Origin of the sequence: Aminipila sp., assembly GCF_032051575.1 — a bacterium.
Taxonomy (GTDB): Bacteria; Bacillota; Clostridia; order Peptostreptococcales; family Anaerovoracaceae; genus Aminipila.
Genome location: NZ_DAMBYD010000004.1, coordinates 1 through 230,686, shown reverse-complemented (window position 1 = coordinate 230,686; position 230,686 = coordinate 1). Strand labels below are relative to the sequence as shown.

Below are 230,686 nucleotides of genomic sequence, written 5' to 3'. Positions count from 1 at the left end.
TTGAGAAACCTTCGTCGCTCTTTTCTACGATAAATGCAGAAATACCGCCTCTAGTTCCCTTTGATTTATCAGTCATAGCCATTATTACAAATGTTTCAGCATATCCACCATTTGTAATAAATACTTTAGCTCCATTTAGGATATAATCGTCACCATCTTTTACGGCTCTTGTCTGCTGTCCAGCAGCATCTGTACCTGCATTTGGTTCAGTTAAACCGAAAGCTCCTAATTTCTTTCCTGATAATAAATCAGGTAAATACTTTTTCTTCTGTTCTTCTGTTCCCCATGCAAAAATAGGCCAGCAGCAAAGTGATGTATGAGCTGAACAGATAACACCTGTTGATGCACATACTCTTGACAATTCTTCTACTGTGATAGCATATGAGATGTGGTCTCCACCAGCTCCGCCATATTCAGTAGAAAATGGAATACCTAGCAGACCATACTTTGCCATTTTTTCAACAGTCTCAACCGGAAATCTATGCTCCTGATCAATGTCAGCAGCCAACGGTTCAACTTCATTAACAGCAAACTCTCTTACCATTTTTCTTACAAATTCTTGTTCTTTCGTTAGTTGAAAGTTCATGTAAATGCCTCCTTAAATTATAATAATGGCGCACTTTAATATGTAAAAGTGACCCTTTGTTCGCTTATGTACTTTAGTTTTATACTTTTTATCATAAGCTTATGTTAGTTAAATATATAACAGCATATACTATACATTTAACACCACTTCACCTATATTTGCAAGCACTTTTTAGCATATTTCATGGGTTTTATATAAAATTATTTGTTTTTGTGTAATAATCAGATTATTCTGACAAATTCTAACAAAAAAACAAGGCAAGATTTGACTTTGCCCTGTTAAAATAATTATTTTTCGCACCCTAAACGAATATTTTCCAATACTCTTTTTTCTATACGAGATACTTGTACTTGTGATATCCCCAATAAATTAGCAATTTGCTGCTGAGTCATATCTTTAAAATATCTTAGCACTATAATTTTTCTTTCCTTCTCTTCAAGTTTTCCTATAATGCTTTTTAAGTATATAACATCTACAATATTCTCTTCTGCGGATTCAAACTTATCGCTTTTTTCAGAACTGTATTGTCGTGCACTTTCCGGATCGTCAATACTTTGCAGATTACACAAAGCATCATCTGCCTCCATAATTTCTAACAATCTTTCAATAGGTATTTCCATTTCAGCGGCCAGTTCGCTTAACTTAGGCGGCGTGCCTTTTTTATAATAGTATTCATCTCTAGCCTGCTTCATGTGTTTTATATCCATTTTTATTTGTCTGCTTACTTTGATTCTTCCATCGTCTCGAATATACCTTTTTATTTCTCCTAAAATCATAGGAACCGCATAGGTAGAAAACATTACATCATATGTGGAATTAAAACGATCTATGGACTTAAGTAAACCCATATAACCTATTTGAATTAAATCTTCCAGTTCATATCCTGATCCCACATACTTTAGTGCTAAACTTTTCACTAGTCCCGTATTTTGTGAAACCAAAAGTTCTCTGGCTGCTTCATCACCCAATTTAGCTTTTTCTATTAAGGCATATGTATCTTCTTTTTTTATTGCAGTGTAATTATAACTCATACCCTGCATCCAATTTCTTTATCATCAAAACCTTTGTTCCTTCTCCCAGTTTTGATGTAACTTCCACATGATCAGTAAAACTTTCCATTACAGTAAAACCCATGCCTGCTCGTTCTTCAGGGCTTCCTGTAGTAAATAATGGTTCTCTTGCTTTTTGGATATCTTCTATGCCAACTCCATTATCTTGAACTGATATGACTATTTTTCTGTTCTCATCATAACTGCATTCCACCGTTACGATACCCGTGTTTTCACTTTTATACCCATGTATAATAGCATTGCTTACCGCTTCTGATACACTGGTTTTTATTTCTGCTATTTCTTCAATTGTAGGATCAAGTTCAGAAAAGAATCCTGCCACTGCAGTTCTTGCGAAGCTTTCATTCACAGACAGGCTTAAAAATTCTATTTTTATCTTATTTACCATTGCCTGACACCTCCATCTGTTCATCTATAAATTGGAACTTTTCCAGTGCTTCATTAAGACTTTCACAGCAGCCCATTATTGTAAAAATACCTGCCATCTCCAAAATAAGTTTTACATATTTAGAGCATCCAATTATAAGAATTTCTCCTCCCTTTTCTTTTACTCTGTTGTATCTTCCCATCACAACTCCTATTCCAGAGCTGTCCATAAATTCAACTTTTGAAAAGTCCATAATAAGATGTTTGCTTTTAAACGCCTCAATGGTTCTATCAATTTCCTCTCTAGCTTGCGTGGCCTGGTGATGATCCAGGTCCCCTACAATATTGACTATTAAAACATCGTCCTTCATTTGAAAATCCAAATAAGTCTGCATTACAAAACCCCCTCACACTCTGCAAGCATTTCCAACACTTTCATTATATTACTTGTGGGAAGACTTGTCCTTAAGAGAATAAGGGGGTTTAATTCTATTTTTGTCGAAACTAATCTTGAGGAAATATATTTACAGTTTCTTTTGATGCTACAGCCGTTTCAATAAGTGTTTCCACATCAATACGGCTTTCCGATTCTAATATTTTTTCAATCTTAGGCTTTGTTGTTGGATGCTTAGGCAAGAATACAGTACAACAATCCTCGTAAGGCTGAATAGAAGTCTCAAAAGTACCAATTTCCTGTGCTTTTGCCATAATATCCACTTTATCCATAGCAATAAGTGGTCTCATGACAGGCATCTTTACTGAAGCATCAGTAACTACAATTGCTTCTGCAGTCTGGCTTGCTACCTGTCCTAAATTTTCTCCCGTAATAAGCATTGTGCAGCCTTTTTCCTCCGCCACACGTTCTGCAATCCTCATCATAAAACGGCGCACTAAAATAGTAGTTTCTTCTTCTGGGCAATGTTGTACAATTTCCTCCTGAATCGGTAGTAAATTTATAACATGCATTTTAAATCTGCCACAATAAGTTGCTACAATGCTTGCTAATTCTTCTACCTTTTCCTGTGCTCTTTCACTAGTATAAGGATAGGAATGAAAATGTACAGCTTCAATCATCATGCCTCGCTTAGCCATCATCCATGCTGCCACTGGTGAATCGATACCTCCTGACAGTAAAATCATTCCCTTGCCATTTGTACCTAATGGAAGTCCTCCAAATCCTGATATTTTCTGCTCATAAATATAGGATTTATCCCTTCTTACGTCAACAAACAGTAAACATTCTGGATTGTGTACATCGACTTTAAGTACTTTGCATCCAATCAAAATCTTTGCTCCAATGATTCTACCAATTTCTGGCGATTGAATCGGGAATGTTTTATCTGCACGTTTGGCTTCTACTTTAAAAGTCTGAACACCTTTTTCTTCAATAAGTTCAAGCATTACCTTAACAGCTGCCTCACCTATTTTATCAATATCTGTTTCTACTTCCACCGCAGGGCTGATCGAAGCAACTCCAAAGACTTTTGAGATTTGTCCAATAATTTCCCCTTTAGAAAAACTTTTATCCGTTCTAACAAAAATTAGGCCTTCATGCCGTTTAACCTCAGCTCCGTCATACTTTTTTAGCATTTTCTTAATTCTTTCAACAAGCATTCTTTCAAAATATGGCTTATTTAAACCCTTGAGAGCTACTTCACCACATCTTACTATGAATATATTTCTATCATCCGTCATCTATATTATTCCTTTCTATGCCATCAATTTCTATTTTATTCTATCTAAAACTGCCTAGTTTTCTAAACTTGGCAACTGCCGTTTTTAATTTTTCCAAAACATATTCCATTTCCTGTATGGTATTAAATTCGTTAAAACTAAATCGAATTGCGCCTTCAATCTCCGTATCATTTAAACCCATAGCTTTAAGCACATGACTCTGACCTTTCTTATTAGAAGAACATGCTGAACCTGTAGACACATAAATATCCGCCTGTTCAAGTGTATGAAGCAGAACTTCTCCTCTTGTTCCTAAGAACGATATATTTAGCACAGAAGGGCTGCACATTCCACTTTCCCAATTTAAGCTATCCGTTTCTGGACTATTCATTTTTATATCCTTTATCTCAGTTTTAATACCTTCTAGCAAATAGTTCCTTACCCTAGACATACTCTTGATACGATTCTCAAAATTACCGTTTGCTATTTTTGCAGCTAAACCAAATCCAGCTATAGCTGGAACATTTTCTGTACCAGATCTCATATGTTTCTCTTGGCCTCCCCCAATTAAATAAGGTTCTATCATAAGTCCCTTTCTTATATACAAAGCGCCTATCCCTTTAGGACCATGTATTTTATGACCGCTGACAGAAATCATATCTACGCCATTGGATATAACTGGGAGTTTCCCAAAAGCTTGTACACTATCTGTATGAAAAAGAATGTCTGTACCCTTTGCTTTGTTATACTCATTTTTAATCTGAACCATTTCCCTTATAGGTTCAATTGTCCCAACTTCATTGTTTACTCCCATTACGGAAACAAGTATGGTGTCTTCTGTAAGAGCCCTTTGCAACCCCTTGATATCCACTAATCCCTTCTCATCAACATCTAAATATTCTACGGAAAATCCCTGATTTTTTAGTCTATTGACTGTTTCTAAAATCGCAGGATGCTCTACTGCTGTGGTAATAATTTTATTACCACGTCTTTTTCTGGCTGACATTGCACCAATCAATGCAGTATTGTCTGCCTCCGTTCCCCCTGATGTGAAAGTTATCTCATCGTCACGAACATTCATAGCTTCTGCCACACTTTTTCTGGCTAATTTTATTGCCTTTTCAGCGGTAATTCCAAGCCTATGTAATGAAGACGGATTACCAAAGTCTTCTCGCATATACTCAATTATTTTATCTGTTACAGCGTCATACTGTTTCGTCGTTGCGCTGTTATCTAAATATACAAACATTATATATAAACCTCTCAAATCTAAAATGCATACTAACCAATTGAAAAATTTGCATTCATATTAGTATATCATATTAGGTAATTATGTTCATCCACTTTTTACTGTAATATCTTTTATAACAAATTATTGTTTTCACTAAATCACTAGTAGCAACTAATGCAACTACCCAATAAAGTGGTAAATTTAGGACAAGTACGCTAAAAAAAGCTATAGAAAGCTGTATAACAACATTGCAAGACAAATCTACTACAAGGCTGTATAAAGTGTCGCCTCCTGCTCTTAAGATACCACATATAAGAACATACGCAAGCATTTTGGGAGTTGTTGTAAATGCCCATGCAATCATTACTAATATAAGTAAATGTGTTGTTTCACTATTAAAATGATATATTGCCGCTATAGGCCTGCTTAAAGTAATTAGAAGTATGGTCACCATTATGTTTAGTCCCCAGGTTATTTTTATTGCCATACCGCCAAATTTAAACGCGGCTTCAGTATCTGCTCTTCCTAATGATTCTCCTATTATAACTGCTGTTGCATTACCTAGTCCAAAATAAACCGCTTGGGATAAATTCGCCACTACTTCTGCTACCTGAATAACGGCTAATGCTGTGGCTCCAAGCATTCCATAAGCCACAAAAGTTAGGGATGTTACTGCTGCCCATCCGCCTTCAGTAAATACAACCGGCACTGCAGTCTTCATAACATTTTTAAACATAATTTTATCAAAGGAAAAAAGTTCTTTGAAATTTCCGTGAAAAGGGTGATTACGATGAATATAAATATATATTACAAAACTAATAAGTTCCACAATTCTTGCTATAACAGTAGCTATAGCTGCACCTTTTACCCCCATAACCGGCATGCCAAAATTTCCGTATATTAAACCGTAATTTAAAATTGTGTTTATAGCGATAGCAACTCCATTTATAATGGTGGCCGCTTTTAATTTCTGAATTGCCCGTGAATTATATACCATTACAAATGTTATACTTATCAAAATATAAGAAAAACATACCGTCCTAAGATATTCAGCACCTAATTCAATAACTTCTTTATCTCTCGAAAATAGCCATATAAGATTTGGTGCAAACAGCATAGCTATTAGAAAAGTAACTATAGCTAAGGAAAGACCTACTGCATAGTCTATCCCTATAACCTTTTTTATGTTTGCTATATCTCTTGTTCCCCAGTATTGGGCAACATACACTGCTGCACCACTATAAAACCCAAAGCATAACATACTAAATATAAAGAATATCTGGTTTGCGGAACCTACTGCTGCCAGTTCTTTTTCTCCTACTCTGCCAATCATTAAAATATCTATCATATTAAGTCCGATACTTATAACGTTTTGTATTACAACGGGTATTGCCACCAACCACATTTTTTTATAAAAAGATTCGCTATGGTCCAGACTCTGCCCTTTATTTTCATCATTTAAATATTTTTTCAAATTATCACCTTTATGTATTTTATTGTTAAAAGACCCTGCAGTAAAATCTGCAGGGTCCTAAGTTTTGTAACTAATTATTTTGCGTAATCAATGGCTCTTGTCTCTCGAAGAACATTAACCTTTATCTGACCAGGATATTCAAGTTCACTTTCAATCTTCTTAGAGATTTCTCGTGCTAAGAATACAATTTCCTCATCCTTAATCTCATCTGGTTTAGCAACTATTCTAATTTCTCGGCCTGCCTGAATAGCATAAGCCTTTTCAACTCCAGGAGTTGTTGTTGCGATTTCCTCTAGTTTCTGAAGCCTTTTAATATAGGATTCAAGAGTTTCTCTTCTTGCTCCAGGTCTTGCTGCTGAAAGTGCATCTGCTGCTGCAATAAGAACAGCTTCAAGACTCTTTGGCTCATAATCTCCATGATGAGCTGCCATACCGTTGACAACTGCCTCAGATTCCTTATACTTTCTAAGGACATCGATACCGATGTCAACATGGGTACCTTCAACCTCATGGTCAAGAGCTTTACCAATATCATGCAGCAAACCTGCTCTTTTTGCAAGTTTAGAATCCAGACCAAGCTCACTTGCCATTAAGCCTGCTAAATGTGCAACTTCAATGGAGTGATTAAGAACATTCTGACCATAAGACGTTCTATACTTTAATCTACCTAATAATTTTATAAGTTCTGGATGGAAATTGTGAATGCCAATTTCAAAAGTTGCTTGTTCTCCAGCCTCTTTAATAATAGCATTAACTTCTTTCTCAGCCTTCTCTACCATTTCTTCAATTCTAGCTGGATGAATTCTTCCATCTACAATTAATTTTTCCAGTGCAATTCTTGCAATTTCTCTCTTAACTGGATCAAAACCCGATAAAATAACAGCTTCTGGTGTATCATCAATAATTAGGTCAATTCCAGTTAAAGTTTCAATAGCTCGGATATTTCTACCTTCTCTACCAATGATTCTTCCCTTCATTTCATCATTTGGTAACGCCACTACAGAAACTGTACTTTCAGCCACATGGTCAGCAGCACATCTCTGAATAGCTCCAGTAATAATTTCCTTTGCTTTCTTATCTGCTTCATCTTTAGCCTTTGACTCGATATCTTTAATCATCACGGATGCTTCAACTCTGATATCCTTTTCTACGTTAGCAAGTAATATCGCTTTCGCATCCTCAGCAGTGTACCCTGAAATTCTTTCAAGCTCTTTCATTTGCTTTTCAATAAATCCATCTAGTTCTTTCTGTTTGTCAATTAATGATTGCTCTTTTTGTGTAATGCTTTCTTCTTTTTTCTCCAGATTATCTATTTTTCTATCTAGGGTTTCCTCTTTTTGAATTAATCTTTTTTCTGATCTCTGAATTTCTGCTCTTCTTTCTCGAACTTCACGCTCGATTTCATTTCTCATTTTGTGAGCTTCTTCTTTGGCTTCTATAGTGATTTCCTTCTTGATAGTTTCAGATTTATTCTCAGCATCAAGAATCAGATTTCTTGCTTTCTGTTCAGCACTTCCAATGGCTTTCTCTCCAACAGTTTTTCTGACTATATATCCAACCAATAACCCTAGGGCTAAGGCAATAAACCCAACTAGTACATTAATCAGTATGTCTGTAATATAAAACACCTCCTCTTATCATATATATCATTCAATACATAACTCCAACTTGTCCTCATTTTGCATATTTACACAAAATTAAGACAAAAACATAATCCGAATAAATCACTCGGATTTACAAAAATTATGCTGTGGCAATGCCAACAGCGAAATAAATCTTTGCATTACTATTAATTAATTATTGATATAATTACACAATACTATTATAATGTTTAAAGCAACTCAATGTCAAGATTAATGAAAGGCAAACTATGAAGTATTTTTGGAATTTATTTAAGAATATAGACAAAATTTTACTATTTTTACCCCTATGCTTTGCGGCTATCAGTATTATGATGATTAGTAGTACTGCTTCCCAAGGGCATTTTGTATTTGACAAATATGTAACTATACAACTTGTCGCGTACCTTTTAGGGTTTATTGCAGTCGGTTTTATACTCCTTATTGATTATAAGGTTTTTGAAAATTGGGAAAAGCCGCTATACATTGGCTCTTTGATGACACTGTTAACTGTATATATTCCTGGCTTAGGTGTTGAGCAATATGGTTCCCGGGCTTGGATTAATTTAGGAATTATGAATTTTCAACCGTCGGAAATTGTAAAAATTACTTTTGTTATACTCCTGGCCTTATATTTTTCTCGTAAGCATGATAACTTATGGAATTATAAAGGGGTGATTATGTCAGCGCTTTATGCTTCACCATTTATTGTTATCGTATTAAAAGAAGATTTAGGCGGTGCAATAGTGCTTTGTTTCATCTGGCTGGCAATGGTTTTTTATGCAGGAATCGATTACCGAATTTTAGGTAAATTTACATGCATTTTCACTATTTCTCTTCCTCTTGTGTACAGATTTATGGCATCCCATCAAAAAGAAAGAATTGATGCATTTCTGCACCCTACCAATCTGGGTCTTGGAGGAAATTATCAGGTATGGCAGTCAAAAGTTGCCATTGGCTCAGGTGGTTTTTTAGGTAAAGGATTGTTTCAAGGTACTCAGAAAGAGCTCAAATTTTTACCTGTACAGAAATCTGACTTTATTTATTCTGTAATCGTAGAAGAGTTAGGCATGATTGGTGGTGCTATTATAATAGGACTATACACCTTGTTTTTATACAGAATTGCTAAAATTGCCAATAATGCAAAGGAAAATTTTGGTGCCCTTATAGCCGTTGGATTCATCGGAATGTTTGGATTCCAAGTTTTTGAAAACATAGCCATGACTATGGGAATCATGCCAGTTACAGGTATCACCCTTCCTTTTATCAGTTATGGTGGTTCATCTGTACTTTCAAATATGATTGCCTTAGGACTCATACTAAATGTTGGAATACGAAGTAAATTAATTAATTTCTAAAGGAATCAGATTTATACAAAATAAAAAAATACAGGGTTCTGTGAACCCTGTATTTTTTATTTTTATTACTCTTCCGTACTAATAATTCGCTCAACTATATTATTAAAATTCTCTTCTATGTATGTTCCCTTTTTTAGCACTACTGGGATACCATTATTAGCAGCAATATGTATATTGTCATCATACTGGATGATTCCAGCCATAGGTGGTTTTAGAATATCATTTATTTCACTAATATTTGGTACAACACCCAAGCTCATTAAATCAGCTTTTACTTTATTTACAATATACATTCTCTCCTTTATTCCTAGCTCTCGTAAAGTTTTATCTAATGTATCTGCATCTCTTACTGCGACATGTTCAGGTGTTGTAATTATTACACCTGAATCGGCCCCAGCCGCCGCAAGCTTTAAGCCCTCGCCAATACCTGCCGGTGCATCAACCAGAATATAATCAAATCTTTCTTTAAGCTTTTCGCAAAGTATTTTCATATGTAAAGGGGTCAAGTCCCCCTTGTCTCTATGGTGGGCAGCAGAAATCAAGTATAGCTCTTTAAACCTTCGATCTCGTATTAATGCCTGCTTTATTCTGCAAAGTCCTGTCAAAGCATCAGCTATATCATAGACAACTTTATTTTCAAGGCCTAAGCACAAATCAAGATTACGCAGTCCCATATCCATATCGATAAGAACTACTTTATATCCCTTCTGTGCTAATGCGGCACCAGCATTTGTAGTAAAAACAGTCTTTCCTACACCGCCCTTCCCTGATGCTATCAAAATAACTTTGCCCATATTTTATTGCCTCCTAGTTTATTGTATTGTTGTATTTAAATTGAAATCCTCGTAAGTCTTATCTAATTGCAAATACTTGCCTATAACTTCACGAGCTACTGGAGCAGCATACCCAGCTGTACCACCTTGAACAATCATAACAGCCACGGCAATTTTAGGTTTATCCGCGGGTGCCATTGTTAAAACCCAAGCAAAGTTATCATAATTACTCTTATAAGCATCTATTTTTTCATAATCAACAGTACCATTACTTAAATTAATCACTGCCTGTCTTACCGCTCCGTCTTTAGTTCTATAAGTGTCAGGCTCTTTTTTCATTAGACGTTTCATCTCTGTTTCTACTTGTTCCCATGAAAGCCTTGAATTTATTTGTCTTAAATGTTTTTGGATATACGCCACCTCATCAGGTGGATGCATTTTTCCTGACCTTTCTGCCGTACCAGATTTTCCTGCTACTTCTACAGGGAAATTACCAAATACACCTTTTAGACTTCCCTTAGGTCCATTTGCAACCAATTTCATCCCCTCTATGATCTCATCTAAATGTCTGTCATCACTTAATTTTATTTTTGTTCCAGGTTCCTTTTCTATAGGTTTCTGCCCTTCAATTGCCTTAATTAGGCTCACTTTATTATGAACACCTTTATTTCCTATAGTAGCAACATAATTTGCCATTTGAAGTGGCGTATAAGAATTTTCACCCTGACCAATTGCTATATTAAATTCGTCACCCAAAGTCCATGCTGCATAATTAAAATAGGTATATTTACACAAGTCCGCCAAGGAATCTATCATGTTTTCCTTTACTCCTAATTTTAGCTTTGTAAGCCGATCAACAACTTGATTTTTAGTTGGGTTTTCATCTGTCCAGTTCACGATAATATCAATGCTTTTTGATAATTTACTTTCATCTTTCACTGTGTTTTTATCAAAATATTTTTCTGCTTTACTTTTTAAATCAGACCTTAAGCTTGACTTCATCTGTTCCATTTTCTTCTCAGCAGTAGGAACCCCTACAACTCGTTCTGGTATTTCAATTCCCGTTGGTTTTCCAAGTCCATACTGTTCTGCATAAGATGTTATAATATCAATACTTATAGGTGTTCGGTATCCTAGATTGACTCCCTTATAAAAATCCTTACCTGTAGCAATATCATAAAAGTAATAGTTACAGGATACTTCTAACGCCTCAGCTAAATTAACGTATCCGTGTGATCCACCATTTCTATGCCAGATTAAACAAGCATACGGCCGGTTTCCTACCATTATACGTCCACCATCATATAGTTTTTTGTTAGGATCAAGACCTGCCTCTAGCGCAGCTGTGGCGGTAACCATCTTAAAAGTTGATCCGGGTTGTACAGGAGTCATAGTGGCTACATTATATAAAGGTGCAGGTGCCATAGAATCTCTAGGGTTTTGGCTTTGCAGTGCATTCCAGTCATCTTTACTAATTCCAGTAGCAAATAGATTCGGATCAAAATCAGGAGCACTAGCCATAGCCAATACATCTCCTGTTTCTACTTCAATAGCAACTACTGCTCCAACATTAGCATTCTTATATGCTTTAGAGTAGTGATAATTACCATATTGGCTTTGAAAAGTACCACCTACCTGAATTTGTTTTAGTGCCTGCTCCAAAGCATCTTCAGCAGTCTTCTGTAATTCTACATCCATAGTCAGATAAACATCTTTACCCTTTTGTGGTTCAGTTTCACTAATTGTTCTTACCAACTCTCCCACTGCATTTACTTGAACATTTTTTATGCCATCTTTTCCCTTCAGTGAAGTTTCATAAGCACTTTCAATACCATTCTGCCCAATAAGGTCATTTGAGTTATAACCCAACGTATCTACATAATATTCCTTATCACTTTCTGAAATTTGTCCTAAATACCCTAAGATATGTGATGCTGTATTTGCATTTGGATAATATCTTCTAGTTTCTGATACTACTTTTACTTGTGGTAATTCCGCACTTCTTTCTTCAATTTCAACAATAGTACTGTCAGAAATTCCTTTTGCAATATCAGCGGGTAAATACTTTCTGAAGCCCATTGACTTCATTTCATTTCTAATGACAATTATTTTTCTGGCTTGTTCATTTGACAGCATAGGATCTATTTTAAAATAATCTCTTAGACGATAGAACGCTTCTTTTGCCGAAAGTTCTGTTTTTTTGGCTTTTTCCTCAGTCAGTGTTTCTTTGTCTAAACTGTATCTGCCTAAGAAACTTTCTTTATCCAAGTCTTTTGAAAACCTCATGTTTTTTACGGATATAGGTGGATATATCTTATATACATTTTGTAATTCTGTCTGAGCCTCATATTTATCTAAAGACTCATCAATTCCATATCGTACTCTCAATTCATCAAAAGCTTCTTTTGCCGTAAATGTAATTGGCATTTCTTGCGCAGTGAGCCACTCTTCTATATCATTTTGATAAGTATATGTGAATTTGTTTCCTGTAATAATAATGGGTAAATTATCAAAAAAATCCTCATTATTTTTCTCTAAAATTCTAACAACTTCACTACATACTTTATTTAATTCCTCATCACTGGAATCTCCTGCATTAATCTGCAGTGTAAAAGCCTGTCTGTTGCCTGCAACAACTCTTCCATATCTATCAAGAATTTCTCCTCTAGGAGCTTTTGTATAAATACTTTTTGTACTTATATTGGTAGCTTTATCTTTCCACTCTTCATTCTGCATTACTGTTAAAATGAAAAGTCTTAGAAATAACACAACCATAAGTACTGTAATTACAAAGACAATTTGACCATATCTTGATTTTAGTACTTTTTCCATATTAAATACCTATCATTTCTATACTTAACCACTTTCTTTATAAAAATTAAGTACAATATGAATACAACTGCTGAATTATAAATTATATATATTGGCTGAAGTTTTAACCAATATAATAACGAATAGGTACTGCCAAAACATGCATATATTATAAAGTATATAAAATTAAATATCAGAGTTGACCCTACTGATACAATTATAACTGAAGCAAGATTTTCTTTATTAATAGTCTCTCTTAAATTAATAACTATCAAACTCACTATTAAATAACAAAATGCTGATACTCCCACATACTGTGACATACATGTATCTATAAGCAGACCAAAAACTACTCCCAAAGTAAGCCCATTGCTATCCTCATATAAAAATGAAAAAATTATAACCAAACATAAAACTAAATTTGGAGTAGCTCCATTAATTGAAAATAAATTTAACACCGTTCCTTGCAATAAAAATGCAACCCCAAAAATGATGACAGCAAATCTCATTTTCATATTATAACCGCCACCTTCTGTAAACTTTTAAAGGAAACGCTCGGTTTTATCTTCACGGTTTTAAGCTGTGTATCACTATTGTATTCTACTTTAAGAATTTTACCAATCTTAATTCCCTCAGGATATAATCCCATGTTTGAGGTAACCAAAACATCGCCTTCTATAACACTTGCCTTATTATCAAGCAAAAATCCCGATAATGATCCCTTACTATCTCCAGATACTATACCTATTAGGCTCATATCTCTAAGTACCATAAAACTTACACTATTTGATTCATCAATAATTGAAACAACCTTTGACCATCCATTACCAGCTTCTAGGACTTTACCTACCAGGCCATCTCCATTTACTACGATGCAATCCTTTTTAATGCCACTTTCTGTACCTCGGTCAATAGTGAATAGATTAAACCAGTTTGAGCCATCTAAAGATATAATACTTGCAGTAACTAAATTATTGTTGTTATTGACACTTTCATAATTAAGCGCATTAGATAACTCTTGTAATTGCTGCAACTCATTTTTCTTTAAAGTAAGATCTATAACCTGTTGCTGCAAATCACTCACTTCATTTTTCAATTTTTCATTTTCAGCTACTACCTGTTTAAACTTAAAAATGCCTCTTATATTACTTTTTACAGAAGTACCTGCATTGGATAAAGGCTTCTGAATAGTTGTTGTACCTGTTTGAAATATATTTCCAATAAAACTATTCGTTCCACCAGTTTTATAAGAAACAATCATGATAATGCACAATACAAGTACAACTGTTATTAAAAGACTAAATAATTTATGTTCTCTAATAAACCTCATTTTAAGTATTTTCCTATCTTCTTGATACGCAAGCGTATCTCTTCAATTTCTCTAAATTTTCTAAGCTTTTTCCTGTGCCTAAGGCAACTGCTTCAAAAGCATTTCCTTCAACGGTGACACTCATTCCAGTCTTCTGAGAAATTAATTTATCCAGCTCAGAAAGCATACCACCGCCACCAGACAATACTAATCCATTATTCACTATATCTGCTGCTATTTCAGGCGGCGCTTTTTCTAGAGTGGATTTTATACCATCAATAATAATTTCCACAGACTCCTCAAGGGCAATCAACATATCTCTGTTTGTTACTTCAACTGTTGAAGGTAACCCTGAAATAATATCTCTTCCTCTTGCTTGCTCTGTAATGGTGATTTCATTACCCTGTTCATCCGTTTCAATCATAGCGCAGCCAACTTTAATTTTTAATTCTTCTGCTGTCTTATCTCCAATTGCCAAATTAAAAGTTTTTCTCATATACGCTACAATAGCGTCATTTAATTTATCTCCAGCATATCGTAATGAAATACTTGTTACGATTCCACCTAAAGCAATAATGGCAATATCAGTAGTACCACCACCAATATCACAAATCATACAGCCTTCTGCCTCATCAATAGCCAGATTCGAACCAATGGCTGCTGCCATAGGTTCTTCAAGAATATATACTTCTCTTGCTCCCATTTGTCTTACAACTTCTTCAACTGCTCTTTTTTCTACTTCTGTAACCCCACTAGGTACACCTATGGAAATGCGAAGGTTATTAGAATTTTTGTTTCCTAATGCCTTTCTTATAAATACTCTAATCATCTCCGCAGTCATATCAAAGTCAGATATAACACCTTCTCTTAAAGGTCTTACAACTTCAATAGATGCCGGTGTTTTACCGATCATACGTTTTGCCGCTGTTCCAGTTGCCATAACCGTGTTACTAAGTTTATCCATGGCTATTACAGATGGCTCATTCAATACTATTCCCTTTTCTTTCATATATATTAAAGTATTAGCTGTGCCTAAATCTATACCCATATCATTTCTAAAAAACATACTAAATCCTCCACTACGTATTGTTCTCCTGTCCTAAAAAAGCTTGGACAATTACATAAGACTTTTATTTCTAAAGCTTAAAAAAGTGCCGTCACCAATTATTATATGGTCAAGTACTTTAATTCCTAATACCTCACCAGCTTTAATAAGTCTTTCTGTAATATCTATGTCTTCTCTACTTGGCGTAGGATTCCCGCTAGGATGATTATGTACAAAAATAACAGCTGATGCACTTTTTTTAACTGCTTTGCAAAAAATTTCTCTTGGGTGAATAATAGTGCAATTTAAATTGCCAATTGCAACATTTTCAACAGATATTACTTCACCCTTTGTGTTAAGTATTACAACATTAAAAAACTCCCTTTTATAGTATCTCATTTTTTCCATAAAAAGGTCGACGATTGCTTCCGGGTTGTTCACATTGATTCTCATTTCTTTAGGTTTTGTGGCAATTCTCTTTCCCAGTTCAATGGCTGCTACTATCTGACAGGCCTTAACTTGTCCAATACCTTGTATTTCTGCCAACTCTTCTGGTACACATTCTGCTAGAAAAGCAATTCCATTTTCCTTGTATGCTAGAATCTCATTTGCAAGAGTCACTGCTGATTTGTTATTAGTTCCAGTTCTAATAATGATTGCTAGAAGCTCTGCATTTGATAACGCCGAATTACCATAAATAACCAATTTCTCTTGAGGTCTTTCATCTACTGGAAGTTTTTTTATTATCATGTGTTTTTCCCCCTGCATCATAAAAGATGCAATATCTCTCGCCCCCTTATTTTTAATTCCCCAATTATTCGTATCTTATATTGTAGCATTTTAATGAGGCTTATACAAGAGAAAAACTATTTCAAATTTATTAATAAATTTTATGATTTTTGACATACTAAAATAGAAAACTAAACTTAGGAGGTACTAATATGAATTTTGTAAATGAAAGTATTAAATGTACAGTAGAACAGTGTAGACATCACGCAAATAGCCAGAATTATTGTTCACTTAATTCTATAACAGTGGGAACCCATGAAAAAAACCCAACACAAGACCAATGTACAGATTGTAAATCCTTTGAAGTTAAATAAGGTCATGCTTATTTTATAAGGTCATGCACTTTAGCCCCCTTTTCTGCATATAGTAAAAGTCTACAGAGGGGGGTTACATAAATGGGCAGTTCCTTTCCAAAACCACTTACATGCAAGGAAGAGGAATATTACCTTAAACTTTTTGAAAAAGGCGATTTAGATGCTAAAAATACATTAATTGTGCGTAACCTCCGTTTAGTTGCGCATATAGTAAAAAAATATTCTGGTGGCAATACAAATCCTGACGATTTAATTTCCATTGGAACTATAGGGCTGATTAAAGCTATCAATACATATAGTTGCAAACGCGCCACAAGGCTAGCAACTTATGCCGCAAAATGCATTGAAAATGAAATTCTAATGTCAATCCGTTCAGAAAAGAAACGTAAAATGGAAATTTCACTGAATGAGCCTAATGTGATAATATTTACAACTTATAAACTACTCCCTTATGTTGCATATAGCCCTGTAGTTTTCACCCTTCCCCGATGTTTCATAGTGTAAACAAATTGGTATAGGCATATACTTAAAACTTATATCCAAATCGTGGTTTTCATAAAGCACTATGTTATCTAAAATCTTACCGTATAAATCTACAGTGGGTTCTTGCTGGGATACTATGTTTTTTATTTGATCAAAGGCAAGCGTTAAACTCGATTCCGTTTTTAATTTTGCTTTCTTTTCTTTTTTTATTTTTTGAAGATTTTTTTCCAGGTCACCCAATGAATTGTTATATTTCACTTTCATTTGCTCTAATTCATCTGATGTAATCTTCTTTTCTAAATATAAATCAATTAGCTGCTCTTTCTTGTTATTTAGATTTTTTATTTCCTTCTTTAAAGATTTTTCCTGCTCCTCATTCATTCCACAATTCTGAAGACTATTCATTTCTTCTTGTATTTCATTAAAAATTTCATCTTTCAATAGGGATATATGTTTCAACGCAAAGTGAACACATGAGACCAGAATCTTTTCATTTATCACTCTGTTTGTGCAGCCTCTTTTATTTCCTACTCCATCTACTTTAGGTTTTCCATATGTATAGGCCTGGCTGCACTGCCATGCCCTCCATCTTCCCTTTTTCAATAACATGGTACGAGTTATACAGTTTGTACCACATTCGCCGCATATCACTTTCCCTGAACACCAATACCGGTTTGAGTATTTGGATTTTTCTTTTGACATTTTGGAACGCTTTGAATATTCTTCTCTTGTCATCTCCCAAGTTTCCCTATCGATTATAGCCTCATGGTGATCCCGAAAATATAGTTGTTTTTCTTGTCCATTATTTATATACTGCTTATGCTCCAAGAAGTCTGTTATGACAGTCTTCTGAGTTGTCAAATCTCCTACGTATTTTTCGTTGCAAAGAATCCTGGCAATGGTTTGCGGACTCCACTTTTCAATTCTGCCCCCAACTGTCACTTTTTCATCAATTAACTCTTTTGCTATCACACTAATGCCTTTTTGTTCATATACATACCGATTAAATATGTCTCTTACAATAGCAGCTTCATCTTCTTGAATTTTCAACACACCTTTTTCACACTTATAGCCAAAGGGACCATTGCCAAATACAAAACCTTTCTCCATCTGCCTTTTTTGGCCCCACTTTACACGTTCAGAAGTTTTTCTGCTTTCTTCCTGCGCCACAGATGCCATAATGGTCAGCCTGAACTCTCCATCCTTATCCCTGGAATCAATGTTGTCATTTATAAAGACAACTCCGACCCCTTTGGATTTTAACAGTCTTACATAGGACAAGGTGTCCACCGTATTTCTCGCAAATCTTGAAACCTCTTTTGTTATGATTAGATCAATGTTTCCAGCTAAAGCTTCTCTTATCATTTTATTAAATTCATCTCTTTTTCTTGTATTGGTCCCGGTTATACCTTCATCCGCGTATATCCCTCCAAACCTCCACTCTGAATTTCTTTCGATATATTCGCCGAAGAATCTTGTCTGATTGTTTAAAGAATTTAATTGGTCATCATCATCTGTTGATACTCTACCATAACCTACTACAGTAAGCATTGCATCTCTCCTTTTCAATGATAAAAACCAGCCATACATATTTTACTTCATGTTAAGCCGCTTTTCAAATTAGCACATTTTATGTTTTTGCAGGATCGATTTATATTGCTTCTCCGTGATGATACCGTCTGTATGTAACTGCTTATATACCCCCAGCTTAAATAATTGTTGAAACTGCTTACTGGCTTCAAAAATTTTTTGCTGAGATTCTGATTTTTTTGCTTCCATTTACTATACACACCCCCCTATTGCTTTTTACAATTATATTTATGATCTATCAACTTCATACGTCAAACTTTAATTACTTAACAGCACATATATACCGGCAGCCTTTTATGGATGCCGGCATGATCTACTGTTAAAGTAGTTATTATTTTATTTATGGTATCTATTTCCCTCACTCCCCGATATCCCTGGGTACATTTAATCTTTCTTATCCTCTCGTCGTTTTGGAATAAGCTTCACATAAAAACCTCATGGCGGGATAGACAACCTATGCCCTTCGCTCCCTGCTTGTACAAATCAGACCTGCTGTTTTGTTACTTTTACCTAGTGGCAGCAGCTCATGGCGATATACCGCTCTTTTTTATGCTACTTTTAAATGCTGCGTATTTAGTTGTCAATGTACTTTGCCTCCCTGGGTCCATTCTGTATAATCTCGCGATTACCAAAATTGGAACCACTGAATGCCATATAGCTTTCGCTATATATCTTCAAAACAAGAGCTGCGGCACAGCTCCTGCTTTCAGGATATATATTTAATTGCAATAAATATAAAATATTTGTGCTAATTTATAAAAGCTATGGTAAAATTGAGTTAATTATCTGATTGAAAATCATCTGGAACGGTAACTGGAAATAATACTTCAATACTTGTGTTAAGGGCCTTTGCTATGCTTATGGCAGTATGGACGTTTGGTACACGTTCTCCTGCCTCATAGTTTTGATAAGTCCTTATGGCTATATTAGCTTTATCTGCAACTTCTACCTGCGTAAAGCCTTTTTTCTCTCGAATTGTTTTTAGTATTGTTTTCACAGCTACCATTCCTTTCTAGTATTAACACACTCGAACATGCGTGTCATATATTTATGATATCACACTCATTTGTGCGTGTAAATACTCCACTATACATTTGGAGGTTTAATTTGTTTAACTTTGGAGAGCATTTAAAAGATTTAAGGAAATCTAAAAATATTACGCAAAAGCAACTTGCACAGCATATCAAGGCTAGTGAGCGAGGCATACAAAATTATGAATTAAACGAAAGAAAACCCACTTATGACATACTAATTGCTTTAGCAGACTATTTTGATGTTCCAATTGACTATCTGGTTGGTAGGGCTAATATTGATCATACAACGGTAGAATTACAACACCACTTGATTTTACCTGAAAAAAAAGAAAAGCTTCTAAAGATATTTGATACTTTAGATACTCATAATCAAGGGGCACTTTTAGAAAGAGCCGAAATGTTATTAGAAACTCAGAAAGAAAATAATATGACTCAAAACGATGCGCTCACCCCTCAGAAGGGGGCTTAAAGCGAAAAATTTATTAGGTTATGGAAAGGTTATTCCTCTTATGAAGAAATGACTTTACTTGCTAATAATGAGAATTTTTTTTAAGATAGAAATTATCAGTAATACTAAATTACTTCTAATATAAAAATTTTTGAAAGGTTATTGCTTTTGCATGACCTTTCTATTTAATTTAGAGCAAAATTCGACAAAATATAACAAATTACGAGGTGAAACTTATGATTACTATGAAATACTTGGGTTGAGCAATAATGCAACTGACGATGAAATTAAAACAGCTTATAGAACACTATGTAAAAAATACCATCCTGATGTGAATGATGCATCTAATGCTGCCACTTTCTTTCGGCTCATCCAAGAAGCCTATGAAACATTGTCAAAACATACTTCTAGGACTGCCTACGATAATTCTCAAAAATATCAATCAACCAATTCAAATGTTTCTTACGATTATGAGGATTACTCTACTCCTGAAGCTGATTATACATATGATCCAAAGCCAATCTCAAAAAAACGTAAAATATTATTGTGTTTACTGAAGATTATTTTAGCCCCACTTTTACCTGTACTAGCCTTTATAAATCACTGTTTGATTATAATATCTAGTGTTGCCATTTTAATATGTCGTTTTATATTTGGTATAGCGCTTTTATCCATTGTATTAGACTTTTTTATGAGTAATTTAAATTCTTTGAACGTAGCATTTGCTTTAATTATTGCATTTATCTTCTTTTGCCTACCCTATATCATACTGGCTTTACCTGCTGGTCTAATGTTTTTATCTGAGATGATAAAGGATTTTGTATTTGATAATTAATCTTACTTTGCTAGTTTTTACTCCTTTATATAAAAAGCAAAGCCTGCTATGATGAAATAAAATTATCATCGTAGCGGGCTTTGGTATTTAATCAACCATATAAGTATATTCAAAAGTGTAGGATTTTCAAATTCAATAGGCTACATTAAACTAGACTGACTATCATAAAGATAATGGCAGTTAATTTAACTACATGTACTTAGGCTAATGGAAAGTTATATCTTTTCATTTTTAATATTTTCTCGTGAAACTTCAATTGTGTAACTTAATACTTTTGGCGTAAAATTAATAAATTCCATGCTCGCATAGTCGACACTATTTTTATCATATTCATCCAGTGATTCTCTAGAAATAATCCAAATAAAATTATTTGATCCCGCACCAGAGCATGTGATGACATAGTCGACAGCTGGGCTGTTTCTCATTAACTTCAAAAATTCCCTACTCAAAGCAAGTACAACGGGGTGTTGTCCCCCATCATCATAAGCAATTGTTCCTAATGGTGACATATCTTCTATTAGAAATGCAATTTTCAGCGGAGTTGAGGACTCAATAACACTTTTCTCAATCAAATTCATCTTATAGCTCTCAATTTTGTTATAGTGATTCTGAAATATGGATGAAACATTTTTTACATACTGTTCATATGAAGACTTTCCCTTGATTTCGTCGTGAACAAGAATCCCATGATTTGACGAGGAGATAGCCTGAAAACTACGTTCAATACGTGCCTGCTCGCTTCTGTTTTCGCTTCCGCTTTTATGATTTTTGTAACTATCAAACTCAAAATGTTCAATTGCTAAATAACTCCCATTATGCAAAATCACCATATCAGGAGAATCACTGGGTAATATCTTGCCAAATGACAGATAATCCGCTACTTCCTGAGCCGCCTTTTTTTCACCCAAAAAGTGCATGGTATTTTCATCATTACAAAAATATCTGTCAATCGTATCTAAAGCCTCATTGCTCATAGTACTCCCTCCTAAAATTCTATCCAACAAATTGATATAACAACTTCCCTTAATTGCTATAATTAAAATCTGAACGGATCAGTAAATCGCAACTTAGCTTACTATCTTATAACTAAATTGAGATATAACAGTATGTATTATAGGCTCTGCTTTATCAATGATATAAACCAATTTACCTAAATTTTCAGCGTAATTATTTCTCATTAGCATTGTAGCTTAATCTTCCAAGTAATATTAGAATGCTAGGAATAGTCACTCCAAATATGTATATAATATCATCCAAAAAAATCATTGAATCAACCCAATGACCAGTTTTTTGCAATACTGCATAATTAAAAAGATTATATAGAAACATAAATAATATTCCGTTTTCTTGATTTACCCACGGACTGCATGTATTAATTATCATAAATCCACTTACAATCAGTGCAAGGTTAATCCAAAATATTACAGATACAATCTGAGCAGATTCTATTAAAGAAACTTTTTGCAAAAAAGTTCTTCCAACAATAAAATACAAGAAAAATACTAATCCATAGTGAATATAATCTTGAGCAATGTTACATTCACCATTTATATTTAGAATAAAAAGCATATCAATTGAATAAACCATAATATTAATAATAATATGAAATCCTATTATTATTAAATACTTACATTTCATAAAGCCTAACTCCTTTTTAGTTGTTTAAATAAATTGTTTGATGTCCCATTTTTCTTTTTTTCTCGACAACCCATTTGTTTTCTAATTTCCATTCTTGGGAATTATATACTCTGTAGCGATCAAGCTTCATGCTATAGCTATAATTGAACCTAAGCAAATCAGTAAATCCCAATTTAGCTTACTAAATTTTCTTATTATATGGTGCTAACTTTTGGTTAATCAATAGCAATTATAACTTACTTCCTCTATTTATATTTACTCTATTTTTTAGTTCTTCCACAGAATAAGTATTCCCCTTCTTTGAATGTAATGCCATATGGCAATTAGGGCATATAGGCACCAAATCTTTAATTGGATCTACTACATATTCTGTGCCAATTTCAGATAACAGCTTTAGATGATGTATATGAATTAAACCCTCAACTCTGTTCCATATACCTGTTCAAAATTAAAACCACAAATTATGCAAGAGTTACCTTTGTTGTTAATGCATTCTTGTCTTGCTTTAGAATTTCTTTCATATGCATTTACTACAACTCGCCTTTTTGCGTCTTCATTCAAACACTGATTAAGAGGTATTTCATCTGGATATAAAACTTTGCTGTTAATATACTTTAATAAAATTCCTAGTCCTTCACCTGTTATCTGGTGTACAGTCCTAAATTGCGTAAATATCATTTTACATACTTCATTATTAATAATAGGCGCTTTATACTGAATTTGAGTAATTTGGGCATCTATTGTTAGTTTATTATTGCAATAATCTTCTGGATGATTTCTTAAAATATAAGGTTCTGAAATTATATTTGCAATTGCATAGACTCCACTTTCTAAATTTCTATCTTGTTTTCCAACATTTAAAACCAAACTATCACCAATGCTCATATTTTTAGTAGCTAAAAAGGGTTCAATATGACCTATGCCTTTAACTTTTTTAAACATATTCCATTGTTTTATATTAACTGGTTCATAAAAATAATTCATCTTAACCTCCTATCAGCTAGTTACAAAGATATATTTAATCATTAATGAACTCCTCCATTTTTCTATAGAGATTGTTGTTAAAATCATTAAAGTATTCCGCCGATAAGCTATTAATACTACTTAAGTAAGAATAAGCTGTTGAAACAGGTTTAAATTTATTTTCAATTAATCCAGTTAACAAACCTATTCCAATTCCAGCAGTAGTTAATCCTTGAATCACATTTGAATTAAACGCTGTATATCCTAAAACATCAGTTGATAGTGTCACAAGAGATGTAATGTATCCTCCCCATTTCACCACTTTCATAATATCCATGCTCTTTTTATATTCTGTTAAGGCATATTCAACTTTTGCTTTTTCATCATTCATTATCTGCTCTAAAATTTGGGGATCAGAAGCTGCAGCCAATTGATTAACAAAGTTATCAATCTCATTATGAAACATTTCTCTCTCGTCCTTTCGCTTTTCCCTAAATTCAAGAATTTTAGAAGCAGGTATTGAAAGAAGATTTGTAGGATAAATTTCGTTTATAAAAACGGGAGCTAACACAGCTTCACTCTTTTCTAAATATTGTTCACCATTATAAACGCTATCTCGAACTATCTCTGAATTAAGAAAGAATGTGGATGCAGTCCATACATCCGTATTATCCGTACATAAAGATAAATTGTTCTTTTGAGCAAAGTTCTTGGATATTTCTAGGTTCCTGTAGCTGATATCCATCAGGAACTATACGGTATACTTTATCCCACAGCAATGCCGATGTCCATAACCACTGAAAGTCCTTAAATTGAAACTCAATAGTTGGATAATAAAGAATACTTTTTTTCACTATAGTTCACCTCTTAATATAAATCCTAATCTTAATAATGCCTCGGTCTATTCTAATATTCTTGGCTTTCCATTTTGCCAACTTCATATAATGCTCTAATTGAAACCTAAGCCAATCATCAAATCCCAATTTAGCTTAATATATCTATAAAAAAATTAAACACAAAAGAAAATTTATCATATGCTGCATTATAAATATAATGGTAGCTAATTTAGTGTTTACCCTTATTCATGTGATGCTTTTTCGTTTAAATCTAAATACATATTGATATGGTAATTAAATTGTTTTCTTGAGGTTTCTAATTTAGATTCACTACCCAACATATCTATAAGCGTTCTAAGCTCATTTTGATAGTTCTCTCTAAATGTTGCTTGTTCCTTAGAAGTTATACAAGTTCTGAGTAAGAGTTCATATGTTATTTTTGATTGCAAGTAAACTTCATTGCAGCAAAGTTGAAAATCATGTTCACAATAGAGAAAGGTTTTCTTTTTTTCTAGGTACCTTTTCATAAAATCTGGATACATCTTATATGGAATAATACTTGAAAATGAAGAACTAACCAAGACAACCTGTTTTAGAATTTTGCACAAATCATTTAAGTTATTTTCAAACTCTTTACAGTCGTTGTCAGGTATTGTCAAAGACTTATTTTTATCATCATAAAATTGTTGTATCCAACGAATATAATAGTCATTAATTAAATAAATATCAGCCATTATATTAAAATAATCATTAATTACAATTCGCTTTTCACTTTGATATGCGGTACATGAAATCAATAATGAAATAAATGCACTTCCAGCCACGCCAATTAAACAATTTACAATAAATGCTCTGTGACCTACTAATGCGTTGAGTTGCAAAAAGTTATTAACTATCCTAAATTCTAAAAGAATAGCCATAGTAACTGCTATAACCATAATCACTAGGCTACAAAATATAGCCTTTCGTTGAGTTCTCAATATAAAAATCTCCTTTTATAACAACTAAGTATCACATAATATTGAAAGTAATTTACTAATTAAGAGTGCGGTACTTTACTTGAACATAATCAGCCTCCCCATTACTACTATCATTGAAACCTAAACAAATCACCAAATCCCAATTTAACTTACTATCTTATTATCAAATTCAGATATAACCGTTATGTATATAAAATGTGAAGTTTGACCAAATAAATATTTCAAATAGTCGTCCACCGTGCTTACTATTTATTTGAAGCCATTTTTAGTGTCACTTTCTCTAATAAAATTTATTAAATACTTTTTGCTGACAGTTTTTATTTTTCCTTTTGTAGATTAAGTAAATAATAGACTCCAGTCTAGCATTCCATTCTCATTATTAACATTTGCTTTATATACATTTATTCTATAGCCAGTTTAATTAATAATTGAATTAATTACAGAAATTGTTCATTCTTATTTTAATTAATTCAACTCTACTTTACTGAACTCTAAAGCAAGTTGATCTATATCTTTTTTATGCTCATAATAGTATGCTTGTTCTTGGGTTATTTTCAATAGTTCATATAATATATTAATAATATTAGGCATTATTATTTTGCATAACTTATTACTAACAACTAATCCTGAAATGCCACCAGCAATGCCAGCAAATGGTGAAAATGGGTTTGTAGCCCCACCAGCAACTAAAAATGCTCCCGCCCCTGCTATTGCAGTTAATACTGCTCTAACTCCATATCGAGAAAATAACACAAGAACTTTAACTGCACCAATTTTTGCTTTTTCAGTTGCAGAAATTAATTTAAAATTTTTATTTATTGAAGCCAAGTCAAATAGTAATTTAACACCTAAAACAAGTTCAGACAAATATGGCACTAAATCAGTTGCAATATGTAGATTTATTTCTGGGATTTCAATATTATAAGCATTAACTATTAGCATTATATAGTCATTAAGTTCTTCAGTTATTTTAATATTTGAAATAGGAGTAACTACTACTTTATCAACCAATTCAGTATAATTAGAAAGTATTTTTTCACCAACTTCTGAAGTCAAATAATTTACAATGCTAATGTCCTGATTGTCAATCATCTCCTGTAATTCTGGATGTTCATTAAGTAATTGCAAACCTTTTTCTGAATCAAGCAGTTTTGTAAATTTTGATGATTGTCCACTAATTGTATCTACAATATCCGTGGCTTGTTGTTCAGCATAGTTCTTAGCTTGAATAATAACATTTGAATTATCACTTTTATTCCATATTATATCTATTACAGGGAAATTTGCAGATGACAAAATATCAACTTGGCTATTTGGATCATCTGATAATAGCATTTCTTCCAGTTTTAATTCATAGTACTTCCCCTTGACTCCGTTAAGTAATCCAAATACACCCTCATTACCACTTCTATTATATACCTCAATTATATGATCGCCGAGTTCACCTTGATGCGGATATTGCAATTCATGCGCTTTAACCAAATCCCTAGGAAGTTTATCTCTTGCTTCCATAATTTTCTGTGCTTTTCCTTCTTTTAATGCTTCCAAATAGTTAAAATATATTTTCAAGAAACCTTCTGCAAGAAGCTCAATAGCAAAAGCAGCATTAAGGAATTTATCGTCATTCTTATTCTCTAATAAAAATGTCCTTATTTCCTCTTCAGTGATATCATCAAACTCCAAATCATATTGGATTTTATTAAGCTCATCAAATTCTTCTTTAAAATCCACAACTACCTCCTATATAATCACATTGATTATAGCAATCAACGATGAAATCAATGCTATAGCAGAAATAATCATTGCATTTTTTATATTATATAATTTAGAAGTTTTTAGCCCCGTATCTGAAAGCACAGATTTTACATTTTTAAGCTTTTCGAGTTCTGTTTTTAATTCGCTTATTTGCTTTTCATAGGTTTTCAAGCGTTTAACAATTTCTTTATTATAATCTTTTTGAATCTCCCAAAATTTAATTTTCTCAGCAATCTCTATTTGTTCATTTGTTAATGTAACTTCATGCTTCCCTTTATTAATTATAATTTTATCTTCTGAAGTTTTTTCTCTTATATTTAATTTCTTAAAAATTCGGTTCATTATATCACCTTTCTTAAATCTTATTACCTCAATACTGCATTTAAAATAATATCGTTAGTGCATTTATGTCCGATAAATATGTAACTTCTATAGAAAATAGAATCTAAAACACATAATGGTAGACTATTATAATAATAAATTTAACTTAATTATATATTGTCTAAGTCTAATCCCAATTTAGCTTACTATCTTATAACCAAATTTAAATATAAAAGCTATGTATTCTAAGCATAATGGGAAGCTTGTATGAACATACTGAATTATAAGACTCCCTGAAACATATTAAGAGTTATATCTATATAATCAAGCAGGCTCATTATAGTCGATTTTCATACCTACCGCTTTTATACTCGTACAATTTGTCTCTATCCAATATTACTTGTACAAAATCGATGACTAACTATACTGTTGCTACAATAGTCAACCATTTCATATTTAATTTCAAACTATGACCTGTTGGTTTGATTTTTCTATAAATCCTCTTAACGTACTCTTCTGGATACTCACAGCGAGAATTTTCATTTTCGTCCGTGATAATTCACTTTCAATGTGGCGAAAGTCTCTCAAAAATCCACAAATCATTTAGACAGAAATTCTGCTGTTTCGGAAATCGGGTGGTCTGCTTGTGATTCAAATAAAATCTTACTAGCTCCATTTGTAACCTTGAACTTCCCATTACTAAAACTTATGGTATACCCCTTTGCATAAAGGTAGTGCTGAACATAAATGCCCAATTCGCCATCAAATAGTGACTCTATCTTACGGCTTTTCAATTCCTCGTGCAATGCTGAAAGAAAAAGTGCATAATTATAGCCATTTGACCATTTGTTTTGTATGAGATGCATTTCGCTTTGGAGAAGGCGTAGTCGCAAGTGAGATACACTCATCCATTTAAACAGCTGTGGATAGTGTATTAAACAATACCTCCAATCTTTTTTAGGCACCGACGATTTTGCAATTATTCCTTTCAGTTGTGCTTGTATATCAGTATTTGGGTCAAGTGTGTCAAGCAGTTGTTTGACAACATTACCGCAATTAGCGAACAATGATTTTAAACTGGGGGTATTTACAGCTTCATTTGGATCATCAACGCACAATGTTTTAAATTGACTTACCGGTAGTGTGTAATCACCAAAAGTAAGTAGCGCACGACGTAATAAATGCCCATGCCTTGGTTTCACATCGTCAAACAAAGCAGATATTTTATTCCAGTATTGTATAAAATGTTCTTTTTCATATTTGCCTTCACCACTCTTTGCAAGGTAAAGTGCTGAACGAATCTGCCCACTGAAATAACAGTGTTGTTCTGCCCTGTAGATTTCTAGTGCAAAACTCTTATCACCTATAATTATTTGTGCCTTTTCTTGCTCCTCTACTATTTGTTGTTGATTAAAGCCTAAAACTTTACCCTTAGTCGAGAAATATGTAAGTAAAGTATCACAGTTTTTAACAAGAGCATTAATGCTTTCAATTGCATTGCGATATAAGTTGTAAACATCTATTGTGCTATTAAGCGTGAGGTTTTTAATTATACGTAACCATTGTTTTAATGGGCCTTTATCTACACCCTTTGTCTTAAATAAATACGTTGTTATAGCGTGAAACAAAACACGATTAGTATAGGTACGCCCTTCGGTTAAAGCACTAAATATTAAAAAGTTTACATCTTTATAATTAGAGTTTTCACATAAGAAGTTCAGTGTATAAAATGCCGTTTCAAACACTTCTGCACTAATCTTGCTATAGTCCAGGGTGTTTGCCCAATTCTTATCGTCTTGAATTATTCCATTGTTCATTAACAGAACACCAAAGAAAGCATAGTATGTTTGGTCAAAATCTTCCTTGTGTTCCGTCCAAAAAAGGTCAGTCCAATCACAGTCAAAATAAAACTCGAACTTATCAATATATGATAATTCTAACTTTTTCATCCTGCCTATTAACCGTGCTTTAAAATTCTCAAATTCCGTCAGCGGTTTCCCACGGGCATTTAATTTAATATATAAGCTGTCCTCCATACCGAGCTCCTGCATTTCTAAAAACTTGAAAACAAGTGGTTTACCACCCGAACCAGCCAGTTTTCCAGCAAGATGGTCTATATCCCCAAATGTTGCTTGTATATCATCGAGCATAACAAGAGCGGATTTGATAGTCGGATCGTGCATCCAACCTGAAACGAACCACTCCGAATCCTCAATCTCCACTGATGGGCTTGTTCCAACCGCAAAAACAGCAGAACGGTTATCAATCAGCTTTTTCAAAAATTCACGGGATGTTATACGAGTTTCATATGTAAACTTATGCAAGAGAGGCGTTTTGGCCTCCTCATTGCGAAAAGCATACAAATGTAGAAGGAAGAGTGTTGTTAACCGCTGTTGCCCATCGATTGGTACGAATTTTTCACCTTCAGCTTTTCCATATACGAAATTAAGGTCAAGTGGTGATGTTTCCTCCAGGATAGCGGCTCGCATATCAATAAGCAAATTGGAACGCACGGTTTTTGCATGGACATCTTGTCGTCCTTGGGCATAATCCCGTTGGACAATTGGCACTTCAACCCGATATTCATCAAGTAATTCAAATAAAGTATCAATTGTTTTTTCACTCATTGTTCTGACCTCCCATTAAAGAATGTATCTAGCGTTTGTTTTATAGCTGAAACATACTCTGTTTTGTCTTTTTCGTTCCATGAATCCATACCATTAAGATTTTTTGAATACACCTTCAAAAAAACATTTTTTGTACACAGCGGTACAAAAAGTCCCTTCGATTCGCGTTCAATAATTATCTTTCGTTTGTCTACGAATTGTGCTTCCTTATAACTGCGATTTGTATGGCAGTCGAGCAAGGCAAGGTTACCAAGGCTATCATCTGCATCATCTGTTTCATCTGCAGTTGCATGGATATGCTCAATATCCCATTGTTCTCGCTTATAAATGTCAAACGGAAAACGATATTGTTTTTCACTTTTACATACAAGTGTTGCGATGTTAAAGAGTAAGAGCAACTGGCGGATCCTTTTCTTATGGGCAGTTGTATCAAGAGCGAGTATATTTAAATCATCGTACTTAATTTTAGCCTTTGCAAGTAAGGCTGTGGCAACCTCACATTTTCGCTTGCCGCGTGTAAGTGAAAAAATCTCTGTAATCTTTGTGCCATTAGCTATTAGATAACCGATTGTGTGATATTTATTTAAGTCATTATACCAATCACGAAATTCGGAATATAACTTTTCAACATCGCTCCAAAGGGCATTAACGAATTCTTCTTTTCCTTTTGCGTTTTTCAGAGCTGCTGAGAAAACCAAAAACGGAAAGTAGTTTTGACTTGTTGATATCGGATTCTGTGCAATTGCATTATAGTCCTTTGCAAGCAAATCAAATAGCATATCAATGCGAGTGCCGCTTTGCTCTTTTTCGCAAAGGAAATACCAAAAGGAATCATCACGCAACCCTTGCTCTATCCTGTCCCACGCTATGGAAATCTCAGTTTGCCTCTTTCTTGCATCTATGCCGAAGTTGTCTTGGTTAAGAATCAAGGCTTTAATAAGTTCCGCATTTGTGAGAGGAATTTTTCCCAGATTCACTTTTGTGAACATTGCAATCGGGTCAATATTATGAGGGAGCTCGTACCATATAAAAAACACACTTTTCCTAATCTTGGTGTTAAGTTCTTGAATGGCAACTGACTTATCAGGTTGAGATTCAAGCCATTTATTCATATTGCTATAAGCACGGCCCATATAATAAAAATCAATATTTGAATCATCAAAGTTTTTTTCGTCTGATAAAGTCTTTAAAAAAGAACCGCTATTTTTACGCGTTTCGTAGTTCAAGTCAAAGGGAGGCACTGCAGAGCGAATTTCTTGTGCAGCAATTTTCATAAAAATATAAATAGTAGTAAGGCGTTGCTGACCGTCTACCACCTCGAAAGAACCATCCTCGCGTTTTTTCACTATAAGCGGCTGAATACAGTATCTTTTATCCCCTTCAATTGAAAATTCAGACACATCATCAAGTAAAGCTGATACTTCAAATTCTGTCCAACGATACCCTCGTTGGTATGAAGGTACGAAAAACCTAAGGCCTTTCAGTTTTCCTATTGTCTTTTTATCAATCGCCATATCTTAACCTCCATTGCTAATCATATTGCTTATTTTAATTTGAACACCATCTGGTAGAGTGAAAGCTTGCTCATAGGTGCTACCTAATGTATCTGCTATTGCTTGTCTTATAAATCCACCTCATCTTATTACTGCTAGCTATTATCACTGGAACCTAAGCCAATCATCAAATCCCAATTTAGCTTACTATCTTATAACCAATTCCAATACTTTATAAGTACTATGAATTACAAATATCCAGTATGGAGCATAATGCTAGCTGCATTTCTTTTTCATTTTTTTTAAGTGATTCGGAATTATCTAGATAACGCCAGTTGATAAAATCATCCTTATGATTATCTAGTAACTTTTCAATTGTAATGCTTTTAACATTTTGTTCCTTAAAATAGTTATCTTCTAGAGCATTTCTTGTTGATTCAGGAAGATTATTGTATAAATTTATTAATCCATGAATTCTGTCAGCATTTTGACCTTCTTTTAATAGTAAAGATTTTAGTGCAAGTTCAAGAGCAAAAGGTAAAATAAAATTCACTACGTAATCACATCCTATTGACAAAACGTCTAAATCATTACTTCCAGATGCAGATTTTGCATCTCCTCTTAAAGCTTTACTAACTCCACCATTATTCTTTATATCTAAATTCAATTTTTGAAGTGCATATATAACCCATTGCATTGCTAGTGCTTGACCCTGCCGCAAATTTTTTTCACTCATCTCTCTATTGCTACCCTTCTAAAGCTTTATTATTATTCCTTCACCTGCACAACTAATCAGTATATGAATTATATAATCACTATCTTATACCCATCTCCTAAAATACAATTAATTTTATTACTCAATCTCAAACTCTTGCTTTACTACATCTCATAATTACTATTAGTAGAAACTAAGCCAATCATCAAATACCAATTTAGCTTCCTAGCTTAAACCAAGTAAAAATGTAACTACTTTGTATAATCTTTCATATCTTGACTGGTTTCAATCGCAAATATCTATAAATAATAACCTTCTTGTTTCATGAAAGAATTATAAGTTTTTTCAAACTCAATTGGTAATTCGGGTATTATTTCTTTTATTTCTTCCATTGATTCTCTACATTTTTTATATGCATCGTCTTGTCCCTTTTTAAATTTATCTAGTTTGTCACATATTCTCAATATAGCAGCTTCTAACTCATACTCTTTGCAAGGTTCAAAATCGCCCTTGTGTGCTTTTATAATTTCACATATAGCGGATAGTTCTTTATCTTCTGATACCTTTATAACAGCAGCCCTAATATACTTTTCTTCATTGTGCTGCTTTTTATTATTAAATTTAGCAATATCATGTAACCAAGCAGCATCTATCAATAATTCTTTTCTTTCGCCATTTAAATCTAGCTTTTCACTGAATTTTTCACACATTTTTACTACTCTAGCAGTATGGTCTTTTAATGCAGTATGGTCTTTTAATTTAGTTTCACTTTCATCAATATAATTATAAAAAATATCCTTTCCTTTCATTTTTACCTCCATCAACCACAATCGTTTAAGTCATTATAATTATTACTATCAGTCAAAATTCAAAATAACCAAATCCCAATTTAGCTTTCTATCTTATTACCAAATTTAAATATAACAGATATATATTATATGGATAATGTGAAGTTGCCTAGAAATAATTTTCTTTTTCATCTAATACATTCTAAATATATTTATGCCAACATTTTGGTATCACTAACTTCTTTTCTTCTGACCTTAAATCGGCTCTTTGAATAATTTTACTACAATAACTACTACCACGTATTTTACTTTTATATCTTATTAATATATTAATTGGTGGATTTAACTTTTGCACAAGATAATACCTACATTTTTCTTTATATAAGGAATCAAATATTTCACTTTTGGATAATTCCCTAGTTATTTTCAACTTATTTGTTGTATAATACCCTTTTTTATAACCATCAGTTGAATCTTTAAAGAAACTAGTTTTACCAACAGGCTCAACTTCACAAATGCGGATATCTTTGTCAAAATAAATTATTGTAGAACTTACATATTTAGTATAATGAAACCATAACCAAGTATCATTGTTATCTGTAGAATATGTTTCACCAACAGAAAATTGATAATTATTATAACCTTGAAGGTTTTTGTTGAAACCTTTATAAAACAAATCTATACCTCACTTTTCAATTTATAACAATATCCAGAAACTTTTCTAACATTTCTCTCCTATGTATTTCTCGTGATTTAACCCAATCTTCTATTAAGTGTTCATGTGCTTTATCCATTGAAACAGCCTCCATTTATGTTGTTATTTCTAAAATATATCACTTCACTGCTTTGTATTTTTTACCTTAGTTACTTTATACTATTACTATCATCAGCAGTAATCCCAATTTCGCATATCTGAAACCTTAGTCAATCTCAAATCCCAATTTAGCTTACTTATTTTGACATGAAGGGCATCTCCTAAGCCAAATATCACAGCCATTTGCCTCATATTCAAAACCACAATTCATACAACACATTTTATATAACCTTTGACCCTTTAAAGTTCCTTTATTTCCTATAATTCCTAAATTCTTTTGTTGATTTTTGTTTATATATCCTGTAATTGTTGTCTTCTTATTTATATTTCTTGCTTTCTGCAAATTAATTTGATACTTTTTAATTTTATGTAGCATTGGAATACGTTCAGACTCCACAACTTTTTTATCCTCCTTACATAGCATAGATACCCTCATATACCTGTTGTTATGTTTCTGATAATGATATGCCTTAGTAAATGGCACAGCACCAGGTCCGTTATAGATTTCTTCTATATCACCTGTTTCTCTATCCATGTGAAATGCAATTAAATAGTCTGGTGAATCACCAATTAATATGCTATCTGCTTGAGTGATTTTTATTTGAACTTCTCTTCCATCAGGTGATTTGCCATCATGTACTGGAGCTGAAGCCTCATATAATGATATCCCATAATAATAGACTGCCATAACCTCACCAATTGAACCTACTAAATGCCCATCTAAAGTAAAGTGCCTTCCCTTAAACACATCTTCAAGATTATGTACAATATCAATTAACAGTTTTATTTTATCTTTGGCTTCTTCAATCATCTCTTTGGAATATGTCTCCATTCCTTCTATTACCTCACATAATATTTCAATTTAATATATAACTTTGTTTGTACTAATAATTGCATTAATAAATCCCAATTTAGCTTACTATCTTATAACCTACTCTGTATTATTAGCCTAATGGCAAGTTTACTATATTCATTTTTAACAATATGATTTTTCTAGAATCTTTTTAAGAACTAGGCTTTGTAGTAATCCTTCATAAGATGTTATCTCTAATATCTCATGGATATCTTGATTAGATAACCATAAAATAGGTATTTTTTTCTGTTTTGCATGTTTTAGTTCTTTTTGGACCCAAATAGAATTATTAATCTGTGTTGATTGGATAATACACACAATATTTGCTCTATTTAATTCTTCAAATACTCGCTCCTGATGATTAATACTATCATTATCCAAAATATCAATATAAACATATAACCATTCTAAAATCTCCAATCGTTCTTTTATTTTTTTAAGTATTAAATAATCCACATCATTTCCACGCAAAGTGTAACTAAGAAAAACATTGACTTTATCCAATTGTAAATCCCCCTTATGCTGTCAAAACTAGCGGAAATAGGACTGCAATAATAACTAAACCGAAATACATAATCTGAGACCCATTAAAAAATGATTTTCTCACCCTATGCTTATTCTTATTTATAACTTTTTCCGTTAACTTATATCTTTTTCGTATTTCATTTCCTTCTATAACCATTTTTTCTCTTAATCTATCTTGGTAAAAATATAAAACTACATCGACTATGTAAAAAAGACTCGGTACCAATATACCAAAAAATCGAACTGCATCAATTAGCTTTGAATAGGATGATTCTTCTTTGTAAATTGCTGTTAACAAGGTGAATACTGCAACTTCTACTGTAATACATAATTTTTTCGTCTCAAGGCTATTATTACTAAAATTTAGAGTTGCATTATGTAATTGCTGAATTTGTATTTTATTTAACTCATCAGCTATGTCACTATTATTATTTGTTTCATTGTTATACTGCATTATTGATATAACTCCTTATTTATATAATTAATTCATTTAAAAAAACTCCAATTTTATTGTAAGCGCTCAATAACAGAGTGCCTTACCTCCGAGCAATAACTTTGTTAGAATATTTATTTGCCGCAGGCCTCTTGAACCTGACTTGACCACGGCATTAATAAATCCAATAGTCCCGGTTGGCAGCGCCAGTTTGTATCAGGCATGTACTGAAGCAAATATTCAAGATATGCTCTGACATTCAGGCCGCTTGCCTTAGCCGTTTCAACTATGCTATATACAGCAGCTGATGCATCAGCTCCCTTTGGAGTATCACAAAACAACCAGTTTTTTCTGCCTACTGTAAAAGGCCTGATTGCATTCTCTGCAGCATTGTTTGATATTGAGAGCCTTCCATCTAGAAGATAATTCTCCATAAAAGGCTTTTGATTTCTTGCATATGTCACAGCTTTGTACAGTGCAGAGCCACTTAATACATTTTTTTCAAGCCATGACCAAAAGGCCTCTAATACCTGTTTTTCCAGTTCCAGGCGCTTTAAGTAACGCTCCTTGGGACTGAGGTCCTTTAGAGAGTCTTCGATGTTAAACAGGCTGTTGCAGTAATCTCTTCCGATTTCTGCAGTTGTCTGCAATGCACCTTTGGCCTTCTTCTGAGGGATTGCTTCTACAAACTTTCGCCTGAGGTGTGCCCAGCAGCCACATCTTGTGATTTCCGGAAGCTTGTTGTAACCGGAGTATCCGTCACAGTGGACGTAGCCGCTAAAACCCTTTAGGTAATTTGCAGCATTTTCGCCGCTGCGTGAAGGCTGGTAGTCATACAGTATGATAGCAGATTTGCCATCGTCTCCGCTTCGATACAGCCACATGTACTTTATAAAAATAGAGCTAAAGATTTACAAAGCAATGGCATTCATCGTTTATATCAGGTTCAAATGCTCATTCTAGACTCTGCATAAACCATAAGAAGATTCCTTATAATGGATATTATCTATAGTATTTTTAATATTGATTTCATCATGTGATAGCATAAACTATTATGGCAGTAATTGGTTTTACTACCCTATTGTAACAGGTCAAGTTAATACACTAGATACTATCAGCTCAGTTGAATAACTTATAGAGCAGTTATTGAAATTACCCTTTCTAACCATTGAAGTAATAAATGCAATATCACATTTTCTCTTATTATCAAATTTCATACTCTCATCTACATGAGAATAAATGTTATTTGATACTGCGATTGAACAAATATATTTGTCTGTTTTAGTATTTTGTAACCTTAAATACTTCACATTATCATTTCGCAAATCCCATTTAGCAAATACAGTTCCATAGAATATCATAGGGGTATTGTAATCATCTTCTTCATTCAATGCCACGGATAATCTTTTTCTTCTGATACTTCTGCGAGTTTCTCCTTCACCAAAAGTAAAATAATTACATCTATCATTGTTATCTTTTTCTCCTAGTGGTTGTGTTGTTCTCTGCCTTTTTTGTATTTTATTTAATAGCTCTAAACAAGACTTTAGCTTTCGATTTATTGAATCGTGATTACGTATGTCATTACAATAATCGTCCATCTCTTTTTTGGTTGCAGATTTAAAATTATAAGAACAATCTGATTCGTGTTTTGCTGATGGCTTTGTTTTAAAATGTGGAGTTTTTGCATTAGGATGGAATGATAACTGCGCTATAAAACATTCCGGGCAAAAGAAATCACCGTAATATTCATCATCGTATTCATTATCTTGTTTTTCATGTATACCTTGTAATTTTTCTACAGAAATAATCTCTTTCCTGCTACACAGATAACACTCTTCGAATTTTGTATTCCCCATATTGCCTCTCCAATCTTCTATACTTTTTGAGTGAAAAAATTTAGCTCTATTATTTTTGCTAGAATTCAACAACTTATAATTTAAAATCTACGTTTTTAAATTATATTAATATTTTAATCCCATAAATCTCTCAGTATTATCGTCAGTTCTCTGTAGTCTAATAACCACATTTTTATTTTTTGTAAAATAACTTAATGCTTCAGAAGAAAGTTCCTCAACATTAATGGTAACAAAATATTGACCTATATTTTTTTCTTTCAAATAAGAATCAACATAGGTTAATACTTTTTCCTTAACCGATGGAGCAGGCTTACTATAAGAACCATCATGGAATAAAAAAGTTAACCCCTGTTCTTTATCTACTCTATTTAGCATCAATGATAAATCAAACATATTTATTTTCATGTAATATCTTCCGTGAGCATCCTCATCTTCAATTGAACAATTAATTTTAATTCTTCCAGTTTTAGCATTTGCTTTTAAACTTTCCTCAAATCCAAAAATTAATTCACCCTGTGTTTCATATAATTTATTATTTAACATGTGAAAATGATTGACTATGTTTTCTGTTTGCATTGAATGAAAAATATAATCCTGTTTATATTTTTCAGTTAAAACTTCCAATATCCCAAGTTGCTTTTTTCTGTCTTTTTCTATATCAGCTTTCTTGGAATATAATTCAATTTTATAATTATATTCAGCAATTTCTTTATATTTTTCAGCTATTTGATTGCTAATCTCTTGGAGATCTCTTACTAAGTTTGAGTTTTTGGCAAAGTGCGTGTTCTGAGATAATTCTCCTAAAAGTCTGTCTCGTTCTTTGTTTAATAGCTCTAAATTAGCTTCAATTTTTTGAAGTTGTTTTCTAATATATTCCCCCCTGTTTCCAATCATAAATTGATAATAATCATACACTTCTTTATAATTTTTTATAATTGCATCTGGGAAATAACCAATTGTCTGTTTATAGAAATCTTCAAGCCCAATAAATTCTTTTATTTTGCTTAAATTATTTTCTAAATCTTTAATATTAGCATAATGTTGTTTTTGAGCAAACTCTAACTTTCTAATTTGCAAATATAAATTATTTATCCGTGATTTCAATTCATAATATTGATTTTCATCATTATTTAGCTTTTCTGCAACATCAGCATTGCTAAGTATACTTTTTAAAGAATCAATGTCATCTAATGTTTTTTGATGTGATAGTTTAATTCTTTTGATTTCTTTTCCTATTTCTTTTATATCTTTTAATTGTTTATCCAAATCCTTAATTACATTTTTTTGTTGCAAAATATTACTTTCATAGTTGCAAGGAATCAAAGCCAAAAAAGATAAAATTTGATTTACGCTTGTTGCATTTCTATTTTTTATTTTTATACCAGTAAAGCCCTCTTTTTCGTCTCTAATAATGTATTCTCTTATAGCGGAAAAAGAAGGAGCTGTTGCTATATTAATATCTTTGAATCCAGAGTATATAATATTCTGAATGTATTTCCTAAAATCATCTTTGGTTAATGATTCCCATAAGAATAACTCATATTCAATTATTCCTGAATCAGAAATATAAGCAAAACTATCATCGCATAATCTTCTGCCAATCATTGATTGCTTTTCATTATATTCAATATTTAGTACTACAAAAATATCCTCTTTTTCTAAATTACTCTTACCTTTAAATGATTTAGGAAGATTTGCACCTAAGCAATACTGAATGCTTTCGACTAAAGCAGTTTTACCAACTCCATTAGTTTCATCGTGATTATCATTTCTTTCACCTAATATTAAATTTAGTCCAACAGGATTAAATTCAAAGTAATTTTTTACTGATTTATTTGCGAGACTTGTAACTGTTAAACTAATAAATTTCACTTTTCACACCTCCTAATTTTATTATCTACATTCTCTATCATTCCTATTGAATACATAAAGCAAAGTGATAATAAAAGGATTTGTTCATATTCCCAAGAAATCACCTCTCCGGTTGTCTTCTCAAACTTTTGGAACAAAGAATCTATTATCATAGGCTTGTTTAATAATCCATGTAGGAGTTTACCTACGTATATTGGATTTTCATATTTTGCCTGAAACTTATTGATTTTATAAATATCCATTCATTACTCCTTTTTGTCATCAAAGATATCACACTCATATATCAGCCAATAGCATAGCGTCTTTATGTATAATTTTAAATTATACTCTGTATATTTTATTTTATTTTTATAATTAACAAAGATCTCTTGAACCATAGCCTCTAATATCTTATGTCCTGTATCATATAAATCAAAATTATTATTATAAGACTCAATAATAACACTTGAAATAATTAATTTGCTTTTAGCAGACAAAAAAGCTGTGCTACACATTACTTGTGAAATAACAGGAAAATATAAACTCAACATGTCATATTGTTTAACCATACTACTATTACATCTCATATTAACAAATTTTTCAGTTATATCTTTTGTAAATAATTCGTTGTTTCTCTCTTTTTTTGTATCAAAATTCTGATGAAATTCTATGATAAAGTCCCTGAAAATATCGTTATTTATATAAATATCTTCATCTTCCGATTGTTCTAAAAATCTTTCAAGTTGGAACTGTGTTACACCATTTTTACTGTTTTTTCTATTTATCGAATTATCTATTACCCATTGTTGATTGGACAAATCCCATAAATAACACTTTGAAGATAAATTTTTTTGACCATCGAAAGATTCCACTATAAAATATGCATTGCTATATTCATCTACTACCGTAGCTCCGCAAGTAAGCGTTGGTATGTTTCTATTTCCATCTGTACTAATAGTGTATGCTGCCTTATGGATATGTCCACATAAATAAACGTCTATATTATAATCAATAAATTGATTAATTGTATCCTGCAAATCTTTCTGATTAAAACAATCAAGACCATGATGACCGATTGCTATGTTGAGAACTGGCAATTTTTCCACTTCTTTTAAAGCCATAAAAAGTTTAGTGGAATTAATTTTTAACGAACCTTCTTCTTTGTCTCTTCCACAGGTTAATGCCGTGTTTAATCCTAACAAGTTATAACTTTTATTTTTTTGTACCCAATGAATTTGCCCCTTTGGGTAATCCAATCCTATATATTCTTTATAAAATTCAAAAAAATCTGATTGACCTTCTAACAAAGAGGTTTCCATATCATCATCAAATTCTGATGAATCATCTAAGAATGTTTTAAGCATTGCTGTTCTTGGAGAACTTCTATGGACATCATGATTGCCAGGTACAATATATAGAAAATCTTTATTTAAACGAGTTTTTAATAGAACTTCATCAAAAAAGGTTGATAATCCTTTTCTATCTATTTTCCCTTGATAAGATAAATCTCCTGTTACAACGATAAAATTAATAGTATTTTCTCTTGTAATCTCATCTAATTTAGCTAATAATCTGTCTCTCATCCTTAAAGTATCAAAATTTTGAAAACTAAAATGTATATCAGATAGATGCAACCAAGTTAAATTACTGTTCATTTCTTTGCTCCTTAATTATCCATATTATTTTTAAGCTAAATTATTTATAAAATTATTTTACTTCTGTTTCTCTATATTTCTTGATTTCAGTCTCACATTATAGCCACACTATCTAATTATCTAAGTGTGCATTATTGCTATTACATGAACCTATACACTCATCCAACTACTTGGTTAATGTGTATATTTCAGTTATTAATTGCTAAAATTTGTAATCTGTTCTTAAATTCTTCCTTATTATAAGTATACTTCCATTATTCTACTTTTTCCCCTCTTGTCTTTTTCTCTTTTCCGACATAGTTCGACATGCTATGTCATTTTCCCAATAAAAAAGCACTGTTTTAAAACACATAATTATAAATTACATATTTTAAAACAGTACTTTCATCCGCTTTGCTATTTAATCAACCATATAACTATATTCAAAAAGTGTAGGATCATCAAAGTTTATTTTTTTTATAGTTCTGGATGCTATAGCTGGAATATTAAAATATACATCCTTGTTATACTTATCTACAAACATTGTATAATAGTGACCTCTAAATATGTAATATTTAGAAATACTGCTAACAAATTTTACATTACTTATATTTTCTTTCAATTCTTTTTCCGTGGAATTTAACCTATCATTATCCGGGTTATAAAGTTTTTTAAAATTCTCCTTAAAATGAGTAGAGGCTGCATTTAGATTATCTTTTAAATATTTAAATGCTTCGTCTTTTGACATATAAGGTTGATTTGACTCTTGATCAATTGTAATAAGCGCATTTAATGAAAATAAATGTGAGCTAGCCGGATTATAATATTTAGTCGTTATATTTAATTTATCGTATATAGACATCCATGGTACATATATGGTATTGTCCACAAGTTGAGGCGATGATTCCATCGTGATTTTTTCATTATTTACAAGTGCAACGGCATCGTTTACTTTGAAAGTAATCGTCAAATTCTTATTCTTATTTTCAATCGTAATTTTGTTATTTTTGTCCGTTAAATTCGCTTTAATCTCTAACTTATCACATATATTTTTTATTGGTACCATTAATACCTTATCAATAATTTTCACTTCTATATCAGGTGTAAATGTGCCATTAATCATAACTGCTGTTTTTGCATTTCCATCTGTATTAAAAGTTTTAGTCCCATCAGGGAAAGTATACACTATAGCTTCTATCTGAGATTCTGGAAAATCCATCATATAACTGTCAGACCTAAAGGTAATTCCTTGATTTTCAGAAGAAGTAGCAGTAGTGTTATTCCCCCCCAATGTTTTAGAATCTGTTGTTGTCGTAGCCGATGCCATACAACCCCAACCAGGCATCATCAAAATTAATATTACAATCATAAAACTAACTAAAAAATTTTTCACTTTTATAGTCCTCCCTTTTATTTCCAAATAACCCTAATGGTTTTCTACACGTTCACAAGTTCCACCATGTTCCCCAAAATAATCCTCTATTTGTGCTATTAGTATATTTGCGTCGTCATACTTTTCTGTTTCAACATGGTCAGCTATAAATGCATTTCCCCCTGCTTCTATAATCTGATATTGTTCATCATATGTGATTGCATATGTATATTCTTCATTATCCATTGTGCAAATTAGTGTGGTGGTTTGGGTATCGGAACGATTATTTTTCAATGTGACATGTGCTGCCACAGCAAATACAATATAAGCAATCACGAATACCGCAATAATCCTCAATGCTATTTTAAAAATATTCTTATTTCGCCTGCTTTTATTAGCTAACTGCTCATTTAGTATCGCCAATTGTGCAGCCACCTCATTTGTATTCTTTTCAGCTTCAATCTTTACACCTAATAGCTGACTTACTGGTATTTCAAATAAATCAGAAATACGCGTAAGCATTTCAGCATCTGGAACGGATAAACCTTTTTCCCATTTTGATATTGTCTGGCGTACAACATTTAATTGCTGTGCCAGAGTTTCCTGTGACATTCCTTTTTGGTTTCTAATTGTTTTTAAATTTTCACCGAACATGTTTAAGCACCTCCATTTACTTTTGTGCCTAATAATTATCATATGTTCTATCGTTGCACAAGCAATGCATTTTAACATGTGGAATTTCTATCATCACAGCCAGACCGCCCAATCGCCATAATTAAAAGTACCGCTACCGTGATGTAATCTACCATCAACGTTCAATTGTCGAAAAGCGTCTCGCATGCGGATCAGAATTTCCGGCTGAATGTCCAAGCTGTGATGAGCTGGAAATACTCCTTTCACGGGCAGCGATGCAATTTTCTCAAGAGACGTAAGATATGCCTGAGGGTCGGTTGAAGGGTAGTACGCAAACAGCGTGTCCTTGTAGACAAGATCGCCGGTAAATAAGTATCCTCGTTGCGGTTCCCAAAAACATAGATGCCCCGGAGAGTGTCCCGGTGTTTGCAGTGCAGTGATTACGCGTCCGCCCAGATTGATGGTGTCGCCATCGTGTAGTACCCGCGTCGGTGTTCCCTGAAAGAACTTATAATTGTTGACGTCATAACCCTCCGGCAAATCGCAACGGTCTATAACCATACCCCGGATAGTATCCATCGACAGGGGAAACTCACCGTTCAGCCAGTTTAATTCCGCCTCATGGGCATAAAACTCTGGGTAGTATTCGTGCCCGCCAATATGATCCCAATGAATATGTGTCGCCACGGCAGCCACCGGCTTGTCCGTCAGTTTCTTCACTTCTTCAGCAATATTGCATATGCCCAGTCCTGTGTCAATGAGCAAACACCGCTCCCTACCTTCAAGCAAGTAGCAGTGCGTTTCTTCCCAATGGCGATATTCGCTAATAATGTGAGTATCTACATCAATTCGATCGAGTGTAAACCAGTTTTCCATTTTGATTATTCTCCTTTGTTATGTGTAATAAATTTTGTCTGTTCTACCGCCAAATTATATAAATAATTGGATACCATAATTCAACTAACTAAGACTGTTTTTTATTACATCCATAGTCTTTCATAACCTTTTTTTGAAAGATTATTTGTTTCTTTTAAAACTTCTTTTAAATTCGAATTTGCTTTAAACCAATCATCATCTATTGTTAAATGTGACCATAAATTACAAATGTTCTGTATGTTATTTTTATGAAATTGAAATTCTTCATCAGATAATTCTGTCGCTGTTAGTGCTTGTATATATAATTCTAATTCATGAATATCAATATATTGAAACCTTTTACTTATATGCTGATATTTTTTTGTATTTGAAGCATTCATAACTAAATAATATCTATTGTCTTGAAATACCTCATTAAGTTCGTCTTTATTTTTACAATTTATCAATTTATCATTTATTTCGTTTAAGGCATGTTCATTAATTATTAAATTTGTATAAATGTTATGATTTATAACATAATTAACATGTATGTAATATTGAATAAATAAAGCACTGATAATAATAATAGCAATTAATAGAATCGCTATTATTGTATCCTGATTTTTAAAAAGTTTTTTTAAGTTCATTTAATCACCTCTTAATTATAATATAAACTATAGTGTAAGGGTATAAATATACAATTTGATAATCTCAAAGTTTTATACGTCTTAAACATAATGTAACGCTCACATTTGTCCCCTAGCTTCTAAGTTTTCTCATAATCTAACACTTAAAGTGGGTACACAATGCAGGCAATTAATGTTACAATCCATGCGAATGCAAGACCAATCGTCGCGCCCGACATTTGTCTTTCTCGTTTTGTGAGGTCATGTATGTATGTTGAATTTTCCCTTGCCTGAGCGCTGTTAGGAAAAAACAAGGGCACGAAGATTACCATAAATGAATAGCCCCCGACTGCTACGACTGAAACAGTAAAAAGACCCAGTGGCAATACATTCAATACGCACAAACAATCCCAAATAACGCTCGCAAACAAAAGCAACAGCATAAGGATTCGCTTTGTTCTGATTTTCATTCTTTACCTCCTATGATATAAAATACTTGCAACTCACTTTTGTCTATCATCTATTTTTAGTAATAATAAACGAAGTGCGTGTTATCTATGTACTGCGCAATTCACTGTCTAAACATAATGGGAAGTACAGAATTCTTTCTGCGATAATTATTTAAGTTTAGTGGTTACTTTTCATTTAACAGAGAATATAATTTCTTTCGTCTTAATGTCTTTATTCAAATATATTACTAATTTAAACGTTTGTTCTTTTATATTATCACATAATTTAATGAGTAACAACAAAAATAGAGGAAGACATCTTCTCCAACAAACAAACTACCTCTAAGTTTTGTTCTGGAAACAAATCTATGGCTAAAACAATGCATATCTATTACTCCACAACAAGAAGTCAATCTTTCATTAATAATCTAAGATCTTTGAATAATAACTTGCATCATATTATTATGTGCTTCCAGAACCTTTTTCCTTCCAAAACCAAGTTTCAACATAATCTTCACAAAGAAAGGTATTCTAATCATTGGTTGGTTAGTTTTTTTCTGCGTTTGCTTACTTATTTTTCCTGAAATAGCAAGTTCTCGACCCGCTTGTATGTATGAATCATATACACTTAAAACGACAGGGTTTTTATTTTCTTCTTTACAATTGAACCCAAACATTCCTGCTGATTTCCGAACAAGCATACCTGCGATTTCAGCATCCATGAATTTTGCATAAGTTTTAAAAAAAGAAATTATATTTTTGGGTGTTTCATTTTCTAAATTGTCACAAACTACAAGTGTAACAAAAGGTTTCTGGCAAATATTCTTATCTACATGATGAAAAAACAGTCCGCTTTTTGTTAAATTGAATTCTGCGATTTTTGCAGTACTGTAATTTCTCTCAAATAGCGTTTTCAATAAACTAGACATTTCAAAAACATATACAGGCGTTGAATATATGATAATGTCTGCTTCTCTCATTTTATTGAAAATCATTGTAATATCATCTTTATCATCAAAAACACATTTTAGATAGTGCTCCGGTTGCTGACAGGTCTGGCAGTCAATACAATGATTCATTTTGAATTCTGAAAGATTGATGACCTCACATTCTGCCCCTTGTTGCTTAGCACCTTCAAATATTTTAGTAATTAAAAAATGTGAAAATCCTTTTGCACCCCTAAAGCTTGAATTTATAGCTAATATCTTCATAATCTCCCTCCTTAATTCGAACATTTTTTGAATTTGTAATACTTAAGCTTTGATATCATTCCAAAGTAAGCGAAATATCTCTTTTTTTCTATTTTCAAATAATTCCTGTAAATCCTTTTCATCAGTATTTTCACATAATCGAATAAAAGGAAGAGCAATAAAGAAAAACGCATTCAAACTATAAAGGTTTAATATGAAATCTTTTACATTGATTTGCCTTATTTCTCCATTCTTCGTGGCCTCCTGCAGCTTATCCCCAAAAACATTCATAGGACCATCCCCAATTTTCTCAAATACACTTGTTAGCATTTCCTTCATTTCTTTTTCACTGTTTCGAAATTCCCATGAAATAAAGCCTAGAATATTTCTTTTTTCATATAAAAATTCAAAATGCTTATCAATAAATACAGCAAGGTTGTCTTTAAAGCTCTTTTCTTTAAGGATTATTTTAAAAACAGAATAATAAAGCTCTGTCAAAGTGTTTTTCAGAACTTCATGAAACAATACGTCTTTGCTTTTAAAGTAATAATGAAGAAGCATTTTGTTGACTCCCGCTTCGTCGGCAATTTCCTGCATTCTAGCTCCGCTCTTACCTTTATTAATAAACACATTTGTAGCTGCGTTTAATATATCTTTCTTTACTTCTTTTTCGTTCATCTTGATTTATCACCGTCCTAATTATTTTCAACCATTTGGTTTAACTGTATGGTTATAATCTATCACAATACTAATTAATTGTCAAACTTCGATATTCATTTTATCCAAAGTAAAGCACGCGGTTACCTTATTTATAAAATTTATACGTTGATTAATGTTCTCTAAAAAAAATATCAACAGACCTAATCTATTTGGAATCTGTTGATATTTCAATATGATAAGTATGAGTTATTTATTGGACATCATACTAATTATACAACCAATTTTCTTTTCTCCATCTTCTGAAAAAACTAGAAGATTACATTATTAGAATACTCTGCAAATTGAAAACTTACTCAACAAATGCCTTGAAATCTTCTGCATAATTTGTAAGGTGAAATTCCAATATATCATAATTTGCAATTCCATTTGTATTAAATGGATCTTCACTAATGATTTCGTTTACATCTTCCATATTTTTTGCGTTGCATATAATCACCCCGCCAGTTCTAGGGTTTTTTGGCCCTGAGCAGATAAAATTATTACTTTCATAGTATTTATTTAAGAAAGTGATATGCTCATCCAAATACTTTTTAACCTCTTCCAATGGCTTTATATACGTTAAATTCACTATAAACATTTTCTTTTCCTCCAATTCAAAATTCAAATTTTATTTTACTGTAAAGTTGTGTAGCCGATTCAATTTGACCATATAAGCTTATCCTTGCTTCCATCTGTAAGATATATTTTATCTATTGTGCTTAATTCATCCTTAATATTAATAGTAAAGCTCCCTGTTGTGTAAAATCTTGAAGCAAATTGTACATACTTAATTTTGATATATAAGCTACTGTTTATTATATCATATTCAAATCCTTTATACGCTTCTGCACTACTTTCTGTACCACCTTTAATTATAATTAAATTATCACTCACTGAGATATTACCAATGTATATTCCTTCACTTCTTGGCTCCCCAATTATAAAAAAATTCATATAGGTAAGTACAATTAACACAATGATAACTATTAAAATAGCAATAGATATCAATAATCTTTTTTTCAAATAATTTCCCCCTTTAATTACAGCTAAAGCATTATTAACTGTTGTGCGGTATCATATGTTGATCACGCAGTTCCAAAATGCAGATCATTGGTATATATCTTAGCCCATCTGTTATCTGCTCTTTATCCGTTTCAGTAAAACCTAAATGACGATATATTTCTTGGGCATATGGTGAAGAATTAACGGTTATTTTGCCAGACATATTATCCAAACAGGCTTTCTCAAACAGTTGCCTCCCAACTCCTCTTCTATGGTATTTTCCATCTACAAAAAATAAAGCAATATGGTCACCTTCGCTACGTGTAGCTAGAATCCCTACGAGTTGTTTATTATCGAAGGCCCCATATATTTTTAGTATTGCGGTGTAGCTAGGTTCGTTCAAAAAGTTGGAGAAAGTTTGTATTCCTTCCTCTGAATAATCAGGTGCTTCAAATTCCTGAAAGACCATTCTCGCTAAGCGAAATGCTTCATTAAATTCATCCAATGACAGTTCTCTAATTTCCATCCATATGCCCTCCGTTTGCCTTCGACTCTTCTAAATCGAAAAATTTATAATTCTCTGATAGCTACCGTGTTGCTCATTTAAAGATTGTACTGGTGAATCCCTAAACATAACGTCTTACTTTATTCATATAATCTTTGTACTCTTCCCCAAATTTCTTTATGCACCATCTTTCTTCAGACAGGATAATCCAATGTGCTGATATTTGAAAGACCATCAGCATTGCAAATAATGGCAGCGACTGGGTAAGCAGTACACAGCCTAAAAAATAAATAAAATATGCCACATACATTGGGTTACGTGAAATCCAGTATAATCCTTTAAGATTGATGCCATTCTCTGCAGGTTTTGCAAAATTTAACACGGACACAAGGCACAGCAACGCTCCTAACCCATATGTCGCTAACCCCGCATAAAACCAATATGGCCCAGTCTTAATCTTCAGGAAGAACGGATAGACAAAGATCAGAATGCTTGAAATCTGATAAAACCAGTACGCTATCTTTTCTTTTCCAATTAGCGGCGGGAAGAAAGCCGCGCGTTTTACCCCTTCCCTATTCAATATGCTTAAAAAGCCGAATCTTATCAGTATAAATGGAATTAGCAAAAGAAATCCGTTCATTTTTTCTCCTTATTTTCACGCCATATTATTCATCTACATATGAATCCGTAATTTTTTTACATAGCTTAACAAAGCACTCCACTTCTTCTTCTGATAAAGTATCTTCAATCAAATCCATAATTGTATTTCTAAACTTTTCTGATCTTTCAAGAAAATCCTTGCCACTTTGAGTAAGCGTAATATCATAAATTCTGCGATCTGTTTCTCTCCGTTGCTGAGAAATATAGTTTTTCTCCAATAGCCTTTTTGTCAATTTAGACATTCCTGCTTGAGAAATTCCACGAATTTCTGTTAATTCCTTTGTAGTTTTCGTACCTTGCTTATCTAAAATATCCAAAATAGTATATTGTGCTGTAGTCACTCCTTCGATACTAAATCGATTTATATTACTGATAATCATGCATTGAAAAGGGATATAATATTCTTCTAATTCTTTTTTAGCCATAGCGATTCACCTTCCTTCCTATATTTCTTTAGATATTTTCCTGTTATAGAGGACGTACAATTCACTAAATCTTTTACTGTTCCTTCAAACATGATATTACCACCATGCTGCCCGGCAAGTGGACCTAAATCAATTATCCAGTCAGCTTGACAAACTACATCTAGATTGTGTTCTATTACGATTACCGTACTTCCATGATCAACCAACCGATTTAAAACTTTAAGCAGCTGTGAAATATCCGACATATGAAGTCCTGTGGTAGGCTCATCCAATACATATACATTTCCCTTGTTGTCCAATTCTGAAGCAAGTTTTACTCTTTGCAATTCTCCCCCAGACAGTGTATTTAATGGTTGTCCCAATGTAATATAAGTAATTCCAACATCCTTCAATTTTTTAAGAACAACTAATATATTTGTTTCATAGAAAAAATCCAAGGCTTCATCTATTGTCATATCTAAAACTTCACTGATACTTTTACCACGCAATTTATAATTTAATACTTCATCCATAAATCGCTTTCCTTGACACTCTTCGCAAACGGTTACTATCGTATCCATAAATGCCAAATCCGTATAAGTTACTCCTAATCCTTTGCAGTTAGGGCAAGCCCCTTGTGAGTTAAAACTAAACAATGCGGACTTTACATGATTTTCCTTTGAAAATAGTTCCCTTATGCTATCAAACATACCAGTAAATGTGGCAATATTTGACCGCTTCGAAGTCTGTATCGGCTTTTGATCTATAAATTTGATATCGGAATAAATTCGGGGCAAAACCTGATTGATTAAAGTACTTTTACCCGAGCCCGCTACACCTGTTACGACTGTCATTACTCCTTTTGGAATGTTTACATTAATATTTTTAAGATTATGTAAATGAGCATTCTCTATGGATAAATATCCAGTTGGTGTTCTGTAGTTCTCTTTTAGCCTAAATCTTTTGCTGAAAGACAAACCTGTCAGTGTATCTGAATGCTTTAATCCCTCTAACGAACCTTGGTACATTATTTTCCCGCCATTGATTCCTGCTTTAGGACCCATGTCAATAACATAATCTGCAATTTTAATCACATCAGGATCATGTTCTACTATCAAAACGGTATTTCCTTTATCTCGTAAAAGTTTCAAAAGTGTGTTAATTTTATCAACATCATGAGGATGCAATCCAATACTCGGTTCATCAAAGATATAGGTAAGACCTGTCAAACTACTTCCTAATTGCCTGACCATTTTTATACGTTGCGATTCTCCTCCTGAGAGCGTTGTAGTTTCCCTATTCAAGCTTAAATACCCTAATCCGATGGAAACTAAGTGGTTTAACCGCTCATTAATTGCCTTTACCATAGTAGCTGCTTTTGGCTCATGTATTGTCTGGATAAACTCTAATAAATCTGTAATTTGCATTTTAACACAGTCTGCAATACTGTTCCCGTTTATTTTACATTGCAAAACGCTCTGTGACAATCTAGCCCCATAGCAGAGTGGGCATGTTTCCTTACCTACGATTTTAGATATTTCTTTTTTATATTTTGTTGCTTCTCCATCTTCCTTTTTTAGAAAACTCCTCTCAATTCTAGGGATAAGTCCTTCGTACAGTGAAGTCTTAGGCCATTCCGGATCGCTAGTCATTACTTTAATATCCGATTTGTATAAAAGCATTTCTAGTTCTTCCTCTGTATAGTCTTTTAACTTTTTATCATTATCAAAAAATCCCGAATGAATATATCTTTTTATTCGCCATCCTCCTGGTTCAAATGTAGGAAATAAAATAGCTCCATCATTCAGCGATCTGTTTCTATCTAGTAACCGATCAATGCTTATCATATCAATCTTTCCAAGCCCTTCACACTTAGGACACATCCCTTGTGGATTATTGAAGGAAAAGACATCAGAATAGCCAATAAAAGGTTTTCCTATACGAGAAAATAGTAATCGTAATAAAGAATATATATCTGTGATTGTTCCAACTGTTGATCTTGCATTTCCACCAATACGCTTTTGATCAATAATAATTGCCACTGATAAGTTTTCAATAGTATCCACATTTGGTTGTCCATAATGTGGTAAACGATGACGTATAAAACTTGAGTAAGTTTCGTTTAACTGTCTTTGCGATTCTGCTGCTATTGTATCAAATACCAGAGATGATTTTCCCGAACCAGAAACTCCAGTAAAAACAGTTATCATTTTCTTGGGAATTTTCACTTCAATATTTTTAAGATTTTTTTCTCTTGCTCCAACTAAATGTATATATTCTATATCAGCTTTTTTATCCATACATATCACCTTTCGATAATGGTTTAATTATATATAACCTAGTTATTATATAACCAGATTATATATAATTTACTACTTTTACATTTCATTATCAATAGGTTTTTCAAAATACACCGTGCTAAAATATAATGCCTGATATTGATTTTTTACAAAAGCTGATAATACTTGCTTTATCTGTTCTACGTAAGATTAGTTCTCCTTATTACATTCCCCTAAATATTGAAGAATCATTTTGTCATATTTTGATTTTCTATACCATCCTATCCCAATCATTGCAACTCCAACAAGTATAGCAACCATTCTTCTAATAGAATAAGGTGAAAATAAGCACGAAACTACAATGCCAGTGCCCGCACCAGTAAAAAAATCAATAATTGACTTTTCATGTTTAATATTTTTAATATGGTTAAGTGTTTCCATTAAATTATCATCAGCCTTTATTTTAAATTCTAAATCATTTATACGTTGGGCACATAACAGTTCATTTGCGCTTACATCCAATTCTGTGCATAGCGTTGTAATAACTGATATATCTGGCATATAATTTCCGTTTTCCCAACGGGAAACTGTTTTATTTGTAACTCCGATTCTTTCACCAAGTTCTGTTTGGGTCATCCCTTTCTCGTTTCTCAACTCTGCTATGAATTTTCCTATTCGTCTCTGATCCATATTAGCCACCTCCTTTAACAAATGAAATTATAGCAAAGCTTGTGATTTATGTATTCCCCATAGATAGCGAATCTCTTTATTTTGGCATACTTTTCTTGTTCATTTTTTTACCGCTAAACAATAATTAACATTTTTAGGTGCTGTCATTAGATTCATTGGATTTGCCTTGTTATACGTGCTAAAATACTGGTCTGTTATTTGACTTGGAGTTAAATGTTCAAAAATCAAGAAACCATAATCTGATAAAACTTTTTCCATCTCACTATAGGAATAACATGCAAGCATTTTTTCATTTGCTGCTTCTGTTAGTTCCGAATGCTTATTCCCTACTCCTGCACTAAAGTAATTTTCATTTGGATAATCAAAGACAATCGAACTATTAATCGTGATTATGGAAGCAATAATAGAAATCAGATTTTTAAATGATTGATTGGACAAATAATATGTCATACCAAGCAAACTGCAAAAGCTTATTTTGTTCTCATCAAAGTTTATGTTTTCAATTAATGGCTTTTCCCATTTTGTTGTTACGAAATCTGCTTCAATAAAATGAACATTATCAGCTATATTAACACCTGATTTTTTTAACCGTTCCTTCTTATCACTTGCCGTAGCTGGATGATCTATTTCAAAAATCTGTAATTTTTCAGCCCAATCAGGCTGACGATAAGCAAATGTATCATAACCAGCTGCAAGAATCAGATATTGCATCGCCCCATGTTGTACTGCTATTTCCAGTGATTTTTCCATAAAAATTGCTCTTCCTAATGGAGTAGGAGATAATTGGTTATCAACGATCCATCTTAATGCTTCTTTATCATTTCCAACGAATGATGGATTAAAATATTTAATACCATCTGACAGATTTTTTGATATTGTCCTATATTCCTCTTCCGTTAAAAGTAGCCTTGCTATGTTGTCATCAAAAATTTTCACATTGTTATTTTCGCTATGATATGCTCTTAAAAATGCACATACCCGTGCCGTTATACTTTTCCCTTCCATCTCAATCACCTCATTTTTTTAATAAGCCCAATTATATATGTCTATTAATTTGCTTACAAGGCTTGATTTTTCAGTGATTTTGTGGTAATATAATAGTAATTTCAAACATATTTTATTTATTTCGTTGCATCTTTTGTAACGATTTTTTTATCTATTTCTTAGTTTATATACCCTGGTCATTCTCTTTTTGTTATATACCTGTCCATCTTAAATATAATGGGAAGCTAATTTTGTAAGTTGATTTCAGATTATGACAATCTACAGATTCCTTCAACTAATTCTTTTTCACTAATATAATTTACATTTTCATATCCTTTAGACAGAGCATAACTGTATATAATTGATATTGATAGATAAAAGATAAAATCAATTAACAAAAACAGTAGTTATAATATATTGATTCATTTCATCAGGCAGCGAATAACCAGTTATATATTTGCCGCTCGAGCCTTGTTCTACATACACCTGACCATCAATTAATACTAGATAGACATGTCTGTATGCCATGTGGTCTTTGCTGTATGCGAGCAATTCGCGTTCATCATAGCCGAAAATAGGGGTGCCGGGTTGTGCTGCCTCGTCGAGTTCAATATATTTCTGTGGAATTTCAACACGCGTTAAATCTTGTCCAGAATCCAGTGCTTGCTCCAACTCAATGAACACTTCAGGATTAACATTGACATCTTGTTCAATATTAATATACGGCGTATCGCGACGCTGGCCATTGCCTTCTTCTCCCGTATAAACACTATATTCGCAGGTGAGTTTTTTTGTCTCGTAATTGGCGATATCCGCATAATAGGCTTTAATTGAATTAAGCTTGGATTCCGCACAAAAAACATCATTACCGCTCACTTCGTAAAACTCGAAGCCATTTTCGTTAATAATTGGGTATATTGTCGACATGCTGAGCTTTTCTCTTGAACTACCTGTCAGCAAAAATGTCATAGCATCGTTAAAGGCATTGCTGTTTAGCGAATCATAGCTGATATTTGCAACTGGTTCACCACGTTTAACTTCGGTTGAGCAGAGGAAAAATGGTTCTTCCGAGAATCCCTCGCGAAACTGAACGTATTTCTTTCCATCCATCTCAAACCAATTTGTGGCTGATTCGTATTCACCCATCGGCCAATAAAGTGCTTTTCCCGATTCAGCATAGACAATATCAGTAGTCTGGCTACTGTTTGCAGTACGTAAAAAAACAATGTAGCCAATCGGTATACATGCAACTAAAATGTTGAAAACCAATATTACCATAGGGATGATAAACCATCTTTTTTTTACAAAATTGCCTTTTTGCTTCCTTACTCTATGAATTATCAAAAATACCGTGCTTATAATTATGAAAACCATGGCAATGCAAAACAAAACCGCCATAATCATCATAAAGAATACCGCGCCCATATTTTCTCGCCTCCTAGCATATTTAATATATTGGTGTTTTTATCACCTAATTCCTAATGCGAAAATATAAATATAATGGAATTTCAGAAATCCCTTTAAACTGCTGATTATCTCCATAATTTTAAACGGTTACACTCTTTTCAAATAATACAATATTGACCGTGCTAACCTTATATTCCTTTGTAATATGAAATCCGCATTTTTTATAAAAATAATGATTCCGCTCTTTATCAGCTGGAGTTTCCAGTGACCAATGATGTGCGCCTTTAAACTGCCTGTCAAGAAATTTCATTGCTACCTGTCCAATACCGTTATTTTCGTATGCAGGTATCACACAGAGTCCTCCTAGAAAATATGTACCATCGTGATTATCTCGCACTATAATATTCCCTACAAGAATCTCATCAACCATTATTTTGTAGACAGCACAATTTTCAACAGAGAGTTTCATGCTTTCATATGTACGCCCATACCCAGGGCATTCTCCGTACTTGATGTAATCATCATAAAATGCCTTATTTTGAATTTCTATTAAATCTTCAATGTCATCATTCGTTGCAAGGGAAAATATAACATTATATATCATAGTTTAATCTTCTCCAAATATAAATAATTTTGTTTTTTCATTTTATCTTTATTATGACTTTTTAATAAACATAATGGGAAGTATGATTGCAGATCAAAAGCAACACTAACTCAACAGTAAATAAGTGCTCTACTTCAACCCAAAATTCATACTGCTTGCTCTTCATATATCCCCTTAATATCTTATACTTATTCCAGGCAGATAAGCAACAAAACCTTTAAAATAAGCTTTTTCATTTAATGAAGTGGAAATCAAATCCCAATTTAGCTTTCTGTATTTTTAATCCAAATTATATTCATAAATTGGATTTATAAGTTTTAATACTGATACAATAGCATTATTATATCCTGACATTTTTTCTATCTCTTTTTCATCTGAAATCTCTTCCTTTTCAAATTGTATTCCGATTTTTTTAACTACTTCAAGGTTTCATTCTTTTTTCAATTAATATATTTTATAAGTTAATCTACAAGTCTATAATCATACCTGTCTGTTAATACGTTTAATGGCACTGCATTAATCCAAACATTATTATCATCTATCCAGTTAACCTCCGCCGAGGATTCATTGTAATTCCAATATATATTTTGACTTTTTCTTTTTTCCTTTATATATACTAGCTCTCCTCTAATAGCATAATCTACTGTAGCTCCTCCATTTACAAGATAGATATTAATACTATATTGTCCATTTGGAGAAGTTACTTCTTTTACAAACTCGCCTTTTGGTATATTATCAATACTAATATAAAAGATATTTTGATAAATACTAAATCCTATAGCAGATACAGTAACGATTAAAGTAACAATAATGATAAGATATTTATTTAAAAATCTTTTATTAACTTTTTTCAACATAATAATTTCTTTCTACAAATTATTTTAACAGTACAATAGTAGCTTGCTTATTGCTTATTTAACTGAACTTCTCGTTATCTATGTAAAAGACTAGTCCATCATAAACATATTGGGAAGTTTACTAAATAATTTCACCAATAAAGGTCCCATATTACATGAGCAATTATTTGAGAACAGGAAAATCTATCAAATGTTAGTGGATCCACATAGTAACCCAATAATTCATTATATTCCGAAGCTCCTATAGAATACAATCCATCATATTCATCATCTTTGCCACATATATCAAACATTAATGTATTATCATTAATATCAAAATCATTTATAACGATATCCTCATCACCCTGGTCATTTTCTTTTATGGCTCTTATAAAGATTATCATATTACTTCTATTTGTTTTACTTTCTGCATTACATAATTTAGAATATATTCCTTTAATTTTTTCAATATGTTTATCACCATGATGAATTAAGAACTCATCAGATACTGTTTTAAAATCAGTCTGTAATATTACATCCTTAACTGTTGTCATTATATGTTCCTCTTTATGTATGATACTTTATAATTCTGTACTTGTTAAATAAGTAATTTAAACATAATGGAAAGTTTTAAATTCTGCTTTATATTAGCATATCTCTTTTGAATATATAAAAGCATCATCTTCACCTATAAATTCTTCAACTACTCTCCATTTAGCCTTTTTGGCTTTTATCACGTATATTCTTCAGCATTCGGTGCATCATGAAAGTATCCAAATAATTCTAATAAATTATTAACATCCTCTTGACTAGAAATTTCATTCCACATTATTTATCCTCCAATTATATTTTTTCACACCACCCCATTGCAAAACTGTATGAGGTTAACCCCTATATTAATATTTTATAAGACAGTATACAGCCAATATAATGGCAAATATAATTAATGCACAAAAATCAACCCACTACTTTTCATCTCTTTTAATAATAACTTGAGCTGCCGAAAGGATATTATATAACAATTCACAGAACAGTCTAAGCAAAATTAAATAGATAATAGTAGAACCTATTATTTCTAGATAATATTGAGTATATAATACAATATTTATAAAAGAGGGCATTGTTGCTACTCGTGAAATTAAAATACTAATTAGTGGAATTTTATATATTATTATAATTGCTACACAAATAAAAATTCCTTTTGCTACGCTTTCAGGTTTCATTTGTCCCATCTTAAATAGAGTTTTCATGCTACACCTTCTTTCATTTTAATAATTGACCAAGTCATAGAGCCTTACTCAAATAAACCATATCCACTAATTGAATACCGTTATCAAACATTGGGTGGTCATAATTGTCTATGAAAAAGTCCTTAACCCTATGGGAAACCCTAAAACCGTTTTTTTCATAAAACCGTAATATCCATGGGATGTCACCTGTTCCCACAAGCATAGTCTCGTACTTGCCTTTGTAGTTTGAAAAAATGTGACTCAAAAGTTTACTGCCATACCCTTTACCATGCCATTTTTCATAAGTAGCTATGTTTTTCAGCTCACATACATCATCACTTTCCCATGTAACTACACAAACGCTTTTTAAGTCGCTATCATATAAGGCGAAAAGCTCCCCTCGCTCTAAATAAGTGTCTATCATAGATTCTTGTTCATCAGCTAACAAGAGTAAATCCATGAACTGCTTTTTGTTTTCGAAAATATTTTTTATCTCCAAAATGCACCTTCCAATCTTTTGCCTTTAGCAATGGCATTATTCATTATATACATAGAACTACGCACTCATTATCCCTATGCAGTGAAAACATATTGCTTCACATTTATTCTATCACCAATATTATATTTATTTCTTATTTGCATGCATTACGAGAAGAACCAAAATTACAGAGGACAATAGAAAAAAGATAATCATGGTGTCTGATTGTGTATCAATCAGATGCCATCTCATTAATGGGGAAATAACCATTGCAAATATTAAGCAAGCAAAAATAATATAAACACTTTTTAACCCAAGCTTTTCAAGGCACAAATTTTTTTCAGATCTTGGCTTTTCTATAAATTCACTAGATTTTATTTTGCCATCTGCAATTTTCAAAATTTCATTTGCATTGTTTAAATATAAAAGCATAATGCCAATATTCCCAAAACTAATCATTCCTCTTCTAATATGTTCAAAATCACTATAATTCTTTATTGTACTTTTAAAGAAAACCCTCTCAAATTTAATTGTATTTGATGAAAAGATTATACTGCGAAAAACTATATTCCTATAGAAAAAGTATACTGTAATAAAAGAGATTATAGATAAAATAATAAGCTCAAACACGTCACCTTTATCAGTGAATCTATCTGTAATACATATGGATAAACTAATAATACTGAGAGCAACAGGGCTAAAGAAGCTTATCCATAGCCTAACAGAATACTTTGGTTTAAATATAATTTCTTTCATAGCTACTAACCTCATATTATTGAATTCAATTTTTAATTATAAGTAAATATTTACCATTACTCAACAATTAGCTCATTCCAGCAACTCATTTTTCCATTTTCTATATGTATATATCGCTTGAATAACTCCAACTACAGTTATTATTATAGAGTATCCAACAGTTAATATTTTGGAATGATAAACATGCCAAACCAACAAGCACGCAAAGATAGTAAATGGAGTTATCCATAAGGTTCTAATAAATTTTCTTCTGTAACTTAAATTCCAATAACAGATTTCAAAGCCTTTATCTTTTTTCATTGTCACACCTTCTTTCTGCTCTGCAAAATAAATGCCCACGTAATTCAAATTGATTTACGGCTACCTATCATAAACATTATGCGAAGTTCAAATCGTCTTAGGTTCAAATATGGATAATTGCTGGCCTGCGCAATTTATCAATGCTAATCAATATCGCACATAACAACAGGATTTCCGTGCTCCTCAATCAGCTTTACAACATTTTCAAAATCAAGAAATACAGTTGCAGTATTTTCCATGGGATGAATACCAATCTTCTGTCCTTGTAAGACCTTATCGAATACTACAATGACATTTTTCTGTGTATTATTTAATATTCCAAAAGGTGTTACATGTCCCTTTTTCAATGCCAACAGTTCAAAAAGGGAATCTTCATTGGCAAAACTCAGATTACGGCTTGGGATTTTTTCACTGAGCCTTTTTAGGTCGATTGTTTTATAACCTGGGATGGTAACAAGATAGTAATTTCTTTTTTTATCGTCCCGCAAAAACAGATTCTTGACAATCCATTCTTTATGTGGAATATTCATTTCATCTAAATCTTCAATGGTATATGCTGCATCATGTTCATACGGCTCATAAGCAATATGATATGAATCTAATAGTGCACAAGTATCTTCCTTATTCATCTTCAATATAGTCCTCTCAATATTATTATTCTTCTTTAATTATTATTTGCGTCTTATAAATAGTCAGGCCTATTGAATGGTTTTCCAAAGTAATTGTCCAGCTTTAAAAAGCACTTCTATTCGTTCGGTATCTCTTAACCATGAAAGATAAGAACGCACGGTGCTGCCAACTAATACATATTGTTCGAAATTCATTGTAAGATTATATTCGTTAAAAAGTATCTGTAAGACCTTTTCAAACTGAATCGGTTCTTGGCATATTTCCAGTATCTTATTCGCTATATCATGAACTTTATCAATGTTAATTTGAGCGAGTGGAGCAATATTCTCTGTTGCTTCTGCATGGGCAGGAACGAAAATCGCTGCGTTTAATGTTTTTACCATTTGTAGTGTCTCAAGATATGCTGCAACATCGTAAATAAATCCTATTTGGTATTTTTGCAGCGTTTCTTCACTTGACAAACAGTCTGCCAGATAAACCACATTATCCGCATCCCTGAAGCCCACCATATCAAAAAAATGGCCGGGAAGATGCAGAACACTCATACCCTCTGGAAGCACATTCTCCGTAAGATATTCTGCATTGCTTTCCTGAGCCATCAGGAACTTGTGCCGCAAGTCCTTTGGTGGAAATCCACCATACAAAAAAGACGGTTCCAACAGCGGATGATTTGTAAAGTCACAGTCAATACCCGGAGCATAAATTTTGCATCCGGTTTGATTTTGCAAATATTTATTGCCACCGATATGATCAGCATTGGAATGCGTATTATATATTGCAATAAGTCGCCAGTTGTTAGCTTCTAGTGTCTGCCTGACCTTTCGTCCTGCATCCTTGTCACTTCCACTGTCAATCAGACATACATCTGTCTCGTTGAGTTTAACAATACCGATCTTTGCAGGACTTTGAACATAATAACTGTTTTTGCCAACTTGAATTAACTCGTACATTTGAAATAGTCCTCCCTCTGGAAATATAGTGATTGTCTTTGTTAGATATCAAATTAAACATAATGTGCAACTCACATCTACTGAAAAGCTACCCTATTTTAGCTTAACAAGCAATTGAGGTTAACAATAGAATTGCAGCTTTGCTAAAATATCAACATACCGTTATCATCGAACTTAAAATCAGGCCCCCAAGCAACTTCCCAATAATAACCATCCAAGTCAGAAAAATATGCGTGGTATCCACCCCAAAAAACCTCCTGCGGTTCTTTGACGATTTTAGCTCCTGCGTTTCTGGCCACTTCAATTACTTTTTCAACGTCTTCTTTGTGTTCAACATTATAGGTTAATGTGATTCCACCAAAGCCGCTGGATATTTTCGGTGGGGCTTCTTTACTAATATCTTCCGCTAGTAAATCCAAGGGGAAGAGCTCAAACTTTGTGCCGGGTGTATTAAAGAATACAACCTTGGGGCTATTGTCCTTTTCCTCTGTTTGAAACCCTAACCTATCCCTGTAAAACTGAATAGCTTTTCCCATGTTTCTTACACCTAAACAAATACAAGTAATCTTATTCATTCATAGTACCTCCCTGTAATATAAGTAATGAGCTGACCATCTTAAACATTAGAAGAAATTCAATCAGCTACAGCTAATGCTCAATTTCCGTATGTCGCTAACTTCTTGCGCTTTATTATATCTTCAATTCCTTTAATCAATATTTTTCTTTCATCTTTTTTTGAATAGTTTACATTTACACATCCCTTGCCTTTTCCTGGATTTGAAAGTTCTTCTTTTAACATAGCAATATATTCGAAATCCATTGAGTGCATGGAAAAATGATTTTTAGCAGGTGAAAATGCAATATAATTTCTGAGTTTACCACTGCCAAGTTTATATGTTGGCATTTTGAATGAAATAACTTCTTCTAATTCTGAATGGTTTTCTCGCATATAGTTGATAAAATAAATCATCCAATCTCTTTCAACCTCTGGAAGCGCAGAGATATAATTATCAACTTCTGAATTATTTTTAATCATAATAGCACCTCACATAATATAAATTTTCTTTAGTTTAACTATGCTTAAACAAAGAATTTCATGTTATCTATGTAATAGACTAGTCCAGCATAAACATAATGGGAAGTTGATTCTGTAAGTTAATTTCAGATCATGACAATCTACAGATTCCTTCAATTAATTCTTTTTCACTAATATAATTTACATCTTCATATCCTTTTGACTGAGCATAACTGTACATCATCGATATTAATTGAACATCTTTACTCAAAAAAATGACACCAGAACAATCATATACTGTAAGAAATATTTTGCAGTCGCTCTCTATGAATTCTTTGTAATTTGATATACGTTGAATATTCTCCCCTTTATTAAAAGCCATTAAGGTAACAAAAATCATATAATACCTATTATCTTTTGCAATATTATATAATTCATTTCCAGTTAATAGATTATCGTTAAACAAAGGCTTATCAATTAATTCGTTACCATGTAATAGATGTATCTCATTGTAATCAATTAACCACTGATAGTCACTATATGGCAGTGGCTCTAATAAATACGAAAGGTAATTGCCGTATTCATTTGGGATTTGAAAACTAACTCCCTTATTTTCCATTTGAAATATCTCCCTCTCACTTTTTAATAAAGACTATATTTGCTAAACATAATGGGAAGTTATCTATCTCTACAATTTGGAATTTGTAGTGTTCCTATCATGTTTATAATTCTTTATCATCCATAGGACATCCTTTTTCCACCCATTCCGTAAAATCAAACCATACTTCTGGCTCGGCACTTCCGATTGCTCCCGCATCTAACCATCCACAAAAAACTGCATCTGGCTCCGCTTTTATAATTAGTTCACAATCACCGTTGTCGTTGCCGATGCTTATATATTCGGGGGCATATTCCGAAAACTCATTACATTTATACATTTCAACAAGGTCATCTGTCCCATATAAAATACATAGATTCAGACAAGCGCCATTCATTATATTTAGAAATTCCTGATATATTTGGGGAATTCTTTGCTCGATTTCTTTTTCAGCCGCCACTATAGAATCTTGGCTTGCCGGTTCATATTTTTCGATTATATCAAGTTTATTAGTAAACATATAAAAATCCTTTCTTCAACAAGTATAAGTACCCTTGGTTCAAAACCGCTCAATAAATTCAAATTTCTAAGTCTTAGGCTTCTATTGTTTCAATCATTTCATAAACATAATGGGAAGTATGATTGCAGATCCAAAGCAACACTAACTCAACAGTAAATACTCAACAAAATTCACGAAAAATCTCTCTAAATTCATTCTCATTTAATAAATATTCTATAATTTCCTCTATACGTTTTCTGCTAATTTCATCAACAAGTAGCATATCACTGCTCCAAAAATATTTTCCGTTTATGTTTTCACCTGTCTGTTTATTTTTCTGTACGAGCGTACCAATATTACGGTATGTAAAAAATGAGGCAATCCACTTTTTATTATCATTAAAAGTTACAATAACATATCCATCTTAAATATAATGGCAATTTGGTATTTTCTTTCAAATTACCCAGTTCAATCATTACAAGAAGTTGACTTAGTTGTCAATTGGAGTTTCTATATTTAGATCAATATGTTTCTTTACGCCTTTAATTTCTTTAGTAACAATAATAATACCAGCTAGCGCCATTCCAAAATCCATACCAATAAATATTGAAACTACATTAATATATCCATACGTCTCCGCAAAACATAGTATAGCTATAAATATCAAACAAAAGGCAATGAGAAACAGAAGAAATTTCTGCGAAAGAAAATCTTTAAAGTCCTCTTTATTAAGACCAATATTAACCCCATCGAACCATATAAATTTACCTAGTAGCATAGTAACAAACAGAAAAAACATTGACCAATCCTGTAGATATAGAATACATAGTAGCATGAGAAAAATACAACTAATTATATAGCAAATAGTTACTATCGAAAAAAACTTTGGTTCTATATCTAATTTGAAAACCCTTTTATATATTATTGTAAACACCTTATTGAATAGTAGCATTAGAAGAGGGATATGTATTCCACTACCCACTATAGTCTTTATTGGTTCAACGTTGTAAATACTTAGTATTTTGCATATAAGAAGAGTTAAAAATGAAATTACAAAAACAGCAAAGGCTATACTCAGATGCTGTGCTGTTAAATTATTTGTATTTCTTAACCTGTTACCCAGCTTTTTAAATAAGGTATAGGCAAAATACAAAATAAGCGTAGTAATTATTAAAGAACCCGCTACTATCCATATGTTCATAATGTGTTAGCCTTTCTCTTTTGTTTATCTTGTGTTCTATCTTTTATCTTCTACTAATTTGTATCCCTCATAAGTAAGTTTATCAGTTTTGGCTTTTCCTTCTTCAGAGTAGAAGACTCTATCAGTAATAAAACCATAGATTCTATGATTATACTCATGCATATTACGCTCATACTCTGAATACTTATCTATGGAATCACATTCAGTGCCTAAGAAGCTACCGGCTGAAGACATTATTGCACAATCTGTAAACTCAAGGACTTCAAATTTATTAACATCATCTACAAATAACGGTAAGCACCCACAAAAAGCATCGTCTTTATCTTTTGAATACGGGAACTCTAAGACTTCAAAACTATTTGGATCAGCGTTTATTACCTTATATAAATAACTGCCATCACTTGCATAAACATATACATTATTCTTGTCCTTTGCATAACGATATCGGCCGTTGTTATTAATAATCTGAAAGCTATCTGGATCAGACCCTTCTATCTTTTCATATGTAAAATATACGCTTTGATCATCTCTTGCAAAATCAGGGTAGTTTAAAACCTTGAATTCATCTTTATTTACATTGATTGGCTCAACTCTTCTACCAACACCTTCGTCATAGGAGACATAATTCCATGTTGAATTTTCATATACATATCCTGGCTTGAATGTACTATATAGTAAATATAATATCATAACAACGCAACAAAAAACACATCCAACAGTTATAATTTTTTTCTTCATTAACCCTCCACGAATTCAAATTGGCTTGTCTATTATAAACATGATGGGAAGCTCAACTCCCCTGCAAATTGAAAATTGTATTGATAAAAACTACGTGCATTTATCGAATATCTTGCTTATTTGTTCTCTATCATAATCCAATATCCACGCATTATATTTCTCATAGATTGGACGCAACAATTCTTTATCAGCTGCAGCCAAGTCTGCACCTCTGTCATCGTAAAGATGAAACAGGACACAATCATCAGAATTAACAAAATATACGTTTGAAACCAACTCGGAAATACTGCCACCGATATCTCCAACAATAATTTCTTTTAACAATGGTTGGTAACAAAATGGCTCTTTGGCACTCCAATATGATTGTAATTGGTTTATGGAATCATATTCATTCTCCTGATGAAGAAAAACCATTTTCTGCTCATCAGGATGAGGTAATCCTAGACCAATCAATTTTTCTAATGTGTCTTCTTGTAAATCATATTCTTCATCAGGATATGTATCTATTCGTAGTATATTGGGGGGATGTGGAAGACTCAAATAGATACTTATTGCCCGGTTAACTGCGGCATTAACATATTCCAAATTATATAGATTTTTATCAGCAGGTAAATTATCAATGTAGACGCTCTCATCACCGCCGATTTCAAAACGAATACCAATTGGAGCATTATACAAAATCGGTTTATTTATCAACTGCATACCAATTTTGCGTACGGCATTAGAAAAACTTTCGTACAAGAAATTCATTTCTACTCACCTCCTCATTTAGAATTTATATAATTGACCTCCACTATAGCTTCATAAATACCTATGTACTATTATTTACTTCATAAACATAATGGGAAAGTATGTCTGCATATCATTTTACTCTTTTGGAGTAATTCCCATGTCGTAACCAAATTGCCAAAAACACATGTCAAGAACCTTCATTGGTGTATAATCTATGCATCCAATGCTAGCCCCCTTTCGAAGATCCTCAAACGCTTTTTCGTTTTTAACATAGTACTCTACCAACGAGGATAATGATCTCGCACTAAACCTTTGCATTGCAATGCCACTTAGAGACAATCCTTTCTTAAAGTAACGATCGTATGCCGGAACGCAGCCGATTGTCCCAAGCAGAATCTTGGTAACCAGTGTGTCAGTTGCAGTTTTTCCTTCTTTAAGTTCTTCGGTGATGGTTTCCAAACGGTATACTTCTGTAATATCATTGGCAAGTTTTTCTATCTTCTCAGTAACTTTGTTATTTAACATACTCTTGACATCAAGCTCGTACAGTTCAGCATATTCATCTGAAGTGAGCAATTCAACAATAGGCATATGTACCAAGTAGTCCTTCTGTAATAAGAATGCACCTCCACGTAACATTCCCCAGCTTGCAAGATACCATGCTAGATGCAAACACATGTGATCAAGTACATCTGGACTGTGGTTTTGCCTATTCTTTTGAAAGAACCCATAACAATGCTCCCATGACAAATAACGATCGTGCTTGTCTACGCTTAAATCCTTGAGATATGTCTGTCCTGCTCCAATCAATTGCTCACAGAAGACCTCTCCTTCTTTGTTCTCAGTATTGCATTTGAATATTTCTCTAGATGTTTTACTTGTGCAACCTTTGTTGCCACTCTTTTCAATAATTTGCTGTGCTTTTTCCTTATTGCGAACAAAAATTACATAGCGCTCATGCATATTGTACTGTGAAACAACCCTGTATGATTGTAACCAATGGAAAGCATAATGTTGATTTCCGTTATTCCAAAATGTAGAACTATGCCTAAATACCACTTCTGGTAACTCAAATCCCAATATTTCCTCAATCTCATCAAATGTCAGCTTACAGATATCATCCGGACAATTTCTCAAATACTGCGTCAATGCTGCATATTTTGTAGGCATCACTTTTCCCTTTCTTACCGTTATCTATATTCAACAGGTTTATAATATTCCTCTTTCAGACCCTATGACCGCATCTTTTAGCATCATTATTTCTGCATCATTTCCCACACAATCTTTGTATTTGCATCTTTTTATATTTAAATGCCTCATGGATGGATGGTTAATTGCTAAACATGTACAACTATGTTCGCCAAATATAACGTTATATTTTAAGGCGTTTTCTTCTAATCTAAGTGCTTTAAAATGAGACCAGTTTTCTAACCCCTTATTAGCTGCACTCGATAAGAGCTCTGCTGCAAATTTGCCTAGAGTAATTATTAGTCTAGGTTTTATAATTTCAATTTGATATTTTAGGTATTCAATATTTCTCTTTTTAAACTCTTGATCTTTTAATCCAGGAAATTTACCTGTCATTGAATCTGTTTTTCTTAATCCCATAAATACATTAGAAAAAAAGCAATTTTGCATATTAATACTAGCTTCATTAAATAGTTTAATTAAATTCTTCCATGTTGGTGAATCCGTATCTTTCTTCCTTTTATTTAAAAAATCATAGTAATATTTCTCTGTAGAAAAATCTTGCCCTAATACGAGAATTTTAGGGAATACATCCGTTTTATCATATAACCATAAACCTCTGCCCCCCGGATAAAATGCCGTTTCATTTATCATTTTTATTACTGGGGCTACAGTATCAGGAAAATATTACTAAATAATACTTCAGGCAATTTATCTCTGCTTAAAATTGTTTTCATTTTTATATACCTTTATTAATATTTTTTTATATACAACTTTTCTATTTTTTAGTTGCATCAGTTAAACGTAATAATGAGAAAGTTAAAACTAATTAGGAAATTGAAATTTGGCAAGCTTGGTTTTTTAATTAATCGTATTTAATCAATCCCAGACAACTCTTCTTTGGTTGGTTTCCTTACGTGACAAAGCATTGTGCTCTCACATGCACCAAATTCTATAAAGTTAAATTTTGCTTGTAACAAACTAACATGATTGGCACCATCTTTATAAGTTGGGGCGTTAAGTTGAATCGGGTCATCTTCCCAGAAACAAACTTCACAAATATCATAGCTGCCATTCGGCTTTTCATCAAAAGTGTAATATCCACAACAAGGACACTTATATTTCATTTACTCTCTCCTACAAAATTATTGACTGATTCGAGATGTATATTATCTAATCATTTTAAATTTATTACTTTTCTTGTATCACCCAAGAATTCTTTTTTATCAAATTAAACAGCATGGGAAGTTAACTTTTTACCAAGTAAATATATTGTCATTTCGGCGAAACACGTTTTAAATGCTTGCACGCAATGCTCACATTAGGGACTTTTACCCACTGGTCATAATCCCCTATAATACATATTCGGTATTTCGCTCGTGAAACGGCAACATTGATAATATTAGGTTTTTGACCCACCCATTTTGCTGCACCACTACCAATAGCTGAGTCACAGCCTAATACAAGAATAACTTCTTTTGCTTCTTTTCCTTGGAAAGTATGAATGGTTCCGCAATGAGTGTTTACCCATTCTTTTTTTACTGTTTCATAAATGTCTGATTTATGTTTACTAATAACCGAAAGGACTCTGCCCCTTATCTCATAAGCCACTTTCTTGAATGGTGAAATAATATATATGTCAGGTAAATCTTCCGAAGATTCCAAAGCCTTTTCAAAGAGCAAAACAGCTGCTTCATTCTGTTCATTTACATTTTGATCGCCTTTCCCTCTCATTTTGCCTTTTACATCTAACCAAAATGATTCATCTATCGATAAGCCGGATTCAGATTCTGGTTTTATTGTTTTTTGAAACATCCTGCTGTTATAAGCAACTTCATTTGAGATTTCAAACATTGGATTTAAGCACCTGCGATGTAAAACAAGAGGACATCCTAACCATAATTGTTGACCTTCAAGTGTTCTAAACCCACCATAACGATTTAAATTATCACCTATCATTTGCACAGACAATTCAGGAATCCGGTAATTTAAATCGATATTATTTTTATCAGCAAACCTTATTTGAAGTTCAAATTTGTTGGCGGGTATGCTGTAAGTTTTTATCAAAGCTCGTGCACAATATGCGGTAAATAATCTATTCCTTTAAATTCTTTCACAACAATAGATTTGATTGTCTTTTTAATTTGAGGCTGAACATAAGTGATACACATCTGCCAACTGCCACCAATGCTCTTGCAGTCATCTTCAATCAAAACATCTGGGCGAACCACCTCAATAATATCCTTATACTTTTGTCCCTTTTCCCTATAATAAAGCTTTGATCCAACAAATCCATATTTTACGAGCAATGCCGCTATTTCTTCTGCCTGTTTTCCTCTGCGTGAAGTGCAGTAGATTATATCCGCCCCTTGCTGTTGCCAACCTTTAATAATGTCAACTGCCATTCCGATGGGTATATAGCCATTATGGTTGTATAGGTAAAGCCATGCTTTGGGTTTTAAAATTGTACCCTCAGCAAAAATCATTACTTTTTTCATTCCGACAGAATCGGATATTTTAACATAAGCCAAATTTTATCCTTTCAATTACGTAGTGTAAACATCACTAAAATCTCATCCATCTTGGTAAAATGAACCGCATTATGCTCATTCTAAAAAGTGGATTACTCACTAAATTGGAATTTATCTTTGGAATATTCCGCTACAAGAATCCTTTACTTCTCTTCAGTATACCTTTATTAGCTGTTTATTAGCGTGTTATAAACATAATGGAAAGTTCACTGTTTGTTTCATTCTTTTTTCAATTAATATATTTTATAAGTTAATCTACAATTCTATAATCATACCTGTCTGTTAATACGTTTAATGGCACTGCATTAATCCAAACATTAGTATCATCTAAAAAGTACATTAATCAATGAATCTAGAGATTCCGGTGGTATTAAAGTAATACCGAAATATGCCAACCCTTTACCTGGAACATCAATCGTGTGCCAATAAAAATCAATATGTAAGAGTTCCGTCAAGAGTGGCTCTATGAAATCATCATTAATAGAAATACAGTTATATTTTTCTGGCTCATATCTATCAAATCGTACTCCCTTTATAGGTTTGCTTTGCATAATTCCAAATTCGTGTCTGGGCATTTTATATTACCTCCATGAGAATTGATTGCTATACGAAAAACTTTGATTTTATTCAAGTCACTTTTTTATTCGAAATTCATTTATTCTATCAATACCATTTGAAGAATATTCATTTGTTTTTTCACATATATTTTTTAATTCTGTTGATGGATAAAAAAGGTTATCACCATCATTAAAATTCCACCATAATTCACAAATTTTTTTTAAATTATTTTCATGAAACTCAGCCTCTTCTTCGGGTAATTCACCTCCTATCAAAAAACCCATATACTGATAAAAATATGAAATATCAATATATTCCAGCCTTTTTAGTTGACTATATGAATAAGTACTTGCTGAGTAATCCAAAATTCCACTTTTGCTACTTTCTTTTAATATATCTTTCAATTCATCTAAACTTATATTATTCTGTTTCGACAATTCATAGTCAAGAGAAATAATTTCATTCCTAAAATTATATAAAGTATGTTTAGCAGTAGTTTTTATAATATTATTAGTCTGCATACTATATTGAGTAAATATTGCTATTATAATAATTAATCCAAATATTATAATACTTTTGATTTTTTCTTTTGTAATCATTCAATTTTCCTTCCAAAAAATCTTTTATCTGACTAAAATTCATATAATTAGACCTGTTCTTAAATTCTTCCATATTATAAGTATACTTCCATTATTCTACTTTTTCCCCTCTTGTCCTTTTCTCTTTTTCGACACATTTCGACATGCTATGTCGTTCCCTCAATTGAAAAGTACTGTTTTAAAACACATAATTATAAATTACATATTTTAAAGCAGTACTTTCATCCACTTTGCCAAATAATTTTTCTACAGCTTTACCATTTCCCCGCAGTGTGGGCATTTCACATAGCCATTTTCCACAGCAGAATTCAAGTCCATAACAAAATACCTCATGCAATGTGTACACTTAATCATTTCCTATTTCCTCCATCCATAAATTCACATAGGACAGTATACTCCAATATTTTTTTCATAAAAAGACTTGACTTCAAAACATTACAAAAATAAAAATCCCAGACTGCAATCTGAGATTTAATTTATTCTTTGATTATTTATTCAAGAGCCATTCAATTAAGTTTATTTGCCGTATTCCTTCATAATTTACACCTACACCTATTTCATCTAAATTCAGTAGTATTTTAGGATAGTCATTGGGTATTCATTCGTAATGGTTCCAATTCTCGTGCCAATGTTTTTTTAGCTTCTAACTTGAATAAACTGGTTAATATCTTTAATTAAATAGTCTTCACCAGTTGAATGTAGCACATCATAATGTTTCTGTAAATAATCAAAAACACCATACTTTTGAAACAATCTAAATGTTTCTCTGCCTTTCATATTGTTAGCTTGTTTGTAATTTTCTAAACAAAAAATCTTAAATTCTAACTGTGCATTCATTTCAATCACCTACACTTCCGGATATATTATTTTACCAGTTGTTTTTTCTTGCATAAATAATTCAAAAAGTTTTTCTGTGCTGTACTGCCAAACTTTTGTACTTTCTTTTTCAAGATTTGCATATAGCTTTGATTCATATAAATCCATAATAGCATCTTGCTCATCAAGTTTTAATTCTGATGCTATTTTATCAACTAATGGAGTACAAACATATGGAAATATAGCATCAAATTGTTTTTTATCCATATTAAGCTTCCTCTTCCTCAATCTCTATAAAATCACAGAATGTTAAAGCACTTTCTGTATGAAATAAAATCTGATTAAATAACTGCTGTATTTTGAGTCGTTTAATCGTTTCATCTATATTTAAAATCCCTGCTTCAAACAATTTTACAGTTGCATAGACGTTATCATCTGCTACTGGACCTATTACAATATCATATTCTTGATTAAAATCCTTATTAGTTCTGTTTTCCAAAACAAAATCCAACCACTTTTCATCAGGTTCGCTAAATTCTAATATAATTAGGTCCTTCTTTGCCTTATCATAATTAAATTTGTATTTGGATAAAATAATTCTATCAGAACCATTCCTATCACTTACTTTTTTTGCCCAACGTAGCGCTTGTTCACGATTTGAAGTTGTATAAAAACCTATTCCAAAATCAAGGAGTCTATTGCTCTCTAGAATTTTAGGTTCTTTTACAACTATATCGCTTCCATGATAAATTATCAATACAGTACCCCCTAGGTATTTATAATGTTTATATTATATCACCTTTCTTATTTATTTCCACTTCATATCTTCAAAGTTAATCAACATTACATCTTCCATACTATTTGCCAATTCTATGCAGCCTTTAGTAAACCCACTTCTAGAAAATAGTATCAATACATTTTTATTATAATGAAACAACGTGCTCTGGTGCTGTAATTCTTTCAACTCAGCTTCACCAACTGCTTCATTTGTCCATTTACACTCTGCAAAAATTGCTTCATTATCATCATTGTCTGCCATGATATCTATTTCGGTTTCAGAATGTCTTGTTTTATCATTACCCCACCAGCGTCCCATGTCAGTAAAATCTATTGGTAATCTTCCTTCTAGATTTTCCTGCCATAGATACTGCTTGCAGATTTCTTCAAATACAAATCCCATATAGGCTGTAACCTGTTTTTCCACCCTCTTATAAACTTTATCCTTAGCGCCCTGCTGAATAAGTGCAAGATTCGAAGGAACAAATCTATACCAAAATTGAAACATACTATCTGCAAGTTTATAAATTGTTTTTTTAGACCTCTCGGACTTATATGGAAACTCTTTAACAATAATTCCAAGTGACATCAACTTTGTAATATAGTTACTTGCTGCACTGGTATCGTTTAGTCCTGAGCTCTGCGAGATTTCTCCCATTTTGCTGGAACCTGTAGCAATTGATTTGATGATTGCATTGTATTGCATTGGTTCACGACATTCCTGCTTAATTAAATTTGATGGTTCCTCAAACAAGTACGCTGATATATCAAAGAAATTATCCTTGATATTATCTTCCATTGACTTTTTATCATCTATCTTTGACATATATAAAGGGATTCCACCTGTAACACCATACGCTAAAGCTAAATCCTGCATGTTAAAATTACTATAATACTTGGTGCATTCTGAAAAAGTAAACGGTTTAATCTTCATCTGAGCTGTGCGCCTACCATACAACGGACTTTGATATCCAAGCACCTGATTTTCCATAAAAGATAGAGATGAGCCGCAGAGTATTAAATATAACTTGGAGTTTAAAAATTTATGATCAATAAATTTAGCAAGCAAAGATGATATTCCATTATAACAATTTGCAAGATATGGATATTCATCAATAACCAATATAATTCTTTCATCCTTTGCCATTCTATAAACTTGTTCAAGTGCATCATTAAAATCTTTAAATACAGAGTTGGTTTCTGTCCCAGTCAAAGCCGACATAATACTACTGCTGAACAGTTCTAAATTCTGTTTTTCATTAGACTCTAAACCAGAATAAAAGATAGCTTTCTTATCTTTTATAAACTCGTTAATCAAAGTTGTCTTGCCAACACGTCTTCTTCCATAAAGGACAACAAATTCAAAGGTATTTTTGTCATATAATTTATTTAAAGTCTCTAATTCATTCTCTCTTCCAATAAACATTTTTACACCTCTTACTTGATAACAATAAGGTTAATCGTAATTAAGTTATTTACAATTAACCTTATTATTATACATATAATGTCCAAAGTCAATGAATATCTTTAAATCCTTTGCCAAAGACTTGACTTCAAAACAATGCCCTCACGCCTGCCGTGCTAAATTAAAAATAGCAACCGATTATAGTTGCTATTTTCCCCCAGCCATACTTAACATATTCAGTTGATAATTTCGCCCTTGTTTTTTGCTAAATTTTCACGCCATTTGCTTAGTTCCATAGTTGTCAGTTTTGTCCAATCTGTTTCCTCACCAATAATTCTTAAAGGTTCTTTTGAGCGATAAGAACGTGTTAAGTTACCTGGAAATTTTTTGTCAGTAACATTAGGGTCGTTTTCAAATTCACCTGTTGGTTCAATTATATAAACGCGTTCCCTTCCTTCCCCTTTTGCTAATGCCGCTGCAAGTCCGGCGCCATTGGTATTAGCAGTGAAATAAATGTGATTCATTTGAAGTTCAGGCTTGTAATTTGAAATTTCACCCGCTGTCAGTAAATCACCAACCTTTAAATCTGCCTTAGTACCATGATAAAATGGTCCTTTATCAGAAGGTTCACCCTTATATAATTCAGATAATTCATAATTTCTTTTTGCATTATCTAAGTCATGCAGCTCCTCATAGCATTTGGAAATGTTTACATATAACGTGGAGTATGCACTCTTTACATTATCATCATTTATATTTAGCGCACACTGTAAAGATATTTCCATCCATTTCAATTTGTCTGTAATATCCTTTTGTTGACTAGCTAAATGATAAGCTGCAATAAATTTTTCATAGTCATCTGTTGCTTCATCCCATGCTTTATGAAACATCATGTTTGCTTCTTCTACGTTCCCACTATCTTCTAAACTCATCCCCATTACACAGAGTTTAATAACAATGTTATTAGGATCAAATTTTATATTCATCTAATCTTACCTCCAAATTAATTAGTCACATATTAGTATACTTGCATATGCCAAGTATTATAAGTCTATATTCTCCACTTTCCTTGTGTTATAATTAAAATGGAGAGAGATTATACCCTCTCTACTGCAAATTATATTATTGAAGCAGCCAGCTTTTTGGCGTCTTCTAATATACCCCAACGCTTATCATAATTAGTAAGAATAATTACACACCCTTTTTCATCTGGAAGGCGAAGAAACATGTTGTAGAATCCAATTGTTCCTCCCGGTGTGAAGTTCGTCTTATGTCCATACAATTCCTCCATATACCACCCACAGCTATAATAGGATCCACTATAGTCTTCCTCACTAATTCCCTTGTTAGTTTTCATAGCTTCTTTCATAGTTTCAGCGCTCACTAATTCATTATTTTCTAACGCCTTGTTCCAGAGATACAAGTCCCGAACATTTGAATATATGCCACCGTCTCCCAATACTGCACTGTAGGCATACTGATCTTCTACAACAAATTTATCATTCTTTAAAACTGAACCATACGCCCTTTCAGGCACTGAGTTATACCCCTCAACATAAGCTACTGTATTATCCATTCGAAGCGGCTTAAATATATTTTCAGCCATAAAATCCTGATATTTCATTCCGGAGATTTTCTCAATAACCAATGCAAGTATTGCAAAATTAGTGTCGTTATCACCATCAACCCTGAATCCTGGCTGAAATAAAAGTTTATCATTCTTTTTTATCAACTCATAAACATCTTCATCATGAAGAGTCGTTCCATTTTTCGGCCATAAACTTTCATATTTAGGTAGCCCTGATGAATTTTGAAGCAAATTTCGTATTGTAACTTTTTTTGCATACTCAGGAAAATCAGTGAGCACTTTATTAACCGGCCAATCTAAGTCAATAAGATCTTTTTCTTTAAGTATTAATATACCCATACTGGTAAAGGTTTTGGTTATACAGCCAAGTCGATAGTTCGTTGCTGGGGTAGCTTTTTCCCCAGTTTCAACATTCCTCAATCCATATGACTTTTCAAAAACTTCACCATCCTTCGCTACTAATACAGAGACAGAAGGCATTCCCTCGCTATTACATGTTTTGTACATTTCATCTGCAATTTCTTCTGGACTTTTTGGTCTAGATGAGCATCCATAAAATAAAGCTGCAATAATGGCTGCACAAATAAGGAACAACACAATTTTCTTGATTTTAAACATACTAAAATCTCCTCCTTAGTATTATAACTTTTGCTTTTTATTCTATATTACTTTAATCAAGTTAAAATTATTATAAGATGCTTAATTCCAACTACTTGGTTAATGTGTATAATTCAGTTATTGCTTGCAAAAATTAAAAATTTGTTCTTCAATACTTACTTATTATAAGTATACTTCCATTATTCTACTTTTTCCCCTTTTGTCCTTTTCTCTTTTCCGACATAGTTTGACATGCTATGTCATTTTCCCAAATTAAAAAGCACTGCTTTAAAACACATAATTATAAATTACATATTTTAAAGCAGTACTTTCATCCACTTTGCCAATTAATTTTCTACAGCTTAATCATTTCCTATTTCCTCCATCCATAAATTCACATAGGACAGTATCCTCCAATATTTTTTTTATAAAAAGACTTGACTTAAAAACATAAAAAAATCTCAGACCGTAATCTGAGATTTTGCTTATATATTTTTTACATTTTGAATAAGAGCTTTTAATAATCCCTCAATAGAGCTCTTCGTTCTTTCGTCTATCAAATTGCCGGCCTCATCAAACTTCGTATTTGCGTTGGCAATAAAGACTTCAGGTTTATTCAAAGGGATCATATTTAGTGAAACACATACCTGCCGCAAATGATACTGAACTCTGGCACCGCCAAGCATACTTGGAGAAGCACTCATTATTGCAAGTGGTTTTCCGTACAAAGGCAATAAGTCTCCCCTTGACGCCCAGTCCAGCGCATTCTTCAAAACGGGAGGAATTGAGAAATTATATTCGGGTGTCGAAATCAGTATAGCATCCGCTTCAGACAATTTCTTCTTAAATTCAGCTACTGAAGCCGGCAGACCTTGTGCTTCAATGTCTTCGTTTAAGAAAGGTATATCGGCCAGATCAATAATATCCAATACTACATTCTCCGGAAGCAGCATTTGAGCAGCTCTCAATGCTGCTTTATTATATGAATTGCTTCTCAAGCTGCCTGTAAATCCAACAAGCCTTATTACTTTATCCATAATTAATCTAATCTCCTTATAATTCTTTTGTAATATGTTTTTTTATAAAAGTATTGTTATTCAACTCTCTAAACGCTGAATCTAGTTCTTCTTTAGTATTCATAACGATTGGACCGCCCCAGGCAATTGGTTCTCTTAATGGTTTAGCAGATAAAAGGATAAAACGCACACCCTGATCTGCTGCCTTAATCCAAAACTTATCGTCATGACTGAACAACACAGCTTGTTTTTCATCAACTAAATCTTGCGGGTTATCGATGCTCTTATCTGGGTCAAATATTGCTTCTCCCGTAAAAATATAGACAAATAAAGTATTTTCAGCGTCATTGATAAAATGCCATTCCTGATTAGCCTGTAATTCAACATCCAGATAGGTTGCTTTAATGTATTTACCCTCAAAAGCACCTTTATGACCTTGATACTCTCCGGCAAGCACATGAACCTTTGCTCCATTTTCATTAATCACCGGTACATTTTCTGCCTTTATATCTCCATAACCTGGTTCCGTCATTTTGTCTTTGGCCGGCAGGTTCAACCACAATTGAGCGCCTAACATACGTCTACTTGCTTTTGGCATTTCCTGATGGATAATACCGGAACCAGCCGTCATCCACTGGCATTCTCCATCTAGAATGCTTCCGCTGTTACCAAGACTATCTCCGTGCTCGATATCCCCATAGATCAAATAGGTTATTGTTTCAATTCCTCTATGTGGATGCCAGGGAAAACCTTTTGTATAGTCTTCAGACTTTTCTGAATCAAAAGCATCTAACATTAGAAACGGATCATAATCCTTTGTATCCTGATGCCCTATGACACGAACCAGCTTAACACCTGCGCCATCAACAGCTGGTTCACCTTTTGTGATTTTTATTACTTTTCTCAATGTATTCATGTCATTCTCCTTTCGGTGCATAATACACATTAGTTATTTTCACATCAAACATGCAATTGAACTCATTATTGCATTATCTATTTAACCAAATCCATCCTTTCCCCTCACTACATCTTTTTTTATATATACCACTCTATTCTACTAATAAACATTTATACAAATTTCTACATCGAAGCGCAACCATCTGAAATCAGTATTGAGACGCTTTCAGATATATACAGCATGCATAACCTCCAATCAACTTGGTTCTAAGCCTTGAACATTTTAAAAATATATGCTGTGCTATTTAAAATAGTAACCAATGCACATAATTATTTGACTTTCTATTATCAAAATGATAATATTTTCATAGGCTGTTAGGAGGGAATGTTATGGAACAAAAAGTTATGGATTGCTTTACACACCCAATAAAATGCAAACTGTTATTAGAGCTATATTCTTCTGGAAAAGCAACGGCTAAACAACTTGCAGAAATATATAACGATATTCCACAGGCAACCCTATACCGCTACTTGAAACGTATGACAAATGACGGTATTTTAAAAGTAGTCGAAGAAAATCAAGTAAGAGGAACAATCGAAAAAACCTATGCGGTTGCCATTGATTTAGACTCCAATGAGCAGGAGCTAATTGGTGCAAACGCAGGTGATGCTTATATGCAAATGTTTATGCAGTATGTCTTTGGCTTTATTAAACGGTTTCAAGTGTATTGCAAGAATCCAAATATAGATATTTTAAAAGACAAGTCGGGTTTTTCTCTTGCGCCGATTTATGCAACTGATGAAGAATTGGCATCAGCAATGGAGGAATACATGAAAATCATTCAGCCTCTTTATAAGAATAGGCCTACGCCGGATAGAAAATCACGAACTTTGGGCTTGATTATTTCACCACCAGAAAATTACAACAAATAAGTTTTTTAAAGCTCCTTTATTATCCTTTCAGTAAAGGAGCTTTTTCTTGACATTATATTATCATTATGATAATATAATCAAAATGATAACTTTTGAATTGTTCCGATAGCGCTGACAGTTATTATACCCTCAATTTTTTAACACTATAAAATCGTGAGGAGGTTTGTTTGATGAAAATACTATTAGATAATTTACCAATCTTAATTCCGCTTATTGGTGTCCAAGTCGCTTTTGGCTTAATTGCTCTCATTCATGTATTGAGGCACCCGAATTACCGTTTTGGAAATACAATAATGTGGGCTTTCATCGTAATGCTCGTTAATATTTTCGGCCCAATTATCTATTTTGTCTTTGGAAGGGGGGAAGATCAATGAAAGATGTACTTTCCATAAAGGGATTATCAAAAAGTTTTGGTACTCAAAAAGTCATAGTTAATCTTGACCTTTCTGTACCGGAAGGTACTGTTCTGGGATTTATCGGGCAAAATGGCGCGGGTAAAACAACAACCATGAAAATGGCGTTGGGATTACTGGAAGCTGATCGTGGAGAGATTATAGTTTGTGGTGAAACCGTGAGTTACGGACAGACAAAAACCAATAATCATATTGGGTATTTGCCTGATGTCCCCGAATTTTATAATTATATGAAACCACTTGAATACCTTGCGCTTTGCGGAGAAATTGCAGGGCTGTCCAAATCGGAAGCCAATGTCCGAATCGATGAACTTTTATCCCTTGTGGGGCTTAATGGTGTAAAAAAACGCATCGGCGGCTTTTCCCGTGGCATGAAACAACGGCTTGGAATTGCGCAAGCCTTGTTGTCACGCCCCAAGCTACTTATTTGTGATGAACCCACAAGCGCCCTCGATCCTGTCGGTCGAAAAGAAATACTTGATATTCTTCAAAAAATCAAAGGTACAACCACCGTAATTTTTTCAACGCATATTTTATCTGATGTAGAGCGCATTTGTGACCGTGTCGCAGTGCTGCACAATGGTAGCATCGCTATCAGTGGGACACTTTCCGAGATTAAAACCATGCACGGTAGAGACCGCCTTTTGCTAGAATTTTCCCAAAAGTCAGAAGTTAGTCAGTTTAAGGCTTGTGCTACAATAAATCCACTGCTTCCTCATGCGGAAGAAAGTGGGACAGAAATCATTTTGCAGGGTAAGGATATCGTCCATATTCAACGTGCCGTTATTTCTGCACTTGCAGAAACTGGATTGTGTCCAACAAAAATGGAAATTATGGAGTCGTCCCTTGAAAACCTGTTCTTGGAGGTGGTAATGTGAGAGGATTTATTGCATTTATAAAAAAGGAACTTATAGAAAATACTCGGAACTACAGACTACTTATTATGCTCGCCATTTTCTTAATCTTTGGTTTGATGAGTCCATTGCTGGCAAAATTCACACCCCAGCTTATGGAAGCCCTTATGCCGAATCTTGCAGAAGCATTTGAAAACCCCACTGCATTAGATTCGTGGACGCAGTTCTACAAAAATGTTTCGTCACTTGGTCTTAGCTTGACAATTATCCTTTTTAGCAGTTGTTTGTCAGGCGAATATGCCAAAGGTACGCTTACCATCATGTTGACAAAAGGATTGTCACGTCCCGCTGTAGTTCTGTCAAAGTTTTCGGCTGCTGCGGTCATTTTAACCGTTAGCTATTGGCTGTCTTTTGGTGTTACCTACGGCTATACAGACTATCTTTGGCCGGCCGCTTCACTTCCGCATGTCTTTTTTGCAGCGTTTGCCCTGTGGATTGCAGGATTACTATATTTGTGTATCCTTATGCTCGGTTGTGTATTGTTCAGGCAGGCCTTTACCAGTATTCTCTTTTTGCTGGTAATAAGTGTGATTATGGGATTAGTGGAACAGATAGAGCAAACTGCAGGATATAGCCCGGTTATTTTAGTATCAAAAAATATTGATTTGCTTTCCGGAACGGTGACAGCTTCCTATTTCATAATACCACTTATTGTTTCGGTCTTTATGTCGGCTGCATTATTGATGATGTCTATAGTCGTATTCAATAAAAAGCAGTTATAGCAAATAGTTAACTTCAAAACATTACATTTTGTACAGCTCCCATCTGTATTCCCCTACTATATATTTCAACTCATATCTTTTTTCCTGATCTCCGATTATACTTTGGCAGCTATAAATAAATGACCTCACTCCTGCCATTCTGCTTTCCTCGGTATATAAAATCTTATCTATTTTAACTTCCTGCTTGATGCCTCTCTGGTCTACATACTTAAATCGGTAAGGCATCGGCTTTTCATTCCCTTTAAATAGGACCAGGGTATCTATAGGCTCTGCCAGTATCTTCACAATTGATAGCCTCCCATCATTAGATAATTTCCGTCATTTACGCCACCCTGCAAGGGTTCTACATCGTTATTTACAAACGTTGCCCGTACAACAGCCCTCTCCCCAAACCTTTTACGGATATCGTCTATGGTATATTCCAGGGTGCTATTTCTTTCATAATCATCTACTTTATGATCTAGAAAAGAAAGCTGCTGATTATGATTTTTTCCAAAGTTCGATACAGATACTCCTATCTGTCTTATAGCCTCACCTTTCCAGCATTCATTAAATAATAAGCACGAATAACCATATATATCGGTTGCTGAATCCATAAAATTTTGCAGCTGAACCTGATGGCTGTATCTGACAAATGTATTTGTTTTAAGCGAAATACTAACAAGTGATGCTTTCATGCCCAGCCTTCTTAGTCTCATGGCGGTTCTTTCACATAACGATAAAATGACCATATAAACTTCTTCCTTGGTATTTACATCATAGGCAATCGTTGTGCTGTTACCTACGCCTTTCTGTATGATTTCGGCGTTTTGTATCACTGGAGAGTAATCAATTCCATTTGCATAATTCCATACCAGTTCTCCATGAGATTTCAAAAGTGCCTTCATGTGGAGAACATCTGCTTTTGCCAAGTCTCCAATCGTATTTATATTAATCTTTCGTAATTTTTTTGCTGTGGCCCTTCCTACCATAAAAAGCTCGTCTACAGGCAGCGGCCACATTTTATCTTTGATTTCATCTGGAAATAAGGTATGGACCTTATTGGGTTTTTGCAGCTCTGAGGCCATCTTCGCCAGGAGTTTGTTGCAGGACACTCCTATATTCACGGTAAACCCCAATTCCTGTTTTATTCGATTTTTTATCTTATGCGCAGTCTCTACAGGATCTCCAAAATATTTTTCACTGCAGGTAAAATCCATGAAGCACTCATCAATGCTGTAACGCTGAATTACAGGGCTATATTCAGATAATATATCAAACATTGCATTGCTGCATAAAAGATACAAATCATAATCTGGAGGATAGATCAGAAGTTCCCGACATTTCTGCCTTGCCTCAAACAAGCTTTCCCCTGTTTTAATTTCATATTTCTTTGCAGGGATGGATTTAGTTAATATAATTCCATGACGATTTTCAGGATTTCCAGCTATAACTGCAGGTACTGTTCTAATATCAATTTGATACCCCTTTTCAAGAAGATCTACAGCGGTCCAGCTTAAGTAAGCTGAATTGGCATCGATGTGCATAATGACCATATTATTGCCTCCATCCTTATAAACGTTTGTTCTTCGTCATTATATAGAACTAATGTTCTCGATGCAATAAAAAAATAAAGGGAAATTCACTTGAATTTTCCTTTATTTCTAGCACATGAATGCTTCCTCAGATTATTTTACCTTATTTATTTAGCGCTGAGGTTATATTAACCGTCTTTGAGTTTTTATCCCAATTAACTTCACACCCTAGGCTCTCACTTACAAATCGTACTGGTACCATTGTTCTTCCGTTTATGGAACACGCCGGAGCATCTAAGGCAATATTTTCCCCGTTAACGGTCGCTTGTTTGCTATCCAGTTTAAGACTGATTTCTGTATTTCCTTTCTTTGCAATGACTGTACGCGTATTCCCGTCCCAGGTTACTTCAGCCCCCAGCGTTTCAAAAATCGTCCTAAGTGGGACCATTGTTCGTCCTTCTTTTAGAACAGGTGCTACGTCAAAAACAAGAGGGGAATCATTTACAATTACCTTGACAATATGTTTGGGTACCAAAGTAATAATTGCGCCAGAGGAGTCCGTTGCTATATATCGGTATCCATTCCATGAAATGCGATCCAAGTAAAGACCTGTCTTGATCGTGCCCCAATTCTTCGCATCTGTTGAAGTCAAAATATCCCCACAATCATGTACTACTTTATATTCATAACCATTCCATACGATATCAGAAAGGTTATAATCCAGATAATTTAATTCTCCGTCCCAATTCACTCCATCAGTTGATCTCAGGACGGTTTTCTCATAACCAACGATGACAAATTGCTGTCCATTCCATACAACACCATTTAAGTCACACCTTGTTTTCCATGTTTGAGAAGACCAGTTGATACCGTCTTTTGAGTTTAAAATAGTTCCAAACATGCCGACAGCAACAAATTTTTTACCATTCCATGCAATATCATTGATTGAATCTTCAGTTTTTGAATCCTGCTTATCCCATTTGGCTCCATCCTGTGATGTTAATATTGCTCCGTCCCAACCAACAAGTACAAACATATTATTGGCCCATATGAGTTCTTGCGTGAAATGTACGTCAATTATAGCGATTTGCTTCCACGTGATGCCGTCATTGGAAGAAAGGACTATATGGTCCCCTACCGCGATAAACCTTTTCCCATCCCAAACAACACAGGTCAGTGCATCACTTACGCCTGAATCTCTCTCAACCCAAGATACTCCATCTTTTGATGTCATTATCAGCCCGTCTGAGCCAACAATTACGAATTGTTTACCATTCCATACAATATCTAAAAATCCTGTATATGTTCCTTCCTGAGTTCTGTCGATCCACTGATTACCATCCTGAGAAGATACAATGGTTTCACCTCGCCCGACGGCAATAAATTGGTTTTGTCCGAAGGCTACGCCATCCAGTTCTTCGTTTACACCTGAGTCAGCACCACTCCAGTTTATAGCATCTTTAGACTTTAATATGGTACCTTCATCACCTAGCACAATAAATTGATTTCCGTCCCAGTAAACAGCCGTCAGATAGCTTGTTACATTGGGATTACTACGTATCCAGCTCACCCCATCATTTGAAATCAAGATATTCCCTTGGTCTCCCACCGCTGCAAATTGTTTCCCGTTGAACTCAATATCTTCCAAATACTGTTCGCTGTTCGTCTCTTTCTTGTCCCACGATTTGCCGTTCTTTGAAGTATATACATCGCCTTCCCATCCAACTGCAACAAATTGATTGTATCCGTATGTAACTCCCTTTAGGCATTGCTCAAGCTTCTGTGTTGATACCGTCCACCTCTCTCCATCCGAAGATGTTAATGAAATTCCTGAAGGTAATTGTGCTTCAATATAGTCACCCCCAACAATAACATATTGACTGCCGTCCCAAGTAACTTCTTCTAAAGAATAATCTGTTCCTGAGTTTATTTTGCCCCATGAAATCCCATCTTTTGAGGTTAAAATAATTCCATCATCACCTAGGCATATGTATTGTCCACCTATCCATTTTACTGAATTTAAATAACTAGTGGTTCCAGAATCTCTAGGTGTCCATTCCTTACCGTCTTTGGAAGTTTTAATTATGCCATCACTACCAACTACAACAAATAGGCCATTATTATATGCGATATCACTTAGATTATATGTCTGCATAATTGTTGACCACTTCTCTCCATCACTGGCATATGCAGTTAGTTGAAACGTGCTGCTAAGGATGATTGTGGAAATTAGAAAGCTAAAATAAAAAATCCTTTTAATTTTTTTAAATATCATTTTTCCCTCCGATAATTTGTAGTCTATATTATTTTTCAAATATTAACCATCTTATATAACTCTAGGTTAGTAAAATCTGTTGGGGCAACTCTTAACCTATTAATCACAAGCTCCTTAAGTCCCATAAGCCACATTTCATCATCTTCCTGTAATGCTTTTTTTAAAGCATTCTCAATATATGGGATCAATATGGGAATATCTATAGCTTGAAGTGTTTCTAATGCTGTCCATGCACCTGGCCAATTCATATCTTGTAGCCACTCAATCAATCCAGGAATTGCTGATTTATTCCTTGGATAACCAATTTGTTTCAATACCAAAGCAGCGTTATCCCAATGATTCTTATCCTTTGGCTGAATTAGCTTGAATATGTCCTTCTCATCAATTTCTATTAATTCTTTTACAGCTTTTTGTTGTATATTAGTATCTTTATCCCAGCTTAACTTTTGAAGCAATGTATCAATATCTTGTTTCATTTATAATATCTCCCGTTTGCTCTTGGCCTATTTTTGATACTCTAAAGCTTTTTCCTATACGTTCATCATAGATTATGACAGGTTCAAAAGCATCATCATCAGGGAAGCCCTTCTCCGCTTCCATAAGTGTAATAAGTGTTAAACCAATATTTTTAGCTGTTTTTGTCCTCATATGCCATCTTGTCTCTGCACATTCTGCATCTACATATTCCTTACCACAGATTGTAGCTACTAACTCTCTGATTTCATCTGCAGCATAAAGTTCCTTTGGCATCTCTAAAGAAATAACATATTTCTGCTTGATTTCTTCTATATCTTTTATTTCTTCACCTACTAAATTTAGCATTTTTCTACCTCCAATAACCTAAAGGTTTATCCTATTTTTATTTAATTCTTTCATACGCCATCTTGTACACTTCTTCATCCGTTCTGACTGAAACTATTACGATACGCATAATACCATCTTTTCTTTCTATACCATACACAATTCGTAAACCTAATTTCAGCAGCTTTATCTTCATATAACCAGCTAAATTACTTGTTAAATGATTACCTAAAGGTTTACCATATCCACCCTCAGAATTTGGAAGTGGATTATATGATACTTTATTAATAGCTTTAATAACCTGCTTTCTTTGAGTCCCATCAAGAGCCTTAATATCCTCTTTTGCTTCCCTTGTGTATTCTATAGTCCATTCCATTATTCAATCTCCACTTCAACCCCATCTAAATCAGCTTCTGTAATTCCTAATTCGTCCATAACCTGTTCTTCTGAAAGTAATCCATCCTTTGATACATTTTTCATTCTTTCTTCCGCTTCAAAATATAAAGCATAGTCCTCCAGTGCTTCCACCATAGCTTCATATTTCTCAGGATTAATTAAAACACATGAAGGAGAATTGTTTTTTATAACTAGCTTGACGCCTTCCTCTTTCACTTCTTCAAATATTTTATTTGCCTCTCCTTTATTAAAACGTGTAATAGGAACCAGCGTATTCATAACGTCATTTATTGATAATGTATCTTTCATAAAAAATACCTGCCTTTCATTCAATCTATATTTTTATATTATTCTTATTATATATATATGTCAATGAATTTATCAATCAATTTATAAATGAATTTACTAATATAGTTTAGAATATTCTCTGATTTCTATTATAAAATTAATTTACCTATGCGCCCACCTATTTCTCACCATTACCGCTAAAAGGTGTTCTTTATCCTCTTTCCTAGAACAGACTGTATCAAGAACGTTCATAATAGAGTTATCTTACTGATTATTTTACATTTGACTGGATAACGGCAGGAGTTAAAGTCCCATTAAAGGTCCTGAATTCTATAGTTTCCTTTGAAGCAAATGGCAGTAAATTTATACTTCTATACTTATCTTCGCCAATATTTCCAATGATACTTTGAAAAGTATGTATATCCGCTTCATCGGGCATCCTTGCTACCAGTCCAGTATGGCTTTGAGCTCTCGCAGATTGTGTATAGTGACTATCGTGTACACCTCTAAAAACACCTTGTTCTCCTCCGGCAATTTTATGAAATACATCTTCAAACCCACTACTCATTTTAAAAAATCTTCTCCAACGCTGTCTTTTACCAGCTAAAGCATTTTCAACTCCTATGTGGATGTGGCCTCCCGTATCAAAGTTTACCTGTGCACCTTGCCATTTTGCAACTTCACAAACAGTTTCAAGTGTCCTCCATGTTTCAGGGGGATCAGTTAATATTGGAGATATAAGTTCTCCGCCTCTATTGCCTGCTGTTACTGACCCATAATCTCTGTTTAATCCTCTAATAATGCACAAATATGCTAATTTATCATTTTATAGAGAAAAAACTCAGACTGGTGTCAATATAGTAGAAAGTCCAACAAAGTACAAAATGTTTTATTTAATTATTATAATAATAAAAAAACTGTCTTAAGCTTATATTTTTAATATACATCACTCAAAACAGTTTTTAATTTACTCTTCTAATTATAAATCATAAACTTTTTTTAAAAGATTCTTAATATCCTGAAAATTTAATGAAATATAAAGATACAAGTAAAGAAGTATTCCTATCATACCTATGCTATACCATTTTAGTTGAATAAAAAATCCAAATATGCATAATATAAACTGCAATATTAGTAAGATTGTTTCATCTTTTAGCACAACTTGATCGGCTTTATAACTGATATAAAAATGCTCAATCAACCAAGACAAAACTAATTTATCTTTTGCCACAGTTTCTCCTAAATTAAAACGTATGATAAAAAACTCTATCAGCTTCACTGCCAAACAAATTGCAAAAGGAACCGACAGAGAAGCTAAAAGTGTATTGTTTTCCTTTAACACACTACCAAACTCCCAAGGTTTCTCTTCATTGAAATATTTTGAAATAAGCACCATATTGTATATTATAGCTGACACTCCCCAAATCCATACTAATTTACTTATCATTTTTTTGTTTTTTTGGCTTGTGAAACGAATTTTTCTCATCCCATATCCTCACTTTTTCTTTTTATCTGAACTCTTAATGTATTTCTAAATTACAATATTAAACCTCCAAACCTTTTAAAAAATTATTGTACTGTTTAGCCTAAATCAACGTACAATTTACAATAAGCTAGAGAATACTCCCCTTCCTTGGAAGTATTTTCTAGCTTTATCCAATATGCAGCTTTGATACCTATCATGCTTCAAAACTTCAATGCTAAAATTAAGTTAATTTATTTAAGTTTTTTCTTCAGTTTTTCTTTATGATTATTACACTATATCAAGCAGCGTCTACTGCCTTTTTTTGACGGTATGTAAAAGGTCCTCCTAGTTTATGATTTTTTTCACTCACCGTTTCATAGACGTTCTCAATTTTTTTCACATAATTAAATTGAGTATCGGTTTTTGTCCATAACTCACCTTTTATATATATAAAGGAAGCCCCATATGTAGTAACTGCACCTGCAATTGCAATTGCTTGGCCTAAAGCTATGCCACCGCTTGTTAGTGTTAATATAAGCGATGCTGTGCCTGCTACATAACCCAAATCTATCTGATAACTACCTTGATAAGAATATCCTTCTGAATCTATTTTCCTCGTTAATCTTTTATTTGATTTTTCTATGTTTTTTGATGAGATTTCTTTATTTTCAAGTAAGTCAAATAATTTTCCATTAATTTTATCATACTTCATATGTCCAACTAGATTGTTCTGACTATCATACATTTTAGTTTCGGTTAATGTTTTACATTCTTGTTTTTCGATGGTATATTCTTCACCATTTGCAATAAAAGAATCTGCGCTAGTCTGAATAACTTGATTATTTTGACTCCTGTTTCCTGCAAAAGTTATTGCTGTTGAGAAAAGCAGACAAAGAATTAAAGTGAACGAAATCATAATGTATTTTCTTTTTTTCATAGTGTACCTTCTTTCTCGTTTTCCATAAAAAAATAGATTAATTTAAGAATTAAGCTTAAATTTTCATATTATTACAATAATTTGTGCCTTTCTACTCCCCCATTAGGCATCCCCCCTGACCTTGTAATAATTATACCTTACTATTTATATTTTTAACTATTTACTATTTTCTATTTTTTTCTATTAATCGACATTTTATCTCTTTGTTCTTCTAGTCATAATTAGAATAGCTAATCGATGACTTCTGCATCATCACTGTCACCTTTTTTATACATAGCTCGGCATTTGTCTTGTCTATGAGCAAAGGAAGTATTCACATCCTTGACTATCAAACCTTTAGAAATAAACCCGACTGCTAGCCCTCGACCGTAGCCGTAAGCGTTCTCTAATCCGTAAACAGATTGTTTCTTTTCAGTGAAATACTTGTTCGCTTTCCTAATCAACTTTGGGAATTCAGCTAGTGTATTGACATAGGTAATTTTGCCGAATTTTATGTTACAGCAGTCTAAAATAACTGCTGTGTGAGAGTCTTTATGCAGGTCTATACCCACATAAATCAGTTCTTCTTTTCGCTTGCTCATGTTGATTTCCCTGCTGTTTGGCAACCGAACCACACCCTCAACTGATAAGTCTCTCTACTGGAATCACATCCTCTGACGGCCAAGGGGACAAGGGAGGGTAAGTATTATTGGGTCTGGAAGCCCTAGACTCCGTAACTGGAGTTATCCCTGAAATTTCAGAGGCACCTAAAAAAGTTCCTTTTTCTTATAATCTCCGATTCCTATTATAACATTATTACCTATGGGTCCACCTATTTCTAACCATTACCGCTAAAAGGTGTTCTTTATCCTCTTTCCTAGAACAGACTGTATCAAGAACGTTCATAATAGAGTTATTTTACTGATTATTTTCCATTGCTGCATAACTGTTAATGATTCCTCCCCGCCGTTTGTCATGATCCGTAACATTAAAACTTTCATTATTTTTAGTTCTTGACCTTTCAGCTGCATTTATAAATCCTGCAGCATATTTTACATTTGCCTGGATAACGGCAGGAGTTAAAGTCCCATTAAAGGTCCTGAATTCTATAGGTTTCCTTTGTTTTGAAAGGGGAAATATTATGAAGAAGTTTTTATTCTATACCACAGCTTGCTCTGCTATTATTCTTGCTCTTGGCAAATTATTTATTATTTAAAGGAGACTAACTATATGAAAAGAATGGATGAAATGGAAATGGCAATTAATCTTACATCAATAAAATGGGCATGGTTCTATACTGTTTTATTCTTGTTTACATGGACAATATTAGACTATGTAAAGCAAGGTGATTTTAACACTCCTGCGTTCCTACTGCTTATGACTCAAAATTTAATTTTCTTGGCAATCAGTCAATATTTAAAATGGAAGCTTGGCAAAGATGAAAAATAAAATTAAGGAACTTCGCAAACAAATAGGGTTGCGTCAAGAAGATCTTGCCAATGAACTAGGTGTAACTCGCCAGACGATTAATGCAATTGAAAACGATAAGTATAATCCAACTTTAGAGTTAGCTATGAAACTTGCCAAGCTCTTACACACACCCGTTGAGGAAATTTTCGAACTTAATGTACAATAATGTCACATTGATAAGGACAGCCGCCTTTATTTAAAAGGTTCTGACTGTCCTCATAGTATCTAATATCAAATCGCCAGACTTATTGCTATAGTCTCAGCAGAATGCCATTCAATAGATCATATCTAGCAATCACAAAGTCATACTCTCTAAATTTCAAGTATTAAAATACTGTTACACCAAATTCGCAAATATTAGCCTTCAACCTGATCTAAATCGGATTCTGTAATTATCAATAAATTCATCGATATTTATATCTTGTTATAAATTCACTATATCTTGATAAAAATTTAGAAAATAAAAAAAGATTTGTTAAATACGATATGTATCTTACAAATCTCAACAACTAAAAAGTAGAATTATAAGGATGGGCGGTGTATCCATCATCTCAGGTACTCTTTACAGAGTGTGCCGGGAACCATTTCCGACCTCAGATAATTCTACTAATACTTATTATATCCTTTTACCCGCTGACTGCCCATCTATTTCTAACCATTACTGCTAAAAGATGTTCTTTATCCGCCTCCCTTTTCCCTTAAAGAAGATGAATGATGAATATAATTAAAGTTATTTATGTAGTAACGTAATAGATAATAATAATATATATATACTGTTTCTAGTAATACTGTTTCTATTAGTGTCCTTGTTTTCCGTGTACGGGAAACAAGGACATGGGTAATTTCAACGTTTTCACCGTGTCCTTGTTTTAAGGACATGGCAATCATATTGAAATTCTAACGTTTTGCTCCGTGTCCTTATTTTAAGGACATGGTCTAAATAGACAGTTTCAAGCCATTTCTCTTTAATAATTCCGTTCTTTTAGTAAGAAGCTTTTCGTTCTCATTTTTTAATGATTGAAGTAGTAATTCATTACCAGATAATACTGCTTTAGAAACTTTCTTCATGACCTCTGTAATATTTTCATCTAACTGTTTTAATTCAGGATATTGTTTATATGCTTTTATCAGTTCCTGCTTTTCTGCTTCCATCTTTTCTACTTGTTCTTTTTCATCGGCTTCTTTCTGCTCTTTTGTTTTCATAATTAACTCTTCATTTTTATTTTTATTGCGAATATCGAAAATACTATTTGCAATACATGTTTGAAGGTAAGATTTTCGGTTTATAAGCGTTTTTTTGTTTTTTACCATAATTTGTACGACTAATCTAATATGGTCGGCAGTAAGCTGATTTAAGAGGCCCTCAATAGCCTCTCTCTTTTTAACATTACCCCCTATCGATATCTGTTCTGAAATATTCATGTCCTCTACTGCCATAAAAATATCTTCTATAAGTTCTGCATGATCTGGATCACAAAGTTTTAAATTATCAATATCCAGCCTTTGTCTAAGCTCCATTACACTGGCTCTTTCTTTAACATGTAATTTTTTTATACCAGACTTTTTCTGCCTTCCCGCAGGTTTGCTATTCTGGTTTTCTGTGTTTTCATTTTTCTTCATATCTTCAGGAACATTTTCATCTGCAACTACTGGATTGGGTAGTGCCACTATTGTGTAAATGTTTTTGTCAAAGGTTCCAGTACTGTTCTTGGTACGTTCAACTCTTATGTAATCTGCATCTGTTAAATATTTAAGGTGTTTATAATATCTATCTTTTGACATTTGTAATTCTTCCAGCATGATGTTTCTGCTTGGAAAAGCCTGATTTCCTCCACCTGCAAAACTAGCCAGATAGCTATAAATACATTTTGCTTCAGGAGTTAATCGCTTATCTCGCATAACAATCTTAGGGTTTAAACCATACCCTTGTGCCATAATTCCCTCAACTCTTAATATATCCACCAGCTGATGTTTCTTTTCTTTCTTTGCCATGATTTACTCCTTTCAAAAAATGAAAAAAGGAAGATTCTAAATTTATCTTTAAAATCTTCCTTTAAACAATACCTATTTAATTTTTTTTAAAACGCTCGATGCAGCTTCCAGTAGTCATCCATATTGTCTACTATCACCCTCACTTCATGTCTTTTTATAGTGCCGCCGCTATAGTAAGCTGTAAAGGTGAAGGTCAGCTCAACAGGTTCTTTCCTTCCCCATTTATTGATCGTCGATCTGTCCCAAAGACTTCCTGTATAAATGGATTCCCCTGCGGTGTTTTTCTTCCCGCTGTTTTTCATATTCGCCTTATAGGTTGTTCCATTTATGCTACACGTAACCTTTTCGGGTGATCCTGCAACTTCGGCATTTAGCATAAACTTTTCACCTGACCAGAATACATTTGTTCCTCTGGCTCTTGGCACTTTTAACTTCATATATTCTGCATAGGGAACACTTCGGTTTATCTCATCTTTGAAACGGTTTAAATTATACTTCTTACGGTTTATCTCCCACTGCTCCGTATGATAAACCTGCCCCGTTATTTTCCCCTCTGAAACTACTATGAATTTGTACGTTCCCATTCCAGCTCCTGTCTGATCTCTTACAGTACATACCACTTCATAGGTTCCCGCCTGTGCTTTATCCGGTAATGCTCCCGTATCGGTGACTGGATAAACTATATTCCCTACCGCTGGTGTACCATCTACATGTTTGCCATTAACAGATATTTCTCCCAAAGAATCTGTAGGCTTTATATTCTTTTTTCTATGGGTAAATATATGTTTTCTATCTTTGTAAACCTCTGTTGTAAGATTCAAAATGTCCTTTTCCACATCGTCTATCCCTACATTAATGCTAAAGTAGTTGTTTTCTGTTACCTTTGCTGGACTTGTACTAATTCCTGCTATCCAGGGTGCTGTGGCACTGCCCTCAACATAAAAGGTTAGCTCTGCTGTGTTGGAAACTTTATCATAGGTCGAATAACCCCCAGGGATTAATCCTCTTGATGTATCATCGTACTGCCAATGATAAACCGTATATTTGCCATCCACATAGAATCGATCTATCGGTTTATCTAATATTTTAAGACCCTTTGCTTTTGCTATGCTTAAAGCCTCGTCAATGTTCACTGCTCCTGTTGTAACGGCCTGCCCGCAGATGGATTTTATGCTGCCGTCTTCATCATAAATAATGGCTGCATCTGGATTTTCTCCATCGTTATAAGGAATATGAGAATATAGCCAATATTCTTTTTTGCTTTTATCATTCTCGTAATCTGAATAATAGATTTTATAGGATACTAACTGTCCTTTTTTATAGACAAGTGGTGCATCTTCTTTCTTTTTAACTGGCTCTACCTGTTTCATGACGGCTATACCACTTCCTTTGCTTTGCACGTTCCATCCAGCAAGACTGTTTTCATAGGCAAACTTTTCAGTAAACTGCAGCCCCTTGGCATTCCCGTCATTTATCATTTTAAGTCTCAGATTAGAGATCAGAATATTTAAATTATTGTTACTGTTTATGCTGCTAAATCCTATTATGGTATTTCTGTCTTTTTCTTCAGCTATTTTACATCTTTTTATCGTAACGGGATTTGATGTGGTATCAATCCAAACAAATTCTTTTCCAGCCTCATGGAAGGTAAGTCCTAATTTTTTTGAGTTATCTCCCCCTCCGCAAGCCATAGCCCCTCCGACCACAACGGCAGAAGAAAGTCCCCCAAATTCGTCAGGTGAAAGGGGCAGTATTTTAAAATTACTCAAAGTCACTCCTTGATATTCTCTGTATTTAGTGCTTTTATAATAATTTATAGTAACCGTCTTTCCTGCTTTTACTAAAAGAACATTGCTTCCTATAAGTCTTCCTTCGGAACTGTCCGGATTATCAATGGAACCGGAACCCCAATCGGAATCCCAGCTTGCAATCAACATTTTATCGGCCGGAGCACTTATACTAAAATATTGACTTCTTCTGGCTTCTCCATCAGGAAACCATGAGGTTATAACATCTCCGTTATTGGCCCATTTCTGATTATAACTTTCTCCTAATTTTAAGTACTCTATACCGGTCAGTGCATTTAACGCCCTTCTGGAATCTCTGCTAAGCTCTACATAAGCTAAGTCTTTCGGTGACGTGAAGGTTCCTGTCACGGGTGTCTGAGTTCCTTCCTGCAGGTTCATATCCTTTGGGTTAAAGGCATTATCCTCCTTTGAGATGTAACCGGCTTCAATTGTCTTAATTACACTGCGCCCTCTTCCTGCATCAGAGGATAAGGTATGGGTCCCTGCTTTTAAGAATACAATGTAGGAAGATACCGCCTCATAACCTCCACGTTCACATTGCTCTGCAATTCCCTGTCCATCCAGCATGATTGTCCTGCCGTAATTTCCATTGTAATCAAAGTCGTTATTCATAGTAAATTCCGCATATCCATCTTTTTCAAGGGTAAACACCACTTTTCCTGTTCCAGAAGGTTCATTTCTCCCATTTCCCCAACTGCTAAAATCCTTTTGATAGATTATTTCCTTATAATATCTTGTACCATACTCTGCATCCTGCGTGGGCTGGACAGTAAAAGTGTCTATAGCCGGTCCTGACAGTACCTGCATATCATAGCTATATTCATATTTCTTCCCAAGAAGCAGGGTTATTCCTTTTTGCACTGTGGCTGGATTCTCTTTATCTCCCTTTAACCAGAGCCGGTATCCCGCTTCTTCCCCTAATGCCCTTATTTTTTCCGCAAGACTTGCAAGCTTTTCACCTGCGCCTGTATTGATATCGGCGCTTTTGGCTCCAGTCTTTTTCAGATACTCATTGGTATTGGCTAACTCTTCCTTCCCGGTACCTATAAAGGCTGCATAACTATTTTCCTCATCAAGGAAAACAGTTCTTTTCAAGGCTTTCAGCGCAATATCATCCGGAGAAGTTCTATATTTCTTAAAATACAGATAATAAAAGTTGTTTCTTCTCCCTCCATTATATCCATTGTTAAAGGAATAAAAGCCGTTGTCATGCAGGGTTATCTCTCCGGTATAGGAATCCAGGGTGCTGGTGCTCCAATCTTTTATCCACTTTTGGCTTTTTAAGTCGTAAATGGCTGATTTTCCATAAAATCCTCCCTCATATATGGAGATTGTATCTTTCTCCCTGTTATAATAGCCTTTATCCAGATAATTTTCAGTTCTGCCGCTTCCGCTAATTTCCGCAATCAGATTTCCATGCAAATCATACATTTCAGCAGAATGTCCTAGCGCTGCCACCACATAAAAGCAGTTTCCTCCGGAATCTAAAACCATTCCTCCTGTTATCTTATATCCGTGGGCATTCTTGCTGTATATATGTTTTTGACAAGCATTTACGGTATCCACCAGCCATAAATCTCCTCCCCAATCGCTATTGTAGTTATAGTCCTGTCTCTGGATTAAGATTTTTCCGTCATTACTCCAAGCTTTTATAGCTGGGACTCCCCCTCCCATTAAACTCGGCTTAGAAAGATAATTGTAAACAGGAGCAATATTCTTACTAATCTGTTCTGAGGACATATCAAAGCTGCCTATATAATACAGGCTGTCTGCCAATTTTGCAGCATAGCCTATCTTTCCTTTATTCATGCGAGGCTGAGCAATGGTATTATCACTGATTACACATTTGTATTGCCCTGTTTTAAGGTCTAACCGATATATCCCTGTGCCATTTGCACAGTATAACCTTTTCTCATCATTGCTCAAAAATACTTCACCGTCTAAAAAAACACCTTTTATCCTTGTCAGATATGCCCCGGTGTTTCGGTCAAGAATGATGGCGGATTTAGTTCCATTTACCGTTTGATTGGCAACAACATATTTTTCTCGGTTCCTGTCTATATAGATACTGGAAACATTATCCGTACCAATAGGATAACTCCATACTTCTTTTGCCGTATCATTGTCATAAGCTGCTATTTTAAAAGAATTACTGTCGCCTCCATGAACTAAATACATCATTTCTGAATCACAATTATTTGCCCCACCACCTGCTGTATTATCTACATTTACTGTTGCCTGTCCCTCTTTTGATCCATCCACCAGTTTCACTAAAGAGACATTTCCATCTATGCCTTTTTCAATCAGTGCTGCCTGGAGACTGTTCAATTGATTTTGCACCGTCTGATACTCACTGGCCTTAACCATGATGGCAATATTCGCCTTAAGCATTTCTAATGGTTCTATGCTGACAACAGGAGCAATATTAATGACCTCTGTTCCTGCTGTGGTTTCTGCTTCTAAATAATCTGACGGATTTATGTATTCTTCCAAGGTGGGTTCAGTCCAGATATCCTTTACATGGAGTTTAACCGTTGTTTTCCCTACCCCCTCTTTATTCCAGCCTATGGTCTGATTTGTACCAAAAGCTAAATTTTCATAACCATTTACTGTAGCAGCATTAACAAAATCACCCATCTTTTTATTGTCTAACGGGTTGTGATTTACAATGCTCCAGGTTCGTTGCAGCTGATCACCATCACTTTGACTTCCGTCTGCTGCTTCAAGCTTGGCTGTATTGGTTCCCTCTGCCCTTAAAAACGCAGTCTGCATATTGATTGCCGGCACGGGAGGTTTATCGGGAACCACATCAAATTCCTTGTATGCATCATCGGAATCTCCCTTGCTGTCAGTTACCTTTATCCGATAACTGAATCGTTGCGATGCATCCCCGGTTAAATCGTACCGTGGATATTTAGTTAAAAACTCTACAGTTAAAGTCGTCCAATACTGGTCTTTTATTTGGCTCTTGACTGTTCTTGTTTTGATACATGCTCCGTTTTCCTGCGGTGCTGCCTTAGTCAGGCTAATAAGTTCATTACTCTTTAAATCCTTTATGGTGATGTCATAGTCCACAAGTGGTTTATCCGGATAAGTGGCCACATTAAAGGTCAGTACTTGCTTTCGATTCTGTTTTTGAACCCCTCCCAAACTATCCGTTACATAAGGAGTTTTTCTAACCTCAATAGTTTTGGTGTCCGTAAGCTTTTGCCCTGTTGGTTTTAAAGTTACTTCCAAATTAACCGGATACGTTCCCCTCTTGGGATAGGTTACGATAGCATTATATCCGTCTCTTTTTACAGTTCCACCCTCTGTTCTAAATTTATTCGATGCAATTTTTTCTTCATATGCACGCTGGGCAGAGTATCTTACTCCATCTACTGTAAATTCAGACCAGTCTTCTGCATCTGCAGGCCAGCCTTCATAAGTATATTTATCAAGGTCTAATATTGCCTTTGCTTCTATCTCTCTGCCATCTATGATATTTACTGTCTTTGTCGCTGTGTCTGTTAATCCATTAACGGTAACACCTTTTATTTCATAGGTTACGGTACATTGTTCTGCAAAAGACTGACTTATACTTTGCCCTGTATTTTGTCCCTTTGCTCCTGTTCCTTCCCAGGTGGCTATTAATTCTTTTGTTCCATTACCTACCGTTCTGTATACCTCAGCATAATTTAGTACTGTTTTTTCCCCTACTCTGCAAGCATCCACAACATTAAAGGATTCATTCATCTTTGCCTCTTTAGGCACTTCCAAATCTGCAATAATGCTTTCAGGATCAGGGTCTGGAATTTCCACCATTTCTTTCACATCATACTGAATTATAACGGGAGTGAAATACATAAATGCATGTACTTTCTTATCTACTCCGTTTCTTCCTTTATTCAGCTTTGAGTAGAGACTTGGAAAGTTTTTTGCTACATCGGCTTCCGGATTGTCAGAGTTAGGCCCGGCCATAAGGCGGAAAACCTCATCAATTTGCTTATGGTCTAACTTATATGCTAAATCATATTCTTTTATACTGTTCATGCTTGCATTGTATGAAAAACTGACTGTTTTACCGCTTGCCCAATAATTGGTTACGTTTATATATTTTGATGCATAATCCTTATAATTATCATCAAAATATGGTTTACGTTCCACGTTGCTGGTGTAATGTTCTTTATCATCCCATTTGAAATTAGATGCATTATATTGATATACCTTTACATTAGATACCTCTTTAGGAAATGTTATACTGGTATTCACATCGTACATTGTCCCATTTGGCCCAACACCATCATCCCAGATGATATTACCCTTCTTATCTTCTGTTCCCCATATATGCTGCACCCCTATATCCAGGTGATATTTGGTTACCTTTTTTTCTACAGTAAGTGCTTTTACCTGATTTGGGGTAATAAAAAACCCCGAAAGAATCAGGGTAATCATTAAAAGTACAGATATACTTTTTCGTATTATTAAGTTGTTTGTCATTTATCAGGATTCCTCCTTTTTCCTTGTCTTTTACTTCCTATTTTGATATATTATTTACATGGATTGCCGTTTGGCGGATTTCGGTCACTTCCTTATAAGGAGGTGATGCTATGGTCACACATTCAGAACTCTTTCAGTTCGGATTGCTTATTGTAGCCATTGTTTCCTTGTGTATTCACAAGCGTAAATAAATGCAAAACCGCCTATTCCTTTTCGGTTTAGACGGTTTCTCAAATCACTGTATTTGGACTGAACCGCCATACCAAAAGCGGTAATCCTTTTCTTTATTATATCCACATTTACATAAAAAATGCAAGTGTTTTCCTATCTTTTCTTTTTTAAGCTACTTTCCTTTATATAAAGGATTTGGCATAATGCCTATTACATGATCTATATTCTTATATCTTGGGAATACAAAGTACTGGATAGTTGTTATATCACATTTATATTGACCATCACCTGAAAAGGCTACTATGTTATTATCTTTCATCAGGTACATATTTCCCCAACCTAATTTAGTTGTTGGTTCTCCATTAATTTCAACCCAAGAATACCTCCCATTTCCACCGTTGGTCACCTTATATCCTAACATATCCTTTACAAATTCATAGCTTGTGGCTTCAGCTAGCAGGCTTCCGTATCCTAAGTCTATATCTTCCTGTTCATACGTCTTATAATTCTTTATAACGGAAGCAATGTCGGTTCCGGATGTTGACTTCCCTTCTTCCTTTTTTTCTCCAGGCAGAACCCTTTTACTTTCATCAACAAGCCTATATATAACCGTTGCACTTTCCGCTCTTGTCAGTGTTTTATCTGGTCTAAAGGTACTGTCCTCATAACCTGTTATAATTCCGCTTGCATAGGATTTTATGATGTCATAATCATGTTTCACCGTGGAATTTACATCCTTTAAACTACTTTCCAGTTTATCATAGTTATCAATTTTTTTATCTCCTAAAATTGATGAAATAATAAGAGCCATATCACTTCTAGAAATCTGATTGTTTAACTGCTCTGCTTTAATGTCTGTACTTCCAAAATATTTTAGTTCCAAGGCTTTATCATAATATCCTTTCGCCCAATTGCCTGTTGCACTGTTTCCGACATCCTGCCCTGTAGATGCAATAAGGGCCATCTTTATAAACTCACCATAAGTAACAACATTACCTGGTTTAAAACTTCCATCATTATATCCCTTAACAATACCTTTCTGGCTCATGGTATTTACTGCTTCATAAGACCAGTTGGTATTCTTAAGATCGTTATATTTTGCGTTTCCCGCAGATTGCGCATTACTGCTCCCTGCATAAGCTACAGTTGCAGCTCCTATCAGCAAGGCTCCTGTTAATAATACGCTTACTAATTTCTTCATTAATTTTCCTCCTCAAAATCAATTAATTCTTCGATTAGCACGTTTAACGTTTTAGCAACCTTATGTATTTGGTACACATCTCTCGGAAGCCTTTCACCTCTTTCCCAGCCTTGTATCGTTCTGTATGGTACACCAGATTGCTCTGAAAGTTGTTTTATAGTTAAATTATTCTTTTTTCTTAAATTTCTTATATTATTCATACTTTAACCATATACCTATATGCGTGCATAGTCAAGTGGTTATTTTATTTCTTTGTCCTCTATCATTCATTCATCCTAATGACAAGCTTCTCAATGTTAATGCTTGTTTGTTTTGGATATTTAAAAACCCTGAAATTATCAGGGTTAGTATTAAAGGAAATTAGTTAATTATTTCAAAAAATAATTAAACGTCCTGCACAACAATAGGACGTTTAATTTAAAAACCATATTTTGAGCAACCGTTCATCGGTAGCTCTTTTTTATTGTAGCCATTGTTTCCTTGTGTATTCACGTTAATCGTTTTGGACTGAACCGCCATACCAAAAGCGGTAATCCTTTTCTTTATTATATCCACATTTACATAAAAAATGCAAGTATTTTCCTATCATTTCTACCAATTCACTTCACTTTCAGGAATGCATTCGTCTATAGTCATTTCTACCCCTTCCTTTATAGATTTTGCCAATCCAGGTACAGACAGAAGATACAGCATTTCTTCAATAGCTCGCCAATCATCTTCTGAAATGATTACAGCATTTCCCTTTTTTCCAAGGATCTGTACAGGCTCATGACTCTCATTTACTTCATTTATAAGATTAAATAAATTATTTCTCGCACTTGTAACATTGATTGTTTGCATAATATCAACCTCCTTGTATTTCATTATGTACGTTTTTATGTGAATTTTCAATGATATCCAACAATGAGTGTTTATCGTTCTAACCCTCTGCTTATTATTTAATTATCAATGTACTATTTACATTTTATTCCATATTTGCATTATACATTGCTTTTTATTATATGTAAATATTTTACATTTAAATTATAGTTTTGATACCTAACTTTTTTCTATTTCATTGAAAATCCATCGTGCATAATATACAATACAATTGTTCAAACATAATGTTTATTGTATCGTTTGGAGAGATTGGAGTAAAAATGAAAAGTCAAAAGTGCATTAAATGCAACCATGAATTTACTTATAAAGAAAAGTTCTTTACTTGTTTAACGCATAATTTTGTTTTGTGTAAAATCTGTGGAGCCAAGTATAGAACTACATTTACTAGCAAATTGTTACTATCCTTATTATTTATTGGGTTAGTCTTACTTGAACGACCTATTTGTAAATTCCATGAGGTGCCCTTAATTGCATTTATTCTTTTATATTTAGTTATATTGTTCTTGTTGTACCCAGTCTTTGCTCGATTTAATATAAAACCAATAACTGAACAAGTCGAAAACAAAGATCAAAAATAATCATAAGGTGTCATTACGACAGATTGGAGTAGATATGAAAAGTCAAAATTGCATCAAGTGCGGTCATAAATTTACTTATAAAGAAAAATGGGTTAATTCTCTTCTACATAATTATATTCCTTGCAAGCTTTGCGGAACCAAACACAAAATTGCTAGGATCAATAGCTTTATATTTATTATATTATTATTAATTCCTGTTTTATTCCATCCAGCTAACCATGCCATAAGTCATGTTTTATCATTTGGGCTATATATCTCTTATTGCATTTTCTTGACTTTACTGTACCCATTTTTCATTCGATTTAATTCCGTAAAATCAACAGATGAACACTAATGTTTGTAGTTAGGGTTATTACCTTATGCAAGCTCAAAAATAGCAACAGCCACCTAAATTAGAAATTTAGATGGCTTAAGTCTGACTTTCGGGCTAACCACCAATGCAAAGGCGGTGATCCATTTCTCCTTTATATTTGTCGATTCAAATATTGATTAAAGATTTCGTAGTCATTGAAATTTATATAGAAATCTGTTACAATTTACCATGAAAAGAGTCGTAAAGAGTGGTGGCTGGCTCTGTATCCCTTGGAGGTGATGTACATGGATACATCTTTTAAATCTACAAAGGAGAAAAGCCATGAGTGTTTATCAAGCTTTAATGCTTATGATAACATTTGCAATGTTAGTGCTTACAATTGTAAGTCTCAAATAAAGCAAAAACCACTCTTCTGGTTGGCGCCTTGAGTGGTTTTTCGTTAACTCGTTATTCTATTCATTGAGCCAGCTATCACTACGGCTCTTTTCTCTATTATATCCATATTTTCATTAAAAATGCAAGTCTTTTATATAATAAAGTCATATCTGTAACCTTAACAACAGCATTCCCCTAGAAAAAAGAGTAACGAATTTTTTCCTTTTACAATTGTAAGTCTCAAATAAAGCAAAAACTACTCTGTGAGTTTGGCGACCAAAGAGCGGTTTTTGATATTAATTATCTCTTTTTATGAGCCAGTCATTACTACGGCTCTTTTATCTATTATATCCACATTTTCATTAAAAACGCAAGTCTTTATCGATGGCCCTCCTTGTCACAAGTTCATTTTGTTTTATTTTAGCTTCCAAAATCTCTTTGTTTTCATCTGTATCTAATTTAAGCCATAGCTCATTCTTATACATTCTAAGCCTGTATAATTCATCTCTATACCAAATATACTCACCCTTAAAAAGCTTTCTATATAGTGTAAATTGTGGCCCATCGTTGATAACCATATATTCTGGTTTTTTCATTTTAACCTCCAACATATTCATATCCTGAAGTTCTAATCATTTCTGCATCCGGTAAAATTCCTCTATATTGAAACTTACCAGCATCTATTGTTACAACAACCATTGGTTCTGTTATTGTATTTTCATAATCGTTTAGTTGTTCCTTAAATTTAAAGGGATAATTTATCTTTTCAGATTTTGAATGCGGATTGATATAATTAAACCATCCATTCTACCCTCCAACATATTCATATCCTGATGTTCTAATCAATCTCTGATCACGCATAAAAGTCAGCCTATAATCATAATCTCCCATGTCTATGGTTACTATGACTCTAGGCTCACTTACCAGGCTTTTGTATCCAGTAAGCTTTTCTTCAAAAGTATAGGGGTATTCTATTCCTTTCTCCTCTCCTACCAACTGACTGCCGTTATATCTTGTCATGGTCCCATCACCTTCAAAGTAATATGTAAGGTATTCCTTGGGCTGATCCTTAAAATCATTTTGGATTAAATATTCAATCGCATCATTTCCCGCAGTTTTATTAAATACCTTATCTCCTTTGGCAAAAGAATCTTCATCATAATACAGCATTGCTGCTGCGGAGCAGTCGTCACAAATATGCTTTAACTGCTCCTGCTGCAATAGATAAATGTCATTGTCTACCTGGTAAATGGAGAAGGCTGAAAAAATCAGAAATATTCCAAAGAAATATAATAGGAATTTCATTTGTTACCTCCTTCATCTACACTGACAGTTTTTCTGAGGCTACAGCTCCATGAACTATATATATCCCCTGGTTTTCCTCATCGGATATGCCGAACAGTTTGTTTGCAGCTATTTTTTTATTGATTTTAACTCCTACCTCATAGTTGATTAGTTCCCTGTCATCAAAAGTCTCTGTTCTGTATTTAGGAACCTTTGTCACATTTACAGTTATATCATCCTCATCAAAACCCACATCTTTAATATCCGAAATCATTTTATCTGTTATCGCTGTCGTGAAATATCCTGCCTACCTTGCCTGCTCCTTTGCAGTATTTACTATATTTTCTACTCTGTCCATTCTAGTGTTGTTTACCATCTGAATTGTATACTGACACGGATACGGAGCAATCAGAACAACACAGATAAAAAACGCCAAACATTCCTTCATAAGCTGCCTCCTATGGAATCATTACACTTGCTGTTGCAGTGTTTGTCATAACCTCAGAACCGGTATTAAAAAGAGGTCCCGATATAACAATAAATACCGCTGCTATGACCCCCAGCCCTATACATGTAAATATAAACCCTTTCATATTTACATCAAACTGCCAAGTTTAGACACATTCGAGTGTGCAATACTGGTCAGTATTCCCTGTATGGAATCTGAATTTTTCCCGATTACAAATGTGAGAATTAATACTGCAAGTAATGCTAAACCAATTACATCATAAGTTATACCTTTCATCGCTGTTCTCCTTTTCTTATCTAAGTAACTCCAATGTTTTCATTGAATCAATTACAATTAAATACATAAAATTTCCCGCTATAATAAATGCTTCTGCCAAAGCAAACATATAGCGGATGGTATTTAGTTTTGTCATTTTCTTGTTTTTTCTTGTCCTTCGATCTGACTCTGCCTTTTTCTGTATCACGTTTAACTGTTCCCTGAACTCCTCCGCAGGAAGTTCGTCAAGCTTAACAAGTACGTTTGCAAACATGCTTCCCAGTTTTGTCCCAAAGGTCTCCTCAAAGCTTGTTGTAGCTGTTTCATTTTCCCCTTGCCTGATGTACCTAAGTGCAGATATAAATGCCTTTCTGGTCAGTTTGGTAAACGGTATTAGCCGCGTCAATATGTAATTTGCAGATATATCTTCACCGCTTGATATAATGATGTTTTTCATCTGCATGATTATACCTGTCAACTCCTCGTCCATCATCTCTGCCCTTCTTTTTTTAAGTCTAGTCATGATGATATAAAAAAGAGTTTTTCTGCCATGTACCATTTCTTTGGGATAGGTGAGATAATAAAGAAACAATCCCAGCACAAGAAATTTACGTGTTGTCACAATATCACCATGCATCAGTTTCAATATTCCTAATAATAACAGCCCCACGATTACCACCTTTCGTATGAGATTATACTTTTCTATATTCATATTGATTCCTGCCGATGCAAAGAGATCATCTTGTTTCTTATCCATCAGTATGGATTTTATTTTTCTAACCCTATAGGCAGGGCCGTCTCTGTAACGTACGGGCATCATGCTTTTGTCCCCCAAAAATCCCTTGCACGTCAGATATACTCCGGCAGAAAACATAATCACGATAACCGTATAATATCCCGTTGTAATGTGCATTTTTCCCCTCCTAAAAATCATATTTCTGTTTTCCTAAAACAGGAAAAACCATAAGGTTAACTGCTGCCAGAAATACCAGCAAGGTAAAAATGAACAGTCCTGCCGGCTCTACAAACTCATATTTTAAAATGGTATTCCACGAATACCCCACCATATTTTTAGCCATAAAAAGCATCAGAACAGAAAACAGAGGGCATAGTATTTTCACCATAACCTCTGTTTCCATTCCTTCTTTCTTATCAGCCTCTATAAAATTGGTGATTTCCTTTCCCTGCTCCATTATATTTTCAAGTCCTTGAAGAATATCAACGTCTTCTTTCACAGCATTGTATATATTATCTGATAGCATTGTTGCCCAAATCGTATCCCAGTTAGCAGTAAAATCCTTCAAAGCTTCCCGCAGTTCATCATCCCCTACATAAGAATTTAGCTTCAATTTTAATTGAAACAGGGCCTTCTTTGATAAAGTGGAATCACTAAGTGCCAGAATACATTTATCTATCGTTTCATAAATATTCTTATCGGATATCTTATACTGATTTATCAACTCAGCTATAAGGGTTTCTCCTTCAAATTAGCCGTTAACCTGTTTTATAAATAATTTTGTCCGTACATATCCATACGGCATGAAAGCCATTACCAGCGCTATTAAAACTCCCTTATAGCTAAAGGCTCTGAACATTACAATACTCATGGATATGAGGATTAAAAACGATAGAAAAACAAATGCCCGCATCTTTTCCTTTATATGTTTTCCGTTGGTTATCACTTTAAATATCTGGCCTATGTGCTTTTTGATTCTGCTTTCTGTTATTCTCTGATTTACTTTAGGTAATGAAATACTTTTTATAAAGTAAAGTATTTTTCCTCTAAATATTAAAAATAGACCTATGCAGGTCATCAGGCACATGAAGCGCAATACAATCCTATCCATGTTACAGTTTCCTCCACATTTTTAAAAATGCAGGATCACATACATGCTTTTCATTATCCGGAAGGGCTTCTGATAATTTTTTTAATTCCTTTTCAAATATTTGATAGGCTTCGTAGTTTTCCTCTGTCCCTATTTCCGTTTTATCCTTTCCTATGTCATAGGACCATACCCAGTCATCTTCAAGAATGCGGTATCTGCATATCTGATGCATGGTAATTCGCATCTGCTCGTTATCATACCTCATCTCCCAAATACCTTTAAGCCTTTTCTGCTTTCTGTCCCTTGGCAGGCTGAAAAAATTGAATATGTAATGAAAGCTTTTGGCAACCTTAATCATATTGCACCCTAAGTCGCCTCCACAGGCTCTGGTAATCTTATCTGCAACATCAAAACTGAAATCAATGGTTTCACTTGTATGAAGTGTTACCTTTGAATGTCTTGTGCCCATGTTAGCTGCCTCAACTGCAATATTCATCATTTCCCCATCTCTGGCTTCTCCCAGTACGACATACTGCGCATCTGAACGCTTTGCCGTTGTAATCACCTGCTTCATATATTTACCTGTGGGCACAAGCTGCATGATGGGAGCCTTTGGCATAATAAGGTGCAGCGGAATCTCAGGATCTGTTTCAATCTGAAGCCCTTCCATGGTGGGGTCTTCATAGCTCTGCCATACAGTCAGGAATGTTGTTTTCGCTGATTTTACCGGTCCTATAAATGCAGTATTGAACCCACATTTAACCATCTGCATAAATAGTAATATTGCTTCTTCTGGTATAGTATGCCTTGCTGCCTGAGCCTCAAAGGAAGAAACGTTGTTAAGGTAACGCCTGAAAACTATGGTTGGCTGATTGGCCTTTGTCATACCTGAGTCGTAATATATGGTTATACGTTTACCATCTAGTGAGTATATTTCATGGTATGCTTCGGACTTAAGCTTTTTAGGGTCAGCATTTAGAAGTGTGGTTCTTAATTTTTCAAATCTTTCTCGGTCTATAGTCTGTTTTTGCAGCTGCAGCACACCCTCTACGTCATTATAAATTCTCTCCCCTATGATCTTACAGGTTGAGCTTTCAATGAAGTTTCCGTCATCGTCCATCCAATTTGCAAAACCTGCAAAGCCATATCCTTCATGGTATATGGCTTCTGCAAGATTTTTGTACCAATCCGGAAACCATCCCGCTGATAATCTTTTTTCTTCTAAAATCTGCTGTATCTTATTTATGTAATAACTTACTTCTGCTTTATTTCCAAGAAGTGCTTTGTTATGCCTTCTTAGAGCCTCATCTTTTACTGCTTCTAACCCTTCTCTTTCATCCAGTATTTTTCGTACTTTGTCACATAATTCTTTAAAGCTTTCTAAATTCCCTTCTTTAAGGATTGTCTCTAACCCCTTTCTTTTATTTTCTGTATATTTTATAATGTCAAATTCACTCATATCTTTTTCCTCCTAACATTTCCAGACTGGGAAATATACTCTTTCTTCCGTGTTTTAAAATAAAGGGATGATTTTGGCTATCAGCATAAAATATGCTTTCTAAAATTTCCTCTATCTGCTTTTTATATGCCTTATCTAAATGCTCCAAACCATTTCCCTCTTCCTCTGCCTGCATCCCATAATCTGAATACTCAATAACGGAGCATTTGTCAAATTTGTAACTATCTCTTACTACTTTTTCGGATGGAAGAAAATGCTTGGAAATAAATTTATTTATTATCAGATCACTAAACTGTATCCCCAGTGTTTTCAATATATTTTCTTTCTGCATGTGTCTTGTAAAAGCTCTCTGGCTCTGTGTTGTTACCAGAAGATTTCTGCCTCCACAGTTTAAGGCTCCCAATCCCATACCTAAATCCACAGAGCAGCCGGCATCCGCAATGATATAGTCAAACTTTTTTTCTGACAGCTTCATAAGCCTTGTTATGTCCTCCGGCATATATTCTTTTCTCTGTTTCAGGATTCTGCTGCCCTGAAGCATATACAAATTTTTTCTTATGCTGCACATACTCTCCACTTCTTCTATAGTAAGTACATCACTTTTTAGTTTTACCTGGAGATTATCTATTCCGTAATTAAACTCAGTCTCTGCATATTCACCTCCCACGTATCCACTAAGAGAAAGTATCAGAATCTTTTTATCTGGATATTTACGTGCTGCATAATTGGCAGTACTCTGAGCCAGCATGGTACATCCGCATCCTGCATCTGCACCAAAATATACGATTAACATTTGCTTCACCTGCCTTACTCATACATCATTACAAATATTTGTCCTGCTTCTACCGTAGATTTAAGAATTTCATACTTTTCTTCGGATATAACAATTTCTATATTACTTACAGCCGCAGATCCATCCATTCTATCTGGTGTAACATCTATAACTTCTCTGTTGCTGGAATCCTTCACATAGGCAATTTTTGCCGATATAAGGGGCTTATCACTCCCTGCTGCAATAGATTCCATCCCGTCAGCGTTATTTTCCCTCATGGCTTTATCAATACCGTAAAAATAAACTAAATCACCACGCCTGATGGTTTGCGGATAGGAATATATCCACTCCATAGGAATACTTAAAATGTTATTTCCTTCTCCGGTTACAAGTTCTGAATCACTGAAAAACTCTTGGCAGAGCTGAAGCCCTCTTGGAATAAAAGTATTACTGCGCTTGCCAAGGATTAAATCAGGCTTTTGAATAACACCCTTTATCAAACTGCTTTTTTCTATTTTTATTACACCCAGCATATTTTTATCAATTATTGTTCCTTTTTGCACATCCTGTTTAAATACAATGACAGAATCGTAAGTAAAAGCTTCCCTTCCGATACTCTCCCATCCAAAGAAAAAAAGCACTGTAAACAGTATTAAAACTATTCCAGATGCTCCTATCAGCCTTTCTTTATGTACTTTTCGCATTTTACCTTTTCCTCCTAAATATACTCTTTCTTTTTTCTTTTCTTGTGCTAAATCCACTAATGCCAAGTATTCTCTTAAAGCCTTCAGTAAAATCCCGCATTTCATCTCTTCTGTTTATTGGTAATTCATGATAGTCTTCTATTAGATTTTTCTCAGATTCCCCATTACCTGAAGCCAATAAAAACAACTGATTATTAAACAAATCACTCTGAAATAAGTCGTTTTTTAAGAATAGGTTCATCTTGTCGTTGTGCCAGGGTGATGCAAAGCACATACCTACTTTATAATTGCACCGTAGGAAATCACCCAGGAGCTGTTGATTAGCAGATATTAACTCTCCCACCATATTGACCTTGAATAGCCTGCCAAAATCTATAATGATAAATTGATAGGAGTTATCTCCAAATGCCAGCTGCAGTATGGTGTCCTTCTCCTTTATACCAGTACTTATAAGTTCCAGATTTTTAGGTTTCTTTTTTATGCTGCAGAAGTTTTCCTGATCGATTTCCAGGCAGATCACCTGGTACCCGCAGTTTGCAATTTCTTCGGCCAATTTTAAAGAGCTGGTTGTTGCACCTGCTCCATTATCTAAATTAAACACTCCTATACTGATTGTTCCATTTACTACTCTCGTAGCTGTAATATCCGCTTTTGAATTTTTATTGGCTATCATACTTAAATCAAAGTTATCTGGATAATGCTCCATATACCGTCCAACCAGACTAAGTTCATTAAACGTAACAAAAGCATTTACGCCAAGCCCTACAAGCTGCGCCGTCAGCTTCTTATCACTAAGGCTTTCAACTAGTACAATTATTTTAGGCTTTACTTCACTGTCCATACTATTTTCAATATAATCCGCAAGCTTTGCTGTTTTCCTAGCAGATAAAAGTGTATTTACAATGATGTAATCATAGTTTTCATAGGTCAGAATTTCTTCAATTAAATCGATACTGTCAACACTTTCAGCCCTGCTGATATTTGGCATGGCAGATATGGTATCTTCAATTTCGGCATTTCCTACAGCCATAATAACATTAAATATTCTTATCACCCCCACATATTAAAATCAGAGTATTGAGGTAAGATTATTCATATAAATCTTTAACTCATACTCTGATTTTATTGTATAGCTTACTATCTGTATATGTACCCTTAAATGGTTGTCATTATTAGAATTAACGTTAAACTACTTAATTTTTTTCATTTTTTCTCCTCAAATTTTTAAAATAAATTTTTTATAACTATACAAACACAAATAGGTTAAGAACAGCCCTGAGAAATACAAAATTATACAATCAATTAAAATTTCAACAAGTGAAAGTGAAATAGATAAATCTATTTGTGCACCAATAATGGTTAATTTAGAATATACTGCTATCATGGATAGATAATGGTTAATTAATGTTGGATAATAACACCTCATTTTTCTGTCGAAGAAAAATATATAAATACTATAAATATAAAACAAAAGCATCAGCAAAAGTATAAAGCGATTAGTTAAATAACCTATACTTGCTGGAAATTTCATTTGAATATTAATATTTGAATAAATATAACTCCAAACACCTATACTTATAACGAAAAGTATTAATAACAACCAATGATATAAATATAATTTAGATTTACATACATTTTTGTTTTCTACATAAGTTCTATGAGTAATGTTAGATAAAAATAAAAAAAACATAAAAACAATAGTTTCACAAAAAAGTAAGCTAATAAAAGAACTATAAAAATTTAATTCAATTAAATGTAGTATACGCGTATATATGTATGGGCATAAAAGGAAAAAAAATAATAATATAATATTTTTAATCTTGATACTCCTTAATTTCATTTTTCACCTCTTTTTCTTTCATATTACAAATCCAATAGTTATTTTAGTCGCCCTTTATGTATAATTTTATGGTTATATGTAGAAATATGCAATTTAAAGAGTTATATTTCTTCTTACATAAAAGTAGAAAAAACATCAAAATTTGTTCTACTTCGACATATTTCTACATTTTTTGTACATTCTCGGCATTTCCTATAGCCATAATAACGTTAAATATTCTAATCACCTCCACATATTATTTACTATAACAAACTTTTTATTTTAACTGCTAGGCTAAACGCTGGAAATCTCAACATGCAAATAGCTACAAAAACCAAGATAGATAGTAAGATACATATAGTTTCCATTTGTGCATCTTCGTTATCACAATTTAATAACTTCAAAACTTTCTTTACTAAATTTCCTAAATTCATTTCAGAATCAGTGAATATAACATAAGTGATTTTCTGTACTATATTTTCTGTTATAAATTTTCCTGCCGTACTTGAAGTCATATAGCCAAATATAAATGCTGTTATCCATCCTCCAGCTTTTTGCTTATTTTGATACATAATAATTACTCCTTTAATATAATAGAATAATTATATCAAATTTATGGTTGCCTTCAAACTGTATAGCCTGCAAATTTATTATTACCTAGTAAAGAATATTTTCCATAGAACTAATTCTGCACTAGTAATTATAAACATCCTAAACAATATAAATATAATTAGGCTTATCCATTTTACTTCTTTTCTTATATATTTTCTTATTCCTTCTATAACCGCTGGAACAAACAATATTAGAAGAATTATTGAACATATAACAAAAATAAGTTTCAAGATCATCGCCACTGTATTCTCCATACTTCCTCCTTTTACACAATATTTATATACTATTTTATTAGTGGCAGCGGATCTATGAGCACACCGTTATATGTAAGTTCCAGGTGCAGATGCGGCCCAGTTCCTATCCCGCTGTTTCCTACAGCACCTATAACGGTTCCTTTTGTAACCTTCTGCCCCACTGTAGCTTTAGCAGCGGATAAATGCTGGTAACGGGAAACCCATACATCATCACCGATGTTATGCTGCACTCTTACGTTTATGCCACGCTCTCCGCCATTTAGATTGACGGATATGACAACACCATCATCAATAGCGCATACTGGTGAACCCATTGCTCCAGGTCCGCTGATATCCACGCCGTTATGTGCCCTAGTTATACCAAATACCGGGTGTTTTCTTGCAACTGCAAACTTAGAGGTAATATTATGTAATGCTGGAGCAGGCCATCCAAAATATCCGGTTCCCGCAGAATCAATATAATCCGGCAGATCATGCACATCCCCAAACATTTCATCCAATGCCCCTGAAGTCATAAGCATGTCGACCCATTCAATCTGTTCTTCCGTAAACTTTTTCTCAATGATTAAGTCATCCAGTTCTTTCGGACTAAACTGTACAACAAACTCAGGCCTTGCATATTTCCCCGCAGCTTCAAGCACCGCATTTATATCACTATCCTTGGGTATTCTAAGCCATCTCCATATACTCTCAGGAGTGATCAAAGTTCCACTGGATACCAAAGTCCAATACCCCCCATCCTCTGTCTCAACATACTTATATATTTCATAGTACATTTTCATAAAATCTACAGCAGACAAATAGGGGTTTACATCCTCCAAATCATTGTGGAAGCGTACCGTATCATAAACAACTAGTTCCTGCCAGGTGCAGCCTGCCAGCTCTGCTGCTTTTTTATAGTCATCCACCATGCTTACTGCCGCTGACGGCATAAAGCTTGCCAATATCGTAAGCATGGCACTAAAAGCGATGATTATGATAAGAACAGGTATGCCAATAACAATGACCGCCCTTTTAACTATCTTCTTCTTCTTTTTAGGGCGTTTTCTATTGTTTTCCATGCTGTTTATCACCTTTACGTAGTTTTACTGATTCAGGTTGTTTTTTCTGCTTCTGCTCCTCTGATTTTTTTTGAAGCTGCTTTATAACTTCCGCATAGTTTAATTTTTTATCTTTTTCTACTTTTGTTTTACTTATTGTATCCTTACCTTTCTGATTATTCTGCTCCACCGATGGTGAAACAGAATCCACCACTCCTTTCCCGTATTTTTCTACCATGTTATAGTAGAGTTCTTCACCCTTTTCTTCTCCGAAAGTAGTTTTATATTCCTCAAGTTTAACTTTTTTAGGAGTTCTAACCTTACCTGCCAAATCGGCCGCCTTTTCCATAGTTACGCTGCCCAAAGACTGGGGTCGTTTAACCTTTTCTTCTGTTCTAAGTGAAAAATCTTTGCCATCATAAACTATATCATTGGTGCTAAGTCCTTGCTTATTAATACGGTTCATGAGCTGGGTCATCTTGATGATATCTTTCGTATCAAAATTACCTGCCCCTGAAGCTCTTACTTTTTCTGTTCTATTTACAAATGAGTCATAAGCTCCTGCTTTAGACTTTAAATAGCTATATTGATTTTCTAAAACCTCTTTTGATGACACAACATTCTCTTTTACATTCTGTCTAAAATTCCCTGCTTGTTCTACTTTTGAATCTTTAAAGGCTATTAACTGCTCTCCTTTTGTTTTAAGATACTGACCCGGAACTTTTAATTTTTCACCAATCTGATTAAAATCTTGATTTTGAACTTTCTGTTTTGTGGTACGTGCGGCCGACATGATGTTCCAATCAGCCTCAATGCCCTTATTTAGCATTTGAGGCATCTGTCCACCCGTGCTATTGTACATATAAAACAGCTCAAGTATTCTATGGCGTTCCAGCCATAGAGCAACCGTAGCAACAAACATTAAAAACATAATTATAAGCAATCCATATTCATCAACAAATTTGTATATTACATCCATCAAAATAAGGGTTACACTTAGGAAAAATACAATTATTACTCTTGTAAAAGAGATACTTACAATACGCATCCCCCATCTTTGCACTAATATAAGTCCAAAGTTTGGTAATAAAGATGCTAAAAATACAAAAACACCAAGCAGCAAATAAACTAAAAGTAATAATCTAAAACCAATAATTAGTACAGCAAAAATAAGTATTACAGCCATAAGCAAAATATTAAATAAAAACAATATGACTGAAGTTGCCAGTCTAGATAATTGATATCCAAAGCTTTTAGAAAATAATCCTTCCGATTCTGCAAGTTGTTTAATGAGTTCTTTTCTTTCTTCAGAATCTGGTTCCAGTTTAAGTATATCGGCTTCATACTTTTTAGCTGTGCTGATATTTCCAAATTCCAATACCTGCCAGGATTTATGTACAAACAGATTCCAGCAGAGCGATGATGCTTTTCCTTTTGCATCCGATGCATTTCCTCCTACCGTAGTCTTATAGGGGCCTTCCATAACTGCATCAGACACTCCACATGTTACCGTATCCACAGCTTTTAACATCTGAATAGGATAGGCGTAAAATATAAATGCCATAACAACAATCAATACAATCCCAATAAAACTTGATAATGCTTGTATCATTCTTCTCTGCGCCATTTTTAAAAGCAGTAAAAATGCTGCAAAAGCAATTGCATATACGGCTAAGCTATCCCATAAGCTGCTTTTCATGGCAATTATAAAAGGTTCTATAATTTCAGCAAATATTGGTGAAATATCTGCTGAAAGCGAAAATGAAAAGACAGCTATTGTAAGTGTCGCCAGCAGCTTCTGCAGAAAAAAGTTAAAGCTATATAGATTCTTAAATACAACACTTCCTGTATCTTTAAAGATGGACATTTCTTCTGTATCAATCCCGTAATGATCCCTATACTTAATAAAGTAGTCATCTTTGCTCTGCTGGGCAGTCTCCTCTAAGTTTTTATATAAATCATCATCTGCTGCATAAACAGTGACTGCAGATACTGATATAACTATGATTAAAAGCAAGGTTAGTCTCATGATTACTTTTTTATGCATCACATCACTTCCTCACGCTGCGTCCTGATTAGGATTGGTATCAAAAGCTTTAATAAGATGCTCATATACAGCATCGAATTGAAGTATCCCAACCCGTCCATCAAGGTCTTGAAATAAGCATTCTCCATTTCCAAGCTTCATGACTGTATCAATATTTTCATCGGTTTCTTCAAGGTCTAGGAATTTTAATACACGTTTCACCTCGTCAATTTCTGTAGTCTTAAAACAGAATTTGTATGTAATGGCATTTTTGATTCCGTCGCCCTTTAGATCATTTACGCTGTGCCCTATAAAGATACAGCCGGCATTTAATGATCTTCCCATTCTTGCTAAGAAATTCATTAACTTAATGCCCATCTGAGTTGCTGATAACGCCCATGATTCATCAAATAAAACAAGCTTAAATATACGTTTATCTGACATAGCAAACTTCTTAGCAAAACTTGCAATTGGAAGCATCAAAACTGTTGATAGGATTTCTTCCTGAGTATAGTCATCCTTTATGGTCTGAGGATCAGGCATCTGCAGATTTTGGATCTGCAATATGTTCAGCCTGTTATCAAAGCTTAAGCCCTTTTCATCACCTGTTCCAAATAGCAGCTTTGCCATCCCTGATTTTCTTATAATACTAATCTTTCTTGACAGTTTCATGGCCGTTTCCCTCAGGTAATCATTTTCAGGAAAATTATCAAGTCTTTGAGCCAGTGCACACATACATGGTTTGGGATTATTTTTAACCCAGTCTATAGCTTCCAAAAGTGCAATATAATCATCATCTTTAGGTTGAAGTTGAAAAAGTTCACAGATAATGTTCTGTGCAAGTTCACCTGCTTCGTTCATATCATCTTTATAAATAATAAACGGATCAAGTTTTCCTATATCTTCATCATCTGTCCCTAATGTTGTAATGCTTGTTACCTCAGCTAGCTCGGGAATATCTTCTGCCCATTTTCCGCGCTCATCTTTGGGGTCAAAAATCAGTGCAGCACCGCCATAAAGTACATTAAGATAAACTAGAAGGTTTGCATTAAAGGACTTGCCACCTCCAAGAGTCCCTAAAAAACAGGAGGATGCAGATCTGTTTCTAAGGCAGGCAAGAGCCATGCTTAAAAAGACGTTGTGATTTATAAGTCCTGTAGTTCCGATATATGGTCCATCTAAATCCCCTACCATCTTAGTTGCTGCAAACATAGCTCCTGCTATAGTCTGCGGTGGAAGGGGCATTATGTAATCATGTACGTATCTTCCCGCCCCCGGTATGAACTCCATGAAAAGTTTGAATTGGTCGGTAAGTGGCCTTTCTATCATGAAATTCATATCGTCGTACTGCTGCTTTAAAATTTTTGCATTATTGTCCATTTCAAGTTCGTTATCCGCTGCAATACAAAAACTGATTGTTACTTCTGCAAGGGGATCTCGGTTACGCTTTAATTCAGATTCTAGATCATCTGCACTCATAGAGGCCTCATACAGTTCTTCCGGCACATTATCATTCTGCGCAACATGTTCTATCTGGCTTTTAATCTCCTGCCTTTTCCCTGATATCTTTCTCATAGAATCTCTAAATTCTATAATTTTTATATGCAGGCACACCTCTGTAGCAAAAGGATAGTCCTGAAGTAGAAGCAGCCATTCACCACCTGGAAAAGCCAGTCCATCAGGAATATGTGACATGGTAAGAAAAGTCTGGTATGATACTTTTCCATCGCTGTTAGTAATCTTTATGTGGCGGTCTGCCACTTCAACAAGCCCCTCAGTAAGTGTCAGGATATCTCTTTTTAAAGGTCTTACGGCCTTTTCACCATCTTTTATGTTATAGTCCTGTCAGGCTTCCAGTAACCCCCTTTATTGTTTTTTCTAAGCTTAACCGGCTCTGCAATGCCTCTTCTGAACATTCTCCTATAAAGCCACTGGGTGGTTTTCTCATCTGTCTTTTCCATAGCAAGTCTTTTATTCTGTTCTTTATACCATGTACTCTGGGCATTCTGAAAATATTTTATTTCACTCAGTAATATTTCTCTCCGCTCTACTGCAAAGAACTCCTCCAGTACCTTTAACGGTCTTTTAAATAATTCATCAAGCATGTTGGGTAAATTATTTCTTTTTACCATCTTTGCTAATACATATACTTCATAGTTATCACTGTTGCCCTCATGTTTAACCTTTTCAAGCAGATACCCGGCTGTGCCTTTTGCATGGATTACCGCAGATTCATAAAGAGGATCGCTTTCTTTTAATCCTTCAATTAGACTATCATAATGTTCCTTAACATCCTGAACCGCTGGTATTATTAAAATCTTAGCCTCGACACCCAGGTTTGCAATGAACCGGGTAAGTCTGTTCAGCCACGAGATCTGTCTGTCTGTAGAGAGAAAATCATAATTAAAGCCAACCGCCTTATAACATGCCCAGCAGCTGTTAGTCTTTTCATTAAAAATTAAATTTTCCTCATAATATTTTACTGGGAACTGATACATACTACATTCCTCTCTCTCTTTTTTTACTTTTTTTAGTTATCTCGTCCATTATGTTTATCACTTCCTGCCTCCTGTAAACTACCGGCATAAAATACCCTGGCTTGAAGCTTTCAACGGACTTAAATCTTGCAATTTTTTTAGGCAGACCCATATAGTCGATATATCCTATAACAAACTTATGGGGCAGCTTGCCGTCAAACTTTTTCTTGGTTAGAAACTTCATCAGTCCATAAGGTACTGCTAGATAACGCACAATAAAAGGTATTGCATTAAGAAACGGCAGTACCTTAAGTATGGCAATTGTAATTAAAAGTCCTATGACAAAATATACTACTTCGTCTGGGTTAATTGGAATTGGAAGTTTTAAATCATCGATGGCATATATTTTTCGTTCAAACTTCCACATTTTATTGTAGGTTCTAAGAACTTTATGCTCCATCATAAGCCTCCCTTATTTGGTTGCAATTCTATAAATAACTTCTCCTATGGCTGACAATTTGTCCGGATATTTTATAAGGAAAAGTGCGGCCCCGCCTATCAAAACAAACACAATGCAGGGGGTCCATGCCTTCTTAACAATAAATTTCAATACAACAAAGGCAACAACACATAAAGCAAACCACCAGATTTGCTCCATCCCCCAGCCTCCAAGATTCTGTCCTACATTTGATATATCTGCAAATACTGGAATAGTAGTCGCCGTCAGCATAAGCAGCACCATTTCTATTCTTCCTAAAATGGATTTATTTTTTTTATTTAACGTATTCTTCTCCACTTGTCTGTCCTCCTTTTCTTTCCTTAAACTGGTCTTGTATTAATTGATTTGATATAGTAATGTTTCTTAGCATAATCTACCCTTAAAAATAACCTCTGCTGCATAGGCTGTTTGTTATCCAGCACTGTTAATGTGGTATCTACCAGATATTCATTTGTTTCTTCATCTCTGCATACCGTAGCATAATCTAACTTTTCAAAAGTAACCATCCCCGCTGCTACATCTTTTATTTCACTATCAGCCGTTAAATAGTAGGATATTTCGTTGGAAGTACCGCTGTAATATGCAGTAAAAAAGCTATTTAAAGTTTCTTTAATTTTCTGTATTTCCCCTGTTTCTACCTGTCCGCCTTTATAGGTATCTACTGGTTCAATAGCTGCTGCCTTTATCTGGGGGACATATGCTGGCATAGATGAGACCGCATAGTTTCCTTTTTTATCTGCATTGATTGGTACTCTAATATATATATCCTTCTGCTTTTTTTCTGCACCCACTGCCATAGGAACATATGTAACCTGCAGGTGTACATCCACATCAAAATTCGTAGAACTTTCATACGTAATCTCTGTGGCACTTGCAAGATTTACTATTGTCTGATACTGATCCGCAGAAGGGCTTTTTATCTCCAAATTTTTGGCCAGATACCTTTTTACCCGCTGTTCGTAGTCACTGTTGAATTTTCCTGAAAAGGTATAGTATTCATAAGCAAAATCTTCAGCAAAGGCTGCCGCTTCTACCTGGACCGTTTCCCGCAGTTTTGCATCTGCTTGGTAATCTGTTACAATCTGTTCCAGGCGCTGTTCGCTTCCCGGAGCCAGTATGCTTGCAATTCCCCGCAGCAATAAAAAAAGAATGACCGTCCACAAAATGATACGACCAATCTTCATCCACTTATCCGTTTTTATCACTGATATCTTATCTGATTTATGTTCTTTTTCCTTACTGACAGACTCTTTCTTCTTTTTCTCTTTGGTTTTAAAAATCAATCAGATTCCTCCTCTCTCTAAAAGCTCCCTAGCTCTTTAAATTCTTCCTCTGACCAATCGGGTTCATAACCAAGCAAATCCTTTTCCTCATCATAATCTGAGAATTCGGCATTGCATGAAGTTTCTTCATACCCCTGTTCAATAAGCATTGATCCAGTTTGATAGTTTCCCTTTATTAAACTATCTTCAAAAAGAAATGCTTGAAATTCATAGATGTCTGCTCCCACAGTATAAACAAATCTTCCCTTTATATCGGGAAGCCTATGAGCTGCCGTATTGCCTACTACCATTATAGAGGCATGTTCATCAACCATTCTCCCACATATCCTAAGTGTAAGATTGTTTTTAATCTGCCCGGGAATGACGTTTGCATCTGGTCTTTGTGTTGCTAGAAGCATGTTAATTCCCGCTGCACGTCCTAGTCTAGCCAGTGAGTTCATCTCTTTTATTATTTCATTGAAAATTGTCTGCTCCGATTTTGATACCCCCGTTTTGTCAAGCATTTCTGAGACTTCATCACAGGCAATAACAATTCTGCATAAAGGGTTATCTGGATGCAATTCATTATATTCTACAATTTTTAATACTCCATTTTCTCTAAATTTAGCCAGTCGTGCATTCATTTCTCTGGTTAGATTTTTAAGCAGCTCTAATGCCTGCTGCCTTTCTGTTACAACCTCTCCAAATTGTTCATATTTATTTCCAAATTCAACCCCTCCTTTAAAATCTATCATAAACAATTGAGCGCCTTTCTTGATGCACTGCCATATCATACATTTAAGAATTACTGATTTCCCTGATCCCGTAGTTCCAGCAATAAGTGCGTGTGCATTTGTATTCAGATCAATATAAACGTAATTGAGAAGTCCCTTTCCAATACAAAGTTTAAAATCTTTTTCATCAATGAAATCATCTTCCCAACATATTTTGGATTCAAATCCCATCTTTGTTGGTACAACGGTTAATAGGACTACTTGTTTAGATTCTTTTGGATTTTCAATATTTTCTATGTTACAATCTAGGACATTTTCTAATTCCCATTTTCTACTTCGCCATTCATATAAGCTGATTCCATTGGAATAAAAGGTATAAATTATTTTTTTATTATCCTCCTGCTTATTTTTAAGTACTGGATAGCTGCCATTTTTGCTACAGAATTTTATGGTTGCAAATTTTGTTTGAAACTCATCCTCCGTATTCTCCTGCTTTTTACTTCCAAGTTCATACAGAATGATTAAAGGAAATGCTGGTGATAAAAGCAGTACTATCTTCAAAATATGAATTCCTGTATTGGGAACAAGATATTCTGCTATTGAATACCTCAAATAAAAAATCACTCCTGAGATAAGAGTGACTAACACAAACAACAACATTTTGTCTTGTTCTTTAATTATTCTTTTAGTTCCAGCTGCAATTCCTTTAAAAAAAGCTATGATATTATTTCCCACCATTTCCAGTTGCTGATCACCTTTGTCCAGTTTAACCTTGCTCATCTTCTTCACCTCCGTCATCCCACTCATCTCCTAGATACAAATTTGTAATCTTAGGCTTGCTGTGTCCAAGCTCCCTGCTTACCGCAGATCGTGCTTTCCGCTTTCCCTCGCCTTCAGTAATTTCTTCTCTAAACCGCTGCCTTGCATTTATACGCCGGAAATCATGTGTTTCCATATCATGTTCTCCTGCCTGCTTTTTTAAATATGCTACTGTATAAAAAGCTTTTTCACTATTTTCTAGCGGCTCTATTAATGCTTTCAAATGGTCAAATAGATATTCATCGTGCATGACATGGACATCTCTTGCTTTTCTGCCTTTACCATTTCGTACTCTCAGTTTTATGTTCCTATCATTTTCATCAAAAAAAATATCAGATTTAGTTAAATCCGATATTTCAGAAATCCGCAGACCTGATTGCTTCTGCAGCCGTAATGCCAGCTTTAGTTTTACATCTTTTAAAGCATTGATTTTATGGTTGTATATAGTTTCTGTATAAGATAGTTTTTTGCCTTTTAAAGTTGTCTGTTGCTTTTTTCTAAGTCTTATAAGGGGTTCTCCATATAGTAAAAGCTGTGAGCTGTTTAAAACATCTCTTTCATATTTTTTTACTGCTGTGATATATTTGGCCAGCTGTTTATTTCCCAGGCAAAGTTTATTGATTGATTCTTCCAGGATTACCGCAGGTGGTCCATCTCTATTGCCTGCAACTTTTTCTAGCTTCCTAATGCATCTTAAATAGCCATCCATCGTATGAACTGACAGCTCCTTTCTTCTAACTTGCTCACGGAGTATGTCCTCAAACATTCTAATATTAAACATGAAGAAATATCACCTTCCTTTCATTAAGTTTTAGTTTTTATAATTCAGTTTTTATATGGTTTATACTAGTCAGCTAATTTAGCGTTAAAATAAAAAACTACTAACTCATATTGATCGTTAGTAGTTTATTGGTTCATAAATTGTATTAATTGGGTTAAACTTCACGTTTATGCTTGCAGATTTAACGTCTGGCTAGTGGTTGATGTCTCCCCAGCTTTTAAAGCTATGCGAGCTTCATGATATGCATCGTAGTAAGCAAATTTCATACTGTCATAAACTGTCTGCTCCCCTTTTGAAGAACGGGTCTGCCATCCAACTCCAGGGGTAAAGGTAGCAATTTCATCATTATTTTCATCAAATATATGAGCTCCAGTTCCTAATGCTCCAGTTTCAAATTGTGCCTTATACGGTAAGTGAAACAGCATACACAGCAATCTTTCATCTGCTTCACGCATTTCCTTATAACTTTCTATATTTTCATCGCTATTCATCATTGACGTGGCTTTTGCCATTGCTGCTGCTCTATCAGGTGAAACCTTTGCCACCTCACTTTTGAGTAATGACTTATACTGTTTTCCCATATATACAGCATCTTTTGCATCTTCCTGTGCCAATTGTGTTATTTTATCTTTTAAGGAATCCGTTAATTCCCATTTTTCGTTTGATGATAGTTGAGAAGACTTCTGCGTAACCGATGTGTTTAAAAGAGTATTACGATAACCAGTAATTGATATTGACATTATAATTACGCTCCTTTCCTTAAAGTTTTTGGCAGATATAACTAACCATGCCAGTAAATTATATATCGTCAAAGATTCTAAAAATCTTAACGATGCGAAGGAGCGCTTAATCTTCTTTTACACCCTGCAATGAATAGTATATAAATAATCTTCCTCAATTCTTAGTCAAATTCTAATTTGTAGTGGAAAATTAGACCCTACCTAACAGAATTTTAGTTTGTCTGACTAAATTCAACCTATAGTCTGGCAAATTATATCTATACGATAAATAGCACACTGAACAAAAGAATACATAACCAGGCAATAGAGACAATTTTTCCAGCCTTTGCAAAAATATGATTAGGAAATTTATGCCCAACTATAATTGCTGGTATTAAAAATACAATAGCATAAAACATAGTATAGTGTGTACCCATGTTGCCATTAGACCATGATGGTAAATTAACTGAATTCAAAACAATGTCACCTAAACAAAAAATTTTTTTTATACTTGCTGACCATAAAATAGCCAGGATAAACAATACAAGAGATAGGGAACCTATACCAAATTCTTTTTTCAATTTAACGCCTCCTAGTAAAATTTTACTTTTCTTCCTTTATCAGAATACTATATAATTTTCTAACTATCAATGTTTAGTTTTCAACGTACTACCTCGTTGAGACTTTATGTAATATTAAAATGTATGTTTAATCAATTTCCACATTTAATCAGTTATTAAGTATAGTAACTTTAATCAAATGTGTTTGTTATCACAAATTTAATTTTTTATCCTCGGCTTATTGACGTGTTCAAATCATGTGATATAATTACAATATTGTGTAATGTGGTTTTGGTAATTATATTACTGTTTAAAAAACAAAATTATTTTCACATACTTATAGCAAAACTATTGAACGGAGGGTCATATGAAATTAACATCTTTAGTTATAGACGATTTAACTGCTCGTATTCCAATTATACAAGGTGGCATGGGCATTGGAATTTCTCGGTCAAACCTAGCAGCAGCAGTTGCAAATGAAGGTGGTATCGGGATCATTTCCGGCGTACAAATCGGATTCTCAGAACCAGATTTTGAAACGAATACTTTAGAAGCAAATACTAGGGCACTTATCAGAGAAATAAGACGTGCAAGGGAATTAAGTCCTCAGGGAATACTCGGTGTTAATTTTTTGGTAGCCATGAACAACTATGAAAAACTTGCAGAAACAGCAGTGGACGAGGGAATCGATATCATCATCTCCGGTGCAGGACTTCCCACCAGGCTTCCGGCAATCGTACAAGGTTCTAAAACCAAAATAGCACCTATGGCTTCTTCCAGTAGAACTGCCTCTGTCATCTGTAAATTGTGGGATAAAAAATATAATCGGATTCCCGATTTTATTGTTGTGGAAGGCCCGGATGCTGGGGGACATTTGGGTTATAGCATGGAAGAATTAACCTTAGAAATCACGCCGAATCTCGACCATATCATTCCAGAGGTCTTCGAAGTAATTCAACCTTACGAAAAAAAATACGGCAAAAAGATTCCTATCGTAGCCGCAGGAGGTATTTTCACCGGGCAAGACATCGCCAAATATTTAAGCCTTGGAGCTTCAGCAGTTCAAATTGCTACAAGATTCATTGCAACAGAAGAATGTGATGCGCACATCAATTTCAAAAATGCCATTCTAAACGCTAAAGACGGAGATATAAAGCTGATAAAAAGTCCCGTAGGCATGCCAGGGAGAGCATTAAAAAACACCTTCATCGAGCAGTTAGAATCAACCCCTCTAAACATAGAAAGCTGCTCCGGTTGTATGAAGGCTTGTAAAGCTCAGCAGGCCGCTTATTGCATTTCCCAAGCTCTTATTAATGCTGTAAACGGAAACATCGACGAAGGGCTCGTTTTTTCCGGATCAAATGCACACCGAATTGATAAGATTGTTAAAGTAAAAGATTTAATGGGTACCCTTGTCCGGGAAGCAGAAGAAGCCTACTCTTATTCCATTTAATTTGTATTCAAGAGTTTATCTTCTGTAAACTTTTAATCAATTCATCCGATTTATTCTTATACCATACATTTTAATATTACATAAAGTCTCAATTTCCACATTTAATCAGTTGTTAAGTATAGTAACTTTAATTGAAAAGAGTAGGGTTTGTATACCCTACTCCATAATTGCTATCCATTTACTCTAACATATATTTGATATGCCTGGCCATCTAGTTCAGCTTTAACAATAGCTAAACCTTTAATTACCTTTAATTACCTTTAATTACCTTTAATTACCTTTATAGATATATGTTCCTTAAAGCTTGCATCGGTATTCTGCACATATATATCTGCTTTACCTTCAGATACTGCTGTTACTTTACCCTTTGCATCAACAGTGGCAATATCGTCATCAGAAGAACTCCATATATAGTGCTTCGTATTATCTAAATTATACGAGGTGCTACATTGAACAGTTTCTGTAACCTTAAGTAATACCGATAACAATAAGTTGTTTATTTCCGTACTTTCAACTTGTAAAGATTCGATAGTAAAAACCGATCCACTAGCATTAGATCCACCAATTACATATATTTTACTACCCACTACTGAAGAAGTTAAATTACACTTTGCAATAGGCATAGAATTACCCGTAGCCCATGTATCGGTTTCTGGATCATATATTTCCACAGTATTAAGTACTTCTGAACCATATCCACCAATTGCATATATTTTATTACCTACTGCAGATGAAGTTAAGTAACGTCTTGCTGTAGACATGGGCTTTCCCGTAGCCCATGTATCGGTTTTCGGATTATATATTTCTACAGTATTAAGTGCCGCCTCTGGAATGTAACCTCCAATTACATAAATTTTATCTCCTACTACCGAAGATGTTAAGTGACCCCTTGCTGTAGGCATTGATTTGCCTTTAGTCCACATATCGGTTTTCGGATCATATATTTCTACAGTATTAACATAACCTGTTGAACTGCCTCCACCAATTACATATATTTTATTACCCACTACTGATGAAGTTAATCCAAATATTGCTGTAGGTATGGATTTACCAGTAGTCCATGTATCGGTTTGGGTATCGTATATTTCTACAGTATTAACATAACCTGCTGAATTAATTCCTCCAATTACATATATTTTATCTCCTACTACCGAAGCGGTTAAATGGTACCTTGCTGTAGGCATTGATTTGCCTTTAGTCCATGTATTAGTTTTGGTATCATAAATTCGTACGGCATCATCTATAACTGATGAAAATCCTCCAATTAAATAAATTTTATCTTTTACCGCACAAGAGCCTCCGAAATTCATCGCTTTAGGCATGATTGTTTCTCCTCGCCATATATACTCTTCTGATGCCCAAACATTATTACTGGAAATTGCTAACATTAAACACAATGTCATAAAAATTGCTATAAATTGTTTCATACTCCTCCTTTTATTTCATATTTTAATAATATTGTTAGATCTCGTTATTATTTACTCTAACATATATCTGATATGACTTTCCTTCCAATTCACCCTTTATAATTACTAAGCCTTTTTTTACTGCAGTAATCTTGCCATCTGCTGAAATAGTAGCAATGCTTTCATCCATAGAACTCCATTTTACTTTACTTGCATCATCTGTTAAATATAACTTAGCGTTTTCTCCTACCTTTAAATGAACTGCAAGCCGTAATTCATCTGCTACACCTTTAACAACCTTTACAGATATATATTCCTTAAATGTTCCATCTGCATTCTTAACATATATGTCAGCAGTACCTTCTGATACCGCTGTAACTTTACCATTGGTATCCACTGTAGCAATAGCTTCATTTGTAGAACTCCATTTAAGATTTGTGTTGTTGGCTAAATCATATGAAGTACTAAGTTGAACGCTCTCTCCTGTATTTAATAATACAGATTGTCTCACTGGTGAAATATCCGAGAAACCTCTTACTTGTAAAGATGTCATTTCTCCTGTCAAAATATTATTTTTCTCTCCTCCAATTACGTAAATGTTATCTCCTACCGCACAAGAAGACAAAAAACTCCTTCTTGAAGGCGAAGGTTTACATGTAGTCCATGTATTGGTTTTTGTATCATATATTTCTACAATATTACCAGTAAAGTCTACACTAACGCAAATTGCATAAATTTTATCATCTACTACTAATGAACTTAATGTATTACATAATTGAGGCTTACTTTTGCCCATAGTCCATGTATTGGTTTTTGTATCATATATTTCTACTAGATCAGCTAAGCTTCCTGAAGTTTTTCCGCCAATTACATAAATTTTATCTCCTACTGCTGACGAAGGTTTGGCAAATGTTGCTGTAGGCTTTGATTTACCTATAGTCCATGTATTAGTTTTTGTATCATATATATCTACAGTATTAGTTGATTTTTTCGATAAATCAATTCCGCCAATTACATAAATCTTATCCCCTACGGCTGATGATGTTAAATTACCTTTTGCTGTAGGCATAGACTTACCTGTTGTCCATGTATCGGTTTCTGTATCATATATTTCTACAGTACCAACTACTACTCCTGTTGAATTGTATCCTCCAATTGCATAAATTTTATTTCCTACTACTGATGAAGTTAATAAACTCCTTGCTGTGGGCATGGATTTACCTACTGTCCATGTATTGGTTTTTGTATCATATATTTCTACAGTATTAACTCTTCCTACTGAACCGTCTCCTCCAATTGTATAAATTTTATTTCCTACTACCGATGCTGTTAAGGAACCTCTTGCTGTAGGCATTGGTGTTTCTTCATGCCATGTCTCCTCTTCAGCTGCCCATACACTAACACTTGATATTGCTAACATTAAACACAATGTCATAAAAATTGCTATAAATCGTTTCATATTATTTCCTCCATTATTTATTACTTCTATAAAAATATAAGTGAATTTAACCTCCCTCTTTCTTCTAGTGCAAAAATAACTTCCAAAATAAATATTATAATATCAAATATCTAATGTCCATAGTTTCGACACAAGCAGACAATATTAGACAGAATACTGCTAAATGCCACCATTTCACTCTATATTTCCAAGCTTAATCGGTTGTTAAGTATAGTAATTTTAATTGAAAAGAGTAGGGGCATATCAATTCCCTACTCCTTAGTTATTATCCATTTGCTCTATATTACTGTACCACCCGTGTAAGTCAGCTAATTTAACAAAGTATTTAACTTTATTTTATAAAATCCATCTGGGTTATTTTCACCAAGATCCCAGTCGCAAATGTCTTGACCATAAATAGTATTTTCATTAAAGTACCAAAATGATATTGGATGTTTTGTTTCCGAAATCAAAGAAGATATATCAATGTTATAATTTTTATCATGCTCCATATCCAAAAGTCCCAACTTTTTTTCATCCTCAAATGTGTAAAGCAGATCACTCTTATCGGCTTCAGAGTTAACTTCAACTATGCTGTTTATCCCTATACTTTGTATTTCCTTTATGGTATCTGATTCATCCGAATTCCAATAATAAATAGTACTTGTTGGATAAGAAATAACTGCAACCCACTTACCCATAAAATAAGGATTGGAAAAAGCATCTTCTTTATTTTCAGATTGAAGTCGCATGGTATTTTCTCCATTGCCCAAATTATACTCATACAACGTTAGTTTAGTATCTTTAGTACCTGTAAAATATATTTTTTGCTTTTTTTCATTCAAAACGCATTGATCGTAGCTGATACCCTGATCAAGTTTTCCTATAACTTTTGTTTTGGAATCACTTATATCATAAATACAGATTTCATTTTGTTTATTAAGATAATAAATTTGTTTCTCTCCCCAGCCTATCATCTTTTCCTCAAAAATGGTTTCTGAAAGATTTGTTTTAAGGTTTACTTTAACACACTTATTCGGAAGAAGAATATATGCTGTATCTTTGTAAAATAACATATTTTCAATTTCACCTACATTATCCAACAATTTAACCTTAACACTATCTGAAAAGGATCTCCGATATAAACAATTGTCATTTATATTGAAATAATATAAATCCTGTTGATTTACAAAAATAAAAGGTGTTGATAACAAAACATCTTCATCATCAAATTCAGCCAATTTTTGATCTGAAAATTCATTATAGTTTACTCTCATTAACTGAACTTTTGACTGATTCTCATTCTCTTGAAAATAATAATATGTATTACTATTTTCAGGCTCTTTGTTAACATTTGCATAGGTATGAACACCTTTTTCTATGATTTCCTTTAAATCACCCTCAAAATTAAACTTGTAAACTGCCTTTTCTCGATAACCGTCTCCAGTTGGCCCATACCCCAAGCCTAAAAACATTCCTTTATCATCTAATCCTATAATATTGAGGTATACTTTATTTAGTATCTGACAATCAGATAATGAAAGCCTTTCAATATCATCCGACTTGACAGTAATATTTGTTGTTTCTACAATGTCTCGATTACTTACATTTTTTTGATTGTTTGTCGAACGACATGCTGTAGAAAGCAAGATTATAGTCAATAAAAGTATACCATTTTTAAAGTAATGACTTTTTTTCATAATATACACCTCCTTTGTATAATTAATGCAGTCCTTTCTTTAATTGTAGAGGGAAAGTAAACTTTTTCAATAGCTTCGACATTTTTAGTGTTATTTCAACATTTGTGTCTAAAGGCTTGTACAATCAGGACAATATATTTCTTTCATACTCTTTCCTCTGAGAATTTTAGTTTTCTTGCTTTGCGTATAGCTTGTACATTTTACTATTAATGAAAGAAATAATATTACTTCTTTCATTACTTACTATTCAATAGTTGGTGGTATAACAGGTGTAGGTTTTTGTAAATTATATATTAAATAATCCTTAATTCCTTGTGCCATAAAATCACCAATACTAGATGAATAGGATATAAGTCTTTCATATATATTAAAGCTATCTTTATATTTCTTTGATATAAACGAGTTAATCTCATTCAATGTCATGTTAGTAAAGTTGATATTATAGTTTTCCATAGTGTTTTTGTCCCAATATGGGTTTAAGTTTGAAAGAAATTCAGCACTCTCACCCGCATTTTGATATATTTGTTTCACAATTTCATCTGCAACTCTAGAATTACCTTCCACTAGTGCATTGATTAAATCTATAAATAGATTTATGTAATTTGAGAGTAATATAGTATAATCATCAGCAGCTTTATCTCCAAAAAAAGTTCTTATTAAGTCTGTAAAATTTCCTGTAACACTATGTAGTCTATCAATAACCACAGCTTCTAGTTCAGCATCTGCTTTAAGAGTTTTCACAATTAAATATCTATTTAGCCAAGCAGATAAATTTCGCCAAAGAACCCTTCCTCTAAATACTATATTATCTATATCTTGTTGCTTGGTAGATATTGGTTTGCATTTTAGCATTTTCCTCACTTCCTTTGCTATTATTGTATTCAGATGTTTTTATTTAGTTAATCATTCTATATCTAAAATTTGGTCATAAAATTTTTGTATTATCGAGAATCACTAAAACTAACATATACGTCACCTTGCCAATATTCATACCATTGTCGTATCTTTGATTTTGTCATGGCAATCTTTAATTCTAAAGGGTATCGCTGCTTTAAGTGCAGTAATTCTTTGCTCGGCATTTGAACACCTCTATCCTAAACAAATTCTAATTAACCTCAGTATTATTTATTTAACATAAAAATGTTAAACTTCACTCGTTGATTTATCATGCCAATAAAGACAAATAAAATTTACATCAAAAAACACCTTGAATTTTTCCAAGGTGTTACAGTTTGCCTAAATGGGCTTAGGGCAAAATCTCTTTAATTTATGTTTAGTCTTCTTTCTTTTTAGGACTTATAATCATAGTCATAGTTCTACCTTCAAGAGCAGCACCCTTATCGATATCTCCAACTTCCTTTACTGAATCAGCAAATCTCGAAAAAACGTCTAATCCATCTGTTGCATATTTTTGTTGCCTGCCCTTAAACCGAATACTTGCTTTTACTTTATTCCCTTCTAATAAAAATTTATAAGCATTTTTACTTTTGACCTCTAAATCATGCTCTTCTATTTTGGGAGATAACCTTACTTCCTTAAGAGTTACAACCTTTTGGCTTTTCTTTGCTTGTCTCTCTTTTTTAGCCTTTTCATACATGGTTTTATTGTAATCTACTATTTTACATACAGGGGGAATAGCATTCGGAGAAATTTCCACTAAATCCAGGTTGCTTTCTAATGCTTTTTCTAATGCTTCTTCAATTGATACAATTCCTAACATGGCACCGTCTGCATCAATAAGCCTAATTTCCTTATCATTGATTTCACCATTCATACGTGCATTTTTTTTATTAATAATATTAAATACCTCCTATTTAATATTTCATATAAATAAAAGTGGATTATTAAACCCACTTTTATTGCTTAAAATAAATACTATTATTAGTATCTTTTACCATTATTTCTTTGTTGTTTTTTTGCTCTTCTACATTCAGGACATCTTTGTGGTTCGTTTTCGAATCCCTTCTCTTTGTAAAATGCCTGCTCACTTTCAGTAAAAGTGAATTCTGCTCCGCAGTCTTTGCATATAATCGTTTTGTCAGCCATAACACTAACCTCCTTTGTTTTATTTAGGATTTCAAAATTAGAGACATCTCTCTAAATAAATCAAAGAAACGTTGTCAAAAATAAATTAACCCATAACTGATAATATTTTTATCAGTTTTATCATTATAATATAATAATTTCATTTAATCAAGATTATTTCGAATATTTTTAAATTTTAAAAAATATTCGAAGGTTATAAAAAGGTAAAAGAAAAACCACTATTAAGTGTTATGACAACTTTGCCATCTTCCCCAATAGTGATTTCTTCTAAAAACTGCTCTATTATTTCATCATTAATGCCTTCAGTACTTTTCAATTTATTCCCTAGGTAATTTTTGTGGCTCTCGTCGTGGGTGCTGCTAGCAGAATTTATCATTATTGTTAATCTAATCTTGCACCCCTCAAATTTTGATGGTTGCATCTTTTATCCTAAGTCTGCTAAATTTTAATTTATCCCAGTAATTAAAATTCTTATCCATCTATTGATTTCCCAAATAATTACACATATACTGTTATCTATATGGTAGTTTTCTATCAATCAAAAGAAAGGCTAGCTATGAAAAAAATAAAGTACATACTTCTTGGTATTATAGTTTCTATTTTCATCTTAATGTTTTGGGTCTGCAATAATCCCAATCCTATTTTACAAATGATTCTCCCTATAGTTTCTATAGTCCTGTTAATCACCTATTTCATTGTTGCTACTTTAACAAAAGAATACAGTAATGCTAAAGAAAAGCAATTAAATTATTACGGACTTTTTGTCGGTTCTATAGGCCTTTTAGTAATATTGATCATTTATATATTAGACATTTTTAAAATTATACCGCATTATGAACTGACCATACCTTTAGTTTCTTTTATTTTCACTTTAGCCTTAGCAGTATTCACTGTCATATCACTCTCTAAAAAGCTCTAATTCAAGGTAACCGCGGCATAGCCTGTCCTGTTACCTTTATTGTGTAATGCTTGTACACTTTATTTTTAATCAAAGAAATAATAGTACTTCTTTGATTACCTTTTTATTCAATAGTTGGTGGCGGTCCAACAGTTGTAGGTTGTTGTAAATTATATATCAAATAATTCTTAATTCCCTGTGCCAGAAAGTCACCAAGGCTGGTTGAATAAGATAAAATCCTGTCATAAATATCAATACTTTCTTTATACTGTTTTGATATAAAAGCCATTATTTCTCGGATTGTCATGTCAGTAAAGGTAAAAATATAATTTTCCATAGTGTTTTTGTCCCAATATGGATTCATTTCCGTAAGCAATTCAGCCCTTTTACCAGCACTTTCATATATTTGCTTGACAATTTCATCAGCTGCACTTGAATTGCCTTCCACGAGGGCATCAATTAAACTAATTATCAGCATTATGTATTCTGAAAATAAATTAATATAATCATCCGCAGCTTTGTCACCAAAAAACGTCCTCATGAGGCTTCCAAAGTCTTCTACGATTCTAAGCAGCTTATCTTTAATCTGTTCTAATAGTTCAGTATCTCCCTGTAAATTTTTTGCTATTAGATATGTGCTTAGCCATGTAGCTATATCACGCCATATAATTCTTCCTCTATAGACTATATTATCTATATCTTGCTGCATTTTAGTTATTTGGTAGCTCTCTATCATTTTACGCACCCCCTATTGTTATAGTATTCAAATACTTTTATTTGGTTATGGGGTATAATGCCTAATATTTTAAGTTTATTGAGTAAAAACCCATTTCTTTTGTAATTTCAAATAGTTTCTTCCCACAATCAGCACAATACGCATATTTACCTATCCTTTTATAGTCAAGCGAATCATGCATATTATTTGTTGTTATTCTTTTTCAAATCATCATCGACATGTCCCATTTTGTGTCTTTAAAATAGAGTATATTAGCAAAACTAATTCCTCTATTTTAAATAATTATTTCAATGTAATAGGTAATTTAAAAAAGAATTGAACCGCGTCTAAATAATTCATTCAGCAATAGTAAATCAATAAAATCCCGAAATAACCCTCTTCTTCTGAAAAATCTGCGACGTCGCTGTGTACTTTCTACAGTTAATTTCGTAGGACATTGGTTGGCATATTCCTCCAGATCAGGATACATTGTACATACTTTTATGTAAATGTCATCTGCAACCTGGTCTAACATGTTCTGGTTTATTACGGTTTTACATGCTAATATTTGGTCGCATCCAAATATTATAAAAGGTTGCACCTTATAATAGATTTCTGGATAAGCAATATCATCAATGAAATTATCTTTTATAATTTGTGAATCAATACTAGGAAGTAATTCATCATCTTGCATACTATAATAATCTTTCATATGATCCTCCTCTTTACTTTATATAAATCATTATATGTATTAGCCTATCAATGGTGAAAATTAAAAAAAATATTGACATTGCAAAATTTTTTTCCATTTACTGTGCTCCGAAAAATTAAAATTTAGTAGCATAATTAATAACTTTTACATATAATGTTATAGACCAAAGGAGGTCAGTTAATATGTGTGATCGTGTTTTGTCTGATACAACAAACCATAGCAGTAGATGCCGTTCTAATAACGACGTCTTAAGTATTACTAATGAATGCAACAATAATGATATTTTAGGAGTTACTAGCGAATGTAATAATAATGATGTCCTAGGCACTAACACTAATAGAAGACGTTGCTGCTGCCATTGCTGCTGTCATTGCTGCTGTCATTGCTGCAGAACTTGGTTTTAATAAAAACTCATGCGCCCATTAAATATGGGCGCTTTTATATTAATTACTACCTTTTATTTATACTACTAGGATGATAACCCAAGACTTATGTATATTCATTTTGAATCTATTGATAAACCTTTAAGTTTTGCAAGGAAAGTAGCTGACGCATTAAGAGTTTTAAGAAGCTAACTTTCTAAGGGTAATTACAGTATCGCTGCAATTACCCTTAGAACTTTTTTAACCAACTTACAGTCATACGCTCTTCCCTGCTTAATTTTCTTCTCTTTTTAAGTCCAAGGCTCACTTTTACACTTAGGTCCTAGCTGATTTTTAATCTTTGCAATAAAAAAACTACTAACCAATACTGATAGTTAGCAGTATTTAAGTACTTTTATTTTTTTAACTTCTTATTATACTCATTTCTTTCGGTATGCTTCATATCCGCAAATGTATAATCCAATTAACATTACAATCGTAGAAATTCTAAACGGTGCAATATAATCTTCCTCAAATCATAGTCAGTAGTCTACATAAATTTTAAAAATTGAATTTATTTATGAGAAGATAATGTAACTATTGGTTTACCATCATTATCTAAAAGAGGGGTAAGACCACCAGAATTAGCATCTCTGTGCCATAAATAGTTAATTCCTGTTTCCGTATCAACCCATATTTCGGTTACCACCATCGAGCCTTGACTATAAGTTTTTTCAAATCTATTCATTATGAATCTCCCTTCAAACTCCTATTTAGTAGTTTCTTATGCTGTATTTATTTTGTTAAACTTCAGATTATATCCATACCATAGATAGGATACTACCAATTCTACCAACTATCAATATTAAGTTATTAACTTGCTCTACTGTCACCTACCAAATTTTATTGAATAATATGATAACAGTACTTACCTTATTTGAAGGGAGGTATTATCTATGTTTGATTTAACTAATTTAAGTAGATGCTGTTGCTGTCATGGTCACTGTCGTTGCTGTTTCCATTGTCATTGCTGCTGGTGCTCCCATTGCGACCGCTGGAGTCCTTACGACAATTGTGACGACACTTGGTGTTAATTAAAAATTCATGCGCCCATTAAATATGGGCGCCTAATAGTTAGTAGTTTCTTGTCTTCAATCTAATTCATCAACATAGTGTTTCGCTTCTATCAAGGTCATTTGTGTGTGTTCACGAATTTTTTTAATTGCTTCAACTTCTTTTCCACTCTTTTTTAGATGGATTGCAAGTTCTTTTACTTCATCTGCAATCCAGAATGATGATAAATTATCGTTCCCTGTGATTTCAGCTAATTCATTTAATCTTTTTTCTTGGCTCTGAACTCTCTTCTTTAACATTGAGATTTCATTATATGCCAATAATCCTCCGCCTAATAATAATGCAAGCATAGTATAATCCATATGCTTTCCCCCTAACTATTGTATAAATAATCTTACTTAATAATATACTTCATTCTATACGACCTATCAATGTCAATTTCAACATCAGTAAATTTATCAAACCTGTTGTAATTTATTGCAATAAAAAACTACTAACCAATATTGGTAGTTAATAGCTCCTTGCGATATTTTTAATTGTTAAACTTGGGTCTATATTTAAAACATAAGGAAAATTAAAGAAATTATAAGAATACATGCCCCAATAATCGATCCTATCTTTCCTCCTTTTGCATAACGGTGATTAGGAAATTTATATCCTAATATAATTGCTGGTATTAAAAATACAATAGTATAAAAAATAGTAAAGTGTATACCAATCTTCCCATTAGAACATGTTGACCATGCTGGTAAATCCATAAATTTTAAAACAGCATCACCTAAACAAAAACCTTTCAATCCGTTTATATTTACAGACCATAAAATGGTAATTATAAATAGCACAAGAGATATCGAACCCACACCAAATTCCTTTTTCATTTTCCGAATCCCCTTCATAAAATCCATACTTTTCTTGCAGTTCTTCACAATGTTCTGCTCTTCTTAGGTATTGCTCTTTCCGTTCTGTCAAAAATTCTGTTATGTCTTGCATATCACTTACCTCCTCAAATCATAACTTTCCTACTACTGGGTTTTAGTTTTTATTACTACTTTTAAGATATATTCATAAACAGTTCCTTGCTCCATATATTTTACAAGGAGGGCTCTTATGCTACATTTAATTAATGATAAAAAAAAATATATCCTAATATTAATTTTACTATCTTTGATAGCTGCAACTTTAACTTACTGCTTGTATATTAAAAATAAACCATCGGATGTTGAAATGACCGCAAATATGCAAATTTATCAAAGCGAAGTAGAATGTAACAAATTGCTAATTAATACCTATCTATACGATATACAACAGGCAACAAATGTTTTCTATAGCCAATACTATACGATAAATCCAACTGTTTCTTTCTATGTAGTAACAGTCAAAGAAATTAAAACCGAAAAAACGTCAGGAACAGAAAATATATCTTATTTAATTACTTTTATTTCTGAACCTTATATTGGTCCACATGATACCATTGGAAAAGATGAGATTACATTCTCAGCGAATTACACAGGAAATGTAGAAGTAAAAGAGTTTGAGCATTTTTTAAGTTACCATCTACCAGAACACTTAAAGGATTTAGAGAAGAAACCGTTGCCTGGAGAATATGCAAATTAAACGCTAAAAAATAATATTTGGGCCTATATTATTTACACTAACTGACTTATACTTATTAGAAATATTTAAGTTATTAACTCGCTCTACTGTCACCTACCAAATTTTATTGAATAATATGATAACAGTACTTACCTTATTTGAAGGGAGGTATTATCTATGTTTGATTTAACTAATTTAAGTAGATGCTGTTGCTATCGTGGTCACTGTCATTGCTGCTGCCATTGTCATTGTTGCTGGTGCTCCCATTGCGACCGTTGGAGTCCTTACGACAGTTGTGATGAACTTTGGTTTTAATTAAAGATTCATGCGCCCATTAAATATGGGCATTTTTCTATAATAAAAGTTCATAAGGGAGCATCTTTATGTTGATATATACTACTAAAATATGTTGATATCTACTACTAAAAAATGTTATGATTGTTTTAACTATTACCAAAAACAATGAATTGTAGTAAAAAAATAAAAGTTATTTATTATCAAGAATGATAAGGTGGTAGATACGAAAATTGTATCAATTTGGAAAGGATCGTGAAAGTGAAAAAAAGAAATAACCCTCAAAATTTCATCTCAATTGTAGGTTTCTTTAAAAGTGAGGCGACAAGTGGATTACTTCTGATTTTTTGTGCTATTATAGCATTATTAATTGCTAATTCTCATTTTGCAACAACGTATAACCATATACTCCATACTAGTGTTACTATAGGGTATAAACAGGCTTCTTTATCCATGTCAGTTCTTCATTGGGTAAATGATGGATTAATGACTATTTTTTTCTTTGCGGTGGGAATGGAGATTAAACGTGAACTAGTCATAGGGGAACTAAAATCATTAAAGCAAGCGCTTTTACCGATTTCTGCTGCTATGGGAGGGATGGTTGTTCCTGCTGTTATTTTTACACTTTTTAATTATGGAGAACCAACAATTTCAGGTTGGGGAATTCCTATGGCAACAGATATTGCATTTTCTCTAGGAATTTTGTCTTTAGTCGGCAAAAGAGCACCAAGAGGTATAGTTGTTTTTCTTACTGCACTAGCTATTGCTGATGACTTGGGTGCTATCATCGTAATTGCTTTGTTTTATACCCGAAACATTTCATTGGTTTCCCTTACAATAAGTGCATTGGCACTGATCTTCCTTATTTTAGCCAACAAATTAAAAATTACATTTATACCAATATACCTTGTGGGAGGGGTAATACTTTGGCTTAGTTTGTTAGAATCAGGGATACATGCAACCATTGCAGGAGTATTGCTAGGTATGGTATTGCCTATAGGAAAAAATATTGATGAATTTAAAAAGTCTGTTTTGTTTAAGTTGGAACATGTTATAACACCAGTATCTACGTATGTAGTTATGCCCATATTTGCTTTGGCAAATTCAGGTGTTTCCATTAATTTAAAGAGTCTTGCTTCAGATATATTTACTCCTGTTAGTTTAGGGATAATAGTGGGTTTGATTATGGGAAAACAACTGGGAGTATTTGGAGTCTCTTACATATTAATAAAATGCAACTTTGCTAAGCTCCCAGCAGGAGTAACCAAAAAGCATTTATATGGTGCAAGCGTACTTGCAGGTATAGGATTTACAATGTCATTATTTATTTCTTCCCTGTCTTTTTCAGAAGAATTTATAATAGCTACAGCTAAAACCAGTATTATGGTAGCTTCAGTTCTATCAGGGATTTTAGGTGTGATTGTTTTTAAATCAATTAAAGAACCCTTAAATGAAAAATGTATTTAATGTAAAGAAAAATCTTGCATATATCAATTGCCATTATGCAAAATTCTAGTTTGTTTAGGCAATAAAAAACTACTAACCTAATATTAATAGTTAGTAGTTTTTATTATTTTTAATCTTATATTTATAATGTTCAAAAGTAAAATTGTCATTTTCTAGTATGTTGGATATTAAAAAAAGTTATAACACATTTATTAAATATGAGTAATCCACCACTTATTACCGCATCAATTAGCGCCATAATATATATCCACATAGGAAGATTCCCAACCCGACTAATATCAGGAAGCATGAAAATAATTATTCCTATGCTTATAATGCTTCCTGCCACAAATATCCATCTCACCCACCTTACTCCCATAGCTAGAGCAATAGATAGTAAGATTTGGCTAGAAATATTTACAAAGTTAAAATTTCCGAAAGTATTGCCTATAATTGTAAATATAATATTCAGTATAGCTATAGCGATTACAATTACTTTCCCAGTATTATATTGTTCATCTAAAGTTTTTTCTTTTCGTAAAATGTCTACCCTGTCGTTATGCACATTAGGCTCCTTTCAAAATTAGATGATTTAACCTTATTATATACCCGCTTATACTAACTATCAATATTAAGTTTCCAATGTACGATAATCTCACTAAATCCTAATTTTTTAATTCACTAGGTTCTTTTGGAAAAATATTTACTCTGTCAAATTTTAATACTCTATTACTTCTTGTAATATAATTTCTTTTTTCTTGGTTATCCTAATTCTGAGGTGATAAAAATGGATTTGAAAAACCGACCCATCTTGGATGGAGATCTCGATAAGCCCATTCCAGAGGACGTATATCCGGTGATTGACACCGATCTTGCACGGGACAACCTTGAAAACGATATGCCCGAAGCGGATCTGCAAGACTTATGATTTCCCGCCGCCTATTTAGGCGGTGTGGCCACTGACCATTATTAGCTAATTCAGCAGCCATGTTAAAAACTGTTGTTGTTTTTCCAACACCACCCTTTTGATTAATTACAGCATATACTTGTCCCATTTATAATTCCTCCTTAATCAATTTACTCATCACTACTTCTCGCTGTACATTTTGTACTGCATCTAGTAAACCACTGCTTATAATCCCATGATCCGTATAACCCTGTTCTATCATTTCCAGATAATACGGTCCTGGCTTTGCAGGATAATTTTGATATTCATCTGGCATCACATAAACCATTGCTTCCACAATTCTAGTATTAATTTTGACCTTTATTTGTTTTTTTACATAGAGTTTGGGAAAGCTTTCAAAATAATCGAGTGCCTTCTCACACTTCCTTGTAATATTCCAAAGAACAACGGGCACAGTTGCCCCTTCACATTTTTCTATGTTAGCAACGCCTCTGCGTTTTCCTCTGAAAGTTAGTTTGTAATTTTCTAATACTCCAATACCAAGTACTTCTGCAGAAGGACATCTCAAAGCCATCTGACGTAAGTTCATGTTACTTCCATATGCAGCATAAATTTCACATTTTCTTTCCATAAATCTCATCCTTTCCTTTCCCTGCAGATTATAACTCTCTTTAGCATTCATACACACATTCTCCCTTCGTCTATCTCCATATTTAAATTTATTTTGACAAGCAAAAGCAGCTCTGCTATTATATGTGCAAGAGCCGCATTCCTTTGTGGTAAATACGAAAAAAAGGTTTACCAACTCGTCCAAAGTTTTCAGGTAAACCTTTTTATTATTTAATCAATTTATTCAGTTGTGCATTTTCAATGTTTTGGCTGGTTTTTATTCTTTATCTATTTTATCACGTTAACAGAGCCTATTGGTACAGATAAGGATGGTAATGAGATAAACTTTAACGACATATTAGGCTCTGATCCAGATGCAATTTTAGATGATATTCATTTAAAAATGCAAGTTAAATCACTTTATAATGCAATCTCACACATTTTAACAAAACGAGAACAACTAATCATAATGAAGCGTTACGGTATTTCAGGGGAAGAACCTCTTACTCAGCGTGAGCTTGCAAAAGAACTAGGCATAAGTCGTTCTTATGTCAGTCGTATCGAGAAAAAAGCTGTTGGTAAACTGAGAGATTATCTAAAGCCCTAAATAAAAACACTCCTCCAAAAGCATTTGCTTTAATGAGGAGTGTTTTTATTTAGATGCATTTATTATGTTCAAATGTTACTTCTGATCTGAATCTATATATTCCGTATCTAGAGAGTCTTTTATTTGCTGAGCTTTTATATCCTCAGTTCCTGCATATTCACGAAGAAATTGCTTAATTTCAGGGTTTTCCACTTCGTGGGATATATCTCTGAAATCACGTACTCGTTCTTGAGTTTCCATTAGCTGATTTTTTATATAATTTTCTGTATTCGTTGACATATTATTACCTCCACTTAAAGATGTTATTATTAGTGTTTTCAAATACAGTGTAAAAATACTATTTATTTTTCCTTGATTTTATTTGATACATATTGTAATCTGCTTCAGAAATAAGCTCATCAACAGTGGCTTTTTTACCTGAGTCCCAAACAGTATAGCCGATACTTAAAGATAAAGTAAACATTTCAGTTCTACTTAAATTAAAGTTTGTTGTATGTTGTTCTATTAAAGCTATCAGTTTATGTACATTTGACAATTGGCGGGTTTGATAAATAATAGTAAATTCATCGCCACCATAACGTGACAAAAATGCATTTTTATTTTTACATGCTTTTTTTAATATATTTGCAACACAAACCAAGGCTTTATCCCCATTAAGATGTCCAAATGAATCATTAATCTCTTTAAATTTATCTACATCTATCATAATAAGAGCTATAATACTCTGGCTTTCATTGCTCTTTGTTTTAAAAAGAAGATACTTATCAAACTGAAGTCTATTATTCAGTCCTGTTAATGAGTCCGTACTAATTTGTTGATTTTGTATATTAACAAATATCATTAACAGAGAAATAGCAGCACATATCCAAATTAAAGAAATTCCATAGAAAAATATTTGTATAATTGCACCAATAAAAGGTGGTACCGCAAATAGTGCCATTAGGAAACATTGCTTTTTTTCATTAGGTATTTTAGTTATAGATGCTTTATGCAATGCCAATATAGAAGAAAAAGCAAGATACGAAAAAGAAAGCATCACTGGAACTAGTACCCATTTCCCTCGGTGATAAACATTATTTGAATCAATATAAAATACAAACTCATACCATAGATTAGAAACAACTAAGAACATATCTATTAATAACGGAATTAAATATATGAGCAAACGCTTACGCAAATGCTGGATATTATTAGTTAATTTGCAGTCAGAATAAATGGTCCAGATAAAAGGAATAAATCCACAAAATAAATAGTATAACGTAGATACCAAGATATTTAACTCTTTTGAAAATGTAAATATTTTTCCATCTAATAACCACATACTTGTATCCAACGCAAGAATATGCATACATGCAATAATTAGTGTATTAAATAATCGCTGTTGTATCGTTATACCCACTGATCTCTTTTGATTAGAAAGAAGAATAGCCAGTATAATAAAGCCTATTATATTTATTTCAGCATATAAAAATTGTTCCATACACGACTAACTCCTAAAACATATATTATTCAAACTCCATACATAACTCTTAGACCATTCCAATAATATTACATTATACCTTATATTTCCAAAATTGAACAGACTTAAGAGGCAGATGCCATTAATTGCCCTAATCCTTGGTTATTATAAATAACATTTCTTTATTAATTTATAATAATTCAATATGAAATAATTCTACAATCATACTTGCCATATCCTTAGGCTGCTCTTTCATATCACAATCAAGCCACTGTTGTATTACACCAATACAACCCGAAATTATAAAGGGATCATAATACTGCAATTTAATATTGACCACATCATTATCCCAACAAGATTGAGATTTTAATACATTCTTTAACTTTTCTAAAAACGCATAGTCCCCATCAGGTCCAAGTAAAACCTTACACATTTTAGCGTTAAGCTGTACAAATTCAAAAAGGTATGTAAAAAATAATAGTAAATTTTCATATGTAGTGGTACTTTTAAAACATTTATTATATTCTCTCGTAAAGTCATCTAACATTTCTGATTCCACTTTTTCAACCATGTCATAGATGTCTTTATAATAAAGATAAAATGTAGACCGATTCACATCAGCTAAATTAGTAAGCTCTGTAACAGTAATATTATTTATTTTCTTTTTAGACATTAATTTCGTTAGGGCTTCAATAAGAGTTTTTTTAGTTCTCCTTACGCGTCTATCATTTTTTTGTTCTATCATAGTAAATCCTTTATCATTAAATTTTATTTATATATCCCTTATAGTAACCACTTGGCAATTGATATGCAAGCGCTATTCTTTACTTTTTTTAATTCTATTTCATTACTTTATGGATTCTACTCTTTAACTCTTGGATCATGCTATAAATTACTGGTATCACAAATAGTGTTAAAAAAGTTGAAGAAATTAAGCCACCAATAATAGCATACGCCATCGGCGCTCGAGTTTCACCACCAGTGCCATCTCCCATTGCCATTGGTATCATTCCTAGTATCATAGCCAACGTAGTCATGATAATCGGTCTTAATCTGGTCTTTCCTGCTAAAATTAACGCTTCATTACATGGAATACCATTTTTCATTTCGTTACGAGCAAAATCAATAAGTAAAATTGCATTTTTAGTAACTAATCCCATTAACATGATCATTCCAATTAAAGAAATTAAATTGATGTTGCTTCCCATAATCCATAAACCAAATACAGCCCCAATTACCGCCAAAGGAAGGGATAAAATGACCGATAGCGGATCAATATAACTTTCAAACTGAGCTGCCATTATAAAGATGATAAACATGACTGCCATAAGTAATGCAAAGAGCATTGAAGTAATGGACTCATCCATAAGTTCAGTCATATCACCAGATACTATTTCACAGCCTTCTGGAAGTGGTGCTTCTTTGTTCAGTTTTGAAAGAAAAATAGTATTGATTTCACCCGTACTAAATCCCTGGACGTTAGCGGAAATTGAAACACGTTGCTGTTTATCATAGCGAGTTATTATGCTTGGTGAAGGATCAAAAACCTTTTGTGATATAGCAGTTAAAGGAATAAGTTCACCAGAGGTACTGCTTTTCAAATAAATACAATTTAAATTATCAATATTTTCTCTATCACTTTTCTGTAATCGAACCCGAATATCCGATTGCTCTTGACCCTCTTTAAACTGATTCACAACCACTCCATTATATAGTGTATATAACGCATCTACTACCTGAGCCGATTCTACTCCTAAATCTGCTGCCTTTTCTTGATTGATTTTAATACTAGTTTGAGGACTTCCCGGTTTATAACTACTCACTACATCCACTACTCCAGGTAATTCTTCAAGAACTTTCTGTGCTTTTTCACCATACTTCTGAAGTGTTGTGATATCATCTCCAACAATATTAAATTCAATATCCTTTACATCACCAGTGGGCCCAAGTGATACAGGGGTAACGGAGGCTCTTATACCTGGAATTTCTTTTAGACTTCCTCTAATCTCTTGAGAAAGTACTTCCATAGACTTATGTCTCAAATTACGTTCTGTTAACTCAACATACAAATTTGCTGAATCATCTTGTACGGTAGCATATACTTTAGTTACTTCTGCATTTTTTCTGATTGCTTTATCTACAAGCTGAATTTTATTTCCAATAGCCTCCTTGGTCTGACCAGCATCAGGTTCAATTACTATATTCATTTTTGCTAAATCGGATTTTGGTATAAAGTCCGTCCCCATATTTGCTGCTATAAACATGCTGCCAACAAATAACAGAATTGTGCACAAAATGAGTTTTACTTTATGTTTAAAAACTATTTTAAGTAAACTAGAATATCTATCCGATAAATAATCAAACTTCTGATTGAACCAGTTTAATTTTTCTTTTATCCACAAAACCATTTTGATTTTTGGTTTCTTGTCTTCTCCGGTTTCATCTTTTAAATAGCGGGATGATAACATAGGCACCAAAGTAAAAGAAACAAACAAGGAAATCAAAACGCTTCCTACAACGGTTATTCCGAATTGTTTAAAAAATTGACCTACAACCCCGTTAAGCATTCCCACTGGTAAAAATACTGCAACCAGAGCTAAAGTCGTTGCTATAACTGCCAGCCCAATTTCAGAAGTTCCCTCTTTGGTTGCTGTCAAAGCATCTTTACCCATATGCCGATGACGTTCTATATTTTCGATTACTACAATTGCATCATCAATTAAAAGTCCAACACTTAAAGATAATGCAGTCAAAGTCATTGTATTTAGAGTAAAGTTCAATATCTTCATAAGAACAAAGACACCAATTATTGATGTTGGAAGTGCTATGGCACTGATTAAAGTTGTTCTCCAATTCCCTAGGAACAGCAAAACAATAAGAACGGCTAATACAGCACCCTCAACAATAGTCTTCAATACATCATCAACTGAATCCTCTATAATTATTGAATTATCCTTTACTACTTCAAGCTGAATATTGGAAGGTAGATCCTCTTGAATAGATTGGCATTTTTCTAGTATTTGATCTGCCACTTCAATCGTACTTACGCCTGACTGTTTAATAATATCAATACCAATGGCTTCTTTGCCCTGATAATACGCAATGCTATCCTTCTCCTCGGCCCCATCTTCTATTTCTGCTACATCTTGAAGATAAATGGGCTGTCCAGATTGTCTACTTATTACCAACTGGTTAAATTGATCTAATTTAGTTAATAACCCACTGGTTTGTAAGGAAAATTGATTATCCCCTTGTGTGATTTGTCCAGCAGAAGCCTCCATATTTGTACTTTTTAAAGAAGTCACAATTTCGTTGGTAGTCAACCCATAAAGTGCTACTTTATCTCTGTTAAGGTTAATATGTATCTCTCTTTCTTCTGCTCCATATATTTTTACCGAGCCTACACCACTGATTGTTTCTAACTTTGGTTTTATAAGATCATTAACCGTTGTGGTCATTTCTCTTATAGAAGCTTTACCAGTAATAGCCAGAGATACTACAGGTTGTGATGTTGGGTCATAACTGGCAATAATAGGTTCTTCACAATCACTTGGCAGTGAACTTCGAATTGTACCTATTTTATCCCTTACATTTTGCACAGCATCTGCCACAGGGGTCTCTAAAGTGAACTCCGCATAGATTATACTTGCATTTTCCTGGCAGGTGGAGTTAATATGCTTAAGTCCAGCAACTTGCCCAATGGCATCCTCAACTTTCTTGGTGATATTATCTTCTATTTGATCTGGCGAAGCCCCTGGCTGAACAATAGTTACTGTCACATAAGGAAATTCTGCAGGAGGAAATTCATCTGAACCTAGTCCAAAAAAACTGATAACTCCCATAGCCAGTAAGGCAATTATGCAAACTGTAGCTAATACTGGTCTTTTCAAGCTTATATCTGTCAAAAACATAGTTTACCTCACTATTCTTCCTCGGCAATCTGAATAGCATCACCGTCTTTTAATTTATTTACATTACTTATAATTAGTTGTTCTTTTTCTTTTATTCCAGACTTCACTTCAATTTCCTGACCTATTGTATCCCCAAGTTCCACTAACCTTCGTTCCGCCATTTTGCCTTTCACAACATAGACATAATATACGCCATCTTTTCCACTAATTGCAGCCTGTGGTACCATTATTGCCATTTTAGTATTATCAAAATTAATTTGGGCTTGGGCAAACATGCCAGGCTTTAAAAGAAAATCAGCATTATGTACTAGAATCTTAACCTGAAAGCTGCGGCTTGAACTATTTGCTACAGGATTCATGATCTCAACTACCCCTTCAAAATCTGTTCCGGAGAGGCTATCTACTGACACGTTTACCTTTTGACCTATTTTTATCTTAGTTATATCTTCTTGATTAATATTCACCACTAAATATGCAGAAGATAAATTCTGTACAGTCATAAGCGGTGTTCCTACCTCTACCACTTGCCCTTCCTTTATGTCACAATCTGCAACAAAGCCATCAAGTTTATTACTAACTCTGGTATCTTGTAATGCCTCCTGCGCATTGGAGAGTGAGGCCTGAGCCAAACTTACATCGGCTAAGGCTACGTCATATGATAATTTTGAATTATCGTAGTCATTTCTGGAAATTGCTTCTGCTTGGTATAGCGTAGTCATTCGCTCAAAATTTTTCTGAACATAATTTAGATTTGCACGAGCTTTAGCTAGCGTATTTTGTGCTGCTATCAAAGCGTTTTGCTGCTGCGTATCGTCCATTAAAAGCAATATCTGACCGTTATTAGCTTTCATTCCATTTTGTATCAGGATTTCTTTAATCTTTCCGCCGAATTTAGAAGTGACAATAATACTGTCCTTAGCTTCTATTGTCCCGGTTAATTCAAGTGTTTGGTTTTTTTCCTCTTTTATTATTTTTTCTACCTGCACCATTTGAGCCTTTAAAACTGTCTGTGTATCTGCATCGGCTTGATTGTCAAGGAAACTTTTTCCCATGACAATCAAAGCAATAATGATAATAACTACAATCACCCATTTAAATCTCAGTAAATATTTTTTCATTTTTTTATCACCTACTCCTTGCTATTCTTTCTATGTTTAAAAAGTAAAACCTTTTTATAATACATGTGTTTACTATAGAGCAAGTGTCAAATCTCTTCAATCATTAATTCCTAGTCAAAATGTAGGTTATTCAACAGAATTCTTACATGTGTTGTATTTTGTTTAAAATTTTATAAATGCGTTTCTATGCATGGTGCAGGTTCCTCGCAAGTTCAAAGAATTATGATTGCAAAATTAGGTAACTTTGAGCATAAAAAAGGGCTAGCTAAGGATATTTTAAAAAATTAAAGATAGTAATTAGATGTCTACCGGATTTGTCCTCTGGAGATTCAAGTCGAATATACAAACTTTTCGCAATTTACCGACAATTTTCGTGCTTATTGGATTTTTATTGACATAATATGATAAACATAATATAATGCCTTAAAGGCAATATATTATGAGTTCAGTTGAGAAATATTAATATTTCTTTCAAGATGATTTTAAACTTCTGGGGTAGGAAGCTCACTATGTGAGTTTCTCACTCTTTTTTTATAAAATTTAATAAGAACTAGTATTAATTGTTGCTTATACTAAATGGGTTATACAATATTGGCTAATTGATATAATATAAATGCTATACATTTTATATTGTATCCTATTAATTAAGGAGAGCACAATGGAGGCAGTATCAAATCAACTAATTTTATCAGCAGTTATATTTGTTGGTGCGTATGCGTTAATCATATGGGACAAAATTGACAGAACAATCGTTGCATTGGCAGGCGCAGTTCTAATGATTTTGCTAAGAATTTTAAACCAGGAAAGTGCATTTGGATATATTGATTTCAATACAATTGGACTCTTGGTCAGTATGATGCTTATTGTTATGGTTGTAAAGAGAACCGGAGTATTTGAATATCTTGCAGTTAAAACAGTAAAGATAGCAAAGGGCGAGCCTATTAAGATTTTAATACTCTTAGCGCTGATAACAGGAATGCTTTCAGCTTTTCTTGATAATGTTACGACCATACTTCTTATCCTGCCAGTTACACTTAGCATAGCAGAAGATTTAAAGGTAAATCCCATACCTTTTATTATTTCGTCTGTTTTTGCATCAAATGTTGGAGGCACAGCAACACTAATTGGCGATCCACCAAACATTATGATTGGTAGTGAAGTAGGATTGACCTTTGTAGATTTCCTAAAGAATTTAGGTATAATAATATTGCCTTTATTAATTTTAACAACAATTATATTTGCTTTTATTTATAAAGGAGCACTTGTCACTACAGTGGAGTGTAAAACAAAGGTTATGTCCATCAATGAAAAAGAGTGCATTAAAAATAAAGTCCTTCTTAATAAAGGCTTAATCGTATTGGGAATTACAATCATCGGCTTTATGCTGCATGGTATGCTGCATTATGAATCAGCAACCATAGCACTGACTGGTGCCGTTGTTCTATTATTTATTTCAGGGGAAAATATAGAAGAAATTTTCCGTGAAGTTGAATGGAAAACGATATTCTTCTTTGCCGGTCTATTTATGATGGTTGGGGGTATTCAAGAAACTGGTATAATCAAATTGATTGCTGAGAGTGTACTGGATTTGACAAATGGAGATCTTGTGTTGACTACTCTTGCCATTTTATGGGTAGCTGCTATTGCCTCTGCGTTTGTTGACAATATTCCTTTTGTTGCAACGATGATTCCTATGATAAAAGATATGGGCGCGCTTTCTGGTATGACTTTGGCTCCGATTTGGTGGGCTTTAGCTCTAGGAGCATGTTTAGGTGGAAATGGCACGATCATTGGAGCAAGTGCTAATGTTATCGCAACTGGTATGGCAGAAGAAGGCGGATACAAAATTACTTTTGGTCATTATTTTAAATTAGCTTTTCCAGTAATGATCTTAACTATTATAATCTCTACGTTCTATATTTACTTTGTATACTTGGTATAATCAATTACTAAGTGATTGAAGATTATTAACACAGCCCCCTTGGTTAATGTGAAGATGCATTAACCAAGGGGTTTTTTATATTTGGCACTTTTCTTACTACATTTAATTGCTATTTAAAATAATAAAAGTTACAATAAAATTGTAGGCTTTTATTATAATAAATGATACTAGAGGATAAAATGTTATGTTTGAAACTTTAAATCAAATACAAAAAATTATAGATATGTGTGAGGATAATACCGAGATTGTAATTTGCAATAAAGACGGTATTGTAGAATATTGTACATGCCAACACTATACACACCTTCCTTCAATTCTTGTTGGAAAACATATTTTAGATGCGTATCCAAGTTTAAACGAACAAACCAGTACAATAATGAGAACATTAAAAACCGGAAAGCCCATTATTAACGAAAAGCAAATCTTAACAAATAATGAGAATCAACAAATTGCTTTAATTAGTACTTCTATGCCGATTTTCGAAAAAGGTGAGCTGATTGGAATTGTCGATTATTCAAGGTTCTTAAAAGTAAATACCAATCAATTCACCTCCGTTAATACAAATCACCTTTACCAGCTTGATGACATCATAACTAGAAATCAGCAAATGCTATTTCTAAAAGATCAAATAAAAACGATCTCCGATTATAATTCTACTGTCCTTATTTATGGCGAAACAGGAACCGGAAAAGAATTAGTAGCTCAATCAATACATACAACCAGCAAGCGTAACAGCAAGCCATTTGTTTCACAGAATTGTGCTGCCATTCCAAGCAATCTTTTTGAAAGTATTTTTTTTGGTACAGAAAAAGGCAGTTATACAGGAGCTCTAACTCAAAAAGGCTTGTTTGAATTGGCAGATGGCGGTACATTATTTTTAGATGAAATTAATTCAATGGACATTTCAATGCAGGTTAAACTTTTGAAAGTTCTTGAAGATAAAAAAGTACGTCATATTGGAGGACAGAGAGACATTTCGTTTGATGTGCGTATTATTTGTGCTACCAATGAGAAACTTGAAGACTTACTTATTTCTAAACGTTTCAGAGAAGACTTATACTATCGACTCAGTATTGTTAAAATATCTATACCCTCGTTAAGACAACGAAAAGAAGACATCTTGCTGCTCGCTGACTATCTTATACAAAAATATAATAATCAAATGAATAGAAATATAAAAGGTTTAAGTGAAATGGTTAAGAGTATTTTTCAAAATTGGAATTGGCCTGGTAATGTAAGAGAATTGAAAAATATAATAGAAAGTGCATTCAATCAAGCAAAAGGAGAAGAAATACTATTAACAGATGTTCCGGAGCTCATAAAACTGATTGAATATAAAAGTGTAGCAACTATTAATGATTCAGAAGATATTTATTCGGGCGCTATCAATTTACAAAGTGCTGTTGAAAATTATGAAAAAAAGCTAATTCAGAATGCAATCAAAAATACGAACAGCCTGACAGCAGCTGCTTATAAATTATCAATTACCCCACAAAGATTAAATTATAAGCTCGCAAAATATAAATTACGTTAAAAAGAATCTATTCTTTCAAAATTTTTTTATATTTTAAAAAAATTTTTAATAATATTTTTAAAAATCAGCAAGATAAATGCTACTTTATACTATTTACATGAATTATAATCTGGCATACTATTTGCTATATATAACAGTAAGAATAATACTTATAAATTTATATATTTAATAGGAGATTAAACAATGGAACTTTCTGAAAAAATTAAGAATAATTTACAGACCTATCTAAGTGCAATAACACATACTGGAACAGAACTCGAAAGAAATAATGAAGTTTTTTTCAAAAAATGGTTTAATTCATTACCCTATTTAAAAGAAAACCCAGAATATTTCGGGTTTCACGATATAGATAATGACTGCTTACAGAGAAAAATTCCTTGGGCCTTGTTAAAAGGCAACGGTAGTAAGACCATAATTATGCTTCACCATACAGATACGGTGGATATTGATGATTTTGGAAAACATAAAGAATTTGCCTATAAACCATGTGAATTAGAAAAGCTATTCAGAGATGGCAAAGTTGAATTAGATGATGCAGCCAAAAATGATCTAGACTCTGGTGAATGGTTATTTGGCAGAGGTGTCTCCGATATGAAGGGGGGCGGATGTATTCATCTTTCACTTTTTGAAGAATATACAAAGTCGGAAAGCTTTAACGGTAATATCCTTTTAATCGGAGTTCCCGATGAAGAAAACTTATCTGCTGGCATGCGATCAGCCGCTAATTTATTAAAAAAGTTACGAGAAAAGTATGATTTACAATATTCACTACTTTTAAATGTTGAGCCCCATGACAGGATTGATGAAAATAATGTAACAATATATGACGGATCAGTAGGCAAGATTATGCCTATTTTTCTAGTACGAGGTAAACTTGCCCATGTAGGACAAATTTATAAGGGGTTGAATCCTATAAATTTATTATCCGCTATCGTAAGGAAAACTGAATTAAACCCAGCCTTTATTGAAAAAGCCGGAAATACTATTACACCTCCACCCGCTTGGCTGTATTTTAAAGATAGAAAAGAAATATATGATGTATCATTACCTCTTCTGACAGGGGGTTATATGTCAATTTTATCCCTTACCAAATCCCCTAAAGAAATTTTAGATGAACTAAAAACCATTAGTGAGGAAGCCTTTAAGGAAGTAATTTCTGATATAGAGTCAAGCTATGCTATCTATAGCAGTATGACTGATATGAATCAGGTTAAAATAGACTGGAAACCAAATGTAAAATACTATGGGGAAATTTTCAATGAAATTGTAGCAGAAAAGGGAGAATCCTTTAAACTTGAAATTGCAGAATTCCAAAGGCAGTTAGAAGAAAAAATCAATAATAATGAAATTTCAAGAATCGATGGTTCATATCAGTTAATGGAAAAAACGCTTGAATATTATAGTGATTTATCTCCAATTGTAGTTATTGCATTAGCTCCTCCTTATTATCCAAGCACCAATAATTCCATGCTTGCGAATGCTGCTGAAATTAATAACCTAATATTTAAGCTAGATGAATATGCTAGAAAAGAAATTGGTAATGGCATTTACACACAAAATTACTTTACAGGTATATCAGACTTAAGCTATGGCATGTTTACAGCAGATAAAGAAAATATTGATTATATCAGCCATAATATGCTTTTCTGGGGCGATATGTATTATATTCCTTTAGATATTATCAAAGAACAATCCATGCCAGTATTAAATGTGGGTCCTTGGGGCAAGGATTTACATAAATATACAGAAAGAGTCTATAAAAAAGACCTTTACGAGAACATTCCAAAGCTTATTGATTTTATAGTTAAAAGTTTTTTATAAAAAGGCTTAAAGATTGTATAAGGTGGCTTAAAAAACCACCTTATTGTTTATTTACTAAAAAATTTTAGATAACCGTTCCTGGATTCATAATGTTATTGGGATCAAATACTTTTTTGATGCCTCTCATTAAATCCAGTTCCGCAGAAGATTTGTGCAAGATTAAATCCTTTACTCTTATTTTTCCGATTCCATGCTCACCTGTAATTGTTCCACCATAGGAAAAACAAATATCATACATCTTGTTCTTTAATTCTAATGCATACGGAGGAATTGATCCGTCCTTTAGGTATAAAATATCATTGTGTACATTGCCATCTGCGATATGCGCGATGACATTAGTATCCGTTGCATATTCCTTTACCAGCATTTTTAAATCTTTAATAAATGCAGAAACCTCCGAAACAGGTACCGCCATATCAAAAGAGTCACAAATGTTTTCTTTTATATACTCATAATGCTGACTTCGAATCAAAAGTAATTCCTGCTGTTCTTTCTCTTTTCCTGCATATAAGGTCTCATAGGAATGATTTTTTTCACAAATTGAATTAATCTGCCGACAAGCATCATAAAGTTGATTTTCACTTTTTTCAGAAAGAATAATTAGTAAATCCGCCTGTCCTTTTTTCGCCTGCCACTCCAATCCAAGCATTTCCGCAGTTCCTACAAATAGATGTTTATCCATGTACTCAACCGCAAGCGGTAAATTTCCACTTTGTAAAATATCCATCACTGCCTGACATGCATCCTCAAAATTTTCAAATGGTGCAACCATAGTTGCTGAATAACAATCTTTAGGATATATTCTTAGTACGACCTTTGTTACAATGGCAAGAGTACCTTCACTCCCCAGTAAAAGTTGCATTAAATTGTATCCTGCATTATTTTTTACAAGCTTGCCTCCAAGCTCTAATATTTCTCCGCTAGGCAATACAGCTTCCACACCCATAATATGTTTGCGCATGACTCCATGACGAACAGCTCTGGCTCCACCTGCATTGGTGACAGCCATGCCTCCCATTTGTGCACCTTCATCTCCTGGATGAACTGGAAAACTTAAATCATTGTACTTTTCTAATTCTTCCAACAGATCCATAAGCGTTACTCCGGCTTCTAAGACAGCTACCATATTTTTTCTATCAATTTCCAGAATACCATTCATTCTTTCCATAGATAAGATAATACTTTCTTCAATAGGTGTACAGCCTCCGCAAAGTCCTGTTGCACCACCTCGTACAACTACAGATATCTTATTTTTATTGGCTATCTGCATAATTTTTGAGATTTCTTGGGTATTTTTAGGTTTCATTACAATAGAGTCTGTATTTGCTTTAGGACGATAAGCTTCCTCTACTTCATCATAAAGATAAGATATGGTTTGTTCCTTACTCCTTAATACATAATCACTTCCAACAATTGTTTTTAATGCATTAAAAATGCTCTCTTTCATTTTGCCACACCCTCCTTTTTCCATTGTAGGATGAATTGTGGTATTACTTCATACAGGTCACCGACATACCCATAATCCGCAATCTGAAAAATCGGTGCTGATGGGTCACTATTTACTGCAATGATAATTTGGGATTCTTTCATGCCTGCTACATGCTGCGGTGCTCCGGAAATGCCGCAAGCAAAATATACTTTTGGTTTCACGCGATTTCCACTGTATCCCACTTGTGAAGCACTGTCTGCCATTCCAGCATCAACCAGAGCTCGAGATACTCCAACCTTTCCTCCTAATGTCTCTGCCAGTTCCTCCAGCATTGCTAAATCTTCTCTTTTACGAATTCCTCGTCCACCTGCAACAATAACCTCTGCCTCCGTAATATCAAAATCATTCATAGCTACAATTTCATCTACCATAATTTTTGAATTTAAATTATAATAAGCTTTGATTTCTATAACTTTTTTCGTATTTTGTATATTTCTTTCTGCTTCTTTAAATTCTTTATATCTTACTGTAGCCATCTGCGGATTTGTAATAGTCTTGATATGAGCAAATAAATGATCACTAAATGCAGGCCGAATTTGTATCAAGCGTCCTTCTTCATCCAACTGCAAATCGGTACAGTCCGCAGTCAAACCAGTTTGAAGAGCCGCTGCAATTCGAGGAGCCAATGAACGTCCAAAATTAGTAGCACCAATTAAAACAATTTTTGGTTTCTTCTCCCTTATAAAGGCCACAATATTAGATTTATATGTATACTCTTCAGAAATGGCAAACATAGAACCCTTCATGTAGTAAACAGTCTGTGCCCCCCGATAATTAAGTTCTTCTGCACAAATACCTTCTGGTCCTAAGAGAAGACAGTTTAAAGTTGATTTCATTGTTTTTGCCAATTCTTTTCCTTTATTCAATAATTCATAACTGACTTTATGTATTTCTCCTTTATTTTGTTCTGCAATAACAAGAATTCCTTGTTCTTCTTTCATGGTCATACCTTTACACTATTCCTTTCTTCTCTAAGGCTTCATTCACTGACTGCAAAAAGGCAGTAAAGTCTTCACGAAAGACACGGTTGCACTTTTTAACTTCTTTTGGAACTATAATTTTAGAAACCTTTGTTGGCGATCCTTTTAATCCCGTTTCATCTTCCATCAGAAAGTCGCATAGATGCTGCATGGTTATTGTCTGTATCTGCATCTTAAGAGATTCCAATTTTCGATTTACAGTTGGAAGTTTTAGACGACCTATATTTTTGGTCACACTAATTAACGCTGGAAGCTTTATTGTACGAATTTGCTTATCACCACCAATATTTTCAATGCATATCTTTACTACATCTTTACTTAACGTTAATATCTTCTCTACATAATAGGCATGAGGTATATCTAAAAGCTCTGCAACCTCTGCCCCAACCTGTCCAGTATCCCCATCAACTGACTTTTCACCGCAAATAATTAAATCAAAGTTACCTTCTTTTTTTATAGCTGCGGCAAGTGTTTTGGCGGTTGCATAAGTGTCTGCTCCTCCAAATTGGCGATCCGTAAGCAGAACTCCTCTGTCTGCTCCTCTGGCATAGGCATCTCGTAATGTACGTTCTGCTCTTTGCGGCCCCATCGTCATTACAGTCACAGTTGTATTCGCAGTATTTTTTTCTTTTAAATTAATGGCTGCCTGTAGCGCGTTTTCATCAAAGGGATTCATTTCAGCCTCTGCAGAGGACCGATCTACAATTCCCTTATCCCTATCAAATTTTACTTTATCCATATCAGGTACTTCTTTTACTAAAACAAGTATTTTCATGATACTTCCCTCGTTTCTCTTGCATACTCTAATGAAACTGATTCTATGGTCTTACCACTTAAATCATACTACATTTTTTTGTCTAATGCAATTAATATTTAAATTTTCTGATTTTTTCTATAATATTTAAAAAATACTAATGAAAAACATAAGTTAATTTGCAATTTTTTCTTTTTTCCTATAGAATATTTATTAGAGAGATGTACACAATGTTCACATATAAAGGAGTGTGTTGCATGTTTATGGCAATTGAAAATAAAAAGATTTCTCAAATCGTCATTGAGCAGATTCAGGAAATGATTATGAAAGGCGAACTAAAAGCTGGTGACCAACTTCCACCAGAGCGGATTATGACAGAGCAATTTGAAATTGGACGTCCTGCATTACGGGAAGCACTTAAGGCTTTAGAAGTTTTGGGACTTGTGGAACGACGTCATGGTCTAGGAAATTACATCGTTAACAATGTAGAATCCAACTTTTTTAAACCCCTATCGCTTTCATTTAAACTTAATAATGGTAATGTACAAGAAATTTTGCAGCTTCGTTTTTTAATAGAAACCTTTACCGTTCGAGAAGCTGCAAAAATGGCTACTACCGAAGATACTTTCCGTTTGAAGGAAAAGCAGAAAACTATGATAGAAGCTGAGTCCCCACATGAGAAATCGCAGTGTGATAAGGATTTTCACTTTGAAATTGTACGGATTTGCAAAAACGGCCTCATATTATCCACCTTTGAAAATGCTTCTTATCTTCTGGAGAATTTTATCGGTCAAGCAGTTTATCTCTCCTATTTTACAGCAGAAGATTCAATAGATCGCATTTATGAAGAACATCAAAACATTATTAATGCCATTGAAAAAAGAGATGCTGATTTAGCTGCCTCTTTTATGAATATCCATCTTAATAACATTCGTCCTGAACTCTTACATGAAATTTGAATCGAAATAATGCAAAAAAGGCAGAGGAATTCTGCCTTTTTTCTTTTTCAAAGAATAGTCTGATTAAAATGGTAAAAATATCTTTGTGAGTAAAACGATAATCGGTATTGCAATAATTGTCTTCTGTAAGAAAATAATTACCAAATCAACAATATTTACTGGCATTTTAGATGCAAGCATAACCGAACCAACTTCACTCATATAAATAATCTGTACCAGAGACAAAATCCCTATAATAAATCTTGTTTCTATGGATGGTATGTGGGAACAAATGACAGCAGGAATGAACATATCAGCAAAGCCAACTACGGTTCCAGGTGCTGCAGCAAATGCATCATCCACACCTAGTATCTGCAAATAATATCCAAATGGCATAGAAATCCAGTCAAAAATTGGTGTATATGTAGAAAGCACCAAAGCTAATGTCCCAACACACATTGTAATTGGGACAAGTGTAAATATGATTCCCAAGAACATATCAATGCCTTTATATAGCAGTGCGCCAAGATTTGGGCCATCTCCTGCTTTTGTAACTGCCTGCAAATAAGCCCAACGTCGTTTGCTAATGCCCTCTGGTTCTATCTCATTGATTTGCTTTCCTGCTAATGCATAATACTCATCGGGATATTTTTTACCCAAAGGCCAAATACGTGCCATAATGACAACACTGATAATCCCTGTAAAAGTCATAATTAGGTAAAACGGGATAAAGTATTTTTCAACGTTCATCATTGCCGCAATAACTAAACAGAATGGTAGAGACACTGCTGAGAAACACGTTGCAATCAGCACAGATTCTCTTGCGGTATAATAACCCTGCTCATACTGTGTGCTAGTTAAAACAACTCCTACATTGCAATTTCCAATCCAAGATGCACAAAGGTCAATTGCCGCTCTACCAGGTAAACGAAACAGCGGCCATAAAAAATTTCGGATTAATGTACCTGTATAATCCATAATTCCATAATCCATAAGCAATGGAATTAAGAAGGATGCAGCAAAAAACCATGCAATCAATGTACACAGCAACCCCATCATAGTTCCTCCAGTATCTGCCGATGAGATCCAGACCGGACCTACTTGGAAAAATACCATTACTGCAATGACCGCTCCAACGATGCGTATTGCAAGATAAATAGAAGAAGTGACAAATAATTTTGAAAGCATTTTTCCTTCTACAATTGCTTTTGGTCTAAAAACAGTAGTAATAAAAGACATAATTGCTGAAATAACAACAATTCCGAGAATTGCCTGTGTAGCCCATGGTTTAATAAAGTCTGCCACCCATTGAGAAATAACACCTAAAGGAATATTCATATTTCCATTTACCCAAATTGGACAAAGGAACAAAAATACACCAATAGCAGAAGGAATAATGAATTTTGCTTTTTGTTTTCCTGTTGGATGTTCAACTAATCCAGCCAATACTTGCTTTTTTTCTGCCTCATTGTCTACAACATTTACATGCTCTTCCATATAATTGTCCTCCATTATTCTTTAAAGATGGATACATTCTCCAAACGGTCAAATGCTTCCTTTAAAATATTAATATTTACCGTACAAGCCAGTCTAATATACCCTTCTCCTGATTGACCAAATGCACTTCCGGGTATGGACAATACATGTGCTTCACGAAGAATACAATCACTGGCATTGATAGAACTTAATCCAGTTTCTTTAATGTTCACAAATAAATAGAATGTACCTCTTGGCGGATAAACCACAGACATATGAGGAATAGAATTAATCCGTTCGGCCGCATAAAACATACGTTTTTGAAATTCCTCAATCATAGGAGGCTGGATTGCTTTTCGATTGCGTAACGCATGAATTGCACCTCTTTGCGAAACGGATGGGGCTGTAAACACTACATTTTCGTTAATCATCTGAATTGTCTGAATGATGTAGCTAGGTGCAATGATGTTTCCAATACGCCAACCCGTCATCGTAAAGTTCTTTGAAAAGCTGTTAATAATAATTGTTCTCTCTCTCATACCGTCTAATGCTGCAATTGGAATAAATGGATGTTGGTAACTAAAAGCTGTATAAATATCATCTGCAATTACAATCAAATCGTGCTGCTTGACAATCTGAGCTATTTTCTCCATTGTTTCCACGGTCAAACAGCTTCCAGTAGGGTTGCTTGGTGTATTGATTACCAATGCCTTTGTACGTTCGTTAATCAGACTTTCCAGCCTTTCCATGTTGATTTGAAAGTCTTCATCCTCATAAGTTGCCAATTCGATTGGGATACCACGTGCAAGCTCAACTTGTTGTGGATATGGTGTAAAAAACGGAGCCTGTAAAATGACTTCGTCTCCATCATCCAAAATTGCTTCCAATACCAAATACATTGCAAGGCAACCGCTGGCAGCTACAAAAACTTCTTCATCCTGCACATCCATCTGATATTCTTCTTTATAGTAATTAATAATTTCTTGGCGTAGTTCTGGATCACCTCTAAAATCTGTATACTTTGTGTGCCCATTTCTTGCATCATTGAATGCATTGTCAATGATAATTCTATTAGTAATCAAATCAGGATCACCTAAGCTTAAATTTATCACATCCTTAAATCCCTTTGCCAATTCGTCGACCTTCCCCATGGCCGTCGATTTATCTTTCCAATACCTTTTTGAAATAAATCTGTGTTTCAACGAAATTCACCTCCATCATCTTTCTTAAATATTTAATGGTAAGACCTCATGTACAGTTAAGCATATTTTTCTCTTATTTGCAATAATTTTTGTCAGAATTTTTAATTTATTTGTTTTGAATCAATATAATTATTGAAATTACTATGCTATAAATCACTATATGTGCTTAAATCTTAGTGTAAAAATGTTTTATATATTAAATAACATATAGGTTATGTGGAAAGACCAATTACCCCTGTCCCTTATTAGAGCTTAAGCCCTTTTATCCACTGGCACAGCCAGTGGTTTGCCATACAAATTAAAAACACTCCTCCATGAGCATTCGTGCTCATGAAGGAGTGTTTTTAATTTAGTACTAATATTTACAGTTTATGCATAAATAATCCGCTTCCCAGTTTTGGCTCAAACCAGGTTGACTTTGGTGGCATTACCATATCATTATCAGATACCGAAAGTAAGTCTGATATTTCCACTGGATAAATTGCAAAAGCAACTTCCATATCCGTTTTTACTCTTCTCTCTAATTCTTTCAGTCCTCTAATACCTCCAACAAAATCGATTCTTTTGTCTGTCCTTGGATCTTCAATTCCAAGAATTGGTCCAAGTAAATTATTCTGAAGAATTGAAACATCAAGAGAATCTATAACATGGTCAGGTATAATCTCCGATTTAGCAGTAATTGCATACCACTTTCCATCCAGATACATTCCAAAAATATGCTTTCCTTCAGGCTTATATATTTCAATACCCTTTTCTGCAATTTCAAACCCTGCTGCTGTAATCTTATCTAAGAATTGTTCTACAGAATTTCCATTTAGATCTTTTATAACTCTGTTATAATCAAATATTTTTAAATCATTATCTGGAAATATAACAGCCATAAAGAAGTTAAATTCTTCTTCTCCTGTATAATTGGGATTTTCTTCTCTTCTCTTTAATCCCACTTTACATGCAGAAGCACTTCTGTGATGACCGTCAGCAATATATAGAGATGGAATTTCTCCAAAGATTTCAGTTAATGCCTGAATAGTCATATCATCGTCAACAGTCCAAAGTACATGCTCTATCCCATCACCAGTCTTTATATCATAAAGAGGATCATGGTTTGAGAGCCATCCTTCCACAATGCTTCTTATTTTTTTATTATCTCTATAAGTCAAGAAAACAGGTTCTGTATTTGCATTGCAAATATCAAAATGATTAATCCTGTCGATTTCCTTTTCTACTCTTGTAAATTCATGTTTTTTAATAATGTTATTAATATAATCGTCTACAGCAACACATCCTACGATACCCACTTGCGCTCTGCCATCCATCACCTGTTTATATAAATATAATACAGGTTTAGTTTCTTGAACGAATATACCATCCACTAAGTTCTGGTCAATATTTGCTTTAGCCCTTTCATATACACAGGCTTCATAAGGATTCCCCTGTTCAGGCATATCAATCTCTGATCTGCAAATATGCAAAAAGCTATAAGGATTACCATCTGCCATACTTGCTGCTTCTTCTCTGTTCATAACATCATATGGTAATGAAACCACCTTATCTGAATATTTTTTATCTGGTCTTATTGCTTTAAATGCTCTAACAATTGCCACTTTTTCTTACCTCCATTTTAAGTATATATTTAAGGTGTGAAATTATCTTCCACACCTTACTATATCAATTATTTTATCTGTAACTTCTGTGATACCCATACCAGTAGTGTCAAGTTCTATAGCATCGTCCGCTTTTCTAAGAGGGTTTAATTTTCTTGTAGTATCATTATAATCTCTTTGAATGATATCCTGTAACACTTGGTCATAGGTAATATTTTCACCTTTTTGGAAAAGTTCTTTAAATCTTCGCTCTGCTCTTTCTTCTGCAGAAGCTGTCATAAAAATTTTATATTCAGCATCAGTCAGAACATTTGTGCCAATATCTCTTCCATCCATTACAACACTCTTTGTTTGTCCCATTTTTCTTTGAAGGAAAACAAGCTTTTCTCTCACCTCAGGCAATGCGGAACAGATTGAAGCCATTTTTGAAGCCTCCGGTGTACGAATTATGTCATTCACTACAACTCCATCTAAAATGGTATTTCCTCTTCTAAAATCGATCTCTGTATCAGATAGAATCTGATTAAGAGCATTTTTGTCATCTAAATTAATACCATTCTGCCCTAACTTATATCCTATAGCCCTATACATAGCACCTGTATCGATATAATCAATAGATAAGAATTTTGCTACCTCTTTGGCAATAGTGCTTTTACCTGCTCCACTGGGTCCATCAATTGCAATCCTAATTTTTTCATTATTTAATCTGTTTTTCATCGGTCTTATTTCAGCCTCTTCCCATTATCTAGCAATTTTTCTATTTCTGAAACAAACGTATTTACATCTGTAAATTGTCTGTATACAGATGCAAACCTAACATAGGCAACTTCATCTAATTTTTTTAGTTGTTCCATTATAAGCTCGCCTATAAACTCACTCTGAACTTCTTTCTCCATTAAGTTATTTAGGCCTCGTTCAATCTCATTTACCACTTTTTCAATTTCAAGCATTGGAACAGGCCGTTTTTCGCACGCCTTAATAATCCCATTTAAAATTTTGTTTCTATCAAAGACTTCTCTTCCTCCATCTTTTTTAACAACCATAAGAAGCATTTCTTCAACCTTTTCATACGTTGTAAACCGCTTATTACAATTATCACATTCTCTTCTTCTTCTAATAGCATGTCCCTCTTCAGTAGGTCTTGAGTCGATTACTTTTGTATCTGGATTTTCGCAAAATGGACATCTCATAATGTCACCCCCATCATATAAAAACTTATACGTACTATTTTTCCTGCATCCTAAATCAACATAGCCATATTATATATTCTACTATATCTTGTGTATTTTGAAAAGGAATTATTGCATTTTACCGTAATTTCATACTATTTTATTCAATCATAGTTTCAAGATTAACTAAGATTACATCATCACCTATCGTTTTAATATTTTCCCATTTAATCACATAATCTTCTTCACTTCTTCCAAATATATTAAAAAAGTTCTTAGGTGAAGGTATAACAATCCCTTCTATGGTTCCTGTTTCAAGGTTTACCTCTATATCACTTACATATCCCATGCTTCTACCATCAAAGATGTTAATAACCTCTTTGTTCTTAATATCTTCTGTACTTGTCACCTTTATTTCCCCCTCTTTATGTAATTTTAGCCATTAGGCCTGTACTTTTATAATATATGAAAAAGGCTATGGAATTATTCCATAGCCAATTGATGATTTCTTTTAAAATAACTTTTTGTTTCTGCAACTATAACACCATTTAATGCAATTAGAGCAATTAGATTAGGTATAGCCATTAATCCATTTAAGATATCTGCTAAAGTCCATACGGCCTCTAAAGTTAAAAATGGTCCTATTAAAACTGCTACTATGTACAACCATCTATATCCAGTTAAAATATTTTTGTTGCCACCTGTTAAGTATTCCAAGCATCTTTCACTATAATAATCCCAGCCTAAAATAGTTGTAAACGCAAAGAAAATCAAGCACATCATTAATATAAATGAACCAATTTGCGGGTTCCATGGTAAGCCTGTGGAAAATGCATTTGATGTAACCGCTACCCCCTCAAGCCCTATATCCCAAGAGCCTGTAACCATAATAGTTAATCCTGTCATAGTACAAATAACAATTGTATCAATAAAAGTCCCCGTCATTGATACCAAGCCCTGTCGAGCAGGCTCATTTGTCTGTGCAGCCGCAGCCGCAATAGGTGCACTTCCAAGCCCTGCTTCATTTGAAAAGATACCTCTTGCGACACCTTTTTGCATAGCAACCATCATTGCTCCTAATGCTCCACCAGCAGCAGCTCTCAGCCCAAAAGCTCCGGCAAAAACCTCTTGTATTGCTGATGGAATAGCAGCTACATTATATATAAGTATAGTAACACATATTGCAACATATGCCACAGCCATAAATGGTACGATAATGGTGGAAACACTGGAAATTCTTTGTATGCCTCCTATTATAACAAGGGCTGCTGCTACTGATACAACAATTGCTGCTGCTATAGTGGCAACTGAATAACTGTTGCCTAGCATAGAAACCATCATTTCATTATTTGGATCAAAAACTTGTTTTACAGCTGAAGCTATACCATTAACCTGCGTAATCGTGCCTATACCTAACAGCCCTGCACCAACACCAAATGTTGCAAATGCCTTAGCAAGCCAAACCCATTTTCTCCCCATTCCTTTTTCAATATAGTAAAATGGTCCCCCCAGTGAATGTCCCGTATTACTGTCAAGAGTTCTGTATTTTACAGCTAGTAGTCCTTCTGAATATTTAGTAGCCATTCCAAAACAAGCAGCTAAAATCATCCAGAATAGAGCGCCTGGGCCTCCTGTAACAACTGCTGTAGCAACTCCCACAATATTGCCTGTACCTATAGTAGCAGCCAGAGCCGTGCAAAGTGCTCCAAAACTGCTTACTTCACCAATCCCATTCTCTTCATTTTTAACCATAAACTTTAGAGCCATTCCTAAATGCCTGAATTGTAAAACTCCAAGTCTTATGGTAAGGAATATACCGGTACCCATTATAAGTACAATTAGTGGTACACCCCATACAACATTGTCAATGTTGACTAAAATCTGCGTAAATCGTTCTAACATTTTGTTTTCCTCTCCTTTTAAACATAAAATTAAAAAGTAAAATAAAAAAAGTCGATAAAATCGACTTTCTAGAGAGAAACAATAACAATAGCAATTCAATTAAATTAAAATAACTATATGCCCTGTCCTTTTGCCTGAGAGATAAGTAAGCTCATCACACTTACCGTACACCTTCGGCGCTCATAAAGAGGCTCTCCAGAGAATCATAGTTTCATTTCCGCATCATATACAAAATTGGGTTGCATATATGCATGATGATAAACTAATGTATCAATTCTAGCACATAACACAACCCAATGCAAGTTTTTTGTTTAAAATAACAATGTTTTTATTTATTTTTTGTAATTTTTTACTATTTATGCTTTTTTCTCTGCAGGCACTATTTTCGCATTGTCTACTGCAAAATCAAGTACCTTTTCAAGAAGAAAACTCTTCATAAGATTATCTTTTCCTGCATATTCTTCAAAAGATTTTCCATACTGTTTCTCAAAAGCTTTTTCATCTTCAACGCCCTGTTCTTTCATGAACGCTTTTAGTTTTTCTTTATATTCTTTATCAGAGATGCTTATATTTTCAGCTTTGGCAATGGAATACATAACCATTTCCTGAGATACAATTGCTTCTGAGTATTGTTTTAAATAATCTTTATAAGCCTTTTCATCCATTCCAGTATATTGCTTTATAAAAGCCTGAAACTCCATGTTATACTGCTTAGCATAATTTTCATAGTACTCTTGGTTTTTATCTTTACAAGCCTGAAGTTCTGTTTCTGGATATTTTAACACCTTTGAATTATCCATAATGGTAGCCCAAATTTGATTTCTCATTTCTTCTTCAGCCGCAGATTTCTTTTTTTCTTGTAAATCTTTTTTTACACTTTTTTCATAAGCTTTTAGAGTTTTTTCCTTGCTATTAGCTTTTACAAATTCCAAATCATATTTTGGAGTTTCATTAACCATTATAGCACTAAGAGTTACATCAAAAGCCACATCTTTGCCATTTAATTCTTCTTTACCATAATCTGCTGGAAATTTTAAATTAATAGTCTTCTTTTCCCCAACTTTCATGCCAATAACACCATCATCAAATCCAGGAATATATCCGCTGCTTCCTAATGTTATTGTAGTGCCTTCATCACCAGTACTTCCGCCCTCAAATGCTTTTCCATCAATCTTGCCAACATAAGCAATTTTTACGCTGTCACCTGTTGCAGCAGTACCTTCTTTCTTTTCAACCTGCTTGCTGGCAGCTTGAACTCTGCTTTGTATCTCAGTCTGAACATCTTCGTCAGTAACACTAACCTTTGTCTCAGTTGCCTCAACACCTTTGTAATCCCCCAGTTTTACATATTCCGATAAATCGTAATTAGAATATGGCACAACATAATCATCTTTAGCACCACACGCTGCAAGCGACAGACTTAAACATGATACTAGCAGTAAAGCCATAATTTTTGTTTTACCGTTGTTTCCTTTAATCATTTCATCCTTGCCTTTCTTTTTTTCATTATTGACTATAAAACAATAGTCCATATCTAGTAATTATATTACATAATATAGTAAAATAAAAGGTTTTTTAATTTAAAAGCCCGGCATTATAACCGGGCTAATTTAAATTTTATATTTTCTTTACAATTGTATTTTGCATAACTTTAGCAGTTGTATTTATGCTTACCCTATTTAAACATATTTTCTCATATATTTAAGTGCGTTTTTCTCAAGTCTGCTTACTTGTGCCTGGCTTATTGAAATTTCTTCTGCAACTTCCATTTGGGTCTTTCCTTCAAAGAACCTCATAGTTAAGATATGACGTTCCCTTGGCGATAATTTTTTCATTGCTTCTGAAAGTGATAAATTTTCAATCCACCTAGTATCCGTGTTTTTCATATCCTTTACTTGATCCATTACATAAATAGCATCCCCATCATCATGGAATACAGGTTCAAATAATGATATCGGTTCTTGTATGGATTCCAAAGCAAGTACCACATCAGCCCTTTCCATTTCTGTTTCTTTAGCAATTTCAGCTATAGTCGGTTCTCTTTGCAACTCTCTAGAAAGCTTCTCCCTAGCCTGCAGTGCTTTATACGCTGTGTCCCTCAACGATCTAGAAACTCGAATCGGGTTGTTATCACGAAGATATCTTCTGATTTCACCAATTATCATAGGTACTGCATATGTGGAAAATTTTACTCCATGTGAAGTGTCAAAATTCTCTAATGCTTTAATCAACCCTATACACCCTACCTGGAATAAATCATCGGGATTTTCACCTCGATTATTGAATCTCTGTATGACACTAAGCACTAATCTGAGATTCCCTTTTATGAATTCTTCTCTAACCTCTTTATCTCCCCCTTTGACAGCCTCTATCATTCTTTTCATTTCTGCATCTTTGTAAATAGGTAGTTTTGCTGTGTTTACTCCACAGATTTCAACCTTGTTCGCCATAAATAAGGTCCTCCGAATCCCGCTTGCTCCCCTTTAGCAATTAGTTCTATGTCCTAGAAAGGACTATCTGTGACCTATATTATTTATGTGCAAAATTGGATATTTTTATACTGTTTCTTAAAAAAATAACTACTAAAATCTATAATATTTACTTTTAAGCCTTTTTGTTCCAAATAACAATTTTTTTATATTTTTTTATTATTTTTTGTTGACAAGTCACAATTTTGTAGTTATAATAGCCAATAAGTTGATAGAGGTGCGGTTGATAAGAGTACTTTGTGGAGGCAGCAGCCAATGAAGCAAGGGAAAGGAGAAACCGCCGAAGGGCAAGTCAGGCATGACAAGCTGCTGGGCCAGAGTAAAACATATTCTGGACTCCTGTTAGACAATATCTAACAGAGGCGCTATCGATTGCGGCTTAACTTTGTGTTTTTTGAGTTGCATCGATAGAGATGCAACTTTTTTTATTGTCAGATTTTTAATTATAAGTTGAGAGTGGAGAATAAGGAGGAAAAAACATGGCGATTTTTACAGGATGCGGTGTTGCAATTGTAACACCTTTTTTACCCAACGGTAATGTGGACTTTGAATGTTTCAGGGAGCTAATTGAATGGCAGATTTCAGAAGGTATAGATGCAATAGTTGTCTGTGGTACAACTGGAGAAGCTTCTACTCTGGATGATAAAGAGCACATTGAAACAATTAAATTCTGTGTGGATGTAGTTAATAAAAGAATTCCCGTTATTGGAGGTGCAGGCAGTAATGATACAAGACACGGTATTAATTTAGCTAAAGAAATTGAAAAAACTGGAGTAGATGGGCTTTTATTAGTTACCCCTTACTATAACAAATGTTCACAGGCTGGACTTATTGAACATTATATTGCTACAGCCGATGCAGTGAATGTACCTTGTATATTATATTCCGTTCCTGGAAGAACTGGAGTTAATATAGCCCCCCAGACTGTATCACTTCTTGCAGGGCACCCTAATATTGTAGGAATAAAAGAGGCAAGTGGCAACATCTCACAAGTAGCAGAAATTGCACGTCTAGTTCCTGATAATTTTGCTATTTATTCAGGAAACGATGATATGGTTGTTCCTCTTATGGCTTTAGGCGGTATAGGTTACATATCTGTTGTTGCAAATGTTGCACCTGCTGACTCAGTAAGAATGTCAAGAAGTCTCCTTAATGGTGATTTAGAAACAGCCAAAAAGCTGCAACTGAATATGAAAGGCCTTATTGATTCTCTATTTGCAGACGTTAATCCTATCCCGGTAAAGGCAGCATTGCATATGATGAACAAGTGTCCACTAGAATACCGTCTTCCTCTTTGTCCTCCAAGCAATCAGGTTATGGATAGAATTAAGTCTGAAATGTTGTCGTATGGACTTATATAAAGGAGGGGAATTATGATAAATGTTATTTTACACGGTTCAAAAGGGAGAATGGGTTCAACCTTAGAAAAGATTATAACAGAAACAAATGATATGAATATCACAGCAGGAATAGACAACAATATTGATGGGTCAGAACATTATAAAGGTTTCACAGATATAATGGAATGTCCACTGCATACAGATGTAATTATTGATTTTTCAAACCATACTGCATTGCATAAACTACTTTATTATGCCCAGTTACATCATACTCCTATAGTTCTTGCTACAACAGCCTTTACCAAAGAAGAATGTAAAGCCATAATGGATGCCTCTAAAAAAATCCCCATTTTTCATTCTGCAAATATGTCCATAGGTATAAATGGGATTTCAAAAATTCTTGAAACTTTGGTTCCATTATTGGAAAAAGAATTTCATATTGAAATTATAGAGAAACATCACAGCAAAAAGTTAGATGCTCCTAGTGGTACAGCCCTTCTTTTAGCCGATGCTATAAATAGCAGCTGCTCGCAAAAGAAAGAATATGTATATGGAAGGCACGATAACGAAGACTGCTGTGACATAAATCAAATGGGTATACACTCAGTACGTGGCGGAACTATTCCAGGAGAACATTCAATTATTTTTGCGGGACCTGATGAAATCATTGAAATAAAGCACACAGCCCTTTCACGTAATATTTTTGCTTTAGGTGCATTAAGAGCAGCTCGATTTATAGTAGAGCAAAATAATGGTCTATTCTCTATGGCAGATTTAATATAATGTAGGGTTCAAAATATTGCTTAATACAAAATTTAAAATATATATGATAGGAGATATACAAAATGGAAAATTTAAGAATAGGTATTTTAGGATACGGTAACTTAGGACGTGGCGTGGAATTAGCCATCGGTCAAAACTCTGATCTGGAGCTTGCTGGTATATTTACACGTCGTGACCCAGCAGTAATTCATCCTCTTACAGATAATGCAAAGGTATATAATGTTAAAGAAGCCTTAAACCATAAAGAAGAAATTGATGTTATGATTCTTTGTGGTGGCAGTTCTACTGATTTAATGAGTCAAAGCCCTGCCTTCGCTTCACATTTCAATATCGTTGATAGCTTTGACACCCATGCAAGAATTTCAGAACATTTTAATTCAGTAAATAATTCTGCTTTGGAAACTAACCATTGCGCAGTTATATCTGCGGGTTGGGACCCTGGATTATTTTCTATAAACAGAATTTTTGCAGAATCGGTATTACCTGTAGGTAACAGCTATACTTTCTGGGGAAAAGGAGTCAGCCAAGGTCATTCCGATGCATTACGCCGCATCGAAGGAGTTTCTAACGCTATACAATATACTCTTCCTATTGAATCTGCAATAGAAGAAGTAAGAAATGGAACTCATCCTATATATACTGCAAGAGAAATGCATACAAGAGAATGTTTTGTTTCCCTAAAGCCTGGTGCAAATCAGGATAAAGTATATTCTGAAATAGTAAATATGCCAAATTATTTTTCTGATTACAATACTACTGTTCACTTTGTAAGTGATCAGGAACTGACTGAGAATCATAGCGGCATGCCTCATGGAGGGTTTGTTCAAAGAAGTGGAACAACTGGTGTAAATCAAGAAACCAACCATATTTATGAATTTTCTTTAAAGCTTGATTCAAACCCAGAATTTACTTCGAGTGTTTTAGTATGCTATGCAAGAGCTGTTCACAGGCTTTTTTCCGAAGGTATTTATGGTGCAAAAACAGTTTTGGAAATTCCGCCTGCATACTTATCAGCTCAACCAATTGAAAGACTTCGCGCAGAACTGCTATAACAAGAAACTTATAAAATATAGAAAAGTCGAGACTCATATCTTAGGAATACCTAATGTTAAAAGTCTCGACTTTATTTTTCCCTTTATCTTAATTTTATATGCACTTCTCTAAGCTGTATTTCTTCTACTGGGCTTGGTGAATTAAATAACATATCCTGTCCATTTGCTGCAAGTGGGAATGGTATAACCTCTCTTATACTTTCCTCTTCTGCCAGCAGCATAACCATTCTATCAACGCCAGGAGCCATACCAGCATGTGGTGGCGCTCCATATTGAAAGGCCTTATATAATGCTCCAAACTTGTTTTTAACATCTTCTTCTGTATAACCTGCAATCTCAAAAGCCTTCACCATGACCTCCGGTCTATGGTTTCTCACGGCTCCTGAAGAAAGTTCTACACCATTTACAACTATGTCATACTGATAGGCTTTGATATCTAATGGATTTATTTCCATTAAGGCTTTCATCTCTCCCTGTGGCATTGAAAATGGGTTATGGGTAAAGTCAATCTTACCCAGATCCTCATTGTACTCATACATAGGGAAATCAGTAATATAGCAGAACTCAAATTTTCCTCTATTAATTAAATCCAAACGGCTCGCAACTTCAGTTCTGATTAAGCCGGCATATTTTGCAACCACACTCTTTTCATCACTGATGAAATATAAAATATCATCTGGTTGTAACCCCTCTCTATCAGCTAAATTCTTTCTCTGTTCATCGGTAAAAAACTTATCTATAGGGCCTTTATAAGACATATCTTCATTTACGGTAATGTATCCAAGCCCTTTCATACCAATGCTTCTTGCATAAACCTCCATTTTTTCAAAGAAAGATTTAGGCATTTTAGCCTTGTCGGGGACTCTTATAGCTCTTACTATTTTTCCTTTAAAAGGAGCAAAATCTACTGCATTAAAGAAATCGCTTAAGTCTGTAATAATAAGTGGATTTCTTAAATCAGGTTTATCATTTCCGTATTTCAGCATGGATTCTTCAAAAGTTATCTTTCTAAAAGGAGGCTTTGAAACCTCTAGGTTAGAAAATTCTTTAAATGTAGAATAAAGTACCTTTTCTGCTACTTCAAACACATCCTGCTGTGTTGCAAAAGCCATTTCAAAGTCTAACTGATAAAATTCTCCTGGTGATCGGTCTGCTCTGGCATCTTCATCTCTGAAACAAGGTGCAATTTGAAAATATTTATCAAAACCAGAAGCCATAAGCATTTGCTTAAATTGCTGTGGAGCTTGCGGCAGCGCATAGAACGTACCCTTATGCTTTCTGCTTGGTACTAGATAATCTCTTGCACCCTCTGGGGAAGAATTCCCTAATATTGGTGTCTGTATTTCCATAAAATCTAATTCTTCCATTTGCTTTCGCAGATATTTAATAATCTTTGCTCTCAAAACCATCTTATCATGAACTTTAGGATTTCTAAGATCAAGGAATCTATATTTAAGTCTTACGTCTTCTCTTGTATCCAATGAACTATCAATTTCAAAAGGAAGGGTGTTCTGTGCTATTCCAAGAATTCTTATAGCCGATGCTTTCACCTCTACTTCACCAGTAGAAATCTTAGTATTTATTGTATCTTCATCCCTCTTTAAAACAGTACCTGTTACAGAAATAACCGTTTCCTTATTTAGCCTATCTACCATACTTTCAGTAACTACAATCTGTGTCACACCGTAATGATCTCTTAAATCAACAAAGGCAATGCCTCCGTGGTTTCTAATCGTTCTGACCCAGCCAGCCAGCTTAACTTCTCTGCCAACATCTGTCATGGTAAGCTGATTGCAATCTACCGTTCGATAACAGCCGTCAAATTCGCTGTCATCTATGGCAATATCCCATTCCTTAACATCATACTTCTTAGCCTCAGCAGCTTTCTTTTCTTGTTCTTTAGCTTCTGTTTCAACTGCTGCATCAAGTGCAATTTTATCAAGCTTTTCTTTTATCAGCTTATTTACAATTTGAGGGCTGGCTTTTCCTTCAAGTTTTTTCATCGCTTGTCCCACTAAGAATCCAAAGGCCTTTTGCTTTCCCGCCTTAAAATCTTCAATGGATTTAGGATTTTCATCAATAGCGTCCTCCACGGCTTTTTCAATAAGCTGTGTATTTTCAATAGCTAATAAACCTTTTTCTTCTATATATTCTAAAGGGTCCGTATTATTATCAAAAACTTCTTCAATAACTTGTTTGGCAACACTTCTGTTAATCTTACCGTCGGCTGTAAGCTTTACTACGGCTGCAAGTTTCTTCGCATCTATTGAAACCTTTTCTGGTTCAACACTTCTATCCTTAAGAAGCCTTAACACATCCCCGGCTATAAAGTTAGCTGAAAGCTTTGCATCACCAGACTTTTCAGTAGTTGCTTCAAATATTTCTGCTATTTCTTTTGTGGCCGTAATCGTTTTAGCTATGTCCTCAGATAATCCAAATATCTTCTGATACCTTTCCTTTTTTTTCATAGGCAATTCAGGCAAGGCATCTCTTAAGTCAGAAATCCATTGTTCATCTATATGAATAGGAAGTAAATCAGGGTCAGGGAAATATCTATAATCCTGAGCATTTTCCTTAGAACGCATTGCATAACTCTCTCCTGCTTCATCGTCCCATCTTCTGGTTTCCTGTGTTACTATTCCTCCACTTTCCACAAGTTCCATCTGTCTTTTGCTCTCAAACTCAATAGCCCTCTGTATTGCTTTAAAAGAATTTAGATTCTTCATTTCAGTTCGTGTGCCAAAGCTCTCAACACCTTTAGGTCTAATTGATAAATTTACATCGGCACGCATAGAGCCTTCCTGCATCTTACAATCTGATACATCTAAATATTTAAGCATCTGCTGTAAGTTTTCAAGAAATGTAACAATCTGCTGTGCATTTCGAAAGTCAGGATTTGTTACTATTTCTATAAGAGGTATGCCACAACGATTATAATCTACTAATGTACCACCCACATCATGAACTAATTTACCAGCATCCTCTTCCATATGGATTTCACAAAGAGTGATTCTGCTCGTTTCTCCATCTACAGTTACATCCATAAATCCATTCCTGCATATTGGATGATAAAGCTGCGAAATCTGATAATCTTTTGGTAAATCAGGATAAAAATAGTTTTTTCGGTCAAATCTGTTTTCTTTCTGAATATTACAGTTCAATGCAAGCCCTGCTTTTATAGCACGATTTACCACATCCTTATTTAAAACGGGAAGACTTCCTGGTAATCCCAGACACACTGGGCATACATGTGAATTAGGTTCGCCACCAAATTCAGTGCTACATCCACAAAAGATCTTAGTTTTAGTAGATAATTCAACATGGACTTCAAGGCCCATGACTATTTCATAATTCATTACAAGATTCCTCCCCTCTTATGAAAATCTGTTACTTGCTGATAAGCATAAGCCGCTCTTACTAAAGTAGGTTCAGCAAAATTATTACCAATCAGCTGCATGCCAATAGGCATTTTATTTTCATCTGAGACTCCACATGGCAAAGCGATAGCCGGAATCCCTGCCAAATTTATTGAAACCGTATAAATATCTGCCATATACATAGCAATTGGATCTGAAATCTGTTCTCCTATTTTATAGGCAGTAGTTGGACTTACTGGGCTTAAAATCATATCATACTTCTCGAAAGCTTTATTAAAGTTTTCCTTTATCATTGTCCTTACCTGTAGTGCCTTCTTATAATATGCGTCAAAATATCCTGAACTTAAAACAAAAGATCCTAACATGATTCTTCTCTTTACTTCAGAGCCAAAACCTTCACTTCTTGATTTATAATAAGTCTCTTGTAAATCATTGGCGTTCTTTGAAGTGAACCCATATTTTATTCCATCATATCTTGAAAGATTTGAACTTGCTTCCGCACAAGCCACAATGTAATAAGCGGGAACAGCATATTCTATTCCTGGCATTTCAAATTCTTGAATTTCAGCACCAAGGCCTTTAAGTACACCTGCTGCTGCTAAGATTTTTTCACTAACTTCTGTATTTAACCCGTTTCCAAAGTAGTTCTTTGGAATGCCGATTTTAATTCCTTTTAAATCTTCCTCATAGGAATTAGAAAAATCAAAAGGTTTATCCATTATAGCGGTACTGTCTCTTTTATCTAAGCCTGAAATCAGAGCAAGAACTTCTGCACAATCCTGCACATTTTTTCCTATGGGTCCAATTTGGTCTAATGACGATGCATACGCCATAAGCCCATACCGGGAAACACTTCCATAGGTTGGCTTTATCCCAGTTAAATTGCAGAAAGAACAAGGTTGTCTAATGGATCCTCCTGTATCAGAGCCTAACGCATATGGCGACATATTAGCTGCCACAGCCGCCGCTGATCCTCCTGAAGACCCTCCTGGTACATATTGTTTATTCCAAGGATTCTTTGTTATACCAAAACTAGAAGTCTCTGTTGAACCACCCATAGCAAATTCATCCATATTTGCCTTTGCAATAACCACCGCTCCTGCATGTTCTAATTTTTCCATGACACCTGCACTATATGGTGGTATGAAATTTTCAAGCATTTTAGATGCAGCCGTAGTCCTTAGATTTTTCGTACAAATATTATCTTTAATGATTACGGGAACCCCTGCAAGTGGTGAGATATCCTCACCGTTATTGATTCTTTTCTGTATAGATTCTGCAGTTTTAACAGCTTTTTCTCCGTTAACAGCTAAAACCGCATTTATTTCATTATTATTATTATTTATCTCTCCTAAATAATAATTGGTTACTTCTTTACAACTTACTTCTCTATTCTTTATAAGCCTGCCTATTTCAACTGCAGACAAAGTTTTAAGCTCTTTCACTGCCACCTCTACACCTTCTTTCTACTCAACTGTTTTGTGTACTCTGAAATAATCTCCCTTACTATCTGGAGCATTTTGAAGTACTTCTTCACGTTTATCACTATTTGTTACTTCATCTTCTCTAAAGCAATTTTGGTTATCAAATGGTTGTGACATTTCACTGATACCTTTTGTGTCAATCTCATTGAGCTTATCCATGTAATTTAATATATCAGTCAAATCCTTCTTTGCACTTTCTTTTTCCTGTTCCTCCAGTTCAAGTCTGGACAAATCACTGATATAATCAATAAGACTATCTGTTATGATCATAATTTGACCTCATTCTTTCTAAAAAATATACGTTATAGCATATCACTTTTAATTTAACTTTGCAATATTTTTTAGTGGTTCAACCACTATTTTGCCTTTATTTTTTATGAATAAAAACAAAAATGACGCTTTATACGTCATTTTTGTCATCCTACAAATTCGTATATCCCATAAGATATTTGTCTACTTCTCTAGCCACTTCTCTACCTTCTCGTATAGCCCATACAACCAGTGACTGGCCTCTTCGCATATCTCCCGCAGCAAATACTTTATTTCGATTAGTCTTATACAAAGATTCCTGCTGAATGTTCGTCCATACATTAGATCTATCATCTACTTCGACACCAAAGGCTTTAGTAACATCTGTATCGCATCCTAGGAATCCTGCTGCTACTAAAACTAAATCCACTGAAACAATTTTTTCAGATTTAGAAATTTCTTTCATAATCATTTTTCCTGTTTCATTGTCTTTTCCCAATTCTAGTTTAACCAATATGGCCTGTTTTACATTACCTTCTTTGTCACAAATAAATTCTTTTACAGTAGTCTGATATTCTCTGGGATCTTTCCCGAAAATTGCAATTGCTTCTTCTTGTCCATAATCTGTCTTTAAGACCTTAGGCCATTGAGGCCATGGATTGTTTTCAAGTCTGCTTTCTGGTGGCTTTGGCATCATTTCTAGTTGCATTACCGACTTCGCACCATGTCTAATAGCCGTACCTACACAATCATTGCCCGTGTCTCCCCCACCAATTACAATTACATTTTTGTCTTTAGCTGAAATATAAGTTTTTTCTTCTAAAAAATTATCCAACAAAGACTTTGTAGTGGAGGTTAAAAAATCCACCGCAAAATAAATTCCCTTTCCATCTCTGCCGGGTACATTAATATCCCTTGGGTTGGCTGCTCCACAAGCCAAAATAACAGCGTCATAATCCTTTAGTAGTTTTTCCACTTGTTTTTTGCTGGATATTCCCTCATTCATTCTAAATTGAATGCCTTCTGCTTTCATTATGTCAATTCTTCTTTTTATAACCCGTTTTTCCAATTTCATATTAGGTATACCATACATCAGAAGGCCGCCAGCCCTGTCATTCTTTTCATAAACCGTAACATGATGCCCCCTAAAATTTAATTGGTCTGCAGCTGCAAGTCCAGCAGGACCAGAACCAATAACCGCAATTTTTTTATCTGAACGGTTCACTATTTTTCTAGGTTGCATCAACCTGTTATCATATCCTCCCTCAATGATAGCCAGTTCATTCTCTCTAACTGATACACTGTCACCATTTAATGAGCAGGTACATGCCTTTTCACAAAGAGCAGGGCATACCCTAGATGTAAACTCAGGAAAATTATTTTTTTTCAGGAGCCTTTTTAATGCTGCTTTATAATTGCCATAATAGACAAGGTCATTCCATTCAGGTATTAAATTGTTTAAAGGACATCCTGATACCATACCTCCTATCATCTTTCCAGACTGACAAAATGGTACACCACAGTCCATACAACGTGCTCCCTGTTCCATCTGTTCTTCCTTTGATAAAGCAATATGAAACTCATTAAAATTCTTTATTCTTTCCAAAGGCTCCAAGGCCTCGCTTGTGCGCCTCTCATACTTTAAAAAGCCTGTTGACATTCCCATTACTGCATACCTCCTTTTATTTCATAGAAAGCCTTTATCTGTGCAGTTTTTTCATCTACACCCATCTCTTCATATTTTTTAATTATATTAAGCACATTTTTATAATCATAAGGCATTATTTTTTTAAACATAGGCAGATACTCCGTAAATCTCTTAAGTATTTCTTTACCTTTAACAGAATTGGTAGCCTTAACATGTTCCTTTATAAGTTCGTTTAGTTCTAGTACATCTTGGCTCTTGCTTACATTTTCAAGAGAAATAATATCTTTATTTAATTTAGAATACAAATCTCCTTTCTCATCTAAGACATATGCTATTCCGCCAGACATACCAGCTGCTAAGTTGTTTCCTGTTGCTCCCAGAATGACAACTCTGCCACCTGTCATATATTCAAGTCCATGATCTCCTACACCTTCTACTACAGCATCCACTCCAGAATTTCTTACACAAAATCTTTCCCCTGCTACACCACTAAAAAAAGCCTTGCCAGAGGTTGCCCCATATAATGCTACATTACCTATAATAATGTTTTCATCGTGTTTAAATGTTGCCTTCTTATCTGGATAAACAATAATTTTTCCACCGGATAATCCTTTTCCAATATAATCATTACTATCACCCTCTAATTCTAAAGTCAGACCTTTTGGTATAAATGCACCAAAACTTTGTCCGCCGTAGCCCGTACATTTAACATGGAATGTGTCTGCTTCCAACTTGTTTCCACACTTTTTAGTCAATATGGATCCTAGCACAGTTCCAAACGCCCGATCTTGGTTGTCCACCTTAACCTCTATGGATTTTTTCTCCCTCTTATCAATGGAATCTTTTAAACTCTTATATAATACAGTCATGTCTTTGCTCTCACTTAGTCTAAAATCAAAGTCATCACCTACTTTATGGATGCCGTTCAGCAATTCATCTGAAATTCCATTTTTTAGAATGCACTCAATGTCTAGTTTGTGGCCTTCGCCTTCTTTTGTCGTTCTAGGTTTTAACATATCTGTTCTGCCAACCATTTCATCTACTGTTTTAAATCCTAGCAATGCCATGTATTCTCTTAATTCTTCGGCAACAAATCGCATAAAATTCATTACATATTCCGGTTTACCAGAAAATCTTTTTCTAAGTTCTGGGTTCTGCGTTGCAATGCCAACTGGACAAGTGTCCAAATTGCAAACTCTCATCATGACACAGCCCATAGAAATAAGGGGTGCTGTAGCAAAACCAAATTCTTCTGCTCCTAGCAATGCCGCAATAGCAACTTCTCTGCCACTCATTAATTTGCCATCAGTCTCTAAAATAACTCTGCTTCTAAGTCCATTCATAAGCAATGTCTGATGTGCTTCTGCTAATCCAAGCTCCCATGGCAATCCTGCATTATATACAGAATTTTTAGGTGCTGCTCCTGTGCCGCCATCATATCCAGAAATCAAAATTACTTGTGCTCCGGCTTTTGCAACACCTGCTGCAATCGTTCCTACGCCCGCTTCTGAAACTAATTTTACGGAAATTCTCGCCTGAGAATTTGCACATTTACAATCATAAATTAACTGGGCTAAATCCTCAATCGAATAAATGTCATGGTGTGGTGGAGGTGAGATAAGACCGACACCTGTGGTGCTATGTCTTGTTCTGGCAATCCAAGGATACACTTTATCAGAAGGCAGTTGTCCACCTTCACCTGGTTTTGCCCCCTGGGCCAATTTTATCTGAATTTCTTCTGCACTTACTAAGTATTCTGATGTAACACCAAATCTTCCAGATGCAACTTGCTTGATTTTACTGCATTTATCCACCCCATCTGCACCAACCTTAAATCTTTCTGACTCTTCTCCGCCCTCTCCACTATTTGACTTTCCTTTAAGTTTATTCATAGCTATAGCCATAGTTTCATGTGCTTCTTTAGATATAGAACCATAGGACATAGCCCCTGTTTTAAATCTCCTTACAATGGAATCTACACTTTCAACCTGTTCAACAGGAATGGATTGATTATTTAAATTAAAGTCCATTAAATTTCTTAAATGTGTAGCCCCCATTTCTTCATTTATTAGCTTTGTATATTCCTTAAATAGTTTATAATCTCCATTTCTCGTGGCCATTTGAAGTAAATGAATAGTTTGAGGATTATATAAATGTTCCTCTTCTCCACTTCTGACCTTATGGTCTCCTAAGCTGTCAAGAACGTAATCCTGGTTTAAGCCTAATGGGTCGAAAGCTCTTGAATGTCTTGCATTTATTTGCTTCTCCATTTCCTTAAGCGTCATTCCGCCAACCCGGCTTACGGTATTGGTAAAATACTGATCTATGACCTCTTTGCTAATGCCTACTGCCTCAAAAATTTGTGAACCCTGGTATGATTGAATAGTTGAAATACCCATTTTGGAAGCAATTTTTACAATCCCATGAAGAATTCCTTCTGCATAATCATGCACAGCGGCATAATAATCCTTTTCTAAAATATTATCTTCAACCATCTGCTTAATGGTATCTTGTGCCAAATAAGGATTGATAGCACTTGCCCCATAACCTAGCAATGTTGCAAAGTGATGAACTTCTCTAGGTTCTCCACTTTCTAACACTAGGGACAGAGACATACGCTTTCTAGTTCTTACTAAATACTGCTGCACTGCAGATACTGCTAAAAGAGATGGAATTGGTACCCTGTATTCATCTACGTCCCTATCAGATAAAATGATAATATTAGCCCCGTCTTTTAATGCTCTGTCCGTCTGTATAAATATATTATTTATGGCTTTCTCTAAAGAAGTTCCTTTGTAATAATTTATTGAAACAGTAGCCACCTTAAAGCCTTCAACCTTCATATTCTTAATTTTCATGAAGTCAGTATTTGTTAATATGGGATTTCTAACAGAAAGCAGCCTGCAGTTTTCAGGCACATCCTTTAGAAGGTTTCCATCCTTACCTAAATAACTATATGTTGAAGTAACAATTTCCTCTCTGATAGCATCAATAGGTGGATTAGTTACCTGGGCAAAAAGTTGCTTAAAATAGTTAAAAAGCGGTGGATGGGTTTCAGATAATGCGGCTAAAGGTGTATCTGCTCCCATAGCAATAATTGGCTCACTACCGTTTAATGCCATGGGTTTTAAGTAATTTATGACATCTTCATAGGAATACCCAAACGCCTGTTGCATTCTTGTTAAATCTTGATTTCTAAAGAATGGAACTCTTTGATTTGGAATTTGTAGTTCCTTTAAATGTATTAAATTATTTTCTATCCATTCACCATAGGGCTGGTTGCCTGCATAATATTCCTTTAAATCTTTATCATTTATTAATTTACCTACTTTAGTGTCCACAAGAAGCATTCTGCCAGGTCTTAATCTTTCCTTTACTTCAATCTCCTCTGGTGGAATATCTAAAACACCCACTTCTGAAGATAAAATTAAATTTCCATCTTTGGTTATATAATATCTGGAAGGACGCAATCCATTTCTGTCTAATACAGCCCCTACAACATCACCATCACTAAACACTATGGAAGCTGGTCCATCCCAAGGTTCCATCATCGTTCCATGATATAGATAAAAATCTTTCTTTTTCTGACTCATGTTCCTATCATTACACCATGGTTCAGGAATACATAACATGACTGCCTTTGGAAAATCCATTCCTGACATATATAAAAATTCTAAAGTATTATCTAACATAGCAGAGTCAGATCCCCACTTTGGAACGATTGGAAGTACTCTGTATAAATCCTGTCCTAATGTATCCGAATGCATATTTTCTTCTCTGGACAACATTTTATTTACATTTCCACGTATTGTGTTTATTTCACCATTATGTACCATATAGCGATTGGGATGCGCTTTTTCCCACGAAGGCATGGTATTAGTGGAAAATCTAGAATGAACAATAGCAATAGCTGAAATAAAATCTTTTTCCTGAAGATCTAAATAAAATAATCGTAATTGTTTTACTAAAAACATCCCCTTATATACAATTGTCCTACTGGATAAAGAACACACATAAGTCTCATTTGATTCATTGTCATTGCTGTTTTCAAATATTCTTCTGGCAATATATAATTTTCTATCAAATTCTATCCCCGGCTTTAGGTTTCTTGGTCTTCCAATAAATACTTGATAAATAGCAGGTTTACACTCCAGCGCTTTGTTCCCAAGTACATAATCACAAGTAGGAACCTCTCTCCATCCAAGAAAAATCAATCCCTCCTTTTCAACAATGACTTCAAAGCGTTTTTTTATCTGATTTCTAAGTAGTTCCTGCTGGGGAAAGAAAAACATACCTACAGCAAAATCTCCATTTGATGGGAATTCTATATCTTTTACATGCTTAACAAAAAAACTATGGGGAATTTGTGTTAATATTCCAACACCGTCTCCAGTTTCTCCCGTTGAATCTTTACCTGCTCTATGTTCCAATTTCTCAACAATAGTTAATGCATCCTCAACCGTTTTGTGGGACTTAACACCCTTTATGTTTACAACCGCTCCAATACCACAGTTATCATGTTCAAAATTTTTATCATATAAACTTCCTGTTATTCTCATTTGTTGTTGTACTTGTTTCATAGTTACCGCCCTTCCTTGTTTGCATATTATTATTTTTTATAAATATATATACAATTTTGCATTAATTCTTTGTCTGTTTAATTTTCAGACAATTCTTAAAACACTTTGATATTTTATACCCTACAACCAATTTAGTCAAGACTTTTTGTTTTGCAAAACAAATTGCGATATTTTTATGCTTGACATTTGTAACTTTACTGGGTATACTTCGGAATTAAGCAAAGGCGCTGCGGTTTTTTCCCGCAGCGCCTTTTGTATATATAAATAAAATTTTCAAGATGAAATAGGAGGTGTTTTATATGTTTTCATCATTTGACACAATGTGGGTACTAATAGCTGCTGCATTAGTATATTTTATGCAAGCTGGTTTTGCCATGGTAGAAGCAGGTCTTACCAGAGCCAAGAATGCAGGTAACATTATCATGAAAAATCTTATGGACTTTGCTCTAGGGTCCATAGTATTTTGGATAATTGGATTTGGTATTATGTTTGGAGGGTTAAATAAATTTTGGGGAGGATTAGATTTATTTATACAGGGAAATTATGATTCCTCTTTCCCTACAGCTGCATTTGTTATTTTCCAAACTGTATTTTGCGCTACAGCTGCAACTATAGTATCTGGTGCCATGGCAGAACGTACTAAATTTTCAGCATACTGTATCTATAGCCTGATTATAAGTGCAGCTATTTACCCCGTATCAGGTCATTGGATTTGGGGTGGAGGCTGGTTATCCGATTTAGGTTTCCATGATTTTGCTGGTTCAACAGTTGTTCATATGGTAGGTGGTGTAGCTGCTTTAATTGGTGCACTAATTCTTGGACCAAGAATTGGAAAATATACAAACGAGGGGAAAGCAAATGCAATTCCTGGCCACAGCATTACTCTGGCAGCCTTAGGTGTATTTATTCTTTGGTTTGGATGGTTTGGTTTTAACGGTGGTTCAACTGTATGCTTTACAGGTGATGATGCTATTGTTTCAACTTCTTCTATTTTCGTTACAACCAATTTAGCAGCTGCAGTATCAACTACAACTGTTATGATTTTAACTTGGATAGTATATAAAAAGCCTGATATTTCCATGACTCTTAACGGATCTTTAGCTGGGTTAGTTGCAATCACCGCTGGATGTGATACCGTAACTCCTGCTGGTTCTGCAGCAATTGGATTTATTGCAGGACTTGTAGTAGTTTTAGCTATAACTTTTATTGATAAAAGTTTAAAAATTGATGATCCTGTAGGTGCTATTGGTGTACACGGCGTATGTGGATGCTTAGGGACACTATTAGTTGGTGTTTTTTCAACCAATGGCGGGCTCCTTTATGGTGGTGGAGGTTCACTATTAGTTATACAGTCCATTGGAGTTGGAGCCGTTCTAATCTGGGTAGTAATAACTATGACCATAATATTCTTTGCTATAAAGCATACAATAGGTCTTCGTGTATCCAGAGAAGAAGAAATTGAAGGATTAGATATCCACGAGCACGGACTTGTAAACGGGTACGCCGATTTTATGCCATCAACAAACTACTTAGGAATGATTGACAGTAATCTTATGGGAATTTCAGCTTCTGAAACTGATATGACACCTGTTACTTACACTTCAGATGATTCAATTCGTAACAATAAGATTATTTCAACAGTTAAACTAACTAAGCTGACTATTATTATGAATCAGACAAAATTTGAAGAGCTTAAGTATGCAATGAATGAAATTGGTGTTACTGGTATGACTGTTACTCAGGTTTTAGGCTGCGGCATACAAAAAGGCAAGAATCAATATTATCGTGGTATACCTATGACTATGAATCTTCTTCCAAAGATCCAGGTTGATATAGTTGTCAGCAAAATATCACCAGAATTAGTTATATCAACTGCAAAACGTATATTACATACCGGTTATATTGGTGATGGAAAAATATTTGTTTATGATGTAGAAAACGTTATAAAAATCAGAACTGGAGAACAGGGCTATGAGGCGTTGCAGGATGAATCTGATTTAGAATTACTATAAGGTTTCTTGCTTTTGTAATTATTTACAAAAATAAATCAAAAAAGTTATTGACATGTATTAATTTTTTTAGTATACTCACCTCATTGATTAGCAAAGGCGCTATGAGTTATTACTCGTAGTGCCTTTTTTTATAAACTTTGATGATGAAGATAAAGGAGGATATTCATATGAACAAGATTTCAAAAATCTTTGGCAGCTTGGTCTTCAACGATGCCATTATGAGAGAAAAATTACCAAAAGATACTTATAAAGCTCTTCAATCTCATATAGATAAGGGCACGCCTTTGTCCATGGAAACTGCTAATGTTATTGCAAGTGCTATGAAGGATTGGGCTCTGGAACATGGGGCAACACATTTCACTCATTGGTTTCAGCCAATGACAGGTATAACAGCTGAAAAGCATGACAGCTTTATTTCACCTACAGAAGGTGGCGGCATTTTTATGAATTTTTCAGGAAAAGAGTTAATAAAGGGAGAACCTGATGCATCCAGTTTCCCTTCAGGTGGTATTAGGGCTACTTTTGAAGCAAGAGGTTATACTAACTGGGACCCAAGTTCATATGCATTTATTAAAGAAAATACACTTTGCATTCCAACTGCATTCTGTTCCTATGGAGGAGAAGCTTTAGATAAAAAAACTCCACTGCTTCGTTCAATGGAAGCCATTGAAAAGCAGTCAATAAGACTACTTGAACTCCTTGGCAATAGTGTGAAAAAGGTCATAACTACTGTAGGTCCTGAGCAAGAATATTTCCTTGTTTCAAAAGAACTTTATGAAAAGCGTAAAGATTTAATATATTGTGGCAGAACATTGCTTGGTGCAAAACCCCCAAAAAGGCAAGAGCTGGAAGATCATTATTTTGGAGCTATAAAGCCAAAAGTTAATGATTTTATGGCAGAACTTGATGAAGAACTTTGGAAACTGGGTGTTCTTGCAAATACAGAGCATAATGAAGTAGCTCCTGCTCAGCATGAACTTGCACCTATATTTTCTAGTTCAAATGTTGCAGCCGACCATAATCAACTAACAATGGAAATGATGAAAAAAATTGCAAGTAAGCATGGTCTAGTTTGTTTATTACATGAAAAGCCATTTGCAGGAATTAATGGAAGTGGTAAACATATTAACTGGTCACTTGCTACAGATACAGGAGAGAATCTATTAAAACCTGGCAAAACACCTATTGAAAACACACAATTTTTATTATTCTTAAGTGCAGTAATTAAAGCTGTAGATGAATATCAGGATTTACTTAGAATTTCTGTTGCCAGTCCAAGTAACGATCATCGCCTTGGCGGTAACGAAGCACCTCCAGCTATTATTTCTATGTTCCTTGGGGATGATTTAAAAGAAGTACTGGATGCAATTGCTGAAGGAAAATCCGAAGTACCTGTAAGAGATAGAAAAATGGGCATCGGCGTTCAAGTTCTTCCTGATTTTAAAAAGGACACTACAGATAGAAACAGAACTTCTCCGTTTGCATTTACTGGCAGCCGGTTTGAATTCCGTATGCCTGGCTCAACTACTTCAGTTGCATGTCCTTCTTATATGTTAAATACTATTGTAGCAGATGCCTTAATGGAAATCGCTGACAAGCTTGAAGAATCTTCTGATGTAAAAGCAGATGCACTAAATCTGATTAAGGATATATATAAGAAACATAAACGAATTGTTTTTAACGGTAATAACTATTCTGAAGAATGGGTTAAAGAGGCAGAAAATCGAGGTCTCTTAAACTTAAAATCAGCAGTTGAGGCATTTCCCCATTTTACCGATAAAAAGAATCTTGATTTATTTAAAAGGCAGCACATCTTTACTGAAATTGAGACAACTGCAAGGCAAGAAATTTTATTCGAAGAATATTGTAAATTAATTAATATCGAAGCACTTACTATGTTAGATATGATAAATAAAGATATTCTACCTGCAGTATCCACTTACGTAAAGGATTTATCTGATGTTGTAATGAGTAAAAAATCTATTTCAGAGAATTTCCCTTGCGAAATGGAAAAGAATCTGATTGTTAATTTATCATCTGCATGTGATTGCTTATATTCAAAAGCTGGTGCACTTGATCAGTACTTACTTGAAGTAAATACAATTGAAAAAACGAGTGATGCTGCTAACTATTTCTGTGAAAAAGTGCTTCCTGCTATGAATGAATTACGTGCTATAGCAGATGAACTGGAGACAAGCACAGCAGCAAAATATTGGCCTATGCCAACTTATGGTTCGCTTCTCTTTACTTAATATATAACTCAACTTATAAGGAAAGAAGAGTGAAAAAATCTATGCTGATGCATAGGTTTTTTCATTTAATCCTGAAATTTAATTGCTGAAATTTAAAATGTATGCTAAAATGTTTTTTTCCAAAACTACTATTTGAAAGGTGGTGACAGTATTGCAGAAAATATTACTTGTTACAAGAAACACAAAGAGTAAAGATGCTCTTTTACAATATTTAGAAAACGATTTAAACCGAAACGTAGAACTTGCAGATAGTGTTGAATCTGGAAAGCTGAAACTGTCTGAAACTACCTTTGATTTAATTATAGTAAATTATCCATTAGATTCCAATACTGATGCTTCTTTCTCTATATACTGTGCGCAAAGCACCTCTGCAGGAGTTATAGCACTTTTAAAAAGTAAAGAAATAGATGCTCTCTCTGAACGACTAGAGAGATATGGAATAATTGTTATAAATAAACCGATTTTAAAAGTTGTACTTAATCAAGCAATAAAATTTGCTGAACTCTCTAAAAACAGAGTTCTTACCTTAAACGAAGAGAATGTCAAGCTACAGGATGAAATTGCTCAAATCAAACTTGTAAACAGGGCAAAGTGGGTTTTAATCCAATATCTGAATATGACTGAAAATCAAGCTCACAAATATATTGAACAGCAAGCCATGGAAAGACGTATGTCTAAGAAAAAGATTGCAGAAAAAATTCTTAAGATGTATGAACACTAAAAATAAATAAGGCAGGCGTTATACACAGCCTGCCTTTTATTATCCTAATTTTTTAATCTCTCGTCTTAATCTGTTAATAATCTTTTTTTCAAGTCTGGATATATAGGACTGAGAAATACCCATTTTATCTGCCACCTCTTTTTGAGTCATTTCTCTACCGCTTATAAGCCCAAATCTCATTTCCATTATCTGCTTTTCTCTATTATTCAGTTTCTTTAATGCGTATATTAAAAGCTTGCGGTTAACTTCTTCTTCTATATGTCCATATACCACATCATTTTCTGTTCCTAAAATATCTGATAGGAGGAGTTCATTCCCATCCCAATCTACATTCAATGGTTCATCAAAAGACACCTCACTTTTAGTTTTATTATTTCGTCTTATATACATGAGTATTTCATTTTCGATACATCTTGAAGCATATGTAGCTAATTTTATATTCTTATCTGAGTTAAAAGTATTTACTGCTTTTATAAGTCCAATGGTGCCGATTGAAATTAAATCTTCAATATTTATTTTAGAACCTTCAAATTTCTTGGCTATGTAAACTACCAGTCTTAAATTTCTTTCTATAAGGATTGCCCTGGCATCGTGACTTCCTTTAGAAAATTCTTCAAGTAAGTGTTTTTCTTCATCACTATTTAGTGGTGGTGGTAATACCTCACTTCCTCCAATATAGAAAATTTCATCTGTTTCTCCAGATTTTACCCATTTAAAAATTCTAGAAATTTGTTCTAATACCCATTGCTTTATATTCCAGCTCATTACGCTACCCCTCCCATTAAAAAGTCTTTACTTAATAGCATTTGATATTCCTCTTCTTCCCCTAGTTTACAAAATTCTGTATCATATACAGCTACTATAATACTCCCCAGCGATCTGCCGTTCACATATGCATTATCCACTCTATACCCCTCCAAAATACCATTTTTAATACCAATACTGTTATATGGAATTAAACAATATCTTCTATTAAAATCAATATCTTCTATACTTTTTAATTTTGCAGCTGCTGATTTGCTTATTACTGCTACAGCTCTTCCTGTTAAAGGATCTTTTAAAAAATTTCCCGAATCAATCAAAGCTCTGTGCGTTACTGTATGTCCCTCTATTTCTACTGCAATATCTGTAAAGATTCGATCTTTAAGCTGCTTCGCCGTATTTATTTTTGAAAATAGCATTATAATCACATATGATACTACTGCACCAAAAACTACATTCATATAGGATATATCACCTATATATAAAACTGCATTATTGGTCATTCCCCTAATTCTAGTAATGTACAATAATATAATCGTCATTCCTCCCATAAATGCCGAAACTATATAAATAAGTATGGTTCCTTTAAAAACTTTTTTATTAAAAGCTATATAAGCTAAAAGCATAGAAAATACTACCTTAATAAAAATTCCTAACAACATACCGATGTTGGGGATAAGTATTATAAATGAAAAAAAGCCACAGAGTACGCCCCCTATAAATAATCTCCTTTTGCTAGTCTTTAAACTGGCTATTTTACTTGATAAATATAAAATAAGAATACCCATAAGAAAGTTCTCACCAAATAAGTATTCTGCATAAACTTCCACATAAAAAACCCCCTTGCAGCTACATCATAATTGATTATAGACCTCACAAGGGGGAAAAATTGTCATATTCAAATGTCGAATAATAAATTTAATTATTTTACTGCCTTCTTTGCAGTATCACATAGCTGTGCAAATGCAGCTGAATCGTAGATAGCCATTTCAGAAAGCATCTTTCTGTTGATTTCAATACCTGACTTCTTTAAACCATCCATTAATCTGCTGTAAGAAAGATCATTCATTCTTGCACCAGCATTAATTCTAGCGATCCAAAGTCTTCTGTATTCTCTTTTCTTATTCTTTCTACCAACGTAAGCAGAACGTAATGCACGCATAACTGCTGGATTAGCAGCTCTGAATACCTTGCTCTTCTGTCCGTAGAAACCCTTTGCTAATTTTAATATTTTCTTATGTCTTTTATGAGCGTTAACGCCCTTTTTTACTCTTGCCATTATTCAAACCTCCTAATATTATTTATCTAATACAGCTTTAATTCTCTTGTGATCTGCGCTACGAAGAAGAGTTGACTTTCTTAGTCCTCTCTTTCTCTTTGCACACTTCTTAGTAAGAATATGGCTCTTAAATGCCTTGTTTCTCTTTACTTTTCCTGTACCTGTTAATTTAAATCTCTTGCTTGCGCCTCTATGAGACTTCATCTTATTTTTAGCCATGGTAATATTTCCTCCTACGTAAAAATTATTCCTGTTATCTACTATCTACTTATCCATTTTAGGTGCAACAATCATAATCAAACTTCTACCTTCAAATTCAGGCTTCTTTTCAATTGTACCTACAGGGGCTACTAATTCTGCGAACTGGTTCATAACAGCGAGACCCTTACTTGCATAATCTTTTTCTCTGCCTTTGAATCTTAAGCTAACCTTTAGTCTATCTCCATCCTTTAAGAACTTTGTAGCAGTATTAGCTTTAACTTGAATATCATGCGCCTCAATAAACGTACTTAAACGAATTTCCTTCACTGAAGTGATTTTTTGTTTTTTCTTTGCTTCTTTTTCTCTTTTTTGAAGTTCATAACGATACTTACCGTAATCAAGAATCTTGCAAACTGGCGGCTTAGCATTTGGTGAAATACTAACTAAGTCAAGCTTTTTTTCATTAGCTAATGCTAATGCATCTTCTAGACTCATAATTCCAAGCTGCGCTCCATCATTGTCAATAACTCTTAATTCCTTGTCACGAATTTCTTCGTTGATTAGATTTTCCTTGCTAATGTTCTTGCACCTCCTGCAAATAAGAAAAGTGTAAATGATGAAATCATAGATTTCTATTTACACACGCTGATTGTTTGTATTTTGAATTTCAATCAACATGCAATGTGCTTTTCTTGATACTATGAAAACATCAAATTGATATTTCCTTCATAATAAAATAGAGCGGATATTATACCCGCTCCACAAAACACATAAGTGTTACATTTGTTTTATTAACCCTATCAGCTTAACTGTAACCAATAAGGTGAGAAGCGGATAACTTCTTCTTTATCACTCAAATACTATACCATTTATACTTAATCTTGTCAAGTAACGAATTGAAATATATTAAAAATATCGAAATACGCCTTTAACCTTGCCCAGTATTTTTACTTCCTTAACAATAATAGGACTCATACTAGAATTTTCTGGCTGTAATCTAATATGATCTGCTTCCTTGTAAAAAGTTTTTACAGTAGCCTCACTTTCAAATCCATCTATCATGGCTACTACAATTTCCCCATTTTTAGCCGTATTTTGTTGCTCTACCAAGATATAATCACCATCAAATATACCAGCTTCTATCATACTGTCACCTTTTACCGTAAGCATAAAATTGGTTCCTCTGCCTGCAAATCTTGCTGGAATAGGAAAAGATTCCTCTATGTTCTGGTCTGCTAATATAGGTGTGCCTGCCGCTATTCTTCCCACTACTGGAATATCTATTACATCTATCCTTTCTGTATTATTATAAGAATTTGTTCTTAATTCCTGATTTCCAAGCTCCACTCTTGCATGAGAGTCCGGATCCACAATCATTAATGCACGAGGCTTTGATGGATCCTTTTTTAAAAAACCTTTCAATTCTAAGTTTTCAATATCCTTATGAACTGTAGACGTAGATTTTATATTTAAGGCGGAACAAATTTCTCTTACTGTAGGAGGATATCCCTTTTGACTAATTTCTCTTTTCATATACTGAAGTATTCGCTGTTCTCTTTCTTTTAGTTGTTCCATATTCCCGCCTCCATTAAATTATTAAATTAAAGCTTATAAGTAAAATACGATAATAAACTTTACACTAATATTAATAAAGTATAACACACCTACAGCTTTTTGTAAACATGTGTTCAGAAATTATGTTCTAAAAAAGCGACCTTGCCCATAGATCGCTTTTTTGTATACTGCTTTTTACTACTATTATTCTATTTAACCATATTGTCTACTGAATCAAGAACTTTATCCAGTATATTCATGGCAGTTCTTAACTCTGTCTCAGTAATGATTAGAGGAGGTGCAACTATTATCATATTTTCATGAGAATAAGTTGAGAACCCTTCTACCCTAAGCATGCCGATAATTTTATTCATAAGACCTTCTGGGTCAGAATTAAATTGAACGATTGGCTCTTTTGTTTCTTTATCTTTAACCAGTTCAAATGCAGAGAATAAACCGATCTGTCTAAACTCGCCAACACAAGCATGCTTTGATTGTATGTCACTTAATGTTTCATGTAGTATCTTTCCCTGTGCTGCAACATTTGCTTCAATGTTCAATCTCTTATATTCTTTTAATGTAGCCACTGCAGCCGCACATCCCATTGGATGAGCACTATAAGTTAAACCGCAAAGCATTTTATTGTTATCAAAATACTCAGCAACTTTCTTAGAAACAATAACCCCTCCAAGCGGTATATATCCGCAAGTAATACCTTTTGCAAAAGTTACGAGATCTGGCTCAATATTAAACTGCTGCCATGCAAAGCAAGAACCAGTTCTATACCAGCCTGCCATTACCTCATCACAAACCATCAGAATATTGTATCTGTCGCAAAGCTTCCTAATTCCTTCTAAATAGCCTTTTGGCGGAACTAAAACCCCATTAGAACCAACCACCGTTTCAGTAAAGATAGCTGCAATCTGATGCGGTCCTTCATACTTGATTTGATTTTCCAACAGTTCCAGGTAAAATTCTGTTATCTCCTCTTCATTTTCAAACTTACAAGCCTTAGGTGCTCTATAAGCATATGGTCCATCATATTTAATAAATCCTGGCACACCTGGTTCATTTACAAATTTTCTAGGCTCACCTGTCAGCATTCCTGCACCTGCAGATGATCCATGATAACATCTGTACATAGAAAATATTTTCCACTTGCCGGTGTACTGCTTAGCAAATTTTATAGCATTTTCATTGGATTCAGCCCCTGCATTTGTGAAAAATACTTTAGCACCCTCTAAACCTGAAGCCTCAACTACGGCTTTTGCTGCCTCTGATCTAACATCTAAAGCATACCCCGGTCCAATAAAAGGTATTTTTTCAGCCTGTTCCTTTATAGCTGCAACTATGGCTTTATTTCCATGGCCTAAATTCGAATTAACCAACTGTGATGACATATCATAGTATTGCTTTCCATCCTCATCCCAAAAATAAATCCCTTCAGCTTTTGTAACCACCATAGGATTTATTGCTTTCTGTGCACTCCATGAGTGAAGATTATATTTAAGACTCATCTCTTTAATTTCTGACATTTTATATTTCCTCCTTTTGCTTATCTACCTTTTGCTTTATTTCTTCGTCAAACAATTCCTCATCCGTCGGCTGGAAAGAAGGTATAGGTCTTGAAACATAAGTGAAGTTTAATAAATCTTTATATGTAGCATTATGTGAAATACTGTTATGTCCCCATGTACCGCAGCCTAAGGTCATAGAAATTGGGAATCCACAAGTCCATGAGCCAGAATTTGTTAACGACTGAGGTGAGTTGACGCAAACCTTACATACAGGAACGAATTCGCCAAGTTTTGTTACCCTTTCTTTTATATTTGTATGAATGCCGCAGCTATGTCCTTTTCCCTGATATTCTAAAATTTTCATCATTTTTTCCACTGCATCTTCAAAGTCTTTAGCCTTTCTTATGCCTGAAACAGGGGATAACTTCTCTCCCGTAAATGGAAATTCATTACCATACCCACCATTTTCTTCAGCCATAATCATCTTAGTTCCTTCTGGCACCTCAATTCCTGCCGCCTCTGCAATAACTTCTGCAGGCTGTGCGACTATATGTCTGTTAAGATCATGATTTTGGGGAGATTCAGGCCATAGAGTTTTTAAAAGTTTGCTTTTTTCCTCTGAATCTTCCTTTATAAGAACTGCACCATGTCTTTTCATTGCCTCTACAAATGTATCGTAACATTCTTCTAAAACAATAAGGTTATTTTCTGTTGAACATGATGTTGCATTGTCAAAAGCTTTTGATCTAATAATCATATCTGCCACATTATCTAAATCTGTAGTACCATCAACAATGGAAACTACATTTCCTGTTCCTACACCAATTGCAGGATTGCCAGAAGAGTAAGCCTGCCTTACCATTGGAGTTCCACCAGTTGCTAAAATAAAATCAACCTGTTTCATAAGCGCTTGTGAAGCCTCCACTGATACATATTCAGGATCTATCGCCTGTACTAAGTCAACGGGAGCACCTAATTTATCAAGGACTTCTCTAATAGCTTCAGTTACAGCAAAATTTGTTTTTTTTGCTTTTGGATGTGGTGCAAGTATGATTGCATTTCTTGTTTTTAATGCCATAAGTGCCTTCACTACTGGAGTTGCTTCTCCGTTAGTAACCGGAATAATAGCACCAATTACTCCCATAGGTCTCGCATAAGTTTCCATGCCCATTTTTTCATCAACGTCAATCAGACCAACTGATTTCTTATTTTTCATTTGAAAATATGCACCCTTCACTTTTCCGTACATTTTCAGTTGCTTATCACCAGGAACCCCCATATTGGATTCTTCCACAAGCATCTCACCAAACTTTAATGCAGTCTCTGGCTTAGTAAGTGCATACGCTACCGCCCCTGTCAGTTCATCTACCTGCGTCTGCGTAAATTTTTCTGCGACAGCCTGAGCAGCCTTCGCTTTTCCAACCAGGTTTGCAACATATTCCGCATAGTTTATAGCCATTCAAATACCCCCTTTTAATTTAATAACCCTAATCCCAATAGTAATTAAGTTACTATACCTTAATGTATAGCAAGAGTTATGCCAACCTTTAAATTGAGCTTTATTTTATGGAAACACTTACTCCTAAAGCAAATTATTTTTCTGCATAAGTTAAAAGGCAATATAATGATACAAGAATGCATCGCTATATTGCCTTTTTTATTTTATTTATAAATTATTTATACCCTGACAGCCTATAATATGACTGATTCATTTTTGCATCTGTGATACATTTATGAATCATGAGAGTGTACACCATATTTGTTTAACTTTCTAACCACTGATGGCTGGCTTATTCCAAGCTCTTTCGCTACAATCCTGGTGGACTTCATATTGTGGTATGCATTTAATAAAACTTCTCTCTCTTTCTTTTCAAGTGCTTCTTTTAATGTTACTGGTTCTTGTTTAGATCTCTGATTTTTTAATGTATTTTCATGTATGAAAGAAGGCAGGTTTTCAGGCATAATAATATCCCCTTTGGTTGTGATAACCAGCCTTTCAATTATATTTTGAAGTTCTCTTACATTGCCCGGCCACTCATATTTAATCAATATAGCCATGGTATTCGCATCTATTTCCTTATTTGTATTTAATTTTTTATTATACTCCCTAAGGTTATGCTGAATCAGAGGAATGATATCTTCATACCTTTCTTTAAGTGGCGGAATATTAATGGGAACCACATTTAACCTATAATATAAATCTTCCCTAAACTTTTTTTCTTTAACTAGTTCCAGTAAATCTTTGTTTGTGGCTGAAATTATTCTTACATCAATGGAAATACTTTTTATTCCACCCACTTTAGTAATTTCTCGTTCCTGTATAACTTGTAATAGCTTAACCTGGAGATTCAATGGAAGTTCTGAAATCTCATCAAGAAAAATAGTACCATTTTGAGCCGTCTCAAATAGTCCTTTTTTTCCATCAGCTCTTGAACCTGTGAATGCACCCCTCTCATAACCAAATAATTCGGATTCTATCAAATTTTCAGGTATAGCGCCACAATTTATTTTCACAAAAGCTTTATCCCTTCTAGATCCATTTTTATGCAGAAGATTAGCAATAACTCCTTTACCCACACCAGATTCACCGGTTATAAGAACTGTAGAATCTACATCCGATAAACGTTTAGTTAATTGCAAAACGTTAAACATGGCATGGCTGTTAGCGATAACGCCCTCACTATAAAATTTTTCAAAAGCTCTAAGGTCATCTAACGTATTTTTTACGGATTCTAATTGGTTTTTAAGATTAACCAGTTCAGTTATATCTCTGGACGTAGTAATGATTCGTGTGAAGTTATTATCTTTATCAAATATAGGAATTCCAGTAGACAGTATTCTCTTGCCTGATTTGTTTTCATGTATTATGGTTACTTCCTGCTTTTGCTCCATCACCAGGCAAGCCACTGACGGGGTAAAAATTCCAATCCGTTCCAGTTCTTTCACATGTTTCCCCAAAATATCTTTTGGCAAGACTTCATATAGCTCAAAACATGCTTTGTTGCACCAAAGAGATATTCCCTCACTACTATCAATGAAAACCGCATCACTTATACTATCCAATATAGGAAATAGCTCATCCACTTTAAAGGTTTTTAAAAACTCTTCCATAAGATAACCCCTCTATCTCACTAAAAGTCTTTTGATTCCTGCGTCAAGTCCATCTATTGTAAGTTCAAACATAGGAAAGACTTCCTTTACCATTTCTATAGTATAACTTCCGTACACATAATCCCAATCTTCTTTAGGTATTGGATTCAGCCATATTTGTTTTTTATAGCGCCGTTTAAATTTCTTTAGCCAGTCCATCCCTGGTTCCTCATTATATAATCCAATCACAGAATTCCCACCAGCTCTAAGCAATTCTGAAGGAGCCATGGTTCCATCTCCAACAAAAATAACTTTGTACTCACTATCCAGATTGGACAATACCCAGTCAGTATTTACCCACTCACCTTTTCTGCAATAAGGCGTTGTATATAAATGTTCATATATACAGTTATGAAAATAGTACACTTTTAAGTCTTTAAAATGGCTTGATTTACTGACTGCCTGAAAAAGCCGGTTACATAATCTCCCATAAGGCATCATTGAGCCGTCTGAATCAAATAGCAATAATAATTTTATTGTATTCTTTCTTGGCTTATCAAATACCAACTTTAAATTACCTGCATTGTTGCAGGTTTCCTTAATAGTACCTTCCACATCTAGTTCTGTTTTCGCTTCTTCAACTCTGGCAGAAAATTGTCTTAGCTTTCTAAATGCCATTTGAAACTGTCTGATATCTAAAATATTATCCTGCCTAAAATCCTTAAAATTACGTTCTCCCGCGATTTGAACGGCTGATTTGTGTCTGCTTACTCCTCCAGTTCTGATACCCTGATTGTTATATCCTCCATGTCCCATTCTTGAAGTGCCGCCAGTACCAATCCAATAGTTCCCACCATTATGTTGTTCTTTTTGTTCTTCAATCCTTTCGTAGAATCTTTTTAATAGGTCATCCAGCTCCATCAAAGCTTCCTCTGGCATAGGCTTATCGGTTATGTCACGCTCTTTTGTGTCCTGATTAAGCCATTTCCAAAACTCTTTTGGTAAATCCTGCAGACTTTCAATTCCTCTAAAATACTCTGCGAAAACTGCATCAAACTTATCGTAGTCAGCTTCACTTTTTATAAGAATACTTCTACATAAATGGTAAAATCCCAGCAAACTGCATTCTGCCAACCCTAAATTTAAAGCCTCTATCAAAGACAGCCATTCATTTAAGGATATTGCAAGCCCTCTGGCCCTTAATAAATAGAAAAAATCTAAAAACATTTAATTACCACCTTTTTAGTGAATATCCTTTTTGCTTAATTTCATACATTGTATCAATATCCTGATTCTTTTTTAAAAGTACACCAACATAAGGTATTTCATTTGTAATACTGTCAACAGAAATACCACTTTCCATAAGTGCCTGCAGCCAATCCAAAAGTTCAGACGTGCTAGGTTTTTTCTGAATTTCCTTCATCTGCCTTATATTGTAGAAGGCCTCCATGGCAGCATCAACTAATTTTTTATCTATATCCCCGTAATGCACTTTTACAATCTCCTCCATTTTGTCTTTTGTTGGAAACTCTATATAATGAAAAATGCATCTTCTTAAAAACGCATCAGGAAGTTCCTTTTCTGCATTAGAAGTAATAATAACAATTGGCCTATTTTTTGTTTTGATTGTTTCTTTTGTTTCATTAATATAAAATTCCATCTTATCAAGTTCCCATAAAAGGTCATTTGGAAATTCTAAATCAGCTTTATCAATTTCATCAATTAGCAAAACAACCTGCTCCTCTGAATTAAACGCTTCTCCCATTTTCCCTAATTTAATATATTGCTTTATATTTGAAACATCCCCTTCGGCAAACTGGCTATCATAAAGCCTCTGAACTGTATCATATACATAAAGCCCTTCTTGGGCCTTAGTTGTAGATTTGATACCCCAAATCAGAAGTTTCATATTCATAGCCTTGGCAATGGATTCTGCCAGCATGGTTTTGCCAGTTCCCGGTTCACCTTTAATCAATAAAGGTTTTTTAAGCGCAATTGAAACATTTACTGCATTCATAAGTTCTTTTGATACTACATAATCATCGCTGCCTGTGAATTTACTCATTTGACTTCTCATCCTTTTCTCCTTTAGCTATCTGACCCTGTCATAGAATACTATAATCCCATTGATATAAAAAATCCAACCAAAATTGGAACCGCCGTACTCAATACAACACCGATTACAAAAGCATATACGGTTGTATCACTATTTGTAGCTTTTTCTAATACTGGAAGACATACATCCATAGCAGCAGCTCCAGGAACACTACAAGATTCAATATATCCAATGTGCTTTGCTACTATGGGGATTATTATTATTCCTATCATTTCTCTCATCACGTTATGTAAAAAAGATATGGCACTTAACTCTGCAGAGCTTTCTGCCAGCATTACAGGAGCAAGGGTATACCATCCAAAACCAGAGGCAACAGCCATCGTTTCTTTTGCATTCATGGGCAAAAATAAAGAACTTATAGCTGCAAATATAAGACATCCTATGATAGAAGCTATGGGAAATGCTAAAATTCTTATTCCCACTTTTTTAAAATTTTGCACTACTGTCCCTTCTCTTCCTAAATCTAGTCCAACAAAGAACAATAATACACAAAGACCAACAATTAAAAGATTACCTGAAATCTCTGTGATAAAAAAATCTGGTATAAAAAAGTATCCTGAAAGCATTCCCAGGGTTACGAAAGCGATAATAAGTTTAGTCATCTATTTTCACACCCTTTCTATCAATTCGGAATAATTTCCTTACAATAAAACAGGCTGAAATACTACCTGCAAATGCAAAAAAAGTAATAACCGCAGCTTTAATTCCGATAGTTTGTAGAGAACTGATTACCCTTTCATCGGAGCCGATTCTGGCTCCCATAGTAAAGATTAGCACGATTAAACATCCAGTAGTAACCTTATTAGTCCAGCTGTAATCCTTTTCTTTATCTGTATATTTCGCTCCAACCAAATAACCTATTAAAGCCATTCCTAAATATAATATTAATAGTCCCAAAACACACACTCACTTTCTAACTTTTAGTTATTGAAAAGACTCGTTTAATGACTTAATTATTCCCTTTGCTACACCAAGAGCATAATTGTCTGCATAGTCAGCTTTCCTCATCATTTCTAAATCACTTTCATTGGAAAGAAAAGCTCCTTCCACGATTATTGCAGGCATAGAGGTCTTGTTCAGTACTGCCATTTCAGGGCTGCTTTTTATTCCTCTATTGTATGTCCCTAACGACTTTACCATTTCACTTTCCACATTTTTCGCTATATCTTTACTTTGTATCCCATAAAGGTCCATCTCACTTTTGCCCTCAGCATTTAGTTTGCTATTGTACAATACTTCCGTGCCATGAGGAACTGCAGAATCATTTGAATTATTGTGAATGGAAACAAATATAGTTGCCCCTATGTTATTGGCCTTTTGCGCCCTTTCTAACAAGGTATAGTATACATCGGATTCTCTTATCATATAAGTGCTTACCCCTGCACTCTTTAAATACTCATTTAGTTTAAGTCCAATAGGCAAGTTGACATCTTTCTCACAAAGTTGATCTGACTTATCTTTGTGCCCTATAGATCCGCTGTCATGTCCTCCATGCCCCATGTCAATAGCAACAATTTTCCCCTTTGCTGCTTCTTTAAGTTGTTCAAATTGCCAAGTTATATCTGAATTGTTATCTACATAATTGTTTTGATTACTATTTTGATTATTGTTTCCTGTATTTGAATCCACAACAGGAATCTCAATCTTTTTAGGTGATGTAATAAGTACTATCCTGGATGCATCCCATCCCACTCCACAACCTAACGCTTCGGCTGTAAACCTTACGGGAATCATGGTACTTCCATAATAGTCACCATCAGGATCCATAATAAGTGCAGGCACCTCGAGTTCCTTCGTTATACCATTTACTAATGCCTTATTAGAGCCAATAGTAAGAACTACTTCTGTATTGTCATATGTAACATGTACAGTTTGAGTATCATTTTCCCAGGTAACTTTTCCTCCCATCGCTTCAAATAAAGCTCTTGCAGGGATTAAAGTTCTTTCTTTTACAATAACTGGAGGAACATCTTTCTGTGAAAATGCTATTTTATTTCCATCCAATTTTAAACTTACGGGATACTCTTGACAAAATTTTAACCCTTCATTTATATCTGATTGCCCAATATTTGTCCCCGCATAGACTAGTCCTGAAGCCATTGCAATAAGCATTATTATCATTGTCACTGTAACCATTATTTTTTTCATTTTTTCCCCTTTTTCTTGTTTAACTCTTATTTACAGCCAATAACCGACCAAATTTAATTATACTATTTTAAATGTATTTTGAGAACACTAAAACAAAAAGTGGTAAAATAAATATTTACCACTTTTTAGAAATTCTGTTTTATTTTATTAGTATATATAATTTATATTTTCTTTAACTTAAATTTGTCAACTTCTACTTGAAGCAGATTAGCTTGCCCAGATAATTCTTCACTTGCTGCCGCGCTTTCTTCTGCCGTTGCTGAATTGGATTGTACTACAGCGGAAATTTGATCTAATCCCATCGTTACCTGCGTAATGGAATCCGCCTGCTCTGCTGATGCTTTGGCAATTTCCGTTATTGCTGTAACAACTTGCTCTGTATTTTCTACTACCGCCTTTAAAGCCTCAGCAGTCTCTACAGCAATACTAGTTCCCTCTTCTACTGCTCTCACGGTATCTTCAATTAAGGATGTAGTATCTTTAGCCGCCTCTGCAGATTTTCCTGCAAGATTTCTAACTTCATCCGCTACAACAGCAAATCCCTTACCTGCTGCACCAGCTCTAGCTGCTTCTACTGCAGCATTTAGTGCAAGTATATTTGTCTGGAATGCAATGTCTTCAATGGCCTTAATAATTTTACTAATTTCCGTAGATTTTCCTGAGATATCTTCCATAGCTATCATCATTCTATTCATCTGCGCATTGCTTCGTTCTAGTTCTTCTCCAACTCTGGTTGATTGGCCATTTGCACTATTTGCGTTATTTGCATTATCCCTTATTTGATTTGAAATCAAGTTAATAGATGCAGTTAACTCTTCTATAGAACTTGCCTGCTCAACTGAACCTTGTGCCAAGGATTGGGAACCAGAAGATACCTGCTCTGCACCTAAATTTACCTGTTCTGCAGATACTTTTATATTTCCAAGAGTCTGGCTTAATTCAGAAATAATAGCTAACATAGCCTTTTGTAGGTTCTTATATACACCCACATATTCTACACCTGCGCGTACATCAAAGTTCCCTTGGGACATTTCTCCAAGTGCCCTAGTAATATCCGCAATAATTTTCTCAGTAGAAGAAATCATATTCCTCATACTGTCTGCCATTTTTCCGACTTCATCCTTTGATTCATAATTTATGTTTACATCAAAGTTGCCTTGCGAAACCTCGTAAACAGCAGTTTCAATTTCCTTTATTGGTTTTACCAAGTTAGTGGCAAATCTTATCATGATAATCCCTGCGAAAATCAATGCTACTATAGAAATTCCCAGGCAAACAGCCACAGCTTGGTATATTGATTTCATAAATTCACTTTTCTCAACAGATACTCCAAGTACCCAGCCGTCAGTACCCTCGACAGGAGTTAAAAACAAGAGTTTTTTAACTCCTCCGAACTCCATATCGCCAAAACAGTTTTCACCGTTTAATCCCCGTTGTTCAAGACTCGCCAATTTTTTTAATGCTTTATCCTTCTTAGCACCTTCAATGGTATTGTCTTGTGCTTTTACTGATTTATAATCAGTATCAGCTATGGTAGTTCCATGATTATTTATCATGTAACACTGTCCAGTCTTTCCAATCTTTATTTTGTTTGTAATATCTGATAGATAAGAACCATCTAAAGTTACAACAACGGTTCCTACTATTTCAGTATCATATAAACCGTCTTTCCATAAAGGCGCTGCAATATGCATTGTTAACTTTCCCTCTGAATCTATATCAGGATTGTCAACAAAGGTTTCTCCATTTATTGCTTTTTTGAAATATTCCGTATCTGCAAAATTAGTGTTTTCTAATGATGCTCCGTTTAAATCAGTGATAGTCAAATTGACAAAATTAAATGCTTTCATCTTACTGTCTAATATTTGACGTTTACTTTCAACACTACTGTCTGGATTTGACAGTCTATTAATGGTACCTAATTCTTGAATAACATTTTGTATAGAAAGCAATCTGTTTTCTACAGCAATAGAAGAAGTTATAGCTGTTTCCCCCATAATTTCTTTAATTGTATTTAATGTTCCATTGAGACTTAATGCTGTAAAAACCATAGATACTATTGATAACGATACTAATAACAATATTAGAGTTATTGCTAAAACCTTTTTTTTGATGCTATTCATTCTAATATTACTTCCTTTCTTTAACCCCAACTATTTACTATATTATTTTTGTACCCTTATGTATAATGTTATCACATTTGTCTAATTATGGCAATGAATGGAATAATATGCAACATGTATACATTAATTAAATTAAAATCAGTTTGATTTTAACTTGATTATAGTGTATAATATCTTTTGTCAATAAAATATGGGGTACTAGCTCAATGGATAGAGTCGCAGACTTCGAATCTGTCGGTTGGGGGTTCGAGTCCCTCGTGCCTCACCAAAGACCACTGCAAACGCAGTGGTCTTTTATTTACCTTGAAATTTCAGCGTTTATAAGAGCGCTTGATATTTTCTATATTTTTTACCATTTTGCTTTTTTGGTAATATTTTTTACCTCTTTCAATCAAGCCGTTTCAGATTAATTTTTTACAGCCTTAAATATTTATTTTTTTTATATTTACTTTTCATTAATCTTTTCTTGCATTTCGTCTATCTTCTGTTGCATTTCATTCATTTTTTCTAGAATTTCTTTATTTTGTTGTTCGATTTGCTTTGTTCCAAAGTTATTTATCAAAAATTTAAAAACTAATATTATAACTATTACATAAAACAGAATTAAATTAAAAGTTGCTGCAAATCCCATTAAATTTGAATTACCATACAAAATAACAGCAAAATAGAAAAATATCCATATACCTCCTAATAAAATTATTAGCTTACTTTTTCTTATATTTTTCATCTTATCCCCTTTGAATGCTTTAATATTGCGTTTTGCATATATATAACCAATATATGTAACAATAATAACTGGTACATATGTGAGAAAAGCCCTTTTCGGTGTTAACCCTTCTGTAATTGATACTTCTCCCCATTCTAACCAAACTCTTAGAGCAAGACCTGCAAAATTAGAAAATATTATACCTAAAAGAATTATTACATTTTTTCTTACTATCACAGCACCTAATATAACGCCAACCATAAAGTAACAACAAATTATTCCTGCAGTAAATATTGATAATTCGTATTTCAATGGAAATATCCATATTGCTTCAAATATCATAAATAATATAATAACCACTTTTAGTGTACAGATTCTTTTCTGTGACATGGATTGAATCTGTAAAAATATTTCTTTCATGGTACCGCTCTTCCTTTATAAATTATTTAATATTTTTACACATTAATTTATACATTACCCTTTTAATTATTCTATATGGTTTTTATTTAGAGTATGTTATAATCAAGACATAAAAAGTGCTACCGATAGACGGTTAGCCTAATATCGAATTATTAAAAAATAACCGTACTTTGGCGAGGGCGGTTATTTTTGTTTACGTTCCAAATCTATAATTAGCACAATTAAGGTTGTAACTGCAACAATGCAAGTAATCATGATTTTACTGAACGGATAACAATATAGGTGCCATGAATTGAATTCTTGGCACCCTATTTAAGTACGATATCAGCTCGACAAACTGCGATTTATAGAAGATCTTGTCCCATATTTTTTTCAAATCTAAAGAAATAATCACCTTCATCTGCTGGCATTCCTCCTACAGTCTCTGGCACATTTGGATCTCGATGAAGTGGGTTATAAAACTCAACAATGTGAAAGCCACATTTATTGACATAGAAATGAATGTTCCTCTTTTCAAAATACGGCGTACATGTTTCCCATACTTTTGTTTCAGGGTATAAATTTTCTATTGCTTTCCAAAGTGCCTGCCCAACGCCAGTTCCTTGACAACCAACTTTAACAAAAAGAAAATCCAAATGATTATGATATGTTTCGTTATCAACAGTTATGACGGTTCCACCGGAAACCTCACCGTTAACAATTGCCTGATACGCTTCAGCACCATTGCCATTGAGTGAATCATCTATGTCCTTTTCCGGTAAAATCAATTCTTCGGATGACCCACATTCCATTTCGTATCCATATTGAAATGCCTCTTGCATGTCTCGTTTAAACATAGCAATGTTTTCTGTTTTAAGTGGAGCCAGTGTAAGTTTCATTATTCATCACCTCATAAATTTGGGTAAGTGGATATATAACTTTTAAGGTCTATTTTCGTTTACGTGCTTCTTTTTATTATATTGTTTTATCTATTTTCTCTTTTTTGAAAAGTTTTATAAGATATTTAATTAGATCCGAGAATCTAAAGATTCTTGTCCCAATAAATGCTGATAATCTTGAAATAAGAATACCAATTCCAATAAATATTGCAATAGCAATTATAATCTCCATATTAACCCCCTATTTTGCAGCTATAATTCTCCCTTAGCTTTATTATACAAGACAATCTTATAAATTTCAAATATTTAACATAACTATCCACATCCCTATTTCATCCATTTTCATCCCATTATAAATTGCTCTTCTCAAATTATATACAAGAAAACTAAGTTCCAGATTAGCTGGGACTTCTTCTGTTCCCTTGCCTAACACATAATGAACAGCATGCTACCACTTGACTGTGCCAAACAAAAACACCGGGCTATAAAACCCGGCATTAAAGGTGGATTCATTACTATTCTTATTTACTGGAGAAATTTAAGTAATCAAGTATACCTTGTGAATAATAGTCACCTATTGTTGAAGTAAGATTTAAAATTCTATCAAATATGTCTATGTTTTTTCTAAAGTCTTTATTTAAAAATGTGTTTGATTGATCTATTGTCATTTGATTAAATTGATATAATAAATTCTTCCATTCACTTTCTACCCAAAACGGATTTACTTTTGATAGAAAAGCAGCTATTTGGTCTGCATTTTCATACAACTGCTTTGTGTATTCATTTATCGCATTAGTGTCACCATTTATTTGTGCATTAATCAAAGCATCTAAAATATTATTGAAATTGGATAAGAGAGTAACATATTGATCTGCAAATTGCTCTCCAAAGACTAAACTAAAAATATTAGTAGATTTTATTAATAGTTCATCTAATTTCTCCCATATTGCTTCTATATCTCCTAACCCTCCATGTTTGCTGGCTAAATAGGCCCTAAGCCACGTAGCCAAATCTCTCCAAATTGTCCTTGATTGGAATATCAAATTCAGTTGACTTGGTGGAATACAAGCAGTTTGAAGCACATTAACCAATCTCATTCAGCGACCTCCTTTGTTTCTAATAATATAATATATTATTAGAAGCATCTTTTTACTACTTATAATTTGAAAGTTAGATATTTTTTACTTCTATCCGCATTCTCATTATATAGTCTGCGCCATGATTTCATCATGTAATTCTTTTAACTTTACTTTTTAACAAGCCCTTATCTTTTCTCGAATATGTGAATATTTAGAATCATTATTAGTCATTATAATACTAATTTAAAATAAATGGAGGTAATATTATGTCAAAAGATGAATTTGATAAAATCTTTCAAGAAGCATATTTCAAAGTTGTAGCAAATAATTTTTCTAGCGGAGCACTATCTAAAATAACTGGTACATCAAATGGTAAAACAAAAGAAGAATTGCTTCTTGATTTAATCACAACCGTATTTGCTGCAAATGCAGAATTAACAAGTACAGTTCTAATTGACGTACTAGAAATCCAATAATAAGTTTTTAGTTTATTTACAGATCTATCTTATTGACATGCTCAAAATATTTTTTTAAAAAATAAGCTGTTACACTAGTTATTGATTATGCTAATGTAACAGCGCCCCTTCTTTTGTCCTTAAGGTATTTTATTACCCTTTTTTATACTTTCCAAATGCCTTTTCCGTATCCATATGTACATCCTTAAAAAATAATATCAGCCATATTCCCCAAGCTATAATGGCTACATACTGACTAATCATATAAGATAGCAAGGCTCCAATGAAAAATACAATAGACCATGTAAGAAATGCTTTTGCCTGATCTGCACACATTCTTTCTGTATCAAAATTTTTTCTTTCTTCCTTAGACAGCATATTGAATCCACTGACCAACATTGCACCTTTCTCTTTCAATATTACAAATAGAACTAGTAATATAGAAAATACTACTCCCATGGCAATGCAGCCTGCCACCCCAATATTCATAAATACTATTCCTCTCCATCCACGGTATTTTTACTATATTCAATGTTTCTATAACCATTCTTGTCAAAATTTTTCTTTAATGCCTTCTCAACTGGAAATATAGAACCTATTAAAACAATAGTCTGTATTGTTACAATGATGCCGCAAACAATACCCTGCATATCTTCAGTTAAATTAAAAGATACTACTGTTATAATTAATGTAACAATGCCCATAATCAAGCCAGCTTTTTTCCAAAGCATACCGCAGTATTTATGAGCAAATTCCCACGTATCTTGGTTTTTCATGGACATGGATGTCCTATAACCATAAAAATTATTAATTCTTTTGGGTACTTTATTTTCAAATATTTTTCCAAAAATAATCATTATTGCAGGTATTAACATATTACAACCAACCAAAAATATCAAAAACGCCATATCTATCACCTCTATTTCATATAAATTCCTGCTAGAAGCATATTTTCATCGAAGGAAATGGTGTATGTTACGCTTCTGTTTTCATATAGCGCGACAAGCTCAACAACTGCAAACTTCTTTCCAATTTGATCGATTTCTGCAGTATTCTCACTGGTATAAGATTTAAAATTCCCCCAATCCGAGCCTATCTGTTTTTTTGCTTCAGATATTTTACTTTCAGTTATAGCCTCTTTCATTTTGTCATTTGCATACTGTTTCTTTATTGTAGTATAATCATTTTCATTTAAAAGGTTTACAATCATTTCAGCCTGGCTAATTACTGCTTTTTCATTAAAACTACTGTTATTATCCATTACTGTAGTTTTAGGCAGCATCCAATAAATACCAAAAACAATACTGCCCATAAGTACAAGCACAATTATTGATATTTCTATTCTTTTTGCATTTTTTGCAGCTTTTAACTCTGTTTTAGAAAAATTGTCATTAAAATCAGCTGCCACAGAAAGAGGCTCTCCCATTCTTTCTTTAATTTTCTCCCACGGTTCACCATTTTCTAAAGCAATCTGAATATCTACTTCCAATTCTTTTGCAATGTCTTTCCTTTTCTGCCTGGAACATTTTAGTTTCTTGATTATAGATTTTACATATTTATTCTTATCCATTAGACTTCCTCCATAATTGATGTTACATTTTTTGAAAAATTCGACCATAATTCATTCAACTCTGACAAGGTCTGCCTGCCTGTATCAGAAATGGAATAATATTTTCGTGATACTTCCTTGCGTTTTGGTTCACTCCATCTGCTGATAACCAGTCCATCATCCTCGAGTCTGTATAAAATCGGATACAAGGTACCTTCCTTCAAAGAAAACATGCCGTTGCTGTATTTCCCAAGCTCACTAATAAGCTGATAACCATACTTTTCTTCATTCATTAAAAGTTTTAATACCAACATTTCAAGAACTCCTTTTTTTAATTGTTGTTCATATTTCTGATTCAACTTCTCACCTCTATGCTTAGTATTGCTAAGTACATACTAATACAATGCATTATGAATGTCAATACTAATGTTTAGCAATGCTAAGTACTATACCAGTTTTTCTTGACATTTAATTATACGTATGTATAATGTTATCATATGCATAATATTATACAATTACATTATTATAATAGGAGTGAATAAAATGAATAATAAGATAAAACGACTAGGTGATGCAGAATTAGAAATAATGATGATTCTGTGGTGTAGTGCGGAGCCTATTACTTCCAATTGCATATTGGATCAGATTCAGGGAAAACGCAAATGGGTATTGTCAACCTTGATGACCTCTCTTGCAAGGTTAGCAGAAAAAGAATTTGTTCATTGTGATAGAAAAACCCGCACCAATCTATATTCGACATTGATAACTGAAAACGAATATAAGATACAAGAAAGTAAAACCTTTTTAGAAAAACTTTATGGAAATTCACTGCAAAGCCTCATCACAAATTTATATAGTAACAAAGTAATAGATCATGCAGATTTAAAAGAATTACAGGAATATCTTAATCAATTAGAAAGGGAGAAAAAGTGATGTCACACAAATTGTTTCTATCAATAATAGAAATCTCCATTATCACAAGTATACTAATTATGACTGTAAAGATTCTATCCTTCTTTATAAATAAGCATTATGCTGCCAAATGGAAAAAATGCATATGGTTGATAATCGCTGTAAGACTCTTAATACCTATCGACTTCTCGTTTTCTGGTGCGCCAATTCAAGTGAATATGCCTGATATCAACCATCCATTATTCATTTCACTTACTAGTCAGATTAGTCCCGATAAAGGAACCGTACACAGCTCAGAAACAAAAGTATTACCTGTAATGGCTTCTGTTACTAATACGCAAGTAGAAAAGTTTACAGACAATGTGTCAGAAAAAAACAAAAAAGCTATACCATGGATGGATATTACTATTTTGGTTTGGTTTATTGGCTGCTTTGTATTTATAGTGTATCACTTTGTTGGATACTTTTATTTTAGGAAGCAAATTTTGCGCTGGAGCAGAGTTTCGAAAGAGCAGAGATCATATGATATAATCAACGATATTTCTACTAAATTCGATATTAAAAAGCAGGTTGATATTTATGTATGTAATCAAATATCAAGCCCTTTCATTATGGGATTTCTTCATCCTGTTGTGGTCATACCCTCTGGTAATTATTCGGATGAGGAACTAACTTTTATATTTAAACATGAACTTACACATTACAGACGTTATGACCTATGGTATAAAATGCTGCTTCTGCTTTCAAATGCAGTTCACTGGTTTAATCCTTTGATATATCTGCTTCGCTATGAATCAGATGTTGATTTAGAGCTTTCCTGTGATGATGAAGTAATTAAAGAAATGTCAACTGACGCAAAAAAAGCATATGGTGAAACAATTCTTTCTTGCATCAATCAACAGAAAATGCGTACAATCGCATTAACTACAGGTTTTAATGATTCTACTAAAACACTTAAGGAGAGGTTACAAAATATTTTAAGTACAAGAAAAAAGCATAATGGTCTTATTATTATTTTGACTCTCCTTCTTTTAATTGTAAGTACTAGTGTTTCGGTAGCCTTTACTAGTGGCGGGCAAAATCAAAAGAATGCTGATGGTTTCTCATGGTATGGAGCTGTTAATCTTATTTCAGAGAATATAAAACTTCCAGAAAAACTTATAAAAAGCGATGATGATTGGAATACTTTTTTAAAGAGTGACAGTACAATTGCATTAGTAGCTGATATTCCTAAAGAAGCCATTTATGTCTACGGATTAAAGAAAAATGGTACTGAAAAAGGAACATATCACCTGCACGGTTTATGTATAAGACAAGGAAATGCTATTCAGATATTGGATGTAAATTGGGGGGTTTATGGTGAGCTTCCTAAGCTGCAATATGAAGATTATGATCATGATGGAACAAAAGAATTAGCCATGATATCGAAGAGTGCCAATGGAACTGGCATCTCCTTAAATGACTTACATATATTAGAAAAGAGCAATACAAATGGTTGGATAGATTATTCATTCAGTTCTAATGACTGGAGTGATATCATAAATAATAAACTAACATATCAAGTGAATGACGGAGCATTAACCATATCTATTAACGGAGAGACTACTGGAAACAACATAAATTTAAAATCTCTCGAAGAAACATGGGGAGATAAACTTAATTCAGTATATGTTGGAAACTATGGGGAATTTACTTTTAAAGATGGGAAAATCTATCTTCAAGTACTACCTACCGCCTCTGTGACAAACTGGCCGCCGGAGCAGGTGATTACCGAGACCTATATTCAGATGGAGGTACTTTACAAAGGCGGGTTTGAACTTAAGAATGCTTTTACATCAAAACAAAGTAATTAAAATCTAATCATAAAATGAAAAAGAAGGACTGCTTCTTCTCTGCAATCCTTCTTTCTTTATGCATATTATTCAGCTTTATAGTCAGTAGAAAAATCAGCATGAGTAAGGTCAACAATCTTAGTTTTCCTCACTACTTTATAAGCGATATAGAATACAAGGAAAACAATAAAACCTACGTAAGCTGGAAGTGCTCCAATGAAGTTTCCTGCAAGCAAGTCCTTATAGTCCTGACCAAGAATAACAATTGTACAAAGAACAAATGCAATAATTGGGCCAAGTGGGAATAGCTTTGACTTGTACTTTAAATCTTTTAAATCTTTACCCTGCAATACATATGCTTTCCTAAATCTGTAGTGGCTGACTGCAATTCCTAACCATGCAATAAATCCTGCCATACCAGAAGCATTTACAAGCCATAGATAAACCGTATTTTCTCCTACTAAATAACCTAAGAATGCAAGTATAGATACTGCGGTCGTAAAGTATAGGCAATTCATTGGAACGCCTCTTTTATTAACTTTTGCTAAGAATTTTGGAGCTTTTCCTTCATTTGCCATAGCGTATAGCATTCTAGAAGCTGCATAAAGTCCCGAATTCCCACAGGAAAGTACTGATGTTAATATTACAGCATTCATAACAGCAGCAGCTGCTGCAAACCCAGCTCTTTCAAAAATAAGAGTGAATGGGCTCATTGCCATATTGTCAGTTCCTGCTTTAAGCAAGTTTGGATCTGTATAAGGAAGAATAAACCCTATGATTGTTAATGCACCTATATAGAAAATAAGTATTCTCCAAAACACTGTATTTATTGCTTTTGGAACGTTTTTCTCAGGATCTTCAGATTCACCAGCTGCTATACCAACAAGCTCAGTTCCCTGGAATGAGAATCCTGCTATCATTGCTATGGAGAATATTGCTGCAAATCCTCCGCTAAAAGGTGCATCCTCAATTTTCCAGTTATGGAACCCAGGAGCATTTCCTCCCAAGATACCAAATATCATTAGTACACCAACTACAAGAAAGATACCAATTGTAACTACCTTTATGCCAGCAAACCAGAATTCAGCTTCACCATACATACGTGCAGAAATAATATTAAGAACAAATAATATGACTAAGAACATCGCGCTCCAAATTACACCTGGTACATCTGGAAACCAGAATTTCATTACGATTGCTCCAGCAACAAGTTCACAAGCAACAGTAATTGCCCAATTATACCAATAATTCCAACCAAGCGCGAATCCCAAAGCAGGGTCAACGAATCTAGTTGCATAAGTTTCGAAAGAACCAGAAACAGGCATAAAAGTAGCCATTTCACCTAAACTTGTCATAAGAAAATAAACCATAATACCAATCAATGAATAAGCTACCAGTGCTCCTCCTGGACCTGCACCGCTTATTGAAGCTCCAGAAGTTACAAATAAACCAGTTCCAATTGCTCCACCTATGGCAATCATATTTAAATGCCTTGTTTTTAGTGTTCTTTTTAAGCCTTCATTTTTTTCACTCATTAAAAAAACCTCCCCATAATATAAAAAATCGCAAAATGTAATCTAAATTGATGTATCCTCCTCTCTATTTGTCTATCTAAAAAATCAGTTATATTATATCATAAAAGTCGTAAAAATTATGCTCCCACAGAGATTTTTGTAAGAATTACAAATTTTCTTATACTTTTTGTCTTTTTTTGTCGCATTATATTCTCTAAACTAATTTAGAGCTTGATTGATATTTATCTATTTCTTGCAATCGAAGCATTGGCCCACAAACTTGCCTCTTCAATTTTAGTAAAGGCCAGTGATTTTTCTCTGCATTCAGGACATTGACTATCAATTAAAGCTGCAAGTTCCATTGCTTTTGTCCTTATAAGATTATATTTTTCTATTTGTTCTTCCTTCGAATTATAAAATTCAAAATTACCCAATGTATTTTTCTCCTTTGCTATTGTTTTCAATTTAAACATGGACATAACTTTATATTTTTATACTTTATGGAGAATAATAATCATTAATTATTTGATCAGTTATTCACATCCAGAAAATATTTGCATATTATGTTAATACCACAAAAGGAGGTGCTGTTATGTGTCATCCTTGTTGCTGGATTGCCCTATACTTCTTGTATAAAAATTGCAACCAAACTCGATGTAATAGAGGGTGTTGTTATAGACACTAAAAATATATAAAATATGCCCACAATAAGTCTCATCAGACTCATATGTGGGCTCTTTTATTCTTATTATTTAACTTCACTATAAACAAGTAATCCTTCTATAAATTTATCTACGCTGGCTTTTCCTCCATCTTTTCTTTTTCCTCGTAGATAATCCATTTCTACGCGAATGCTTTCAAAATCAAATACAACATAATGATAATTTTGAAAGATTTCATTATAATAGTCTTCTACTCCCATTCCAGCTATATTCGTTAATCCTCTTTTTACTGCTCGACGGATTCTCTGCTTTACCATCTTAGGGTCTTCAGATTTTTGACTACAGTATAACGATATACCCTCCTTAATATTAGAACTATTACTTTGTAATCTTTCTTCACAAATTCCAATAATATCACCGGTTCCACTTTCTCCAAGCATGCCTAATATTCCAAGTAAATACTTTATCTCTTTTAGTCGTTGTTCTTTGTCTTTTGCCTTTACATCTGGTTTTTGCTCATTAGCTCTAGTCTGAATCATTTCACGTATACCGCCTAAAGTGTTTTCTAAATTGACCTTGTCATTAACATTTTTAAGGACACTAATTACTTCAATAAGATTTATAGGTTTATTTATAAAAAACTGAATGCCTTCTTTATACGCACCAGCAACCATTTCTTTATCTGAAACTTGGGAAATCATGATAAAATTAATTTTGGGTTTTACTTCTCGTACTTGCCGTATTAAAGAAATACCATCTTTCTGCGGCATCAGATAATCAACTAAAACAATATCTGGTTCTTCTACAATTATTTCCTTTACAGCTGCCTCTGGATCTGTGGAAACGCCTATAACTTCCCCTATTCCTTGCTCTTCTACAATTCGATTTAAAACTTTAACTACACTCAAAGAGTCATCAATAATATAATATTTCATTCAGTTCCCCTCAAAACAAGTTACAGGTATGAATACGTCAAACTTTGTGTATGCATTCTCCTGTGATTCAACAACAATACTACCTTTAAACTCCTCATGAACCAAGTCTTTAACTAAAGTTAATCCTATTCCTCTATTAATATCTCCTGTAGTTTCATCAAATTTTGTTGAATATCCTGGTGCAAAAATGATATCCATATCTTCTTTTCTTATACCTGAACCATTGTCTGTTATTCTAAACTTATAAAATTCAACGTCCTCATTTTTTTCCTTAAATAACTCTAACTTGATTATACCCTTTTTTTCATTTGGAATAGCATCTATTGCATTTACAACAATATTTCTCAATACTGACATAAGAATATAATGTTCTTTTACTATAAAGTCCTCATGAACCTTTGTAACAAACTCAATCTGCTTATCTTTATGTTTTATTAAATCTTCAACATCCGTTTCCAATATATTAACTAAATCCCGTATACTTAAACTAGTAATTTTTATATCTGAAAGAAAATTATCCTGCAGTCCTTTTATTACACGAATATAACCTTTTTTTATTTCATGAACATCTTTAGCAATATCTAATGTTAATACATGTAATTCTTCCGGAAAATCATCATTATCCATTTTATTATAAAGTAAAAATGCTTTTTTCATGACATCCTCAATTTCAACAATACCTTTTTTCATAAAATAAACTTCACTATCAAAAACAGATGCCATTACCATTAATTTTTTATATCGCAATTCATGTTCTTCTTTTGTTAATAAATACTTATATGAATCCACTGCTAAACATACCATCAAAATCATAACAGCTCTAACCATAGCTATCATAAAAAGCATACCAAGTACAGTAGGATTTACATAGGTTATACCATTCATGAATGTTAGTTCTGTTGCATTTGAGATGGCATCACAAATTACTAAGGTTGTCCAAAATAAAGTGTAATTTTTTTGCAGGTTTTTATAATACATGCAATAAAACATCACACCAAAACAAAAATAAAAAATTATATCTGGCAATGCTGCTTCAGCCGATTCATTCCAATCCCCAGAGTTCAGCCATAGCACAATACACCTAAAAAAAGGTGAACATATTCCTGTCAATATAGATAGCTTAATTGGATTTATTTCATCAAAAATATGAAGACATATACCAAAGATAACCACGGCTAATGCTATAATAAAGTCATCTGAAAAAACATTAATATATAATTGTGATCCAATAGATACGCATCCTGCAGTGATTAAGGCTTGCTTTATCTTTTTCATATATAACCTTTCCTGGTATATATTTTTCGTTTCTTTTACGAATAAGAAATCGTGGAGGGGCTTAGAAACCTCTCCACGATTAATTATACATTTATGTTCTTTAGCTTGCAACATTACCGCCCTTATTCTCCAAAGTTTTTTTCTTTTCTTCTAACAATGCTGAATATCTTCTCTTAACAATGTTGTTCCATAAATCTGCATTCTTTATTCCTAATTTCTCAGGTTCAAATACAGGATTAATTCCTAACTTTTTCTGATCTTCGTAGTCTTTTAGAATCTTAATTACAGGTTTATACAGTAAAATTAATGCAATTAAGTTTACCCATGCCATGAAGCCTACACCTACGTCAGCCATATTCCAAGCTAGCGCTGAGCTTCTAACACTTCCAAATATAATCATTACAATAAGTACAATTTTAATCGCTATTTGTAAGCCTTTAAGATTCTTATTGTTTTTAAATAAAAATGCTACATTACAATCTGCATAAAAACCAAAGGACATAATAGTAGTAAATGCAAAGAAGAAAATTGCAACTGCTATGAATGCTGAACCCATTCCTGGCAGTAAAGTATCAATAGCTGCCTGTGTATAACCTGTCCCAGCAGCTATACCTGGAAGATTTTCAACAATAAAGCTTCCTTCTTGCACACCAGCCACATTGTACATTCCTGTAGATAAAATCATAATTGCTGTTGCTGTACATACAAACAATGTATCTACATAAACAGAGAATGATTGTGCTAAGCCCTGCTTTGCTGGATGGGATACTTCTGCAGCAGCTGAAGCCTGAGAACCAGAACCCATACCTGCTTCACTGGAATATACAGCACGTTTTACACCCCACATGATAGTCTGGCCCCAGATTGCACCATAAACGGCTTCCATATTGAATGCAGATTTAAAGATTACTGCAAACATGCTTGGAACATTTTTAATATTAACAGCTAAAATAACAATCATTAACAGGATATATATAGCTGCCATAATAGGTACTATCTTCTCTGCAACGGAACCAATTCGCTTCATTCCTCCAAATATAACAAAAGCGAATAGTGCAGCTACAACGCATCCTGAAACAATGGCCGGAATTCCAAAAGCATTTTTTACTGAATCAGCAATATTGAAGGCCTGAATAGTTGGTCCAGTGAATGCATTTGCTATAACCCCTGCAATCGCAAATAGGATTGCTAACCATTTAATTCCGGTCCCTTTTAGTATATAATATGCCGGACCGCCTCTGTACTCTCCATCAATTTCTTCTTTCCAGATTTGTGCCAATACAGATTCTGCAAAAGCTGCGCCTGCACCTAAAAAAGCGTAAACCCACATCCAAAATACTGCTCCTGGGCCACCAAAGCATATGGCCGTAGCAACCCCTGCGATATTCCCTACTCCGATTCTTCCGCCCAAAGCCATTGAAAAACCTTGAAATGAAGAGATTCCATTTTCTGAGCTCTGTCCTCCCAAAAGATGTTTTACCATATCTTTAATTAGCCTTATCTGAAAGAAACCTAGCCTAACTGAGAAAAAAATTCCGACTCCCAAACAGAGTCCTATCATTGCAACACTCCATAAATAACTGTTTATAACATTCGTTATTTCTACCAAATTCATAATCTTGTCCTCCTCAAAGTATAAAACTACACAAGATTTAATTAATAATTATTAGTTATGCGAAAGTGATAATTGTGCCAGTCTTTCCCTCTAAAGCCTCTAATGATTTATCAAGAGATGTAATAATTGCTTTTTTGGAAGGGTTTGCTCTTACAAACTTCATTGCTGCCTGTACTTTAGGTAACATGCTACCTGGTGCAAATTGACCTTCCTGTATGTATTGTGATGCCTTCTCTAAATTCATTTGACTAATATTTTCCTGCTGAGGTGTATTAAAGTTAATTGCAACTTTCTCCACTTCAGTAAGAATCATTAAGCAGTCTGCTTCTACTTGTTCAGCTAATAACTCTGCAGCAAAGTCTTTATCAATTACAGCTGCTACCCCTTCTAGTAATCCATTTTCCTTTTCAATAACAGGAATTCCTCCTCCGCCACAAGTAACTACAATAGTAGAATCCCAAAGTTTTTTAACTGCGTCAATCTCTACAATTTTTTTAGGGAGCGGTGATGGCACTACTCTTCTCCATCCTCTTCCCGCATCCTCTTTCATTGTATAGCCTTTTTCTTTTTCAAGTTTTTTTGCTTCCTCTTCATTGTAAAACTGTCCTATTGGCTTTGATGGTTTCTGAAAAGCAGGATCTGCTCCGTCTACAATCATTTGTGTTGCTATTGTTACTACAGGAAGATTCTTATTTCTAAGATTTAATGCATATTTCAACCCCTGTTGAATGTGATATCCTATATATCCCTGCGACATAGCACCACATACGTCAAATGGCATAACAGGTGTAACATCTTTAGCTGTTTCTAATGCTTGTAAAATCCTTCCTACCTGCGGTCCATTTCCATGAACTACTGCAATTTCATAACCTCTGCAGCTTATTTCTGCAATCTGTTCAGAAGTTTTTTTAACTACTTCAAGCTGAGCCTCTGCAGTTGCTGGACCTTTTCCTGATTGCAGCGCATTTCCTCCCAAAGCAATGACTAATTTTGTTGCCTTTTCCATGACGAATTTCTCCTTCTTATCTGCCTATTGTTGCCACTATAACTGCTTTGATAGTATGCATACGGTTTTCTGCTTCATCAAAAACTTTAGAATATTTGCTTCTAAATACTTCATCGGTTACTTCTCTAATGTCATATCCTAATTCTTTCTGTGACTTTGCCATTGTTGTTTCGAAATCGTGAAAAGATGGCAAGCAGTGTAAGAATATAACATCTTCGTTTCCTGTAGCTTCTACCATTTCAGTAGTCACCTTATATGGTGTTAATAATTTTACTTTTTCTGGAATCTGTGCTTCTTCTCCCATTGATGCCCATACATCTGTGTAAAGTACATCTGCTCCCTTTAAGCATTCTGGTGTGCTGCAAAGTTCAATTCTTGCACCAGTTTCCTTGGCAACTTCATTTACTTTTTCTAAAATGTTCTTATCAATTTCATTAAGTAAAGTTTCTGGACCATAAGCTACATAATGCATGCCCATCTTTGCGCAGCCGTACATCCATGCATAGCTCATATTGTTTCTTACATCACCACAGAAAACTACCTTAACTTTATTCAACGGCTTTGCTACATGTTCTTCAATAGTTAAAAGATCCGCTAAAATCTGAGTTGGATGGTCTACATCTGTTAAACCATTCCATACTGGAATACCAGAATATTTTGCCAGGTCTTCTACTAATGACTGTTTAAAGCCTCTGTATTCGATACCATCATAAAACCTTCCAAAAACTTTTGCTGAGTCTTCAACTGATTCTTTTTTACCAAATTGTGAACTGCTTGAGTCAAGAAAAGTAACATGCGCACCCTCATCTAAGCAGGCAACTTCAAAAGCACATCGGGTTCTAGTTGAAGCTTTTTCAAAAAGAAGAACAATATTCTTTCCTTTTAAAGTTGTACCTTCAATACCTGCACGTTTCTTTGCCTTTAAGTCATGTGACAAATCTAGCATATACCTAATTTCTTCAGGGGTAAAATCCATTAGTGTTAAAAAACTTCTTCCTTTAAGATTAACTGCCATTTTTCTTTCTCCTTTGTTTTTAGTTAAGTTTATTTTTCTTAACTATAACTATATGCATCAAAATTCTTCAATTAACTTCACAGAATAGTTTATTTTTTCTGATAATTATAAAAAAAAACGCATCTTTAATCTAAGATACGTTTTCACCTTTTACTTTAGAAACTTTTTTACTACCCTTAACTTTTTTTCGCTAAATGGAGGATATACAAGAGTATTATTAAATCTTGCAGATTTTTTTAATACTCCTTTTTTATGACAGAAAGTAATAAAGCTTTGTTCACCATGGTAACTTCCCATGCCAGCACCACCAACACCGCCAAATGGCAGCTTGTAATTGGCAATATGCATAATTGTATCATTTATGCAGACATTACCAGATGAAGTATCACATAGCAACTTTTCCCCAACCTTGTTCTTCCTTGTGAAAAGATATAAAGCCAAAGGTTTTGGCAACTCCTTAATCTTGTTTATTGCTGCATCTAAATCACTGTATTTTATAATTGGAAGAAGTGGACCAAATATTTCTTCCTGCATTATTATAGTATTAAACGAGTCAATTTTTAAAATTGTAGGCTCAATATATCTGGTTTCCTCATTACTATGTCCACCAAAAATAATATGTTCTTTTTCCTGATCAATCAAATTTGTGATTCGTTCAAAATGTTTTTTATTAATAATGCGACCATAATCATTACTTTTTTCAATATTTTTTCCATAATATTTTTTTAATGCTTTCTTCATTTGTAAAATAAGTTCTTCTTCCACTGATTCATGCACCATCACGTAATCTGGGGCAACGCATGTCTGACCTGCATTTAACGTTTTCCCCCATATTATTCTTCTGGCAGCTTCCTTTATATTTGCACTTTTATCAACTATGACAGGGCTTTTCCCACCAAGTTCAAGGGTCACTGGTACTAGGTTTTTCGCAGCTGCCTCCATTACAATTCTTCCCACTGCTGAACTGCCCGTAAAAAAGATATAATCAAATTTAGCATTTATTAGAGAGCTGTTTGTCTGCATAGTTCCTTCTACACACATTACATAACGTTTTTCAAATGTATCTTCTATCATTTTTCTTATAGCTGATGAGGTATGCACTGCCATTTCTGGAGTTGCTAAGAGTGCCGTGTTTCCTGCGGCTATAGCTCCAATCAAAGGCTCTATAAGAAGCTGAACTGGGTAATTATACGCTCCTAATATAAGAACTGTTCCATAAGGTTCACTTACTACATAGCTTTTTGATGGTAATAGGTATATAGGGGTATGCTTTTTTACTGGTTTAGCCCATTTCTTCAGATTTTTTATCATATAAGAAATACTGCCATATACAAATCCAATCTCCGTTATATAAGACTCATTTTTATGTTTTCCTAAATCCTTATACAGGGCCATAGAAATTTCTTTTTCATGTTTTTTGAGTCCCTTCTTTAACGCCTTTAACTGTCTGATACGGAAATTTATATCTTTTGTAACATTAGTATTAAAATAATTATGCTGATACTCCAAAATTTTCTCTACATCATTTGAATTTAATTCCATGTAATTCATTTCATATCCCCTTTCAAAGGTTTTATTGAATAACTGCTACAACTATTAATATAACTAAGAATAGTAAATTTATAGCTGTAAAAATGACTAAATAACGTTTTTTATCTGAATTCTTTCTTTGAGAATAAATTTTAAAGGATATTAAACTGGCAAGGGAGGCTATTAATGTTCCCAGTCCACCTATGTCCGTTCCTAGAATTAAGGCTTTATGATTTTCAGTAAAAGATGAAAGCATTACAGCTGCAGGAACGTTACTTATAATCTGTGACAAAGCAATAGCAGCGAATAATTCTTTTCCCTGTATTATATGTGAAATTCCTCTTCTTATCATTTCAACTTGTCCTATATTGCCAATAAATATAAAGAAAAATACAAAAGTTATAAGCAAAAAATAATCCACTTCTTTTAGCAAGCCACTATCCAATATTAAAACACCTATAAGCACTATTGTAAGCATGATTCTATAGTCCAGAAGCCCAACCACAGTAAAAATGCAAAGTAAAAAAAGAACTATATATGAAACCATCTTGGTTTTACTTTCTATATTAGCCTCTACATCAAAGACTATATTTAATTTTTGGCCCCTCACCACTAACATCATTATTACAATTAACATAAAGCTCAGAAGGGTTATTGGAAAAGTAATCTTTAAAAATTCTATTACAGTCAAATCAAAATATGAAAACAAATACAAATTTTGTGGATTTCCTACAGGCGTAAGCATGCTCCCTAAATTGGCTGCTATTGTTTCCATTACTACAATAAATATAATTCTTTTCTCACTTAAAAAATCTAAAACAGCCAGCGTAAAGGGTACCATCGTAAGCAATGCCACATCATTTGTTACAAGCATGGCTATAAAAAAACATAAAATCACAAGAATTAAGGAAATGAATCTAACACTGCTTCCTCTTTTTAAAAGTTTTTGAGATAATACTTCAAACGTTCCTATTCTTCGAATCCCTGCAACTACAGTCATAAGAGCAAACAGTAATGCAATTACTTTGAAATCTATGTATTCCTTATATTCTAACGAAGGAGGTACGAAAAGAGCTGACAGCATAGCCGCCAGCCCTGATACAACAAACACTGTTTCCTTTTTTAATATATTAATCATTTTGTCTTTCATTGCTTACTTGTCCTTCAAAAACTCCTGAACATATTCTACATCTGAAGGCGTATCAATATAATTTGTACCTCTCTTTTGTCTCGTTTCTCGGCCTTTACCTGTTACAAGTACTACAGTGTCTCTGTCAGCATCAGCAATGGCCTGCCTGATTGCTTCTTTTCTATCTGTAATAATTGAGCATGTACAATCATGCTTCTCAACATGTTTAGCAATTTCTTCACAAATTTTCATAAGAGGTTCTTCGCCAGCATCTTCCTCTGTAATGAAAACATGATTTGAATACTTACCTGCTAAATCTCCAAGTTCACGTCTTCTTGCAAGAGCCTTCTTTCCAGGGCACCCAAATACTATGGAAATTTTCTTGTTTGGGAATTCTCTCTTCATAGAAGCAAATAAAGATTCAAAGCTCATTTTATTATGAGCATAATCTACTATTACATATAAATCTTTACTAAGATTAGTATAAACTTCCATTCTTCCACTAACCTGAGCCCTTTTCAAGCCTGCATGTATATTTTTTAGAGGAATATTTAACGCATACGAAATAGCAATTGCTGCTAGCGCATTTGACACATTAAACAAACCTGGCATATTAATTTTAAATTCCTCATCAAAACTATCTGAGCGGGCATTAAATGTTATGCTATTTCCACTGGTAGAAATATTGTATCCATAGATACCAGCCTTTTCATTAAGTCCAAAGGTTACAACTTTTTTGCACTGATTAGCCGCATCCATAACTCTTTCTACATGATCACTGTCTAGATTTACACAAGCAGTTTCGCACTGATCAAATAATTTCAACTTAGACTGAAAATAATCTTCGAAATCACAATGCTCCGCATCACTTATATGATCCTCCCCTATATTTAAGAAACATCCCACAGCATATTTAACGCCTAAAGTCCTATGATATTTTAATGCCTGACTGGAAACTTCCATTGTCAAATAATCTATTTCAGATTTTACCGCATTATTAAAATGCTTATGCAGATCTAACGTCTCCGGAGTTGTTAAATGAGATTCTTCATTTAATATTCCATCATAGTTATCAATCCCTGAAAGAACCGCACTTTTAGGCTTCTTGATTTCCTTTAGGTAATCGTCTAAAATAGCCTTCATAAAGTAGGTAGTCGTAGATTTGCCTTTTGTCCCAGTAATACCAATAATATCTAATTCCTTCCAGACCTGATTATAATACATATCTGAAATATAAGCCATTGCCTTCCTTATATCATTTACAATAATATAAGGTATATTTCGTTCTGTTTTTATCTCTGATAGGTCATACTTTTGTTCACTTATATATGCAAGAGCTCCTTCTTTAATAGCACTCTTCAAATACTCTACCGAAAAATGTGTTCCTTTACAAATAAACAATGTTCCAAACTTTACATCCATGGAATTGTAAGATATATATCTTACAAACTCTTTCAGTTCTGATTCTTCTGCATTTGTTTCTACTAATATATTCTTTTCTTTTAATAACTCTATATACTCTCTTAAATTCTGTACTCTATTTGACACTTACCTGCCTCAGCTTTCCACTTTTTAATCATTTTATTTTAGTTTTTTATCACACAATACGATAGCCCTTTCTGCCAGGACTTCCATTGCATCTACATAAAAATCAGATAGTTTATTCATTTCTTTAAAGCAGGAAAGCTCTGTACATGCCATAAGTACACATTTGCAGCCTTCCTCTTTCATCTCTTTCTCAATTTCATAAAAATCCTTCATATCAATAGGATTTCCATCTTTTATACCATCATAAATTATTTTCATGACTCTTGCTTGATTTTCTTCTGATGGCACCACTGCAGTTATACCTAACGCTTTGCATTCATTTTGATATAGCTTCGTTTTAATGGTTCCATCCGTAGCCAAAATTCCAAGTTTGAAATTCTCACCATACCTGCAATATACTGACATAGCGGCTTCCTTAATCATATTGACAATAGGAATGTTTAGATTTCTTTGCAGCCTGTCCACTAAAAGGTGGGATGTATTACAAGGTATTGCTATGTAGTCTGCTCCACCTACTTCTAAAAATTTCGCATCATGTAAAAGCTTATGATACAGTTCTTCCACATCTCCACTTTTTATTGCTGTTGTACGGTCCGGTATGCTTGCATGGTTTAAAATAATCATATTCAAGTGATCTTGATCACAATGGGCTTCCGTTTTATCTATGACCATTTTATAAAAAAGCTGTGTCGCAAGAGGCCCCATTCCACCTATTACACCTAAAACTTTTTGTCCTTTTTCCCTCATTAATAAATTCTCCTAAAGTTTCTGCCTACCTATTTTCCAAGATATTTTTTAAACTTAACGTAATGTCCCATCTGTGATTTGAATAATTTAAATCTTCTTCCTAAATTATTATCTGGTGCATAGAATAGAGGATTTACCCATTTTCCTGCTGCAAATAACTCTCTCATTTCTCTCTTATATTCTTCAGGTTTAATATAAGTGAATGCTACTTTTTTAGGAACAACCAACCATAAATTCTTGTTTCTAACGAAGTTCTCTTTAAGTGTTTTGTTCTCAATATAATCTTCTACTAAACACTTTGCCACATTTGCACCAGCACCTGTAACATAGAAATTGCTTCTGCCTTGTCTTGTGTTTATTTCGAATACTTTATATTTACCGTCTCTAGTATCATATTTAATATCAAAGTTTGAGAATCCTATATAATTCATGCTTTCTAAAAGCTGCTTAAACTGTGCTTCTACAATCTCGTTATGTTCTGTTATAATGACTGCATGGTTACCTATTCCATGAGGTGTATGCTCTTCTAAGAGAACATGTCCCAAACACATCATCTTCACTTTACCATTCTTATCTGAATAGTTAGTAAGAACCCGCATAAAAGTATCATCTCCAGGAATAAAGTCCTGAATAATAATAGAATCCTTATAACCAGCATCATAAATATCATCTAAAATAGCATCTAATTCTTGTCTTGAATCAGCCTTATATACCTTTTTCTGAGTAGCAAAAGGATGTCTCCAATATTCAATTCCATTAGCAGGCTTTATAATAAAAGGTGCTTTGAAAGGCAGCTCAAAATTATGACCTAATTCTTTTTTGTGAACAAATGTATTAGGATAATCTACACCAATTTTTTCACACATTTCGTAGAACTTTTCTTTATGGATTAAATTATTCATCATATCAATATGAATATATGGTGCGATAACATTCTCAGGGAGCTTGTCTTTATTTGCACTAATCAGTTGTACATAGCTGTCACCACAACCGATTAAAAGAATCTGCTTATCTTTATGTTCTTCTGCAAATCCAAGAACAAGTTCCAGGAAAGTATCCTGTTCATCTGCTTTTGGATTTGCATTATAATTCATTATTTTACTTTTGAAGCATGGGCCTGTTGGGTATTTACCATATACAAATGGTTTTATACTGTATTCCTCATGAAAAGCTCTTGCTACACTATATACATTAATATCCCCTGCAAAAAGCAATGGAATAAATTTGTTACTCATCTTTTGTTCTCCTTAATTGCTTGTGTATATCAAAAAGTATGTTACCCTTAATTATACATCTTATTACCCTATTTTAGCAATAATTTCATTCCTTAATTCATCTATTTTTTTAAAATCCATGTTTGGAATATAAAAACTTTCAAGATAATCATGCTCTTGCTTCGCCAGTTTTAAACACTCAATTCCATCGGAAATCAGTTTATCCATGCTATCAGAATTATTTTTAATTAGCTTCTCTAATTTTTCTAACTTTCTTCTTTCAATCATCTCATTCATATCTATATGAACGATTTCCGGATTATTTTTTCCTTCTTCATCTGTAGCAATTTCCCACGGTTCAAGGTCATGATATTTGTTCACACTTATAAATGCAACTCCAATTTCAGGTACTAACAGATGCTCAATTTTGCTTTCAGGCCGCATAGGACAGTAATACAGTTCTACGTCAAACCCTCTATATATAACACTTTCTGAAAATACATTAAGCAAGCTGGTTGCACAAAGGCCTACAGGACTGCTTATTATATATATCTTTTTATATCCATTAATCAGACTTTTTATGTAATGGGTAATTCCCATTGGTGTAATGGCACTAGCAAAAAATTTCTTAACATTACCTGGATTTAAACAGAGTTCTTTATGCGCAAGTTCATTTCCTACAATTGTAGCTGTCATCTTATAGACTTCAGCTCTTTCTATGGCAGTATCATACATGGCTGCAATGTTTTCATAAAGCTTTCCTGCTGCTGCAAAATAGTTGTATGCATATTGGAACATGCTCTTGATTCTTTCATTAGTTTCTATTACTGCCATCTTGTTTTCTCTAATTCCTCTTTCGTTCCAATAGTCGCCTAAATGTATAATTTGATCTACTGCCCCTGGATTCACAGGATCTACCACATGAGGACTTGTCGCATCTATGAGCGCTATCCTTCTATTTTTTAAGACCACACCATCTAGAGAATTGTTATCTGAAGAGCAATGCATGAAATCTACATCTTCTCCTCTTTCCAGATAAGTCTCACCTATTTTTTTCATAAATGTAGACTTACCTACTCCTGGACCTCCCTTTATGCAAATAATCCGATTTGCCTCGCGCTGACCTAATATGTAATTATAATAAGAATAAAAACCTTCAGTTGTATTATTTCCCGGATAAATATGCCTTTCTACAGCCACAAAAAACCGCCCCTTTCAAATTACTACTCTCGCTATAATATGAAAGAAACGGTTTAAATGTTCCGAATTTGTATTTGCTATGTTTGTTCAATATTTTAAAACTGCTGCATAAGATTGACCATTTCAATTGCCCCAAGTGCACAATCGTATCCCTTATTGCCAGCCTTTGTACCTGCACGTTCTATAGCTTGTTCTATATTCTCTGTAGTAATAACACCAAACATTACAGGAATACCAGACTCAAGCCCCACATGAGCAACGCCCTTTGATACTTCATTACAAACATAATCATAATGAGTAGTCGTACCTCTAATAACTGCTCCTAAACATATCACTGAATCATATCTTCCTGACTTAGCCATTTTAGCTGCCATAAGAGGAATTTCAAAGGCTCCTGGCACCCACGCCACTTCAATATTATCTTCTTCCACATTATGCCTTGTCAGTCCATCTACCGCACCCGATAGCAGCTTAGAAACAATAAATTCATTAAACCTTGCAGCGACAATTCCAACTTTAATGTCTTTAGCTACTAATTTTCCTTCAAATACTTTCATTTTTATTCTCCTTTTGCGTTGTAATTTAACATATCTTTAACTAATAAAATTCTTAGTGGTAACTCAATATATGCCCCATTTTTTCCTGTTTCGTCTTCAAATAAAACCTATCATACGGATTTGCCTCAATCTCAATGGGAACTCTTTCAGAAATATTTACACCATATTTTGAAAGTTGCTTAACTTTATCCGGATTATTTGTCATTAGTTTTACATCCTTTACTCCTAAATCCTTCAAAATCTGAGCTGCTATAGAATAATCCCTCAAATCTTCTTCAAATCCAAGTGCAAGATTCGCCTCTACTGTGTCCATTCCTTTATCTTGAAGTGCATATGCTTTTAGTTTATTTATAAGCCCGATGCCTCTGCCCTCTTGTCTCATATAAAGCATCACTCCGCAGCCTTCCTTTTCTAATTTCTTCATAGCAGCATCATACTGTTCTCCACAATCACATTTAATAGAACCTAGCGCATCTCCTGTTAAACATTCAGAGTGAACTCTGCAAAGCACAGATTCTCCGTCTTCTATATTCCCCTTTACAAGAGCCACATGATGCTCTCCATTAATTTTATTTTCATATCCATAAGCTATAAACTCACCATATTTCGTAGGCAATTTAGTGGCTACAACTCTTTCCACAATTTTCTCTGTGCATTTTCTGTATTCTTTCAGTGCTTCTATGGTTACGAATACAAGTCCATGCTCCTGCGCAAATTCCTTTAATTCAGTAGTTCGCATCATTGTTCCATCTTCTCTCATAATTTCGCAGCATAATCCACACTCTTTTAGACCTGCAAGTTTTATTAAATCAATGGTGGCTTCCGTATGTCCCTGTCTTTCCAAAACACCATAAGTTTTAGCCAATAATGGGAACATATGACCAGGCCTTCTGAAATCTTCTGGACATGCGTTTTCTTCCACTGCTTTCATAGCCGTAATTGATCTTTCAACCGCTGATATTCCTGTAGTAGTATCAATATGATCTATTGATACTGTAAAAGCAGTTTCATGATTGTCAGTATTCTTTGAAACCATTTGGTGTAAACCTAGTTTACCAACCATATCTTTGCTCATAGGCATGCAGATTAATCCTTTTGCATGAATTGCCATAAAATTAACATTCTCTGTAGTGGCAAATTCAGCTGCACAAATTAAATCTCCCTCATTTTCCCTGTCTTCAGCATCTGTTACAACAATCATTTTCCCTTGTCTAAGAGCTTCTAACGCTTCCTCAATTGTATTATATTTAAACATTTGTCTATCCTCCATTATTAAAAATAAGTATTAAAATCCGTTCTTTTCAAGAAATCCCATATTTATTCGACTTTCATTTTTCTGATTTGGATTCTTTGTTACTAAGAATTTTTCAATATATTTTCCAATTATATCGTTTTCAAGATTGACTACATCTCCAACTCTCTTGCTCAGTAATGTGGTTTCTTTTCCTGTGTGTGGTATTAGTGAGACTTGAAAACTATCATTACTTACTGTTGCTACCGTCAGACTTACACCGTCTATTGCTATTGAGCCTTTTTCAACAATATATTTCATAATCTCAGGTGCGGTAGAAATCTTTATCCAGGTAGCTATTTCATCTGGTATTAAACTTACAATAGTTCCCGTTCCATCTATATGTCCAGAAACTATATGACCTCCAAACCTGCCATCTGCAGCCATGGCTCTCTCTAAATTAACTATGCTTCCCGATTTTAAATTTCCCAGAGAGCTTCGTGAAAGGGTCTCTCCCATTACATCTGCTTCAAATGTATTGCCACTAAAACTACAGACTGTAAGGCAGACCCCATTAACTGCTACACTATCTCCAAGATGTATTTGATTAAAAATTTCATCTCCTTCAACAATAAGTCTGGATGAATTTCTTCCTTTTAAAATTGACTTAATCATTCCCTTTTCTTCGACTATCCCTGTAAACATTTATTCACCCCTTTAAAAACTTCATGCTCAATCAATATATCTTCTCCCAAAATAGTAATTTTTCTATTTTTCAGCATAATTGCAGTTTCCGGGCTTTCCACACCCATACCTTCCACTGCAGTTATAGCATCTTTTCCTCCGAAAATCTTAGGTGCCACATATGCAAATATATAGTCCACAATACCCTTACTTAAGGCTTCATAATTTAATGTTCCTCCACCTTCAAGAAGTATACTGTCTATTCCTTTTTTCCCAAGCATTTGCATAAGAATATTTAGATCAATATGATCTCCGCTTCTAGGGATTTGCAATACAATACAGCCAGCCTCAGTAAGTTTTTTAGTTTTTTCATTATCTAATGTTGCTGTAGCTATATATGTTTCTATATCCTTTGCAGTATTCACTATCTGACATTCCAAAGGAATTCTTAGATTCGTATCACAAATTATTCTTTTAGGATTTTTAGTATTTGGAAGTCTGCAATCCAGCCTAGGATTATCTTTTAGCACTGTTCCTATACCAACCATAATAGCCATATATTTATGCCGTAACTTATGCACATGCTCTCTGGCCGTTTCTCCTGTAATCCATTTTGACTTTCCTGTATAGGCTGCAATTTTGCCATCCATTGTCATAGCATACTTCATAGCCACAAATGGCTTTTTTTCTCCTATGTAATGAAGGAAAATTTTATTTATTTCATTGCATTCTTTTTCCAAAACTCCTGTGGTAACCTGAATGCCTGCCTGCTTTAGAATTTCTATACCTTTTCCCGCCACAAGAATATTTGGATCTTTAGAACCCACTACTACTCTTGAGATTTTATTTTCCATAATAGCTTCTGTGCATGGTGGTGTTTTTCCATAATGACAGCATGGTTCTAAAGTAACATATATAGTTGCTCCCTCAGGTGATTCGCTGCAATTTGCAATTGCATTTCTTTCTGCATGCAGCTGTCCATATTTTTCATGAAAGCCTTGTCCAATTATATTTCCATTTTTTACAACTATTGCTCCCACCATAGGATTTGGATTTGTCCACCCTTCTGCTTTTCTGGCCAGCTCTAAAGCCATCTGCATATATTTTTCATCTGTCAATCAATTCATCTCCCTGATTTATCATTGTTATATCCTATTCAAAAAAAATGCCTTGGATAAAACTCCAAGGCATTTTTATTATGCTTATATCTTAATAACATATACTCATAATTTATTTGCAAGCTTAATAAATATTTTATATTGATTTCTAAATAATAAAAAACTCTGAAATGATAACATTTCAGAGCATAATAATCAAACGCAATATAAAACTTGCACTTATCTTCTTTCATCCAGACTATACTGTCGGCTTCGGAATCACACCGAATCTGCCTTGCGGCTCGTGGGCTTTACCACCGGTAGGGAATCACACCCTGCCCTGAAGACATATTATTTAATTTTCCACTTCATATTAACATAGTAATTTTTTAATGTCAATATTAATTTTCTCTAGTTTCTTCTGTAGTATGTACTTCTCCCTCAGTGTTATATGGTACTTCACTAAGCTTAGAAGTTTCTCCATCAAAACTCATTGGACTAGCTTCAATAACTCCTGGCAGTAAATTGCCATTAGCAAGTTCGTAGAATGCAACTCCAGCAAGACACATATAAGGCATTAACCAGAAATATGCTATACTTCCAATTAACGACCCCATGCTTTTTAATGAAGGCGCTGCAAAAGTAAATATTGTTGATAAAATTCCTGTAGGTATAGCTGCTAAAATTGCCCATCCAATAAAACTGAACTCCATGCAGAAAAACTTCAACTTGTTTCCAATCATTATTCGTTTACTTTCAGATATACATTGCATAATCCCATATTCAGGATGATCTGCCATAATTAAGAATGATTGACTATACCTATAAGCAGCTATAATTGCAGGAATACCAAGTGGAAGTATTAGGAGAAAAAATATTTTTTTCTGTGTAATTAATGCTGCTATTATTGGAGCTATAATCCATAGGCCTATAAATACACACATAACTATATAAAGTCCAATCACCTTAAAAAACTTTTCAAATCCATAGAAAACCTGTGCAACTTCACATTCTTTTCTTCGGAATAAATTTAAGCAGAATATGGAATATCCTACCGTGAATGGTGCTGTAACTAAAAATGTGTACAAGCCAGACAAAAGTGATACACCATCTTCCCCACCAAAAATAATATCTAAAATAGTTGCTGGTACCATAAGTGCAATCATATACACTGCAGTTGCTATAACCGCTAATTTCCATTTTCCTTGTAGCGACACGCGCGCTAAAGCCCTGATATTTTTACTAGTTTCTGTTACAATATTTTGATTCATAAACTCTTCCCTTCTCCTCTTTTATTTCTATATTAGTTGTATCCATCATACCCTCGATTTTCCATTATACAATTTGCCAGTGATCTTTTCAAGACTTTTCCATAGTAAAATCTGTATTTTATATTTTGGGCACACAAAAATGGCCAGAATTCAAGTTTTTCTGGCCATTTTAATATCAATTTGTATTTTAATATAAATTAGCAAAGATTTCTCTAATTTCTTCATCAGTTAAGAAAACATAGTTATTACCAAGTAATCTCTGTTGATTTTCAACGGTCATCTTTGTAAATTCGCCAATCTGAAGTTCCGACATCCCATATTCTCTTAGGGGCTTCTTGGCAATTAACTGATTTAAGAATTTCTCTAATTCGTCATAAACATTCTTAACATCACATCCAAGTATATCTGCAAAGATTTGATTTGCTTTGGCAATCTTTCCATCAGGTGCTTTCCTCATATACATTTTAAAGACTTCTGTAAAGAACTGATAATTAGCTTCTCCATGTGGTACATGAAATGCTCCGCCAATTGAATAAGATAATGCATGTACAGCTGCACATCCAGCATTACCAAATGCAATCCCTGCATAATTGGAAGCAAGAAGAAAGTCTTTTAAGTAAGGTTTTCTTGCATCAGCCGTGTTTCCTGCTGCAAGAACTTTCTTATATCCTTCCATAATCATTTCTATGGCTTTCAAAGAATACATTTCTGTGAAATCTGAAGCCTTAGGTGATAAGTATGATTCTATTGCATGAATAAGTGCATCAATCGAACTTGTTGCAAATACCTTATCTGGAAGTCCCTGTAAACTTTCAGGAACTAAAGCAGCCATATCAGCATAGGTTTCTTCAACCGCAATCCCCTTCTTTGTCTGTAGGGATTTCAATTCCGCTATAGCTACATTGGTTACCTCAGATCCAGTGCCACAAGTAGTTGGAACTACAATTAACTGTTTAATTTTTTTAGGAGTAACTTTTCCTGTAAAAAGATCAACTGATTTTTTAGGAACATCAAGTGATAAAACCTTGCAGATATCAACAATGGTTCCTCCACCAAATGCAATAATTCGATCATAGTCATATTTTTGCATTTCGTTGGCCATTGCATCGATCATTTCATCAGATGGTTCTCCCATCCCATACTTTTCTTGGTAAATAACATTCGTATCTAAACCAAGCGGTGCAACATATGGATTATACATCCATTCATTGGTTACTAAAACATCTCTTTTACCAATTTTAAACTCTTCATTAAACTCCTTAAAAGTATCAAAATAAAATACTTTAGGTACTACTCTTAAAGCCTGCATAAGATTACCTCCTTAGCTAACTCTTTGTATGGCATGTCAGTATTAGTTTAGAACTGTGCGTTAAATCTCTTTTCAAATTCTTCTTTTAGTTCATCTCTAAATTCGGGATGAGCAATGTTTATAAGCGCTCTAGCTCTATCTTGAAGGCTTCTGCCTTTCATTTCTGCAATACCATATTCAGTTACAATATAATCCACATCATGTCTATTTGTTGTAACAGCTGCCCCATGATCAATAAACGGAACAATTTTAGAAATCATAGTTCCATCCTTCTTCTTAACAATTGATGGCATAGCAATGATAGCTTTTCCCTTTCCGTCAAGAGACATAGCTGCACCTCTAACGAAGTCCACCTGACCACCTACACCAGAGAACTGTTTTGTTCCAATACTGTCAGATACCACCTGTCCCATAAAGTCTACCTGTAAACAAGCATTAATGCAAACCATTTTCGAACATTGGGATACTACAACAGGACTATTTACATAGTCAACAGGCCGCATTTCCAGCATAGGATTATTAGCTGCAAAATCATACAGCTTCTTGGTTCCCATTAAGAAAGTTACTATCATCTTTCCCTTATCAATAGATTTTTGTGAGCAGTCAATAACCCCCGCTTCATAAAGATCTACAACACCATCAGAAATCATTTCCGAATGTATACCTAAATGTTTTTTATCTTTAAGTTGTGACAATACAGCATCAGGAATAGCCCCTATACCAAGTTGTAATGTGGAACCATCTTCAATAAGCGAAGCGCAATATTTACCGATTTTAGTTTCAACATCACAAATATTAGGCAGTACCATCTCAGGTAGAGGGTGTGAGGTTTCAACAAAAGCATCGATTTCACTAATATGTACAAACGTTTCCCCATAAACAACTGGAACTTGATCGTTGACTTCAGCCAATACTATTTTAGCAGATTTTATAGCCTGCATCGTATAGTCACAAGAAACGCCTACTGAGCAAAAACCATTACGGTCAGGTGCTGATACCGCCACCATAACTACATCAATTGGGAATATACCCTTTCTTATGTAGTTAGGAACTTCATGGAAATAGACCGGTACAAATTGTCCATGCCCTTCCGCTATGGAACCTCTCGTACTTGCACTAGAAAACCATCCTTCGAATTTAAAATGTCCCTTATATTCAGGTTTTGTATATTGACCTTTGCCAAGCGTAACCATATGAGATATTGTTACATCCTCATAGTTTTCTGCATTTGCTACCATTGCATCTACCAATATTGTTGGCTCTGCTACGCAATGGGCAAATACTACTCTATCACCGTTTTTAATTCTCTGTACTGCTTCATCAGCAGTACATTTTCTACTTTCATAAATTTCTTTCCAGTTCATCTTTGGGATACCTCCATCTTTTTCATCTTTTTAAAACTCTAATTCTTTAATTACATTTGCGATTTTTTCAATATGTGTTTCTTCCCACATTTTTATAACGCCTTCTTTTGTTTTAAATTGTTCATAAGAAGCACAGCAATTTGTGCAGCCCCCAATTACAAGTAATAAATCATACAAAACATTTTCTTCTGCTATAACAAAATCAACTTCACCTTTAAACTTTTCCTCTAGAGTTGCCAGTGCCTTACCTCTGTCATATCTTGGATTGCAACCCCCGCAAAATCGAATGCCACACTTCAAATTGTCTACCTCCATGAATAATTATCTATTATTTTTTAAAATAAGCCGCACATAAAAAGACTGGGCGACTTACTAAAAAACTAGTTATTTGTTGCAAACTTAAGTCTGCTTATTTAATTCCTGCAATTGCTTTAGCAAGTTCTTTCTTGGCATTAATATTGCCCTGACGGGAAATCATGATTCTCTGAGCCTGTGGTGATCCTGCTCCATGCATGGACTCAGTTCTATAGCCTACTGCTGATGAACCAAGACAGATGTTTTCTAAGAATCTTAAGACTCTCATTCTTTCTTCTGTTGTGCATGTTGGTGCTGCTGCAAAGTACTTATTGCATACATCCCCTATGGTTTCTCCATTCTTCCCTACTACTGTCTCTGACTTAAAGTCTGCTTCTGCTGGCATAGTTACCATCAGTCCTCCAGCAATATCTTCTGCCAGTCTTACGATTTCATATGGGAATCTTGTTACGTTCTGCTTACATACGTTGGCAAGCAGTAAGTCAATCTGATAGTTTCCTGCTGCTGTTGGATAGCCTTCTGCTGAACATGCTATGCCGCAGCAGTATAATGTTTCATTCAGATGAGTCATTTCTATCAGTTTATCTTTTACATGTGATGCTTTCTGTGCTCCGTTGTAATCTGCTGCCAATGCCGCTGCTCCGATTACTACATCGCCTACCCCAACCTTACAGCCTCCATATGACTGTCTGTGGTATCCTGCAAATCTTTCTACCATCATTCCTGCAAAATCATATTCTCCGCAAAGGAAGATTCTGTCCTTTGGAATAAATACATCATCAAACACTACTAATGCTTCCTGTCCTCCGAACTGCTTGTTTCCAAGGTCTACATCTGCCCCTT

Annotated in this window: 244 protein-coding genes, 1 tRNA gene, 1 pseudogene, 3 riboswitches and 1 other annotated feature (1 of these 250 cut by a window edge); of the genes and pseudogenes, 35 read left to right on the top strand and 211 right to left on the bottom strand. The window is 34.0% G+C overall.

Annotated features, from left to right (window positions below):
- The 8 genes from RTW14_RS07145 to rny form a co-directional block, all read right to left on the bottom strand.
- On the bottom strand, window positions 1–586 hold the 5' portion of the coding sequence (locus tag RTW14_RS07145) for an acyl-CoA dehydrogenase (protein WP_312649019.1). Its footprint begins 560 nt before the window's first position; 586 of the gene's 1,146 nt are visible here — the first part of the coding sequence; the start codon lies at window positions 584–586; its stop codon lies beyond the left edge, outside the window.
- A gap of 287 nt (window positions 587–873) precedes the next feature.
- Window positions 874–1,617, bottom strand: a complete 744-nt coding sequence (locus RTW14_RS07140; RefSeq protein ID WP_312649018.1) for a sigma-70 family RNA polymerase sigma factor — start codon at window positions 1,615–1,617, stop codon at window positions 874–876.
- On the bottom strand, window positions 1,607–2,044 hold the full coding sequence (spoIIAB, locus tag RTW14_RS07135) for an anti-sigma F factor (RefSeq protein ID WP_312649017.1): 438 nt from the start codon (window positions 2,042–2,044) through the stop codon (window positions 1,607–1,609). The genes RTW14_RS07140 and spoIIAB overlap by 11 nt, the downstream gene beginning before the upstream one ends.
- Window positions 2,034–2,417: an anti-sigma F factor antagonist gene (spoIIAA, locus tag RTW14_RS07130; RefSeq protein WP_312649016.1), complete on the bottom strand. Its 384-nt coding sequence runs from the start codon at window positions 2,415–2,417 to the stop codon at window positions 2,034–2,036. The genes spoIIAB and spoIIAA overlap by 11 nt, the downstream gene beginning before the upstream one ends.
- 109 nt (window positions 2,418–2,526) lie before the next feature.
- Window positions 2,527–3,717, bottom strand: coding sequence for a tRNA uracil 4-sulfurtransferase ThiI (thiI, locus tag RTW14_RS07125; protein WP_312649015.1), 1,191 nt, complete (start codon window positions 3,715–3,717; stop codon window positions 2,527–2,529).
- A 40-nt stretch (window positions 3,718–3,757) separates the two neighbouring features.
- Window positions 3,758–4,945, bottom strand: a complete 1,188-nt coding sequence (locus RTW14_RS07120; protein ID WP_312649014.1) for a cysteine desulfurase family protein — start codon at window positions 4,943–4,945, stop codon at window positions 3,758–3,760.
- Between the two features lie 73 nt (window positions 4,946–5,018).
- Entirely contained in the window at window positions 5,019–6,401 is a 1,383-nt protein-coding gene (locus RTW14_RS07115) for an MATE family efflux transporter (protein WP_312649013.1), read from the bottom strand.
- Between the two features lie 74 nt (window positions 6,402–6,475).
- Window positions 6,476–8,029: a ribonuclease Y gene (gene rny / locus RTW14_RS07110; protein WP_331654413.1), complete on the bottom strand. Its 1,554-nt coding sequence runs from the start codon at window positions 8,027–8,029 to the stop codon at window positions 6,476–6,478.
- A 242-nt stretch (window positions 8,030–8,271) separates the two neighbouring features.
- Here rny and rodA point away from each other — a divergent pair, with 242 nt between their 5' ends.
- The gene (rodA, locus tag RTW14_RS07105) at window positions 8,272–9,378 is read left to right on the top strand and encodes a rod shape-determining protein RodA (RefSeq protein WP_312649012.1); all 1,107 of its coding nucleotides are present in this window, start codon (window positions 8,272–8,274) and stop codon (window positions 9,376–9,378) included.
- Between the two features lie 65 nt (window positions 9,379–9,443).
- Here the strand turns inward: rodA and minD are convergent, their stop codons facing one another.
- The 6 genes from minD to radC are packed head-to-tail and all read right to left on the bottom strand — an operon-like array spanning window position 9,444 to window position 16,066.
- On the bottom strand, window positions 9,444–10,172 hold the full coding sequence (gene minD, locus RTW14_RS07100; RefSeq protein WP_312649011.1) for a septum site-determining protein MinD: 729 nt from the start codon (window positions 10,170–10,172) through the stop codon (window positions 9,444–9,446).
- Window positions 10,173–10,190: 18 nt separating this feature from the next.
- Window positions 10,191–12,983, bottom strand: coding sequence for a penicillin-binding transpeptidase domain-containing protein (locus RTW14_RS07095; protein ID WP_312649010.1), 2,793 nt, complete (start codon window positions 12,981–12,983; stop codon window positions 10,191–10,193).
- Window positions 12,968–13,477, bottom strand: a complete 510-nt coding sequence (gene mreD / locus RTW14_RS07090) for a rod shape-determining protein MreD (protein ID WP_312649009.1) — start codon at window positions 13,475–13,477, stop codon at window positions 12,968–12,970. Before mreD ends, RTW14_RS07095 begins: the two co-directional genes overlap by 16 nt.
- A complete protein-coding gene (mreC, locus tag RTW14_RS07085) occupies window positions 13,474–14,292 on the bottom strand; it encodes a rod shape-determining protein MreC (RefSeq protein ID WP_312649008.1) in 819 nt (272 codons plus the stop codon). Before mreC ends, mreD begins: the two co-directional genes overlap by 4 nt.
- A 13-nt stretch (window positions 14,293–14,305) precedes the next feature.
- The gene (locus RTW14_RS07080; RefSeq protein WP_312649007.1) at window positions 14,306–15,337 is read right to left on the bottom strand and encodes a rod shape-determining protein; all 1,032 of its coding nucleotides are present in this window, start codon (window positions 15,335–15,337) and stop codon (window positions 14,306–14,308) included.
- Between the two features lie 51 nt (window positions 15,338–15,388).
- Complete coding sequence (gene radC / locus RTW14_RS07075) at window positions 15,389–16,066, bottom strand: RadC family protein (RefSeq protein WP_312649006.1); 678 nt, start codon at window positions 16,064–16,066, stop codon at window positions 15,389–15,391.
- Between the two features lie 191 nt (window positions 16,067–16,257).
- Between radC and RTW14_RS07070 the strand changes: the two genes are divergently transcribed.
- Together RTW14_RS07070 and RTW14_RS07065 are read left to right on the top strand one after the other, a co-directional pair.
- Entirely contained in the window at window positions 16,258–16,419 is a 162-nt protein-coding gene (locus RTW14_RS07070) for a DUF1540 domain-containing protein (protein ID WP_312649005.1), read from the top strand.
- 81 nt (window positions 16,420–16,500) lie between these two features.
- Window positions 16,501–16,923 carry a sigma-70 family RNA polymerase sigma factor gene (locus tag RTW14_RS07065; protein WP_331654412.1) on the top strand — a complete coding sequence of 141 codons (423 nt, stop codon included), beginning with the start codon at window positions 16,501–16,503 and terminating at the stop codon, window positions 16,921–16,923.
- Here the strand turns inward: RTW14_RS07065 and RTW14_RS07060 are convergent.
- From RTW14_RS07060 to RTW14_RS07050, 3 genes are all read right to left on the bottom strand, one after another.
- A complete protein-coding gene (locus tag RTW14_RS07060) occupies window positions 16,861–18,453 on the bottom strand; it encodes a recombinase family protein (protein WP_312649004.1) in 1,593 nt (530 codons plus the stop codon). The two genes, RTW14_RS07065 and RTW14_RS07060, sit on opposite strands and share 63 nt — an antisense overlap.
- Window positions 18,454–18,522: 69 nt before the next feature.
- The gene (locus tag RTW14_RS07055) at window positions 18,523–18,681 is read right to left on the bottom strand and encodes a hypothetical protein (protein ID WP_312649003.1); all 159 of its coding nucleotides are present in this window, start codon (window positions 18,679–18,681) and stop codon (window positions 18,523–18,525) included.
- 589 nt (window positions 18,682–19,270) lie between these two features.
- Window positions 19,271–19,489, bottom strand: coding sequence for a helix-turn-helix transcriptional regulator (locus RTW14_RS07050; RefSeq protein ID WP_312649002.1), 219 nt, complete (start codon window positions 19,487–19,489; stop codon window positions 19,271–19,273).
- Window positions 19,490–19,599: 110 nt separating this feature from the next.
- Here RTW14_RS07050 and RTW14_RS07045 point away from each other — a divergent pair, with 110 nt between their 5' ends.
- On the top strand, window positions 19,600–19,995 hold the full coding sequence (locus RTW14_RS07045; RefSeq protein ID WP_312649001.1) for a helix-turn-helix domain-containing protein: 396 nt from the start codon (window positions 19,600–19,602) through the stop codon (window positions 19,993–19,995).
- Window positions 19,996–20,146: 151 nt separating this feature from the next.
- Entirely contained in the window at window positions 20,147–20,809 is a 663-nt protein-coding gene (locus RTW14_RS07040; protein WP_312649000.1) for a J domain-containing protein, read from the top strand.
- 215 nt (window positions 20,810–21,024) lie between these two features.
- Here RTW14_RS07040 and RTW14_RS07035 read toward each other — a convergent pair whose 3' ends face one another.
- From RTW14_RS07035 to RTW14_RS06695, 70 genes are all read right to left on the bottom strand, one after another.
- Window positions 21,025–21,783 (bottom strand): hypothetical protein, encoded by a 759-nt coding sequence (locus tag RTW14_RS07035; protein WP_312648999.1) that lies wholly within the window; start codon window positions 21,781–21,783, stop codon window positions 21,025–21,027.
- Between the two features lie 193 nt (window positions 21,784–21,976).
- Window positions 21,977–22,447 carry a hypothetical protein gene (locus RTW14_RS07030; protein WP_312648998.1) on the bottom strand — a complete coding sequence of 157 codons (471 nt, stop codon included), beginning with the start codon at window positions 22,445–22,447 and terminating at the stop codon, window positions 21,977–21,979.
- Window positions 22,448–22,676: 229 nt separating this feature from the next.
- Complete coding sequence (locus RTW14_RS18825; protein WP_442871566.1) at window positions 22,677–22,853, bottom strand: hypothetical protein; 177 nt, start codon at window positions 22,851–22,853, stop codon at window positions 22,677–22,679.
- 5 nt (window positions 22,854–22,858) lie between these two features.
- Complete coding sequence (locus tag RTW14_RS07025) at window positions 22,859–23,431, bottom strand: hypothetical protein (RefSeq protein WP_312648997.1); 573 nt, start codon at window positions 23,429–23,431, stop codon at window positions 22,859–22,861.
- Window positions 23,432–23,465: 34 nt separating this feature from the next.
- On the bottom strand, window positions 23,466–23,981 hold the full coding sequence (locus tag RTW14_RS07020) for a DUF6236 family protein (RefSeq protein ID WP_312648996.1): 516 nt from the start codon (window positions 23,979–23,981) through the stop codon (window positions 23,466–23,468).
- Between the two features lie 97 nt (window positions 23,982–24,078).
- Complete coding sequence (locus RTW14_RS07015) at window positions 24,079–24,264, bottom strand: hypothetical protein (protein WP_312648995.1); 186 nt, start codon at window positions 24,262–24,264, stop codon at window positions 24,079–24,081.
- 224 nt (window positions 24,265–24,488) lie between these two features.
- Window positions 24,489–25,226, bottom strand: a complete 738-nt coding sequence (locus RTW14_RS07010; protein WP_312648994.1) for a hypothetical protein — start codon at window positions 25,224–25,226, stop codon at window positions 24,489–24,491.
- Window positions 25,227–25,691: 465 nt separating this feature from the next.
- Entirely contained in the window at window positions 25,692–26,957 is a 1,266-nt protein-coding gene (locus RTW14_RS07005) for a hypothetical protein (protein WP_312648993.1), read from the bottom strand.
- Window positions 26,958–26,966: 9 nt separating this feature from the next.
- Window positions 26,967–27,323: a hypothetical protein gene (locus tag RTW14_RS07000; protein WP_312648992.1), complete on the bottom strand. Its 357-nt coding sequence runs from the start codon at window positions 27,321–27,323 to the stop codon at window positions 26,967–26,969.
- 578 nt (window positions 27,324–27,901) lie between these two features.
- Window positions 27,902–29,929 (bottom strand): DUF262 domain-containing protein, encoded by a 2,028-nt coding sequence (locus tag RTW14_RS06995; protein WP_312648991.1) that lies wholly within the window; start codon window positions 29,927–29,929, stop codon window positions 27,902–27,904.
- Entirely contained in the window at window positions 29,926–31,443 is a 1,518-nt protein-coding gene (locus tag RTW14_RS06990; RefSeq protein WP_312648990.1) for a DUF262 domain-containing protein, read from the bottom strand. Before RTW14_RS06990 ends, RTW14_RS06995 begins: the two co-directional genes overlap by 4 nt.
- A 220-nt stretch (window positions 31,444–31,663) precedes the next feature.
- Window positions 31,664–32,158 (bottom strand): HEPN domain-containing protein, encoded by a 495-nt coding sequence (locus tag RTW14_RS06985; protein WP_312648989.1) that lies wholly within the window; start codon window positions 32,156–32,158, stop codon window positions 31,664–31,666.
- 278 nt (window positions 32,159–32,436) lie between these two features.
- Window positions 32,437–32,946, bottom strand: a complete 510-nt coding sequence (locus RTW14_RS06980) for an HD domain-containing protein (protein ID WP_312648988.1) — start codon at window positions 32,944–32,946, stop codon at window positions 32,437–32,439.
- A gap of 181 nt (window positions 32,947–33,127) precedes the next feature.
- Window positions 33,128–33,601: a DUF7666 domain-containing protein gene (locus tag RTW14_RS06975; RefSeq protein WP_312648987.1), complete on the bottom strand. Its 474-nt coding sequence runs from the start codon at window positions 33,599–33,601 to the stop codon at window positions 33,128–33,130.
- Between the two features lie 271 nt (window positions 33,602–33,872).
- Complete coding sequence (locus tag RTW14_RS06970) at window positions 33,873–34,571, bottom strand: DUF6998 domain-containing protein (RefSeq protein WP_312648986.1); 699 nt, start codon at window positions 34,569–34,571, stop codon at window positions 33,873–33,875.
- 144 nt (window positions 34,572–34,715) lie between these two features.
- Window positions 34,716–35,096, bottom strand: coding sequence for a hypothetical protein (locus RTW14_RS06965; protein WP_312648985.1), 381 nt, complete (start codon window positions 35,094–35,096; stop codon window positions 34,716–34,718).
- Between the two features lie 13 nt (window positions 35,097–35,109).
- The gene (locus RTW14_RS06960; protein WP_312648984.1) at window positions 35,110–35,571 is read right to left on the bottom strand and encodes a hypothetical protein; all 462 of its coding nucleotides are present in this window, start codon (window positions 35,569–35,571) and stop codon (window positions 35,110–35,112) included.
- A gap of 113 nt (window positions 35,572–35,684) precedes the next feature.
- On the bottom strand, window positions 35,685–36,434 hold the full coding sequence (tnpC, locus tag RTW14_RS06955) for an IS66 family transposase (protein ID WP_312648983.1): 750 nt from the start codon (window positions 36,432–36,434) through the stop codon (window positions 35,685–35,687).
- Between the two features lie 207 nt (window positions 36,435–36,641).
- Complete coding sequence (locus RTW14_RS06950) at window positions 36,642–37,406, bottom strand: hypothetical protein (protein ID WP_312648982.1); 765 nt, start codon at window positions 37,404–37,406, stop codon at window positions 36,642–36,644.
- 105 nt (window positions 37,407–37,511) lie between these two features.
- Entirely contained in the window at window positions 37,512–39,278 is a 1,767-nt protein-coding gene (locus tag RTW14_RS06945; RefSeq protein WP_312648981.1) for a DUF2326 domain-containing protein, read from the bottom strand.
- Window positions 39,275–39,520: an ABC-three component system middle component 6 gene (locus RTW14_RS06940; RefSeq protein ID WP_312648980.1), complete on the bottom strand. Its 246-nt coding sequence runs from the start codon at window positions 39,518–39,520 to the stop codon at window positions 39,275–39,277. Before RTW14_RS06940 ends, RTW14_RS06945 begins: the two co-directional genes overlap by 4 nt.
- Before the next feature lie 3 nt (window positions 39,521–39,523).
- A complete protein-coding gene (locus tag RTW14_RS06935; RefSeq protein WP_312648979.1) occupies window positions 39,524–40,912 on the bottom strand; it encodes a metallophosphoesterase family protein in 1,389 nt (462 codons plus the stop codon).
- 400 nt (window positions 40,913–41,312) lie between these two features.
- Window positions 41,313–42,284 (bottom strand): copper amine oxidase N-terminal domain-containing protein, encoded by a 972-nt coding sequence (locus RTW14_RS06930; protein ID WP_312648978.1) that lies wholly within the window; start codon window positions 42,282–42,284, stop codon window positions 41,313–41,315.
- Between the two features lie 33 nt (window positions 42,285–42,317).
- Entirely contained in the window at window positions 42,318–42,917 is a 600-nt protein-coding gene (locus tag RTW14_RS06925) for a helix-turn-helix domain-containing protein (protein WP_312648977.1), read from the bottom strand.
- A 93-nt stretch (window positions 42,918–43,010) separates the two neighbouring features.
- On the bottom strand, window positions 43,011–43,772 hold the full coding sequence (locus RTW14_RS06920) for an MBL fold metallo-hydrolase (protein ID WP_312648976.1): 762 nt from the start codon (window positions 43,770–43,772) through the stop codon (window positions 43,011–43,013).
- 104 nt (window positions 43,773–43,876) lie between these two features.
- Window positions 43,877–44,398 carry a hypothetical protein gene (locus RTW14_RS06915; RefSeq protein WP_312648975.1) on the bottom strand — a complete coding sequence of 174 codons (522 nt, stop codon included), beginning with the start codon at window positions 44,396–44,398 and terminating at the stop codon, window positions 43,877–43,879.
- Between the two features lie 143 nt (window positions 44,399–44,541).
- Window positions 44,542–44,847 carry a hypothetical protein gene (locus RTW14_RS06910; RefSeq protein ID WP_312648974.1) on the bottom strand — a complete coding sequence of 102 codons (306 nt, stop codon included), beginning with the start codon at window positions 44,845–44,847 and terminating at the stop codon, window positions 44,542–44,544.
- Between the two features lie 407 nt (window positions 44,848–45,254).
- Window positions 45,255–46,037 carry a flavodoxin family protein gene (locus RTW14_RS06905; protein WP_312648973.1) on the bottom strand — a complete coding sequence of 261 codons (783 nt, stop codon included), beginning with the start codon at window positions 46,035–46,037 and terminating at the stop codon, window positions 45,255–45,257.
- Between the two features lie 42 nt (window positions 46,038–46,079).
- The gene (locus tag RTW14_RS06900) at window positions 46,080–46,694 is read right to left on the bottom strand and encodes a TetR/AcrR family transcriptional regulator (RefSeq protein ID WP_312648972.1); all 615 of its coding nucleotides are present in this window, start codon (window positions 46,692–46,694) and stop codon (window positions 46,080–46,082) included.
- Window positions 46,695–47,025: 331 nt separating this feature from the next.
- On the bottom strand, window positions 47,026–47,313 hold the full coding sequence (locus RTW14_RS06895; protein WP_312648971.1) for a YciI family protein: 288 nt from the start codon (window positions 47,311–47,313) through the stop codon (window positions 47,026–47,028).
- Between the two features lie 59 nt (window positions 47,314–47,372).
- Window positions 47,373–47,738 carry a hypothetical protein gene (locus RTW14_RS06890; protein ID WP_312648970.1) on the bottom strand — a complete coding sequence of 122 codons (366 nt, stop codon included), beginning with the start codon at window positions 47,736–47,738 and terminating at the stop codon, window positions 47,373–47,375.
- 34 nt (window positions 47,739–47,772) lie between these two features.
- Window positions 47,773–48,243, bottom strand: coding sequence for a GNAT family N-acetyltransferase (locus tag RTW14_RS06885; protein ID WP_312648969.1), 471 nt, complete (start codon window positions 48,241–48,243; stop codon window positions 47,773–47,775).
- A gap of 100 nt (window positions 48,244–48,343) precedes the next feature.
- Window positions 48,344–48,862, bottom strand: coding sequence for a methyltransferase family protein (locus RTW14_RS06880; protein ID WP_312648968.1), 519 nt, complete (start codon window positions 48,860–48,862; stop codon window positions 48,344–48,346).
- 25 nt (window positions 48,863–48,887) lie between these two features.
- Window positions 48,888–49,307 (bottom strand): MarR family winged helix-turn-helix transcriptional regulator, encoded by a 420-nt coding sequence (locus RTW14_RS06875; RefSeq protein WP_312648967.1) that lies wholly within the window; start codon window positions 49,305–49,307, stop codon window positions 48,888–48,890.
- Window positions 49,289–51,586, bottom strand: coding sequence for an excinuclease ABC subunit UvrA (locus RTW14_RS06870; RefSeq protein WP_312648966.1), 2,298 nt, complete (start codon window positions 51,584–51,586; stop codon window positions 49,289–49,291). Before RTW14_RS06870 ends, RTW14_RS06875 begins: the two co-directional genes overlap by 19 nt.
- Before the next feature lie 189 nt (window positions 51,587–51,775).
- On the bottom strand, window positions 51,776–52,255 hold the full coding sequence (locus tag RTW14_RS06865) for a helix-turn-helix domain-containing protein (protein ID WP_312648965.1): 480 nt from the start codon (window positions 52,253–52,255) through the stop codon (window positions 51,776–51,778).
- A 99-nt stretch (window positions 52,256–52,354) separates the two neighbouring features.
- Window positions 52,355–53,260, bottom strand: a complete 906-nt coding sequence (locus tag RTW14_RS06860) for a class I SAM-dependent methyltransferase (protein ID WP_312648964.1) — start codon at window positions 53,258–53,260, stop codon at window positions 52,355–52,357.
- A gap of 366 nt (window positions 53,261–53,626) precedes the next feature.
- Window positions 53,627–54,664 (bottom strand): hypothetical protein, encoded by a 1,038-nt coding sequence (locus RTW14_RS06855; protein WP_312648963.1) that lies wholly within the window; start codon window positions 54,662–54,664, stop codon window positions 53,627–53,629.
- Window positions 54,665–54,785: 121 nt separating this feature from the next.
- Window positions 54,786–55,250 carry a GNAT family N-acetyltransferase gene (locus RTW14_RS06850; protein ID WP_312648962.1) on the bottom strand — a complete coding sequence of 155 codons (465 nt, stop codon included), beginning with the start codon at window positions 55,248–55,250 and terminating at the stop codon, window positions 54,786–54,788.
- A 461-nt stretch (window positions 55,251–55,711) separates the two neighbouring features.
- Window positions 55,712–56,107 (bottom strand): DUF5412 family protein, encoded by a 396-nt coding sequence (locus RTW14_RS06845; protein ID WP_312648961.1) that lies wholly within the window; start codon window positions 56,105–56,107, stop codon window positions 55,712–55,714.
- 131 nt (window positions 56,108–56,238) lie between these two features.
- Window positions 56,239–56,640 carry a DUF6557 family protein gene (locus RTW14_RS06840; protein ID WP_312648960.1) on the bottom strand — a complete coding sequence of 134 codons (402 nt, stop codon included), beginning with the start codon at window positions 56,638–56,640 and terminating at the stop codon, window positions 56,239–56,241.
- A 411-nt stretch (window positions 56,641–57,051) separates the two neighbouring features.
- Window positions 57,052–57,336, bottom strand: coding sequence for a hypothetical protein (locus RTW14_RS06835; RefSeq protein WP_312648959.1), 285 nt, complete (start codon window positions 57,334–57,336; stop codon window positions 57,052–57,054).
- A gap of 34 nt (window positions 57,337–57,370) precedes the next feature.
- Window positions 57,371–57,814 (bottom strand): GNAT family N-acetyltransferase, encoded by a 444-nt coding sequence (locus tag RTW14_RS06830; RefSeq protein WP_312648958.1) that lies wholly within the window; start codon window positions 57,812–57,814, stop codon window positions 57,371–57,373.
- Window positions 57,815–57,940: 126 nt separating this feature from the next.
- Window positions 57,941–58,549 carry a hypothetical protein gene (locus RTW14_RS06825; protein ID WP_312648957.1) on the bottom strand — a complete coding sequence of 203 codons (609 nt, stop codon included), beginning with the start codon at window positions 58,547–58,549 and terminating at the stop codon, window positions 57,941–57,943.
- 72 nt (window positions 58,550–58,621) lie between these two features.
- Window positions 58,622–58,849: a hypothetical protein gene (locus tag RTW14_RS06820; protein ID WP_312648956.1), complete on the bottom strand. Its 228-nt coding sequence runs from the start codon at window positions 58,847–58,849 to the stop codon at window positions 58,622–58,624.
- A 143-nt stretch (window positions 58,850–58,992) separates the two neighbouring features.
- Window positions 58,993–59,478, bottom strand: coding sequence for a prolyl-tRNA synthetase associated domain-containing protein (locus RTW14_RS06815; RefSeq protein ID WP_312649109.1), 486 nt, complete (start codon window positions 59,476–59,478; stop codon window positions 58,993–58,995).
- A gap of 69 nt (window positions 59,479–59,547) precedes the next feature.
- Entirely contained in the window at window positions 59,548–60,429 is an 882-nt protein-coding gene (locus RTW14_RS06810) for an MBL fold metallo-hydrolase (RefSeq protein WP_312648955.1), read from the bottom strand.
- Window positions 60,430–60,572: 143 nt separating this feature from the next.
- On the bottom strand, window positions 60,573–61,004 hold the full coding sequence (locus RTW14_RS06805) for a VOC family protein (protein ID WP_312648954.1): 432 nt from the start codon (window positions 61,002–61,004) through the stop codon (window positions 60,573–60,575).
- Between the two features lie 80 nt (window positions 61,005–61,084).
- A complete protein-coding gene (locus tag RTW14_RS06800; RefSeq protein WP_312648953.1) occupies window positions 61,085–61,465 on the bottom strand; it encodes an iron chaperone in 381 nt (126 codons plus the stop codon).
- Between the two features lie 130 nt (window positions 61,466–61,595).
- On the bottom strand, window positions 61,596–62,063 hold the full coding sequence (locus RTW14_RS06795; RefSeq protein WP_312648952.1) for a DUF2691 family protein: 468 nt from the start codon (window positions 62,061–62,063) through the stop codon (window positions 61,596–61,598).
- Between the two features lie 103 nt (window positions 62,064–62,166).
- The gene (locus RTW14_RS06790; RefSeq protein WP_312648951.1) at window positions 62,167–62,562 is read right to left on the bottom strand and encodes an SMI1/KNR4 family protein; all 396 of its coding nucleotides are present in this window, start codon (window positions 62,560–62,562) and stop codon (window positions 62,167–62,169) included.
- A 469-nt stretch (window positions 62,563–63,031) separates the two neighbouring features.
- A complete protein-coding gene (locus RTW14_RS06785) occupies window positions 63,032–63,340 on the bottom strand; it encodes a hypothetical protein (protein ID WP_312648950.1) in 309 nt (102 codons plus the stop codon).
- Between the two features lie 438 nt (window positions 63,341–63,778).
- A complete protein-coding gene (locus RTW14_RS06780; RefSeq protein WP_312648949.1) occupies window positions 63,779–64,480 on the bottom strand; it encodes a DKNYY domain-containing protein in 702 nt (233 codons plus the stop codon).
- Between the two features lie 90 nt (window positions 64,481–64,570).
- Entirely contained in the window at window positions 64,571–65,230 is a 660-nt protein-coding gene (locus RTW14_RS06775; RefSeq protein ID WP_312648948.1) for a DUF3885 domain-containing protein, read from the bottom strand.
- A gap of 117 nt (window positions 65,231–65,347) precedes the next feature.
- On the bottom strand, window positions 65,348–66,382 hold the full coding sequence (locus tag RTW14_RS06770) for a DUF7662 domain-containing protein (protein WP_312648947.1): 1,035 nt from the start codon (window positions 66,380–66,382) through the stop codon (window positions 65,348–65,350).
- 39 nt (window positions 66,383–66,421) lie between these two features.
- Window positions 66,422–67,054: a uracil-DNA glycosylase family protein gene (locus RTW14_RS06765; RefSeq protein ID WP_312648946.1), complete on the bottom strand. Its 633-nt coding sequence runs from the start codon at window positions 67,052–67,054 to the stop codon at window positions 66,422–66,424.
- A 221-nt stretch (window positions 67,055–67,275) separates the two neighbouring features.
- On the bottom strand, window positions 67,276–67,527 hold the full coding sequence (locus RTW14_RS06760; RefSeq protein ID WP_312648945.1) for a CPCC family cysteine-rich protein: 252 nt from the start codon (window positions 67,525–67,527) through the stop codon (window positions 67,276–67,278).
- A gap of 148 nt (window positions 67,528–67,675) precedes the next feature.
- Window positions 67,676–68,467, bottom strand: a complete 792-nt coding sequence (locus RTW14_RS06755) for an AAA domain-containing protein (RefSeq protein WP_312648944.1) — start codon at window positions 68,465–68,467, stop codon at window positions 67,676–67,678.
- Window positions 68,464–68,931 carry a hypothetical protein gene (locus tag RTW14_RS06750; RefSeq protein WP_312648943.1) on the bottom strand — a complete coding sequence of 156 codons (468 nt, stop codon included), beginning with the start codon at window positions 68,929–68,931 and terminating at the stop codon, window positions 68,464–68,466. Before RTW14_RS06750 ends, RTW14_RS06755 begins: the two co-directional genes overlap by 4 nt.
- A 323-nt stretch (window positions 68,932–69,254) precedes the next feature.
- The gene (locus RTW14_RS06745) at window positions 69,255–69,506 is read right to left on the bottom strand and encodes a hypothetical protein (protein WP_312648942.1); all 252 of its coding nucleotides are present in this window, start codon (window positions 69,504–69,506) and stop codon (window positions 69,255–69,257) included.
- Window positions 69,507–69,563: 57 nt separating this feature from the next.
- Window positions 69,564–70,088: a hypothetical protein gene (locus tag RTW14_RS06740; RefSeq protein WP_312648941.1), complete on the bottom strand. Its 525-nt coding sequence runs from the start codon at window positions 70,086–70,088 to the stop codon at window positions 69,564–69,566.
- A gap of 246 nt (window positions 70,089–70,334) precedes the next feature.
- Window positions 70,335–70,442 carry an MJ0042-type zinc finger domain-containing protein gene (locus RTW14_RS06735; RefSeq protein WP_312648940.1) on the bottom strand — a complete coding sequence of 36 codons (108 nt, stop codon included), beginning with the start codon at window positions 70,440–70,442 and terminating at the stop codon, window positions 70,335–70,337.
- Between the two features lie 282 nt (window positions 70,443–70,724).
- The gene (locus RTW14_RS06730; protein WP_312648939.1) at window positions 70,725–70,925 is read right to left on the bottom strand and encodes a DUF3791 domain-containing protein; all 201 of its coding nucleotides are present in this window, start codon (window positions 70,923–70,925) and stop codon (window positions 70,725–70,727) included.
- 9 nt (window positions 70,926–70,934) lie between these two features.
- Window positions 70,935–71,171, bottom strand: coding sequence for a hypothetical protein (locus RTW14_RS06725; protein WP_312648938.1), 237 nt, complete (start codon window positions 71,169–71,171; stop codon window positions 70,935–70,937).
- A 1-nt stretch (window position 71,172) separates the two neighbouring features.
- The gene (locus RTW14_RS06720; RefSeq protein WP_312648937.1) at window positions 71,173–71,661 is read right to left on the bottom strand and encodes a DUF3990 domain-containing protein; all 489 of its coding nucleotides are present in this window, start codon (window positions 71,659–71,661) and stop codon (window positions 71,173–71,175) included.
- Window positions 71,662–71,712: 51 nt separating this feature from the next.
- Window positions 71,713–73,107 (bottom strand): ATP-binding protein, encoded by a 1,395-nt coding sequence (locus RTW14_RS06715; protein ID WP_312648936.1) that lies wholly within the window; start codon window positions 73,105–73,107, stop codon window positions 71,713–71,715.
- A 215-nt stretch (window positions 73,108–73,322) separates the two neighbouring features.
- Entirely contained in the window at window positions 73,323–74,072 is a 750-nt protein-coding gene (arr, locus tag RTW14_RS18745; RefSeq protein ID WP_312648935.1) for an NAD(+)--rifampin ADP-ribosyltransferase, read from the bottom strand.
- Window positions 74,073–74,203: 131 nt separating this feature from the next.
- Window positions 74,204–75,292: a serine hydrolase domain-containing protein gene (locus tag RTW14_RS06705; protein WP_312648934.1), complete on the bottom strand. Its 1,089-nt coding sequence runs from the start codon at window positions 75,290–75,292 to the stop codon at window positions 74,204–74,206.
- 464 nt (window positions 75,293–75,756) lie between these two features.
- Entirely contained in the window at window positions 75,757–76,308 is a 552-nt protein-coding gene (locus tag RTW14_RS06700) for an NADPH-dependent FMN reductase (protein ID WP_312648933.1), read from the bottom strand.
- A gap of 16 nt (window positions 76,309–76,324) precedes the next feature.
- Entirely contained in the window at window positions 76,325–77,203 is an 879-nt protein-coding gene (locus RTW14_RS06695) for a pirin family protein (protein WP_312648932.1), read from the bottom strand.
- 371 nt (window positions 77,204–77,574) lie between these two features.
- On the opposite strand from RTW14_RS06695, the gene RTW14_RS06690 reads away from it, so the two are divergent.
- From RTW14_RS06690 to RTW14_RS06675, 4 genes are all read left to right on the top strand, one after another.
- Window positions 77,575–78,117: a hypothetical protein gene (locus RTW14_RS06690; RefSeq protein ID WP_312648931.1), complete on the top strand. Its 543-nt coding sequence runs from the start codon at window positions 77,575–77,577 to the stop codon at window positions 78,115–78,117.
- Between the two features lie 170 nt (window positions 78,118–78,287).
- Window positions 78,288–78,491 carry a PLDc N-terminal domain-containing protein gene (locus RTW14_RS06685; protein ID WP_312648930.1) on the top strand — a complete coding sequence of 68 codons (204 nt, stop codon included), beginning with the start codon at window positions 78,288–78,290 and terminating at the stop codon, window positions 78,489–78,491.
- Window positions 78,488–79,408, top strand: a complete 921-nt coding sequence (locus RTW14_RS06680; protein WP_312648929.1) for an ABC transporter ATP-binding protein — start codon at window positions 78,488–78,490, stop codon at window positions 79,406–79,408. Before RTW14_RS06685 ends, RTW14_RS06680 begins: the two co-directional genes overlap by 4 nt.
- Window positions 79,405–80,166 (top strand): ABC transporter permease, encoded by a 762-nt coding sequence (locus RTW14_RS06675; protein WP_312648928.1) that lies wholly within the window; start codon window positions 79,405–79,407, stop codon window positions 80,164–80,166. Before RTW14_RS06680 ends, RTW14_RS06675 begins: the two co-directional genes overlap by 4 nt.
- 21 nt (window positions 80,167–80,187) lie before the next feature.
- On the opposite strand, the gene RTW14_RS06670 is transcribed toward RTW14_RS06675, so the two are convergent.
- From RTW14_RS06670 to RTW14_RS06620, 11 genes are all read right to left on the bottom strand, one after another.
- Window positions 80,188–80,451, bottom strand: a complete 264-nt coding sequence (locus RTW14_RS06670) for a hypothetical protein (protein ID WP_312648927.1) — start codon at window positions 80,449–80,451, stop codon at window positions 80,188–80,190.
- On the bottom strand, window positions 80,448–81,701 hold the full coding sequence (locus RTW14_RS06665) for a DNA polymerase Y family protein (protein ID WP_312648926.1): 1,254 nt from the start codon (window positions 81,699–81,701) through the stop codon (window positions 80,448–80,450). The genes RTW14_RS06670 and RTW14_RS06665 overlap by 4 nt, the downstream gene beginning before the upstream one ends.
- Window positions 81,702–81,843: 142 nt before the next feature.
- Window positions 81,844–83,955: a stalk domain-containing protein gene (locus RTW14_RS06660; protein ID WP_312648925.1), complete on the bottom strand. Its 2,112-nt coding sequence runs from the start codon at window positions 83,953–83,955 to the stop codon at window positions 81,844–81,846.
- Window positions 83,956–83,990: 35 nt separating this feature from the next.
- Window positions 83,991–84,431 carry a DUF5071 domain-containing protein gene (locus tag RTW14_RS06655; protein WP_312648924.1) on the bottom strand — a complete coding sequence of 147 codons (441 nt, stop codon included), beginning with the start codon at window positions 84,429–84,431 and terminating at the stop codon, window positions 83,991–83,993.
- The gene (locus RTW14_RS06650; RefSeq protein WP_312648923.1) at window positions 84,415–84,777 is read right to left on the bottom strand and encodes a hypothetical protein; all 363 of its coding nucleotides are present in this window, start codon (window positions 84,775–84,777) and stop codon (window positions 84,415–84,417) included. Before RTW14_RS06650 ends, RTW14_RS06655 begins: the two co-directional genes overlap by 17 nt.
- 37 nt (window positions 84,778–84,814) lie before the next feature.
- Window positions 84,815–85,132 (bottom strand): type II toxin-antitoxin system RelE family toxin, encoded by a 318-nt coding sequence (locus RTW14_RS06645; protein ID WP_312648922.1) that lies wholly within the window; start codon window positions 85,130–85,132, stop codon window positions 84,815–84,817.
- Window positions 85,132–85,461: a type II toxin-antitoxin system Phd/YefM family antitoxin gene (locus RTW14_RS06640; protein WP_312648921.1), complete on the bottom strand. Its 330-nt coding sequence runs from the start codon at window positions 85,459–85,461 to the stop codon at window positions 85,132–85,134. The genes RTW14_RS06645 and RTW14_RS06640 overlap by 1 nt, the downstream gene beginning before the upstream one ends.
- Before the next feature lie 250 nt (window positions 85,462–85,711).
- Window positions 85,712–86,248, bottom strand: coding sequence for an amidoligase family protein (locus tag RTW14_RS06635; protein ID WP_312648920.1), 537 nt, complete (start codon window positions 86,246–86,248; stop codon window positions 85,712–85,714).
- A 171-nt stretch (window positions 86,249–86,419) separates the two neighbouring features.
- Entirely contained in the window at window positions 86,420–86,926 is a 507-nt protein-coding gene (locus RTW14_RS06630) for a hypothetical protein (protein ID WP_312648919.1), read from the bottom strand.
- A gap of 277 nt (window positions 86,927–87,203) precedes the next feature.
- Window positions 87,204–87,842 carry a hypothetical protein gene (locus RTW14_RS06625; protein ID WP_312648918.1) on the bottom strand — a complete coding sequence of 213 codons (639 nt, stop codon included), beginning with the start codon at window positions 87,840–87,842 and terminating at the stop codon, window positions 87,204–87,206.
- 230 nt (window positions 87,843–88,072) lie between these two features.
- Complete coding sequence (locus tag RTW14_RS06620) at window positions 88,073–88,447, bottom strand: IS110 family transposase (protein ID WP_312648917.1); 375 nt, start codon at window positions 88,445–88,447, stop codon at window positions 88,073–88,075.
- A 604-nt stretch (window positions 88,448–89,051) separates the two neighbouring features.
- Here RTW14_RS06620 and RTW14_RS06615 point away from each other — a divergent pair.
- Window positions 89,052–89,270 (top strand): hypothetical protein, encoded by a 219-nt coding sequence (locus RTW14_RS06615; protein WP_312648916.1) that lies wholly within the window; start codon window positions 89,052–89,054, stop codon window positions 89,268–89,270.
- On the top strand, window positions 89,260–89,457 hold the full coding sequence (locus tag RTW14_RS06610; RefSeq protein WP_312648915.1) for a helix-turn-helix transcriptional regulator: 198 nt from the start codon (window positions 89,260–89,262) through the stop codon (window positions 89,455–89,457). Before RTW14_RS06615 ends, RTW14_RS06610 begins: the two co-directional genes overlap by 11 nt.
- Window positions 89,458–90,227: 770 nt before the next feature.
- Here RTW14_RS06610 and RTW14_RS06605 read toward each other — a convergent pair.
- From RTW14_RS06605 to RTW14_RS06585, 5 genes are all read right to left on the bottom strand, one after another.
- Window positions 90,228–91,283: a helix-turn-helix domain-containing protein gene (locus RTW14_RS06605; protein ID WP_312648914.1), complete on the bottom strand. Its 1,056-nt coding sequence runs from the start codon at window positions 91,281–91,283 to the stop codon at window positions 90,228–90,230.
- Window positions 91,284–91,369: 86 nt separating this feature from the next.
- Window positions 91,370–97,570 (bottom strand): YncE family protein, encoded by a 6,201-nt coding sequence (locus RTW14_RS06600; protein WP_312648913.1) that lies wholly within the window; start codon window positions 97,568–97,570, stop codon window positions 91,370–91,372.
- Between the two features lie 343 nt (window positions 97,571–97,913).
- A complete protein-coding gene (locus RTW14_RS06595) occupies window positions 97,914–98,942 on the bottom strand; it encodes an S-layer homology domain-containing protein (protein ID WP_312648912.1) in 1,029 nt (342 codons plus the stop codon).
- Window positions 98,942–99,142 carry a helix-turn-helix transcriptional regulator gene (locus tag RTW14_RS06590; protein WP_312648911.1) on the bottom strand — a complete coding sequence of 67 codons (201 nt, stop codon included), beginning with the start codon at window positions 99,140–99,142 and terminating at the stop codon, window positions 98,942–98,944. Before RTW14_RS06590 ends, RTW14_RS06595 begins: the two co-directional genes overlap by 1 nt.
- A 391-nt stretch (window positions 99,143–99,533) precedes the next feature.
- The gene (locus RTW14_RS06585) at window positions 99,534–99,782 is read right to left on the bottom strand and encodes a type II toxin-antitoxin system Phd/YefM family antitoxin (RefSeq protein ID WP_312648910.1); all 249 of its coding nucleotides are present in this window, start codon (window positions 99,780–99,782) and stop codon (window positions 99,534–99,536) included.
- A gap of 651 nt (window positions 99,783–100,433) precedes the next feature.
- On the opposite strand from RTW14_RS06585, the gene RTW14_RS18820 reads away from it, so the two are divergent.
- Both RTW14_RS18820 and RTW14_RS18815 read left to right on the top strand, forming a co-directional pair.
- Window positions 100,434–100,733: a TIGR04104 family putative zinc finger protein gene (locus RTW14_RS18820; RefSeq protein WP_442871563.1), complete on the top strand. Its 300-nt coding sequence runs from the start codon at window positions 100,434–100,436 to the stop codon at window positions 100,731–100,733.
- Window positions 100,734–101,033: 300 nt separating this feature from the next.
- Window positions 101,034–101,108 carry a putative holin-like toxin gene (locus tag RTW14_RS18815; RefSeq protein WP_442871565.1) on the top strand — a complete coding sequence of 25 codons (75 nt, stop codon included), beginning with the start codon at window positions 101,034–101,036 and terminating at the stop codon, window positions 101,106–101,108.
- Between the two features lie 341 nt (window positions 101,109–101,449).
- Here RTW14_RS18815 and RTW14_RS06580 read toward each other — a convergent pair whose 3' ends face one another.
- From RTW14_RS06580 to RTW14_RS06455, 26 genes are all read right to left on the bottom strand, one after another.
- Window positions 101,450–101,683, bottom strand: a complete 234-nt coding sequence (locus tag RTW14_RS06580; RefSeq protein WP_312648909.1) for a hypothetical protein — start codon at window positions 101,681–101,683, stop codon at window positions 101,450–101,452.
- 211 nt (window positions 101,684–101,894) lie between these two features.
- Window positions 101,895–102,392 (bottom strand): hypothetical protein, encoded by a 498-nt coding sequence (locus RTW14_RS06575; protein ID WP_312648908.1) that lies wholly within the window; start codon window positions 102,390–102,392, stop codon window positions 101,895–101,897.
- A 16-nt stretch (window positions 102,393–102,408) separates the two neighbouring features.
- On the bottom strand, window positions 102,409–102,645 hold the full coding sequence (locus tag RTW14_RS06570) for a hypothetical protein (RefSeq protein ID WP_312648907.1): 237 nt from the start codon (window positions 102,643–102,645) through the stop codon (window positions 102,409–102,411).
- 33 nt (window positions 102,646–102,678) lie between these two features.
- Window positions 102,679–102,819 (bottom strand): hypothetical protein, encoded by a 141-nt coding sequence (locus RTW14_RS06565; protein ID WP_312648906.1) that lies wholly within the window; start codon window positions 102,817–102,819, stop codon window positions 102,679–102,681.
- 10 nt (window positions 102,820–102,829) lie between these two features.
- Window positions 102,830–102,964, bottom strand: coding sequence for a hypothetical protein (locus RTW14_RS06560; protein WP_312648905.1), 135 nt, complete (start codon window positions 102,962–102,964; stop codon window positions 102,830–102,832).
- A gap of 2 nt (window positions 102,965–102,966) precedes the next feature.
- Window positions 102,967–103,116, bottom strand: a complete 150-nt coding sequence (locus tag RTW14_RS06555) for a hypothetical protein (RefSeq protein ID WP_312648904.1) — start codon at window positions 103,114–103,116, stop codon at window positions 102,967–102,969.
- Between the two features lie 16 nt (window positions 103,117–103,132).
- Window positions 103,133–104,008 (bottom strand): hypothetical protein, encoded by an 876-nt coding sequence (locus tag RTW14_RS06550; protein ID WP_312648903.1) that lies wholly within the window; start codon window positions 104,006–104,008, stop codon window positions 103,133–103,135.
- Window positions 104,009–104,018: 10 nt separating this feature from the next.
- Window positions 104,019–104,555, bottom strand: coding sequence for a hypothetical protein (locus RTW14_RS06545; protein WP_312648902.1), 537 nt, complete (start codon window positions 104,553–104,555; stop codon window positions 104,019–104,021).
- 27 nt (window positions 104,556–104,582) lie between these two features.
- Window positions 104,583–104,942 carry a hypothetical protein gene (locus RTW14_RS06540; protein WP_312648901.1) on the bottom strand — a complete coding sequence of 120 codons (360 nt, stop codon included), beginning with the start codon at window positions 104,940–104,942 and terminating at the stop codon, window positions 104,583–104,585.
- 1 nt (window position 104,943) lies between these two features.
- On the bottom strand, window positions 104,944–106,380 hold the full coding sequence (locus RTW14_RS06535; protein WP_312648900.1) for an ATPase, T2SS/T4P/T4SS family: 1,437 nt from the start codon (window positions 106,378–106,380) through the stop codon (window positions 104,944–104,946).
- Window positions 106,373–107,173 (bottom strand): hypothetical protein, encoded by an 801-nt coding sequence (locus tag RTW14_RS06530; RefSeq protein ID WP_312648899.1) that lies wholly within the window; start codon window positions 107,171–107,173, stop codon window positions 106,373–106,375. Before RTW14_RS06530 ends, RTW14_RS06535 begins: the two co-directional genes overlap by 8 nt.
- A 14-nt stretch (window positions 107,174–107,187) precedes the next feature.
- Complete coding sequence (locus RTW14_RS06525; RefSeq protein WP_312648898.1) at window positions 107,188–107,856, bottom strand: SAF domain-containing protein; 669 nt, start codon at window positions 107,854–107,856, stop codon at window positions 107,188–107,190.
- A 1-nt stretch (window position 107,857) separates the two neighbouring features.
- Complete coding sequence (locus RTW14_RS06520) at window positions 107,858–108,910, bottom strand: hypothetical protein (RefSeq protein WP_312648897.1); 1,053 nt, start codon at window positions 108,908–108,910, stop codon at window positions 107,858–107,860.
- A gap of 1,028 nt (window positions 108,911–109,938) precedes the next feature.
- Window positions 109,939–110,247, bottom strand: a complete 309-nt coding sequence (locus RTW14_RS06515; RefSeq protein ID WP_312648896.1) for a hypothetical protein — start codon at window positions 110,245–110,247, stop codon at window positions 109,939–109,941.
- An 81-nt stretch (window positions 110,248–110,328) separates the two neighbouring features.
- Window positions 110,329–110,541, bottom strand: a complete 213-nt coding sequence (locus tag RTW14_RS06510; protein ID WP_312648895.1) for a hypothetical protein — start codon at window positions 110,539–110,541, stop codon at window positions 110,329–110,331.
- A 29-nt stretch (window positions 110,542–110,570) separates the two neighbouring features.
- A complete protein-coding gene (locus tag RTW14_RS06505) occupies window positions 110,571–111,602 on the bottom strand; it encodes a M23 family metallopeptidase (protein ID WP_312648894.1) in 1,032 nt (343 codons plus the stop codon).
- A complete protein-coding gene (locus tag RTW14_RS06500) occupies window positions 111,589–113,628 on the bottom strand; it encodes a CD3337/EF1877 family mobilome membrane protein (protein ID WP_312648893.1) in 2,040 nt (679 codons plus the stop codon). Before RTW14_RS06500 ends, RTW14_RS06505 begins: the two co-directional genes overlap by 14 nt.
- Before the next feature lie 12 nt (window positions 113,629–113,640).
- Entirely contained in the window at window positions 113,641–115,368 is a 1,728-nt protein-coding gene (locus tag RTW14_RS06495; RefSeq protein WP_312648892.1) for an ATP-binding protein, read from the bottom strand.
- Window positions 115,369–115,436: 68 nt separating this feature from the next.
- A complete protein-coding gene (locus RTW14_RS06490) occupies window positions 115,437–116,105 on the bottom strand; it encodes a hypothetical protein (RefSeq protein WP_312648891.1) in 669 nt (222 codons plus the stop codon).
- A gap of 1 nt (window position 116,106) precedes the next feature.
- Window positions 116,107–116,544, bottom strand: a complete 438-nt coding sequence (locus tag RTW14_RS06485; RefSeq protein ID WP_312648890.1) for a TcpE family conjugal transfer membrane protein — start codon at window positions 116,542–116,544, stop codon at window positions 116,107–116,109.
- 12 nt (window positions 116,545–116,556) lie between these two features.
- Window positions 116,557–116,880 carry a TcpD family membrane protein gene (locus tag RTW14_RS06480; RefSeq protein WP_312648889.1) on the bottom strand — a complete coding sequence of 108 codons (324 nt, stop codon included), beginning with the start codon at window positions 116,878–116,880 and terminating at the stop codon, window positions 116,557–116,559.
- A 23-nt stretch (window positions 116,881–116,903) separates the two neighbouring features.
- Window positions 116,904–117,866: a conjugal transfer protein gene (locus tag RTW14_RS06475; RefSeq protein ID WP_312648888.1), complete on the bottom strand. Its 963-nt coding sequence runs from the start codon at window positions 117,864–117,866 to the stop codon at window positions 116,904–116,906.
- 17 nt (window positions 117,867–117,883) lie between these two features.
- A complete protein-coding gene (locus RTW14_RS06470) occupies window positions 117,884–119,359 on the bottom strand; it encodes a helicase HerA-like domain-containing protein (RefSeq protein ID WP_312648887.1) in 1,476 nt (491 codons plus the stop codon).
- The gene (locus RTW14_RS06465; RefSeq protein ID WP_312648886.1) at window positions 119,346–120,179 is read right to left on the bottom strand and encodes a tyrosine-type recombinase/integrase; all 834 of its coding nucleotides are present in this window, start codon (window positions 120,177–120,179) and stop codon (window positions 119,346–119,348) included. The genes RTW14_RS06470 and RTW14_RS06465 overlap by 14 nt, the downstream gene beginning before the upstream one ends.
- Window positions 120,180–120,346: 167 nt before the next feature.
- On the bottom strand, window positions 120,347–120,919 hold the full coding sequence (locus RTW14_RS06460; protein WP_312648885.1) for a hypothetical protein: 573 nt from the start codon (window positions 120,917–120,919) through the stop codon (window positions 120,347–120,349).
- Between the two features lie 257 nt (window positions 120,920–121,176).
- On the bottom strand, window positions 121,177–121,479 hold the full coding sequence (locus RTW14_RS06455) for a hypothetical protein (RefSeq protein WP_312648884.1): 303 nt from the start codon (window positions 121,477–121,479) through the stop codon (window positions 121,177–121,179).
- A gap of 346 nt (window positions 121,480–121,825) precedes the next feature.
- Here RTW14_RS06455 and RTW14_RS06450 point away from each other — a divergent pair, with 346 nt between their 5' ends.
- Window positions 121,826–122,911: an NAD(P)H-dependent flavin oxidoreductase gene (locus tag RTW14_RS06450; protein ID WP_312648883.1), complete on the top strand. Its 1,086-nt coding sequence runs from the start codon at window positions 121,826–121,828 to the stop codon at window positions 122,909–122,911.
- Between the two features lie 260 nt (window positions 122,912–123,171).
- Here RTW14_RS06450 and RTW14_RS06445 read toward each other — a convergent pair whose 3' ends face one another.
- The 7 genes from RTW14_RS06445 to RTW14_RS06415 form a co-directional block, all read right to left on the bottom strand.
- The gene (locus RTW14_RS06445) at window positions 123,172–124,338 is read right to left on the bottom strand and encodes a Kelch repeat-containing protein (RefSeq protein WP_312648882.1); all 1,167 of its coding nucleotides are present in this window, start codon (window positions 124,336–124,338) and stop codon (window positions 123,172–123,174) included.
- Window positions 124,339–124,372: 34 nt separating this feature from the next.
- Window positions 124,373–125,776, bottom strand: a complete 1,404-nt coding sequence (locus RTW14_RS06440; protein WP_312648881.1) for a Kelch repeat-containing protein — start codon at window positions 125,774–125,776, stop codon at window positions 124,373–124,375.
- 308 nt (window positions 125,777–126,084) lie between these two features.
- A complete protein-coding gene (locus tag RTW14_RS06435) occupies window positions 126,085–127,455 on the bottom strand; it encodes a hypothetical protein (protein ID WP_312648880.1) in 1,371 nt (456 codons plus the stop codon).
- Window positions 127,456–127,698: 243 nt separating this feature from the next.
- A complete protein-coding gene (locus RTW14_RS06430) occupies window positions 127,699–128,307 on the bottom strand; it encodes a hypothetical protein (protein WP_312648879.1) in 609 nt (202 codons plus the stop codon).
- 421 nt (window positions 128,308–128,728) lie between these two features.
- Window positions 128,729–129,250, bottom strand: a complete 522-nt coding sequence (infC, locus tag RTW14_RS06425; RefSeq protein ID WP_331654416.1) for a translation initiation factor IF-3 — start codon at window positions 129,248–129,250, stop codon at window positions 128,729–128,731.
- Between the two features lie 86 nt (window positions 129,251–129,336).
- Window positions 129,337–129,501: a zinc-ribbon domain-containing protein gene (locus RTW14_RS06420; protein WP_312648878.1), complete on the bottom strand. Its 165-nt coding sequence runs from the start codon at window positions 129,499–129,501 to the stop codon at window positions 129,337–129,339.
- A gap of 193 nt (window positions 129,502–129,694) precedes the next feature.
- A complete protein-coding gene (locus tag RTW14_RS06415) occupies window positions 129,695–129,922 on the bottom strand; it encodes a hypothetical protein (protein WP_312648877.1) in 228 nt (75 codons plus the stop codon).
- A 135-nt stretch (window positions 129,923–130,057) separates the two neighbouring features.
- Between RTW14_RS06415 and RTW14_RS06410 the strand changes: the two genes are divergently transcribed.
- Complete coding sequence (locus RTW14_RS06410; protein ID WP_312648876.1) at window positions 130,058–130,420, top strand: hypothetical protein; 363 nt, start codon at window positions 130,058–130,060, stop codon at window positions 130,418–130,420.
- A gap of 103 nt (window positions 130,421–130,523) precedes the next feature.
- On the opposite strand, the gene RTW14_RS06405 is transcribed toward RTW14_RS06410, so the two are convergent.
- Window positions 130,524–131,135, bottom strand: a complete 612-nt coding sequence (locus RTW14_RS06405; protein ID WP_312648875.1) for a hypothetical protein — start codon at window positions 131,133–131,135, stop codon at window positions 130,524–130,526.
- A gap of 304 nt (window positions 131,136–131,439) precedes the next feature.
- Window positions 131,440–131,826 carry a hypothetical protein gene (locus tag RTW14_RS06400; protein ID WP_312648874.1) on the bottom strand — a complete coding sequence of 129 codons (387 nt, stop codon included), beginning with the start codon at window positions 131,824–131,826 and terminating at the stop codon, window positions 131,440–131,442.
- Window positions 131,827–132,008: 182 nt separating this feature from the next.
- Here RTW14_RS06400 and RTW14_RS06395 point away from each other — a divergent pair, with 182 nt between their 5' ends.
- Both RTW14_RS06395 and RTW14_RS18810 read left to right on the top strand, forming a co-directional pair.
- The gene (locus tag RTW14_RS06395; RefSeq protein WP_312648873.1) at window positions 132,009–132,230 is read left to right on the top strand and encodes a hypothetical protein; all 222 of its coding nucleotides are present in this window, start codon (window positions 132,009–132,011) and stop codon (window positions 132,228–132,230) included.
- A gap of 81 nt (window positions 132,231–132,311) precedes the next feature.
- Window positions 132,312–132,401: pseudogene (locus RTW14_RS18810) on the top strand (hypothetical protein); the annotation flags it as partial.
- Window positions 132,402–132,762: 361 nt separating this feature from the next.
- On the opposite strand, the gene RTW14_RS06385 reads toward RTW14_RS18810, so the two are convergent.
- From RTW14_RS06385 to RTW14_RS06375, 3 genes are all read right to left on the bottom strand, one after another.
- Window positions 132,763–132,936, bottom strand: coding sequence for a DUF6440 family protein (locus tag RTW14_RS06385; RefSeq protein WP_312648872.1), 174 nt, complete (start codon window positions 132,934–132,936; stop codon window positions 132,763–132,765).
- A 403-nt stretch (window positions 132,937–133,339) separates the two neighbouring features.
- The gene (locus tag RTW14_RS06380) at window positions 133,340–133,624 is read right to left on the bottom strand and encodes a hypothetical protein (RefSeq protein WP_312648871.1); all 285 of its coding nucleotides are present in this window, start codon (window positions 133,622–133,624) and stop codon (window positions 133,340–133,342) included.
- A 195-nt stretch (window positions 133,625–133,819) separates the two neighbouring features.
- Window positions 133,820–134,140, bottom strand: a complete 321-nt coding sequence (locus RTW14_RS06375) for a hypothetical protein (RefSeq protein WP_312648870.1) — start codon at window positions 134,138–134,140, stop codon at window positions 133,820–133,822.
- Window positions 134,141–134,369: 229 nt separating this feature from the next.
- Here RTW14_RS06375 and RTW14_RS06370 point away from each other — a divergent pair, with 229 nt between their 5' ends.
- The 3 genes from RTW14_RS06370 (at window position 134,370) to nhaA (ending at window position 136,616) form a co-directional block, all read left to right on the top strand.
- Entirely contained in the window at window positions 134,370–134,876 is a 507-nt protein-coding gene (locus tag RTW14_RS06370) for a DUF3888 domain-containing protein (RefSeq protein ID WP_312648869.1), read from the top strand.
- 156 nt (window positions 134,877–135,032) lie between these two features.
- Complete coding sequence (locus RTW14_RS06365; RefSeq protein ID WP_312648868.1) at window positions 135,033–135,170, top strand: hypothetical protein; 138 nt, start codon at window positions 135,033–135,035, stop codon at window positions 135,168–135,170.
- Window positions 135,171–135,410: 240 nt separating this feature from the next.
- Window positions 135,411–136,616 (top strand): Na+/H+ antiporter NhaA, encoded by a 1,206-nt coding sequence (gene nhaA, locus RTW14_RS06360; RefSeq protein ID WP_312648867.1) that lies wholly within the window; start codon window positions 135,411–135,413, stop codon window positions 136,614–136,616.
- Window positions 136,617–136,761: 145 nt separating this feature from the next.
- Here the strand turns inward: nhaA and RTW14_RS06355 are convergent, their stop codons facing one another.
- The 3 genes from RTW14_RS06355 to RTW14_RS06345 all read right to left on the bottom strand — a co-directional run bounded on the left by RTW14_RS06355 (window position 136,762) and on the right by RTW14_RS06345 (window position 138,184).
- Window positions 136,762–137,160, bottom strand: coding sequence for a hypothetical protein (locus RTW14_RS06355; protein ID WP_312648866.1), 399 nt, complete (start codon window positions 137,158–137,160; stop codon window positions 136,762–136,764).
- A 202-nt stretch (window positions 137,161–137,362) separates the two neighbouring features.
- A complete protein-coding gene (locus RTW14_RS18655) occupies window positions 137,363–137,650 on the bottom strand; it encodes an AAA family ATPase (protein ID WP_331654411.1) in 288 nt (95 codons plus the stop codon).
- Window positions 137,651–138,184 carry a gamma-glutamylcyclotransferase family protein gene (locus tag RTW14_RS06345; protein WP_312648865.1) on the bottom strand — a complete coding sequence of 178 codons (534 nt, stop codon included), beginning with the start codon at window positions 138,182–138,184 and terminating at the stop codon, window positions 137,651–137,653. It lies immediately after the preceding gene.
- A 177-nt stretch (window positions 138,185–138,361) separates the two neighbouring features.
- Between RTW14_RS06345 and RTW14_RS06340 the strand changes: the two genes are divergently transcribed.
- Window positions 138,362–138,718: a sigma-70 family RNA polymerase sigma factor gene (locus RTW14_RS06340; protein ID WP_312648864.1), complete on the top strand. Its 357-nt coding sequence runs from the start codon at window positions 138,362–138,364 to the stop codon at window positions 138,716–138,718.
- A gap of 75 nt (window positions 138,719–138,793) precedes the next feature.
- On the opposite strand, the gene RTW14_RS06335 is transcribed toward RTW14_RS06340, so the two are convergent.
- The 5 genes from RTW14_RS06335 to RTW14_RS06315 all read right to left on the bottom strand — a co-directional run bounded on the left by RTW14_RS06335 (window position 138,794) and on the right by RTW14_RS06315 (window position 145,206).
- Window positions 138,794–138,997 carry a hypothetical protein gene (locus RTW14_RS06335; protein WP_312648863.1) on the bottom strand — a complete coding sequence of 68 codons (204 nt, stop codon included), beginning with the start codon at window positions 138,995–138,997 and terminating at the stop codon, window positions 138,794–138,796.
- 58 nt (window positions 138,998–139,055) lie between these two features.
- A complete protein-coding gene (locus RTW14_RS06330) occupies window positions 139,056–140,198 on the bottom strand; it encodes a GGDEF domain-containing protein (protein WP_312648862.1) in 1,143 nt (380 codons plus the stop codon).
- Between the two features lie 169 nt (window positions 140,199–140,367).
- A complete protein-coding gene (locus RTW14_RS06325) occupies window positions 140,368–140,922 on the bottom strand; it encodes a TetR/AcrR family transcriptional regulator (RefSeq protein ID WP_312648861.1) in 555 nt (184 codons plus the stop codon).
- Between the two features lie 94 nt (window positions 140,923–141,016).
- The gene (locus RTW14_RS06320; protein WP_312648860.1) at window positions 141,017–144,088 is read right to left on the bottom strand and encodes an efflux RND transporter permease subunit; all 3,072 of its coding nucleotides are present in this window, start codon (window positions 144,086–144,088) and stop codon (window positions 141,017–141,019) included.
- 11 nt (window positions 144,089–144,099) lie between these two features.
- Window positions 144,100–145,206, bottom strand: coding sequence for an efflux RND transporter periplasmic adaptor subunit (locus RTW14_RS06315; protein ID WP_312648859.1), 1,107 nt, complete (start codon window positions 145,204–145,206; stop codon window positions 144,100–144,102).
- A gap of 658 nt (window positions 145,207–145,864) precedes the next feature.
- Here RTW14_RS06315 and RTW14_RS06305 point away from each other — a divergent pair.
- The 3 genes from RTW14_RS06305 to RTW14_RS06295 all read left to right on the top strand — a co-directional run bounded on the left by RTW14_RS06305 (window position 145,865) and on the right by RTW14_RS06295 (window position 150,503).
- The gene (locus tag RTW14_RS06305; RefSeq protein WP_312648858.1) at window positions 145,865–147,148 is read left to right on the top strand and encodes an ArsB/NhaD family transporter; all 1,284 of its coding nucleotides are present in this window, start codon (window positions 145,865–145,867) and stop codon (window positions 147,146–147,148) included.
- Between the two features lie 184 nt (window positions 147,149–147,332).
- Window positions 147,333–148,682 (top strand): sigma-54 interaction domain-containing protein, encoded by a 1,350-nt coding sequence (locus tag RTW14_RS06300; RefSeq protein ID WP_312648857.1) that lies wholly within the window; start codon window positions 147,333–147,335, stop codon window positions 148,680–148,682.
- Between the two features lie 183 nt (window positions 148,683–148,865).
- A complete protein-coding gene (locus RTW14_RS06295) occupies window positions 148,866–150,503 on the top strand; it encodes a M20/M25/M40 family metallo-hydrolase (protein WP_312648856.1) in 1,638 nt (545 codons plus the stop codon).
- Window positions 150,504–150,567: 64 nt separating this feature from the next.
- Here RTW14_RS06295 and RTW14_RS06290 read toward each other — a convergent pair whose 3' ends face one another.
- The 3 genes from RTW14_RS06290 to RTW14_RS06280 are packed head-to-tail and all read right to left on the bottom strand — an operon-like array spanning window position 150,568 to window position 153,747.
- Entirely contained in the window at window positions 150,568–151,950 is a 1,383-nt protein-coding gene (locus RTW14_RS06290) for an FAD-binding oxidoreductase (RefSeq protein ID WP_312648855.1), read from the bottom strand.
- A complete protein-coding gene (locus RTW14_RS06285; RefSeq protein WP_312648854.1) occupies window positions 151,947–152,933 on the bottom strand; it encodes an electron transfer flavoprotein subunit alpha/FixB family protein in 987 nt (328 codons plus the stop codon). Before RTW14_RS06285 ends, RTW14_RS06290 begins: the two co-directional genes overlap by 4 nt.
- 10 nt (window positions 152,934–152,943) lie before the next feature.
- A complete protein-coding gene (locus tag RTW14_RS06280) occupies window positions 152,944–153,747 on the bottom strand; it encodes an electron transfer flavoprotein subunit beta/FixA family protein (RefSeq protein ID WP_312648853.1) in 804 nt (267 codons plus the stop codon).
- A 236-nt stretch (window positions 153,748–153,983) separates the two neighbouring features.
- On the opposite strand from RTW14_RS06280, the gene RTW14_RS06275 reads away from it, so the two are divergent.
- On the top strand, window positions 153,984–154,685 hold the full coding sequence (locus tag RTW14_RS06275) for a FadR/GntR family transcriptional regulator (protein WP_312648852.1): 702 nt from the start codon (window positions 153,984–153,986) through the stop codon (window positions 154,683–154,685).
- A 63-nt stretch (window positions 154,686–154,748) separates the two neighbouring features.
- Here the strand turns inward: RTW14_RS06275 and RTW14_RS06270 are convergent, their stop codons facing one another.
- The 9 genes from RTW14_RS06270 to sigG form a co-directional block, all read right to left on the bottom strand.
- Window positions 154,749–156,161 (bottom strand): YjiH family protein, encoded by a 1,413-nt coding sequence (locus RTW14_RS06270; RefSeq protein WP_312648851.1) that lies wholly within the window; start codon window positions 156,159–156,161, stop codon window positions 154,749–154,751.
- A gap of 14 nt (window positions 156,162–156,175) precedes the next feature.
- The gene (locus tag RTW14_RS06265; RefSeq protein ID WP_312648850.1) at window positions 156,176–157,342 is read right to left on the bottom strand and encodes a pyridoxal phosphate-dependent aminotransferase; all 1,167 of its coding nucleotides are present in this window, start codon (window positions 157,340–157,342) and stop codon (window positions 156,176–156,178) included.
- A 362-nt stretch (window positions 157,343–157,704) separates the two neighbouring features.
- Window positions 157,705–158,946 carry a DUF1015 domain-containing protein gene (locus tag RTW14_RS06260; protein ID WP_312648849.1) on the bottom strand — a complete coding sequence of 414 codons (1,242 nt, stop codon included), beginning with the start codon at window positions 158,944–158,946 and terminating at the stop codon, window positions 157,705–157,707.
- 42 nt (window positions 158,947–158,988) lie between these two features.
- Window positions 158,989–159,663: a (d)CMP kinase gene (gene cmk / locus RTW14_RS06255; protein WP_312648848.1), complete on the bottom strand. Its 675-nt coding sequence runs from the start codon at window positions 159,661–159,663 to the stop codon at window positions 158,989–158,991.
- 5 nt (window positions 159,664–159,668) lie between these two features.
- Window positions 159,669–160,136, bottom strand: coding sequence for a transcriptional regulator NrdR (gene nrdR / locus RTW14_RS06250; RefSeq protein ID WP_312648847.1), 468 nt, complete (start codon window positions 160,134–160,136; stop codon window positions 159,669–159,671).
- Between the two features lie 139 nt (window positions 160,137–160,275).
- Window positions 160,276–160,524: a PRC-barrel domain-containing protein gene (locus RTW14_RS06245; protein ID WP_312648846.1), complete on the bottom strand. Its 249-nt coding sequence runs from the start codon at window positions 160,522–160,524 to the stop codon at window positions 160,276–160,278.
- A gap of 74 nt (window positions 160,525–160,598) precedes the next feature.
- Entirely contained in the window at window positions 160,599–162,017 is a 1,419-nt protein-coding gene (locus RTW14_RS06240; RefSeq protein ID WP_312648845.1) for an alanine/glycine:cation symporter family protein, read from the bottom strand.
- Between the two features lie 112 nt (window positions 162,018–162,129).
- Window positions 162,130–162,226: riboswitch (glycine riboswitch) on the bottom strand.
- 147 nt (window positions 162,227–162,373) lie between these two features.
- On the bottom strand, window positions 162,374–163,498 hold the full coding sequence (gene tig / locus RTW14_RS06235; protein ID WP_312648844.1) for a trigger factor: 1,125 nt from the start codon (window positions 163,496–163,498) through the stop codon (window positions 162,374–162,376).
- 198 nt (window positions 163,499–163,696) lie between these two features.
- Complete coding sequence (sigG, locus tag RTW14_RS06230) at window positions 163,697–164,467, bottom strand: RNA polymerase sporulation sigma factor SigG (protein ID WP_312648843.1); 771 nt, start codon at window positions 164,465–164,467, stop codon at window positions 163,697–163,699.
- A 243-nt stretch (window positions 164,468–164,710) separates the two neighbouring features.
- Window positions 164,711–164,882, top strand: a riboswitch (Lysine riboswitch).
- 103 nt (window positions 164,883–164,985) lie between these two features.
- On the opposite strand from sigG, the gene dapA reads away from it, so the two are divergent.
- The 3 genes from dapA (at window position 164,986) to RTW14_RS06215 (ending at window position 167,681) form a co-directional block, all read left to right on the top strand.
- Window positions 164,986–165,867, top strand: coding sequence for a 4-hydroxy-tetrahydrodipicolinate synthase (dapA, locus tag RTW14_RS06225; protein WP_312648842.1), 882 nt, complete (start codon window positions 164,986–164,988; stop codon window positions 165,865–165,867).
- A gap of 12 nt (window positions 165,868–165,879) precedes the next feature.
- Complete coding sequence (gene dapB / locus RTW14_RS06220; protein WP_312648841.1) at window positions 165,880–166,629, top strand: 4-hydroxy-tetrahydrodipicolinate reductase; 750 nt, start codon at window positions 165,880–165,882, stop codon at window positions 166,627–166,629.
- 62 nt (window positions 166,630–166,691) lie between these two features.
- Window positions 166,692–167,681 carry a diaminopimelate dehydrogenase gene (locus tag RTW14_RS06215; protein ID WP_312648840.1) on the top strand — a complete coding sequence of 330 codons (990 nt, stop codon included), beginning with the start codon at window positions 166,692–166,694 and terminating at the stop codon, window positions 167,679–167,681.
- Between the two features lie 83 nt (window positions 167,682–167,764).
- Here RTW14_RS06215 and aspS read toward each other — a convergent pair whose 3' ends face one another.
- The 5 genes from aspS to gltB form a co-directional block, all read right to left on the bottom strand.
- Window positions 167,765–171,037 (bottom strand): aspartate--tRNA ligase, encoded by a 3,273-nt coding sequence (gene aspS, locus RTW14_RS18650; protein WP_331654410.1) that lies wholly within the window; start codon window positions 171,035–171,037, stop codon window positions 167,765–167,767.
- Window positions 171,037–172,509 (bottom strand): Asp-tRNA(Asn)/Glu-tRNA(Gln) amidotransferase subunit GatA, encoded by a 1,473-nt coding sequence (gene gatA, locus RTW14_RS06200; protein WP_312648839.1) that lies wholly within the window; start codon window positions 172,507–172,509, stop codon window positions 171,037–171,039. Before gatA ends, aspS begins: the two co-directional genes overlap by 1 nt.
- Window positions 172,510–172,524: 15 nt before the next feature.
- Entirely contained in the window at window positions 172,525–172,812 is a 288-nt protein-coding gene (gatC, locus tag RTW14_RS06195; protein ID WP_312648838.1) for an Asp-tRNA(Asn)/Glu-tRNA(Gln) amidotransferase subunit GatC, read from the bottom strand.
- 151 nt (window positions 172,813–172,963) lie between these two features.
- A complete protein-coding gene (locus tag RTW14_RS06190) occupies window positions 172,964–174,457 on the bottom strand; it encodes a glutamate synthase subunit beta (RefSeq protein ID WP_312648837.1) in 1,494 nt (497 codons plus the stop codon).
- On the bottom strand, window positions 174,457–179,019 hold the full coding sequence (gene gltB, locus RTW14_RS06185) for a glutamate synthase large subunit (RefSeq protein WP_312648836.1): 4,563 nt from the start codon (window positions 179,017–179,019) through the stop codon (window positions 174,457–174,459). Before gltB ends, RTW14_RS06190 begins: the two co-directional genes overlap by 1 nt.
- 299 nt (window positions 179,020–179,318) lie before the next feature.
- Here gltB and RTW14_RS06180 point away from each other — a divergent pair, with 299 nt between their 5' ends.
- The 3 genes from RTW14_RS06180 to RTW14_RS06170 all read left to right on the top strand — a co-directional run bounded on the left by RTW14_RS06180 (window position 179,319) and on the right by RTW14_RS06170 (window position 184,004).
- Window positions 179,319–181,031, top strand: coding sequence for an ammonium transporter (locus RTW14_RS06180; RefSeq protein WP_312648835.1), 1,713 nt, complete (start codon window positions 179,319–179,321; stop codon window positions 181,029–181,031).
- A 167-nt stretch (window positions 181,032–181,198) separates the two neighbouring features.
- Window positions 181,199–183,283, top strand: a complete 2,085-nt coding sequence (locus RTW14_RS06175; protein WP_312648834.1) for a glutamine synthetase III family protein — start codon at window positions 181,199–181,201, stop codon at window positions 183,281–183,283.
- A 151-nt stretch (window positions 183,284–183,434) separates the two neighbouring features.
- Window positions 183,435–184,004, top strand: a complete 570-nt coding sequence (locus RTW14_RS06170; protein WP_312648833.1) for an ANTAR domain-containing response regulator — start codon at window positions 183,435–183,437, stop codon at window positions 184,002–184,004.
- A 39-nt stretch (window positions 184,005–184,043) separates the two neighbouring features.
- On the opposite strand, the gene sigE is transcribed toward RTW14_RS06170, so the two are convergent.
- From sigE to RTW14_RS06095, 15 genes are all read right to left on the bottom strand, one after another.
- Window positions 184,044–184,769 (bottom strand): RNA polymerase sporulation sigma factor SigE, encoded by a 726-nt coding sequence (sigE, locus tag RTW14_RS06165; protein ID WP_312648832.1) that lies wholly within the window; start codon window positions 184,767–184,769, stop codon window positions 184,044–184,046.
- Window positions 184,769–185,596: a sigma-E processing peptidase SpoIIGA gene (locus RTW14_RS06160; protein WP_312648831.1), complete on the bottom strand. Its 828-nt coding sequence runs from the start codon at window positions 185,594–185,596 to the stop codon at window positions 184,769–184,771. Before RTW14_RS06160 ends, sigE begins: the two co-directional genes overlap by 1 nt.
- A 92-nt stretch (window positions 185,597–185,688) precedes the next feature.
- Window positions 185,689–186,045: a 50S ribosomal protein L20 gene (gene rplT / locus RTW14_RS06155; protein ID WP_312648830.1), complete on the bottom strand. Its 357-nt coding sequence runs from the start codon at window positions 186,043–186,045 to the stop codon at window positions 185,689–185,691.
- 18 nt (window positions 186,046–186,063) lie between these two features.
- On the bottom strand, window positions 186,064–186,264 hold the full coding sequence (gene rpmI, locus RTW14_RS06150) for a 50S ribosomal protein L35 (RefSeq protein WP_312648829.1): 201 nt from the start codon (window positions 186,262–186,264) through the stop codon (window positions 186,064–186,066).
- Window positions 186,265–186,309: 45 nt separating this feature from the next.
- Window positions 186,310–186,807, bottom strand: coding sequence for a translation initiation factor IF-3 (gene infC, locus RTW14_RS06145; protein WP_442871564.1), 498 nt, complete (start codon window positions 186,805–186,807; stop codon window positions 186,310–186,312).
- A 166-nt stretch (window positions 186,808–186,973) separates the two neighbouring features.
- Window positions 186,974–187,099 (bottom strand) — a sequence feature (ribosomal protein L20 leader region).
- 53 nt (window positions 187,100–187,152) lie between these two features.
- Complete coding sequence (gene lexA / locus RTW14_RS06140) at window positions 187,153–187,821, bottom strand: transcriptional repressor LexA (protein ID WP_312648828.1); 669 nt, start codon at window positions 187,819–187,821, stop codon at window positions 187,153–187,155.
- Window positions 187,822–188,009: 188 nt separating this feature from the next.
- A complete protein-coding gene (locus tag RTW14_RS06135; protein WP_312648827.1) occupies window positions 188,010–189,335 on the bottom strand; it encodes an aminotransferase class III-fold pyridoxal phosphate-dependent enzyme in 1,326 nt (441 codons plus the stop codon).
- Between the two features lies 1 nt (window position 189,336).
- Window positions 189,337–190,776 carry an aldehyde dehydrogenase family protein gene (locus RTW14_RS06130; RefSeq protein WP_312648826.1) on the bottom strand — a complete coding sequence of 480 codons (1,440 nt, stop codon included), beginning with the start codon at window positions 190,774–190,776 and terminating at the stop codon, window positions 189,337–189,339.
- A 272-nt stretch (window positions 190,777–191,048) separates the two neighbouring features.
- Window positions 191,049–192,428 (bottom strand): sigma-54 interaction domain-containing protein, encoded by a 1,380-nt coding sequence (locus RTW14_RS06125; protein ID WP_312648825.1) that lies wholly within the window; start codon window positions 192,426–192,428, stop codon window positions 191,049–191,051.
- A 12-nt stretch (window positions 192,429–192,440) separates the two neighbouring features.
- Window positions 192,441–193,634: a vWA domain-containing protein gene (locus RTW14_RS06120; RefSeq protein WP_312648824.1), complete on the bottom strand. Its 1,194-nt coding sequence runs from the start codon at window positions 193,632–193,634 to the stop codon at window positions 192,441–192,443.
- 4 nt (window positions 193,635–193,638) lie between these two features.
- Window positions 193,639–194,484 carry an AAA family ATPase gene (locus tag RTW14_RS06115; RefSeq protein ID WP_312648823.1) on the bottom strand — a complete coding sequence of 282 codons (846 nt, stop codon included), beginning with the start codon at window positions 194,482–194,484 and terminating at the stop codon, window positions 193,639–193,641.
- Window positions 194,485–194,522: 38 nt separating this feature from the next.
- The gene (locus RTW14_RS06110; protein WP_312648822.1) at window positions 194,523–195,125 is read right to left on the bottom strand and encodes a lysine exporter LysO family protein; all 603 of its coding nucleotides are present in this window, start codon (window positions 195,123–195,125) and stop codon (window positions 194,523–194,525) included.
- Entirely contained in the window at window positions 195,118–195,420 is a 303-nt protein-coding gene (locus tag RTW14_RS06105; protein ID WP_312648821.1) for a LysO family transporter, read from the bottom strand. The genes RTW14_RS06110 and RTW14_RS06105 overlap by 8 nt, the downstream gene beginning before the upstream one ends.
- 27 nt (window positions 195,421–195,447) lie before the next feature.
- Window positions 195,448–196,671, bottom strand: coding sequence for an N-acetylmuramoyl-L-alanine amidase (locus RTW14_RS06100; protein WP_312648820.1), 1,224 nt, complete (start codon window positions 196,669–196,671; stop codon window positions 195,448–195,450).
- A 161-nt stretch (window positions 196,672–196,832) separates the two neighbouring features.
- Window positions 196,833–198,794, bottom strand: a complete 1,962-nt coding sequence (locus RTW14_RS06095) for a methyl-accepting chemotaxis protein (RefSeq protein ID WP_312648819.1) — start codon at window positions 198,792–198,794, stop codon at window positions 196,833–196,835.
- A 192-nt stretch (window positions 198,795–198,986) separates the two neighbouring features.
- On the opposite strand from RTW14_RS06095, the gene RTW14_RS06090 reads away from it, so the two are divergent.
- Window positions 198,987–199,062: transfer RNA gene (locus RTW14_RS06090), tRNA-Arg, on the top strand.
- A 177-nt stretch (window positions 199,063–199,239) separates the two neighbouring features.
- Here the strand turns inward: RTW14_RS06090 and RTW14_RS06085 are convergent.
- From RTW14_RS06085 to RTW14_RS06070, 4 genes are all read right to left on the bottom strand, one after another.
- Window positions 199,240–199,920, bottom strand: coding sequence for a hypothetical protein (locus tag RTW14_RS06085; RefSeq protein ID WP_312648818.1), 681 nt, complete (start codon window positions 199,918–199,920; stop codon window positions 199,240–199,242).
- Between the two features lie 344 nt (window positions 199,921–200,264).
- Window positions 200,265–200,798 carry a GNAT family N-acetyltransferase gene (locus RTW14_RS06080; RefSeq protein WP_312648817.1) on the bottom strand — a complete coding sequence of 178 codons (534 nt, stop codon included), beginning with the start codon at window positions 200,796–200,798 and terminating at the stop codon, window positions 200,265–200,267.
- Between the two features lie 76 nt (window positions 200,799–200,874).
- Window positions 200,875–201,030: a hypothetical protein gene (locus tag RTW14_RS06075; protein ID WP_312648816.1), complete on the bottom strand. Its 156-nt coding sequence runs from the start codon at window positions 201,028–201,030 to the stop codon at window positions 200,875–200,877.
- A gap of 289 nt (window positions 201,031–201,319) precedes the next feature.
- Complete coding sequence (locus RTW14_RS06070) at window positions 201,320–201,895, bottom strand: hypothetical protein (protein WP_312648815.1); 576 nt, start codon at window positions 201,893–201,895, stop codon at window positions 201,320–201,322.
- 248 nt (window positions 201,896–202,143) lie between these two features.
- Between RTW14_RS06070 and RTW14_RS06065 the strand changes: the two genes are divergently transcribed.
- Window positions 202,144–202,353: a hypothetical protein gene (locus tag RTW14_RS06065; protein WP_312648814.1), complete on the top strand. Its 210-nt coding sequence runs from the start codon at window positions 202,144–202,146 to the stop codon at window positions 202,351–202,353.
- A 132-nt stretch (window positions 202,354–202,485) separates the two neighbouring features.
- Here the strand turns inward: RTW14_RS06065 and RTW14_RS06060 are convergent, their stop codons facing one another.
- The 4 genes from RTW14_RS06060 to RTW14_RS06045 are packed head-to-tail and all read right to left on the bottom strand — an operon-like array spanning window position 202,486 to window position 204,240.
- Complete coding sequence (locus tag RTW14_RS06060; protein ID WP_312648813.1) at window positions 202,486–202,821, bottom strand: DUF3784 domain-containing protein; 336 nt, start codon at window positions 202,819–202,821, stop codon at window positions 202,486–202,488.
- A 5-nt stretch (window positions 202,822–202,826) separates the two neighbouring features.
- The gene (locus RTW14_RS06055; RefSeq protein ID WP_312648812.1) at window positions 202,827–203,240 is read right to left on the bottom strand and encodes an SdpI family protein; all 414 of its coding nucleotides are present in this window, start codon (window positions 203,238–203,240) and stop codon (window positions 202,827–202,829) included.
- 11 nt (window positions 203,241–203,251) lie between these two features.
- Window positions 203,252–203,902 carry a DUF3887 domain-containing protein gene (locus RTW14_RS06050; RefSeq protein ID WP_312648811.1) on the bottom strand — a complete coding sequence of 217 codons (651 nt, stop codon included), beginning with the start codon at window positions 203,900–203,902 and terminating at the stop codon, window positions 203,252–203,254.
- Window positions 203,902–204,240, bottom strand: a complete 339-nt coding sequence (locus tag RTW14_RS06045) for a PadR family transcriptional regulator (RefSeq protein WP_312648810.1) — start codon at window positions 204,238–204,240, stop codon at window positions 203,902–203,904. Before RTW14_RS06045 ends, RTW14_RS06050 begins: the two co-directional genes overlap by 1 nt.
- Window positions 204,241–204,424: 184 nt before the next feature.
- On the opposite strand from RTW14_RS06045, the gene RTW14_RS06040 reads away from it, so the two are divergent.
- Window positions 204,425–204,814 carry a BlaI/MecI/CopY family transcriptional regulator gene (locus RTW14_RS06040; RefSeq protein ID WP_312648809.1) on the top strand — a complete coding sequence of 130 codons (390 nt, stop codon included), beginning with the start codon at window positions 204,425–204,427 and terminating at the stop codon, window positions 204,812–204,814.
- The gene (locus tag RTW14_RS06035; RefSeq protein WP_312648807.1) at window positions 204,814–206,646 is read left to right on the top strand and encodes a M56 family metallopeptidase; all 1,833 of its coding nucleotides are present in this window, start codon (window positions 204,814–204,816) and stop codon (window positions 206,644–206,646) included. The genes RTW14_RS06040 and RTW14_RS06035 overlap by 1 nt, the downstream gene beginning before the upstream one ends.
- Before the next feature lie 65 nt (window positions 206,647–206,711).
- Here the strand turns inward: RTW14_RS06035 and RTW14_RS06030 are convergent, their stop codons facing one another.
- From RTW14_RS06030 to RTW14_RS05925, 22 genes are all read right to left on the bottom strand, one after another.
- Window positions 206,712–208,160 carry an amino acid permease gene (locus tag RTW14_RS06030; RefSeq protein WP_312648806.1) on the bottom strand — a complete coding sequence of 483 codons (1,449 nt, stop codon included), beginning with the start codon at window positions 208,158–208,160 and terminating at the stop codon, window positions 206,712–206,714.
- A 221-nt stretch (window positions 208,161–208,381) separates the two neighbouring features.
- A complete protein-coding gene (locus RTW14_RS06025; RefSeq protein WP_312648805.1) occupies window positions 208,382–208,573 on the bottom strand; it encodes an Acb2/Tad1 domain-containing protein in 192 nt (63 codons plus the stop codon).
- A 314-nt stretch (window positions 208,574–208,887) separates the two neighbouring features.
- Entirely contained in the window at window positions 208,888–209,736 is an 849-nt protein-coding gene (locus RTW14_RS06020) for a DNA-binding domain-containing protein (RefSeq protein ID WP_312648804.1), read from the bottom strand.
- Entirely contained in the window at window positions 209,737–211,011 is a 1,275-nt protein-coding gene (locus RTW14_RS06015; protein WP_312648803.1) for an ATP-binding protein, read from the bottom strand.
- 100 nt (window positions 211,012–211,111) lie between these two features.
- Window positions 211,112–212,626 (bottom strand): alanine/glycine:cation symporter family protein, encoded by a 1,515-nt coding sequence (locus tag RTW14_RS06010; RefSeq protein ID WP_312648802.1) that lies wholly within the window; start codon window positions 212,624–212,626, stop codon window positions 211,112–211,114.
- A gap of 55 nt (window positions 212,627–212,681) precedes the next feature.
- On the bottom strand, window positions 212,682–213,632 hold the full coding sequence (gene arcC / locus RTW14_RS06005; protein WP_312648801.1) for a carbamate kinase: 951 nt from the start codon (window positions 213,630–213,632) through the stop codon (window positions 212,682–212,684).
- Window positions 213,633–213,648: 16 nt separating this feature from the next.
- On the bottom strand, window positions 213,649–214,647 hold the full coding sequence (argF, locus tag RTW14_RS06000) for an ornithine carbamoyltransferase (protein WP_312648800.1): 999 nt from the start codon (window positions 214,645–214,647) through the stop codon (window positions 213,649–213,651).
- 150 nt (window positions 214,648–214,797) lie between these two features.
- Window positions 214,798–216,198, bottom strand: coding sequence for an aldehyde dehydrogenase family protein (locus RTW14_RS05995; protein ID WP_312648799.1), 1,401 nt, complete (start codon window positions 216,196–216,198; stop codon window positions 214,798–214,800).
- A gap of 22 nt (window positions 216,199–216,220) precedes the next feature.
- Window positions 216,221–217,327 (bottom strand): SLC13 family permease, encoded by a 1,107-nt coding sequence (locus RTW14_RS05990; protein ID WP_312648798.1) that lies wholly within the window; start codon window positions 217,325–217,327, stop codon window positions 216,221–216,223.
- Between the two features lie 3 nt (window positions 217,328–217,330).
- A complete protein-coding gene (locus RTW14_RS05985; RefSeq protein ID WP_312648797.1) occupies window positions 217,331–218,854 on the bottom strand; it encodes a Mur ligase family protein in 1,524 nt (507 codons plus the stop codon).
- A 33-nt stretch (window positions 218,855–218,887) separates the two neighbouring features.
- On the bottom strand, window positions 218,888–219,601 hold the full coding sequence (locus RTW14_RS05980; RefSeq protein WP_312648796.1) for an aspartate/glutamate racemase family protein: 714 nt from the start codon (window positions 219,599–219,601) through the stop codon (window positions 218,888–218,890).
- A 29-nt stretch (window positions 219,602–219,630) separates the two neighbouring features.
- The gene (locus RTW14_RS05975; RefSeq protein WP_312648795.1) at window positions 219,631–220,836 is read right to left on the bottom strand and encodes a carboxylate--amine ligase; all 1,206 of its coding nucleotides are present in this window, start codon (window positions 220,834–220,836) and stop codon (window positions 219,631–219,633) included.
- Window positions 220,837–220,899: 63 nt separating this feature from the next.
- The gene (locus RTW14_RS05970; RefSeq protein ID WP_312648794.1) at window positions 220,900–222,015 is read right to left on the bottom strand and encodes an ATPase; all 1,116 of its coding nucleotides are present in this window, start codon (window positions 222,013–222,015) and stop codon (window positions 220,900–220,902) included.
- A gap of 95 nt (window positions 222,016–222,110) precedes the next feature.
- A complete protein-coding gene (ribH, locus tag RTW14_RS05965) occupies window positions 222,111–222,572 on the bottom strand; it encodes a 6,7-dimethyl-8-ribityllumazine synthase (RefSeq protein WP_312648793.1) in 462 nt (153 codons plus the stop codon).
- A 52-nt stretch (window positions 222,573–222,624) separates the two neighbouring features.
- Window positions 222,625–223,827 (bottom strand): bifunctional 3,4-dihydroxy-2-butanone-4-phosphate synthase/GTP cyclohydrolase II, encoded by a 1,203-nt coding sequence (locus RTW14_RS05960; protein WP_312648792.1) that lies wholly within the window; start codon window positions 223,825–223,827, stop codon window positions 222,625–222,627.
- A 30-nt stretch (window positions 223,828–223,857) separates the two neighbouring features.
- Window positions 223,858–224,508 (bottom strand): riboflavin synthase, encoded by a 651-nt coding sequence (ribE, locus tag RTW14_RS05955; RefSeq protein ID WP_312648791.1) that lies wholly within the window; start codon window positions 224,506–224,508, stop codon window positions 223,858–223,860.
- A complete protein-coding gene (ribD, locus tag RTW14_RS05950) occupies window positions 224,493–225,605 on the bottom strand; it encodes a bifunctional diaminohydroxyphosphoribosylaminopyrimidine deaminase/5-amino-6-(5-phosphoribosylamino)uracil reductase RibD (RefSeq protein WP_312648790.1) in 1,113 nt (370 codons plus the stop codon). Before ribD ends, ribE begins: the two co-directional genes overlap by 16 nt.
- A 217-nt stretch (window positions 225,606–225,822) precedes the next feature.
- Window positions 225,823–225,936, bottom strand: a riboswitch (FMN riboswitch).
- 49 nt (window positions 225,937–225,985) lie between these two features.
- Window positions 225,986–226,855: a DUF975 family protein gene (locus RTW14_RS05945; protein WP_312648789.1), complete on the bottom strand. Its 870-nt coding sequence runs from the start codon at window positions 226,853–226,855 to the stop codon at window positions 225,986–225,988.
- Window positions 226,856–227,042: 187 nt separating this feature from the next.
- Window positions 227,043–228,164 (bottom strand): 4-hydroxybutyrate dehydrogenase, encoded by a 1,122-nt coding sequence (locus tag RTW14_RS05940; RefSeq protein ID WP_312648788.1) that lies wholly within the window; start codon window positions 228,162–228,164, stop codon window positions 227,043–227,045.
- Between the two features lie 47 nt (window positions 228,165–228,211).
- Complete coding sequence (locus RTW14_RS05935) at window positions 228,212–229,528, bottom strand: acetyl-CoA hydrolase/transferase family protein (protein WP_312648787.1); 1,317 nt, start codon at window positions 229,526–229,528, stop codon at window positions 228,212–228,214.
- Between the two features lie 30 nt (window positions 229,529–229,558).
- Window positions 229,559–229,828 carry a hypothetical protein gene (locus RTW14_RS05930; RefSeq protein WP_312648786.1) on the bottom strand — a complete coding sequence of 90 codons (270 nt, stop codon included), beginning with the start codon at window positions 229,826–229,828 and terminating at the stop codon, window positions 229,559–229,561.
- 109 nt (window positions 229,829–229,937) lie between these two features.
- Window positions 229,938–230,686: 4-hydroxyphenylacetate 3-hydroxylase C-terminal domain-containing protein (locus tag RTW14_RS05925; RefSeq protein ID WP_312648785.1), on the bottom strand; the 749-nt coding region annotated here is incomplete at its 5' end.

Bases quoted from the DNA above. Each gene is read 5' to 3' on its own strand.
- RTW14_RS07140 (WP_312649018.1), bottom strand. From the start codon at position 1,617: ATGAGTTATAATTACACTGCAATAAAAAAAGAAGATACATATGCCTTA.
- spoIIAB (WP_312649017.1), bottom strand. From the start codon at position 2,044: ATGGTAAATAAGATAAAAATAGAATTTTTAAGCCTGTCTGTGAATGAA.
- spoIIAA (WP_312649016.1), bottom strand. From the start codon at position 2,417: ATGCAGACTTATTTGGATTTTCAAATGAAGGACGATGTTTTAATAGTC.
- thiI (WP_312649015.1), bottom strand. From the start codon at position 3,717: ATGACGGATGATAGAAATATATTCATAGTAAGATGTGGTGAAGTAGCT.
- RTW14_RS07120 (WP_312649014.1), bottom strand. From the start codon at position 4,945: ATGTTTGTATATTTAGATAACAGCGCAACGACGAAACAGTATGACGCT.
- rodA (WP_312649012.1), top strand. From the start codon at position 8,272: ATGAAGTATTTTTGGAATTTATTTAAGAATATAGACAAAATTTTACTA.
- minD (WP_312649011.1), bottom strand. From the start codon at position 10,172: ATGGGCAAAGTTATTTTGATAGCATCAGGGAAGGGCGGTGTAGGAAAG.
- RTW14_RS07095 (WP_312649010.1), bottom strand. From the start codon at position 12,983: ATGGAAAAAGTACTAAAATCAAGATATGGTCAAATTGTCTTTGTAATT.
- mreD (WP_312649009.1), bottom strand. From the start codon at position 13,477: ATGAAAATGAGATTTGCTGTCATCATTTTTGGGGTTGCATTTTTATTG.
- mreC (WP_312649008.1), bottom strand. From the start codon at position 14,292: ATGAGGTTTATTAGAGAACATAAATTATTTAGTCTTTTAATAACAGTT.
- RTW14_RS07080 (WP_312649007.1), bottom strand. From the start codon at position 15,337: ATGTTTTTTAGAAATGATATGGGTATAGATTTAGGCACAGCTAATACT.
- radC (WP_312649006.1), bottom strand. From the start codon at position 16,066: ATGATAATAAAAAAACTTCCAGTAGATGAAAGACCTCAAGAGAAATTG.
- RTW14_RS07070 (WP_312649005.1), top strand. From the start codon at position 16,258: ATGAATTTTGTAAATGAAAGTATTAAATGTACAGTAGAACAGTGTAGA.
- RTW14_RS07065 (WP_331654412.1), top strand. From the start codon at position 16,501: ATGGGCAGTTCCTTTCCAAAACCACTTACATGCAAGGAAGAGGAATAT.
- RTW14_RS07060 (WP_312649004.1), bottom strand. From the start codon at position 18,453: ATGCTTACTGTAGTAGGTTATGGTAGAGTATCAACAGATGATGATGAC.
- RTW14_RS07055 (WP_312649003.1), bottom strand. From the start codon at position 18,681: ATGGAAGCAAAAAAATCAGAATCTCAGCAAAAAATTTTTGAAGCCAGT.
- RTW14_RS07040 (WP_312649000.1), top strand. From the start codon at position 20,147: ATGACCTTTCTATTTAATTTAGAGCAAAATTCGACAAAATATAACAAA.
- RTW14_RS07035 (WP_312648999.1), bottom strand. From the start codon at position 21,783: ATGAGCAATGAGGCTTTAGATACGATTGACAGATATTTTTGTAATGAT.
- RTW14_RS07030 (WP_312648998.1), bottom strand. From the start codon at position 22,447: ATGAAATGTAAGTATTTAATAATAATAGGATTTCATATTATTATTAAT.
- RTW14_RS07025 (WP_312648997.1), bottom strand. From the start codon at position 23,431: ATGAATTATTTTTATGAACCAGTTAATATAAAACAATGGAATATGTTT.
- RTW14_RS07000 (WP_312648992.1), bottom strand. From the start codon at position 27,323: ATGAACCGAATTTTTAAGAAATTAAATATAAGAGAAAAAACTTCAGAA.
- RTW14_RS06995 (WP_312648991.1), bottom strand. From the start codon at position 29,929: ATGAGTGAAAAAACAATTGATACTTTATTTGAATTACTTGATGAATAT.
- RTW14_RS06990 (WP_312648990.1), bottom strand. From the start codon at position 31,443: ATGGCGATTGATAAAAAGACAATAGGAAAACTGAAAGGCCTTAGGTTT.
- RTW14_RS06985 (WP_312648989.1), bottom strand. From the start codon at position 32,158: ATGAGTGAAAAAAATTTGCGGCAGGGTCAAGCACTAGCAATGCAATGG.
- RTW14_RS06980 (WP_312648988.1), bottom strand. From the start codon at position 32,946: ATGAAAGGAAAGGATATTTTTTATAATTATATTGATGAAAGTGAAACT.
- RTW14_RS06970 (WP_312648986.1), bottom strand. From the start codon at position 34,571: ATGGAGACATATTCCAAAGAGATGATTGAAGAAGCCAAAGATAAAATA.
- RTW14_RS06960 (WP_312648984.1), bottom strand. From the start codon at position 35,571: ATGCAGTATAACAATGAAACAAATAATAATAGTGACATAGCTGATGAG.
- tnpC (WP_312648983.1), bottom strand. From the start codon at position 36,434: ATGTGGCTGTATCGAAGCGGAGACGATGGCAAATCTGCTATCATACTG.
- RTW14_RS06950 (WP_312648982.1), bottom strand. From the start codon at position 37,406: ATGGGGAATACAAAATTCGAAGAGTGTTATCTGTGTAGCAGGAAAGAG.
- RTW14_RS06940 (WP_312648980.1), bottom strand. From the start codon at position 39,520: ATGGATATTTATAAAATCAATAAGTTTCAGGCAAAATATGAAAATCCA.
- RTW14_RS06935 (WP_312648979.1), bottom strand. From the start codon at position 40,912: ATGAACAGTAATTTAACTTGGTTGCATCTATCTGATATACATTTTAGT.
- RTW14_RS06925 (WP_312648977.1), bottom strand. From the start codon at position 42,917: ATGTTCGGTGAAAATTTAAAAACAATTAGAAACCAAAAAGGAATGTCA.
- RTW14_RS06920 (WP_312648976.1), bottom strand. From the start codon at position 43,772: ATGGAAAACTGGTTTACACTCGATCGAATTGATGTAGATACTCACATT.
- RTW14_RS06915 (WP_312648975.1), bottom strand. From the start codon at position 44,398: ATGAACTTAAAAAAACTTTTTAAAAATCAGGATACAATAATAGCGATT.
- RTW14_RS06910 (WP_312648974.1), bottom strand. From the start codon at position 44,847: ATGAAAATCAGAACAAAGCGAATCCTTATGCTGTTGCTTTTGTTTGCG.
- RTW14_RS06905 (WP_312648973.1), bottom strand. From the start codon at position 46,037: ATGAAGATATTAGCTATAAATTCAAGCTTTAGGGGTGCAAAAGGATTT.
- RTW14_RS06900 (WP_312648972.1), bottom strand. From the start codon at position 46,694: ATGAACGAAAAAGAAGTAAAGAAAGATATATTAAACGCAGCTACAAAT.
- RTW14_RS06895 (WP_312648971.1), bottom strand. From the start codon at position 47,313: ATGTTTATAGTGAATTTAACGTATATAAAGCCATTGGAAGAGGTTAAA.
- RTW14_RS06885 (WP_312648969.1), bottom strand. From the start codon at position 48,243: ATGGAAATTAGAGAACTGTCATTGGATGAATTTAATGAAGCATTTCGC.
- RTW14_RS06880 (WP_312648968.1), bottom strand. From the start codon at position 48,862: ATGAACGGATTTCTTTTGCTAATTCCATTTATACTGATAAGATTCGGC.
- RTW14_RS06875 (WP_312648967.1), bottom strand. From the start codon at position 49,307: ATGGCTAAAAAAGAATTAGAAGAATATTATATCCCTTTTCAATGCATG.
- RTW14_RS06870 (WP_312648966.1), bottom strand. From the start codon at position 51,586: ATGGATAAAAAAGCTGATATAGAATATATACATTTAGTTGGAGCAAGA.
- RTW14_RS06865 (WP_312648965.1), bottom strand. From the start codon at position 52,255: ATGGATCAGAGACGAATAGGAAAATTCATAGCAGAGTTGAGAAACGAG.
- RTW14_RS06860 (WP_312648964.1), bottom strand. From the start codon at position 53,260: ATGGAAGGGAAAAGTATAACGGCACGGGTATGTGCATTTTTAAGAGCA.
- RTW14_RS06855 (WP_312648963.1), bottom strand. From the start codon at position 54,664: ATGGGCGCGGTATTCTTTATGATGATTATGGCGGTTTTGTTTTGCATT.
- RTW14_RS06850 (WP_312648962.1), bottom strand. From the start codon at position 55,250: ATGATATATAATGTTATATTTTCCCTTGCAACGAATGATGACATTGAA.
- RTW14_RS06845 (WP_312648961.1), bottom strand. From the start codon at position 56,107: ATGTTGAAAAAAGTTAATAAAAGATTTTTAAATAAATATCTTATCATT.
- RTW14_RS06840 (WP_312648960.1), bottom strand. From the start codon at position 56,640: ATGACAACAGTTAAGGATGTAATATTACAGACTGATTTTAAAACAGTA.
- RTW14_RS06835 (WP_312648959.1), bottom strand. From the start codon at position 57,336: ATGAAAACTCTATTTAAGATGGGACAAATGAAACCTGAAAGCGTAGCA.
- RTW14_RS06825 (WP_312648957.1), bottom strand. From the start codon at position 58,549: ATGAAAGAAATTATATTTAAACCAAAGTATTCTGTTAGGCTATGGATA.
- RTW14_RS06820 (WP_312648956.1), bottom strand. From the start codon at position 58,849: ATGAAAAAAGATAAAGGCTTTGAAATCTGTTATTGGAATTTAAGTTAC.
- RTW14_RS06815 (WP_312649109.1), bottom strand. From the start codon at position 59,478: ATGAATAAGGAAGATACTTGTGCACTATTAGATTCATATCATATTGCT.
- RTW14_RS06810 (WP_312648955.1), bottom strand. From the start codon at position 60,429: ATGTACGAGTTAATTCAAGTTGGCAAAAACAGTTATTATGTTCAAAGT.
- RTW14_RS06805 (WP_312648954.1), bottom strand. From the start codon at position 61,004: ATGAATAAGATTACTTGTATTTGTTTAGGTGTAAGAAACATGGGAAAA.
- RTW14_RS06800 (WP_312648953.1), bottom strand. From the start codon at position 61,465: ATGATTAAAAATAATTCAGAAGTTGATAATTATATCTCTGCGCTTCCA.
- RTW14_RS06795 (WP_312648952.1), bottom strand. From the start codon at position 62,063: ATGGAAAATAAGGGAGTTAGTTTTCAAATCCCAAATGAATACGGCAAT.
- RTW14_RS06790 (WP_312648951.1), bottom strand. From the start codon at position 62,562: ATGTTTACTAATAAACTTGATATAATCGAAAAATATGAACCGGCAAGC.
- RTW14_RS06785 (WP_312648950.1), bottom strand. From the start codon at position 63,340: ATGTTTTTTCTGTTTGTTACTATGCTACTAGGTAAATTTATATGGTTC.
- RTW14_RS06780 (WP_312648949.1), bottom strand. From the start codon at position 64,480: ATGAAGAAAAAAATTATAACTGTTGGATGTGTTTTTTGTTGCGTTGTT.
- RTW14_RS06775 (WP_312648948.1), bottom strand. From the start codon at position 65,230: ATGAATTTCTTGTACGAAAGTTTTTCTAATGCCGTACGCAAAATTGGT.
- RTW14_RS06770 (WP_312648947.1), bottom strand. From the start codon at position 66,382: ATGCCTACAAAATATGCAGCATTGACGCAGTATTTGAGAAATTGTCCG.
- RTW14_RS06765 (WP_312648946.1), bottom strand. From the start codon at position 67,054: ATGATAAATGAAACGGCATTTTATCCGGGGGGCAGAGGTTTATGGTTA.
- RTW14_RS06760 (WP_312648945.1), bottom strand. From the start codon at position 67,527: ATGAAATATAAGTGTCCTTGTTGTGGATATTACACTTTTGATGAAAAG.
- RTW14_RS06745 (WP_312648942.1), bottom strand. From the start codon at position 69,506: ATGCCCAGACACGAATTTGGAATTATGCAAAGCAAACCTATAAAGGGA.
- RTW14_RS06740 (WP_312648941.1), bottom strand. From the start codon at position 70,088: ATGATTACAAAAGAAAAAATCAAAAGTATTATAATATTTGGATTAATT.
- RTW14_RS06735 (WP_312648940.1), bottom strand. From the start codon at position 70,442: ATGATTAAGTGTACACATTGCATGAGGTATTTTGTTATGGACTTGAAT.
- RTW14_RS06730 (WP_312648939.1), bottom strand. From the start codon at position 70,925: ATGAATGCACAGTTAGAATTTAAGATTTTTTGTTTAGAAAATTACAAA.
- RTW14_RS06725 (WP_312648938.1), bottom strand. From the start codon at position 71,171: ATGGATAAAAAACAATTTGATGCTATATTTCCATATGTTTGTACTCCA.
- RTW14_RS06715 (WP_312648936.1), bottom strand. From the start codon at position 73,107: ATGTTTATTGGAAGAGAGAATGAATTAGAGACTTTAAATAAATTATAT.
- arr (WP_312648935.1), bottom strand. From the start codon at position 74,072: ATGAATATAAAATTTGATCCTAATAACATTGTTATTAAACTCTGTGTA.
- RTW14_RS06705 (WP_312648934.1), bottom strand. From the start codon at position 75,292: ATGTTTAAAATCAAGAAAATTGTGTTGTTCCTTATTTGTGCAGCCATT.
- RTW14_RS06700 (WP_312648933.1), bottom strand. From the start codon at position 76,308: ATGGATAAAGTAATAAGGCTTGTTGGATTTACAGGCAGCTTGAGAAGC.
- RTW14_RS06695 (WP_312648932.1), bottom strand. From the start codon at position 77,203: ATGAATACATTGAGAAAAGTAATAAAAATCACAAAAGGTGAACCAGCT.
- RTW14_RS06690 (WP_312648931.1), top strand. From the start codon at position 77,575: ATGGAACAAAAAGTTATGGATTGCTTTACACACCCAATAAAATGCAAA.
- RTW14_RS06685 (WP_312648930.1), top strand. From the start codon at position 78,288: ATGAAAATACTATTAGATAATTTACCAATCTTAATTCCGCTTATTGGT.
- RTW14_RS06680 (WP_312648929.1), top strand. From the start codon at position 78,488: ATGAAAGATGTACTTTCCATAAAGGGATTATCAAAAAGTTTTGGTACT.
- RTW14_RS06665 (WP_312648926.1), bottom strand. From the start codon at position 81,701: ATGGTCATTATGCACATCGATGCCAATTCAGCTTACTTAAGCTGGACC.
- RTW14_RS06660 (WP_312648925.1), bottom strand. From the start codon at position 83,955: ATGATATTTAAAAAAATTAAAAGGATTTTTTATTTTAGCTTTCTAATT.
- RTW14_RS06655 (WP_312648924.1), bottom strand. From the start codon at position 84,431: ATGAAACAAGATATTGATACATTGCTTCAAAAGTTAAGCTGGGATAAA.
- RTW14_RS06650 (WP_312648923.1), bottom strand. From the start codon at position 84,777: ATGCTAAATTTAGTAGGTGAAGAAATAAAAGATATAGAAGAAATCAAG.
- RTW14_RS06645 (WP_312648922.1), bottom strand. From the start codon at position 85,132: ATGGAATGGACTATAGAATACACAAGGGAAGCAAAAGAGGATATTAAG.
- RTW14_RS06640 (WP_312648921.1), bottom strand. From the start codon at position 85,461: ATGAAAGATACATTATCAATAAATGACGTTATGAATACGCTGGTTCCT.
- RTW14_RS06630 (WP_312648919.1), bottom strand. From the start codon at position 86,926: ATGAGAAAAATTCGTTTCACAAGCCAAAAAAACAAAAAAATGATAAGT.
- RTW14_RS06625 (WP_312648918.1), bottom strand. From the start codon at position 87,842: ATGAAAAAAAGAAAATACATTATGATTTCGTTCACTTTAATTCTTTGT.
- RTW14_RS06615 (WP_312648916.1), top strand. From the start codon at position 89,052: ATGAAAAGAATGGATGAAATGGAAATGGCAATTAATCTTACATCAATA.
- RTW14_RS06610 (WP_312648915.1), top strand. From the start codon at position 89,260: ATGAAAAATAAAATTAAGGAACTTCGCAAACAAATAGGGTTGCGTCAA.
- RTW14_RS06605 (WP_312648914.1), bottom strand. From the start codon at position 91,283: ATGGCAAAGAAAGAAAAGAAACATCAGCTGGTGGATATATTAAGAGTT.
- RTW14_RS06600 (WP_312648913.1), bottom strand. From the start codon at position 97,570: ATGACAAACAACTTAATAATACGAAAAAGTATATCTGTACTTTTAATG.
- RTW14_RS06595 (WP_312648912.1), bottom strand. From the start codon at position 98,942: ATGAAGAAATTAGTAAGCGTATTATTAACAGGAGCCTTGCTGATAGGA.
- RTW14_RS06590 (WP_312648911.1), bottom strand. From the start codon at position 99,142: ATGAATAATATAAGAAATTTAAGAAAAAAGAATAATTTAACTATAAAA.
- RTW14_RS06585 (WP_312648910.1), bottom strand. From the start codon at position 99,782: ATGCAAACAATCAATGTTACAAGTGCGAGAAATAATTTATTTAATCTT.
- RTW14_RS18820 (WP_442871563.1), top strand. From the start codon at position 100,434: ATGAAAAGTCAAAATTGCATCAAGTGCGGTCATAAATTTACTTATAAA.
- RTW14_RS06580 (WP_312648909.1), bottom strand. From the start codon at position 101,683: ATGAAAAAACCAGAATATATGGTTATCAACGATGGGCCACAATTTACA.
- RTW14_RS06575 (WP_312648908.1), bottom strand. From the start codon at position 102,392: ATGAAATTCCTATTATATTTCTTTGGAATATTTCTGATTTTTTCAGCC.
- RTW14_RS06570 (WP_312648907.1), bottom strand. From the start codon at position 102,645: ATGATTTCGGATATTAAAGATGTGGGTTTTGATGAGGATGATATAACT.
- RTW14_RS06565 (WP_312648906.1), bottom strand. From the start codon at position 102,819: ATGAAGGAATGTTTGGCGTTTTTTATCTGTGTTGTTCTGATTGCTCCG.
- RTW14_RS06560 (WP_312648905.1), bottom strand. From the start codon at position 102,964: ATGAAAGGGTTTATATTTACATGTATAGGGCTGGGGGTCATAGCAGCG.
- RTW14_RS06555 (WP_312648904.1), bottom strand. From the start codon at position 103,116: ATGAAAGGTATAACTTATGATGTAATTGGTTTAGCATTACTTGCAGTA.
- RTW14_RS06550 (WP_312648903.1), bottom strand. From the start codon at position 104,008: ATGCACATTACAACGGGATATTATACGGTTATCGTGATTATGTTTTCT.
- RTW14_RS06540 (WP_312648901.1), bottom strand. From the start codon at position 104,942: ATGGATAGGATTGTATTGCGCTTCATGTGCCTGATGACCTGCATAGGT.
- RTW14_RS06535 (WP_312648900.1), bottom strand. From the start codon at position 106,380: ATGAGTGAATTTGACATTATAAAATATACAGAAAATAAAAGAAAGGGG.
- RTW14_RS06530 (WP_312648899.1), bottom strand. From the start codon at position 107,173: ATGTTAATCGTATATTTTGGTGCAGATGCAGGATGCGGATGTACCATG.
- RTW14_RS06525 (WP_312648898.1), bottom strand. From the start codon at position 107,856: ATGCGAAAAGTACATAAAGAAAGGCTGATAGGAGCATCTGGAATAGTT.
- RTW14_RS06515 (WP_312648896.1), bottom strand. From the start codon at position 110,247: ATGTATCAAAATAAGCAAAAAGCTGGAGGATGGATAACAGCATTTATA.
- RTW14_RS06510 (WP_312648895.1), bottom strand. From the start codon at position 110,541: ATGGAGAATACAGTGGCGATGATCTTGAAACTTATTTTTGTTATATGT.
- RTW14_RS06505 (WP_312648894.1), bottom strand. From the start codon at position 111,602: ATGGAAAACAATAGAAAACGCCCTAAAAAGAAGAAGAAGATAGTTAAA.
- RTW14_RS06500 (WP_312648893.1), bottom strand. From the start codon at position 113,628: ATGCATAAAAAAGTAATCATGAGACTAACCTTGCTTTTAATCATAGTT.
- RTW14_RS06490 (WP_312648891.1), bottom strand. From the start codon at position 116,105: ATGTATCAGTTCCCAGTAAAATATTATGAGGAAAATTTAATTTTTAAT.
- RTW14_RS06485 (WP_312648890.1), bottom strand. From the start codon at position 116,544: ATGGAGCATAAAGTTCTTAGAACCTACAATAAAATGTGGAAGTTTGAA.
- RTW14_RS06470 (WP_312648887.1), bottom strand. From the start codon at position 119,359: ATGAGCAAGGTTAAACTGGACAAAGGTGATCAGCAACTGGAAATGGTG.
- RTW14_RS06465 (WP_312648886.1), bottom strand. From the start codon at position 120,179: ATGTTTAATATTAGAATGTTTGAGGACATACTCCGTGAGCAAGTTAGA.
- RTW14_RS06460 (WP_312648885.1), bottom strand. From the start codon at position 120,919: ATGTCAATATCAATTACTGGTTATCGTAATACTCTTTTAAACACATCG.
- RTW14_RS06450 (WP_312648883.1), top strand. From the start codon at position 121,826: ATGAAATTAACATCTTTAGTTATAGACGATTTAACTGCTCGTATTCCA.
- RTW14_RS06445 (WP_312648882.1), bottom strand. From the start codon at position 124,338: ATGAAACAATTTATAGCAATTTTTATGACATTGTGTTTAATGTTAGCA.
- RTW14_RS06440 (WP_312648881.1), bottom strand. From the start codon at position 125,776: ATGAAACGATTTATAGCAATTTTTATGACATTGTGTTTAATGTTAGCA.
- RTW14_RS06435 (WP_312648880.1), bottom strand. From the start codon at position 127,455: ATGAAAAAAAGTCATTACTTTAAAAATGGTATACTTTTATTGACTATA.
- RTW14_RS06430 (WP_312648879.1), bottom strand. From the start codon at position 128,307: ATGCTAAAATGCAAACCAATATCTACCAAGCAACAAGATATAGATAAT.
- RTW14_RS06420 (WP_312648878.1), bottom strand. From the start codon at position 129,501: ATGGCTGACAAAACGATTATATGCAAAGACTGCGGAGCAGAATTCACT.
- RTW14_RS06415 (WP_312648877.1), bottom strand. From the start codon at position 129,922: ATGCAACCATCAAAATTTGAGGGGTGCAAGATTAGATTAACAATAATG.
- RTW14_RS06410 (WP_312648876.1), top strand. From the start codon at position 130,058: ATGAAAAAAATAAAGTACATACTTCTTGGTATTATAGTTTCTATTTTC.
- RTW14_RS06405 (WP_312648875.1), bottom strand. From the start codon at position 131,135: ATGATAGAGAGCTACCAAATAACTAAAATGCAGCAAGATATAGATAAT.
- RTW14_RS06400 (WP_312648874.1), bottom strand. From the start codon at position 131,826: ATGAAAGATTATTATAGTATGCAAGATGATGAATTACTTCCTAGTATT.
- RTW14_RS06395 (WP_312648873.1), top strand. From the start codon at position 132,009: ATGTGTGATCGTGTTTTGTCTGATACAACAAACCATAGCAGTAGATGC.
- RTW14_RS06385 (WP_312648872.1), bottom strand. From the start codon at position 132,936: ATGAATAGATTTGAAAAAACTTATAGTCAAGGCTCGATGGTGGTAACC.
- RTW14_RS06380 (WP_312648871.1), bottom strand. From the start codon at position 133,624: ATGGATTATACTATGCTTGCATTATTATTAGGCGGAGGATTATTGGCA.
- RTW14_RS06375 (WP_312648870.1), bottom strand. From the start codon at position 134,140: ATGAAAAAGGAATTTGGTGTGGGTTCGATATCTCTTGTGCTATTTATA.
- RTW14_RS06370 (WP_312648869.1), top strand. From the start codon at position 134,370: ATGCTACATTTAATTAATGATAAAAAAAAATATATCCTAATATTAATT.
- RTW14_RS06365 (WP_312648868.1), top strand. From the start codon at position 135,033: ATGTTTGATTTAACTAATTTAAGTAGATGCTGTTGCTATCGTGGTCAC.
- RTW14_RS18655 (WP_331654411.1), bottom strand. From the start codon at position 137,650: ATGGGACAAGTATATGCTGTAATTAATCAAAAGGGTGGTGTTGGAAAA.
- RTW14_RS06345 (WP_312648865.1), bottom strand. From the start codon at position 138,184: ATGAATGCTAAAGAGAGTTATAATCTGCAGGGAAAGGAAAGGATGAGA.
- RTW14_RS06335 (WP_312648863.1), bottom strand. From the start codon at position 138,997: ATGTCAACGAATACAGAAAATTATATAAAAAATCAGCTAATGGAAACT.
- RTW14_RS06330 (WP_312648862.1), bottom strand. From the start codon at position 140,198: ATGGAACAATTTTTATATGCTGAAATAAATATAATAGGCTTTATTATA.
- RTW14_RS06325 (WP_312648861.1), bottom strand. From the start codon at position 140,922: ATGATAGAACAAAAAAATGATAGACGCGTAAGGAGAACTAAAAAAACT.
- RTW14_RS06320 (WP_312648860.1), bottom strand. From the start codon at position 144,088: ATGTTTTTGACAGATATAAGCTTGAAAAGACCAGTATTAGCTACAGTT.
- RTW14_RS06315 (WP_312648859.1), bottom strand. From the start codon at position 145,206: ATGAAAAAATATTTACTGAGATTTAAATGGGTGATTGTAGTTATTATC.
- RTW14_RS06305 (WP_312648858.1), top strand. From the start codon at position 145,865: ATGGAGGCAGTATCAAATCAACTAATTTTATCAGCAGTTATATTTGTT.
- RTW14_RS06300 (WP_312648857.1), top strand. From the start codon at position 147,333: ATGTTTGAAACTTTAAATCAAATACAAAAAATTATAGATATGTGTGAG.
- RTW14_RS06295 (WP_312648856.1), top strand. From the start codon at position 148,866: ATGGAACTTTCTGAAAAAATTAAGAATAATTTACAGACCTATCTAAGT.
- RTW14_RS06290 (WP_312648855.1), bottom strand. From the start codon at position 151,950: ATGAAAGAGAGCATTTTTAATGCATTAAAAACAATTGTTGGAAGTGAT.
- RTW14_RS06285 (WP_312648854.1), bottom strand. From the start codon at position 152,933: ATGAAAGAAGAACAAGGAATTCTTGTTATTGCAGAACAAAATAAAGGA.
- RTW14_RS06280 (WP_312648853.1), bottom strand. From the start codon at position 153,747: ATGAAAATACTTGTTTTAGTAAAAGAAGTACCTGATATGGATAAAGTA.
- RTW14_RS06275 (WP_312648852.1), top strand. From the start codon at position 153,984: ATGTTTATGGCAATTGAAAATAAAAAGATTTCTCAAATCGTCATTGAG.
- RTW14_RS06270 (WP_312648851.1), bottom strand. From the start codon at position 156,161: ATGGAAGAGCATGTAAATGTTGTAGACAATGAGGCAGAAAAAAAGCAA.
- cmk (WP_312648848.1), bottom strand. From the start codon at position 159,663: ATGAAAAACAGATTAAATAATGAAAAAATTAGGATTGCAATTGATGGA.
- nrdR (WP_312648847.1), bottom strand. From the start codon at position 160,136: ATGAGATGTCCATTTTGCGAAAATCCAGATACAAAAGTAATCGACTCA.
- RTW14_RS06240 (WP_312648845.1), bottom strand. From the start codon at position 162,017: ATGTTAGAACGATTTACGCAGATTTTAGTCAACATTGACAATGTTGTA.
- tig (WP_312648844.1), bottom strand. From the start codon at position 163,498: ATGATTAAAGGAAACAACGGTAAAACAAAAATTATGGCTTTACTGCTA.
- sigG (WP_312648843.1), bottom strand. From the start codon at position 164,467: ATGGCGAACAAGGTTGAAATCTGTGGAGTAAACACAGCAAAACTACCT.
- dapA (WP_312648842.1), top strand. From the start codon at position 164,986: ATGGCGATTTTTACAGGATGCGGTGTTGCAATTGTAACACCTTTTTTA.
- dapB (WP_312648841.1), top strand. From the start codon at position 165,880: ATGATAAATGTTATTTTACACGGTTCAAAAGGGAGAATGGGTTCAACC.
- RTW14_RS06215 (WP_312648840.1), top strand. From the start codon at position 166,692: ATGGAAAATTTAAGAATAGGTATTTTAGGATACGGTAACTTAGGACGT.
- aspS (WP_331654410.1), bottom strand. From the start codon at position 171,037: ATGAATTATGAAATAGTCATGGGCCTTGAAGTCCATGTTGAATTATCT.
- gatC (WP_312648838.1), bottom strand. From the start codon at position 172,812: ATGATCATAACAGATAGTCTTATTGATTATATCAGTGATTTGTCCAGA.
- RTW14_RS06190 (WP_312648837.1), bottom strand. From the start codon at position 174,457: ATGGGAATGTCAACAGGCTTTTTAAAGTATGAGAGGCGCACAAGCGAG.
- gltB (WP_312648836.1), bottom strand. From the start codon at position 179,019: ATGAAACAAGTACAACAACAAATGAGAATAACAGGAAGTTTATATGAT.
- RTW14_RS06180 (WP_312648835.1), top strand. From the start codon at position 179,319: ATGTTTTCATCATTTGACACAATGTGGGTACTAATAGCTGCTGCATTA.
- RTW14_RS06175 (WP_312648834.1), top strand. From the start codon at position 181,199: ATGAACAAGATTTCAAAAATCTTTGGCAGCTTGGTCTTCAACGATGCC.
- sigE (WP_312648832.1), bottom strand. From the start codon at position 184,769: ATGAGCTGGAATATAAAGCAATGGGTATTAGAACAAATTTCTAGAATT.
- rplT (WP_312648830.1), bottom strand. From the start codon at position 186,045: ATGGCAAGAGTAAAAAAGGGCGTTAACGCTCATAAAAGACATAAGAAA.
- rpmI (WP_312648829.1), bottom strand. From the start codon at position 186,264: ATGGCTAAAAATAAGATGAAGTCTCATAGAGGCGCAAGCAAGAGATTT.
- lexA (WP_312648828.1), bottom strand. From the start codon at position 187,821: ATGGAACAACTAAAAGAAAGAGAACAGCGAATACTTCAGTATATGAAA.
- RTW14_RS06135 (WP_312648827.1), bottom strand. From the start codon at position 189,335: ATGTCAGAAATTAAAGAGATGAGTCTTAAATATAATCTTCACTCATGG.
- RTW14_RS06130 (WP_312648826.1), bottom strand. From the start codon at position 190,776: ATGGCTATAAACTATGCGGAATATGTTGCAAACCTGGTTGGAAAAGCG.
- RTW14_RS06125 (WP_312648825.1), bottom strand. From the start codon at position 192,428: ATGGAAGAGTTTTTAAAAACCTTTAAAGTGGATGAGCTATTTCCTATA.
- RTW14_RS06120 (WP_312648824.1), bottom strand. From the start codon at position 193,634: ATGTTTTTAGATTTTTTCTATTTATTAAGGGCCAGAGGGCTTGCAATA.
- RTW14_RS06115 (WP_312648823.1), bottom strand. From the start codon at position 194,484: ATGAGAAGTCAAATGAGTAAATTCACAGGCAGCGATGATTATGTAGTA.
- RTW14_RS06110 (WP_312648822.1), bottom strand. From the start codon at position 195,125: ATGACTAAACTTATTATCGCTTTCGTAACCCTGGGAATGCTTTCAGGA.
- RTW14_RS06100 (WP_312648820.1), bottom strand. From the start codon at position 196,671: ATGAAAAAAATAATGGTTACAGTGACAATGATAATAATGCTTATTGCA.
- RTW14_RS06095 (WP_312648819.1), bottom strand. From the start codon at position 198,794: ATGAATAGCATCAAAAAAAAGGTTTTAGCAATAACTCTAATATTGTTA.
- RTW14_RS06085 (WP_312648818.1), bottom strand. From the start codon at position 199,920: ATGAAAGAAATATTTTTACAGATTCAATCCATGTCACAGAAAAGAATC.
- RTW14_RS06080 (WP_312648817.1), bottom strand. From the start codon at position 200,798: ATGAAACTTACACTGGCTCCACTTAAAACAGAAAACATTGCTATGTTT.
- RTW14_RS06075 (WP_312648816.1), bottom strand. From the start codon at position 201,030: ATGGAGATTATAATTGCTATTGCAATATTTATTGGAATTGGTATTCTT.
- RTW14_RS06070 (WP_312648815.1), bottom strand. From the start codon at position 201,895: ATGAGATTGGTTAATGTGCTTCAAACTGCTTGTATTCCACCAAGTCAA.
- RTW14_RS06065 (WP_312648814.1), top strand. From the start codon at position 202,144: ATGTCAAAAGATGAATTTGATAAAATCTTTCAAGAAGCATATTTCAAA.
- RTW14_RS06060 (WP_312648813.1), bottom strand. From the start codon at position 202,821: ATGAATATTGGGGTGGCAGGCTGCATTGCCATGGGAGTAGTATTTTCT.
- RTW14_RS06055 (WP_312648812.1), bottom strand. From the start codon at position 203,240: ATGGCGTTTTTGATATTTTTGGTTGGTTGTAATATGTTAATACCTGCA.
- RTW14_RS06050 (WP_312648811.1), bottom strand. From the start codon at position 203,902: ATGGATAAGAATAAATATGTAAAATCTATAATCAAGAAACTAAAATGT.
- RTW14_RS06040 (WP_312648809.1), top strand. From the start codon at position 204,425: ATGAATAATAAGATAAAACGACTAGGTGATGCAGAATTAGAAATAATG.
- RTW14_RS06035 (WP_312648807.1), top strand. From the start codon at position 204,814: ATGTCACACAAATTGTTTCTATCAATAATAGAAATCTCCATTATCACA.
- RTW14_RS06030 (WP_312648806.1), bottom strand. From the start codon at position 208,160: ATGAGTGAAAAAAATGAAGGCTTAAAAAGAACACTAAAAACAAGGCAT.
- RTW14_RS06020 (WP_312648804.1), bottom strand. From the start codon at position 209,736: ATGAAATATTATATTATTGATGACTCTTTGAGTGTAGTTAAAGTTTTA.
- RTW14_RS06015 (WP_312648803.1), bottom strand. From the start codon at position 211,011: ATGAAAAAGATAAAGCAAGCCTTAATCACTGCAGGATGCGTATCTATT.
- RTW14_RS06010 (WP_312648802.1), bottom strand. From the start codon at position 212,626: ATGAATTTGGTAGAAATAACGAATGTTATAAACAGTTATTTATGGAGT.
- arcC (WP_312648801.1), bottom strand. From the start codon at position 213,632: ATGGAAAAGGCAACAAAATTAGTCATTGCTTTGGGAGGAAATGCGCTG.
- argF (WP_312648800.1), bottom strand. From the start codon at position 214,647: ATGGCAGTTAATCTTAAAGGAAGAAGTTTTTTAACACTAATGGATTTT.
- RTW14_RS05995 (WP_312648799.1), bottom strand. From the start codon at position 216,198: ATGAATTACATGGAATTAAATTCAAATGATGTAGAGAAAATTTTGGAG.
- RTW14_RS05990 (WP_312648798.1), bottom strand. From the start codon at position 217,327: ATGAAAGACAAAATGATTAATATATTAAAAAAGGAAACAGTGTTTGTT.
- RTW14_RS05980 (WP_312648796.1), bottom strand. From the start codon at position 219,601: ATGAGGGAAAAAGGACAAAAAGTTTTAGGTGTAATAGGTGGAATGGGG.
- RTW14_RS05975 (WP_312648795.1), bottom strand. From the start codon at position 220,836: ATGAGTAACAAATTTATTCCATTGCTTTTTGCAGGGGATATTAATGTA.
- ribH (WP_312648793.1), bottom strand. From the start codon at position 222,572: ATGAAAGTATTTGAAGGAAAATTAGTAGCTAAAGACATTAAAGTTGGA.
- RTW14_RS05960 (WP_312648792.1), bottom strand. From the start codon at position 223,827: ATGTTTAAATATAATACAATTGAGGAAGCGTTAGAAGCTCTTAGACAA.
- ribE (WP_312648791.1), bottom strand. From the start codon at position 224,508: ATGTTTACAGGGATAGTCGAAGAAAAGGGAATGATTAAGTCAATTTTA.
- RTW14_RS05945 (WP_312648789.1), bottom strand. From the start codon at position 226,855: ATGAATCAAAATATTGTAACAGAAACTAGTAAAAATATCAGGGCTTTA.
- RTW14_RS05940 (WP_312648788.1), bottom strand. From the start codon at position 228,164: ATGCAGGCTTTAAGAGTAGTACCTAAAGTATTTTATTTTGATACTTTT.
- RTW14_RS05935 (WP_312648787.1), bottom strand. From the start codon at position 229,528: ATGAACTGGAAAGAAATTTATGAAAGTAGAAAATGTACTGCTGATGAA.